Here is a 172,056-nt window from a genome sequence, read left to right as displayed (position 1 = left end):
CATCGCGTAGTTCGGGACGTAAGATTTTGCTTTGCAAAATCCACAGGCCCGAACACATAGGTAGTCGCTGATTGAAGTGAGTGCGACGCACAAATCGTATTGCATCACTTTCTTTCGAGCGATAGCGAGAATGATAGGTAGTCGCTGATTAATAAGCTTTTAATATATCATAGGGGCTTGAAAAAGAAATAATAAAATTATAAGATTATTTATAAGAAGAATTATATAAATAATTAGGTAGAGTTTGTAGAATCGTTATATAGTTTTTATTTATTGAGGGTTATGATAAAACTTTTTCTTATTTAATGAGACTTTTAAAATTCGGGTTATAGGAGGTTTATCATGAAGGGGATTGTTATCAGATTCATGTTTTCTATTGCTTTATTAATAGGTATTGCCATACAGTCTATTGCAGCTTATTCTTACACTATGACAAGTGATTTTGCAGCTGAAAAAAGTAGAGTGTCCTTTATTATGCGAAGTGTTGAGGGGAGTAGTTATAATGTTTATATTGTAGGCGAAGGTGAAAAGTATGCCGGAGCTACGGCGCCTTGGGCTCGGAGTAGCAGAGGTGATTTAATATATAAAGCAAAATCCTATATGCCTTATATTTCAGATTTAAATGATATAATTGCATCTCAACAGAATGTTAAACTCTTTGGCGATAAGATAAATGATGAATATATAAATGTGACTGGCCCTACTTATACAGGTGGAGTGTATGTAATTAAAGGGAATAATGGACAACCGGATATTTTAGTGTCTGCTGTGCAGACGACAGGCGGAGGTTTTGTAGATTATCGTTTCTTTACTATAAAAAATGGCGAATTAAAACAAATGAAACTTTTATACTCTAATCAAAATACAAGACTAGTATTTATGGGATATGTAGGTAACGGTCCTCAATCACTTTCTGATGGGACAATAGCATTACCGTGGTTTAAGCAAAAAATTAGAGGAGCAATAGATTCAGGGACCTATACTTCTGTCTTTATGCCGGACTATAATAATTTAATTTTAATTTGGGCGTATACCGTAAAAGGGGAGTCATAAATTTATCTTTACGGTAACTCTTTTTCTTTCGTCTCAATAAAGTCCACAATAGCCTTTTCAAAATCCACCCCCATACGATCGGCTAACGCAGCAAGCCACCAAACACACTCACCCAATTTATGTGGTAACAATGTTTCTAAATCTTTAGCCGTATTTTCGGTAGGCCATGTCTTTTCATAAGCCATGGCCATTCTGCCTATAAGAGCGGCATCGGTTAAGAAGCCTAAGGCATCTTCCTCTATGGTCCAACGCTTGCCGTTAATGGTGTCTTCTAATTTATGATAGGACTCTCTGACAGCTAAATTACGATCAATTGCTTCCTTTAGCAACATTGGATTTTCAAAATTAACTTTATTTGTTGTGTCTTTCATGATAGTCTCCTTTTAAAGGTATTGGAAAGTTGGGTTTTTCTATAAATTCAGTATAGCATTTAGAGGGGCAGAATAATTAATATATATCCCCAAAAGAGCGATTTTATTATGTTTTTATACAATTCAAATTATAATGAGAAATAATGACAATAGTTTATTGACAATGCATAAAAATCATGTTACTATACGTGTATAGAAAGTAAACAATAAACAAAATACATAGTTGGGAATAGGTGCAGAAATGCATAATAGAGAAGTCGGTGCAAGTCCGACACGATCCCGTCACTGTAAGGCTGAGCGAATCTCATTTAAGTCACTGGGTAACACTGGGAAGGCGAGAGGAGCGGTGAAGCTAAGTCAGGAGAACTGCCTATTCATCATTCACCATTTGACCTACGAGCGATAGGGAGGAGAATCATATATCCTTTTTCGCATGCGTCGAGAAAGGCTTTTTTATTGCCTACATTGATGATGCATGTGACACCCGTACCGGTCATGGCTATGGATATTTGGTATTATCACGCAAGTGTTAATATATTGTCATGATAATGTATGGGCGTACATTTTCATCATCTCCTAATCGAAGGCTCTACAAAATACTGTGATGGGTATTTTGTAGAGCCTTTGACCTTTAATATACATTTGTAAGCCGCAATAGCAGCGTATGGGCAAAAAGATAAAAGAGCGCAAACAACATATTTATATAGGTCCACAGCACTTTTTACACACACTTTTTGTCCTATAACTCTATAACTCCAATAGCAATCGAGGACAAAATAAAAAGAGTGATGCAAAGCACCACTCTTATAAACATTATATTTCAAATTTTAGGCAATAAAAAAAGCCCCAAAGGGCTTAAAGTTCGTAGCTGGTGCGGGAGAAGGGACTTGAACCCCCACGCCCGAGGGCGCCAGATCCTAAGTCTGGTGCGTCTGCCAATTCCGCCACTCCCGCAACAAAGATATATTATCATACAAAAAGCTATATCGTCAATAGATAAATGTAAAATTTGTAAAGTCGAAATGGGGGTATCAATACATTTTATTCTAGGCAGCGTACTCACCTCGAGGCTGAATACGAACAAAGACCAATTCATATTGATGTTGTATGCCGCCTATGGTAAACTAGACATATACTTTGTAATAACAAGGGGCTTTGGCGTTGCTAAAGCCCGTTTTGTCGTTGCTATATGAGAGTAAGAAGAAGGTAATAGAAAATCCAATGGAAACATTACAGGAATTATTATATAAATATCCTGCCTATAAAGAGGCGGAAGGACTTTTTAGTAAAAAGGGCAAGCATGTAATATCAGGACTCGGGGGCTCCCAAAAACCGTTTATTTACAGCACGGCCATGAAGGCTAAAGAACAGCGGCCTACCATTGTTTTGGTCCATGATAAGAATCATAAAGAACAATGGGAACGAGATTTGGCATTCTTTTTGCCGGATGTGGACGTTATGCCGTTTCCTATTACCGAAAAAGTCACATTTATTACGGCGGCGCGCAGCTTAGAAAACCAGGGGCTGCAGATGCGAGCCTTAGGTGCCTTATTGCACGATGAGCCGGTTGTAGTTATCGCTACCATTGATGAAGCGACGCAGCGCATTTTGACGCCGGAAGAATTAAAAGAAAGTGTTATACATTTAGCCACAGGTGATATTGTAGAGCGAGAAATTATGCTCGAAAAGTTAGTAACCTTAGGCTATGAACGAACAGACCAGGTGGAACAACGTGGTCATTTTAGCGTGCGCGGCGATATTATCGACGTATTCCCGGTAAATAGCGATAACCCGTATCGTATTGAGTTTTTTGATGATGAAATCGATACCATTCGTACTTTTGCCTTAGATACACAGCGCTCCATCGAATCAGTTAATCATATGACGGTTATGCCATTCCATATGAATGATACCTCGGAAGAAGGATCCTTGTTGAGTTATGGCAAAAATGCCTTGCTTTTGTATGACGAACCGAATCGGCTACAAGATGCCTTGAAGGGCTTTTTAAAAGAAGATGCCATTCATCGTCAACAGCATTTTACTTGGTCAGAGCTCATGAACACGAATGCCGTAAAGAGTGAAATTGCTTTTAACTTCCTGCAGCAACGCGTATCAGGGTTAGCCGGTTTTGACAGTATTGGGCTTCAAAGCAAGTCTATGATGTCCTTTGAACGGCAAATGCCGCTCTTAATCGATGAAATCGACGTATGGCTTACCCAAGGACGTCAAGTAGTGCTCGTCATGAATAATTTACAGCGTCGCGAAGGCTTGGAACGAGCTTTAAGCGAAGCGAATATCGCTTATGAAGTGAGCGATGGCCTGAAAGCGACTAAAGATGCCGTACTCATAGTGAGCGGCCTTTTATCGGAAGGCTTTGAATTACCCCTTTGTAATCTTGTAGTGGTAACGGAAGGTAATATTTTTGGGCAACAGAAGCGTAAGCTTCGTAAAAAAGTGCCGAAGAGCCAAGAAATCACGTATTTTACCGATTTGACGCCGGGGGACTATGTAGTCCATGCCCTACACGGTATCGGTAAGTATGTAGGCCTCAAAACGATTGAAACGGAAGGCATTCACAAGGATTACATCGAAATCGCCTATGCGGGCACCGATAAATTATTCTTGCCCGCCGATAATCTCGATCAATTGCAGAAATATATCGGGAATGAAGGAGATGTGCCGCGCATTCACAAGATGGGCGGTCGCGAATGGGGCAAGGTGCGTCAAAAAGCGCAGAAATCCATCGATGATTTGGCGGAAAAGCTGGTAGAACTCTATGCGCAGCGTGAAGTAGTGGACGGGTTCGCCTTTGAACCGGACGATACCTTCCAGATGGAATTCGAAGAGGCCTTCCCTTATGAAGAAACGGAAGACCAATTGCAAGCCTCTCAGGAAATTAAGGCTTCCATGGAACTGCCTCATCCCATGGACCGATTACTTTGCGGTGATGTAGGTTTTGGCAAAACGGAAGTGGCTATGCGTGCTATTTTTAAAGCCGTGAAAAGCGGCAAACAGGTAGCCGTGTTAGTGCCGACAACAGTGTTGGCGCAGCAACATTTTCAGACCTTTACGGACCGTTTAGGGGCCTTCGGCGTGCGGGTAGAAGTACTCAATCGTTTCCGCTCGGCCGGTGAAAAACGGGATATTATTAAGCGTGTTGCCAATAAGACGGTTGATGTCTTAATCGGGACCCATGCGCTTTTAAATAAAAAAGTGGCCTTCAAAGACTTGGGGCTCCTCGTGGTGGACGAAGAACAACGTTTTGGTGTGGCGCAGAAAGAAAAATGGAAGAGCTGGGCCAACAATATCGACGTCCTTACCTTGAGTGCTACGCCGATTCCGCGAACCTTGCACATGTCGCTTGTCGGGGTGCGTGAAATGAGTGTTATCAACACGCCGCCGGAAGACCGTTTGCCGGTACAAACCTATGTGGTGGAATACGATATGAAACTCATTGCGGAAGCCATTCGCCGTGAAATTCAACGTGGCGGACAAGTTTATTTTGTTTATAATCGCGTAGCTTCCATTGAGCATATGGGTGAATTATTGGAAGCAGCCATGCCTGATTTGCGCTTTGCCATTGCCCACGGGCAGATGGTGGGCAGTGAAATGGAAGCCATTATGGTTGATTTCTATGAAGGGCATTATGATTTATTGCTTTGTACCAGTATTATTGAAACAGGACTTGATATTCCGAATGCCAATACGATTATCGTGTACGATGCAGATCGTTTGGGCTTATCGCAGTTATATCAGATGCGCGGCCGCGTGGGACGCTCTCGTCGTCGTGCCTATGCGTACTTCTTGTATCGCCCGGATAAAATGCTTAGTGAAACAGCGGAGAAACGCTTGAAAGCGATTGAAGAATTCACCGAATTGGGCGCCGGCTTTAAACTGGCTATGCGCGACCTTGAAATTCGTGGGGCCGGTAATTTATTGGGCTCACAGCAGCACGGAAATATTGCGTCCGTCGGGTTTGCCCTCTATTGTTCCATGTTGGAAGAAGCGATTGCAAAAGCCCAGCATAAGACGATTACCAAGACGGTGGAAGTGGATCCGGTTATCGACCTTGGCATCGATGCCTTTATCGATGAGGCCTATATCAATGATACGGCTCGTAAGATTACGATTTATCAGCGCTTATTGCAGATTCGGAAATTGGAAGATTTTGACGAATTCACCGACGAATTGATTGACCGCTTCGGCACGCCCACACCGCCGGTGGAACGCCTTTTAAAACTGGCACGCATTAAAGAACGGGCAAGAGCCATCGGCATCAAGAGTATGGTTATCCGTGAAGGCGTTTTGATTATTCACTGGGCCGACCTTGAAAAGATGGGCGGCTGGGATCCCGGTTTAGTGGCGACAAAGGTTTGGCAACATGTTAAAATAGATAAAAATAATGTGTTACGTTACAGCCCTATTGAAGCGGGAACTTCCGTATTGACCACAGTTGAGGTGTTAATGGGGGAATTGGAAAAACGTGACCCTCAATTACAATCTCAGTAAGCTTTAGGAGGAACCGTATGAATCGATTTTTAAAAGGGGCTATGATTCTTACCTTAGCGGGCATCATTGTGAAAATTATAGGGGCCTTCAGTAAGGTCCTGTTGGCACGTATTTTAGGCGGTGAAGGCATCGGCTTATACCAGATGGCCTATCCCATATATCAGATTATCGTAAGCCTTGCTACGGCAGGATTGCCGGTGGCCATATCGATTATGATTGCCGATAAATTGGCATATAAAGATATCCGCGGGGCATCCAAAATTTTCCGCGTATCGGCCACCGTATTATTTGCGTTGGGTGCCTTTTTCAGTGTGGCTTTATTCTTATCCGTGCCGTGGCTTGTCGAATCGGAATGGCTGACGGATCCGCGTAGCAGTTATGCACTCATGGCGTTGGCACCGGCTATCGTGGTAGTGACCATATTGAGCTGTTTACGCGGTTATTTCCAAGGTTTTCAGGATATGTTGCCGACCGGTGCTTCGCAGGTTGTGGAACAATCTTTGCGCGTAGCTTGCATGGTTGGCTTTGCGCTGTTCTTATTACCGTTTGGTTTGCCTATGGCAGCGGCCGGCGCGACGCTTGCGACCTTTCCGGGCGTTGTGGGCGGCGTATTGGTGCTCTTGTATTTCTATCGCCGGCAACGCCATTTACGGGCTAAACTTTTGGCTGAACAGGCTGCGGATATCATCCCGGAAAGCTCATGGCAAATTATGAAACGCTTGTTTATTTTGGCGATTCCTGTTTCTATGGCCAATATTATGATGCCGATTGTGTCGGGGATTGACCTCGGGGTAGTCCCGCAGCGTCTCATTGATGCGGGCTATTCGGTTCGCGAAGCGACCACTTTGTTTGGGTATTTAACAGGCATGGCCACATCGTTGGTTAATTTGCCGATTATTTTAACGACTTCCTTGGCAGCCAGTTTGGTACCGGCGATATCCGAAGCGTATACGAAACGGGATACGCTTGAGATTCAGAATCGCAGCCATGTAGCACTCAAAATTACCACATTGATTACCGTGCCGGCCTTTGTCGGTTTATATGTGTTGGCAACGCCGATTTCGGAACTCTTATATGCGACCCCGAATGCGGGCGGTCCGATTGCCGTTATGAGCCTCAGCATCTTTTTGTTGGGGGTTCAACAAGTGAGTACGGGGATTCTCCAAGGTCTTGGTCATACGGCGATTCCAATGGTGAATTTATTTGTCAGTACGCTGATCAAAATTCCGCTCAGCTGGTATTTGACGGCACTCCCCGAATGGGGCATTAACGGGGCTGCATGGTCAACCAATATAGATTTCGGTTTGGCCGCTTTATTAAATATGATTTTTGTGCGCCGTTACATTAAGTATAAGGTGCCGTGGTTGGAATTGAGTAAAATATCCTTGGCCGCGTTTGCTATGGGCGGTGCGACCGTTATGACCTACTCGTTCTTTGAACCGCTCTTAGGCGGTAATTTAGCGGTTTTAGGGGCTATTATAGTGGCTATTGTTATTTATGGTGCCGGTCTTTTGATTACTAAGGCTGTAAAAGACGATGAATGGGCTGTTATGCCGTTCATCGGAAAACGATTGGCAAAACTCCGCCGCAAGTCCAAATAATGTCGGTATTTAAAATAGAACAGCAGAAACAAGTACCAATAACGAAATTTTTAAGGAAATTGAACAGAGGCAAAAGAATTAAAAGGAGATTGTATGTCGATTCAAAATATCAGTCGTCTGCTTGACGAATTGGAATTGGACATTACGCAAGGTTTGTTTGTTATCGGAGCAGAACGAAGTGAAGACATTCCGTTCGACTTGAACGGCACCTTGTTAGTGGCCGATTTGACAGAAGAACACGAACTTTTGACAAACCTTGGTAATGTGCTGGCTACACGGTTCGGAGCTAAAAATCATATCAGCTTGTTTGGGATTACCGCTACGGATATAATAGCGACGCAGGAAACCATCGCCATACATTCGTTAGGAGCGGATGGAGCGGCTTATATGGCGAAACAGCAAGCCTTGTCGACTAAAGAGTTGGATTGGGTATTAATGTACCAACCGGACGTATCTGAAGCGGCGATTGGCAGTGCCTTTACTTTACAGCCGTTAATCGACGTAGTAGCTGCTTTAAGAGCACCTGACGGCTGCTCTTGGGATCGATTGCAAACTCACAGTACGCTACGCCGATATCTTTTGGAAGAAGTGTACGAAGTACTTGAAGCGATTGATAACCGGGATACGAATAATCTTCGTGAAGAATTAGGCGATGTGTTGTTACAAATTGTATTCCATGCAAGACTTGCGGAAGAGCAGGGGCTGTTTACGGTTCAAGATATTATTGATGATATAACGGCCAAAATGATACGCCGTCATCCGCATGTGTTTGCTAAGGCTACATCGAAAGAATTAGCTGAAACCCAGTTAAATTGGGAAGCTTTAAAGTCTCAAGAGCCGGGGCATGACAAAAAAACTTTGCTTGGTGGCATATCTAAAGGCTTGCCGGCTTTGTTGGGAGCGCAAAAATTACAAGAAAAGGCCGCGAAGGTAGGTTTTGACTGGGATTCTGAGCCTCCGGTGTGGGCTAAATTTAAGGAAGAAATTGCTGAATTTAAAGAGGCGATTGCCCAAAAAGACTATGAAAATGCAGAATTAGAGGGCGGTGACGTGCTTTTTTCCTTGATTAATCTTCTAAGATGGTATAAAATAGGCAGTGAAAATGCACTAAACCGCACCAATAATAAGTTCCGACATCGTTTTGCCCATGTAGAACGATGTGTTAAAGACAGCGGAAAATCGTGGAAGGACTTTTCATTAGAAGAATTGGACTTATTTTGGGAATCGGCTAAAGTGTCTGAACAAAAACATTCATTGAAATGATTTGTTAAGCGTGATATACTCTAACAAGTTAGTAACAATGAATGGATACATTCTATTTTTTAAGGAGGTTCTGTCATGAATAAAACAGAATTAATCGCAAGCGTTGCTCAGAAAGCCGAATTAACTAAAAAGGATGCTGAAAAAGCAGTTAAAGCTGTGTTCGACACAGTAGCTGAAGAATTAGCAAAAGGCGAAAAAGTTCAAGTAATCGGTTTCGGTACTTTTGAAGTTCGCGAACGTTCCGCTCGTGAAGGCCGCAACCCACAGACCGGCAAAGCTATCACTATTGCAGCTTCCAAATCCCCTGCATTCAAAGCCGGCAAACAGTTAAAAGAATTAGTAAACGTACAAACTAAAGTTAAACCTCGCAAAAAATAATTTGCCCGGTTTTAAAAGAGACCGCCCATGATGCTTCAGAGTCTGAATAGACGGCTGCAGCTGTTACCTTAAGGTAAAAAGGGGGTCTCTTTTTTTAATGCAAAAATTACATTCTTTCCCGCTGTTCATCAAGGAAAATATGATATAATTAAAACAACAGGGAAGGAGACATTTATGAGCAAGCCAGATCGAATACTCATAGTATCAGCTTCAATCGGGACCGGTCATACGCAAGCGGCCAGGGCCATTGAAGAGTATTGGGCACAGAAAAATCCTGATGCCATTATTACCCATGTAGATTTTTTAAATACAAACAGTTTTTCTTTTGATAATTTGATTAAAGAAACGTATATTAAAATGATTGATGTGTTCCCTATGATGTATGATGTTATTTATCGTATGTCACAAGGGGATAAAAAAGGCAGCACCGCACAGACGGCGTTGTCGTGGATGTTGAAACGTCGTATGTTAAAACTGATTAATCGGGAAAAACCGGATATTATTATCTTTACGCATCCTTTTCCCTGTGGGGCGGCTTGTATTTTAAAACGCCAGCATTTAATTGATGTACCTTTGGTAGCTGTAATTACGGATTTTCAAGTACATCAATTCTGGGTGTATAAACAGATTGATGCCTATTTTGTAGGTACCACTTCGATGGTGGATGAATTATGTAAGGCCGGCATTCCGGCAAATAAGATTACGATTACGGGAATTCCGGTTCGCCGTACTTTTTATGAACATCGTTTAACCGAGTATAAACATGCGTATCCGGTTAAGGTTCTTATTATGGGCGGTGGTCTCGGCCTCGGTTGTGTAGAATCGGCACTGCAACATTTAGACGAAGTATCCGGTATTGATGAGCTCATCGTTATTACCGGGCGCAATGCGGAGCTTTACGAAGGGCTTATGAGCATGCGTAAAAACTTGCGCACCCCTACGACGATATACGGCTATACCTTGGAAGTTGCCAAATTGATGCGGGAAGCGGCCATGTTGGTTACCAAACCGGGCGGCTTAACCTGTATGGAAGCCGTTACGGTTGGCGTACCGATGGTTTTCTTCAGCGCTATTCCGGGACAAGAAGAAGGGAATGCAGCCTTTTTTGAACAACAGGGCTTTGCCCGTTGGGTGCGAGACATTCATGATTTGCATGGTGTAGTGACCGGTTTATTAAGTAATCCGGAACGGCTGCATGAGATGTCACGCGAGGAATTGCATTGGAAACTGGATGGGGCAGCCAATATTGTCAGAGCAGTTCAGGGGTTGTTAGATGAGCGTAAGAAGCCTGTCGGTGATGTTAATATGTCTGTTGGCGATGTTAAAAAGTCTCTTGCGAAGCTTTAGAAATTTTTGTACAATGGACTAAACATCCCGAAAGGGATTGAGGTTTTGTATTAAAGGAGGATTCGTATGGACGGCGACGCGCTGGAATCGTTTTATGAGAATTTAGGTTTTGAATTAGTTGAGATTGACGATCGGGAAACATTATTTTATCAGATTGATGATGATGGTGATTATGCTACCATTACCGATGAAGACGGTGGTGTGCCGACTTCGTTGAAGGAACCGATTATTTTTAACCTATATGATGAAATTGATTCGTTTCAGTGGAGTGTGACAGTAGAAGATTCTGAATACTTTGGTGAATTGTTTACTCGCGTAGAAGATACGGACGAATTACTTGCGGTGTTGAAAGATATTCGGCAAGAAAATATGGCTCGTTATGACGATAGCCTAAACTAATCCAAAGCGGGTTTAAATGTATAAGTCTGTAGCCCGAAATATAATCAAGTAATTAAAAATGGACTGTAACGAAATTGAGCGTTTTGACTCATATTTCAGTTACAGTCCATTTTTGTTGAGGAGGGTAGCAGAAAGCAGTATTACATGTTGTCTACCATTGCCATTATTTGTCGTGACAGCAAATAATAGACTTAGTCTTCTTGCGGATACAAGGTGAAGCTTAGGCTGGTAAAGATTTTATCCTGCGTAGCAAGACCGTCCGATTGAGGATATGGGAAGGCGAGTTCAACGCCGATAACATTCACGCTGCCGTTGCGGACAGGTAAGTAGGCTTTGCCGTCTACGTCGGTTTTTTCAACGACGGTATGGTGATTAATTAAATCCGGAATAATTTCCACATTTGGCATTGGCCGTCCTTCATGCAATACTTGAACCGGTAAAATATCACCGACATTGAGTTGCGTAGGATCCACTAAGGGCACGATTTGATATGGAATATTCGGAATAGCTTTAGGGGTTCCCACTTTACCCAGGTAGTTAATGCTGTATTTAATGGCATGGGTTCCTTTAATAGCACCCGGCACATCCTTCATTGGGGCATTATGTACTTTTTTCTGACTGTCCACGGACCAATAGCCGTAATCGAAGACAACAACCGCTACGCTTGTATTTTCACTTGGCGAAATAGTCACATGGTCGGCAAAATTTTGTTGCGGAATCGCTACCGGTTGGTAATCCTTAGTGTAGCCGATTAAAGATTCAACCATACTTGGCTGATACGCATTGTCTACAGGGCCTTCGCCGAGAATTAACTGGATTTGGTCAAGGCGGGGACCCACCCAAAGGCCGTGGGCCGAGGTAACACTTACCGCAGCAGTTGTTAAAAGAGCGGCGGCACATAATGAGGCGGTGGCTTTAACTAATTTACTTCGAATCATAGAACACACTCCTTAAAAAATACTAAAAATACCTAATACCTAATGTGAATGCTTTCATACTAAAAATGCATTCATATTATTCTTATCATAACTGATAAAATTACCAATGTCAATAATGGGAATCATTATTTTTTTTTCATAATTAAAATAACAATCGGTAGAGGAAGATAATCGGCATTTAATCATAATCAAAGCGGTAGGTCATACCGGGGATGTTTGGTAAAGCGGGCTGTATGCGGTATAATAAGCATAGACAATTAAGATGAATTAATATTGATGAAAATCATTGGCGCAACTGAGTTATATAGAAGTTAATAACAGTTGCCATGATTATTGAAAAGGATTAGAACGATATGAACGTGTTAACACTGCAGGATGTAAGCCAATCGTACGGTACGCGGCGCTTATTTGAAGATGCCAACATGACCTTTACCGATAATAAACGCATCGGTTTAATTGGCGTTAACGGCACCGGTAAGTCCACCTTCATGCGCATGCTGGCGGGCCTTATCGAGCCGGAAAAAGGGACGATTTTGCGTAATGGCAAGGCGTCGGTATATTATTTGCCGCAAGCACCGGAATTTGACGAAGACGCATCCTTATTGGAAAATATATTTTTGGCGGACCATCCGGTTTTAAAATTAGTCCGTGAATATGAACGCATTGACCAACAGAATCCGGGTAGTCCCGAGCATTTGAAATTATTGAGCCGTATGGATACGGAAGGGGGCTGGCAGGTTGAGCAGCAAGCCCGCACAATTTTGACAAAATTGGGATTCACCGATTTGATGCGGCCGGCTAAAGAGTTAAGCGGTGGTCAACGACGCCGTTTGGCCTTAGGTCAGGCCTTGTTATATCCCAGTGATTTACTGCTTCTCGATGAACCGACTAACCATTTGGACGAAGCCAGTATCGAATGGCTTGAAAAATATCTCTTAGGCCGCAAAGGCGGTCTTGTAATCAGTACGCATGACCGCTATTTTCTGGACGCTTTGAGCGATGAAATTTTAGAATTGTCCGACCGTCATTTTTACAGCTATGAAGGGACGTATGAAACGTTCTTAACTTTAAAGGCGGATCGAGAAGAGCGGGAAGCGGCTACGGCGGAAAAACGTCATCAGTTCTTAAAACGAGAACTCGCTTGGGTACGTCGCGGAGCACAAGCACGTTCGACGAAGCAAAAAGCCCGTTTGCAGCGTTATGAAACGTTAAAAGCGCAAGATGTGGCGCGACGCACCGATACGTTAGATCCGATTGCCCTTAAGAGTCGTTTGGGCAAGACGATTTTTGACATAGAGCATCTGACATTCAGTCGCGGCGATATTCCGATTGTTAAAGATTTCACCTACCATGTGGTGCGACATGACCGCATCGGTATCGTGGGACCGAACGGTATCGGCAAATCCACATTTATGGGCTTATTGGACGGACAGTTTGAACCGGATGCAGGAACCCTCGGACGCGGTGAAACGGTCCGGATAGCGCATTTTACGCAAGAATTACCCGTATTTGATGAGGACCAACGGGTATTGGACTACATTCGTGAAGACCATCGCTACATGGTGTTGGCCGATGGCAGCACATTGAGTGCCGGCCAGATTTTGGAACGTTTCCTCTTTACGCCGGAATTACACGGCGTGCCGATTCGCAAATTATCGGGCGGTGAAAAACGACGCCTCTATTTGTTAAAACTCCTCATGAGTGCCCCTAATGTGCTCTTATTAGACGAACCGACCAATGATTTGGATATTCCTACCTTGGAAGTCCTGGAAGACTTTTTAGATTCCTTCAGCGGCATTGTCATTACGGTTTGCCATGATCGTTACTTCTTGGACCGCGTTGTGGATAAATTATTCGTGTTTAAGGGGAACGGGCAAATTGAAATCGTCCATGGCGCTTATTCGGAATATCGCGATATGTTGGATGAAACGGAAGCACAAAATGGCATCGGTGTGTTGGCCGGCGGTAAATTAAATAGCGGTGCAGTCGGTCATCAAGCAACCGACGCGCAGCCTGAATCGTCAAAAGAAACGGCGAAAATTGCCTCTGAGGGCGTTCAGAGCTCTAAGACGACTAATGATACTCATATTGAAGCAGAAGGGGCTCCGACCGCATCTAAACCGCTTACAAAGGCGGAACAGGCGGAGCTTGCTCAATTGGAGCTTGATATTTCGGAGCTGGAAGGCTTATTAAAAGCTTATGACGCTATGCTTAATCAGGCGGGCGGCGATTACGAAGCCATGTCAAAGACGATGGCGGAACGAGCTGATGTAGCTGCCAAATTGGATGCTAAAACAGAACGGTGGTTAATGCTCGCTGAGCGGTAACATAAAAATCGATTGTGTCGAAGTTTAATATAAAATTAATTTTGGCGAGTGATACTATAAAAAAGATTTAAATCAGGCGATACTAAAAAAATGATGTTATAATTTTTATAGTAATACCTTCGATTTTAAGGTATTAAATTTTTATAAAATAAAATTATAATACTTTGGAATTCGGACATAATTAAAAATAATTTATTTTTTGGATACTCCATTCGGCTTATTTTGATAAAATACGCCGTATAAACAAGAAATTTGATTTATACCTTTGAAAGATATAAACAATTTGAAAAAGTTTAAGGTATACATGAAATAAAATATTGAATTTTGTCGCTTGAATAGTATATACTAGAAACAGAGAAGAATAGTTATTTTTTTGCATGGCAGTGTTACGCATTTCTCAAGGGAGGATCGTTATGATGAAAAGTAACAAGTGGGGCGGCAAACGCGCTGGCGCAGGTCGCAAAAAATCATTATTCGACCGCAAGGGTCGTACATTCCGTTTAACGGATGCAGAATTTTTGGAAGTTAAGCCTTTAATTGACGCAATTCGTAAACGTACTGAAGCAGCGGCTTTAGCAGCAAAAATTAAGTAGTGTCAGTTAAGGACTGGGGAGAGTCCGAACATATTTGCTCATCGGTATGTTATTAGATAAGCAGATTGTTATTCCTACTTCTAATTTTCCTAGACAATGTAATGGATAGGTATAAGGACTATCGGCAACCGAATAGTTTTCGGTTGCCGATTTTTCTGTGTTCAGATAAGTGTGAGTGTTATTATTTTGAATGTTTTTTTCAATTATGAGACAGACTCATTTTTTATTGTTATAAAGAAACGGAATTTTCTGTTATAATATACAGTAGTGATAATAATTCACAATAAAGATAACTATATAATTTATGATAGAATATGCAAGGAGATATAGAATGAAAGAAACAATACATACTGATATTTTAAAGAAAACCGATACTATCGTTAAGGCTGATGCCCGTCATACCTTTGACACGGTAGCTACGGCATTAGGTGCGGAAGAACACAACCCGCTCGTTGTAGTAGGCACTGTCGAGAAGATGGAAAATGTAGGGGAGATCGTAAAACGTGAATCGTTGGACATCACTCCTAATTTGGTAATTAAAGAGTTTACCGGTCAGGGCTTGGCTGAGGCCTATATCGATAGTGTAACTTATGGCTATGTAGCTGATTTTATGGAAGAATTTGTGCGTATCGATATGCTCTTAGTCAGCGAATTTGACTATGTAGTGCGTGAAGCGGACGAAACAGTGCAACGCGGTTTATTGCGTTTATTTGAAGGTCTGGTGCGCAATAATCGTCAGGTTGTATTTACGATGACTCAGGAACCGGAAACGTATGAAGCCTTAGTTTTACCGGCTTTGGCTGAACTCGTAAGCAGCGGTGCTTTTGTAGTAGTAAAATAAAAGTTTAATACATGCAGAAAAATAAGCTTTTAGAAAATAAATAAGATCTTATGCATACAAAAGGGCGCTAAAGTAACGCCCTTTTTTGCTGAAAATTTTTTGTAATACAAAAGGGATATATCAACGACGAACGGCCGGTTCTCGTGATATATCCCTTTCTGCGTAGGTGAGATTGTGTAAAACGTGTGTTAATTCATTACATCGTGTAATTGTTTTGCCTTCCGGTGGAATGCGTACACCGGTAAGAGGCTGACCGCAAGGCCTACGACTATGCAAAGGAGGGTGAGTTGCACAGACGCTGAGGAGATAGCCAGCGGCATAATGACTGCTGAACTGGTATTTAATGCATGGGCGAGGCCGATGTAAGCACCGAAGCCCATGAGCCAGCCAAAGAGTGCGCCCAGGCCTATAACGTAGGACGTTTGCTGAATCAAAATACTGTACAGCTGTTTTTGTGTTGTGCCGAGCGCTTTTAAGATGGCGTAATCGCGGAGTCGATTCACCGTTGCCAAATAGGCAGTTACCAAAACAACGGCCATGGCAAGTCCGATTAATAAGTAACCGATAGGCTGCCAAACTTTTTCACCGCGCCCCATGAGGTTGAAGAGTTGGGTAATGACTTGGGCGGGGAATACGAGTTGGGCATCTTTACGTTTGACAAATTGGGCGGCTAAGGTGTAGGCTTGTCCGAATCCTACCGGTTCTACCATGATAGCGGTAACATCGCCTTTCTCAGAAAGGTCTTTACCGTGTGCATGGAGTTGCCAAATACTTTCGATGGGAGTCAGAATCGCTTGATTATAAGGGCCGCCGGTATCGGCTAATATACCGACGACCGTAAACGATTCCTCCGGATGTTCTTTACCTTTGGCTAAGGTGCCATGTGTAGATTTGAAGGTATCACCGAGGTTGAGACCTAATTGTTTTGCCACATCTTGGCCGATAACTGCTTCAAAAGGGGTTTGGAGCGGGCGGCCCGATGAGAGGCGCAACCATTCCGGTTTAGTGTTATCTGCTCGTACGGTAAAAATTTCAGGTTCGGTACCAACCAGACGATATCCTTTTACACTATCGCCAAAAGCTAAAGGTATGGCTTGTTTTACTAATTTTGAATTGGCACGTAATTGAGTAACCTCTTGGTAACTGATGTTGGCCAGTGGTTTGTCTTGGAGAAAGACTGTGTTAAGTACAAATTGTTGGCTGCTTCCGGGAGAGCCTACGAGTAGGGTAAATGGTTCGGTCGCGGCGATGAGTCCACGCTGCAATCCGCTACCCAAAGAAACTACCAATACACTTAATGCAACTGCCAAGGCCATGACAAGAAGCAGGAGCGACGTGGTTAGAGGTTTGGACCAGAGTTGCTGCCAGGCTATTTTACGAATCATGAGAACCTCGCTTTGTAAAATGTAATTGATTAGTGAACTGAGAAATAATAGTCGTTTCATGACTGGCAATCAGTAAAGTGGCATTAGCTTCCGTGCTGTAGTTGCGCAGTAAGTCAATAACGATGGCACTGTTGGCAGCATCAAGACTGGCTGTCGGTTCATCGGCTAACAGTAGGGAAGGTTTTTTTATAAGCGCACGGGCGATAGCCACGCGTTGTTGCTCACCTTTACTCAATTGGGTCGGCTTTTTGTGGCGGAGATTGGTAAGGCCCATGATATCCATGAGCTTTACTGCTTCGTCCGTCATCTCTTTGTGCGTAAAACGATTGGCAAAGAAGGCACCGCTTATAATATTTTCTTCGGCTGTTAAAAAACTGAGCAGATTGAAGTCTTGAAAAATATAACCAACTTGTTGACCACGCCAATGATCGAGTTCTTTTGAGCTGATTTCGATCAAATTGACATCATCCGCCTGAATTGTGCCCGTAGTCGGTTGTAGGAGTCCGGCTATGCACTGGAGTAAGGTGGATTTGCCACTGCCGCTAACCCCGGTCAGGCACCATTGACTACCGGTAGGCGCTTCAAAGGCAGGTAAGTCCAATACGGTAATCATGGTGTCGCCGTCGGGGAATTGACGGGTCAGATTTTGAATCGTCAACATACTAATTAACCTCAGCACCGCGGAGTCGAACAAGACTTACAAAGCCTGTTTCGCCGTCAACGTAGCTGCCTACTTCCAATTGTCCCGTTACGGTAATATCCTGATCATAAGGTAAGGCCGTTACGGAATCGTCCATATAAACGACTACAATATCACTAGGCCAATCTGCATCAGTCGAGCAGAAGGGACAGATGGACATAGGTGTTTCGGTGAGTACAAAGAAGTTGATGCTCGGTTTTAAAGGTGGAGCCATATAACCTTGCATCGTTACACTTTGCCCGTTTAATGACAATAAGCTATCTGATAGAATAAGCCCTTCTGAAGTTGCGCCTGCATACATGTCTCCAAAATTCAGCCAAGACGCCAAAGCCGTATTGGGCATCATGGTGACAAAAAGCTGTACTGCGAGGCCAAGTAATAAAGGGCGTAGCCACTGTTTTAATCGCATCATTGTTCCTAGTCACATCCTTGTTAGAAATTATTTAGTGTTATCTTTGTTGCCGTCAACGCCAAGGGCACGGAGGATACCGAAGAATACTTCAGTGTTATCCATAACGCCGTGGAAGTATTCGGAACCAGGGCCTTGAGCCATGAGTACTACATCGTCAGCGGAGTGAACTTCGCTGGTTTCACCGGTAGTTGTAGGCAAGTCGCCTTGTACTAAGCGAGCACCCTGTGGAGCACGTTTAGGGTTAGCGATTACAAGACCATCTTTACCGGCCGTAGCAGGATCGGTTGGCGTATTTTGGAAACGATAGTTTTCATAATGATCTGGGGAGTTAGCGTATTGAACGGCCAAGGTTACATCAGCATCAGGGTTATCAGGGAAGCCGTCGCGGTTAGCATCGACGAATGTAGGCCAGCCTGCGTCACCGTATACACGAACTGCTTCACGACCCACTTTGCCGTCTTTTTCGCTATAAGTACCGGTAATACTGATACCGTGAGCATGGTCAGCTACTACGATAATTAAAGTATTGTCGCCGTGAGCTTTGGAGTAGTCCTGAGCCCATTTGATGGTTTGGTCAAATTCGATAGTGTCATAAGCGGAACGTTGCCAATCCATTGTATGTAATTGTTTGTCAATGGAGCCAGCTTCGGACATAAGGAAGAAACCGTTAGGGTTCTTTTCTAATACGTCTACCGCTTTTTTAGTCATATCTAAAAGACCTGGCTGATCATTGAAACCTTTAAGAACGGTTGGGTTCTGAGGTAAGAATGCACGGTCCATGTAAACGTTCATGGTATTCATAGTGAATAAACCGAGGATTGGTTTGTCAGCTGTAGTTTGAGCCAATTCAGTTTTGGTACCGGCAAATTGGTAACCTTTGTTCTTGAATTCTTGAATTACGTTTACGTTATCTTTACGTTTGGAGCCCGGGGTATCCAATGGTAAGAAGAATTGAGCACCGCCGCCCAATACAACGGCCGGTGGGTTTTTACGATTTAAGAAGTCCGTTGCAATGAAGTTCTGTTCGCCACGACGACGAGTATGTGCAGTTACGGCTGCAGGAGTTGCGTCAGTTACAGCCGCAGTTGTTACCATACCGTAGGACATATCTTTCGCGCGAGAAAGAATTTCAGAAATATTTTCTACTTTTGGATCGTCCAATGGATCCGGAGTGCTGTTTTCATAAACGCCCATAGCGTTAACAACAGATTTATTACCTGTGTTATAAGCGGATGCACTATTTGCGGAGTCAGTAACGATAGAGTCATAGCCGGAAGTAGTGATGAGAGCCATGTTTGGCATTTTTTCCATAGCTAATACGTCGTTGAATTTACCGTCGCTCATGCCTTTGGAAAGGATACGAGCTACTTCTTTGGCTTGCATGCTCATGCCGTCGCCAATGAAGAGGATAACGTTTTTAGCTTTCTTTTGAGCTTTTTCATTAACGACTTTGTAGTTAGCTGTTTGTTTGATAGCGCCTTGTGCTGTATTAGCTACTACGTTAACGCGTTTGTCGCCGGTATCTTTGAAAGATACATCGTTGATGCGATAGGAAATGTGATCAGCGTATTGAGTAATTGTAGCGTCTTGTTTGAAAACTTTGCTAGCGTCTTCACCGTTAACTGTTACAGCTACTTCTTTGGTAGTGAGTGGTAATTCCACTTCAAAGTCAAAACGTTGACCCTGCCAGAATTTTGCTTGGTTAATAGGCATTACTTTAATTGCGTTATTTGTCACAGCCGTGCTAGGTAAGTTTGCTTGAGAACTTACAGTTACTGCAGGAGCTGCTGCTTGTACTGCGGGCGTACTAAGACCGAACGCTAAGGCACCTGCTAAAGCAAAAAATACCATTTTACGTAAATGCTGCTTTCCGTTCATGAAAATACCTCCTAATGTATCAAATAAAAATGAACTTCTGCTCTCTTTATCCTAACAAAGTGCTAAAAAAAGATACAGAAAAAAGGCGGTAAAGTATTTGTAAAAGAATTGTAATAATAAAATTAATTGTCATATTTGAAGGAAAAATACGAGCAATAATCATTAATATGATATTATTTATGATTTATTCGTGTATGAATCTATAATGCGAAATAATAGTCTGTATTTCTGGGGAAAATAGAAAAATCTTGGAAAGCCGGGTCAACTATCAAGAAAAGATGTACTAATAATTAAATAGTTATTATTAATGAAAAATCAACGAAATGTTTATATAAAAATGGCGGAAACGTAAATATGCCGTGACTTTGCCTCTTTTCATTATCGAATAAATTCGGTATACTAATAACAAAGTAGTAGATAAAGTTTGAGAGGGCACTTTTTAGAATCCTGTAATTTAGGTAATATAAGGAAGGCTTTTGTTTCCGAGTATTAGAAATGGAGTAATCAATGGAATATACCAATATTTTGTATTCAGTAACTAACAAAATCGCAACAATTACCTTTAATCGTCCGGAAGTGCAGAACGGATTTAACATTCCTATGTGTAATGAAATCCTCGATGCCATTGAACGAACCGAAGCGGATCCGGAAGCACGCGTACTCTTAATCAATGCGGTTGGTAAGGTGTTTTCCGTCGGTGGCGATTTGTCGGAAATGAAACGTGCCGTAGAAGAAAACGACCAACAGTCTTTGGTGGCTATTGCCGAATTGGTTATGCAAATTTCCTTTGCTATGAAAAAAATGTCAAAACCGGTTGTTATGAGTACGGACGGCGCTGTAGCCGGTGCAGCCTTTAACATGGTTTTGGCTGCCGACATGTGTGTAGCTTCTACCAACAGCCGTTTTATCCAGGCTTTCGTTAACGTAGGTCTTGCTCCCGATGCGGGCGGTATGTTCTTGTTGACTCGTGCTATTGGTATGAATCGTGCTATGCAACTTGCCATGACCGGTGAAGCGGTAACTGCAGAAAAAGCTAAAGATTACGGTTTTGTCTACAAAGTGTGCGAACCGGAATTATTGATAAAAACGACAGATCGTCTGTGTGCCCGCTTGGCTAAAGGTCCTGAATTATCTTTTAAGGCGATGAAAGAAATGATGTGGGCCAGCGTATTCAGCGGTTGGGATGAGTATGCTAAGTTGGAAGTTCATTTACAAACAACCTTGGGCTTCTCGGAAGACTTCAAAGAAGGTGTACGTGCCTTTGCAGAACGCCGTCGTCCTAACTTCCAGGGTAAATAAGGCATTAATTGAGGGGCTATTTAATTTGACTAAATTAAATAGCCTTTATTTTTTACAAAACACTTGAATATTTTCATTTGTAAGCGTAATACTATATATAGGTAATATATAGCAACTATTTAAGCATAATAATTTTTTTAGCGATAGGAGTGAGAGAACATGGAAAGTAACAATGTAAAAGATCATGTAATCTCAAATAATGGTGTAAAAATGCCAATTCTTGCCTTCGGGACCTATTTAATTCCGAAGGCAAGACACGAAACAAGCCGTATTGGATGCCCTTGATGCGGGTTATCGTCACATTGATACGGCTCGTTTGTATGGAAATGAAAACGAAGTGGGCGAAGCTGTGAATGCTACATCGGTACCACGTGACGAAGTTTTCGTGACTACAAAGATTTGGTTCAATAACTATGGCTATGAAAAAGCCAAAGCAGCCATTGATGATACGTTAAAACGTATGAAGCTTGACTATCTTGATCTTATGCTTCTCCATCAGCCATATAATGATTATTACGGCGCTTACCGTGCTTTGGAAGAAGCATATAAGGCCGGTAAATTGCGTGCTATCGGGGTAAGTAATTTTTATCCGGATCGTTTAAACGACCTCATTGCATTTAATGAAATTAAGCCGCAAGTCGATCAGATAGAAATCCATCCGTATTTTCAACAGGAATTTGCTCGTGCCAATATGGAAGCTCATGGGGTGCAGACGGAATCTTGGGCCGCTTTTGTGCGCGGTAAAGATGGTATTTTTACGAATCCTATCTTGGAAGAAATCGGTAAAAAATATAACAAATCAACGGCTCAAATCATGATTCGTTGGCAGTTGCAGCGCGGCATTGTGTGTCTCGCCAAGAGCTCCAGCCCTAAACGCATGGCACAGAACCTTGACGTATTTGACTTTAACCTTACCGAAGAAGATATGGCGGCCATTAAAACCATTGATAGAGACACAACAGTGTTTATGAGCCACTATGATACGCGTATGCTAGAAGAATTATTGACTAGAAACGTTGAGGCGTAAGTCTTGATGCGGCCAGTCCTAATTTTATGTATGTAGCATCAGGCTACAGTAGGGCTTCGCCTATTGTGACTTAGCGATCCCCATTAAATATCGAGTTCTTAACGATTACATAGTCCACTTTTCTAATCGCGGTCAAGTTATTACCGCCGGCATAGGAGATAGAGGACTGTAAGTCTTGTTCCATTTCAGTTAAGGTATCGAAAAGGCTGCCTTTGGAAGGAATGTACATTTTTTTACCTTCAACGTTTTTACGTTCACCTTTTTGAGATTCGGAAGCAGAACCAAAGTATTCTTTGTATGGTTTGCCATCGATTTCAACTTCTTTACCCGGAGATTCGGTATGACCTGCGAAAAGGGAACCGATCATAACAAAAGTGGCACCGAAACGAATAGATTTAGCAATGTCGCCATGGTCGCGGATACCGCCGTCAGCGATAACAGGTTTAGTAGCCGCTTTGGTGCACCAACGAACAGCGGATAATTGCCAACCGCCGGTACCAAAACCGGTTTTTAATTTAGTGATACATACTTTACCGGGTCCGATACCTACTTTAGTAGCGTCAGCGCCGGCGTTTTCAAGTTCACGAACAGCTTCAGGGGTACCAACGTTACCGGCAATAACGAAGCTTTCAGGTAACTGTTTCTTAATATGCTGAATCATTTCAATTACGGAGTTGGAATGACCGTGAGCAATATCGATAGTGATATATTCAGGGGAAAGACCGGCTGCTTTAATTTCATCGACGAAATCAAACTCTTCTTTTTTTACACCAATACTGATAGATGCAAATAAGCCTTGCTCTTTCATACGTTTAATAAAATCAAGACGAGTGTGCGGGGCAAAACGGTGCATGATGTAGAAATAATTGTTGCGGGCTAATTTTTCAGCCAATTCTTCATCAATAATCGTCTGCATGTTGGCCGGTACAACCGGTAAACGGAATGTGCGATTGCCGAGTTTTACTGAAGTATCACATTCACTGCGGCTGTTAACAATACATTTATTCGGGATTAACTGAATGTCTTCATAATCAAAAATGTTTGTTGTATTAATCATGGAAGGCCTCCTTGTCATAACATAAAAATCCATTAGACATTATATAGGAAAGATGGTGCTTTTGCAAGCCTAACTCGAACGGTATAATTTATATAGCATTTTAATGTTCGGGTTTTGTAAATGAAGTATCGACTATTTGTAAAAAAGTCGATTGAGTTGATTTATAGAACGGTCAAGCGGTATAATTAAACTATATTTGCAAGCAATTGGGTAAAAAAGCTTAAGGAGAACGCAAACTATATCTTTACAGTTGTTGTAATAACGGCCGAAGGTCGGGAGGATATTTATGGAACAAAAACAACGTACAAGAATGTTGGTGGAAGCGGGTTTATCAATTGCAATCGCATATGTACTGCATTTTGTAGTCCTGTTTCAAATGCCGCAAGGCGGTTCGGTGAATGCAGCCAATTTGGTACCGCTTATTATTTTTGCCATTCGTTGGGGTGGTAAATGGGGCGTCATTACCTGTATGGCTTACGGCATAATCGACTTTTTACTGGGCTTCAAATTTTCGCTTCACTATTTGAGCATCTTATTGGATTATATTTTAGGCTACGGTGCCATCGGGGTTGCCGGTTTCTTTGGTAACAGTCGGGCCGGAGCCGTTTGGGGCGTTACTGCCGGGTGTGTATTGCGCTGGGTTTTCACCGTTATATCGGGAGCCGTCGTATTCGCATCATATGCACCGGCCGGTCAAAATCCATGGATGTATTCTATGATTTATAATGCCAGTTACATGGTGCCGGAATTAATTATTAATATGTTGGTTATTGTATTGTTCTATAACCGCATTATGAGAGGAATTCGTTCAACGCACAGTTAAATCGGCCACGAATGAATTAATGGAGTTATTTATGAAACGTCTTTTATTAGAACGTACAGATATAAACCGTTTACATGATATGGGGCTACTCATAGTATGCGGCGGTCAAAGTACTCGCATGGGACGTGACAAAGCAGCGTTGCCTTGGCAAGAAGGCACACTTTTGACCTCGCTCATGATTCGGGCGAGGTCCTTTGCTTTTTCACATATTGTAATTGCCGGTAATCAACCGGTAGATTTGCGAACATTGCCGGGCGAGTTATATGCTATGCATCCTTTGTCAGATAGAAGTGGGCGTGTGCGACTCACTGAAGAAGAGCTGACTGCCGTGGAGCCTCATCAGATTCATCGACTTGAATGGGTGGTTGAAGAAGAACGGACGTTGTCAATTTATTTGACGGCCGATCAAGGAGAGCCTTGCGGACCGTTAGGCGGTTTGGCAGCCGGTCTCAGTGAAGGCCCTTGTGATGCGTATCTGGCCGTATCAGTGGATATGCCTTTGTTTGATAATTTTGATTTTGGCGATGTAACAAAGTTACGCACCAGGTTGGGGCAGAAGGCCGTAGATTGCATTGTGCCGACTATTAACGGGCGCTTGGAACCGCTGGGGGCTTTATATAGTACGCGTTGTTTGCCGGTTATCATAAAATTATTGCGTAAAGGTGAGCGCCGTCTGCGTGCCATTTATGACCATTGTGAAACGGAATATGTGGATGTGACGGATAAAGCGTATGCCTATAAAAATATCAATACGTACAACGAATATAAAGCGATTCGGGCTTTGTTCTATAACAGTACGCGTAAAAAGCCTGTTATTTCCGTTGTAGCCAAGCAGTCGAAGACCGGCAAAACCGAGGTGAGTACTCGTTTAATTGATGCTTTACAAAAACTCGGCTATGAAGTGGGGTATGTGAAAAGCGACGGCCACGGTTTTACCATGGATACGGAAGGTACCGATACTTGGAAGGCCGATAAGGCGGGGGCAAAAGCGGTTGCGATTGCCGGTCCGGAAGGGTATGCTATTTTAAGCCACACGGGCCAAAAGACGGATTTAATGACATTGGCAGAACAATTGCCGGTGGATATAGCCGTTTTGGAAACACGCAGTCGCGGTGTTGAGCCGATTATTGAAGTAGTTACAGATTATCCGGCTGATTTTGAAAATTGTATTACGCCGGTTGATAATTTATTGTCTGTCGTGTATATGAACGGAAATAGCGATACTGAGTATTTGAAGGTTGATAACGAATCAGTAGCTGCGAGTGAAAGCAGTGAGGCATCATCAAAGCAGAATTCACAAGCTGTAAATGGCGTAGCTGTATATTCATTGGCTGATATAGAGTCATTGGCAAAATGGCTGGTGACGGAGGTATTTTTTAATTAAGACAGCCTATAACAGGCTGAGGAGGTGACCGTATGGAAGGCATTACGGTAGAAGCGGCGAGAACAAAGTTGTTGGACTTGGTAGCACAAGTACCGGCCAGAGAGATAGAACAAATCCCGTTGGAAAAAGCGTTAGGACGTGTATTGGGCACTGAGCTGACGGCTAAGACAAGTATTCCACCGTTTCGTAAGGCTCCTTATGACGGTTATGCGATTGTACACAGTGAAGGCCGTTCGCAGTTTACTATTGTGGCTACAATCGGTGCCGGTGAACGATACGAAGGCAAGGTCCTTGAAGGGGAAGCGGTACGCATTATGACAGGGGCGCCGGTTCCGGATGATTGTGATACCATCATTATGCAGGAACGATGGCGATTGTGCTCTGACGACGGTATTCCTTTGCAACAATCCCAAGTGCGTGACGTGATGGATCCGTTCGGTTACGATATTCTGGTAAACGGCGTTATTCAAAAAGGTGAAAATATTATTCCTGAAGGGGAAGAGTGTGTTGCAGGCGACCGTTTGATGGAAGCGGGCGTTGTTTTGGACGCCGGTCGCCTATCCGTAGCCGCCGGGCTCGGACATAGAGAACTAGCCGTGTATAAACAGCCTAAGGTTGTTGTACTCACGTCGGGCCGAGAAGTAGTGCCACTTACGGAAACCTTGCAAGGGTCTCAAATTTATAACTCGAATCTTTATATGCTCCAAGGTTTATTGCAGGAGCAAGGCGTTACCTCATTTAAAACGCATCATGTGAGTGACGATCCTGAAAAGCTCGATGAAGAAATTGAAACGATTCGTGAATTGGCTGCTGATGCAGAATTAATTATCAGCACCGGCGGTGTGTCTGTAGGGCTTTTTGATTCCATGCCGGCTATTTACGAAGCATTGGGGGCTGAAAAGCTTTATGATCGTCTCTTTATGTGGCCCGGTGCCGCTTCGTATGGCGGGGTAATTCGTCGTGAAAACGGGGCGTTTACATTCTGCTTGGGGCTTTCTGGTAACCCGACAGCCGCTTATAACACGTATCATTTGCTTGTGTTTCCGGTATTACGCAGTTTGCAGGGGCGTCGTGATATTCTATTACCGGTTGTTATGTTAAAACTGGGCAGTGCCATTCATAAGAAAAATCCGTTCGACCGCTATGTGCAAGGGGCAATTACTTGTGAATCGGGCGAAGCCGTTTTTATGCCGAATCGTGTTTTCACATCCAGTGCCTTATTGGGGCTGGCGCATGCCAACGGTATGGCCAAACTCGAACAGGGTCAACATAGCTATGAAGTGGGCGATTTAGTAGCCGTTTCACTGCTGAAGGCACACGAATAAGTACGTATTTAAAGGACCTCTTCCGTGCTATGAGCACGCGACAGATGTCCTTTTTGTATAAACTATTATAAAAACGTATAATTTATCATTCTATAGGAAGTTTGCACGAAACGAATATTTTTGATATAATGGAAAAGCTTCGTGTTAATTCAAGGGTGTTTCAGATGTGGTTATAATCCGTTGGAAGAAGTAAAACCAATGGTTTATAACTCTTTTTTTATTTCCGCCTTATTCTAAAATGTGAGTTACATTCCGTTCTTCACAAGACGAATTACCCTTGAATTAATGTGAGGAATTTTGTAATTATTTATATGTATACGAAAAAGGAAGTGATTGCATTGGCTATGTTAAAAAAATTAAGTCTGGCTTCGTGGATTGTTATCGGCTTATTGGCAGGCGTTATTGTTGGTGGGGTTGCCCCTGAATTTGCTAAAAGTCTTAAACCGTTGGGCGATGTATTTATTCGTATGATTAAAATGATCGTGGTTCCGCTGATTTTCAGCTCCTTGGTAATGGGGATTGCCGGAACCGGTGATTTCAAAAAACTCGGACGTTTAGGCGGTAAGGCAATTTTATGGTTTGAATTTGCTACCAGTCTGGCATTAATCGTCGGCTTGTTTGCCGTTAATGTTATGGAACCGGGCGTTGGCGTAGCCTTAACGCAAAACGGCGCTTCCGAAGTTGTAAATAAAGCGGCGTCTGCTCACGGAATCGATCACATCGAAATGCTTGTTAACATCGTACCGACGAACATCGTGGATGCTATGGGGCGCGGCGATATGCTCCAAATTATCTTCTTCAGCTGTTTATTTGCTATTGCAGCAGCGAGTACCGGTAAAGACGGCCGTCAGATTATCGACTTATCCAAAGATTTGGCACATATTATGTTCAAAGTTACTCATTATATCATGTATGTATCGCCAATCGGTATTTTTGGTGCCATCGCCTATACGGTAGGTGAATTCGGTCTCGGCATGTTATTGCCGCTCTTGAAGCTCGTTCTCTGCTTATACTTGGCGTTGATTTTATTCTTGGTTATCGTGATTTCCATTGCTTCGTTTTTGACAAAAACGAATTTGTTCCCACTTTTAAAAGTGCTTCGAGAACCGTTGGTATTGGCATTCTCCACGGCAGCCAGTGAAGCAGCTTTACCGATTGCTATGGAAAAATTGGAACGGGCCGGCTTGCCAAAGCACATTGTAAGTTTTGTATTACCGCTTGGTTATACCTTTAACTTGGACGGCTCCACTTTATACAGTGCACTCGCAGTTGTCTTTATTTCTCAGGTATATGGCATTCCGTTCCCATTGGAATTGCAATTATTAATGCTTGTTACCTTGATGTTGTCTACGAAAGGTATAGCAGCCGTGCCGGGTGCTTCCTTAATCGTTATCGCCGGCACCGCTGCCGCTTTTGGCTTACCGGTGGAAGGCATTGCCATTATTCTTGGTGTTGACCGTATTCTTGATATGGCTCGGACTTTCTGTAACGTAACCGGTAACTGTGTAGTAGCTGCCGTTGTAGCTCGTTGGGAAAACGAAATCTCCGCGGAAGACTTGGCTAAACGAATGAAAGAACCGTTTAGTGAAGAGGAATTGGAGTCACTTGAATTTACAAAATAAAATAGTTGTCGATGAGGTAAATGGCTACCGTATATTTATTTGCTGGTTGTTATAATACTATGAGACTCATAAATCCCCCCTACCTATCTGCTCCCAGGCTCGAAGCGAGCAAAGGTCGCTAGATAGGTAGGGGGGATTTTTTTCGTGTTTCTCATAGGTATTGTACTAATACGGTGGGCACTTAAAATCCCCCTACCTATTCGCTCACAGGCTCGAAGCGAGCAATGGTCGCTAGATAGGTAGGGGGATTTATGCGTAGTTTTCATAGGTATTCATTACGATACGGAAAACTTTAATACGATAGGCCTTTTTACAATTACTTCCGGTGTATTCATATTTAAGGTGGAGACGGGAAAGTGGGGGATATCGGATTGGCATATTAGTATCTTGAAATTGTTGAATAGTTATAAATGATGAATTAAATTTGTGATAGAATAAAATTATGATGATGACAGCATTAAAGAGGTCCGATTATATTAGATATATGAAGAAAGGGGCATATGATTATGGGATTTTTAGATTCGATTAAAAGCAGTAATTCTTCCGATAAACATGAGATGCGGCCAAGTCCGGTAAGGGAGTTTCTGGGACAGGAGTTATATGCTATTGATTGTCGTGGGGCCAATCTTTATGTACATGAAAGGGCCGTTGTTATTGATAAGACCGGGGGCGGTTTATGGAATTTAGGCGACAATAATTTTAAAGTTATTCCGTTTAAATCGATTGTAGCTATACAGGCTAAGTTGAAATCGACTTTATTAAATGGGTATATTGAATTTGAAACCGCTAACAGCCCTTTGAGTGTAGGCAGTGATAAAGCCGAACGCGGCAGTGAAAACAGTGTTATTTTGAGTGGTACTGAGGAACGATACCAGCAAGCAAAAGAAGCTTTGCAATATATTTTTGAACATATTTGCAAATAAAATGGAAATTAACAGAATATACATAAACAAATTGTGAACATTCAATAATTGAATTATGTGAATTATTAATTATGTTAAATTGGCATAATTGAAAAAAGGAATTTGCAATTAAAACGAAGAATTTACATGTAGAACTTTTGTTACCTGTTAGTTTAGACATTATTAGGGATTCAAGTGAATGTGAGGCTATACTATGCAGACTACGTATGATAAAGTTGTTTCGGTTTGTTCGTATTGCGGTTCCGGTTGCCAAATCGAGTTTACAGTCGATAAAAAGGCTAACCGCATTATATCTGCAAAAGGCGCTCCGGGTCGTACCAACGAGGGGCGCCTTTGTTTGAAGGGGTTTTACGGTTGGGATTACCTAAATGACCCGCAGATTTTAACGCGGCGTATTACGAGTCCGATGATTCGTAAAGGCGGTAAAGGCAGCCCGTTGGAACCGGTTAGTTGGGATGAGGCCATAGCGTATGCAGCAGAACGCTTAAAGGCGATTATTAAGGAGTATGGGCCTGACTCTGTTATGGGGGCCGGTTCCGCTCGCGGCCCGGGTAATGAAGCGGGTTATATTACGCAAAAATTTATGCGTGCTGTGGTAGGCACCAATAATGTTGACCATTGTGCCCGTATTTGCCATGCAGCGTCCGTAGCCGGTTTGAAGCAGTCAATCGGTGAGGGTGCCATGTCCGTCAGTGTGCCGGAAATTGAAGATGCGGAAGTTATTTTTAACATCGGTTATAATGGTGCCACATCGCATCCGATTGTAGCTCGTCGCATTATTAAAGCGAAAGCTAAAGGGGCGAAGATTATTTGTGCGGACCCTCAGATTTCGGAAACGGCCCGTATTGCGGATATTCATTTGCAGCAAAAAGGGGGCACTAATTTATTGCTCCTCAATGCGCTGGCTTATACGATCATTGATGAACATCTGACAGATGACGAATTCATCAAGGCTCATGTGAACGGCTATGAAGAGTTTGTACCTAAGCTGGCGAAATATGCACCGGAAGCGGTGGCTGCTGAAATCGGCGTCAGTGCTTTGGCCATTCGTGAAGCGGCACGGCTCTATGCATCGTCCAAACACTCCGTCATCCTCTGGGGTATGGGGATCACTCAGTTCTCTCAAGGTGTTGACAGTGTAGCTGCTTGCTCCAATTTGGCTCTTTTGACCGGCAATTACGGCCATTATGCGACCGGTGTAGGTCCGGTGCGCGGTCAGAATAACGTACAGGGCACTTGTGATATGGGTATTTTGCCGGATGTATATCCGGGCTATCAGTCGGTGACGGATGATGCGATGCGTGAAAAATTTGAAAAAGCTTGGGGCGTTTCCTTGCCGTCTGAGGTAGGTCTTAAATTGACGCAGGTACCGGACCGAGTATTGGGCGAACCGGACATTAAAAAGCGGATTCACGCGTACTATATTATCGGCGAAGATCCGGCTCAATCGGATCCTAATTTGGAAGAAATTCGTGAAACCTTGAAGCAAATAGATTTAGTTATTGTACAGGATATCTTTATGAATCGCACGTCGGAATATGCCGATGTTCTTTTGCCGGCTACGGCTTGGGGTGAACATGATGCCATTTATACCTGCTGTGACCGCGGTTTTCAGCGAGTTCGTAAGGTAATTGAACCGCCGGAAGGGGTAAAACCGGATTGGGAAATCCAAAGTCTTTTGGCTACGGCCATGGGTTATCCGATGCATTATCATAATACGAAGGAAATTTGGGATGAAATGCGTAAATTATCACCTAAATTTACCGGTGCTACTTATGAAAAAATCGACGCACTGGGCGGCGTACAGTGGCCTTGTTATGATGAAAGTATGGATGACAAAGGTACCGTGTTCCTTCATGAAGGCGGTCACTTTGCTACACCGGACGGTCGCGGTAACTTAATTTTCACGGATTACGAACCTGTTAAAGAAGAGGTTGATGAAGAATACCCAATGTCTTTCTGTACGGTTCGCGAAGTAGGTCATTATTCGGCACGCACCATGACAGGCAATTGTCGTATGCTGGCAAAACTCGAGGATGAACCGGGCTGGGTGGCTATGAACCCTGAAGATTGTGAAAACTTGGGTGTTGTACAAGGCGATTTGGTTCGTGTCCGTTCACGGCGAGGTAGCCTCATTACCCGTTGTTTGCCGACTGAACGAGTAAAACCGGGCTCTACTTATATGACCTATCAATGGTGGATTGGTGCTTGTAACGAATTGACGAACACGGCTCTCGATCCTAAGAGCAAAACGCCGGAATACAAATATTGTGCCTGCCGTGTTGAAAAATTGGATGATCAGGCTGAAGCAGAAGCGTATGTACAATCACAATACGCCTTAATCCGGGCTAAAATGGGTATAGAAAAGGCAGGTGCCAACGCATGAATCGATTTGTAAAAGGAAATCCTTTATTTTGTATAGGCTGCCGTACTTGTATGGTTGCCTGTGTTGTGGCCCATCGCGGTAACGGGATTTTCACGACGGACCCTGACAGTGAAAATTTTAATCCCCGTATACATGTGGTAAAAACAAAGACTAAGACCATGACGGTTCAATGTCATCATTGTGAAAACGCACCTTGCGTTAAAGTGTGTCCGGTAGGGGCTTTGGAAAAAGGTACCGACAGTATACTACTTCACGAAGAACGCTGTATCGGTTGTAAACAATGCACCCTGGCTTGTCCGTTCGGTGCCATTCAAATGAAATCGGTAGCAGGGGAAGGCAATGTTCGCGTAGTTGCCAATAAATGTGACCTTTGTGCCAATACAGAAGAAGGCGCGCCGGCCTGTGTCAGTCATTGTCCGACAGAAGCACTGACGTTTTATGAAATAGACAGTGTGCAAAATATAGTCGATAAGAAAAATCTCCAAACAGCATTAAATGCATGGGCTGTAAAGGAGGGACAGGTATGAATCAGTTCGTATATTGCGATGTGAACCTTTGCATCGGTTGCGGTATGTGTGAACGTCAATGTATTATGTCTCATTACGACTTGGGTATGACGGAAGTAAAACTTAATGATCCGTTGCAACGAGCTCGTTGTAAAACCTATCGTCAGCCGGAACTTAAAGCGGCTGTTCATTGTAAGCAATGTGAAAACGCATCCTGTATGGCGGCTTGTCCCGTAGGTGCTATCAGCAAACGGGATGATATGATGATTTTTATTGACGAAAGTCTTTGCATCGGTTGCCGTGAATGCGTTTTAGCGTGTCCGTTTGGGGCCGTGCAGATGGCACCGGTAACGGATGGCCGCATGGTGGCTACTAAATGTGATTTATGCATTGATACGAAGGCGGGTACACCGGCTTGTGTCAAAGGTTGTCCTAAGAAGGCCTTAACCTTAATGACTGACGAAACAATCAAAGCCAGAGTTTTGCAAAAACGTGAGGACTTTGCGTAATTAAGCTTGATGAATTTGTGAGATCGTACAGGATAAATTTTAAACCTCTAATAAAAAACTCTACTGCAAGTGTTGCATTGCCATGAGGCGACCTTGCGGTAGAGTTTTTGTTTGTATGCTATTATGTACGGCCTTTTGGCACGAGGTTGCTTATTAATGTTTGCTCGAATTGAGATTGTTATTTATTGTCTTCGGGGATAAGTCCTGTAATACGCTGCGGATTGGCCATACATTTAAAGGAATCGGGGCGAAGCACATTGCATAAGGTAATGTTATATTTCTGTGCCAACTCAATGCCCAGTTCCGTCGGCATGGCACGCGAACAGAAAATCGGTACGCCGATACGATGTACTTTTTTTATGACTGACTGCGGAACACGGCCGCTGAATATTAGAATTTTATCGGAGGTGTCAATGTTTTGGACGGTAATAATACCCATTAGGCGATTGAGCACATTATGACGGCCCACATCTTCGGCATAGGCAATGACTTGACCGTCTTTGACTAGTGCGCCTTCGTGAACACCATGAGAGGTATGGTGAGCCTTCGTGATAGAGTCCAGCAAACCGCCATAGTTACAAATTTCGTCGGCATTTATTCTTATGTTTGCTTTGGTGGCAGGCGGTGTTACCGGCATCGATTCATTAAAATAACCGGTACTGTGGTTTAAAGTTACATCGATTCGATGAGTTTCGGTATCCATTTCAATGTGAGCGATATCTTCTAATTGGCTAATGTGATTTTCCATCAGGCAGTAGCCGATAATTAAGTCACGAAAATCATGAGGTGAGGCGATAAGGGTAGTAATGCGCTTGTTTTCAATAAAAAGTTTGTAGGCCACTTCGTCAGAAATATTAAGCTGTTCTTCGACAGCCCCTTTGCCTTTTTGATAGGAGATACAGTTGTGGTTATTAGTGTCTGATAGAGAATACATGACAAACCTCCTTAGATGATTCGTACTGCATAGACAATATGCCGGTGAGAATGTACTTGATTACTATATTATACATGACCTAAGCATATTATACAATTTTTATAGGAATTTAAAATGAAAAATATATAACAAAAGCCCTAAGCGTGGAGACTCAGGGCTTTTGCCGTTTTGTGAAGAAGATGAAGTTTGTATAGACTATCCTATGAGGATATATTGACGAAGAGAGTAGTAACAGCAGCATCCTCAAGGAATAAAGGAATCGACTCCGTGCAAGCGGACAAGACATAAAGTGTGTCCGGTTGTATTTGGAGGTTACCTATTTGAGCCTTGGCAGAGGGATCAAACGGTAAATTCGGAACATAGAGGAAGCTATGTTCGAGAGGATTAAGTTGAGAAGAAGAAGTTAACACAGAGTAGTTAACCTTCATCCCTTGTCGGACCATAACATTAAAATCTGTTGCTTTCCCCTCTGAAAAGGTGTGATAAGCACCATCGAAGTAACATACCTCGTAAGGTTTTAATAGATATGTGTCTGCTGTTTCTTTAAAAGATAGGTATAACTGATTGTTTAGCGGAGTTATTAGACGTTGATAGCCCGGAAGCAAAGTAAATTCAGACGATTCTACGTCCACCGTAGCTGAACTTATCCGAATTGTAAAGTCTCTCTGGCTATAAGAGCTTTGTGGGGGATAAATATAAAACTCCGTTGTCGAGCCGCCGGACCAATTTGATGTGGTCGCTTGCTCACGAGTAATCGCTGTAATTTCCATAAGGCCTCCTATAGGCTTTTCATCTATTCGCTACATACACTATAAGTTAGTTACGTCTAAAAAGTGTCAAAATTCAAAACTTTTTTTAAAACTTGAAAATTTGATATTTTTTAGGCTATAGTTGATGTATATTGGACGTAGAAATACTACGTTCCTGATATATGTGAGGAATAAATTTTGTTTTTTGAATGGAGGCAATCATATGGCTAAGTTAGTAGAATTCGTTCCAAATTTTAGTGAAGGTCGCGATAAGGCAAAAGTAGAAAAAATCGTTGATGAAGCACGTAAAATTAAAGATTTGAAGATTCTTGATTATTCCAGTGATGCCGATCACAATCGCTCCGTAGTTACCCTAATCGGTTCCCCTGAAGCCGTAACAGAAGCAGCCATCAATATGGCTAAAGTAGCGATTGAACTCATCGACATGCGAACTCATGAAGGGGCTCATCCGCGCTTTGGTGCCGTTGACGTAGTTCCTTTTACACCGATTTCCGAAGTAACCATGGAAGAATGTGTAGCCATTGCCAATACAGTGGGTAAAGCTTATGGTGAAATGGGTATTCCTGTATACCTCTATGAAGATGCCTGCACTAAAGAAGATCGCCGCAATTTAGCCTCCGTTCGTAAAGGACAATATGAAGGTTTCTTTGAAAAAATCAAAGATCCTAACTGGGTTCCTGATTACGGTCCTGCCGAAATGAATGAAAAATCCGGTTGCTCCGCTGTCGGTGCTCGTGTATCGCTCGTTGCCTTCAATGTTAACTTAAATACCAGTGATCTTGCGGTAGCCGATGCCATCGCTAAGAAGATTCGTCATATCGGCGGCGGTTTACGCTATGTTAAAGCCATGGGCGTAATGCTTGAAGAACGCAATCAGGTACAGGTTTCGATGAACCTTGTTAACTATCATAAATCCTCCGTATATCAAGCTTTTGAAATGATTAAAATGGAAGCCAAACGCTATGGCGTGTCCATTGTAGGCAGTGAAATCATCGGTACGGTTCCTATGGCTGCTTTAATGATGGCTGCTGAATACTATCTCCAAGTTGAAAACTTCGATATGAACCAGATTTTGGAAAAACAGTTGTTGGACTAATTGCCGTCAAATAATGTTTCAGTAACTAAGTTTTTAATATGAAATTGCGTGTCGCTGTGCAATGAGAGTTGAAAAAAGTCCATATTTAGTGTAAATTAGAGGGTATAAAGTTATTTTTCAAAGTATAACAGCCCTACAGGAGGTGCATTTATGTTCAGCGATATTGAAATTGCGCAAGCGAATCAGATGGAACCGATTACCAAAATTGCCGAAGATTGCGGCATTTTGCCACAAGAATTGGAACAATACGGTCATTATAAAGCTAAAATATCTCTCGATGTATTAAAACGTTTGGAAGATAAACCGGATGGTAAATTAGTTCTTGTTACAGCAATCACGCCAACCCCGGCCGGTGAAGGTAAATCCACGACCAGTATCGGTTTGGCACAAGCTTTGAATAAAATCGGTAAGAAGACCGTTGTTGCTTTGCGTGAACCTTCTTTGGGACCGGTATTCGGTATTAAGGGCGGCGCTGCCGGCGGCGGTTATGCTCAAGTTGTACCGATGGATGATATTAATCTTCACTTTACCGGTGATATGCATGCCATTACGGCGGCCAATAACTTGTTGTCTGCTATGATTGACAATCATGTTCATCAAGGTAATGAATTAAATATTGATGTGCGTCAGATTTCATGGAAACGCGTTATGGATATGAACGACCGTGCTCTTCGCAATGTTGTTGTGGGAATGGGCGGTAAAGTATGCGGCTTCCCACGCGAAGACCATTTCATGATTACCGTAGCGTCTGAAATTATGGCTGCCTTATGTTTGGCAACAAGTCTTCAAGACTTAAAAGAACGCTTTGGTCGTATTGTTATCGGCAGCACCTATGATGATAAACCAGTTTATGTACATCAGCTCGGTTGTGAAGGCGCCATGGCTATGCTCATGAAAGATGCTATCAAACCTAACTTGGTACAGACATTGGAACATACCCCGGCTATCGTTCATGGCGGTCCGTTTGCCAATATTGCACACGGCTGTAACTCCATTTTGGCAACTAAAATGGCCCTTAAATTGGGTGATATCGTAATTACGGAAGCCGGTTTCGGTGCCGATCTTGGGGCTGAAAAATTCCTCGACATTAAATGTCCGTACGGCAACTTATTCCCACATGCCGTTATTATCGTAGCGACAATTCGTGCGCTCAAAATGCATGGCGGTGTGAAAAAAGCCGACTTAAACGAAGAAAACATAGAAGCCGTTAATGCCGGTTTTGTAAACCTTGCTAAACAGGTTGAAAACATTCGTGCTTTTGGTTTGCCTGTATTGGTAGCCATTAATAAATTCTCGTCCGATACACCGGCTGAAATTGAAAAATTGTTGCAGAAATGCGACAGTTACGGTGTGGATGTAAGCCTTAACGAATGTTGGGAAAAAGGCGGTGACGGTGGTATCGACATGGCTAAACAAATTGCCGCTATGGTAGAAGGTACCAACATTACACCTAAGACTATGTATGATAAGGAAGACACCATTCCTGAAAAATTAACGAAAATTGTACAAAAAATTTACGGCGGTGACGGCGTTGAATTTACGACCAATGCTAAAAAGCAAATTAAACAATTAGAAGATTGGGGCCTTGATAAATTACCTGTTTGTATCGCCAAAACACAATATTCTTTGAGCGATAATCCGGCCTTATTGGGCGCACCGAAAGACTTCAACATTACCGTACAAGACGTACGCGTAGCTAACGGTGCAGGCTTTATCGTTTGCCAAACCAGCAATATCATGGTTATGCCGGGCTTACCTAAGAAACCGGCTGCTTTGAACATGGATATTGATGCGGACGGTAAGATTACCGGTTTATTCTAAATTTCGGTTTACTTAAATACGGTAAATACAGTGCATATTGAATTTACGCGTCAAATGTATGATTATCGGGTTTTGGCAAGTAATGTTTACGCATAATATACTCACTTGGGAGGATACATAATGGAATTAAAAGCTTTATCCGTAGAAGCGTTTATTAATGAAACCGGCTCTGATTCTCCGGCTCCGGGCGGTGGCAGTATTGCGGCTCTTAACGGGGCAGCCGGTGCAGCTTTGATTGAAATGGTGGCGTCCCTTACTATCGGCAAGGAAAAATATGCCGCTGTGGAAGTTGAAATGAAAGATATTCAGGCTAAAGCTCACGACATGAAAGCTCAATTCTTGGCTTTCATTGATGAAGATAGTGCCGCATTCAATAAAATTATGGCTGCTTTCAAATTGCCGAAAGAAACGGACGAAGATAAAAAAGCTCGTTCCGCGGCTATTCAAGAAGCTACTAAAGGCGCTGCTTTGGTACCTTTTAAAATCGGTGAATTGGCTAATCAATTATTGCCGTTAGCTGAAGCCGTTATTGAAAAAGGCAACCAGAATGCCGTTACCGACGGTGCCGTGGCTACTATGAATGCCAGAACAGCCGTACATGGTGCTTTCTTAAATGTAAAGATCAATTTAGGCAGTATTAAAGATGAAGCTTTTGTAGCCGATATGAATCAGAAAATGGCAAGCATTGAAGAAGCCATCGATGCTAAAGAACAAGGCTTATTACAAAAAGTAAATTTGTAAGCTTTTCATAATTAAAAATATACACAATGACTTGATACTTGATGTCATGGGGATTGTAAAACCTTTAACCTGATGAAAAGCTTTAAAATGTGAATAAACAGAGCAGTTTTTAGGAAAACTGCTCTGTTTTTTTCGAAAATTATGACAGATAGATACTTGAATATGCAAAAATGTAATTTTTTATATTACTCTTTTGGGTGTAGAATAAGTATTATGATGTACACAAAATTCATGTAGGATTGGTAGAATCAAAAGTGTTAGGTAACAGGATCGGTATAGGGAAAAAGAAACGCTGTACAGTTGCTGTCGGCATTAAAACCGGTCTGTAGGTATTTAGTCTCGCAAAGGAGTGAGTTCTCTTGTTCAAAATTGTAAGAAAAATCATATTACATGCGAATATGTACCAGTATGATATTTTAGCCCCACGTTTAGCCGAATCGGCTTTGCCGGGGCAATTTGTAATTGTGAAACACGGCGAATACGGTGAACGTGTACCGCTTACTATTACGGATTATGACCGTGAAGCCGGTACGGTAAGCATCGTTTTCCAAACATTGGGTGACTCTACGCAAAAACTTGCCAAATTGGAAGAAGGCGACTTTTTGACAGACTTTGTAGGCCCTTTAGGAAATCCGACTGACTTAGCGGAATTGTCTGATGAAGAATTGCAAAGTAAGAAAATTTTATTCTTATGCGGTGGTGTGGGTACAGCACCGGTTTATCCGCAGGTTAAATACTTAAAATCTCGCGGTTGTGCTGCCGATGTTATCATTGGGGCCCGTAATAAAGATTTAATTATTTACGAAGAACAGATGCGTTCCGTAGCCGGTAATTTGTACTTGGCTACCGATGACGGCTCCACCGGATTCCATGGTAATGTAGTAGCCTGCATGAAAGACTTAATCGCTAACGATAAAGAATATAATCACATTGTGGCTATCGGTCCGATGATTATGATGAAATTTGCTACCATTGCGGCTAAAGAATTGAACATTCCAATCGTTGTATCTTTGAACTCCATCATGGTTGACGGTACCGGCATGTGCGGTGCTTGCCGTGTTACCATCGGTAATGAAGTTAAATTTACTTGCGTTGACGGTCCTGAATTTGACGGCTATTTGGTAGATTTTGACAATGCTATGCAGCGTCAGACTATGTACAAGTGCGAAGAAGGTCGTAAATTAATTCGTGAAATGGATAAAGCTCATCCGAACCCTGATTGCACTTGTCGTTCCGAAGAAAGTGCTGAAACGACAGAACTTACAGATAAGGCAAAACGTATTCCGGTTCGTGAACAAGATCCGGCTGTACGTGCTACCAATTTTGAAGAAGTTTGCTACGGTTACAGTCAGACAGAAGCAATGCTCGAAGCTCAACGTTGCTTGAACTGTAAAGTGCCGCGTTGCGTTGAAGCCTGTCCGGTACATATCAATATTCCGGGATTTATTCAAGCGTTAAAAGCAGGGGATATTGAAGAAGCCGGTCGTATTATTGCAGAACAAAGTGCCTTACCGGCTATTTGCGGTCGTGTTTGCCCGCAGGAAGAACAGTGTGAAGGTGCTTGCGTTATGGGGATTCGTAACGAAGCGGTGGCCATCGGTAAATTGGAACGCTTTGTAGCCGATACAAACTTGGCTAATGGCGTGGTGTTCGGTGAAAAAGAACCTTCTAAGGGCATTAAAGTTGCCGTTATCGGTTCCGGTCCTGCCGGTCTCAGCTGTGCCGGTGACCTTGCTAAAAAAGGCTATGATGTAACCGTATTTGAATCGCTTCACAAATTGGGCGGCGTATTGGCGTATGGCATTCCTGAATTCCGTTTGCCGAAAGATCGCATCGTAAATAAAGAAGTTGAAAACATCAAGAATTTGGGCGTTAAGTTTGAAACTGACGTTATCATCGGTCGTACTGTAACAATTGATCATTTGATGGATAAAGAAGACTTCAAAGCGGTATTCATCGGTTCCGGTGCGGGGCTTCCTAAATTCATGCACATTCCGGGCGAATCATCAAACGGTGTTTTATCGGCCAATGAATTTTTGACTCGTGCCAACCTTATGAAATCTTATGACGATACGTATGATACACCGATTGCCATCGGTAAAGTGTGCGTAACGGTTGGGGCCGGTAATGTGGCTATGGATGCGGCTCGTACGGCTCTTCGTTTGGGATCCGAATCTAAGATTGTATATCGTCGCAGTGAAGAAGAAATTCCGGCTCGTGCCGAAGAAGTCCATCACGCTAAGGAAGAAGGAGTTGAATTCAATTTATTGACCAATCCGATTGAAATTCTTCACGATGATAAAGGTTGGGTAACCGGCGTTAAATGTATCAAAATGGAATTAGGTGAACCGGATGCATCCGGTCGTCGTCGTCCAAAGGAAATCGCCGGCTCCGAATTCGTTATTCCTTGTGATACGGTTATTATGTCACTCGGTACCAATCCGAACCCATTGATTCGCTCTACCACCAAAGGCCTTGATACCGAGGCTTGGGGCGGTATTATTGCCGATGAAAAAGGTGCTACCACCAGACCGGGCGTTTTTGCCGGCGGTGATGCGGTAACCGGGGCAGCTACCGTTATTTTGGCTATGGGTGCCGGTAAACAGGCTGCGAGTGCCATTGATGAGTATTTGTCCAAATAATCGGCAGACGGATTACATGCGGATTATATTAGCTCACAGATATACAGTAGGCTAAAAACAAAATAAAATGTAAAAAAGCAGTTTCTAAGTTCGGTTACTTATAAGTTGTACAACTTTGTGACCATGTGACTTAGAAACTGCTTTTATTATTTTCAAGATGATTCACAGTTATTTTGTCAAATTTTTAGTGATTTACGGATAAATTACTAAAAAAGCTTAGAATTAATCAAAATTATAATTCAAATTATGTTGGATTTTCTTGGACGTTTTTCAGATTAGAATTATTTAAAATACAAGTAAGAAGGTAGTAAATATACGCATAAGTGTAATTGTATGTACCAAGTGTATGAACCGACAAATGGAATTTGTCAGTCGTAATTTTGCAAAAGGGGTGGACCTATGAATAACGCAACTGTACAATCTGCAATGACAATCAAACTTGACTTCTCCAAGGGCTTACCGCCAAAGAAAACCTTCCAAGAAGGCATTCGTCGGGCACCTGACCGCGGTTTTCGTTTGACTCCGGAACAAACCGAAGTAGCACTTAAAAATGCGTTACGCTATATTCCGGAAGAATATCATGATGAATTGATTCCTGAATTCTTGGAAGAATTGACCACACGCGGTCGTATCTATGGTTACCGTTTTCGCCCTGAAGGCAATTTACATGGCAAACCAATCGACGAATATAAAGGTAAATGTGTGGAAGGGAAAGCGTTCCAAGTTATGATCGACAACAACTTGGACTTTGCTGTAGCTCTTTATCCGTATGAACTCGTTACTTATGGTGAAACCGGTAGCGTATGTCATGACTGGATGCAATATTTGCTCATTAAACGCTATTTGGAAGAATTGACTCAAGATCAGACCCTCGTTGTGGCATCCGGTCATCCGGTAGGGTTATTCCGCTCCAAACCGGAAGCTCCGCGCGTAATCATTACAAACGGTATGATGGTTGGCTTGTTTGATAATTTAAAAGACTGGGAAATCGCCGAAGAAATGGGCGTTGCTAACTATGGTCAAATGACAGCCGGCGGTTGGATGTACATCGGACCGCAAGGTATCGTACACGGTACCTTTAATACAATTTTGAATGCCGGTCGTATGAAACTCGGTATTCCGGTAGACGGCGATTTAAGCGGTAAATTATTCGTTACGTCCGGCTTGGGCGGCATGAGCGGTGCTCAAGGTAAAGCAGCTGAAATTGCCAACTGTGTAGCAATCATTGCCGAAGTAGACTATTCCCGCATCAAAACTCGTTTGGATCAAGGCTGGATTTCCGGTGTGTCCGACTCCATTCCTGAAGTTATTAAAATGGCGCAAGATTCCATGGCTGCCAAAGAAGGTAAAGCCTATGCTTACCATGGCAACATCGTTGATCTCCTCGAATACATCGCTGAACATGACGTTCACGTTGATTTGATTTCCGATCAGACTTCCTGTCATAATGTATATGACGGCGGTTATTGTCCGAAAGGCATTACCTTCGAAGAACGTACTCAAATGTTGGCTGAAGATCCTGCTAAATTCCATGGTCTTGTTAATGAAACTTTGAAAGCTCACTTTGTAGCTCTTAAAAAATTAACGGCTAAAGGCATTTACTTCTTCGACTATGGCAACTCCTTCATGAAAGCCGTGTATGATGCAGGCGTTAAAGAAATTTCGAAAAACGGAATCGATGAAAAAGACGGTTTCATTTGGCCAAGTTATGTAGAAGATATTATGGGTCCACATCTTTTCGATTACGGCTATGGTCCGTTCCGTTGGGTATGCCTCAGCGGTAAACCGGAAGATTTGCACAAAACCGACCAGGCAGCCATGGAATGTATTGAAGTAGATCGTCGTTACCAAGACCGCGATAACTATAACTGGATTCGCGATGCTGAAAAGAATAAGATGGTAGTCGGCACGCAGGCTCGTATCTTGTACCAAGACGAAGTAGGTCGTGTACGCATTGCACTTCGCTTTAACGAACTCGTTCGTTTAGGCGAAATCGGACCGGTTATGCTCGGTCGTGACCATCATGACGTATCCGGTACAGACTCGCCGTTCCGTGAAACATCCAATATTAAAGACGGTTCCAATGTTATGGCCGATATGGCTATCCAAACCTATGCAGGGAATGCGGCTCGCGGTATGAGCTTAATTGCGCTTCATAACGGCGGCGGTACCGGTATCGGTAAAGCCATCAACGGCGGTTTCGGCCTCGTACTTGACGGCAGTCATCGTGTGGATGAAATCATTCGTTCTGCTTTATCCTGGGACGTTATCGGAGGTGTAGCTCGTCGTTCTTGGGCTCGTAATGAACATGCTATGGAAACGGCTGTTGAATTCAACAAATCCCGTGCCGGCGTTGGTCATATTACGATTCCGTTCGTAGCCGACGATGCCAAAGTAAAAGCTGCGGTTGCCAAAGTATATCCGACTGCTAAAGTCATTAAAGATTAAAGCAAATAGGGGTACTAAATACTCCGCATAAAGGCGTATAATAGAAGTACAGATATTAACTAATAGAACATTAATACTAATCGAAAGGAGCTGAATATGGGAGACCAATTGCTTATAAAAAATGCTGCTCAAGTCGTAACACCGGTAGGTCATACGGCACTTAAAGGGGCAGCTATGAAAGATATCAAAATCTATGAAAACGCCTCTGTTCTCATCGAAGACGGCCGCATTACGGCCGTCGGTGACGAGACGGAATGGGCAAAAACGGTTCCGGCAGATAAACAAATCGATGCTACCGGTAAAACCGTATTGCCGGGTTTCGTAGATTCTCATACCCACTTCGTATTCGGCGGTTACCGTGCCGATGAATTTCTATGGCGCATGGAAGGCATGACGTATATGGAAATCATGGAACGGGGCGGCGGTATCAACAACACCATGAAGGCGACTCGCGAAGCCTCCGGGGAAGAGTTGATTGATCACAGCATGGATATTTTGAAAAAAATGCTCGCTTTTGGTATTACCACGGTGGAAGGTAAGAGTGGTTACGGTATGGACCACGATACGGAGCTCAAACAGCTGGAAGTCATGAAAGAATTGGAAAAGCGCCAGCCCGTAGAAATTGTGCGCACCTTTTTGGGGGCGCACTCCATTCCGCCGGAATATAAAGGTCGTAACGAAGAATTCTTGGAATTCCTTATTAAAGAAGTTATGCCGGACGTTAAAAAAGCAGATCTCGCTCAATTCTGTGATATCTTCTGTGAAAAAGGCGTTTTCTCCATTGAAGAAAGTCGCAAATTCTTGCAACAAGCCAAAGATATGGGCTTTGACTTAAAGATTCATGCCGATGAAATTGTAACCTTGGGCGGTGCCGAACTGGGTGCCGAACTTGGCTGTACCTCGGCCGATCACTTATTACATGCATCCGATGAAGGTATTAAAGCATTGGCAAATAGCGATACGGTAGCCACTTTGTTACCGACCACCGCATTTTGCCTCAAAGAACCGTTTGCACCGGATCGCAAAATGATTGATGCCGGTTGTGCCGTAGCACTCGCTACCGACTTCAATCCGGGCAGCGGTTTTACCAACTCTGTACCTCTTATGATTGCTCTCGGTGTTATCTATATGGGCATGACTGCCGAAGAAGCCATTACGGCTCTTACCTTAAATGGGGCTGCCGCTGTTGGACGTGCGGATAAAATCGGCTCCATTGAAGAAGGTAAACAAGCAGACCTTGTTATCCTTCAATACCCATCCTACAAATTCTTGCCGTACCATACGGGCGTGAATATTGTAGAAACGGTAATTAAAAAAGGTAAAGTCGTTCACCAGGCGTAAGAACAACATAGCCTTTAACAATTAAACTTCAAATAAAACTTCAAACTTCTTCATACATGTTTATACCTCGTTTAAAACACTCTTTAGTCGTTTTTGATAGCCAATATGTCAGGTTGGCTACGATAAAGGCGATTAAAGGGTGTTTTTTGTGTGCTCAGTCATACTGTCAGTGCCAATGAGCACCATTGGTGGATTTAAGCAGGAATTATATTTAAAAAAAAGAAATCTTCTCTTGTAGCAGGGTATAAAGGAGGCGATTATGTTTCATGTTGAATTAGAGTTAGACCGATTGATTGGTCAGGCTGTTAGGGAGAAGGCCAGTGATATTCACTTTGATGCTACTAAAGAAGGTGCCTTAATTCGTTTTCGAATTGATGGAGTGCTCAATGTATTTGAGCAAATAGAAAAGAATATTGCAGATAAGTTAATCAATCGAATAAAAATTTTAAGTGGTATGGATATCAGTGAAAAGCGTCTGCCACAAGATGGCCGTTGGTGTTGGCAAGATAAAAATAAAAAGGAGATCATGCTTCGTGTTTCATCACTATCCTCAGTCTATGGGGAGACTATTGTATGTCGTATAGTGGGAAATGAAAATTGCTACAAAAGTTTATCAGAACTTGGGATGGCTGATGAGATGATTCAAACTGTAACTGAATTATTACATAGACCGTATGGCTTATTATTAATTTCAGGACCAACCGGTTCCGGTAAAACGAGTACTTTATATGCATTGCTTAGGATGCTAAATACAGTGACAGATAATGTAATATCTTTGGAAAATCCTGTAGAAGCGGATATACCGGGGGCAATACAGGTACAAATAAATCCTAAAGCAGGGTTAACTTTTCCTAAGGCATTACGAGCTGTTTTGAGACAAGATCCGGATACGATTATGGTCGGAGAAATTCGTGATCGTGAGACCGCTGAATTGGCAGTTCAAGCAGCTTTAACAGGACATCGTGTTTTGGCAACTATTCACACTAATACTGCACTAGGGGTAAGAGAAAGATTGCTTGATATGGGAATAGAAGATTATTTAGTACGAGCTACTTTGTTGGGTGCTATAGCACAACGTTTAGTGCGGCGAATAACTAGCTCGGGGATTTGTGGACGTATGGCAATATATGAATTATTGGCGTTACCAAATAAAGCAATTGACTGGCAAAATTGTGAACAATATGTAAATCCGACATTGAGAAGATCTGCAGAACGTGCTGTAAGAGAAGGATTAACAACAGAAGATGAAATAAGACGAAGTGGTATCGAAATAAAGGGGATTCAAATATAGCGGGTGATTTTTTATGGGTTTGAGTGCTTTATTGTTAAAAGCAATTGCTGAAGGTGCAACAGATATTCATCTTGAAAGTAACCAGGAGCCTTATTTTCGCTTAGGTAATGATTTAGTTAGACATGAAGGGGTTAAAGTGTCAGATACTTTATTTTCAGAAATTATTACGGCAAGTGAACGAGGCTATTGGAATGTGAAAAATGGGGATAATAAGCAGTTAAATATATGTACGGGAAAACAGGAAATAGGAGAAGTATCATTGGACCAAGTAGCTGATACCCGTAAATTATATAAAACTTTTTCAAAAGATAGTGCATTTTCATTTCAAAATATTAGAGTAAGGGTTCATTTATATCGTGCTAAACAACAGCGTTGTGGTACGTTACGTATTTTATATAATCAGTCCTTAGCTATGCCGGATGGGGAAGCCGGAAAACTGCTACATCGTATTGTTCATTTGCAAGAAGGATTAGTTCTTGTTACCGGGCCTACAGGATCAGGTAAAAGTTATACCTTGGCTACTTGTTTACAATGTATTAATGAAGAGAGTCATAAACATATTATTACATTAGAGGATCCTATTGAGTTTTCTTTTGAAAATAAGCAAAGCTTAATTCATCAGAGGCAATTAGGTCAGGATATGGAATCCATGGCAGCAGGAGTTCGTGATGCATTACGTGAAGATCCGGATGTGATTATGATTGGAGAGTTGCGCGACCGTGAGACTTTAGAAGCGGCATTACATGCTGCTGAAACAGGTCATTTAGTATTTGCTACTTTACATACACAACGAGCAGTAATGGCTATTAACCGGATGATATCAGTTTTTCCTGCGTCTCAACAGGAAGAAGTAAGAGCTCAATTATCTCAAGTGTTAAGGGCAGTATTATGTCAACGCTTATTAAGGTTTGATAAGAATTTTGTCGTAGTACGTGATATTTTATTGAATACACCGGCCGTAGCAAATTTGATACGGCAACGTAAGGAGCCTCAAATTGTTTCAATTCAAGAGACTCAGCCACCAATGCAGACTATGGAAATGGCGGTGGCAGCACTAAAGAGTAAATGGGGAAACCGTAGTGAATTTAAGGAGGTATTAGAGCAGTCTTATGAAGCAATATAAATATAGAGCATTCGATGCAAAGGGGGTGATACAAGAAGATACCATATGGGCTGATTCGAGTGAAGAAATTGTGCAAAAGCTACAATATCAGGGGTGTCAAATTATTGGTATTATACCTATAAAGTGTTCTGCAAAAGATTTGTCAAAGTGGCGTTATAAAGATATTATAGAGTTTTCGTATCGTATGTCTTTATTATTGGAGGCCGGTATTTCTATACGCCGGGTTATGCAATTTTTGAGCGCAAAGCCGATAAAACATATCCCTTATTCAGCAATTAATGAAGCGGTACAGAGAGGAAATTCTCTTTCTCAGGTTTTAAGGAGCTTTGGATTTCCTAGTATAGGTTGTGCCTTATTACAAGCTGGTGAGGCTGCAGGAACGCTAGGATATAGCTTTAAACAAATCAAAGAGTATTATGAAAAACAATGGGCATGGCGACGACAGTTGAGTGGTGCGGCTGCATACCCGGTTTTTCTTTTGATGCTTATGTTGATATTTATAGGTGTTACAGTTACTTTTATATTGCCAACATTTAAAAAGGTTTTTAATTCGATGCAAGTACCGTTACCATTTATAACCAGAATACTCTTTAATTTTGGTGATTTAGTTACGGCACATTTATATTTATGCATTGCATTATCTTTAGGGTTAGTGTTTGGGAGTTGGTGTCTGTGGCACCAAAAAGATTTTCGTTTGGTTGTATTAAAATATATTTGGCAACATGGATGTGGGCATGAGTGGTTTGATTGCTTTTTTCTGGCCAGAATTACAAAAGTGTGGGCAATTTTATTAGAAAGTGGCTTAACAATAACTGATACGCTGGTATTAACTAAATCATTATGGGGTAATACTTATGCTACTTTATTGCAAACTCAAGTATTGGATTTATTGTCTAAAGGGACTTCTTTTGCAAATGCTTTGGAAAAATCTAATTTAGGGAATAGGTTTCTTTGGGAATTAATTACTATTGGAGAAGAAACAGGTGACATGGTGGATATGTTAAATCATGGAGCTACCTATTATGATCAATTAACCACTCGATATATGACTAAGGTACAACAATTATTAGAGCCGATTATGGTATCTCTTATGGGGATAGGGGTAGCTATATTAGTTATTGCTGTTATGTTGCCTATGTTTAATGCCGTTACAGCGATGCAACATGTTTAGTAATTGAGTGTTAGGAGGATGTTTGGAGTGGAAAATGTATCAATTATGTCTATTAAAGAAAGAGTTAAACAGTGGTTGGTATCATATCATAAAGCTTTACGTGATAAACGTAACAAAGAAGGCGGCTTTACGCTAGTTGAGTTAATGGTTGTTGTGGCTATTATAGCTATTTTGGCAGCTGTGGCAATGCCTCAATTTTTATCTGCCGGAGATAAGGCGCGTGATGCAAAAATTAAGGCGGATACACAGACAATTGCAAATGCGGCTCAACTTTATATGGTAGATAAGGCGACTGATGAAGTTCCGTCCGTAGATGATTTATATAAAGCCGGCTATTTGTCTGAATTAGTAAAAACACCTAAAGGTGGTGAGTATGCCGTTACTTTTGAGAATAATGCAGGTGGTACCGGAACTCATATTGTAGTAACGGCAACTGATAGTACTAATAATGCAAACTAGTTTTATAAATATTTATATAATTACGTGTATTTAGTGCATTAAAAGGGGCATAATGGTTAGTATATGTGGTTGCTCAGCAGTATAGGCAGTTTAAGTGGTGCGTTGGCCGGTTTTACCGGATTCTATCTCTTGAAAGAATTTGATATAGGACGAGAACGGCGTTCTAAATTAATAATGTTAATTTATATTTTGATAGGAGCTTTTTGCGGATTAATTTGTAGTCATTTAATGACGGATATAATTGAAATTTTATTAACTATTATCTTCGGTTTTACTCTCTTTATGGGTGCTACCATCGATAAGTATTTCCTGATTCTTCCTGATGAGGGTGCTGTTTTTTTGCTCATATGTGGTTTAACTCGAATATGGTTATTGGACATTTCATTATTACAAGCTGTTAAAGTGGCTGGAATTATATTAGTGGGAGGTTATTTGTTCAGTAAATTAACTCATAATGGTTTGGGGCTTGGAGATGTAAAGTGGTGTAGTGTATTTGCATTATGGTTATCTCCTTTTGCGTTATATCAAACTGTTTTATTGGCTTTTGTTGGGGGAACCGGTTGGGTTATTTTCTACTACCTATATTCAGGGCGAATGCTACGTATACTACCATTTGGTCCTTTTTTATGTGGTGCAGCGGCTATTATGTATTTTTTAGAAAGTCTATGACTAATTTTATGAGATATATTACTTCTAGAAAAGGCACTGATAGTGTAACTAATAATTGTAGAAGCGGTTTTTTGCTAATCGAAGTTTTAATATATAGTACACTTTTAATTTTATTAATAAGTATGGCACAGATTGCTATATCAAAGACTATGAGCGAATCTTTGCAATTTGATCGAGTTAGTCGATTATTTTATTACACTATTAAGAGAACACAGTTGCTTTCATTTAATGGTAGTGCCGGTTCATTAATATCACCATTAAATACAATTTATGTAAATGAGTCAGAATATAAGGAAAATCTATATGCAACTCTATGGGGAAATCAAATTATTGTATTGCCTGATTCTATGAAATTAGTGAATAATTCGCAAACAAAACAGGAGATGTATTTGGGGAGTTATGATGGGCAGAATAATGTATATAGCTATGAAATTTATGACTATGTATTACGAAAATATCGTAAGTATATTTTTTCGCAACAAACGCCTAGGATTCGATGGATTGAAGGAACATTCTAAGGGGTATTTATATGCTGAGGCCTTAGGTGGGACTATAATTATAGCTATATTTATTTTGACTATTACAGTAATGATAGGAACTGCAATTCTTCAGTGGAGAAGTGCTAAACAGGCACAGGTGATTGTGCAAGTTGCTATTACTGCTATGGAGGAAGGAAAATATAACTATCAACGATTTGGACAGTTAGGAGAATTACCATTGGTACAAGAACCTTATAAGTTGGTTCGTGTTATTAATTCTAAGCAGGTACACAACATGATTGTAAAAGAATTAGAGGTAACAGGTTATTATGACAATCAAGAAATACTTCATTTTTCCACATATATTTGGCCGGGATTGTTACCTAATAAGGAAGAAGAATGAATCAGGTTTTTTACTGGTTGAATTATTAATTAGTACTATGATTATTTGTGTAGCACTAGGCACATTGCTTAGTTTAATGATTACCTCTGTACAGTGGGTACAACAATGGCAAATTGAAAATGAGGTCTTATTAGATAGTATGACAACACGATTGACAATAGCTAATTTTGCTAAACAGTCAGATAAGCCTATCACGGTAGGTCGTACAGGGAACTATATTTTATATGATGGGTTTCGGTGGTTTGGTATTGAGGAACTTGAAGCAAGGCGAGTTTTAAGCGATGGGCAAAAACAGGCGTTATCTTCTAATACAATTAGTCCGAGTTGGGGGCTCTTAATGGTAGAGCCTGTCAATGGGTGTAAGCCGTTTGAGCAAACTTCACCAGATAGTCCTGTTCATATGAAATGGTTATTTAAAGTTGTAGGTGCAGCTAATAAAAGAAATGGTAATCAGTTTGAAATGATGACGGATATTACAGTTTTTCCAAATTTAAGCTACTTTCAATTTTCACCGCCGAGGAGTCGATATATTGACAAAAAAATTGATAATTGATAAATGTAAATACTGTTCTTCTTGGTTTATGAAGAAAACAAGAACGAATGCTTATCATAATGGAGGCTTTTTTACATATATAGGGCTTATTATAGGGACTGTTTTACTATTATTTTGGTCAGCTATGAGTGATGAAATAAATGTTATCGTAGGAATAACACATGATGAAATAGCTTTAACCGCTATAAATTATAGAGCGGAAGGTATTATTGGCTGTTTATTAAGGGAATATAGTGAAAAAGGTGATATAATGCCTGTACAACATGAAGTAGTATATGAAAATGAAGGTGTTAATACGGTAACGTATATATTAAATCGGCCGGGAAACTATAGTAATGTTGGTGATTTTACTGTTCAATACAGAAATACAGTTACTGGTCAGCGCGTATCATATTCAGTACGATTTAGTGAAACACCGGGACCATGGCCTAAATCTATTAAAGTGGAAAGAGTAAGTCGTTTACAGTAAGGTATTAAAAAGGGGTTGTTAGGGAATGAGCTCAGGCTTTATCGGAATTGCTATGGGAAATAAGCAGACAGTTGCTATTGGTATGACAAAGACTAAGCAGGGAATAATTATTAATGATATTATTGTTGAAAAACGTCAAGATTCTTTATTAAATGATTGTAAGCGGTTAGTAAGTACATATTCTTTGGAAGAAATACCTATAGGAATTACTGCTGTAAGTGAACGGCAAGAAAAAGTTATAGTAACTCCATCACTATCTCGTTTGGAGATAAAACAGATGTTACATTGGTCGGTGCCGGAATTTGTTACATGGCCGGAAGGATCATATTATTTTGATTTTGTATCTATAGATTTGCCTAATCAAGAGAGAATTTCAGGCAGAGATAAATTAATATATGTGGTGGCATTAAAAAAGGAACAGATTGCAGAATTAGCTACAGGAGTTTTAAAGGGCGGTGGTAATCTTAAAATTATTGATTATGCACCTGGGCCTATAGCACATCGTTTTGTTGAAAAAGAAGGGGCCGTTATTGGAATTGTTCATCAAGACACTTTGGAATTAACCGGCTGGTATAATTGTGTGTGTCTTTGTACTAAAAATGTTTCTTTTGTTGATATTGATATAATGAAAGAATTAGAAGAAATTGAAATGACTTTATTTAGCTATGGGGTTAGTGGGATTGCAGGTGTTTATTTTTATGAAAAATTACAGTGGCAATTAAGTGAAGATGATCGTTTAGCTGTTTTTGAAAAATATAGTAAGCTTACAAGTATTCCATTTGAAAAAATTGAAGAAGTAGAGTTACGAGAATCTTCAATGATTGAAAGGTCTGATCCGTTTTTAGTTGATATGGCCATAGGTTTGGCTTATCGGGGAATAATAAAAGAAAAAATTAAAAAGGGGTTAATATACAAGATTTAGAAATGAGTGTAACATTCAATTGATGGCAGGTGATACGATATGAATTTTATGTTATTGCCATTTCGATGTGAGTATTATTATAAGCATTATAAAAGTCTAATAATTATTATTAGTCTTATTTTTTCTGCTTTAACAATGTCTTTTTGGTTAATAGCAATCTATTGGTATCATGATAATAAAATTTTAAGCGATGAGATAGGCCAATTGGAAAACGCAGGTAAGGCTAATCATATAGCCGCTCAAAATTATGATAAAATTTTAAAAATAAGATTGAAAAAGGAAATGAAACATAGTATAACACAAAGTATTTTGTTACATATTGTAGATTCTGCAGGTTCAGAAATTATTTTGGATACGATTGTTTTTACAGATGATGGTTTTACTATAACAGGTATGTGTACTAAGCCGGAGATTGCATTAGCTTTTAGTCAGAAAATCAAAAATACGTTGAAAGGAGTTACTATTAATGCAAAACAAGGAATTGATGCAAATCGTAAAATACATACATTTCAATTATCTGGAAAGTATGAAAAGAATAAATCTCAATCCTAAATATGTACAACGAATTATAAGTAGTTATATTATTTGTACTTTATTGGGTGCGGGACTTGTAATTTGGTTTCATCATGAACAATCCGGTTTGTTGGCTATGAAGGAAAATCAGCGTTTAAAGAATGAAGCAGAGCAAATCGTTGTAAGTAGTCCGGCCTATGAATTAATTATGGCAACAGACAAGAAAGAAATTACGGAAGAAGCTATCAAAGATAAGCTCATGAAATATATAAGCGGTAAAGTATTAACAATTGTTGCTATAGAAGAGTCGGAGAATAAAAAAAGGAATATACTTGCCGTAGAAGTGGTTGGTGATTTACGCGAGTATTTTACTGTGGCAGAAGAAATCAGTGCCGATAACCCTCAATTAAAAATAGAGCCAAAGCAACTGAATAAACAAAATAATCAACTTCATATCCAATTTACTATCAGCTCTTAACTTAAAGCCGTGACTTTTGTCATGGCTTTTTTTAATACGCTTTTCATCCAAATCCTAAACATTTTCTTAACTTCTTTAAATCCTATTCGTTTTGTACTTTTACTAAATGCTGTGATGTAGTAAAATAAAATCAAATGGGTATCATACATGATGAAGAGACGGTAATAGGTAACCGTTTGTGATTATGTATGACACAATCTGTAATAGGCGGGATTAAGTAATGAAACGAAATATAATTTTAATCGGTACTATGGGGAGCGGCAAAAGTCATTTGGGACGCAACTTGGCAGAAGCCAAAGGTTGGCAGTTCGTTGATACGGATCGGCTTTTGGAGCGGCGCTATAATTTGCCCATAGCCGAAATTTATGAGAAGCTCGGCGAGAAGATGTTTCGCTCGGCGGAACGAGAAATTTTAAAGAAAGTTTGCATGTATCATGAGTGTATTATTTCCGTAGGCGGTAATTTTCCCCTTGATGTACGGACGGTACGATATTTACAGCGGTATGCGTATATTATCGGTATTCGGGCAGCCGAGTACCGCATAGTGAAGCGGGTGAATCGTCGTATTGGTAAACGGCCGACCATGGATTATAACGATGTGGCCGGTTTTGTAGAAACGATGATGCAACGCTGGAAACCGGTGTATAAGAAGTGCGATTGTGTCATAGACACTACTTATGGTCGCACTGAAAATTTAATTGATTCAATCCACGAAACGTTAAAACGAGATGGCGTGAAATTCAAAAAAAGACGTCCTATGGGGGTAGAGCAACATGAAAAATATTGCAATTCTAACGAGCGGCGGTGATGCGCCGGGCATGAATGCGGCGGTGCGTGCCTTAGTACGTAAGGGGATTTACGAAGGTTTACACGTATATGGCATTAGCCGCGGCTATGAAGGGCTTTTAAAAAATGATTTTGAATCTTTGAATCGTCGTGATGTAGGGGCTATCGTCAATCGTGGCGGTACCATGCTCAAGACGGCTCGTTGCACGAAGTTTAAAGAGCTTGAAAACCAGCAAAAAGCAGCTCAGATTTTACGTGACCGTGAAATAGATGCGTTGGTTGTTATCGGCGGTGACGGTTCCATGGCCGGTGCTATGGCACTTGCTAAGCAGGGAATTCCGACGATTACGATTCCGGGCACTATTGATAATGATATGTGCGGTACGGAGTATACCATTGGTTTTGACACGGCGCTTAATACGGTTGTTGACGCTGTCAGTAAGATTCGTGATACCACAACGGCGCATGATCGTGTGGCCATCGTTGAAGTAATGGGGCGCAGTGCCGGTCATTTGGCGGTGCGTGCCGGTCTTGCTTGCGGCGCCGAAATGGTGCTTATTCCCGAAAAGCCGATGAGTCTTGATGAAGTGTGCGATCAGCTTCGCATTTCCCATAATGCGGGTAAAACAAACAGCATCATCATGGTGGCTGAAGGGGCGTATCACAGTTTTGAGGTGTGCGGCTATATTAACAAACATCTCAACATTTCGCCGAGTGTTACCGTGCTTGGCTATTTGCAACGCGGCGGCTCACCATCGGCTCGTGATGCGGCTATGGCGGCTCTCATGAGTGAAAAAGCAATTGATGCTCTCCTGGAAGGCAAGAGTAATTGCCTGACGGCTGTTTTGAACGGTAAAATTGAAATGGTGCCGTATGAAGAAGGCTGCACTCGTTGTTATCCGATTAGTGAAGCGGAATATGAACTTATTTCTGTATTAGCTCGGTAATTTTCATAAATTGCTTATTAGTGAAATCTATAATTATTATCGATTATACATACAAGCTGATAAGCCCTTCTTTACTGTATAGTCGAGAAGGGCATTTTATATTGTATGAAGCTTTGAGAGAACGTATTATCCAGTCTTTAAGTAAAGGAGTTAAGCACATGTGGCGGACAAAAAAGTTTTGGGGGATACTCATCCTGATATTGCTGATATTGGGTGGTGCCTTTTATTATTTTAAATCAAAAGGTAACACGCAGCAGACCTCGTATACAACGGGGATGGTAGAGCGGGGGAATATTGCCCAGGTTATTACTTCGACGGGTACCATCAACCCGACAAATTATGTAGATATTTCCACTAACGTGGCCGGTACGTTGGAAAAAGTATTGGTTAAAGAAAATGACCATGTAACGCAAGGTCAGGTCATTGCGACTATCGACGCTCGCCAGTTACAGGCTGTAGCCGACGATGCGAAAGCAACGTTAGAAAATTCCAAGAACGATTTAGATCGTTACAGTACCTTGGTAAACCAGGGCGCTATTCCGCAACAGACTTACGATACAGCGCTTATGAATTACCAAAAAGCACTGGCTGCCTATGATCGTGCTGTGGCCAACTTATCCGATACGACGATTACGTCGCCTATGGACGGTACGGTTATCGGTACGCCGTTAAAAGCGGGTCAGACCATCAGTACCGGTATTTCTACACAGATGATTATCGCAACAGTAGCGGATTTGAGCAATCTTGAAATTTATTTAACAGTTGACGAAACGGATATCGGCAGTGTTAAAAAAGGGGCCCGTGTAGATTTCACGGTTGACGCTCATCCGGGCAAAACATTTACCGGTTATGTCAGCGATATTGCGTTAGGTACTAAAGGTAATATGGGTACCACCAGCAGCAGTGTAGTGTACTATACGGTTAAAGTAGCTATTTCACCGAGTGATGCAGCTAACTTCTTCCCGACTATGACGGCCCGTGCTACGATTTACGGTGATGAACGCAGCAATGTATTGGTTGTGCCATTGGCTGCCGTACGTACCGACAAAGTGGGCGAATATGTATATGTAATTAAAAACGGTCAGCCGGAACGAACCAGCGTAACGACCGGTATTACCGGTGAAACGACGATTGAAATCGTTAAAGGCTTGAACGAAGGCGACGAAATTGTTGTCAGTGGTGATGTAGGCTCTACAAATACGAAGAAGACTAACTCCGGCGGGTCGATGTTCTAGGAGGAATGCAGATGAAACAAGCAGTCATTTCACTGGAAGGAATTACCAAAACCTATGTTAACGGTAAGCTCGTGGTGCCTGTATTACACGGCATTGACCTCAATATTTATGAAGGAGAGTTTACGTCTATCATGGGGCCGTCCGGTTCGGGTAAATCTACGTTCATGAACATTTTGGGCTGCCTTGATCGACCTACGTCCGGCTCGTATAAATTGGACGGCGAAGAAGTAGCTACTTTGAGCGATGATGAGCTCGCTTTTGTCCGTAATAAACGTATCGGGTTTGTGTTCCAGAGTTTTAACCTGTTGCCGAAATTGACGGCTCAGGATAATGTGGCTTTGCCTATGGTATATGCGGGCGTGCCTAAGAAGGAACGTAATGAACGGGCCGCTTATTTGTTGGACTCTTTGGGGCTCGGCGATCGTCTCGACCATTTGCCGTCCGAACTATCTGGTGGTCAGCGTCAGCGTGTAGCTATTGCCCGTGCGTTGGCGAACGATCCGTCTATTATCATGGCGGACGAACCGACCGGTAACTTGGATTCCAAATCCAGTGTCGATGTTATGAATATTTTTACAAATTTATATAATGAAGGGCGTACCATTATTTTGGTTACTCATGAACCGGATATTGCGACGTATGCGAGTCGTAATATCGTGCTTCGTGACGGCTATATTGTGGAAGATAAACAAAATCCGAATATGGCCGGTTTACAACCGGTACCATCGGCTCAGCCGATTCAGCCGGTGCAGGTTCCTACCGAATCGGTAGCTGTGTCGGAAGCAACGGCTCAAAAAGCGGTAAAGCCGGGAAAAGGAGGGGAGCCTCATGTATAAAGAAGGATTTTTAATGGCGTGGGCCTCCCTGGTAGCTAATAAGATGCGTTCCCTCCTTACTATGTTGGGGATTATTATCGGGGTAGCGGCTGTAATTGCCCTTGTATCCATCGGTTATGGGGTGCGTAGCCAAATTCAAGATTCCATCTCCAGCTTAGGGAGTAATTTGCTCATGGTATATCCGGGGGCTCCGCGTACACCGGGTGTTCGTCCGACTGCAGACTCCCAGAAAACGTTAAAGCTTGAAGATTACACGACGATTTCCCATTTACAAGATGTGGATATGGCATCACCGGTTTCAGCCGGGAGCTCGTACGTTGTAATTTATACGAATAAAAACTGGACTACCAGTGTTAATGGCGTAAACGCCGATTTTCAGTACATTAACAACTGGACTGTAAAATCCGGCCGTTTCATTACGGCTTCGCAAGTAGAACGTCGTGAACGTGTAGCGGTTATCGGTAATACGGTAGCGACGAATTTGTTCGGCACGGAAGATCCGGTAGGTAAAGATATTCGTATTAAAAATAACCCGTATAAGGTTATCGGCGTGCTCGAAAGCAAGGGGTCCGGCAGTTTCGGTAATGATCAGGACGATGTTATCTATATTCCGTATACAACGGGTATGGAACGTTTGCAAGGTGTTAACTATCTGCGTATGATTTATATTAAAGCGAAAGACGGCGTAGACCTTAATCGCTTGCAAACAGACGTAGAAAATATTTTGCGTGTTCGTCACAATATTAAGAATCCGGAACTTGATGATTTTAACGTTCGTAATATGGCTACTATCATGGCAACGGTTGAAGAAACCACGGCCACTATGACCTTGTTCTTAGGTGCCGTAGCTGCCATTTCGCTCATTGTCGGCGGTATCGGCATCATGAACATCATGCTCGTATCCGTTACGGAACGTACCCGTGAAATTGGGGTTCGTAAAGCATTAGGGGCGACCTATCGCGTTATTGTTATGCAGTTCCTCATTGAAGCTGTTGTAATCAGCTTGGTCGGTGGTGCCATCGGTATCTTGGTTGGTATCGGAGCATCGAAGCTAATCGGGGCATTAACAAGTATGAAGACGGTTATTTCTATGGGACCGATTCTTTTATCCTTCGGTTTCTCCATGGCTATCGGGCTCATATTTGGATTATATCCGGCCCGTAAGGCTGCTAAATTGAATCCGATTGACGCATTGCATTACGAATAATGACGCATTGCATATATTAGACGTATTGCAAATCTTAATTGATGTAACAAATATTATATAATAAGCGCGTATATGGTAACTTAGCATATACGCGTTGTATTATAAGGTTATAAGGGAAGGGAGTGTAGTTGTGAGTAAAAAACAAGAAATGCGTACACTGGTCGATTTTTTTGACAATATGTGTAATCAACATACCTTTGATTGGTCGAAGTATACCCATGTAACCGGTGGCGATCCGGGTCATTTGGAAATGATGTTTGACACAGATAAGGTAAAACACGGTAATTTTATCGGTAATGTGCACGGTGGCGTTTATATGAGTCTCGCCGATACAGTTATGGGCGTATCTTGCTTTACATTGGGGAAACGGGTGGTAACACTCGAGATGAAAGGCAATTTCGTAAAAGCTGTTAAAGCCGGTGAAAAGTTGCGTGCTGTAGGAAATGTGGAGCACAACGGCAATCACACTATGGTCACAACGGGCCGTTTGTATAATACGGTGGGTGACCTTGTGTATATGAGCACCGGTACTTTCTACGTAATCGATAAATTTGAAATGCCTGATTTACCTTGGCGTGTATAAAGCGTTTTAAAGCGTAAATCTTTTTGACAGAATGCGTGAGAGTTGATATACTAACACATAGATTAATAAAAAACTCAGTCGTACCGGCGTTTTTCAAAGCTCTCTTTGAGGTTTGACAGATGTGTCGGCATGATGAGTAGATATTACGGCGATGACAAAATCGGCGCCGCATAGGTGTTTTTCAGAGAGTGAAGCAATGGTGCGAGTTTCATAAATACGATGCGGAAAGCCTTTCCTTTTGGAGCCATGGATTGAACTACAGTAGATTCATCGTGTGACCGCGTTAAGGTTATTGAGTACTAATTAGGGTGGTACCGCGAATGTTATACCTTCGCCCCTTGCCGGGGCGGAGGTTTTTTTGTTTTAGGAGGTTGTGACGGATGGAAGAATTATTAAAATCCCTGAAAGCGCAAGCGGCGGAGCTTATTCAAAAAGCTACCGATTTGCAAGCTTTACAAGATGCCCGCGTTAAATTTTTAGGTAAAAAGGGCGAAGTGACCGCATTATTAAAAGGCCTCGGCAAATTATCCGCCGAAGAACGCCCACGCATGGGTGCGTTGGTAAATACGGTACGTCAAGAATTGGAAGCCATGATTGACGATGTACAGGCAAAACTTGAAGCCGAAGTGTTGGCTGCTAAACTCGGTGCGGAAGAAATCGATATTACCTTACCGGGCCGCGCTACTCGCCAAGGTCATGTGCATCCGCTCACGGCTGTTAATGATGAAATTGAACGCTTTTTCATGAAAATGGGCTATACCGTTGCGGAAGGTCCTGAAATTGAAAGCGATTACTTCAACTTTGAATGCTTGAATTTACCGGCCGATCATCCGGCTCGCGATATGCAGGATTCCTTCTACATTACCGATTCCGTATTGCTCCGTACACATACTTCGCCGATACAGGCTCGTACTCTTCAGAGTCAGGAACCGAATAGCCCTGTACGCATGATTGCACCGGGCAAAGTTTATCGTTGGGACTATGACGCCACTCACTCCCCGGTATTCCATCAAGTAGAAGGCCTTGTAGTGGACAAAGGCATTACCTTTGCCGATTTGAAAGGTACTTTGGAACTGTTCTTACGCCACATGTTCGGTGAAGAAACGAAAGTTCGTTTCCGTACCAGCTTCTTCCCGTTCACGGAACCGAGTGCGGAAGTTGATATCTCCTGTTGCATGTGCGGCGGCGAAGGTTGCCGTGTATGCTCTCACACCGGCTGGCTCGAAATCCTCGGCTGCGGCATGGTTCATCCGAACGTGTTGACCATGAACGGCTACGATCCGAACGAAGTGCAGGGTTTTGCCTTCGGTATGGGTGTTGAACGTATTGCGATGCTCTTGTACGGTATCGGCGATTTACGTTTATTCTATGATAATGATATGCGTTTCTTGAAGCAGTTCTAGGAGGTACGACGATGAAAGCTAGTTTAACATGGATGAAGGACTATGTTCCTGTAGACACAACGAAACCGGCTCAGGAACTGGCCGATGTATTAACGCAGGCAGGGATTCCGGTAGAAGATGTTATCTCGATGGATCCTGGTTTGAAAAAGATTTTTACCGGTAAAATTATTGAAATTACAAAACATCCGGATGCCGATAAATTACAGGTTTGCCAGGTAGCTTGTCTCGATGACAAAACGGGCGAAGAAATTACAAAACAAATCGTAACGGCTGCAACAAATGTGGCTGTTGGTCAGGTGGTACCGGTTGCGTACCATAAATCCCGTTTGGCTGACGGTACGGAAATTAAAAAAGGCAAACTTCGCGGTGAAGTATCTGACGGTATGTTCTGTTCCGTAGCAGAATTGGGTATTCCTAAAGATATGGTTATGCCGGGCGAAGGGGAAGGCATCTACATTTTGCCGGAAGGTACGCCAATCGGCATGGATATTCGTGATGCAGTTATGCTCAATGACATCGTATATGAATTCGAATTGACCCCGAACCGTGCGGACTGCTTCTCCATGATTGGTTTGAGTCGTGAATTTGCGGTTTTGACAAAATCTCAGAATACGGAACCGACTGTTAAAGTAAATGAAAATGGCAGTGCTGTGAATGATATGGTGAAAATCGGCATTGATGATGCTGAATTGTGCAGCCGTTTCATGGCGCGTGTTATCAGCAATGTTAAAGTAGGTCCATCTCCGTTATGGCTCCAGAACCGTTTGCGTAACGGCGGTATTCGCCCAATCAATAATGTAGTGGACGTAACGAACTACGTTATGCTCGAATACGGCCAACCGATGCATGCTTATGATTATGATAAAGTAGCCGGTCATCAATTGACGGCCCGTGCCGCTAAAGCCGGAGAAGCGTTAAAAACTTTGGACGGTACTGATCGTGAATTAACAACGGATATGCTCGTTATTGCCGATGCGAACGGCCCTGTAGGGGTTGCCGGCGTTATGGGCGGACTCGATAGCGAAGTAACCGACGCAACTACTACGATTATCCTGGAAGCCGCTGTATTTAAAGGTTCTTCCATTCGTCGTACTGCTCGTGCGCTCGGTATGCGCAGTGAAGCATCAGGCCGTTTTGAACGCGGCGTGAATGCTGAATATACACCGGTGGCACTTAATCGTGCAGCTCAGTTGTTGCAGGAATTGACGGAAGATATTACGGTAGCTAAAGGTGTGGTGGATGTATATCCGGCTCCGGCTGAAGCTCATACCGTATCCTTCACCGTAGCAGCTGTTAACAGCTACTTGGGTACCGATATTTCTGTGGAACGTATGCAGGAAATTTTGACTACCTTGTCTTTCACTTGGTCTCAAGATGGGGATGTAATTACCGTAGGTGTACCGTCCTGGCGCGGTGACGTAACGGTTATGCCGGATATTGCCGAAGAAGTAGCACGTATTTACGGTTACGATTTCATTCCGAATACAACGCCATGGGCTAATCTTAACAGCGGTACCATGAGTGATAAAAAATTGCTTGCTAAAGCAATTCGTCAGACTTTGGTAACACAAGGTCTCAGCGAAATTATTACGTTCAGCTTCATGCATACGGACAGCCTTAAAAAATTACTCATTCCGGAAACAGACAGCCGTTATCAGGCAGTACCTATTTTGAATCCGATTACGGAAGAATTTCCGGTAATGCGTACTACGTTGATTCCTAGTATGCTTGATACGGCGGCTCGTAACTTGGCTCAAAAGAACCATGATTTGTGGTTATTCGAAGCCGGTGCGATTTACGAACCGAAAGCTTTGCCAATTACTGAATTACCGGTTGAAAAATACCATGTAAGCGGTTTTATGATGGGCAAAACGACGGAATTGCAATGGGCACAGCCACAGCGTGAAACTGATTTCTACGATGTGAAAGGTGTGTTGGAAGCGGTTCTTAAGGAACTTCGCATTGAAGCTGAGATTGAACGCTCCAAAGAAACGTATCTCCATCCGGGCGTAAGTGCTCAGTATGTTGTAGACGGTACGGTTATTGCTACGTTGGGTGAGGTTCATCCGCAAGTAATGAAAGCCTATGATTTACCGGGTAAAGCTTATCTCTTTGATATCGATGTAACGGCTATCTTGGAATTGACTCGCGGTCAGCTTCGTTATCAAGGAATCAGTAAATTCCCAGGCACCAGCCGTGACCTTGCTATCGTAGCACCTAAGACGGTGTCTTCCGAAGCTATCAGCCAAGTCATTTATGAAAAAGGCGGTCAATATTTGGAACGCGCATTCGTATTTGACGTGTATGAAGGGGCTCACATTGAAGAAGGCCATCGCAGCTTGGCCTACAATTTATCCTTCCGCAGCAATGAAGGTACATTGACGGATGAAGATATTCAGCCGACGATTGACGACATTTTGGCTGCCTTAGCTGAATTAGGTTGCAAATTACGCTAATTCAAGCAAACGTTATAGGTCATCCGCCGATTTTGATTGCTAAAACAGATTGGGGGGACCTCGTAAGGTTGCAAAATATGTCAATTAGTAGTAAAATACATTAACTGATTAAATAACAGATAAGCCGCTATATTGTGCGACCGCACAGTATAACGGCTTATTTTGCCATATATTTTAAGGAATGTGATATAATTTTATATAGAAATATGGCGATGAGTGTCCTTAAGGAGGGCGTATGGAATTATTGGCACCGGCAGGCACGTCGGAAAATTTTTTAGCAGCTTTAGAAGCCGGAGCTGATGCGATTTATTTAGGCGGCAAGGCTTTTAATGCGAGAGCGAATGCAGACAATTTTGATATTGAAGAATTAGCTGAAGCGGTTCGCTTGGCTCATTTGTTGGATGTATCCGTTTTTGTAACGGTAAATATATTGATCGGCGATGCCGAATTGAAGGATTTAAAAGAATATTTGCGTGAGTTGGAGCGAATCAATGTAGATGCCATTATCGTACAGGATTTGGCGGTGGCCGAATTGGCGAAACGAGTGGCACCGAAGCTCCATTTGCACGCCAGCACGCAGTTGACGGCCACCAATATGGGAACTGTGCGTTTCTTGGAACGCATGGGCTTTTCACGGGTTGTATTGGCACGTGAAATGAGTCTTGATGAGATTAAGACAATTTGCCGTGAAGCCAAAGCCGAAATTGAAGTGTTTGTTCACGGTGCACTTTGTGTATGTTACTCCGGACAATGCCTCATGAGCAGTTTTATCGGCGGTCGCAGCGGTAATCGGGGTGCTTGTGCCCAGCCGTGTCGTTTGCCGTATGAACTCATTAACGGCGAGGGTAAGGTTATAAATGCTGAAGACGAAGCATATATTATGAGTCCGAAGGACCTTAATTACAGTGAACACATGGCTGAACTCATGGAAGCAGGCGTGGCCTCTTTTAAAGTGGAAGGGCGCATGAAAAAAGCGTCCTACGTAAAAGAAGTTATCGGCACCTATCGGCAAATTATCGATAGAGCCGGCCAAACTATTGAGGAAGACCAAGAACATTTGGCGGCCGGTTTTAACCGCGGTTTTTCTACGGCCTATTTGGAAAATCGTTCTAGTCGTGAAATGATTACGGCCGTGGCGCCAGGTAATCGCGGTAAGCGTATCGGACCTTCTGATGACGGCCCGAAGAAGACGGATTGGCAGAATTTACAGGAATTCTCCCGTAAATATGATGTGCATGCCTATTTGGATGGTCAGGAAGGGGCGGCACCGACTTTGACACTCTTGATGGATGATGGTACTACCGTTACTGTCAGCGGTGATTATGTGGTGCAACGAGCTCATAAGACACCGACGAGTCATGAAAAAGTGTGGGAACAATTAGGCCGTTTGGGTACCACCGTTTTCCGTTTGGCGTCTGTTTATATGCCGGAAGAACCGTTTATGTGGCCATCCAGTGTGCTTAACCAGATTCGACGCGACGGCATTGCCCGCTTAGAAGATATATTATTGGAAAAACATGCCAAGGCCATGGCTACCGTATTAAGTCGTATTGAAGGTGCCATTGCCGATGAGATTAAGGATAGACCAAGTTATAAGAGTATGATGACGGATGATGCTGAGACAGCCGGTAAGGCTATCGCTCAGCGTACCGGGAATCAGCCGGCCGTACCTCTCGTGTCGGTGCAGCTTGATGAAGAGTGGCAGGTAATAGCAGCTATTGAAGCAGGTGCTCAGAAGATTATTTTCGGCGGCGATCGTTTACAGCGTAAACCGTATGATTTGTCTATATATAATCGTGTAGTTGAGCTTTGCCATGCTCATAAGGTGCCTTGTGTTTTATTAACGCCGCGTATTGTGCGCGAGAGTGAGTTTGAAGCGTATCGTCCTACCTTGGAAGCTATAATCGCCGCTAAGCCGGATGCCATCAGCATTCACTTTTTAGGTGCTTTGGAATGGCTCCAAATGTTGGGCTATAAAGGTGCCGTAGAAGGTGACAGCAGCTTACAGCTTTTCAATAAAGAAGCGGTTCGTCAAGTAACGGACTTGGGACTCAGCAGTGTGGTTGTGTCCCAAGAGGCGACGTTGCATCAAATTAGTGGGATTATTCGTCATAGTCAAATTCCGGTGGAATGTGTGGTCCATGGTCTTACGGAACTTATGATTTCCGAATACTGTGTTATCAGCAGTTTTGCCGGCACAGGCTGTAAAACGAATTGCCCGGCACCATGTCTTAAGGATTCTTATCGTTTACGTGATCGTATGGGCGAGGAGTTTCCGCTTCGCACGGATCCGTATTGCCGCATGCATATTATGAACAGTCGTATGCTGGATATGCGGGCGTATATTCCTGATTTGGTGAAACGGGGGATTGCCGTTTTACGTATTGACGGTCGTCAGCAATCAAAGGAATGGCTTCGTGATACGATTGAAGCGTATCGCGGTATTTTGGCACATACTTCGCCGGTACCGCCTAAGAATGAATCTTTGCCGATTACGCGAGGTCATTATTTTAAAGGAATTTTTTGACAGATGTCGACTAAGTTTTCAAAAGTCGGATTTTGAATTGTTTTTAAATGTCAGCTTAGAAAAGTTTTAGCGAGATTTAGAATTTAAATAGTAGTAAAGAGAGATTTTGACATAGGAGGGATTGTATTACCTATGAACAGTGAAAAACTGTTGGATTTTGATGTGATTCGAGAACGTTTGGCCGCTGAATGCAGCTCTAAAGTGGCCAAGGAAATGGCTATGGAGTTGGAAACGCTAACAGATCCTATCGCCATTAAAACGGCTCTCGATGAAACGGTGGAGGCGGTTAATTCGCTCCATACGGAAATCGAACAACCGATTGGCGGCACCCGCGATATTCGCGATGCTTGTGCCAAAAGTCGTAAAGAAATTATTTTAACGCATGAAGAATTATGGGATTTATATACCACTTTAAGTGCGTATAAGCGGATGTACACGTTTTTTTACAATAAATATGCACATTATCCGCTATTATCATTGTGGATTCAGGATATGCCGCGTCATGACGGTTTAGAACGTAAGTTTGAACGCGTTTTTGACAAAAAAGGCAATCTCATGGATTCTGCATCGCCTAAATTACAGCATTTGCGCTCTAGCATCGTGCGTACGAAGGAGCGCATTAAGTCGGATTTGCAGGCGATTATGCATGATCCCAACAACCAAAAGTATTTTCAGGAAGCTATTGTTACACAGCGTAATAATCGCTACGTAATTCCGGTTAAACAGGAATATCGCTATGCTTTTGAAGGTTTGATTCATGACCGTTCATCTACAGGGGCCACTTTATATATTGAACCGATGCGGCTTGTAAATTTGAATAATGATTTGCAAGAAGCGGAGTTGGCTGAAGAAGAAGAAGTACGCCGTATTTACCGAGAGTTATCCTTGGCGGTTCGCAAAGACAGTAACACCTTGATGGATGCTTGTGATCGAGTATCTCACGTGGAATTTGTATACGGTAAAGCTAATTTGGCTATTAAGATGAAAGCTGTTCCTGCAGAGCTTAGCGGCACACGGGAAGTAAAACTTTTAAATGCCCGTCATCCGCTGATTCCCGTTAATGTGGTAGTACCGACGACTATTACATTGGGGACGAATTATCGAATTTTGCTTATCACCGGTTCCAATACGGGTGGTAAAACGGTAGCCATGAAGACATTGGGGCTCTTGAGCCTTATGAATCAGGCCGGATTATTTATCCCTGTCGATACAGGCTCTATTTTACCTGTTTTTAACAATATTTATGCCGATATCGGCGATGAGCAGAGCATTGAAGCAAGCTTAAGTACTTTCTCGGCTCACATGACGCAGGTCGTAAAAATCTTGAAAGTGGCCGGTGCCAAAGATTTGGTTCTCCTCGATGAATTGGGCTCGGGGACCGATCCGGAAGAAGGGAGCGCTCTTGCTGTAGCTTTACTTGAATACTTCCGCAAACGGGGACCTCTCATGATGGTAAGTACTCACTACAATGAATTGAAGCGATATGCATACCATACGGATGGTATTGAAAACGGCCACGTAGAGTTTGATGAACGCACTTTGAGGCCGACTTATCGGCTTCATATCGGGGTGGCCGGCAGCAGTCATGCCTTGAGTATTGCCGCCCGTCTCGGTGTGCCGCGTGAAGTTATCGACTATGCTAAACAAGCTCACGAAGGCTCGGCAAATCGTGATATGGAAACGGTGCTCAGTGATTTGAACGAACAGCTTCGTAAGAATCAGGAGCGGGAACGAATTCTTAAGAAGGAATTGGACGAAGCTCGCCGTATGCGCACGCAGGCGGAACGTGAGAAGAAACAACTCAATGAACGTCGCAAGCAGATTTTGGCAAAAGCTCAAAACGAAGCGCAACAGCTTAAACAGTCCATTCGCGTAGAAGGCGAACAAATCATTAAAGAATTGAAATCGCAGTTCTCCGAAGCGGATAAAGATAAGCGTCAAAATGCCATTACGAAAGCTCGAAAAGATATATCCGGTGTTAATGTGCCCGAATTGGAACGCGATGAACGAACTCCTGTTAATGTAAAAGAATTAAAAGAAGGTCAGACCGTATTTGTGGTATCACTCAATGCGGTCGGTACGGTTACGGCCGTGCAGGGGAAACGAATTCAGGTAGCGGTAAACGGCTTGACCGCCAATGTGAAAGCAGCCGATTTGGCTGTGGCCAGTCGTGAGGAAACCAATAACTTGCGCCGTAAGGAAACGGCCGTTCAGCCGAAGCCGCGCAAACGTGCCGGCGGTTCCGCTGTGGAACGTCAGAAACATGCTACAACAGAGCTCAATGTTATCGGTCAGACCGTGGATGAAGCCAATCAAAATGTGAGTCACTTCATTGATCAGGCTTTAATGGCCGGAATTTCGCCGGTACGCATTGTACATGGCAAAGGAACCGGTGCTTTAAGAGCCGGTATTCATCAATATTTGAAAACATTGCCGCATATCAGCCGTTACGAAATTGCCGGTTATGATGAAGGCGGTGCCGGTGCTACGCTCGTGTATTTGAAGTAGCACGCTTTACTGATACCATATATAGCATAGGTATGCTATAATAAGCTATATGACTTATTATTCGTAATGAGAGGTGTCGTATGAGTTTACAAGGTTCGTCTCAAAATGGGCGACAGACAAGACGTAGAACGACGGCGACTAAAACGCCCAAACCGCCAAAGAAGAAATCACCATTGCGTCGATTTTTATGGATTGTGGGTATTTTAGTTTTCTTGATAGTAGCCGGAGCCGGTTGCGGCTTCATCGGTGCCACTATGTCCGATTTACCGGATGTGGCCAATGTTAAACCGGCTGCGTCGTCACAGATCTACGATGTGCACGGTAATTTGATTACCACAGTGCATGCCACTGAAAATAGGTTGCCCGTGAAATTATCTCAGGTACCGAAAGATTTACAAAATGCGTTTATTGCGACTGAAGATAATCGTTTCTATAGTCATCATGGGGTTGACCCTATCGGTATTTTGCGTGCTATTTGGGTAAATATTGCTCATGACGGCGTGGCCGAAGGCGGTAGTACGATTACGCAGCAGTTGGCTCGTAATGCGTTTTTGACACAAGACCGTACGTTAAAACGTAAAATTATGGAAGCATTGTTGGCTATTCGTATTGAACAGTACTATACGAAACAAGAAATTTTGGAAATGTATTTGAATCAGATATATTTCGGTCAAGGTGCGTATGGTGTACAGGCCGCTGCACATGTATATTTTGGCAAAAACGTACAGGATTTGGATTTGGCACAATCGGCTATGCTGGCCGGTTTACCGCAAAGTCCTAACTATTATTCACCGCTTACCAACTATAAAGCTGGCAAAGCTCGTCAGGCTGTCGTTTTGGGGCAGATGGTTAAGTATGATTATATTGACCAAGCTACGGCTGATAAGGCGAAAGATGCAGATTTGGGCTTGCGTGAAAAAGCCGAAGCCGCACATAGCGATAATAATGCATCGTACTTTATTGATTATGTTATTTCTGAAATTGCCGAAAAATACGGTGATGATGCCATTTATAAAGATGGTTTGAAGATTTACACAACAATTGATATGAAGGCACAGGATGCCGCTGTTAAAGCAATGCGTGATTTGCCTAACTTCTATACGGATGATAAAGGCTTAACGCAACCGCAAGGGGCGCTTGTAGCTATTAATCCGCACAATGGTTATATTGTAGCCATGGTAGGCGGTCGCGGTGATGATTCCTTTAACCGTGCCGCATTGGCTGAACGTCAACCGGGTTCTGCTTTCAAACCGTTCGTTTATTTGGCAGCTATCCAAGACGGTATGACACCGGGAACGGTTATGGATGATAAGAAAATCGAATTTAACGGTTGGAGTCCTAAGAACTATGAAGGTACTTATTCCGGTCAAATGACATTGCGTTATGCGTTGCAGCATTCGGTTAATACGATCGCTGTACAGTTGGCCGATAAAGTGGGCATGCGTAAAGTTCTTGATTTAGCAACTAACTTGGGTATTTCCACACTCGATAAATCCAAGGATAATAACTTGGCGGCTGCCTTGGGCGGTTTAACGTCAGGTGTTAAACCGATTGATATGGCTGTGGCTTACGGTACATTGGCTAATGGCGGGGTTAAAGTTAAACCGGTAGCCATTACGAAGATTGTGGATCGCAACGGTCAAGTGGTGGAAGAAAACAGCACAGAAGAACAACGTGTAGTTGATGCCAAGGATGCGTATGTAATTACGAACATGCTTGAATCGGTTGTGTCCGGCGGTACCGGCGGCGGTGCGGCTATCGGACGCCCGGCTGCAGGTAAAACAGGGACTACCGATGAATCGAAAGATGCCTGGTTCGTAGGTTATACGCCTGATTTGGTAGCAGCTGTATGGATGGGTGATGACTATGGTGTGGAAACACTGGATGGTATTACCGGTGGTACAGTTCCGGCTGCTATATGGCGTGACTTTATGTCCGGCGCGTTAAATGCCGTGGAAATTCCGGCCAGCGACTTTACAGTTCCTCCGGGAGCTGCCGCAATAGCTAACCAAGGTTATGCAGCACCGGCACCAAAGGCTGATCCTAAAGATAAAAACAAAGATAAGGATAAGCAGGATAACAAGGATAAGGACGGTAGTCAGGTGGAAAGCAATGATAACTCCTCTGATAACAGCTCCGATTCAGGCAGTAAACCGGCGGGATCGAGCAAAGGCGGTTCCGGTGGCGGTTCATCCAGGTCCGGTAAAAGTGAATAATTAAGAATAAACATAATATATAAAGACAGTTCGAGGAGGAAGATTGATGAAGACATTGGAAGAACAATTGCGTCTGATTAAACACGGCGTGGAGAATTTACTTCCTGAAGAAGATTTTAAGAAGAAGTTGGCAAAATCCATTGCTGAAAATAAACCGTTAACGATTAAATTGGGCCTTGACCCGACAGCACCTGATATTCATTTAGGCCATACGGTTGTATTGCGCAAATTAAAAACCTTCCAAGATTTAGGTCATCAAATCGTAATTTTAATTGGTGATTTTACAGCTCGCATCGGTGACCCTACCGGTAAAAGTGCTACCCGCCCGCCATTGGATGAAGCGGCGGTAGCACACAATGCGGCTACGTATAAAGAACAGATTTTCAAAGTACTTGATGAATCCAAAACTAAAGTTGTGTACAACAGCGAATGGCTCAGCAAATTATCTTTTGAAGATGTGTTAAAACTGGCGGCCAAATATACGGTAGCCCGTATGTTGGAACGCGATGACTTCCAAAAACGTTATAGCGAAGGTCGTGCCATCGGCGTTCACGAATTCATGTATCCGTTGATGCAGGGCTATGATTCCGTTGCGTTGCACGCTGATATTGAATTCGGCGGTACCGATCAGACATTCAACTTGTTGATGGGTCGTCATTTACAGGAAGAATACGGTCAAGAACCACAAACCATCATTACCATGCCAATTTTGGAAGGTCTTGACGGTGTTCAAAAGATGAGTAAATCTTTGGGCAACTACATCGGTATCAGCGAACCGGCTACCGAAATGTACGGTAAAGCTATGTCGATTCCGGATGAGCTCATGATGCGTTACTTCATGCTCGTTACGGATATGTCCATCGAAGAACAGGAAGAATTGGCGGCTGCTTTAGAAAACGGTACGGCTCATCCGCGCGATACCAAAATGAAATTGGCTCACACCATCGTACGCTTGTACCATGGTGAAGAAGCAGCCAATGAAGCACAGGAACAATTTATCCGCGTATTCCAGAAACATGATTTACCGACAGATATTCCCGAATATGCTATAGCAAAACCGACTGAACCGGTATATGTACCACAGTTATTGACTGATGCAGGTCTTACCGCCAGCAACAGTGAAGCTCGTCGTTCCATTAAAGCCGGAGCTTTTAAAATCAACGGTGAAAAATGTTCCGATGAAAATATCGAATTGTCTGAAGATATGGTGCTTCAGGTAGGTAAACGTAAATTTATCAAAATTAAATTTAACTAAGCTCATAAACAGTAATAGTGATTTCTCAGAAGCAGCATCAAGTATGGATTTAATGTGTTACACTGTATGTATTATATAAATGTGTTGCACTAATTACTTGTGAATGAAGAAAAGTAAATCGACTATTACAAATAGGCAAAATAAAGGGCAACTCTTAGATAGAATATGCATTCTCAAAGGGTTGCTCTTTTGTTTTGCCTATTTCTTTTATATGATATACTACTGATTAAATATTCTATATAGTGCATCAGATACTTAAAAAATGATTGACATATATTTAAATGTGTTGTACTATTTAACTAGTTGATGTATTTCTTTTATTCAGGAGGTTTCATATAATGAATCGTGAAAATGCATATGTACTTTGGTTTGACGAATTGAAACGTGAAGATGTGGCGTTAGTAGGCGGTAAATCATCGTCTTTAGGGGAAATGACGTCCTCTACCAATGTGCCGGTACCGTATGGTTTTGCTACAACGGCTCATGGCTATCGGTTCTTTATGGAGCAGACCGGTTTAGAAGAAAAAATCAAAGCAGAACTTGATAAATTAGATGATGTTGAAAATTCTGCTTTACTTCGTGAAATTTGTGCCAATATCCGTAAATTAATTTGTGATGCTGAAATGCCGCAAGAATTAGCTGATGCTATTGAAAAAGCTTATGCGGAATTGGGCGAAAAAGTAAAAGAAGAAAATCCGTTTGTTGCGGTTCGTTCCAGTGCGACAGCCGAAGATTTACCGGATGCCAGCTTTGCCGGTCAGCAAGATACTTACCTTAATGTTCGCGGTGCGGATACTATCATTCAGAAAGTAAAAGAATGTTACGCCTCCACGTTTACCGATCGTGCTACTTACTATCGTGTAAAACAGGGTTTTGACCACATGACGGTTGCTTTAAGTGCGGCTGTTCAAATGATGGTATTCTCCAAAGCAGCCGGCGTTATGTTTACTGTTGATTTGGTAACCGGTAACGATGAAAGCATCTTGATTGAAGGTTCTTGGGGCCTTGGTGAATATGTAGTTCAAGGAACGGTAACTCCGGATAACTTTACGGTAAGCAAAAAAGATATGAAAATTGTTAACCGTATGATTAATGATAAAAACATTGCGCTAGTTCGTAATCCTGACGGCGATTGCGCCGAAATCGTAATTCCTGAAGACCAGGCGAGAACACAGGTTATTACGGATGAACAAGTGTTGGAATTGGCTTCGTATGCTAAAGCTATTGAAAAACACTACGGTTGCTATATGGATATGGAATGGGGCGTAGACGAACGCGACAACAAGATTTGGATTTTGCAAGCCCGTCCGGAAACTGTATGGTCTCGTAAAAATAAAGAAGTGAAACCGGTTGAATCGGCATCTCAGGCTCCGACTACAACAACTCGTGAAATCGTAGTTAAAGGTTTACCTGCAAGTCCGGGTAAAGCGGCCGGTAAAGCACATGTAATTCTTGATCCTGCCGATATTGACAGCTTTAAAGAAGGCGAAATCCTTGTAACGACTATGACCGCACCTGACTGGGTTCCGGCTATGAAAAAAGCGAAAGCCATTGTTACCGATGCGGGCGGTATGACTTGCCATGCATCCATCGTAAGCCGTGAATTGGGTATTCCTTGTATCGTTGGTACAAAGAGCCGCAGTGAAGAAGCAACTCATCGTATTCAAGACGGCCAGCTCATTACGGTTGATGCCACTAACGGTATTGTATATGACGGCATGTTGGAAGATGCGGTAAAACCTAAAGAAGAAACAGCCGCACAGGTTGTGAGTGAATATATCCCGGTAACCGGCACCAAAGTTTATATGAACTTGGGTGATCCTGACTTGGCTGAAAAATACGGCGTGCTTCCTTGCGACGGCATCGGCCTTATGCGTGAAGAATTCATCTGGACTACGTTCATTCATGAACATCCGTTACATTTAATCGAAACAGGTCGCAGTCAGTTTGCTATCGATACTTTGGCTGAAGGTATGCGTAAAGTTTGTCAGGCATTGGCACCTCGTCAGGTAGTTCTTCGTTTAAGCGATTTCAAATCCAGCGAATATCGTGATCTTAAGGGCGGCGACAAACATGAACCGCATGAATCCAGTGCTTTACTCGGCTGGCGTGGGGCTTCCCGTTATTATGATCCTAAATATGCGCCTGCCTTCCAATTGGAATTGCAAGCTATTAAAAAAGTACGCGAAGAATACGGTTTCAAAAACTTACAGGTTATGATTCCATTCTGCCGTACGGTACAGGAAGCTGCTGAAGTTACGCACGTTATGGCTGAAAACGGTTTGGCTCGCAGTGTCGATTTCAAAATCTGGCTCATGGCTGAAATTCCTTCCAACATCATCTTGGCTGATCAATTCAATCAATATGTTGACGGTTATTCCATCGGTTCCAATGATTTGACGATGTTAATCCTCGGTTGTGATCGTGATAATGAAACAGTTCAACATATTTATGATGAACGTAATTTGGCTATCCGTCGTGCTATTCATCACTTAATCGAAGTGGCACATCGCGATGGTAAAACGGTGTCTATCTGCGGTCAGGCTCCTAGCGTATATCCTGATTTCTGTGAATTCTTGGTACGCAGCGGTATCGATTCCATTTCGGTAAATCCTGATGCAGTAAAAGCAACTAAAAAAATGGTGGCTCAATTGGAACAACGTATTATGCTGGACGCTGTGACCGGTCGCGGCCGGAATCTTGGCAATGAATTAGAGTGGTAATACTACTGTGTGATACGAACAGGAGGCTACGTGTAGCCTCCTGTTTTTTATAAAAAAGGAGGGGCTGTTTTGCAATTAACTAAACGGCAAGACCAAATTGTACATATTGTAAAAGAAGAAGGCCCGATTACGGGGAAAGCCATTGCCGGTAAATTGGATTTGACCAGATCTGCTTTACGTTCGGATTTAACCGTTTTAACCATGATGGGGCTTCTCGATGCACGTCCTAAAGTTGGTTATTATTACGTAGGGCAACAAGGTGTCAGCCCGATTGCCAATGAAATTCGTCAATTTACGGTAGGGCAGGTCATGGCACAGGCTGTGGCTGTTACGGCAGATACGAATTTGTATGATACTATAGTGACCATGTTTACTGAAGACGTGGGGACTGTTCTTATTTGTGATGACGGTTTTTTATTGGGCCTCGTTTCCCGTAAAGATTTATTACGGGCCGCTATCGGTCAAAATGATCCGAAAACAATGCCAATCTCTATGATTATGACACCGGTGAGTAAGATGATTTCCTGTACCGCTGACGACAGTGTCGTAGAAGCGGCACAGCGCATGATTGATTATGAAGTGGATTGTCTGCCGGTTGTGGAACGAGTTGAAGAAGACAGTCGGCGTCGCTATAAGGTCTTAGGGCGCGTGTCTAAAACGACAGTTACCAAATTATTTTTAGATTGCGGTGTGAAGTAATATTGCACATTGTGAAAAGACATATTAAAATAAAAAGTGAAAAGAAAATTTGATTACTCAATCCGATAAAATCTTTGGGCAATAAATACATTTGCCGTAGTTTTAATACATTTAATTGAGGTGTGGCATGGAGAACAATAAAGTTATTTTTGCAATTTCAGACTCCTTGGGCGAAACAGCCGAAGCCGTAGCACGAGCGTCGGCGAGCCAATTCGACAAGGAGAATATAGATATTATCCGCATTCCTTATATCAGCCAGGAAAGCCAAATTGATGATGTAATTAGTGAGGCAGCGAAGGAACAAAGTATTATTTGTCATACGATTGTGTCGCCTACATTGCGCCAATATTTACATAAAGAAGCACAAAACATGGGCATTGAGGCGGTAGATATTATGGGACCGGTCCTTGATGCGGTAGGGACTGTTGCCGACACGAAACCTCGTTTGACGGCTGGTATGATTCATAAGCTTGACCAGGAATATTTTAAAAAAGTGGAAGCGATTGAATTTGCGGTTAAATATGATGATGGTAAAAACCCGTCCGGTTTTGAAAAAGCCGATATCGTCATTATTGGTGTTTCTCGAACAAGTAAAACGCCACTATCCATGTTTTTAGCCTATAAGAAAATCAAAGCAGCCAATTTGCCGCTGGTACCGGAAGTACCGTTGCCGGAAGAATTGTTTAAAATTCCGCCTAAAAAGGTGGTTGGGCTTGTTATTGATCCATATAAACTGAATAATATCCGAAGTGAACGCTTGCGTACTATGGGCCTTGACGGTGAAGCAAATTATGCCAATATTGCCCGTATTGAAGAAGAATTGGCTTATGCGAAGGCTGTTATGCGCCGTGTTCATTGTCCTGTTCTTGATGTATCCAATAAATCTATTGAAGAAACGGCATCTTTTGTAATGCAAATTATTGAACGCAATAAGCAGCAGGAATCGAATCGGTAATACAATACGGCATTGACGTTTGAATACGTTATGCCGTATTATTGCATTAAATAATAAAATTAATATGGCAACAGGAGGCTATATGACAATCCGAGAAGAAATTGAAGCGAGAGAAGAATTAATTTTATCCCCGTATGCGGCGAAAAGTAAATTTGCCTTGCGAGACCGTGAGGAAGCACCGGACTTTTTACGTACGTCGTTTCAACGTGATCGCGATCGCATTATTCACAGTAAATGTTTTCGTCGTTTGAAGCATAAAACACAGGTGTATATTGCACCGGGGGATCATTATCGTACTCGGATGACGCATACTTTGGAAGTGGGGCAGATTGGGCGTACCATCGCACGTGCCTTGCGTCTTAATGAAGATTTGGTAGAAGCCATTGCTATGGGACACGATGTGGGACATACACCGTTTGGCCATGTCGGTGAGTATGCGTTGCGTGATATGGTTGGCCATTTTAATCATAATGAACAGAGTTTAAGAACCTTGGAAGTTCTTGAAAAAGACGGATTAGGTCTTAACTTAACAAAGGAAGTGCGTGACGGTATTTTGGGACATACGGGAACGCATATTCCATATACTTTAGAAGGGCAGATTATTCGTATTACGGACAGAATTGCCTATTTATGCCACGATTTTGATGATGCACAGCGTGCCGGTATGTTGTCGAGCGATGATTTACCAAAGTCGGTTCGCTCTGTTTTGGGGACAACTCCATCGCAGATGATTACTACCATGGTTATGGATATGGTATGTGAATCTATGGATAAACCGGAGATTAACATGTCGGAAGAAGTTACGGCTGTTATGAATGAGTTTCGCCGTTTTATGTTTGACGCTGTGTACCGGGCACCGTCTTTAATTCCTGATCGTAATCGGGCGGCCCATGTAGTAAAATATTTATTTTTGTACTATTTGGATAATCCGGAATTGCTTCGTCATGAAGTAGTGAGACAGGGCGTATCACCAGATAGAATTATTACGCTGACCGATATTGTAGACTATGTGGCGGGATTGACGGATCAGTTTGCAATAAAGTTGTTTAAGGAGATATATATTCCAAAGATCTGGGATCCGGCCAATTAGATGCGTGATCTAAAAAATGCTTAGTGCAAACTAAAAAATATATCCTAGAATAAGCAAAAAATCTATCCTCTCACAAACTGGCGAGTCAAGCTCGAAAAGTTTGTTCCGAGGATAGATTTTTTTGCTTCCTGTATTCCGCTCTAAGGATATATTTTTTAGTTTTTGGTTCTAAGTACTTTTCGGTGCCAACGCAGTCTAAATTGGCCGGCGGAGAAGATTGGAATATATGTTTCCTTAAAGGGGGGGAAGAGGGGGATGTGTTTTTGGGGGGCGCTCTGAATTAGAAGGGTGAGCAATGTGTGTGTGAAGGTAGATGGAGTGAATATAAAAAAAAGAGGCGGCCCTTTCGGGGCCGCCTCTTTTAGAGTACATGTACCTTCTTATTTTTTACGCGCGTGTAATTTTATCGGAACGAAGGCAGCGAGTGCATACATTTACCTTTTTGGTTTCGCCGTCTACAATTGCTCGTACTCTCTGGATGTTTGGCTTCCAGGTCCTTTTCGTGCGGATGTGAGAGTGACTCACGTTCATACCGCTAGCGGTGGTTTTGCCACATACTTCGCAAAGGTTTGCCATATTTTCCACCTCCAAGCATAATTTACAACATAACATATATATTTTATCACAAGGGGATAGAATAAAGCAAGTAGTAATTTAGGGTAAAATAATTTGCATCAGATACCGGTTTTGGGGCGCATGTTTTCGGGGTTTTATACCGAAGTGACGCCGTTTTTGAAGTAATGAAGACAAGAGTATCAGTGGAATTGTCTTCACCAGAGTCAAAAGACCAAAGCGGTTAAATTGTTTTACTCTGTTTTTACTACTATGTTACACTATATCTTAATTTTAAGATATAATATTATTATAGCACAGTAGGGCAAACTTGTTTTTATAAAATGGTTGGAAGGATCGTATGTGTATGGAAGAATCATTATTGACGATAAAGGGCGTAGGACCGGGGCGTGTGAAACAATTAAATAAACTGGGCATTACGGATGTATCGTCGTTATTGACTTATTTCCCGAGAACATATGAAGACCGCAGTGTAAGTTACCTTATTGGAGCCTTAAAACAAGGCGCGGTCGGTGCTACGGAAGGCACTGTTTTGAATGTTCAAGAAAAAAAGCCACGTCGCGGATTGTCTATTTTAGAGATTTTCATCGGCGATGCGACGGGACGTTTGAAAATTGTTTTATTCAATCAAGGGTATAAGAAGAATTTTTATAAGGTTGGTCAGCGTTTACACGTGTACGGCAAAGTTGAGTTTGCTTATGGTTCTTTGCAGATGAATACGCCTCATATTGAAATGCTTCGTGAGGGGCAGGTGGCGGAGGCCGGTATTGTACCGGTATATCCGCTCGTTGACGGCGTGAGTCAATTTGTTATTCGTCATGCCGTAAGCAATTGGTTTGCAGCTAACGATGCTTTGCCCGAATTATTGCCGCCCGACATAACGAAAGAGCATAATTTTATGACGCGTTATGAAGCCTTTAAAGAGATGCACAATCCGCTCACGGTAGAGCGCTACGGATTGGCTCGCAAACAATTGGCGTATGAAGAATTGTTCATTATGCAAGCGGGATTATTGCTGCTACGTGAACGGGAGCAGGCGGAGATCGGTATTAAAATGCAGCCAGATGGCGATTTGGTACCGGCGTTCTTAAAAGAGTTGCCGTTTGCTTTAACCGGGGATCAGCGAAAAGCATTTAATGAGATTGCCAATGATATGCAAGAGGAACGCCCTATGCGGCGCCTGTTGCAAGGAGATGTAGGCTCCGGTAAAACTGTGGTGGGCGCTTTATCTTTGTTAAAAGCCGTAGAAAACGGGTATCAAGGTGCCTTGATGGCACCAACGGAAATTTTGGCACAGCAGCATTATGAAGGGTTAACGGATTTGATGGCCGGTTTAGGTAGGGTTAAGTTGGCACTTTTGACGGGTTCCACAAAACCGGGCGAACGGCAGATTATTTATGAAGGTTTGGCCGACGGCACTATTGATATTGTTATCGGTACGCATGCTCTTATTCAGGAGCAGGTGGAATTTAAAAAGTTGGCGCTCGTGATTATTGATGAACAGCATCGCTTTGGCGTGGAACAGAGGGCAACGTTACAACGCAAGGGCCATCATCCGCATATGCTCGTTATGACGGCGACACCGATTCCGCGGACTATGACCCTGTCTATTTACGGTGATTTGGAAGTCAGTCTGATTAAGGAGATGCCTCCGGGCCGTAAGCCGGTTTTGACGTATGCGGTTGACTCGTCTTATAAAGAACGACTGCATCGTTTTTTTGAAAAAGAAATGTCAGCCGGCCATCAGGTATATGTGGTGTGTCCGCTCGTTGAAGAGTCTGAAAAACTGGATTTGGTTGCTGCGGAGCAATTATATGAAGAGTTGGCTGAAAAATATCAACGCAAATTCGGTGTAGGTCTTGTTCATGGGCGTATGAGCACGGCCGATAAAGAAGCCATCATGGAGGCCTATTATAAAGGGACGATTAAGCTCTTGGTGTCCACTACAGTTATTGAGGTTGGTGTTAATGTGCCGAATGCAACGATTATGTGCGTAGAAGGGGCCGAACGATTCGGCTTGTCACAATTGCATCAGCTCAGAGGGCGTGTGGGGCGTGGCAGTACGCAATCCTATTGTATTTTGGTGAGTGACAGCCACAGTGAGGACAGTAAGCAACGGCTGGCGGTTATGACAAGTACGCAGGATGGTTTTGTGGTGGCGGAGCAGGATTTATTGCTTCGCGGTTCCGGTCAATTATTCGGTTTAGCTCAATCGGGCTTACCGGATTTACGAATTGCCAATATTCTAAAAGATATTGATTTACTGGTAGCGGCACGTCAGGATGCTAAAATGTGGTTGGCGAAGATAGGCTTTGATGAGGCCGTAAAACTGATGAAACCGGAGTTGTTACGACGTTTTGGTGAAAGTTTTCAGCGAATTCTGTACAGTTAATTAAATGTGATATTTGATTTTGCTTTTCAATTAGCAATTGAAGCTGTGAATTTGAGAAAAACCTGTATTTAAGCATGTACAGAATAGGTCTTTTAAAGTATAATAATATGATAGAAAAGTCTAGTATAGATAAAGTCGTTTCTATATTGTACAAACTCGTTTTACGATGATGGAGGTTGAGAAGAATGCCAATTATTCATGTGGAGCTAGTTGAAGGTCGTACCTTTGAACAGAAGAAACAATTGGGTGAAGCTATTACCAACGCAACGGTAGACATTGTGAAAGTGCCTAAAGAAGCTGTTAAAGTTATCTTCGTGGATATGAAAAAAGATAACTTTATGGAAGCAGGCGTAATGCGCTCTGAGAAATAAGACAAGTATTTAATTATTTTAGAAATTTTTGAAATTTTAGACATTGTTCAATTTCATAATGAAATTTCAGATTGTAAATTAACAATTTTAGAATTTTAGACTTTTTTCAAGTTTTTAAAACATGTCTTGCTAAGGAAACAGAAATTAAGGAGAAAGGACGTTACCATGAGAGAAGATAAGTTTGGTTTACGCGGATTAACATTTGATGACGTATTATTAGTTCCGGCGGCTTCGGATGTGTTACCGCATGAAGTAGATATTACTACAAACCTGACTCGTGATATTAAGCTCAATATTCCAATGATTAGTTCCGGTATGGATACGGTTACGGAATCCCGCATGGCTATTGCCATGGCTCGTGAAGGTGGGATGGGTGTTATTCACAAAAATATGTCCATTGAGGAACAAGCTCATGAGGTGGACAAAGTAAAGCGTTCAGAACATGGTATCATCGTTGATCCGATTTACTTGAGCCCACAGAATTTATTATCTGATGCGGAAGAATTAATGCGCAAATACGCTATTTCCGGCGTACCTATTACCGTAGATGGCAAATTAGTCGGTATCATTACAAATCGTGATATGCGTTTTGAAAATGAATTAAGCAAACCAATCGGTGAAGTAATGACTAAGGAAAACTTGGTAACAGCACCGGTAGGTACTTCTTTGGAAGAAGCCAAAGCCATCTTGCGTCGCCATCGTATTGAAAAATTGCCGTTAGTTGATGACAACGGCTATTTAAAAGGTTTAATTACCATTAAGGATATTGAAAAAGCGACGAAATATCCTAATTCTGCTAAAGACAGCAGCGGTCGTTTGCTTGTAGGCGCAGCCGTTGGCGTAAGCAAGGATTTATATGATCGTATGGAAGCTTTGGTAGCGGCTAAAGCTGACGTAATCATTGTTGATACGGCTCACGGTCATTCTGCCGGCGTATTGCGTACGCTTAAAGAAATCAAGAAAACATTCCCATTTATGCCTGTAATTGCCGGTAACGTAGCAACGGCAGCCGGTACGGAAGCTTTGATTGAAGCCGGTGCTGATGCAGTTAAAGTAGGTATCGGACCTGGTTCCATTTGTACGACTCGTGTTATCGCCGGTATCGGTGTACCACAGATCACAGCTGTTTACGAATGTGCCGCTGTAGGTCGTCGTTATAATATTCCTATCATCGCCGACGGTGGTATTAAATACTCCGGTGATATTGCCAAAGCTATTGCAGCCGGTGGTAATGTTGTTATGATGGGTAATATCTTAGCCGGTACTGATGAAAGTCCGGGCGAAACGGTTATTTACCAAGGCCGTAGCTATAAAGTATACCGCGGTATGGGTAGCTTGGGTGCTATGAAATTGGGTAGTAAAGACCGTTACTTCCAGTCGGAAGCTAAGAAATTAGTTCCGGAAGGCATTGAAGGTCGTGTACCTTACAAAGGTATGTTAGCCGATACTATTTTCCAAATGGTAGGCGGTTTACGTGCCAGCATGGGGTATTGTGGTTGTCATAATATCCAAGAAATGATTAATGATACTCAGTTTATCCAAATTACTGCCGCAGGTCTTAAAGAAAGCCATCCGCATGATGTTAGCATCACGGTAGAAGCTCCTAACTATAGCGGCTGATTATTGAGGTGTATTTGTTTTGCGAAATCAATTGAGCATTCTCGATGTGCCGGTTGATGTCATAACCATGAAAGAAGCTGTTCAGCGTGTACAGAATTTATATTCTGAGCCGGGGCTACATACTGTAGTCACGGTTAACGCTGAAATGGTTATGCGCGCCCGTCACGATAAAGAATTGCACCAAATTTTAAAACAAGCAGATATGGCCGTCCCCGATGGGGCCGGTGTGCTATGGGCTGCCGAGCAATTAGGGCAGCACATTCCCGAACGTGTTGCCGGTTGTGATTTGGCAGTGGCCTTATTGCAGGAAGCTTCACAACATAAAACGCCTGTGTATTTTTTCGGCGCTGAACCCGGTGTGGCAGAGCAAGCCGTGAAGAATATGGAGGCTCTCATTGGTCCTTTACAGGTAGTCGGTATCCACTCCGGCTTTTTTGATGAGCAAGAAGAAGTTAACATTATTAAAGCCATTGAAGATGGCGGTGCAAAACTTGTCCTTGTGGCACTGGGTGTGCCTAAACAGGAGAAATGGATAACTTCTAAGCTGTCTCATTTAGATAAAGTAGTCGCTATCGGCTTGGGCGGTTCCTTTGATGTAATGGCGGGCACTGTAAAAAGAGCACCGCAATGGATGCAACGAAATCGTTTAGAATGGTTATATCGATTGTTGAATCAACCGCAACGCATCGGTCGTATGATGGCGTTACCTAAATTTATGTGGGCGGTGAAGCAATTAAAAAAATAGAGAGGTGGTGCGAGATGCCCACAGGGTTTATTGTTAAAGATGGTTACCCGTTTATTGGTGTAACTTTTCTTATAGCATTGCTGGTGGGATATTTTATCTCCCCGTATGTGGCGATAATACCATTTATATTGGCTTGCTTTTTTACCTTCTTTTTTAGAAATCCGAAACGGGTTATTCCGACCGATCCGGATGTCTTAGTGTCACCGGCTGACGGTAAGGTAATGGAAGTAAGCGAAGTATATGAAGATTTATTTTTAAATACTGAATGTAAGAAGGTTACGATTTTTCTTTCGGTTTTTGACGTGCACGTAAACCGGGCACCGATGGAAGGGAAAATTACGTTCCGACAATATACATGTGGCGGCTTTTTACCGGCTTATAAAGATACGGTCGGCTTTGAAAATGAACGTCACTCCATTGGCATTGACAATGGACGAATTGAAATTTTAGTTACACAAATCGCAGGATTATTAGCTCGGCGTATTATATCGTGGACTGACTTAGGTAACAACTTAGCTAAAGGACAACTGTACGGGATGATTAAATTCGGTTCCTGTACAGAAGTTTTCGTGCCTAAATCAGTGGACATTACTGTTAAAAAAGGCGATTATGTACGTGGCGGAGAATCGATTATCGGGAGGCTGCAAAAACATGGATAAATCTATATTTCCAAATTTGTTTACGGCTGCTAATCTATCCTTTGGCGTCGTAGGCATTACTTTCGCGGCCAATGGAGAATTTACATTAGCGGCAATTTGTGTGTTGTTATCCTTATTGGCTGACGGCTGTGACGGTCGTGTGGCTCGGGCACTTGGCGTATCCGGTCCTATGGGTCGTGAATTAGACTCTTTGGCGGATGTGGTAGGTTTCGGGGTCGCACCGGCATATATGTTATATATGTATCAGTTAAGTTACACCGGTTGGCTCGGCTATGTGCCTTTATTGGCATTTTCCGTACTCGGTGCTTTCCGCTTGGCTCGTTTCAATATCATGACTGATGAAGTACATGGTTACTTCTTAGGTTTACCGATTCCGGCAGCCGGCTGTATGGCGGCCACCTATGTATTGTCCGGTATTCGTTTACCGGAATGGTTGTTGATGATCTTGATGGTTGTAGTCGGTTATTTAATGGTTAGCCGTGTTCATCATCCGGATTTCAAAGGCAAAGGTGCCGATCCGGTAAATAATTTGGCATTAATTATTGTTGCGATTTTGGGCGTTTTGGCATTAGTTTGGGATTGGCATTCATGGCCGGTTCTTATCTTTGCTTTATACGCTGTATTCGGTATCAGTAATACTATTATTAATCTTGTAAAACGGTGAGGTGAAGGACGTAAATGGACTATATTCTTGACCTTGTCATGATTCCGCTACAGGTAATTATCGTATTTTATACGATTTATTACTTTGTGTTAGCCGTAGCGGGTATGTGGCGAAGGAAAGAAAAAAAGAATTATACGCCTAAGAACTCATTTGCCATTATTGTATGTGCTCATAACGAGGAGGCCGTTGTCGGTCAATTGGTAGAGAATTTGAAGATTCTTGACTATCCTAAAGAGCTGTACGATATATTTGTAGTAGCTGATAATTGTACCGACAGGACGGCTGAAATTGCTCGTGAAGCCGGTGCAATTGTACATGAGCGTGAAAATAAAGAAGAAGTGGGCAAGGGGTATGCCATGGGGTGGATGTTTAACCGCATCTATGAAATGGACAGAAAATATGATGCCTTTGTAATTTTTGACGCTGATAATCTGGTACATCCTCATTTCTTAGCTGAAATGAATTACCACTTGGAATTGGGAGAGCCGGTTATTCAAGGCTATTTAAATGCCAAAAACCCGACTGATACATGGGTGGCAGGCACATTTGCGATTGCTTTCTGGCAAGTGAATCACATGTGGCATTTAGCTAAATATAACCTTGGTTTGTCGACTGCTCTCGGTGGTACGGGTATGTGTATCCGTACGGACATTATTAAAACCTATGGTTGGGATTGTAATTGTTTGACCGAAGACATGGAATTTTCCATGAAGCTTTTGATTCATGGGGTGAAAACAACGTGGGCTCATGATGCTATTGTGTATGATGAAAAACCGTTGACCTTCATGCAATCATGGCGGCAGCGTAAGCGTTGGGCACAAGGGCATTTTGATTGTGGCGAACGCTATATTCCTCAACTGTTTGTTGAAGGAATTAAGCAAGGTAACTTACGTATTTTAGACGGTATTATTCAGATCAGTCAGCCATATTTCTTATTGGTATCGACATTCTATCTGATTATGACCTATATTAATGCGTATGTACCGATTTATACGAATATTATTTATCAGATTTTACCGGTTACTGTGTGGACTATCATCGGTATTGGGCAATATTTATTCCCGCTCATCGTATTGGCTACGATTAAGGTACCGCCTAAAGTTTGGTTGTATTATTTGGTATATCCGCTTTTCATGTACAGTTGGGTTCCGGTAACCTTCTTGGGCTACTTGAATCGACATGATAAAGTGTGGGCGCATACCCAACATACACGTGGTGTTTCGCTGGGCGAAGTGAAATTAACTCGTATGGGCGATGCGGATAAATCAATAAAAAAATAAAATGTAAGACATAAAACAAAAAAGTGCCTGGTTATAGGCACTTTTTTGTATATATATTGCGAAAATTATAAAAAGAATTTTCTTTTTAATATTCCTTGAAAAAAGAGGAAACGAGTTATTATTCCTACTTACACATCGATTGTTCAAGCTTTGGGTGGACTTGTATTAGAAATATCTATATAATTAAAGATAGATGGCTATTATCTTATAAAGTGAGTAGCCTGTTTTATGGTGAAAAGAAAGGATCTATAAACGACTATGCACATTTTATTAACAAATGATGACGGCGTATGGGCCAACGGGATATTAGATTTAGGTGCGGAACTTGCTAAAGAGCACCGCGTAACGGTTATTGCGCCGGAAGTGGAACAGAGTGCCAAATCACATGCCATTACCATTCAGATGCCGGTACGGTTGCGCCGTTTTTCTGATGAGGAAGATAATCCGAGACGCTTTGCCGTAACGGGGACGCCGACAGATTGCATGAAATTTGCGTTGTCTCATTTTTTGAAAAATAATATGCCGGATCTTGTAGTATCCGGTGTTAATAATGGGTTTAATTTAGGATCCGATGCACTTTATTCTGGGACAGTCAGTGCCGCTATGGAAGCCATGTTCTATCGTGTTCCGGCGTTAGCTGTGTCTGTTGAATGCTACAGTAAGAAGCGCAGTGCGGAAATTATGCCGTTCATTCGTGAATTCGTAGGTGAAGTTTTTGAAAAACAGCAATTTAAAGGCCTTTTGAACATGAACTTTGCCAAAGAAGGACCGGTAGGTTGGGAAAATTGTGAAATCCTCGATCAAGGTATGCAGATGTATTACGATATTATCGATCCTCGTGAAGATCGCAAGGGCCGTAAATATTATTGGATTGGCGGTAAATTAGCTTTTGAACCGGAAGCAACGCCGACTGACGTAGCGTCTATTAAAGAAGGAAAAGTTACTGTGGTAGCTCTTACTTGGAAACAGCAGGATGACGAAGGCACGGCTCAAATGCGTGAAATTTTGGGGACAATTAAGAAGTAAATATATATAAGTTTTTAAGTAAAAACTCTTGGCATTTTTGATACCAAGAGTTTTATTATTAAAGGCACTATTTACCATCAGGTGTTTAATTACTCTATATAAGGAACTGTTAGTAATATTCGTAGTATTTAATAAAAGTAAGAAGTGATTAGTGATAAATTATAATCAAATTTTTGACACTCAAATATTTAATCCGGTTAAAGCTGAAAAATTCGGCTTTAAAATGAATCAGGAAGATTGCTATGAATGGGAAACGCTTCTTGAAGGGTATGACTTAATACTGACTGTTGTTATTGGTAAGCAACAATGCAATATAAGAGTCTTAACGTTACCTGACAGAGAACCCTACGAGTTATTCGAGGTGGTAAGCAGCGACGGTCCCTTTGTTACGGAAATTAAGAAATATTGGATTTCTATTTTATTAGATCATTTGGTTGATATGAAGCTAGTGCAGAAATTAATTGATGAGAGCTATGGGTTGGTGGAGAAGTAAATAATTTGACCGGTGTAGTTTAAATAGATTTAGTATATTTTACAATACAAAAAAACAACAAAATATAACAAACAACAAAACATAACAACATAAATGCGAGAGAAAGGGTTGACGAATGGGGGGATACTTCCTTTTAGGTAGTATCTATCTAAAAAGTACATACTTGACGCTTATATATTATTACGTTAACATATACATAAGATGAGCCGTCATAGTGTTTCGTAGCGCTAGGCTCATCTCTGTGGAAAATGGAAAATTGAGAAATGGCCTAGTCGTTACTTAACGATTAGGTCATTTTATTCTATATGCCAAAGATTATATTAAATAAAAAAGAAGTCAACCCAAATCGCTCAAAGGCGACATGATGGGTTAACTTCTTTTTTTGTGGTGCGGTTGGCGGGAGTCGAACCCGCACACCCGAAGGCACTGCCGCCTGAAGACAGCGCGTCTGCCATTCCGCCACAACCGCATGAAATATGTTCTTATTGTATTACTTTTGGTGTTGCGTGTCAAATAAGGGCATTTGCGTTAGTTAGTGCATCAGAATATACTTTTGAATCTTCAAATGGTATTGATAATTTTGTATAATTAGATGTATAAGACTGTAAAATAATTTAGCCGGGGCAATCTGTTGTAGCCCTGAAATTATTGATAATGACTAATGTTTGAAGCATTTTATTATAATTGGCTAAAGTTAGCCTTTGTTTAGTAAGATCTTATCAACCTGTTATTTTTGAGAATTAAACTTAATAAAGGAGACATAACATGGAAGCCAGTCAGTTATATGAAGATTTATTGCAATATGTGGAAAACCAGCACTATGAAGAAGTAGATGCTAAGACATTTTATCGGAAGATTTTTCCTGAAGGCATACTCGAAAAAGAAGGAGGCTCTGAAGGCAAGCCTAATGGTATATTAGTTACTAAAGACGTATCGGGTAAACCGACAGGCCATTCGGCTATCAGTGATGAATTGAATGAGATTTTAAATTTGGATCATAATGCCGAAGCGGTGATGGCACCAATTTCGTATTACGGGCAAAGTTTAACCGGCCGTAACGGCGGGGGTTTACATGCATTGACCATTACCGTACATTTTAAAATCATTTTTGGCGGATTATCCTAATATTACGATCTATTTAAAAGAAGGCACTAATGTGGAATTGGCCAAGTGGCTTCAAGAAGGTGTCATTGATCTTTCTTTCTCAGCGAAGCCTTCGATGAAAGATGAGTTTGATTGGATTCCGGTATTGACCGATGAATTGATGGCCTGGTTACCGGAACGGTATGGTTCCAACTATGGCGATTCATTTCCGGTAAAAGATTTGGAAAAATATCCCTTTATTATTACCCAACCGGACAATGATACCGATATCGATAGGGTGCTTCATGATTTAGGCATTGAAGCGGATATTCATTTCAGTACCAAGGATGCCTATGCTACCTATAAAATGGTGGAGGCTGATTTGGGTGTTAGTTTTAATCAACAGTTAATTGCCCGTGATTGGACCGGTAAAGTGACGGTATTATCATTTAAACCGGCACAATACATTGAACTGGGTTTGGCATTGCCGAGCATGAATGAGGCTTCACCGGTAATGAAGCAGTTTATTTCGTATGTGAAACAATCTATTTTAGAACAGGGAGCAAGTGATAAGAATGAAAATTAAAGCCATAGATCATCTTGGGATTACAACAGCTGATTTAGATACATGTTTAGCGTTTTATGTCGGTATTTTAGGGATGGAGCTCGATGAGTCGAATCATCGCTATGCTTTACGGTTTGGCAATAGTAAATTTAATATCCATACGCGTAAAGCTGAATTTTTGCCGGCTGCTCAAAACCCGACATATGGCAGTCTTGATTTGTGTCTTGTTGTGGATGTACCGATTAATGAAATTGTAAACGAAATTACGTCGAAGAAGTATCCTATCGAAGACGGGCCGGTGCTTCGTCACGGTGCCCAAGGGGCTATGCAAAGTATATATTTAAGAGATTTTGACGGTAATTTAATTGAAATTAGTTCTTATAATGAAATATAGAAAAATATAAATATAATTGTTGGCAAGGTCGGCAAAGAACTATATAATGTTGCATGTAATCATAATTATTACTAGTTATAGCTAGTAAAGCATTAAGCCTATTGTGAGAGGTTAATGCTCTTGTGTTGAAGAGTTTGCGTTAACTTTTTAATGCAGTTAGTGTGTTTAGACAGAATGAAAGAGAGTGACAGACATGAACATTTTATTGAAAAACTTATTCCGTTACCAAGATCAAGGCTTATTATTTTATCGTATCGTTTTCGGTTTATCCATGATGGCTCACGGCTATTTTAAATTTGCCGGCGGTGAACAGATGTTGACCGGCGTAGGCAGTATGTTGGGCGTATTTGGTATTACCGGTGGCTATTATATGTTAGGTGTTATGGCAGCCAGTGCTGAATTAATCGGTGGTTTATTGGTTATCTTGGGCCTTGCTACTCGTTTAGGTACATTAATGATTGTCGGTACTTTATTCGTAGCTACTGTATTAGAATTAGGTCACGGTTTCTTCAAATGGGATTATCCGTCTCAGATGATGTTCGGTGCTATTATGCTCTTCATTGCAGGTCCCGGTCGTTTCAGCTTTGACTACAAATGGGCTCATAAATAAGAACTGAGTAATAGATAGAAATTAAATATAAAGTATCAAGAACTGAATATTAAGCAATAAAACTAGTGAGAGCTCCTTTAGAGGAGCTCTTTTTGTTGCTGTAAATGTATTTTAAATAAGATTCTTTCATTAGCCCCTGAGTAAGATGCTATGATTGGGTCCAACTTGGTTCTTATTATTTAGCTTTTAACCCTGTTCCTGATTTGAACTATAATGCTTCTTTTGATGTATACCCCGCTTTTGGTGTTCCTTTATCCTGTTATATGGTGTATAGTTAAATCATATATTAAACTGTGAAGCGGTGGGAGTAACTATGAGAAAACATTGTGCAATAGTACTTGGTGGAATTTTTTCACCAATGGACGGAATTGAAACAGCCGATTTTATTATCGCTTGTGACAAAGGCTATGCCTATATTCGTGAATACGATTTGGAACCGGATTTGTTCGTAGGGGATTTTGATTCGTTTCACGGGCAGATTACAAAGGGAATTGAGATTCTTAATTTGCCGACGGAAAAAGATGATACCGATACTATGGCGGCTATTCGTTATGCCTTAGATCATGATTATAAAGACTTGACTTTATATTGCGCTTTTGGCGGTCGTTTTGACCATTTAATGGGAAATGTGCAGGCCGCTATGTACGCCGTATCGCAGGGGGCTGTTGTGCGCATGGTCAGTCAGGATACGGATAGTTATTTATTTAGCCATGGCGATATTACTTTAGAACCACGCATGGATTACTCGCTGACGGTACTGGCTTTATCCGATGAATGCCATAATGTGACGATTACCGGTGCTAAGTATGCATTAAAAAATGCTACTTTACACAATACAAATCCGGTAGGCGTAAGCAATGTTTGGCATGATACGGTTCATGTAAAGGTGGGCGACGGTATTTTGATGGTGACCATGTCACACATGTAAGAAAGGAATACGGTAATTGAGCACGTATACTCTTTAAGGAGTGATAGTATGGTGCATATGTTTTCACTATGGGATGATAATATTCGTGAAATAGAAATTGTATCGGATGCACTGACTATGGTCATGCCGGAGCCGGATGATGAAGTGGAGCAACGCCTCACATTGAAACGCGATGGTACGGTTACGCTTAAACGATTTGTTTTTGGTAATGGAATTAATCAATATACTGAAACAGAAAATCGTTCGTTTTCTGTTTCTTCGCAAAAGATGATGGATCTCTTTGACTATATCGGTTATTATTTACAAATGGACTCCGGTCAACTTTTGGTGACGGACGTGGGTTATTGGAATCTGTTTATAACAAATAGCCGCGGCCATCGTACGCCCGTATCGGGCCCGTTGTTTCACAATGAAGAAATCATTTGTTACAACGAAGAGCCTGTTTGCGATATTATTCGTGATTTACTAGGCATCCCTGATTTATTGCTCTTCGACGGCAATATGGACCGGTTGGATTTTATAGATATTGAATACAGCCATAAGATTATCGATTCTGAGGCGTATTCTAAAAAAGAACGTCTGCAAATCGATCGTGATGCCAAACGAATTATATATACCGTTTTGGATGCACAGGGACGGCGTTACCAACAAATTTTAGAAGATGATAAGCAAATTTTCACACTTTTGAATGAATTAGGCGATGAATGCTTGGTGGAACGTCAGGAACCGGTCACATTGGCACCTGATGCTAAGCCGGCCTTGGAAATTTCTTATCGCATTGATACACGAACCAAGCAGGGCAAAACGTATATGTGTGAAGATAGTTTTGATCGTTATCATATCCCGGAAGACTGGGAAGATTTTGTTGTGCTTTTTAAAAAATATTTTGAAAAACAGCTTCGTTTGGGTGAACTGTTTGATGAAACGTACTATAATAGGGAAGTACGCTTGCTTAACGATTATTGTTTCGTGATTGTGCAATTTTCAGATTATGGACGTGATTACGCCTATGTATGTGAAGATGACTCGGTAAAAGCCGGGGATTGGGCGCTGGTGCCGGTAGGCGAATTCAATACGACGGAAAAAGTTCAGGTGCAACGGGTCGAGTATCATCAGCCGGATAGAGCGCCGTATCCGTTACATAAAATTAAAAAAGTAATTAGAAAGTTTAATCCGGCTACGGATGTGGCCCCCGACTTGGAAGCGACGGATATATATCGTGACTGACAGATTGGTGGTCCCGGGAGGTTTTGAAGGATGTTAACATCATTAGGATTTGTCATATTAGGCGGTGCTGCTTTAGCGGCCGTATGTCGAAAAATACAGTTACCTACGATTGTAGGTCTTATGTTGGCAGGGTTATTGCTGGGGCCGCAAGGCGGTAATTGGCTGGATACGACTATGCTTACCATTTCACCGGATTTACGACAAATGGCACTTATTGTCATTCTCGTAAAGGCAGGCTTGGCCATTAATCTGCGTGATATTTGGGGCCTCGGTCGCCCACTCTTAATGATGTCGACCGTTCCGATGTTATTGGAATTAAGTTTACTTACCTATTTGGGGCTTGCTGTTTTTGGATTACATGGCTTAGAGGCTTTACTCTTAGCTACGGCGGTTTGTGCCGTATCACCGGCGGTTGTAGTATTTCGCATGATTCGACTCATTGAATTGCGCTATGGGACGAAGAAGAAAATTCCTCAGCTTATTATGGTAGCCTCGTCGTTAGAAGACATTGTGGTTGTGGTTATATTCTCCTTAGTATTGGCCTTAGTGGAAGCGCATGTGGCAACACCGGAAGGGCTAAGTGCCTTAGCTATTGGCGGTCAAGTGCCGATGGCGCTGATTAGTGGTATTGTACTGGGCTTTATAGGCGGTTTTATTTTATCATTCATTGCCAAACGAATGAGCAAGGGTGATGAATTATTGCCGGGGACGGTCACTTTGATTTTGACGATTTTAATTGCCGCTTCCTTTGTGATGGTAGCTATCGGCAACTGGTTTAAACCGTATGCCGCTGTTTCGGGGCTTTTGGCGGTCATGATTATGTCCAGTGTTGTCAAAGGGCAGGTGTCCTATGAATTGGGGCAGGCCTTAAACCGTCAAATCAATCAACTGTGGATTCCGATTGAAATCATCTTATTCGTGCTTGTAGGGGCCGCCATCGATACGACGTATATGCTCAGCATGAGCGGTATTTTGATCGGTATTATAGCTTTGGGTTTGATTGCCCGCATGTTTGGTGTCGGTATATCCTTGATGAAAACGGTTTTATCTACCAAAGAGAGCCTTTATTGTGCGATTTCGTTTGCGCCGAAAGCTACGGTACAAGCGGCTATCGGGGGAATTCCGTTGGCACTTGGTTTAGACAGCGGCCCGTTAGTGTTGGCCGCATCGGCTATGGCCATTTTAATTACATCGCCAATCGGGGCATTTGGGATGGATTATTTTTATAAACGATTATTGGAACCGGAAACAGATCCTATTATAGAAGGACAAGGGGAGGCAAAGTAAGGAATGTTGATAAAAAAACGGTTGGCAATCTCTAATATTTTGATGATTGCTATTCCGACGATAGTGGCACTGTTGATTGTATTTGTCAGCTTAGCTGCTATTTGGATACCAAGCGTACAACGAAATAACATCGGGGTTCGTGATTTGGAAGATTTTGAACGAACCGGTACGTTTATGCTGACGCAGGTGGAAGGTAAGCTTCAGGAAACGGCAGCAGCCGGTCGGGAGCCGAAGATTTCGGATGTATCAGCCGCATTACGCCAAGTTACGGGATATACGGTGCGCGTGGAAGGGTCTACCGGTGAACTGTGGACTTGGGGCGATGCTCCGGATGCGGAGTCTCTTAAACTGCAAGATGCAGCGGATCAATTAAGTGGTGACGGCATCATTTCAAACGGTGATCACGCCATAGCAATGCGCAATGTAGTGACTAAGTCGGGGGAATATCGTGTATACATTTACGGTTCGGAAATTAAGACACGTACTTGGCCGGCTAAAAACACGGTTAAATGGTCGCTGATTTTCCTCTTTGTAATATTTATCATAGGCATTATTGTAGCGAATAAATTTTTAACTCGCTTTGTATTCCAACGTATTCGCAGTGCCTTGGATTTATTGGCATCGGGAGTGCGCCAGATTCGCGACGGCAATTTAAAGATTAAGCTCACCTATGACGGTAAAGACGAGTTTGCGCCGATTTGCGAAGACTTTAATGATATGGCTCGCCGTTTGGAAGAATCCGTAACCTTGATTCAAAAGCAGGAACAAAATCGTAAAGAATTACTGGCCGGTATTTCTCATGATTTACGATCTCCGTTGACGTCCATTAAAGCCTATGCGGAAGGCCTGCAGGATGGTATTGCGACAACCCCTGAATTACAGGCTAAGTATGTCCGTATGATTCAAACGAAAGCGGATGAAATGGAGCACATGATCAGTAATCTTTTCACGTTTTCTAAAATGGATTTGGAAGAATACCCAAGTTATCCTGAAAAAATGGATTTAGGCACGCATTTGGATATGTTTATCCGTGATGAAGGGGAAGCCTATAAGAATAAAGGCTTAATCTTACATCGAGAAGCGATTGAGTTCGGCTCTTTGATTTGGGCCGATCCGTTTCAAATTCGAAATATTATAGCCAATATTGCCGATAACAGTGTAAAATATAAAGTGCATGAGACCGGTAATTTATATATTTCCTGTCAAAATCAGGCGGATACGGTAGAGCTTATTTTGCAAGATGACGGACCCGGTGCCAATGAAGCCAGTTTGGATCGGCTTTTTAACGTATTCTATCGCAGTGATGCGGCTCGCAGTAATCCTCATAAGGGAAGCGGTTTGGGGCTGGCGATTGTCAAAAAGATGGTGCAGCAAATGGGCGGTACCATTGAAGCGAAGAGTGCTGCCGGCGAAGGGTTGAGTATTATCATGAAGTTCCCGAAATATGGAGGTTAATGCAGTGGCGAAACGAATTTTAATTATTGAAGACGACCAGGCAATTGCTGAAATTGAACGAGATTATTTAGAACTGAGCCAATTTGAAGTAACCTTAGCTAATGATGGCGGTAAAGGGTTGGAGCTTGCCTTAAATGAGGCATTTGATTTGATTTTGTTGGATGTTATGTTACCGACCGTTGACGGTTTCAGTATTTTAAAGAAATTAAGAGAAACCTTGGATATTCCGATTTTGATGGTAACGGCTAAACAGGAAGATATCGATAAAATCCGCGGCCTCGGTTTAGGTGCCGACGATTATATTGAAAAGCCGTTCTCGCCAAGTATTTTGGTGGCTCGTGTGAAGGCCAATATTGCTCAATATGAACGCTTACGCAAAGGGCAAAGTACCAATAAAGGGGAAGCGGATATTCAGGTCGGTCATTTACTAATCCAACCGGGCTCTCATCGTGTATTTGTGCACAATGAAGAAGTGAACTTGAAAAACAAGGAATATGAATTGCTTTTATTCTTAGTTCGTAACGGTGACTTGGTATTCGATAAAGAAACCTTGTATGAGCGCATTTGGGGGCTCGAAGCCATTGGCGACGTGGCAACTGTAGCCGTTCATATCAATCGTTTGCGTGAAAAAATTGAAGATGATCCGAGCAACCCGCGTTATATTGAAACCGTGTGGGGTGCCGGCTATCGGTTTAAAATGTAGCTTACGATACATATAGTTTACGAAAAATAGCAGGTCAAAATGTAGCACAGGCAAAATAGAATATAACAGTAAGCTTTATAGCTGTCTGATAGGAAAAATCCCGTCCGACAGCTATTTTTTTATTGTAAAAATTTTGATTTATTGATTTGAAATAAAAGTTTAAATTTTGTTTATATTTGGTGTAAATCTTGTTTAAAACCCTTTTGTATACTAAGACTGTAAATTAGAAGAAAGGGGGCTATTACATTGATGGAACAATTTTTTAGTCTCATACAACAATATGATTTTTCAATTTTGAATTATATATGGTTATATGGACATACACATTGGCTGGATATTCTTATGGAAGAAGCCACCGATTTAGGTAATGCCGGCATAATCTGGATTGCTCTCGGCATAGTATTGATGTTTCAAAAGAAATACCGAAAAGTCGGTTATATGATACTTACGGCTATGGTCATCGGATTCGTCCTTTTGAACTTGGGCGTTAAACCGCTGGTGGCTCGGCCCAGACCGTTTGAACTGCAACCGGCCGTGCAGCTGTTAATCCATGAACCGTGGGATTATTCGTTCCCATCCGGCCATGCTTGGTCAGCTTTGGCTACAGTTACGATTTTATTTATGAATAAAATTCCGGGCCGTTATGTGGCCTTAGGCGTAGCATTACTTATCAGTTTTTCGAGAATTTATTTATATGTACATTATCCGTCGGATGTTATTATGGGTGGTATATTCGGGGTGATTATAGGTATGGTCAGTGTATATGGTTGGCGTTATTTTGCCAAAAAATATGCACAGCGTCATTCCATCGCTGCTGAAAAATCCCGTTCAGATTTTGAGTTATCCTATACGCAGATTGAGGAGAGTGCCCATCATGAGTGAGTCAAGAAAATATCTCGGTTGGATTTTACTGTTAGGTGTGTATCTATTTTTCTTGGGCAATTGGGGCATTGCCATCACGGATCCGGTAGAGTCTAACTATGCTTTAACGTCAAAAGAGATGTTAGCAGCCGGTAATTATTTATCGCCTCAGATTTACGGTAATTATTGGTATGACAAACCGATTTTCTTTTATTGGGAAGTGATTGCTGCGTTTAAACTATTCGGCGTCAATGAATGGGTGGCGCGTTTTTTCCCAGCTGTCTTCGGGATTATCGGGCTTTTGATGACCTATTGGTTCACACAAAAACTCTTTAACCGTCTGACCGCGCTTGTAGCTACGGTTGTTTTGGGAACTTCTTTAGAATATTGGCTCATTTCTAAAACTGTCATTACCGATATGACTTTATTCGTGTTCTTTAACGCGGCGTTGATTTCGTTTTATTTGGGTTATTATTTTAAACAGCGTAATTACTATTACGGGGCGTATTTCTTTGCAGGCTTAGCTGTTTTGACAAAAGGTCCTATCGGCTTGTTGTTACCGGGCTTAATCGTTGTGTTATTCTTAGTTTCACAGCGCGATTACAAAGAATTGCTTCATATGAAATGGCTCGGCGGGATTGCCATATTTGTCTTGACGGCCGGTCCTTGGTATTACTACATGTACAGCGTGCACGGCATGGATTTTATCGATACCTTCTTGGGTGTTCACAATGTATTGCGTGCCACCGTTTCGGAACATCCGCGCGATAATGTGTGGTATTACTACTTTGGCATGTTTATTATCGGGTTCTTCCCGTGGGTGTTTACCTTACCGTACCTCTTTAAACGTCGTTTTCAGGCACAGCGTCAGCGTTTGCAGACGGCCATGGCTTCCGGTGCGAATATAGGTGTGGGGGGAGCCAATAAAACTGATGATAATCGTTTCGATTCGCTGGTTATGAATATCGGTTCTGTGAACAGTGGCGGTGCCGTTCTCCATGCACAATACGCTACCAATTCCGGTAGTGAGGGGACGGCTGGTTGGCGAGCAACACTTCGTGGCATGATGCGCTTTGATCAGACCACAATTTTCTTGTTGATTTGGGCATTTACGATTGCCGTATTCTATCAATTGATGGCGACCAAATATACGACATATACCTTCCCGTATTTGTTGCCAATCGCTATTTTGGCGGCTCGTGTGATGGTAAACCATTTGAAATTGGTGAAATACACTGTGATTGCCAATATCGTACTGTACTCCGTGCTTACCTTTGCCGTAGCGATTCCGTATTGCAACGCTTATTCCTCTAAAGATGTGGGGAACGTGGTGGCCCAAACGGTAAAACCGGGAGATATGGTCGTAAGCTATGGTCGTTATCAGACATCGGCCGGCTTCTACAGTAATCAGTTGATTTATCGGGTGGAAAAAGCCGCTGATATTCCGGGTCTTGAACCGTCGGCTATGAATTGGAATACAAAAAACGTAATGCCGTTCATTGCGGAAGAAACCGTGGCAACACGTGATGACGTTGTTGCCATCGTAGATAATCGCCGCTTAAAAGAATTTAAAGCTGATATGCCGGGACAATGGCAAGAAGTAAAAGCTTTGGATAAATTTACGGTGTTTAGAAAATAAGGTGCCTAAGTGGGCAATAGGAGATTTAGTTAAGTAACAGTATAATACTTGGTTAAGTAACCATCTGATTTTAAGTTAAGTAACATAATCAATAAAGCAAAAAGCAACTAAAGGTGAAAATGCCTTTGGTTGCTTTTTTGTTGATGGTGATTTTTGATATTTTTCTAAATTATTTACAGTATATCGAAATCTCTGATTTAAAGGGGTCGAATTCGCCCCCTTTAAAATTTGAAGCCGAATACTAAGAATTTTTTCTTATATAGCTAACTTATTTATAACAGTGTAGTTTATCTTTTAGTTAACGAATGGCCGTCATAAATATATTGCCGGATGAGGCGTTTGCCTTCGACGGCATGGATTTTAAAGTAAAAATAATGGTTGCGGTTATCTTTTGCGTTTTCTTTGTTGAGCTTGAAATAATTTTGCTGTGAACGGGCCATACTTTGTAAAATATCATCGGTTAAAAAGGTTAGGGGTGTATCCAGGGCTGAATATTCATAGAAGTCTTCTTCAAACTTTAAATAATTCGGTGAAAAGTATGAAAATTGCAATTGGTTACGTTGAAATTCTCTAGATTCCATCGTTTGCCATCTCCTCGGTTGTAATGCGATTAATAGTATCTATAGTTAAGGTTGTAAAGCTATCATCCGGGTGTTTAATCGTTACTCCGGTCAAGCTGAGATCATATACTTTGCCTGTGATGTTATGTGTGGTAACAGGTTGACCTTTATGCTGCACGCGTACTTCAAAGTTAGCCGTATATTGTCCGGCATAGAGCCTGCCTAGCCAAGTTAGTCGTTCCTCAAGACTCATAGATTCATCGATTTCAAGCTTCATGTGCGATTGGAGTAAGGCCGTTTGGTGGTCGGATAAAAAGAAGCCCATCCATTTGGCCATTTTACGGTCTTTGTAGGTACGGGCGGATTTGAATGGCAAATAGGAACGGTCAATCATAGGAGTCCGTCCAAACCGCCGGCACCGCCGGCTGCATGACCGCCAATGAGTTTGCTGCGCGCGATGGCACGCGATGAATCCAATAAAAAAGAGCCCTTTTGAATAGCCAGAAAGCCGTGTAGGCGGCGAATATCATCAATGGTATGTTGCAGGCTATGAGTTTTGCGAACTGTATCCGGATTGTCAAAAAGAGAAATAGATTGTAAGGCTTCCGGAATAAACTGGCTGTACTGAACGCCAATTTGACGGACGGCTTCACCTTTGTAATGTTTGCGAAATAATTTTATTATATGCCGTGTTAGTTCATCGGTCAGTTGAGTCGGTTCAATCTTCATCTGTGCTTGGAAAGAACCACGGGATTGTTGTTCGAAATAGCTTTCTTTGACAAAACCGATATAAACGGACACACAGCGTGTTTGCTGATGGCTGCGGCGTAGACGGATAGCCACTTGTTCCGCCATCTCGCTGAGCAAGAGCTCAATTTCATCTTGCTTTGTATAGTTACGAGGTAAGATTTGTGAGTTGCCTAGACCTTTGGATTGTGGCGTATATGGTTCACGTACATTACTTTCGTCAACGCCGTTGGCGTGAAACCAGAGCTGTACGCCGATGATGCCTAAATCTTTTTGAAGAACATCCGGGTTACTGTTAGCCAGTTCTTTAATGGAATGAATGCCAAGATTATTTAAACGGCGTGCCATACGACTGCCGATGCCCCAGAAGTTAGTCAGTTTTGGAATCTGCCACACCTTAGTGGACACATCTTCATACGACCAGTTGGCACGCATGGTGGATGTTGTTTTAGCTTCATTGTCTAAGGCGAGTTTAGCGAGTAGAGGGTTCGCATTTGACATACCTACCGTGGAGAAAATGCCGGTTCGTTGACGAATATCATGCTGGATTTTGGCAGATAGAATATCCAGTTTTTCACGACGGCTTAAATGGGGATTAGGAACAAAATATTTTAAAGAGCGGGTCAGATCCACAAAGCCTTCGTCGATAGAATAGGGGCAAATATCTTCGTTGGCAGCATATTCACGAAGAATCCGTTGAATCTCGATGTTTTTTATAATATAAAGCCCCATGCGCGGCGGCACAATCAGAGTGCGTTTGGCCCAGTTTTCAATGTAATTAATGTATTTTGGCGTAATGGGTAAGCCTTCTTTGAGGGCACGGCGTAAATTAAACTTTCGGGTTTCGATATCGAAGGGTAAATCATAGGAGCGACTTACGTTTTGCTTGCCGAAGACGCGTTTAAACGTTGGGGAGGACGCCAAAATCAGGCCTTTGGAATTATCAGCCCGGCTCATGACACATAATGAAGTTGTGAGGGGATTTAAACCGCGTTCGATACATTCGACACTGGCGTAAAATGACTTCATGTCGATGAACGCAATGTCTGAGCGGGGTTCCAAGTCGTAGTTAATATAGCCCATAATGGCACCTCCTTTTTACGTAATACCTTCTTTACTAAAATAATACATCGAATAGATGTTTGAGTCAATGGTATTAATTAAGAGTGATTGTTTGATTAAAAGGGCTGTAAAAAAGTGGATAGGATATTAAAGGGGGAGAGTTCAATGACAGAAAATTATTGCATTAAGGTGGTGTTAGAAGCTCTTCGGCGTTCTTCGGTGTTGCTACTACATTTTTTTTCTATTGATTCTTAGCTGATATTTCATATAATATATTCATATAGACTTACGCTTGATATTAGCGTAAAATAAAAATTTTTTGCCTTTTTCAGCTTAAAGGGGATTATCTGGAGGATGTATTTATGAACAAACATCAGCTTGCTGCCAAGATCTGGGAATCTGCGAACCGCATGCGGTCTAAAATTGAAGCCAATGAGTACAAGGATTATATTCTTGGGTTTATTTTTTATAAATATTTGTCGGATAAAGAAGAACAATGGCTTTTATCTCAAGAATATACGCCGGAAGATATTAAAGAATACGTAAATGAGGATGACGCTGAAACCGTGCGTACGGTTCAGAAGAACTTAGGCTATTTTATTGCGTATAAAGATCTTTTTTCTACATGGATTGAGATGGGCTCAGACTTTTCGGTGGATAATGTTCGTACCGCCTTATCTTCCTTCACTCGTTTAATTTCACCATCGCATAAAAAAGTATTTGACGGTGTTTTTAATACTCTTGAAACAGGGCTTTCCAAGTTAGGTGAAAACACAAATTCGCAGACAAAGGCTGTTCGTGATTTGGCACAGCTTATTGATGAGATTCCGATGCATAAAAAACAGGACTATGATGTGATCGGTTTTATCTATGAATATTTGATTTCCAATTTTGCCGCTAATGCCGGTAAAAAAGCAGGGGAATTTTACACACCTCATGAAGTGTCGCTCCTCATGTCGGAAGTGGTGGCGAACCATTTGCGTGGCAAGGAAAACATTAAGATATATGAGCAAAGATGCTTGGGATTGATACAATATTGGGGACGGTGTGCATAGTGGAAAAGTCCATATATAGCGGGGGCTTGGCAAACGTCGGCAGATGGCCGGCTTTTTTTGTGCCTGGAAATAGGGGAGTGGCCTTAAGGCAAAGGCGAAGAAAAAGACGGCAATAAGAATACGGCAGTAACGATAGCTTTTTATCGTTACTGCCGTAGAGGATGACCGCTGGGAAAATCCTTAAGTTCAATAAGATACCAGAACTGCGGAATAATTGGCCTATAAATCAACTTTTTTAAAATATTGACGTATAGGTAAAAACATGATATTATTTACATATAATCAAAGGAGGAATGATAGATATGACGGAACAGTTCAATCCTAAGGTACTGTTTGACAATGTTGACTTCTTAATAAAAAGTGAGAACCGGAAAATTGGTGAGGTTGAAAGTGATGCAGGTGTCAGCGCCGGATATATATCTAGAACTAGCAAGGACGGTGGAAGTCGGCCAGGTATTGATTTCATTATGAATATAGCAAAAGTACTCCATGTTAGTATCGATACTCTTTTGAAAGTGGATATATCTTCGCTCACACCGACGGAACGATATTTAATATCATTTTTGAAAAAGTTGGAACATGATACAGTTCATGATTTGTTAGCCTGGGAAAGAGTTTCGGCAGAAAGTTTAAACAACATGGAAACGGATCAGAATGGTATTACAAATCATCCATTATTTGATTTTCATCGTTTCTATGAAGAGGGAGAGAGCGAGTACCCGGAAGAGGTTTCAAGAGTCGTATTTGTTTCAAATTCGTTCGGTGTTCATACTTCGATTCATGGGGATTGTTTCGAATTGAGGTTAAAGAATGGAGCCTACTTGCACCTCATGAATATTTCTAAGAGTGTGTATCGTACCAATGACTCGGAGGTCTTTGCAAAAGAGATATGGATGAGCATACCGGGACAAGAACCGCAATATCTGTGCAGTGATCATGGCGATTCCAAACTGGCAGAGTTCATTAACAACCTTTATGCAGCAGTGGCTGAAAATACAAAGCATCCAAAAGTAAAGCAGGAATTCAGGTATATCATTGATTCTTTCATGAAAGGTGAAAATGAGGATGATCCGCCACAACAGTTTGATGAAGAAATTCCATTTTAAAAGAGGAGGCAGTGTATATGGTGAAAATTAGGAAACAGATTAGAAATTTGCACGATACAACTCTTAATGGACAACGAGTTTTTGATGCTATCGTTGAAGGAGATAAAGTCATACTCGAAATTAAGACTAGTCAAAGAAAACTTGTGCAGATCCCTTGGGAAGATGTTGTATCCCAGGTGGATGCAGCAAAAGATATAAGCTTACTAAGATAAAGTAGAAGTTACCTCAATAGCCCGATGTGTTTTATGCGGAGCTGTAAAATGGAGCTATCTATATTGACTGAAAGGTCATGTAGATAGCTCTTTTTTTATTGTATCGGCAAATCGGCATTATTAACGAATTCACATAGATTTTCATGCAAATTAGCAAATATCTTTCTAAAAGCAAGCATCTTTTTTTGATGGGATTTTTTAACTTCTTCACTTCTTGGATAAAGTGGCTTTTTATATACACAATAGCCGCTAACTGTATCATATGACATCAAAAGTCCCCAATAAGAAAAATAATCGTAGAGATTATTAATAATATCATATTTTAGTGAATTGAGCTTCGCATTTTTAAAATCGGTATCTCTATATTTCCACATTTCATATAACATATCGAATTGTGTTGGAAGTTCAAGTGGCATAGGTTCAATTGTAGGATCTGTGCTAATACAAAATTTCAGAATTTCGTTAAAATCGTTCATAAATTTATCAAGATGCTCTAAGTCTCTGCCTGATAATAGCTTTGATATTGGTGGTTTAAGAGAGCGCTTATTTTTTGATGAAGAAACAATATCACATAAAATCTGCTCGAATAAATCGGCACAAGCATCGTCTGCATAAGTATCATTTATACCATTGCTTTTTAACCAGCCTACTACACCGTCATATGAATCAAATTCATCGGTTTGAGTTGCAATCCATTGGGAAAAATTTTTCTTATCACGATGATTATAAATGTATTTAGCCTCTTTAAGTGGAATAACACGTTTGCCGCTTAAATAACGATATTTAGTGTCAGGCTTCTTCTCAAGAATCGGACATGAATCCATGGCGGAATCCTGAATAAAATTTCCAATAATTTCATTAAAGTATTGTTCTTTGCCTAGGTGACCAGAGCAAAAAGGAAACAACCCGGTTGCAAATTCTGAAAAGTTCAAATCATATACCTCCCTTTAACCGATTGATGCTGTCCGAAATTGTCCGAGGCTGTCCATCCAGTCCGATTTTTGACGAGAGGGAATTGCTAGAATTAAGGCAGAACCAATGAGCAAGCATCTGGACAACCAAGGAAACACCATGAATTACTTATATTTTATCATACCTTGGGGAAATAGATGAGCTTATAAAGACATTTGAATGAAATTTCCGTCTCAACGTTCACTCCCGGACGCGGGTGTGCCCAGAGCCGAGAGACGGTCTGGAAAGTTAATCACGTCAGCCTACTGGGATGGTTGGCCATAGAAGCGAGGATGCATCTTATGGTCAATTTCGACAGGCTGCCTGCGTGGATTCTCGCTTCGCATTATGCGAAGGAGATCGCGCATGGCCAATCTACAGACAAACAAACAGAAGCAATACTACATTCCTCTGGAACGCACTCCAGAAACCGTCATCACCGAGGAATACAAGGACTGTGAAGTCCGCTGGTCAAAAATCGGCTGCCGTAAGGTTCGTACTGTCCTGATTCCGGCAACTGAAGAACAGTATCGTGAATACATGCGTCCGCTCTGGCGGGAAGATAAGCGCCAGCAGCGGCATGGTGCCGATGAAGTATCGGCGGACAAAGTGCGGGATGACTACGAGCTGGAGGTGCCTGATGACTTCAACTTAGAGGAAGAAGTCGTGAAGAAAGAGTTGCTGGCAGCACTGCGCCATGAACTGGCGGCCTTGCAGGATATCGACCGGACCATCTTACTGATGATTGCCGACGGTGCCAGCGAAGCGGCAACCGGGAAGGCCGTCGGCTTGAGCCAGAAAGCGGTGAATAAGCGCAAACACAAGCTGTATGCACTCCTGAAGGAACATCTCAAAGACTTCCGTTAAGAAGAAAAAGATCCGGTCACAAAAAATGTGGCCGGATTTTTTTCGGAATCGGTACTTAACGATGACGCGGCTGTCCTATTACTGGTGAAGGGCGAACGAAGAAGCCATTCAGGAAGGAGGAACTCAAGATGATGTACACACAGACACCTGAAAAACTGGCTCAGCAGCAAAAGCTGGACCGGGAACTGGCGGCGGTGCTGATGTCCATCAGCGTCACGACCCGCAGTATTGCCAGGAACATCTATCTCTTATCAATGCAAAGACATGTGAAAGGAGTCAATCCACATGAAAAACGATGAACTGCAGAAACTGGCAGCAGCCCTGGGCGATTGCGGCAAGGCGCTGCTGAAGATTTCCGAAGTCATGGCGGTGAAAGAAGATAATCCGACAGCTTCGGAAGCGAAATCAAAAAAAGCGGAAAAGCCGCTGGCACTGGAAGATGTCCGCAAAGTCGCTGCCGACAAGGCCCGCAAGGGATTCACGGAAGAAGTCCGCAGCCTTATTCAGAAGTACGGGGCGGACAAGCTCTCCGGCATTGATGCGGCGCAGTACGAAGCCTTCCTGAAGGAACTGGAGGTGATTGGACATGCCGGATAAACACGCGGTGCTGTCCGCATCTTCCTGCTACCGCTGGCTGGCCTGCCCACCATCTGCAAAGGAATGTGCCAAGCTGCCGGATACCTCCAGTGAATTCGCCCGGCAGGGGACGGATGCCCATACGCTCTGTGAATTCAAGGTGAAGACGGCCTTGGGCCAGAAACTGGAAAACCCGACGAAGGGACTCACGTTCTTTGATGAGGAGATGGCGGAATGCACTGATGAATACGCGCAGTTTGTCATGGAATGCCTGGCCACAGCCAAAGCATCCTGCAAGGACCCGCTGATCATGATCGAACAGCGGCTGGACTTTTCCCAGTGGGTGCCAGGCGGGTTTGGAACAGGCGACTGCCTCATCGTAGCCGACGATACCCTGACAGTCATCGATTACAAGCATGGCTTGGGAGTCCTGGTGGATTCCGAGAAGAATCCGCAGATGATGTGCTATGCCCTCGGTGCGCTGAACCTGTTTGATGGCATCTATGATATCCGCCAGGTGTCCATGACGATCTTCCAGCCCCGCCGGGACAACGTCAGCACCTGCACCATGAGCAAGGAAGAACTGCTCCAGTGGGCCGAAACGGTGCTGAAGCCTGCGGCAGAACTGGCGGCGAAAGGTGAGGGCGAATATAAAGCCGGTGACCACTGCCGCTTCTGCAAGATCAAGGCAACCTGCCGCAAGCGGGCCGAGTACAATCTGGAACTGGCCCGGTATGATTTCGCCGTCCCGTCCACGCTGCAGGATGAAGAAATCGAAGCCGTCCTGGAGAGGGCCGATGAACTGGTGAACTGGGCCGGGGATGTCAAGGAATATGCTTTGCAGCAGGCTCTTTCCGGCAAGCAGTGGGACGGATGGAAACTGGTCGAAGGCCGGTCGAACCGCCGCTACGTAAATGAAGAAGCGGTAGCAGAAGCTGTAGAAAAGGCAGGGTTCAACCCGTATGAAAAGAAGCTGCTCGGCATCACGGCGATGACGAAACAGCTCGGCAAGAAGCGGTTCGAAGAACTGCTGTCAGATTTAGTGGAAAAGCCGCAGGGCAAGCCAGTCCTGGTGCCGGCATCGGATAAGCGTCCGGCCATGTACACCGCGGCAGATGAATTCAATGATGAAAAATAAGGAGGAACTTGTTATGTCCAAGCATTATGTCAATCCGTGCAAAGTGATTACCGGAGTCAACACCAGATGGTCTTATGCCAACGTCTGGGAACCGAAGTCCATCAATGGCGGTACGCCAAAGTACAGCGTCAGCCTGATCATCCCCAAGTCGGATACGAAGACCGTAGAAAAAATCCGCGCCGCCATCAAGGCTGCCTACGAAGAAGGCGAAAGCAAGCTCAAGGGCAATGGCCGCGCTGTACCGGCTCTCGAAGCCATCAAGACGCCGCTCCGTGACGGTGACCTGGAACGCCCGGGCGATGATGCCTATAAAGACAGCTTCTTCGTCAATGCCAACTCGGCGACCAAGCCGGGCATCGTCGATGCCGACTGCCAGCATATCCTGGAACGCTCTGAAGTATACTCCGGCGTCTATGGCCGTGCGTCCATCAACTTCTATGCATTTAACAGCAACGGCAATAAAGGCATTGCCTGCGGACTGAACAATCTGCAGAAAATCCGTGATGGCGAACCCCTCGGTGGCAAATCCCGTGCAGAAGATGATTTTGCTACAGCTGACGATGATGATTTCCTGGCATAAGGAGGCGTGATGATGGAAACACTAATGAAGCTGATTCTGGAGTGCCTGTACTGCCTGCTTGCGCTGTGCGCTTGTGGATTCTTCGTGTCTATGATTTATACGGATATCAAAAAAGACCAGCGGGATGAAGAAATGGCCCGGCACCGGGAAGAAGAATATCATCGCAAGCAGATGGAATCCTTCCGGAACAAGTAGTAGTGAATAGCGGCGGCGGGGCCTTGTGCCTCGCCGCTTTTTCGAGGTGAAGAGTATGAAAACAATCAGTATCGATATTGAGACATTCAGCGATGTCAATCTGGCGAAATGCGGCGTGTACAAATACGCAGAATCGCCAGCCTTTGAAATCCTCCTCTTCGGGTATGCTGTGGACGGCGGCGAGGTACAGGTCGTTGACTTGACGCAGGGAGAGCGCATCCCGGATGCTATCCTGGATGCCCTGACCGATGAATCCGTTACCAAGTGGGCGTTCAATGCCAGCTTCGAACGGGTCTGCCTGTCACGGTATCTGCGTGACCTGGGGATGAGCCTGGATCCGTTCCATGACCATCATCCGCTTTCCCGGGATTGTGCCAGATTCCTCAATTCGGCAGGATGGAAATGTTCCATGATCTGGTCGGCTTACATGGGGCTGCCCCTTTCTCTGGAAGGCGTGGGGGCCGTGCTGAGGCTGGACAGCCAGAAGATGAAGGAAGGCAAAGACCTGATCCGCTATTTCTGTGTTCCCTGCAAGGAAACCAAGTCGAACGGCGGCAGGACGAGGAACCTTCCTCAGCATGATTTAGACAAATGGATCTTGTTCAAGTCCTACAACAAACGGGATGTGGAAGTGGAAATGGCTATCCAAGAGCGGCTGAAGAAGTATCCCGTACCGGAACCGATATGGGATGAATATCATCTCGACCAGGAAATCAACGACCGGGGCATCGCCATTGACCGGACGCTGGCTGAAAATGCCATCGTCATCGATGCCCGCAGCCGGGACAGCCTGATGGCTGTACTGAAGGGAAAGACGGGCCTGGAGAATCCGAACTCCGTTATCCAGATGATCGGCTGGCTGGAACAGCATGGGATGAAGACCGATTCTTTGGGAAAGAAGCAGGTGCAGGAACTGCTGAAGACGGCAGAAGAACCGCTGCGCAGTGTACTGCTGCTCCGGCAGAAGCTGGCCAAAGCCTCGGTCAAAAAATACCAGGCCATGGAAATGACGGCCTGCGAGGATAGCCGGGCCAGAGGCATGTTCCAATTCTATGGAGCCAACCGGACCGGGCGGTTTGCCGGCCGGCACATCCAGCTGCAGAATCTGCCCCAGAATCATCTGCCGGACCTCTCGGAAGCCAGGGAACTGGTACGCCAGGGAAATTATGAAGCCCTGGAACTCCTGTATGATTCCATCCCCGATGTCCTTTCCCAGCTCATTCGCACCGCCTTTGTACCACGGCAGGGGCTGAAGTTTGTGGTATCTGACTTTTCGGCCATTGAAGCCAGGGTGCTTTCATGGCTGGCAGGAGAAACATGGCGTTCGGATGTCTTTGCCAGGAACGGCGACATTTACTGCGCCTCGGCCAGCTCCATGTTCGGCGTTCCCGTGGAAAAGCATGGTGTCAACGGGCATCTCAGGCAGAAAGGGAAAATCGCAGAACTGGCCCTTGGCTATGGCGGCTCCGTAGGAGCGCTGAAGGCCATGGGTGCCCTGGACATGGGACTTTCGGAAGATGAGCTGTATCCTCTGGTGCAGTCCTGGCGGTCGGCCAATCTGCACATCGTCGATTTCTGGTGGCAGGTGGACGCCGCCGTGAAGACAGCCATCAAGGAACGTATCCCCATGCGGACTGGCTGCATCCGCTTTCTGTATCAGAGCGGCATGCTGTTCATACAGCTCCCCAGTGGACGGCGGCTTTCCTACGTAAAGCCCCGGATAGGCGAGAACCGCTTCGGTGGGGAATCCGTCACCTATGAAGGCATCGGCGCAACGAAGAAGTGGGAACGGCTCGAAAGCTATGGCCCGAAGTTCGTGGAGAACATCGTCCAGGGCATCAGCCGGGACATCCTCTGCTATGCCATGCAGACGCTGCGATGCTGCGCCATCGTCGGCCATGTCCATGATGAACTGATTATCGAGTGTCCCAAAGACACTAGCGTCGATGCCATCTGTGAGCAGATGGGCCGGACGCCGTCGTGGGCTGAAGGGCTATTGCTCCGGGCAGACGGGTATGAGTGCGAATTTTATAAAAAAGATTGATTTCCCGGTACTTAACATAGTGATTCCTGTCCTTTCACTATCAGAGGGAATTTCCTCGGATGTTTATTTTAAGAAAGGCGGGATTCGCTATGAAGTTTTTGATTCCGGAAGATGAATTTGGCGTGTTTGCTGATCAGAGAGGTGTACCAAGGGTCGACAGCCTGTTTGTTGCAGCGACTTTTGAAAAACAGCATTATAACGTTCTGCGTGATATCGGACGAATCACTGCATCCAATTCTGGATTAAGCCCAGAATTCATTGCACTCAATTTTGAGGGCAATACATATCGTGATGCCAGGGGAAGAAAACTGCCACGTTACCTACTGACCCGCGATGGGTTCACCATGCTGGTCATGGGCTACACAGGCTCGAAGGCGATGCATTTCAAGGAACTCTATATCCATCGCTTCAATGAGATGGAGCAGTGCATCCGGTCGCTCCTGTCTGCCCGGCAGGAATTCCCGATGCTGACGGACATGATCTGCCGCCTGCATGAAAGTCCGAAGCCGTACCACTTCAGCAATGAATGTGACATGTTGAACCGCATCGTGCTGGGGATGTCTGCCAAGCAGTTCCGGCTGGCCAACGGCATCGAAAAAGGGCAGAGCATCCGGCCTTATCTGACTGCACAGCAGATCCATGCTCTGGACCGGCTGCAGCACCTGGATTACGGCCTGCTGTATTCCTGCCCGGATTTCCAGCAGCGCAAGCAGATGCTCATGACCTATTACAAGACGGAACTGGAAGGATGAAACATGTTTTACGTAAAAGAACCACTTAAGGATGGTGTCGATGTGACGGTCGAAATCAATGACGAAAACGTTTTCTGCCGTTGCCCGGTCTGTGGCAGGGAAGTACCTGTCAATCTGAAGGATGTCCTGTCAGACAGTGACGCTGACCTGGTGGGAACGGCAGTATTGTGCGATGAATGTGCGGAGGGGTGGATGGAACTGCATGGAAAACAATCCGAAACGTAATGCAGAGTACTATCCGGACCCGACAGCGTATCAGGCAATCAGGAACGTGGAACCACAAAGGTTCCCGTTCATGCCTGTTGTGTACGTGTGTTCGCCCTATGCCGGGGATGTGGAAGAAAATATCCGGAAAGCCTGTGCCTACTGCCGCTATACGGTAGACCAGGGATATATCCCTCTGGCACCGCATCTGTATCTACCGCAGTTCCTCGACGAAGAATCGGAACGGGAACTGGCACTCTTTATGGATATTGCACTATTGTCCCGTTGCGTCGAACTCTGGGTCTTTGGCGATGTGATTTCGGCGGGAATGGAAAAAGAAATCCAGTACGCCCAAAGAAAAGGAAAACCAATTCGGTATATTAACGAGGTGAAATAAGATGGATTTTACACTTTATAGGTCAGACTTTGCTGGCGTGGAAGCGAATTGCCGCTATCCCAGGCAGCAGAAAATCAGCTGTGCCGAGGACCTGAAGGCGGCAGCCGCCTTCGATCATGTCTGCGTAGCCTTCGAAGATTGTTATCGGAAGCGGGAGAATTTTCTCTCCGCCGACGTCCTGGTCATGGATTGTGACAACACTCACTCGGAGAATCCTGCTGACTGGATTACCATGGAAAACCTCCTGGCCATGCTGCCAAAAGTCTCGGTGGCCATCGTGCCGTCAAGGAATCACATGAAACCCAAGGACGGCAAGTGTGCCAGACCACGCTTCCATGCCTATTTCGGGATTCCGGATATCACGGATGAACAGCACTATGCAGAACTGAAGCGGGCAATCCACCGTGCCTATCCCTTCTTTGATGAAGCGGCTCTCGATGCAGCCCGGTTCATTTATGGCTGCCCTGTCGAGAAAGTATTGTGGCAGGACGGGGAAACGACAATCGACCAGGTACTCAAAGTGGGAGATACCGAGTCACGCAGTATCCCGGCCGGACGCCGGAACAGCACCATGAGCCGTTTTGCCGGCCGCGTCATCAAACGTTACGGGGCGACGGAAAAGGCGTACCAGATTTTCCTCGACGAAGCGGAAAAGTGCGACCCGCCGCTTCCCGACACCGAGCTGAACACTATCTGGGGCAGTGCCGTACGGTTCGGCAAGCGCATCGCAAAGCAGGAAGGTTACGTCAGCCCGGATGAATACAACAACGATTTCGGCACCCGGGACTCCTTGCGGCCGGAGGATTATTCGGATATCGGCCAGGCCAAGGTCATCGCCAGAGAATACGGCAACGAGCTGCGCTACACCGACAGCACGGATTTCATCCGCTACGATGGCATCTGCTGGGAAGAATCGCGGCAGGCAGCGGTCGGTGCAGCGGAAGAATTCCTGGATTTGCAGCTGGCTGATGCTAATGAACAGTCCGAGCAGGCACTCATGGAATTAGCAGGGACAGGGATTTCGGAAGATATCATCCGTAAGGGCGGACGGAACCTGGAGAAGATGATCGAGGAAAAGCAGACCAAAGTCTACGCCGCCTACCTTGCCGCAGAAGCGTACCGGAAGTTTGTCCTGAAACGCCGCGATATGCGCTATATCCTGTCGGCCCTGCAGGCACTGAAACCCATGGTCCAGATGCCTATCCAGTCACTGGATGCAGATGAATTCCTGCTGAACACCCCGTCTTATACATATGATCTGCGGAAAGGGATGCGGGGACGGCAGGAACACCGAGCGACGGACTTCATCACGAAATGTACCTCTGTAGACCCGGGCATCGAAGGGAAAGCTATTTGGGAACAGGCCGTCCGGCAGTTCTTTACCGGCGATACGGCGCTCATCGACTACGCCCAGGAAATCAGCGGTCTCATGGCTATCGGCAAAGTCTATGTAGAAGCCCTGGTCATCGCATACGGCGACGGCCGCAACGGCAAGTCGACCTACTGGAATTCCCTGGCCCGCGTCCTTGGCAGCTACTGCGGCGGCATCTCTGCCGATGCCCTGACGGCAGGCTGCAAGCGGAACGTCCGTCCGGAAATGGCGGAGCTGAAGGGGAAGCGCATGATCATTGCCGCCGAAATGGAAGAAGGTGTCCGGCTATCTACGTCCATCCTGAAACAGCTCTGCTCGACGGATGAAGTGAGCGGCGAAAAGAAGTATAAGGATCCTTTCAAGTTCGTACCGACACACACGCTGGTCCTCTATACGAACCACCTGCCCAGGGTAGGCGCCAATGACGAAGGGACATGGCGGCGTCTTATCGTCATGCCCTTCAAGGCCCAGTTCGAAGGGAAGAGCGACATCAAGAACTACGCAGACTACCTGGTGGAGAAAGCCGGTCCTGCCATCCTGCAGTGGATTATCGAAGGGGCGGAGAGGGTCATTGCCAAGAACTATCACCTGGATACGCCTGATTGCGTCGCATCTGCCATCAATGAATACCGCGGGCAGAATGACTGGCTTCGGCATTTCCTGGATGACTGCTGTGAAGAAGATGCCTCTTTCAGCGAGAAGTCCGGGGAACTTTATACGGCCTATCGGCTGTACTGCCAGCAGATGAACGAGTATACCCGCAGTACGACGGATTTTTACGGAGCATTAGAGAAAACTGGGTTTGACAGGCGTAAGCGGAAAGCCGGGTATTTCATTTATGGGCTGAAGCTGAAAGTCACAGATTTCCTGTAAGAAAAAGGGAAGGGTGCAGGTCGGTGCAGGTCAATATATAAACCCCCTTTAGGGCTGAAAAATAGAAAAAATGTCTTTAAGGGAAGTTTATGAAACGACCTTCACCGACCTGCACCCCTATAAAAAAGGGGTGAGTAATATGCGAGAGAAAGTAATCGAACACCACCTGGTGATGGAAACGGAGAAGGCTGGCGGTAAGGCAGTGAAGCTTGTTTCGCCATCATTTGCAGGTATGCCGGACCGCTTGATTCTATTGGCTGATGGGAAGATGGGCTTTGTGGAAGTAAAGGCGCCGGGGCAGAAGCCAAGGCCGCTGCAGCTGAAGCGCCATGCCATGTTGCGACGGCTGGGCTACCAGGTATTCGTCCTGGATGCCATGGAGGATATTCCCGCAGTCCTGAAGGCTATCGCCCACATGCCTGATGGGAAAGGGGGCGGAGGTGCATGAAGTTCATGCCGCATGATTATCAGAAATACGCCATCGAATACATCAAGTCCCATCCCATTACAGCCCTGTTCCTAGACATGGGCCTTGGCAAGACGGTGACAACGCTGACAGCCATCCGTGACCTCATGTATGATGCCTTTGAAGTTAAGCGGGTGCTGGTGGTAGCTCCTCTGCGGGTGGCGAGAGACACCTGGCCGGATGAACTCAGGAAGTGGAATCACCTGAAAGAGCTGACCTGCAGTGTGGTCGTGGGAACCGTGGCAGAACGGCGGCGGGCTTTGCAGCAGGATGCGGATATCTATATCGTGAACCGCGAGAACCTGGCCTGGCTCTATGAGAACAGCCGCCTGGATTTCGATATGGTCGTCCTGGACGAGCTGTCGAGTTTCAAGAACCACCAGTCGAAGCGGTTCCGGGCCATGAAGGCCATGCGGCCGAAGGTGAAACGCATCGTAGGGCTGACGGGGACACCAACCGGGAACGGCTTGATGGATCTCTGGGCCGAGTTCCGTATCCTGGATATGGGGGAGCGGCTGGGAAGATATATCAGCCAGTACCGTAACTTATACTTCAAGCCGGATAAGCGCAACGGCATGGTGGTGTATTCCTACAAGCCCCTGCCGGGAGCGGAAGAAGCCATCTATCACCAGATTTCCGACATCACCATGTCCATGAAGGCAACAGATTATCTGGAGATGCCGGAACTGGTGAGCGTAGCGAAAGAGGTCCGCTTGAGTGAAACGGAAAAGAAACGGTACGATGAGCTGAAGAAGTCCCTGGTACTGGAGCTTCCAGGCGGCGAGGTCACCTCTGCTAATGCTGCATCGCTTACCCTGAAGCTTTCGCAGATGGCGAACGGCGCCATTTACACAGATGACAAGAACGTCGTGAATATCCATGACCGTAAACTGGAGGCCCTGGAAGACCTAGTAGAAAGTGCCAACGGGAAGTCTGTCCTGGTGGCGTACTGGTTCAAGCACGATAAGGACCGCATCCGGGAGCGGATGGAAGCCAGGGAACTGAAGGAGCCGCAGGATTTCGCCGACTGGAACGCAGGAAAGATTCCTGTGGCCCTCATCCATCCAGCTTCTGCCGGACACGGCCTGAACCTGCAGAAGGGTGGTTCCATCCTGATCTGGTTCGGCCTGACTTGGAGCCTGGAGCTGTACCAGCAGACCAACGCCCGGCTCTGGCGGCAGGGGCAGGCGGACAAGACGGTCATCATACAGCACATCGTAGCCAAGGACACGATTGATGAACGCATCCTGAACGTCTTGAAACACAAAGACGGAACCCAGGCGGCTTTGATTGATGCCGTAAAGGCTGACCTGGGCATGACGGAAACAGGAAATGGGGGTATACTATGAAGCAGGAAACAGAAGGAGAAGAAAAGCGTATGGAAGCCAAGGCGTACCTGGAACAGGCACGGAACATCAACATACAGATAGACAGCAAGCTGGAGCAGGTATCGTCTTTGCGGCAGCTGGCCATCAAGGCGTCATCGACACTCAGCCCGGTGCCGCCGAGCGGGACGCCTAACCCGCACCGACTGGAAGAAACCATTGCCCGCATGATGGATATGGAGCATGAAGTGGATGAAGCCATCGACGGCCTGATCGAACTCAAGGCAGATATCATGAAAGCCATCAGCCGGATTCCGGATGCCCGGGAACGGGTCATCCTGGAACTCCGCTACTTGGCCTTTAAAGACTGGGCATCCATTGCCGATGCCCTCGGACTTCATGTCCGCCAGGTGTACCGCCTGCATGACGAAGCCCTGAAACACATCGAGATTCCTGGCGAATGTCACTGAATGTCACTAAAGCAGCACTTGATGTCACAGGCTTCTGTAAGATATACTATAATCAGCAAGAAAAGAATGAAGGACCGAGGTTTGAACGCTATCGGTCCTTTTTTGATGCCGGAGATGATGTAAATGCCCAGAAGACCGAATACGCCTTGCAAATATCCGGGCTGCCCCAGGCTGGTGCCGTATGGAAGAAAATATTGTGAGGAACATGAACGGCAGTGCCAGGGCGACCGGGCCAGTGCAGAGACACGTGGTTACGGATGGGAGTGGCAGAAGGCTAGAAAGTTTTTCCTGAAACGCCATCCCTGGTGCATTCGCTGCAAAGCAAAAGGCCGTCTCGTCCCGGCAACGGTCGTTGACCATATCAAACCGCATCGCGGTGATGAGAAACTGTTCTGGGACGAAACGAACTGGCAGCCCCTTTGCAAGAGCTGTCATGACCATAAGACGATGACCGAAGACCGGAACATCGAGTACAAGTACTGAATCCGTCCGTAGGGCGGGGGGATGCAAATCTCTGTGACCCTTCCGTCCATGACCGCCGCCCCCTCAAACGTGAAAAAACGCGAAATTCATAAGGGGGGATACCCGGCATCTAAAATCGAATCATCTGCTCCAGGCTATTTGGCCCGGAGCTTTTTTGTTGTGTGAAAGGAGCCTGTCATGAACGACTGCCAGCGTCGGCAGATAGAAGCCATGCGGAAGCAGGGGATGGGCTACAAAGCCATCGCCAGGAAGACCAAGCTGTCACGGGACAGCGTACGGAATTATTGCAGGTGGCACCACCTCGCCGGTTACGGCAGAGCGGTGGCGGCTGCCTTCAGAGAGGAGCAAGCGTGTGAAGACATCGGATATGGAATGGAAGATGATGCCCATCGGCCAGCTGAAGCCTGCGGCATATAACCCCAGGAAGCAGCTGAAGCCTGGCGACAAGGAATACGAGAAAATCAAGAAGTCCATTCAGGAGTTTGGCTATGTGGAACCCATCATCGTCAATTACGACATGACGGTCATCGGCGGGCATCAGCGCCTGACCGTACTGAAGAATCTGGGCTACGAAGAAGTCCAGTGTGTCGTTGTCCATATCGAGGATGAGCATAAGGTCAAGGCGCTCAACATCGCACTCAATAAAATCACGGGTGCTTGGAACGAACAGCTCCTGGCCGACCTCATCGTCGATTTGCAGAGCGTCGACTTCAACGTCGACCTGACGGGCTTTGAGGCACCGGAAGTGGAACAGCTCTTTTCCAAAGTCCACAACAAGAAAGTGAAAGAAGATGACTTTGATGTCGACGGTGAACTGGCAAAGCCGACCGTCGCCCGGGCGGGAGATATCTGGTTCCTGGGTGACCACCGCGTCATCTGTGGCGATGCGACGCTGCCGGAAACCTATGAACGGCTGATGGTGGGGAAGAAGGCCAACATGGTGCTGACGGATCCGCCGTATAACGTCGATGTCGAAGAAACGGCCGGCAAGATTAAGAACGACAATATGCCGGATGACAAGTTCTACCAGTTCCTTTTCGCGGCCTTCGTCAATATGGAACAGAACATGGAGCAGGATGCTTCCATCTATGTATTCCACGCAGATACCCAGGGGCTGAACTTCCGCAAGGCATTCAAGGACGCAGGCTTTTACCTGTCCGGCTGCTGCATCTGGAAGAAGAACGCCCTGGTGCTGGGCCGCAGCCCGTACCAATGGCAGCACGAGCCGTGCCTTTTTGGCTGGAAGCTGAACGGCAGGCATCAATGGTATTCCGACCGCAAGCAGACGACCATCTGGGAATACGACCGGCCGAAAGCCAGCAAAGAGCATCCCACCATGAAGCCTGTAGCTCTCATGGCCTATCCTATACAGAATTCATCCATGAGCCACTGCATCATCCTGGACCCGTTCCTCGGTTCCGGTTCTACGCTCATGGCCTGCCAGCAGACGGGCCGCATCTGTTACGGCATCGAGCTGGACGAGAAGTTCGTCGACGTCATCGTCAGGCGCTACATCAGTGAATATGGGGACGCGGGTGTGTTTATCCTGCGCGGGGATGAAAAAATCCCCTATGGTGATATTGCACCTGAAACAGATGAATAGTTTCTCCCAAAGATGCAGAATAACTTGCTATTATCGGAGTTCAGAGTGATATATGTACTAACAAAAAAAGGAGGTACATACATATGACCATCAAAACCAATCTGGACGACCGCAAGGAACTGGCGAAACACCTGATTCCCTTCAACCATAACGAAAAACTGCACTATGCAGGAACTCCGACCTTTGCTTTTGAAGGCTGCGGCTTCCGCATCCTCCGAAGCGGAGAAATCGAATGTGATGACGAAAAGACGCAGCAGGCCCTGCGCCGCTTCCTCGAAGAGGAAGGGCTGGTGGAACCGGAAGCAGAAGCCGAAACAGAAACCATCGAAGTCGGTGTTCCCATTGACGGGATGGACGGCATCCATCTCCGCAGCCTGATCTTCACCCTCAGCGCCCAGCAGTACCTGCTGAACCGCGCAGCAGGCTCCGAGAACTTCCATATTACAGAAGACTGCGTGACGGCCCTGAAAGAAGCCGCACTTACTGACGCTGCTTCCTTCTTCAAGGTGTACGGTACTTGCCTAAGCGGCAATAAGGGTATCCGTCTGAATGAAGAATCGGCGACCTTCTGCTTTGCCGACAAGGGGAACGCCGTAAAGAACCGGGCCATGGTGGAACTTTTCGCCTTCCTGATTAGCGCGGCCCGCAAAGCAAAGCGGGTACAGCCTGCGGTGAAGAAACCGGAGAACGAAAAGTACTATTTCAGGAGCTGGCTCCTGCGCATCGGCATGGGGACCAAGGCCAGCCATGAATCCCGCATGGCCCTGATGAAGGACCTCAACGGCTGGAGTGCTTTCCGCACGGAAGAAGAAGCAAAGCGTCATGCAGAGCGGGTGAAAGCACACCGGAACCGGTAAAATTAATCCATAATTATTCTCAAAATGACTTGCTATTGTGTGCCTTTAGAGTGATATATGATGTACCGAGAGGACACACGCACACATAGAAAGGACAGAGAGAATTATGAAAACACAGCACTTTGGCATCGAAATCGAAATGACAGGGATTACCCGCAGCAAGGCGGCCAGCCTGATGGCCACCTTCTTCGGGACGGAACGCAAATACCACGAAGGCGGCGCCTACGACACCTACATCGCAGAAGACGGACAGGGACGGAAATGGAAAGCCATGAACGATTCCAGCCTGGTTCCCGAAAAGAAGGTCGGCGGACGCACTGTTGAAGCCTCGACAAACTACCGCACCGAAGTGGTCAGCCCCATCCTTTCCTACGACGACATCCCGAGCCTGCAGGAACTCATCCGCACCCTGCGCAAGGCCGGCGCTTTCGCCAACAGCTCCTGCGGCATCCACATCCATGTGGGGGCGGAACGGTTCACGCCGAAGACACTGCGGAATCTGGTGAACGTCTTTTACAGCAAGGAAGATCTGATCTACCGCGCACTGAGCATCAACCCGGGCAGGGAACACCGCTACTGCCGCAAGACCAATGAAAAGTTTCTCAGGGAGCTGAATAAGAAACGGCCGGCGACGATGGCGAAATTCGCAGACCTCTGGTACATGGAAGCCCCCTGCGGACGGAACATGCATTACAACAGCAGCCGCTACCACGGCCTGAACATCCACGCCACCTTCACCAAAGGCACCGTCGAGTTCCGCCTTTTCAACGGCACCCTCCACGCCGGCGAAATCAAAGCCTACATCCAGTTCTGCCTTGCCATGACCCACCAGGCCCTGACCCAGAAGAAAGCCTCGGCACGGAAAACGGAAACGGACAATGAAAAATACGCCTTCCGCTGCTGGATGCTCCGGCTTGGCCTGATTGGCGACGAGTTCAAGACCTGCCGCCATCACCTTTTGAAGAACCTGACGGGCAACGCCGCATGGAGACACGCAGCCGCCTGAAGGGAACGATAAACTACACACAGGGCAGCCCCGGCTGCCCTTAAGGGGGTAGAAGGACATTCCCTTCAGAAAGGATGAGCAATATGAAGAAATACTACATCGCTTACGGAAGCAATATGGACGAACAGCAGATGGCCGTACGGTGCCGCGACGCCGGCCTTGTGGGGACAGGATTCATTCAGGGATACGAGCTGCTTTTCAAAGGCTCGCTGACAGGCTGCTACGCCACCATCGAACCCAAGGAAGAAAGCACTGTTCCCGTCACGGTCTGGGCCATCTCCAAGGCCGACGAGAAGCGGCTGGACCGTTACGAAGGCTTCCCGACGTTCTACTACAAGAAGGATATCGAAGTGCAGATGAAAGATGGGGCGATTACAGGGCTGGTCTACATCATGCATGAAGACCGTCACTGCGGGATGCCATTCCCTTGGTATTATGAGCAGATGGAACGGGATTACCGGAAATTCGGCTTCGACCGCGTCATCCTGAAAAAAGCACTGGAAGCCAGTAAAGCAGGCATGGCCGGGATGCGGGTGAAGCTAATCTATATGGAGGACCCGCAGGCACCGGCACTGGGGACGGAAGGCACCGTCCAGTTCATCGACGATATAGGGACCATCCACGTGGCATGGGATACGGGCTGCAGCCTTGGTCTGGTGCCGGGAGTCGATGAATGGAAAATCCTCAACTAATCTATCAGAAATGACTTGCTATATTATGCATTTAGAGTGATATATATACATACCGAAAGGAAAACACTCAAAGCATAAGAAAGCGGGGAAATAACGATGAGAACAATCATTACCTTGGATGGAAAGAAAATCAGCAAGAAAGCCGCCTGTGAACAGTTCGGCAAGGAAGACATGGAAAGAAAAATTAAGGAAGCGAAACAGACCTTCATGGAAGATCCATGGGTCGAAAACAGCTGGTGGATGGGGAAAGGGATGCTGACCATCAGCTTCTGCTAAGAAGCAGGCGCCAAAAGAGGGCTGGGAATCAGCCCTCTTTTCTCATCAAGCTCCTCAAGAAAATGCATAAATTCTCAATATAAAGCTCACTATTATGTGCCTTTAGAGTGATATATATACATACCAAATGGGAACACCCACAAAGGAAAAGCACATGAAAGCGAGGAAAAACATGAAAGACTTGAACGCAATCGACAAACAGAACCTGGACGGAGCATACGGAGCCACCGCAGTAGCGATGGACTGGCCGGAAGACCTTTCCGAAAAGGCGAAAGAAGCTTTGGGTTACCTGGATGACACTGCTTACCTTTTCCATTACCTTGGGAAGTACATCATCACCGACGAAAGCCTCTGGCTTACAGAATTTGGAAACGGCACCATGGACAGCCCTTACGATTTTCCCAGAGCCGAATTTAGCAGTCTTGAAGAAGTCGGCCCCTGGCTGGAAAGTGTGGCGGACGAACTGGAAGATTTCTAACTTAACACACAAACAGCCCTGCGGGGCTGTTTTTTATTACAGAAAGGAGGTGTATGGCTTGGCAGTACGAGGAAGGAAGCCGAAACCGACAGCCCTCAAAGTATTGGAGGGCAATCCCGGCCATCGGCCGCTCAATAAGAAAGAACCCATGCCCAAAGGCAAACTGCCGCGCTGCCCGGAGTGGCTGGAAGATGACGCCAAGAAAGAATGGAAGCGGCTGGGAAAAGTCCTCGCCGAGATGGGGATGCTGACGGAAATCGATCGTGCCGCTTTCGCCGGTTACTGTCAGGCCTACGCCCGCTGGAAAGGGGCTGAGGAATTCATTACCCAGCACGGCGACATGGTACGGACGCCGAACGGCTACCTGCAGCAGGTACCGCAGGTGTCCATCGCCCAAACGAACCTCAAGATCATGCTGAAGTTCTGCGAGCAGTTCGGCCTGACGCCGTCTGCCCGGAGCCGCATGATTGGAGAAGACACGGGCGGCGAACGGGAAGTGGATGAAATGGAATTGATTCTAAGGGGGTGAGTGGTTTGGCGTTTGTATATAGGCCGTCAGCGTTCATGCTGCCGGATTCCCATTACAACAAGGACAAGGCCGACAGGGCGGTTGCCTTCATCGAGCATCTCTGTCATACCAAAGGCAAATGGGCCGGGCAGCCGTTCCTGCTCCTGCCGTGGCAGGAACAGATTGTGCGTGATCTCTTCGGCATCGTCAAGGAAAACGGCAAGCGGCAGTTCCTGACGGCCTATATAGAAGTTCCAAAGAAGAACGGAAAGAGCGAGCTGGCTGCCGCTATCGCTTTGTACCTTCTTTATGCCGATAACGAACCGAGTGCCGAAGTGTATGGTGCGGCCTGTGACCGAAACCAGGCGTCCATTGTCTTTGATGTGGCACGGCAGATGGTCGAGATGAGTCCGGCCCTGATGCGCCGCTCCAAGATACGGACGGCGGGCAAGCGCATCATCAATTATCGCAACGCCGGGTTCTACCAGGTGCTGTCGGCGGAAACCGGGACCAAACACGGACTCAATGTGTCGGGCCTGGTCTTTGACGAAATCCACGCCCAGCCGAACCGCAAGCTCTATGATGTCCTGACCAAAGGCTCCGGCGATGCCCGGGAGCAGCCGCTCTTCTTCATCATCACGACGGCGGGCAACGACAAGAACAGTATCTGCTATGAGCTGCACACAAAGGCCCTTCACTTGATGGCGGGCCGAAAGAAAGACTACACCTTTTACCCCGTTGTCTATGGCCTGGAAGGGGAAGCGGACTGGACAGATGAAGCCAACTGGTACAAAGCGAATCCTTCCCTTGGCCACACCATCCAGATCGACCGCGTCCGGGAAGCGTACCAGAACGCTATCGAGAATCCGGCCGAGGAGAATGTGTTCAAACAACTCAGATTGAATATCTGGACTTCGGCCAGCATCCGCTGGATACCGGAACAGGTCTACGATAAGGGGAATCTCCCCATTGACCTGGATTCCCTGCGGGGGCGGATGTGCTACGGCGGGCTGGACTTGTCCAGCACATCGGATATCACGGCCCTGGTACTGGCCTTCCCGCCCCGGACGGAAGAGGAAAAATATATCCTGCTGCCATTCTTCTGGCTGCCGGAAGACACACTGGAACTTCGCTGCCGACGTGACCATGTCCTCTACGACGTCTGGCAGAAGCAGGGCTTCATCCAGACGACGGAAGGAAACGTCATCCATTACGGCTTTATCGAGAAGTTCATCGAACGCCTGGGGGAAACGTACTACATCCGGGAAATCGCCTATGACCGCTGGAACGCCACCCAGATGGTGCAGAATCTTGAGGACATGGGCTTTACCATGGTGCCTTTCGGCCAGGGGTTCAAGGATATGTCGCCGCCGTCGAAGGAGCTGTTCAAGCTTCTGATGGAAGGGAATATCAACCATGGCGGCAATCCCGTCCTCAAATGGATGGCCGGCAACGTCGTCATGCGCCAAGACCCTGCGGGGAACATCAAGCCGGACAAAGAAAAATCCGTCGAAAAGATCGACGGAATCGTGGCGTCCATCATGGCACTGGACCGCTGCGTCCGCAACGGGACTGGCAGCGGCAGCGTCTATGATGAACGGGGCGTTATTGCATTTTGATTAACGTAAATAATCTATGCAGATTTTAAGGATATAGGCTCCCCAGCTATTAGGATATACACGATTGGTATGACCGAATGAATTGGGCTTTTGCATTGTAGAGGTTTGATATCGCCATTCATCAGATAGCCTGTCAAAATTCCAGAACACTACTTTTTGGACAGAACCATCTTTTACTTGTTTTACAGCACAAGTTATTTTTGAATAGTCGTTGTTCCATTGAATTGATTCACTGACAACATAGGCTTGGTAGTTACCATCCTGAGGAGCGGCAGTATATGCCCAGATGTCAGTGGCTTCGGCAGATTGTGGGAAAAGCCAAAGTGAAAAGCAAAAGATAAAAAATACGGCAAGATAAGATAGATATTTTTTCATTGGGCATCATTCCTTTCGTAATTTGAAAATATCATAAATTTGTCGATAGAGCAATAGGAGGTTTCCATGCACATCCCTTTTTTATCCAGCCTGTTCCGTACCCGGGACAAGCCTCAGAACTATTATATCGGCACGGATTTCCGTTATCTGTTCGGCCCCTCTGCCAGTGGCAAGACGGTGAACGAGTTCACGGCTATGCAGACGACGGCAGTGTATGCCTGCGTCCGCATCCTGGCGGAAACTCTGGCAGCCCTGCCGCTCCAGCTGTACCGTTACACGCCTGGCGGCAAGGAGCGGGTCTATGACCATCCGCTGTACCATCTACTCCATGATGAGCCGAATCCGGAGATGACTTCGTTTATCTTCCGGGAAACGCTCATGAGCCACCTGCTCATCTGGGGCAATGCTTACGCCCAGATCATCCGCGACCGATTAGGGCGGGTACAGGGACTATACCCGCTCAGGCCGGACAAGATGACCGTCTGCCGGGATGACCGGGGAAAGATTTTTTATCTGTATACCAAGACGGGAGATGAGAATCCGAACATCAAGCCGTATGGTCAGGTGGCCCTGCAGAAGGAAGAAGTGCTGCATATCCCCGGCCTTGGGTTTGACGGCCTGGTCGGTTATTCGCCGATTGCCATGGCCCGCAATGCCGTGGGCATGACCATGGCCTGCGAGGAATACGGTGCCTCTTTCTTTGCGAACGGGGCCAGCCCCAGCGGGGTGCTGGAACATCCAGGCGTTCTGAAGGATCCGGCCAAAGTCCGGGATTCGTGGAATGCCGTCTACCGGGGGACGGGCAATGCCCACAAGGTGGCTGTGCTGGAAGAAGGCATGAAGTACCAGCAGATCGGCATCCCGCCGGAAGAAGCACAGTTCCTGGAAACACGGAAGTTCCAGCTCGATGAGATTGCCCGGCTCTACCGCATCCCGCCACACATGATTGGCGACCTAGAGAAAAGTTCCTTCAATAACATCGAGCAGCAGTCCATGGAATTCGTGAAATACACGTTAGACCCATGGGTCATCCGCTGGGAGCAGGCCATGCAGAAAGCCCTATTCCTGCCGGAAGAGAAGAAGCAGTATTTCCTGAAGTTCAACGTGAACGGCCTCATGCGCGGCGACTACGAGAGCCGCATGACCGGGTACAGCATCGGCCGGCAGAACGGCTGGCTGTCCGCCAACGATATCCGGGAGATGGAAGACATGAATCCCGTCCCCGATGAGGAAGGCGGTAATCTGTACCTGGTGAACGGCAGCATGACCAAGCTCAAAGATGCCGGGGCCTTTGCCCGGAAGGGAGAAACGAATGAAACATAAATTTTGGAAGTGGGTGACCAATGCGGCCCCCGATGCCTTCGGCAGTGAACGGACGCTGTACCTGGACGGCCAGATCTCGGACGAGACCTGGTGGGGCGATGAGGTAACGCCGAAGGCGTTCAAGGAAGAACTGAATGCGGGCAGCGGCGATATCACCCTCTGGATCAACAGTCCGGGCGGTGACTGCTTTGCCGCTGCCCAGATTTATAACATGCTCATGGAATATCCGGGGAACGTCACCGTTAAGATTGACGGACTGGCTGCTTCGGCGGCCTCTGTCATCGCCATGGCCGGGACCAAGGTCTGTATGTCGCCAGTGGCCATGCTGATGATCCATAATCCGGCGACCCTGGCCTATGGTGACCAGTCAGAGATGGAAAAGACCATCGGCATGCTGAGCGAAGTCAAGGAAAGCATCATCAACGCCTACGAAATCAAGAGCGGCCTGGCCCGCACGAAGATTTCTCACATGATGGATGACGAAACCTGGCTCAATGCAAAGAAGGCGGTAGAACTTGGCTTTGCCGATGAAATCCTGTTCGACCAGAAGAAGGACAATGGAGAGCAGCCGGAAGCCATGATTTATACGCCAGTAACTGTTACCAATTCGTTGGTACAAAAACTGAAGCCCCATGAACCGATTCATAAAGTGCCAGCCGCATCCTTAGAAAAACGGCTGGCATTGCTCATTCATTAAGGAGGACAACAATGGATACGATTTTAGCACTGCGTGAGAAACGCAAGAACCTCTGGGATGCCGCCAAGAATTTTCTGGATACCGTCCGTGATGAAAATGGCATGGTCTCTGCAGAAGATGCGGCTCGCTACGACAAGATGGAAGCGGATGTAGTAAATCTCGGCAAAGAAATCGACCGCCTGGAACGCCAGCAGCAGCTCGACGCCCAGCTTGCCCAGCCCACTACTACACCGATTACTGAACTCCCTGGCGCAGGCCAGAATGGAGCAGAAAAGAAAGGCCGTGCGTCTGATGCCTATCGTAAGGCTTTCTGGGACAGCATCCGCCATAAGAACTTCATTGATGTACAGAACGCCCTGAGTGCAGGCACCGATGCTGATGGTGGCTATCTGGTACCGGACGAATTCGAACACCAGCTCATCGACAAGCTCCAGGAAGAGAATTTCTTCCGCGGCCTGGCCACGGTCATCCACACCAGCGGCGACCGCAAGATTCCCATCGTGACGGGTCATGGCGAAGCGTCCTGGATGGAAGAGAACGGCCTCTACCCGGACAGCCAGGATACCTTCGGCCAGCAGTCCATCGGGGCGTACAAGCTGGGGACGGCTATCCGTGTGTCGGAAGAACTGCTGAACGACAGCGCTTTCGACCTGGAAAGCTACATTGCCGGTGAATTTGCCCGCCGTATCGGCACGAAGGAAGAAGAAGCCTTCCTCACCGGTGACGGGAAGAACAAGCCGACTGGCTTGTTCCCGTCCGCGGAGCTGGGCGTGACAGCCAATGGCGCATCCATCACCTTTGATGATGTCATCGACCTGTATCACTCCCTGCGCATCCCGTACCGCCGCAAGGCCGTATGGCTCCTGAACGATGCAACCATTAAGGCCTTGCGCAAGGTGAAGGACAACAACGGCAACTACATCTGGCAGCCGTCTGTCACGGCCGGTACGCCGGATACTATCCTGAACCGTCCCTGCTACTGCACTTCCTTTGCACCGGAACTGGCGGCGGGCAGCCGTCCCATGCTCTTCGGGGACTTCAGCTACTACTGGATTGCCGATAGGGAATACCGCTCCTTCAAGCGGCTTAACGAATTGTATGCCGCCAACGGCCAGATCGGCTTCCTTGCCAGCCAGCGCGTCGATGGCATGCTGATGCTCAAGGAAGCGGTCAAGGCCCTGGAGATGAAAGCGAAGGGATAAGCCATGATTGTGACGCTGGAAGAAGCCAGGGAATACCTGCGGATTGATGAAGATGACACGAGTAATGATGACGTCATCCAGTCTTCCCTGGAAACAGCCCAGGCCCTCTGCCTGGACTTGGCCCGCTGCGAGGAAGCGGATGCCGAAGAGAATCCCGTCGTGTTCCATGAAGCCATCCTCTATGCTGCGGCTTTTTTGTATGAACACCGTGAGGAAGCGGACTACGCAGGACTTTTGAAACGTCTGCGCTGGCTGCTGTTCGGGGTCCGGCGGAGCTGTTTTTGAAAAAGGGGGGATGCCCATGAAGACGGGGCTTTTGAACAAACGGATTGAGATTCTGGGAAAGCAGGCCGTGACGGATGAATATGGTTTCGATACCCAGGCTGACGTCGTAGTATATCGCTGCTGGGCATCCATCGAGCCTGCCCGGGGCAAAGTGTTCTATGAGATGGAACGCAAGGCGGACACGGAGTACAGCAAGATCACTATCCGCTGGCGTCCCCATATCACCCATGATATGAAGGTGAAGTATCAGGATCACTTCTACGACATCGACACCATCGTCGACCCGTACATGCGCCATGAAGCACTGGAACTGTACTGCACGGAAGAAGTGAGGGGGACGGGCAATGAGCGGAAGTGACTTTGAGGTCAAAGGATTGGATGACCTTTCAGAAAAACTGCTTTCTGCTATTGAAGAGTTTCCCGGCACTGCCGAGAAGGGCCTGGTGACGCTTGGCAACAAGCTCAAAAAGGAGTGCGTAAAAAACACGCCGGAAGGCAGCACGGGCAAGCTGAAGAAAGGCTGGAAGCATAAGGTGGAAGGGTATAACGGCTCGGAGCTGACCTATGAACTGGTCAACAGGCATCCGGTCCATCACCTCTTGAATAACGGCCATGTCAAGAAAACGCCGGGCGGCAGGACCGTGGGCTATTATGAAGGCCGGCACTATACGGAGAAATCCGTCAAGGTCTTCGAAGCCAGCGACTTGCAGCCGGGACTGGAGAGACTCACGAAGAAGCTCCTCAAGAAAGCAGGCGGCACATGATCCATGATCTCGATATTCTGCAGGCGGTGCAGCAGAAATTCAAAGAGCGGTTCCCGTATCCCGTCTACCTGCAGGAAGTCAAGGAAGGCTTTGCGCCGCCGGCCTTTTTCCTGAAGACAATGACTGTAGCGACGCCGCAGAAAGAAAACGAGGTCTACCGGGATACGGACCTCTACATTACGTATCTGCCGAAGAAGCAGGAAAAAAGCACGGCCATCTACGCCGTGCTTTTTGCTGCGGAAAATTTATTCCGGGACGGACTGAAAGTCGGCAACCGTTATCTCCCTGTCGTGTCTATGAGTGAGGAGCTGATGGGGACGGACAATGACGGCGGGCGTCTGACGCTGACCTTCCAGTACTATGACGTCCGGGAAAAAGAAGAAACGGCAGAAATCATGAAGGTATTGCATCAGCGGTACCAGGGAAAGGAGACGTAACCCATGAAAATGCCATCCATCAATATCGCGTTCAAAGAAAAAGGCATCAGTGCCGTCGAACGCAGCGAACGCGGTATTGTCCTTCTGATTCTGAAAGAAGAGACACTGCCGTCCCAGACGGAAGTGAACCTGTATACGGCAGATGACATTCCCAAAGAACTCTCAGACAGCAACCGTGAGCAGCTGGAACTGACCCTTCGCGGCTACGTGAACAGTCCGAAGAAGGTCATCGCCGAAATCATCAGCAAGGATGCAGAAGATTATACCGATGTCCTCAAGGCCATCGAGAACAAGCGCTTCGATTACCTGGTCATCCCGGACATCGAAGAAAACCACATCGACACCATCGCGACCTGGATCAAGGGGATGCGGACGAATAAGAATAAGCGCATCAAGGCCGTCCTGCCGGACTGCACAGCGGATACGGAAGGAGTCATCAACTTCGTCAATCAAGTCATCCGCACGAAAACGAAGACCTACACGACGGCCCAGTACTGCGGGCGCATCGCGGGTATCATCGCAGGAACGCCGATGACCATTGCCTGTACGTATGCGCCGCTGCCGGAAGTCATTGGCTGCGACGTCTGGACGAAGGAAGAAATGGATACTATGACGGATGCCGGCAAATTGTTCTTCTTCTTTGACGGGGAAAAGGTCAAGCTGGGCCGCGGCATCAACTCCCTGGTCACGACGGTCCAGGGCAAAGGGGTATCGTTCCAGAAAATCAAGCTCGTCGATTTGATGGACATGATGTATGACGATATCCGCACCACAGCCCAGGATCATTACCTTGGCAAGTATGCCAACAGCTATGCCAACCGATGCCTCCTGGTGACGGCTATCCAGGGGTATCTTGACCAGCTGGCCCAGGAGGGCCTGCTGGAGCAGGGGCAGAATACGGCTTATATCGATGTGGAATCCACAAAGATCTGGCTGGAATCCAATGGCAAGTATACGAAAGAGGAACTGGCGGATATGTCGGAAATGGACATCAAGATGGCCAATATCGGCAGCAATGTCTTTATAGCCGTAGATGCTTCGCTCCTGGATGCCATGGAAGATGTCACGATTGCCGTCAATATCTGAGGAGGTGAGGTACAGTGAACAGCATGGAAGCCAAACGGGTGATGAACGGCAAGTATGCCGACCTCTATATCGACGGCGACCTCATGGCCGAAGCCACGGCTTTCAAGGCCGAGGTCACGCTGACCAAGGAAGAAGTGAAGATGCTCCGTCATGTCGGCAAGGGCTACAAGGTCACAGGCTATGACTGCAAAGGGCAGCTGAAGCTCCATAAAGTCTCGAGCTACATGATCAAGAAGATGAACGACAACATCAAAGCGGGCAAGCAGACCGTCGTGACCATCGTATCCGTCCTTGACGATAAGGACGCCATTGGCAGCGAACGCATCGTCATCAAGGATGCGACCTTTGACAGCCTGATCCTGGCCGACTGGGAAGTGGACAAGATGGGCGAGGAAAGCTACAGCTTCACCTTTTCGGATTGGGATCTCTTGGATTTAGCATAAGGAGAACAAGCACATGAATATGGTAGACCGACTGCTGAAAGCAGATATAGTGAACAAGCTGGCCGAACGGCCTGAAAAGAAAGTGAAGATGGAACGGCTCTCGAAGCTGTTCGGATTCGATTTTATCATCACGCTCCGGGCCATCGACCCGGAACGCTACGCCGATATCCAGAAGATGGCCGTGGACTTCACCAACGGCAGCGCCGACAATATCGACATTTATCAGATGCAGACCCAGACGCTCCTGGCGGGGATTGCCGATCCGGACCTCAAGAATAAGGATCTGCTGGAAAAATTCGGGGCCGTACTTCCTGGTGACATCATCCGCAAGCTCTTCCTGGCAGGCGAGATTGCCGACCTTACGGCACAGATTACAGAACTTAACGGCTATACGACCCAGGAAAAGGCGGACAAAGCCGTAAAAAACTGATTCGGACCGATGGCGAGGTGCAGGCGATGTATCTATTGTTCCGGGAGCATCACCTGCTGCCGTCAGCGGTCATGAAACTGGGATACGGCGAACGGCAGGTGCTGTATGCTTTTATCCGCTATGAGATGGAAGAACGCGATAAAAAAGTATCTTCAGCATTATCGGATTAACTGCTGAAAATACGGCTATCTGCCATAAAGTCATAAGGCAGGCTCAAGCCACTTAGATATTTCATAGACGAAGTCGCTTTTTTTCTTGCATTGTGGGTGGCCGACACGTAGTACATGAAAGGTTTGATTGCCCAGAGTGGAAATGGCTTCCTGCCAGGGCATTTTTCTTTTCCCGATGTCTTTAGAACCGTTGTAATGAATATTATAACGGTCAAAAACGTTAGGTATGTAATCGTCATAATACCAAGCTGTATAAAAAATGATATGAGTAGGATGTATTACCTTTAATTCCTGCTGAAGGACTTTTAGGTTTAGGATACAGTTGGATTTTACAAAATCTGAGGTAGTATCCTTTCCTCCGGAATTGTTGCATTTGACAATATTGGTAAATGCGATGTGTTCTATAGAATCGTCACCGAATATTCTCTGAGTGATAGCACGAGTATAGCTCCAATATGGCCAGCTTTTGTTCCACAGAGATTCACGGGTATATTGAAAGGGATTGCGAAAGCCGTCTTCAATCGTGCCGGGATTGTTTCTGGCATTTTTACCGACAAATAGAATTCTCTTGGAAGTTTTATTAAAATCGGAACCTACGCACCAGCAGCCAATCGGTAAGGATAAATGTTCTTTCTTGTGACATTCTTCACAGATTTTGCAAGTACCAAGCTCCATATGGTGATATCGTTCAGCTAATCTTTTTTCTGTTTCATTGAAATAGCGCATTGGAATTCCTCCGTAACGATAGACTTCTTTTATCTTACTATATTTTTAATATCTGTAACAACATTGAGAGGTGAAACAGCATGGCCAATAATGTCATCGATGCCGCCATCCGGCTGCGGGATTTGTTCACGCCGACCGTGCGTAGCGTCAATGCCAGCCTGGGGACCATGAAGACCCAGATGGCGGCGGCGAAACAATCGGTCAGCGGACTGTCGGACAAGCTGACGGAGCATGAGCGCATCCAGAAACGGACGGCGAAGAGCATCGAGCAGACGGGAAGCAAGATTTCCGGCTTATCAGACAAGATGGCCCTGCTGTCAGCCCCCCTCCTGGCAGCCGCAACGGCAGGCTTCAAGCTGCACAGCGACTTTGCCAACGGTATCGCCAAGATTTCGACTTTGGTCGACACGACGGTCGTTTCCATGCAGAAGGTCAGTGATGAGATTCGTGCTGTCAGCGATGAAACGGGCGCAGGTGTCGCTGATCTTTCGGAATCGGTCTACCAGGCCATTTCCGCTGGTGTCGATGCGGCCCATGCCGTGGGCTTTGTCAAAGACATGACAATTGCTGCGAAAGCCGGCTTCACCGACACGACGACTGCCGTTAACGGTGTGACCACGGTCCTCAATGCCTATGGAAAATCGGCAGAAGAAGCCACGGCGGTGACGGACCAGATGCTCCTGGCACAGAACTTCGGCAAGACATCCTTTGGCGAGATGGCCCAGTCCATGGGCAATGTCATCCCCATTGCGGCACAGCTCAATGTCAGTACCCAGGAACTGTTCGGTTCCATCGCCGTCCTGACCAAGAACGGTATCCGGACCAGCGAGGCCATTACCGGACTCAAGGCGGCTTACAGCAACATCCTGAAGCCGTCTGCCGAAGCGGCGAAACTGGCTCAGTCCCTTGGCCTTGAGTTCAATGCGGCTCATCTGCAGAGCGTGGGCTGGGTGAAGTTCCTGGACGAAGTGAAGCGGGCGACAGGCGGCGATGCCGAACAGATGGCCCAGCTCTTTGGCTCTGTCGAGGGCCTGAACAGCATCCTGGTCCTGACGGGCAAGGGAGCCGGGGACTTCGATAAGGTCATGGACCAGATGGCCCAGTCTGCCGGCATGACCCGGGAAGCCTATGAGAAGATGCTGACCCCGTCGGAGCAGATGCAGATTGCCATGAACCAGCTGAAGAATGCCGGCATGGATTTAGCGGTGTCGTTTACGCCGTACTTCAAGGCCATGTCGATGCGCGTCAAGGAACTGGCTGCCTGGTTCCGTGCGCTTACACCGGAACAGAAAACGCTGATTGGCCAGGTGGCTTTTGGCATCGTGACCTTCCAGCTCTTCGGTTCCACCCTGGGGCGGGTGCTGACGGTCGGCGGCAGGGCTTTTGGTACTTTCAACTCTATTGCCACGGGCATTAGCAAAGCCGGCAGTGTCTCGAAGTATCTCTCGACCCAGTTCAAAGGACTCATTCCGGTCTGCCGGGGCATTGCCATCGTGGCCAGGGGCATGGGCAGTACCTTTCTGACTGCCGGACGCATGATGATCACCATCATCCGCGCCGTAGGCGCCGCAGCCATGGCCAATCCCATCATTATCATCATTGCCGCGATTATTGCTGCCTTGTACCTTCTGTGGAGGAACTGGGATACCGTGTCGCATTATATCGAACAGGCTATACAGGCTGTATCGGACGCCGTCGATGCAGGGATGAACTGGATCAGTTCTGCCTGGGACGGAGCCATGAACGGCATCAGCGAGACGGCCTCCAGTATCTGGGAAAGCATCAAGGACACCTTTCGCAGCGGTGTGAACTGGGTCATCGACCAGGTGAACGGCCTGATTTCCAGCATCAACGGCCTGTCTATCGACATTCCGTCCCTGACGGGAGGGGCGCCGACCCATGTGGGATTTGATATCCCAAGTATCAGCCACTTTGAAAGCGGTGTCGAGAACTTTCGTGGCGGCTTTGCCGTCATCAATGAAGACCGCCGGGGCGAGTTGGTACACCTGCCCAACGGCAGTACGGTCATACCTCATGATGAAAGCATCCGTCAGGCCATGAACGCCGGCAGCGGCGGCATCACCATCTGCATTGATACGATGAACGTTCGCAGCGAGCAGGACATCGACGCCGTCGCTGAAAAACTCGTCGAAAAAATGAGACTGTACGGCATGAACCGCATGAAAGGAGCGACCCTCTGATGAGTTCTTTCTTAGCATCCCTGTTGAACGCCATCGGCCAGGCTGCATCTTCCCTCACAATTTCTCTCTCTTCTGAATCGGCAGCGGTGGTCTTTCCCGTCCTGCCTTCGGAGCTGATGGTATCTGTCAATACGAATCATGGCACGGTGAACATCAATAACTTCGGCGACTACCTCATGATGGGAAAGACGGGACTCAGGACACTGACCCTTTCCGGATTTTTCCCAGCACAGGATTATCCCTTTGCCATGATGGGCCTTGCGCCTTATACATACATCGCCCAACTGGAAACGATGCGTACCGGTGACAGCGTCTGTCAGCTGACGGTGTCGGATACGCCGCTTTCCATGCCCTGCCTGATTTCGTCCTTCAAGTTTGGTGAAAAGGACGGCAGCGGCGATGTCTATTACGAGCTGGGCCTGACAGAGTACCGCTACGTCACAGCACCGGAGACGGGAAAGACCGATGCTGCGACAGGGCTGAAGAAGCGGCCGGAATCGTTCTGGTCGAAGATGAAGAAGAACATCACCTATTATCCCGGTGACAGTATCGGGAACGTCATCGGCCGGGCCGTGGGGAAATCGGTGACGCTCAACAATGAGCAGTTCTCGAAGTTCCAGATCTATCGCAGCATCGTCCGTAACGGCGGTCTTTCGCCCGGGGATATCATCCGCCTGACGACGATGAACCTCAAAAGGAATGATGAAAATGTTCCAGTTGCAAAGAATCAATAAGAAAACCAATACCGAGGATGCTCAGACGGAAGGCCAGAAAAAGCCCGAGAACGCAGACCTTACGGGCTGGCTGATTTGTGCAACTTGGTCCGGGGACGTCGAACAGGCCGGACGCAGGCTGGAATTCGATCTGGCCTATACGACGCGGGATAAATCTTGGCAGAATCCGGAACTGGAACTGGGGGACGAGGTGCTGTTTATCCACATTGACGATAAGACGCAGCAGACTGTCCACCTGTTCCAGGGACGTATTTTTGGCCGCAGCCGGGAGAGCGGCTCTTCCGTGATGCATTTTACAGCCTTTGACAATATCGTCTATCTGGCCAAGTCCCGCATAACCAAGAAGTACACGAACGTCACAGTGGCCGACGCCATCCGCCAGACCATCAATGACTTTTCTATTCCGGCTGGGACTATTCCCGACCTGTCCGTCACCTGCAATTTCATTGCCGATGATATCTCGGCTACGGAGGCTATCAAGCAGGCATTATCCTATCAGTCTGCACAGGATGGCAAGGGATACCATATCTACATGACCGAAGGGAAGCTCAACGTGGTCTGCATGAATGACCAGGTGGTGGAGGACTTCCTGATCAGCGATGTGACGAATCTGACGGGCGCGTCTGTTTCTGAATCGGTGGAAGACATGGTATCGAAAGTGGTCGTCGTTGACAGTACGGGACAGACGAAGGGGGAGCTGCCCAATACTACAGACATCCAGAAATTTGGTCTCATCCAGGCCATTTGCAAGGCCGACCCTAAGCAGGACGATGCCTCGCAGGCAAGGGCCATGCTGAAGACCGTCGCCCATGACATGTCCATCCGGGCCATCGGTCATATCCAGTGCATCGCTGGGCTTTCTGTCTCAGTCCAGGAAGAACAGCTCAAGGGCCAGTTCTTCATCAAGTCGGACAGCCATAAAATCGAAGGCAACAAGCACCTGATGGAGCTGCATCTGGTATTCAACAAACTGCTGGATGAGCAGAAACAGGAACTGGACAGTACATCGTACAATGCCAACCCAGACTATGTGCCGCCAGCGGAAACGGAATCGACATCTTCTGTTCCTGCAGGTGGCGCTATCGCTGGCAGCAGTGTGGTCGATGCGTGCATGGCCAATTTCGAGGGTACCGTTTCTCCCTATGGCTCAGAAGGCTGTGTCGACCGGGCGACCATCGCTGCAGCGGGCTATTCCCCTTTTGCAGCGCAGGAATATAACAATGGCGTGAAAGGCTGCGACCAGCTGCGCGCCGATGCCGAAGCGCAGGGTATGGCTATCCCTTATGACCCGTCGCAGCTCGAAAAGGGCGACATCATCATGTACAACCGCTACAGCAAGCCGGACCCGAACTGGCATGTCGTCGTCTATGACGGAAGCGGCGGCTGCTGGGGCAACAGCTCCAATGTCTATGGCTGTTTTCATCACTACGAAGGCAGCATCGATATGGGGAGCGACTATTATCCGGCGACCATCATCAAGACATCGAGGGGGTGACAGGAGATGCAGAAAAATCCGTATATCAGCCTGCTGAATCTGATGGAGCAGGTCAGCCGCAGCAGCAATAGCCCGGACATTCAAATCGGGCAGATCCTTGCTTCGCCGCCAGAGATTAAAGTCCGTTACAACGGCATCATCCTGACGAAAGAGGAGCTGTGGATTTCCCATTATCTCCTGGCAGGTTATGGCCGCACGGCTAAAGGCCATCTGGTATCGGCGACACAGAACCGTGCCGGCGGCAGCGGCGATGCGGCTTACCAGTCCCATAATCATGATATCGATAATGCCTACACCGATTCCGTCATCTATACGGATACGCTGAAGCCCGGCATGTACGTGGCCATCATGCCCATGCTCATCAACGACCGGATTCAGCAGTACATTATTTTGGATGAGATTGTGAGGATTGATGGCCATGGCTGATCCTTTTGTAGCAATGAACAGCATCCAGGCAGCGAACCGGAATGAGTCGCTGCCTCTTTTCGTAGAATACGGCTATGACTTTGATAAGCAGTGCTTCCGCTACGATGAAAAAGGCCAGAACCTGATGGTGACAGAAAATGAAGCCCTCAAGGTCTGGATTTATAAGGCAATCCTCACCGAGCGGTATCGCTACTTGGCCTATGATGACAGCTATGGCATTACCATCGAGCCGTATCAGGGGAGAGCGCCAAACAGCCAGTATACGGCAGACAGGATTTGCCAGAATATCCGTGAGGGATTGATGGTGAATCCGTACATTGCCCGCATTAACCATATCGAGGTGGAGAAGCGGGAACGGGATGATTTGGCCATTACGGTTGACGTCACTTCCATTTACAGTGACGAATCATTGACCGTGACGGCAGGAAGGAGCGAGGCATGAGCAATTTATTTGATGCACAAACCAAAGATGTGATTGAGAGCCGCATGGCCCAAACCCTGCACACCATTACGGAAAAAGAGCAAAGTACCATGGAAGGCACCTTTGCCCGCGACCTGATCGACGCCAATGCCGTGGAATTTGAGAGCAGCTATGCCGAGATGGCCATGTTGCGCGACGCGGCCTTTGCCGAAACGTCCTGGGGCGACTACCTGACGCTGCGGGCAGCGGAATTTGGCGTCGATCGCAAGAAAGCCGTCAAGGCCAAAGGAGAAGTTACGGTGACGGGGATGGCAGGAGCCTACATCATTCGCAGCAGTCTCTTCCAGACAAAAGACGGCCAGCGATTTTATACCCTGGAGTCGGCCACCATTCCTGCCGATGCCGCTGAGGTTACGATTCCCGTGGAAGCTGCCGATGCCGGGGCGAGTGGCAATGTGGCCGAAGGAACGATTACAGAAATCCCCTATTCCATCCCGAATATCTCGGCAGTCGTTAACCATAAGAAATGCACCGATGGGGCGGATGAAGAAACGGATGACGCACTCCTTGCCCGGCTCCTGTTCCGGGTGCGCCAGCCTATCACCTCGGGCAATGCCAATCATTATCGTGACTGGGCCATGTCTGTCGATGGCGTCGGGAACTGCAAAGTCATCCCGCTCTGGCAGGGCAATGGCACGGTGAAGGTCATCATCGTCACGGCAGAGAATGAATCGGCATCGGCTGAACTGATCCAGGAGGTCTATGACTACATCGAAAGCCAGCGGCCTATCGGTGCGACCGTGACCGTCGTTTCGCCGGCGCCATTATCCATTGATTTGACGGCAGATGTCTATGGCACAGCCAGCCCCGATGCCGTAAAGGCAGCCATGACAGCCTATCTCAAGCAGACGGGCTTCACGCTTTCTTATGTCAGCCTGGCCCAGATGGGGAAACTCCTCCTTTCCATCAGTGGCATTACGGATTATAAGGATTTGAAGCTTAATGGAAAAGCGGCCAACGTGGAACTGACGAACGAGCAGATCCCCGTGGCAGGGAAGGTGGTGCTGAACCTTGTCAGCCAATGACTGGATGCGGCAGAGCCGGATGGATATCCTGAAGTATTTGCCGAATTTCTTATCCAAAGACCCGATGTTCCACTGCGCGGCAGAAACCTGCAATGAGGAACATGACCGTCTGCGCCTGGCTCTGCAGGATCTGGCGGACAACTTCTTCGTGAACACCGCCACCTGGGCGCTGCCGCTTTATGAATCGTTCCTGGGCATCAAGCCCAGTGACGGAGATAGTGACGAATTCCGCTGGCAGCGGATTTTCTTCAAGCTGCAGCACGTGGATGTGTCTACAAAAGATTTCATGAACTCCATCATCAATCTCTACAGTGTCGGCCATATCGAGGAAGTCAATGAGGAATACTACTTCAAGGTGTACTGCATCATGAACGGCAAAGATACCACGACCTTGCAGAAGCTCATCACGCAGCTCAACATCTACAAGCCGGCCCATCTGGGATACGCCATCTACCTGGGTTATTCCTGGAATGGCAAGATTCACTGGAACGGGGAAGCTACCTTCTCGACGGCGACCATCGTATCCAAGAAAGGAGTGATGACAAATGGATGATTACAGCAAAGAGAAATGGTCTGCCGACTTCCCGGACCGTGCCGGACAGGAAGTCCGGCCCACAGAAGCTGTGGAGAATACGCTGGATTATGATGTGCTTTTCCCACAGTATCTTTCGGAAGACCCGGTTGTATTCAACCAGCAGAACAAGACTGTGTCCCAGCTGGTCAGCAATGATGCCCGGCTCTATGAGCGGATTTCCGCTACGGCAGCTGACATCAATGCCCATCTGACGGACGCCAATGCCCACGCGACTGGCATCAGCGGCAATGCGGCCAGTGCGTCGAAGCTGCAGACGGGGCGGAAGATTCACCGGGTTGTCTTTGATGGCACGAAGGATATTACACTGCCAGATTTCAGCGGCTGCGGCGAAAAGACGGCAGGCCAGAGCGGTATGGTCCCGTCACCTTCTGCTGGGAAGCTGAATACCGTCCTGCACAGCAACGGCAGCTGGGGCAAGGTCACCTACGCCGATATGGACGAGGAAGCCGTGGCCAAGATCCAGGCATGCCCGTTCCCTGTCAATGCCATCTACATTTCTACGGACGGGAAGAATCCCGCGACATACTGGCCCGGGACGACCTGGGTGGCCTTTGCCATGGGACGTTGCCTGATCGGGGCCGGAGCAGCAGACAGCGGAACCATGTACAAGGCCGGGGACAAGCTGGGTGAGGAGAAGCACAACCTTACGATTCCAGAAACTCCGGCTCATGGCCATACAGTCGGAGACAGCGGAAATCATCGTCACTGGTCCTGCGGGTCATTGCCGCGCAACTTCCAGTGGGATGCCTGTGAAGGCAATGATGCACCTGTTGCCGTAGGTTATGGCGACGGTTGCTGGCATGGGAATCAGGTGGACGGGCATACCTCCTGGGATGGGAATCATTCCCACAGCCTTTCCCGGACGGGTGGTGGCCAGCCGCACAACAACATGCAGCCGTCCATCGTCGTGTACATGTTCCAGCGGACAGGCTAGGAGGTGAGGAATATGGCTGAATGGTTACAGATGGCCGCATCCTTGGTATCGGTCCTGATGCTCTGCGGCGTCATCTTTAATTTCAGCGTCATCAAGCCGCTGAATGAATCGGTGCGGAGCCTCCGGGACTGTATCGCAGAACTTCGCCGCCAGCTGTCGGATACGGAAGCCAAGCGGCAGAAGATGGCGGAACGGCTGTCCCGGGTGGAAGCCCTGGCAGAACATGCCCACCGCAGGCTGGATGCCATGGAACAGCGGCAGCCGGAACAGGGGGGATGGAAATGAGCTTCTCCGTGGTGCAGAACCGGATCCGCCTGGTGAGGGGCGATTCGGCAGAAATCCGCCTGGTCATCTGCGACCGGGTGACGGGGGAACCTTTCATCCCTGGAAAGCGCGATGAGTTGACGTTCACGCTGAAGCGCAGTCTCCCCGATGAAAGACCTGTCCTGACCAAGACACTGGAACAGGGCATCCGGCAGGAAGGGGCGGAGTGCTTCCTGGTTTTCTGGCCGGACGATACGCGGAGCCTTCCCTGCGGCCGCTATATCTATGATGTAGAGCTGGTGCGGGAGAACGGATACACCGATACCCTTATCCCGCCCCGCCCTTTTTTCCTGGAAAGGGGTGTGACGGACGATGGCGCATAAGGAAAACAGCCTCATCGGCATCCTTTCCATGCCCCAGGCCCCGTCCGGGGACTATCAGGAAAAATGCATCATCCCATCCGATGAGGAACAGGTCGTCACCGCTGACAGCGGTCATGCGGCCCTTTCCCGGGTGACGGTAGCTGCCATCCCGTCGAACTATGGCAGAATCAGCTTTAATGGCTATGAGTTGAAAGTCGAGTAAAGGAGCAATCAACATGGCGAAAAATGTAAAAATCAATTCGGTCGTGTATGCGGAAGTGCCGCAGGTTTCCATTCCTCTGGCTGAAGGACAGGGGACGGCTGTCTTTTATGATACGACCGGGGCCACGGCGGCATCGGGGGATATCCTGACGGGAAAATCCGCTTTTATCGGGAATGGCTTCGTCGCGGGTTCCATGCCCAATAACGGAGCCGTCAGCGGCAGTATCAGCAAGGCCGATGGCACGTATGCCATCCCGGCCGGGTTCCATAACGGCAAAGGGGCAGTCCGCATCAGCAGCGAGGAACAGGCCAAACTGGTCAGCGGGAATATCAAGGCTGGCGTGACCATCCTCGGCGTGTCCGGCAAATCCAGTGTCGTCGATACGGGCGATGCCACAGCGGCAGCCGGCACTATCATCAGCGGCAAGACGGCCTACGTCAATGGCACCAAAGTGACCGGGAGCCTGACAACCGTGACCGTATCCCAGGACAGTCTGACCAAGGTGCTGACCATCGAGTAAAGGGGTGATGACATGAAGGTAGATGTGAAAATGGCCGGGAACAGCTACAGTGGGGTACCGTCCGTCCTGATTCCGCTGAAAAGCGGCGGGAAGGCCCGTTTCTGCGAAGTGTCGGATACGACGGCGAAAGCCTCCGATGTGGCCCAGGGCAAGACCTTCTATGATGCAGACGGGAACTATACGGAAGGAACCCGTACGGGAAGCGGCGGCACAGCGGCAGAAGCGGCACCATACAGAGTCACCATCCAACAGGTGCCGCATCAGACTATCGAGGTAACTTTTACGCCACAAGTTACGGGAAACCTGACGGGATTCAAGAAGTCGGGAAGCCAGTCTGCCGAACTCACGAGCGAGGCCAATCTGGCCCTTTCCTATGCCTTTGATGCAGAAGTCATAGCCGACTCTGGCTGGATTAAAGGCAATCCAACCATTTCTGGGGCTTTGAAGAACGGCCTGATTTGCGGGGACGTAGTTATCAGTGCCACAGAGGCAATAGAAGATGCATCCGGACTCAGGATGCCCGTCGGATATATTCCCCTTTATTTATCCGATGGCTGCTTGTACATGGACAAGGACTTGCAGGGAAAATTCAATAATAAATCCTTGGTCAAAGATGGCGCTAAACTGTTCATCGTTGATATTACAAAAAATACAACGAGCATGAACGGTATGTTCAATCCATCTAAGGTAAGTTTTGCTGAAGGAACCCTGGCGGAATCTGTCATTGATTTCAGCAATGTGGAAAAAGGGGCGATTACTGATCTGGGAGTGGCCTTTGCTGGAAATCAGAAGCTGGAATCCCTGGATTTGAGCGGCTTTGGCAATGTGACAGCCATGTACAGCATGTGCGCCTTTTGTTCGAGCTTGAAATGTGTCTATATCGATACATTATCCAACAGCAAGAATAAAACTATCAATACCTATCACATGTTTGCTCCCTGCAGCAGCTTAGAATATCTCATCATTGATAATGTGAATGTGGATTTTGTCATGCAGGATGCCGCCGATGCAGACAAAGGGGTGCCCGCATCGGCAAAAATCCTGGTTCCCAGAGCTGCTTTGGATGCATATAAGGCAGACAGCCACTGGAAATCAGCAGCTGACCGCATCCTGCCCATGGAGGATTTCAATATCGTCCGCAAGGATGGCAGGGTGACCGTCACACCGAAGGCGGTGTAAGGCATGTTTGAGAAAGTGAATATCCCCGACTGTATCGTCATCATCGGGCTGGTCACAGCACTGATCCTGGCGATTTTTTATGCCTTGAACGAGCTGGCCATGTCTATTGCGTCAGGGCTTCTCGGTTACATCGGCGGTACTGTGAAGTCCGCCGTTCATCAGAAAGGAGAAGAAAAACCATGAAAGTATTCCTGAATCCCGGTCATGCGCCGGGCGGCCATCCCGACCCGGGAGCTGTCAATAGTGAAAGCGGTCTGCGTGAGTGCGATGTCGCTTTGGCAGTCGGTCAATCTGCGGAAAGTTACCTGAATGCGGCAGGAGTAGCAACAGAACTGCTCCAGTCTGACAGCCTGGAGGAAATCTGCGAAGCCGCCAATGCCAGTGATGCCGACATCTTCGTGTCCATCCACTGCAATGCCGCCGAAGCCGAAGAAGCCAACGGCACGGAAACCTGGGCCTGTGCCGGCAGTTACCGTGGCAGCATGCTGGCGAGTTGCATCCAGAACCAGATTGTCGATGCCCTGGATACGACAGACCGGGGCGTGAAGATTGCCACGCCCGGCGTCAACGGCCTGTATGTCCTCACGAACACGGACATGCCCGCTGTCCTGGTCGAACTGGCCTTCATCACCAATCCTAGTGATGAAGAAATCCTGGCCAATGCCCAGGATGCCCTGGCCAGAGCCGTGGCCAGGGGCGTGACAGATTATGAACAGCTGATTTTAGGAGGTGAATGACCATGAACCGTGAAGAAATCAGAAAAGCTGTCGCCGATGCCGTCGTATCCTTTGCCAGGAGCGAAGCCGAAGCAGCCATCAAGTCCATCGACCTGGATGACGTCCAGAAGATGGTGGAAGCCCAGATGAAGAACCTCACAGACCCGCTGGAAGCGGAAATCCAGACCACTACCAGCTGGTGGGTGAAGATTCGGAACAGGCTGTATATCACCCTGATGCAGCAGGCGGTCAAAGCTATCGTGGCTGATGTAAAACAGAAGATTGCATGAGAAAAGCCGGTATGGAGCATCGGGGAGATGTTCCATACCGGCTTTTTGTGTTATACTAAAGTCATATTATAAGAATCATTAGATAGGAGATTAGCATATGCTCGATAGAAAGTATTTAAGAGATGTCTTATTACCGGAAAACTTAACAAAAGAAAGCATTTTTTTAGCAATGAAAGATACTCAGAATTTTTTTAAGACAATAAATAGTAAGACCGGAATAAAATTATCCCAACTAATACAAAAAAATAATTTTAGTGGCGTAGTTTCAAATCTATTTACTCATTACATGGGTGAACATAGTCTTTACAAGCCATATAGTGACCAAGAATATCCAGATTTAATGTACGCAGAAAAAAATATAGGACTTGAAGTGAAGGCATGTATTAATTATAAAAAAGGTGGAGAAAGCCACAATGGACATACAGGATGGCATATTATAGTTTGCTATACAATCCTGGACGATGGGAACATTGAATTTATACAGGCTTTGATTGCAAATATTAATGGATATGAAATGGGAGAGGGTATTTCAGATTGGGTGTATTGCAAGAGTAAAAGAAATAGTAATAATAGTCAGCGTACCGAAACTTATGTTACTAATTCAATTGGAACTAATAAATTACGCGATGGAGCTGTCTACATAAATACTGACATAATTCAATATAGTAAGCAACTAAAAAGTGCACGTAATAAACTTAAAGACATTTTGCCGATACCCCCGTACTCACCCTTCTTCGAATAATAACTTTTCGCTTTGTGGATAAAGTTGAGATAATTTAGGTACAGCATTCTTAGCCATTTGATAGAAGTCTTTGTCTTGCTCGACGCCTATGCTATTAAAGCCAAGTGCTTCCGCTGCCGCGATAGTGGAGCCCCCACCGCAGAATGGATCTAATATGATCCCTTCTTGCAAAGGTAAAGCAGCCGATACAAGAATCCTCATAAAATCTTGCGGTTTTAAACTAGGATGATTTGAAATTTTACGTTCACATTGGGGAGTCTTTCCACTTTCAATCAAATCACAAAATGGCGTATCAATTGATTTTCGATGTAAAGCGCCAGCCTTCCACCGTTTTAAGTTTTTTGCAACAGTCCTTTCGGAAAGCGGTTTCCTGTAAAGCCCCCACGGTTCCCAACAACCACGAGGAATAACTGTTGTCATAGAAAACTCTTTTTCTGCGCCTTTGGGGCGATCTCCACCTCGAAAAGTTTTTACGACTCTGACAATCTCTCCGCGTCGTTCTAAACCAGCATCTCGTAAAGCCCGACTAACTATGTCAGATAATAAAGGTGTAGATGCAATAAAAATATGTCCACCAGGAACGAGAACCTTAAAGGCAAGCCTGCCCCAATCAATAAAAAAATTATATACATTGTCTCTTTCCAATGGACTGTCATTGATAACAGAAAATCTTGGCAATGGACTTCTTTTTCGGCCATCAAAGGCTGGAGGAATTCGCCATATACCTCCAGATGCATTTCTCTTTTTTTTCAACTCTTCTTCCGTGTATTCTTTTACACCGTATGGCGGGTCTGTAACTATTGCAGTAATAGAATTTTCTTCTCGATTCTTCATCCAATCGAAACAATTATCATTGATTAATTTATAAGTCATTTTTACCATCCTGTTCCATTCGTTTAATTTTTTCGTATATGGCCATATTGATAAAATGATTCAGGCTAGATTTAATATCTAGCCTTTTTATTTTTTCTTTTGTTCCTTTTGGAAGTATGATAGATACTCTATCATACTTTTCCTTATTATGGATTAATAGATAATTTTTTCTTTTTTGCGTATTTTTGTAACGATTATATGACATAGTATAATCTCCCTTTCTGAGGTAGGTTTATTATAGTCATCATATGACTATAATGTCAAGCTTTAGATAAAACTGAAAAGACTATATCTAAAAATAGATAAGTCCTGTTGAATCTTCTTTTGAAGTACTTAACGATAGCTGTTCTGTCCTATTACTCCTGAAAGCTAAATTTTCAGGAGGTGTCCATCATGACGGACGAACAGAAACAACAGATCATTGCCATGCGCCGGGATGGGGCAGGATATGGCAGGATAGCGGCGCGGCTCCAGATTTCCATCAATACAGTGAAGTCGTTCTGCCGGCGGCACAGCCTGGCGGCGAAGTCGGCAGCCTCAGTTTGCGAGCAGTGCGGAAAGCCGATTGAGCAGAATACGGGACGGAAGCGGAAACGGTTCTGCTGCGATGCCTGCCGGAATAAGTGGTGGAACGCACATCTGGAGCTGGTGAAGCGGAAGGCAGTCTACAACTATACCTGTCCGGCTTGCGGGAAGAAATTCACTGTCTACGGCAACAGCCATCGGAAGTTCTGCTCCCACGCATGCTATATTGCATACCGGTTCGGAGGTGTCCGCCATGGATAAGAGGTCGTTTCAAAATGAAACAGCCTTCCAGATGGCGATGTATCTGGCAAGGCGGATGCTGGCCGAAAAGCTCATCACCGGGAAGGAGTACCGGGACTTCGAGCAGGAGATGCTTCGCCGCTATCAGCCTTTTTCCGGGGACTTATACACTTGATAATTGTATCAAACAGAGTGATATATAGTGTCGAAAGGAGCTGATTCTATGCGGACTATCCGTAAGATTGAACGACGCATACCAAATTTGAAGCAAAGAAAGAAAGTCGCAGCCTATGCCCGCGTATCCATGGAATCGGAGCGGATGCACCATTCCCTTTCGGCGCAGGTCAGTTATTACAGCAGCCTCATCCAGAAGAACCCGGACTGGGAATACGCCGGGGTCTATGCCGACTATGGCATCTCTGGGACGGGGATGAAGAAGAGGCAGGAATTCCTGCGGATGCTGGAAGATGCCGAAGCCGGGAAGATAGACAGCATCCTGACCAAGTCCATCCAGCGCTTCGCACGCAACACCGTAGACCTTCTGCGTACCGTCCGGCATCTGAAAGAGCTGGGCATCGAAGTTTGGTTTGAAAAAGAGAATATCCATACCATGAGCGGGGACGGCGAGCTTATGATGACCATCCTGGCATCTTTTGCCCAGGAGGAAAGCCGTTCCATTAGTGAAAATATCCGGTGGCGCATCAAGAAACAATTTGAGCAGGGGAATCCTAACGGGCGGTTCCGTGTTTACGGGTATCGCTGGGAAGGGGATAACCTGGTGGTAGTTCCCGAGGAAGCAGCTGTTGTCAGGCGCATCTTCCAGAATTTCCTTGATGGCAAGTCACGTCTTGAAACCGAACGGGAATTTGCTGCCGAAGGCATCACGACCCGGAATGGCTGCCGCTGGATGGATTCCAACATCAGGGTTGTCCTGACCAATGTTACCTATACTGGCAATATGCTTTTCCAGAAGGAATATGTGACGGATCCAATCCTCAAGAAGCGGAAGAAGAACCGGGGCGAACTTCCTAGGTATTATGTTGAAAATACGCATGAGCCTATCATCGACAAGGAAACCTTTGATTACGTGCAGCAGGAGATGGCGCGGCGAAAGGAACTGGGGGCGCTGGCCAATAAGTCCTTGAACACGACCTGCTTCACGGGAAAAATCAAATGCGGCATCTGCGGTCGGAGTTATATGCACAATCGCCGCACAGACCGGGGCTTTGAAGAATTCTGGGATTGCGGCTCCCATAAACTGAAAGGCCGGAATTGCGGCGCAAAAGGCAGTATCCCGCATGCAGTCCTCGTGAAGGAGAGTACAGAAGTCCTAGGCCTGGATGATTTCGATGAGCAGGCGTTTCTTGACCGGGTCGAAAAGATAGTAGTGCCAGAATACCATGTGATGGTTTTCTGTATGAAAAACGGACAGAAACTTATCCGGCACTGGGTATCAACGGCGAAGAAGGATTGCTGGACCGATGAGTATAAGGATCGTCAGAGGGCATGGATGAAAAACTACATGGCCAATGGCAAGGGAACACGGTTCTCCGTCTTTACGACCCGCATCCGGTGCGCCTTGTGCGGATCCTCTTTCCGGCGGTGTAAAACGAAGCATGACAGGCCTGTTTATTGGCGATGCAGCAAAGGCGGCAAATGTGAATCGGTCAGCATCCGGGAAGATGACCTGAAGCGTGTGGCCGCAGAGACCATGGGGTTAGAGGACTTTGATGAGGATAGATTCCGGGGGAAAGTGGAATCTATCGAAGCCGGAAAGCCAGACTGCCTGACTGTCCATTTCAAGAGTGGGAGAACAGAAGAGATTTCTTATACGCCTACGCCATCCAAGCGGCGTCCCAAGGCACGGAGAAAGGAGAGCGGAGAAAAGTGGCAAAGACAGTAAGGGCCATCCCGGCCACCATCAGCCGTTATACGGCGGCTCCGATTAACAGCCGGAAGAAGCGGAGAGTAGCGGGCTATGCCAGGGTTTCCACGGACCATGATGACCAGATCAGCAGCTATGAAGCACAGGTCGATTATTATACGAACTATATCAGGGAACGGGATGACTGGGAATTTGTCGGCATCTACACCGATGAAGGCATCTCGGCGACCAACACGCGTCACCGCAATGGTTTCAAGCGGATGGTCAGGGATGCCATGGATGGGAAAATCGACCTCATCGTCACAAAATCAGTCAGCCGCTTTGCCAGAAATACCGTAGACAGCCTGACAACGGTACGCAAGCTCAAGGATAAGGGCATCGAGATTTATTTCGAGAAGGAAAACATCTGGACGCTCGATGCCAAGGGCGAACTCCTCATCACCATCATGAGTTCCCTGGCGCAGGAAGAAAGCCGGAGCATTTCGGAAAACGTCACCTGGGGTCATCGGAAGCGGTTCGCTGATGGCAAGGTGAGTGTTCCCTACAGGCATTTTCTCGGCTATGACAAAGGGCCTGACGGGAATCTGGTCGTCAACCGGGAACAGGCCAAGACGGTGAAACTGATTTACCGCTTGTTCCTGGACGGGTATACCTTCCACTCCATTGCCAGGGAGCTGACTTCCAGAGGGCTGGAAACTCCGGCAAGAAAGAAACGCTGGTATCCGGGGACGGTAGAGAGCATCCTGACAAATGAGAAATACAAGGGCGATGCCCTGCTGCAGAAGCGGTTCACCGTCAACTTCCTGACCAAAGAAACGAAAGCGAATGAAGGGGAAGTGCCGCAGTACTATGTGGAAAATAACCACGAAGCCATCATCAGCCCGCAGGTCTTCGACTGGGTACAGGAAGAAATCAAGCGGCGGCGTGAAGGCAGGGGACGTTACAGCGGCGTATCCATCTTCTCCAGCAAAATCAAGTGCGGCCAGTGCGGAGGCTGGTACGGGGCCAAGGTCTGGCATTCGACCGACAAGTACCGCAGAACCATCTACCGATGCAACGATAAGTTCAAGAGCCATTGCAAGACACCACATCTGACAGAGGATGATATCAAGGAAGCCTTCGTCCGGGCCGTCAATCAGCTCATCGAAAACAAAGCGGACGTACTTGACAGCATCACACTGCTGAAGGAACGGCTCACTGACACAGAAGACTTGGAAGAGGAGCGGGACAGGATAAGCACAGATTTGAACCTGCTGGCCGACAAGATACAGCAGCTCATAGCCGAGAACGCCAGGGTCGCGCAGAACCAGGATGATTATGACCGGAACTACAACGAACTGGTCAGTCGGTATGAAGCAGCGAAGACGCAGTACGACAAGACCTGTGAAGCCATCCAGTATCGCAAGGCCCGGAGCCGTCAGATGGACAGCTTCATCAAGGAGCTTAGGAATCAGGATCTCATTAAGGAGTTCGATGCCCGGCTGTGGGGCAGCCTGGTGGATTTCATCACAGTGTACAGCAAAGACGATATCCGGGTGACCTTCAAGGACGGGACGGAAATCAGAGCATAAGCAGGAAAAAAGGATTACGGCAGAGAATCCAAGAGGAAACGCAGGATTCTCTGCCGTATTTTTGATGAAGAAAATCGGAATATGATATAATAGTAAGGGTTTCAGGTGTGCGAAGTTTGAGTGAGATATAAATGTTTGGCGAAATATTTTTGCGTGATGGCCCTCTCTGCCCATCGGCAATACCGATGCTATCAAGCCCCTTTAAAATACTAAATTATCAAAAATTCGTTTTGCCGCCTCCGCAATCATAGCGTCGTCAGATTTTGCATTTTTTTCCGTGCGGCGCGACATTATCGCCATGACAATGGGTTTGCGATTGGGCGGATAAATCACGGCAATATCATTCCGCGCCCCATAATCGCCTGAACCGCTCTTGTCGATAACTTTCCAACCTTGCGGAGTTTCTGCCTTGATAAGCGTGTCGGTTATGGAATTGTCGCTCATCCAATCAATCAGCAGTTTTTTCTTGTCGTCGCTCAAAATATCGCCGAATATATAGACTTGCAAATTTTTTACCATCTGTCTCGGCGTGCTAGTATCACGATTATCTTTTGGATTGAAAAGATTAAGTTCAGGTTCATTTCGCGCAGGTTTGGTAGTTTTGTCGCCAATATTTTTAAGTGCCACCTTGAAATTTTCCACGCCGCCGATCTCCTGCAAAATTAAATTTGCCGCCGTGTTGTCACTCCACTTGAGCGATGCCGAACAAATTTCCGCCAGCGTCATGCCATCAGCAACATGGTCTTTGGTGATTGGCGCGTAGGACAAAATATCTTCCGCCGAAAACTTACGAATTTCATTCAAATCGGAGGTATTTTTTTGTCTTAGCAATTCTGCAGCCGTAAAAACTTTGTGTGTCGAGCAGTAGGAAAAACGCGTATCAGGTTTGTAGCAAATTTTTTTTCCATTCTCCATGTCAACGGCGTAAACACCAATCACGGCGTTATATTTATTTTCCAGATCAGCAAGATTTAATTTCTGCCGCGCTTGACAATCCTGAAGGCAGAAAACCATCAAGCCACAGATTATCAAAAACAAAAAACAAAATTTCTTCATAATAACCTCCTACTATCTGTTGAACGACCCGCCAAATTCAACGGGTCGTATTGGCTCAATAGAGCGTGATCATCAGCAATTAGCACTCTTATTGCCATTACTAATACATCACTTCATACAATCAAAGATGCAGTCACTTGCACTTGTCAACAAAAATTGGACACAAAACTAAAAAAATCAGGCATAAAAACGAATCGATGTACAAGATTCATCAACTTTTCTGACATCCTTCAAGCTTGTTAGACAAACCATGCCATCGATAATGCAGACGAGATCAGCAGATGGGCGTGTGACGTTCCCGATACTGCTTCGGCGTCAGGTAGCCTAAGGAATAGGCTGGCCTCTGTTCATTGAAGAAAAGAATGTAGTCATCCACCTCCTCCTTGACCGGTTTCTCGCCGGTCACATGCAAGTCCATGAACAGCTCCGCCTTGATCCATCCATTGATGGACTCCATAGCGGCATTGTCTGTGGGGGTCCCGGCACGTGACATGGATCGGGTGATGCCGTACATGGGCAATAGCTCGTTGTAGGCTTTGGAGGCGTAGACCGATCCCTGGTCAGAATGGAGAACCATTTGGTGCTCCGGATGCCGTTTTTGCCACTCAATCAGATTTTCCAGTCCGCTGATGTAAGTCATGCGATCACCGCGTTTTGCAGAGAGGGAATGACTGACAATCTCATTGTTCCATAGATCCATATAAAGAGTCAGTTCATGGTAGATGCCTTTCACATAAAAAGCGGTCATATCACTCACGATGCACTGCATTGGCCCATCGATCTGCATTTCAGACATGAGCAGGTTGGGAAATATCCGCGCTGGATCGCCAGCCTTCTTGTACCTGTAGTGCTTGGATTTGCTCTTGATTCCCGCAATCCTACAGCATTTGTGGGCATAGGGATCGGACAGGACAATCTCTTTGTCCAACCGTATCTTGGCGTTCAGCCAGCGATAGCCGTGCGATGGATACTTCCAATGGTACTCCTGGAACAGCAGGACGTTGCTCAAAAGGCGCTTTTCTTTGCCCGACGGCTGAGAAAGATGTTTTTTCCAAGCGTAGAAACTGCTCCTCTGGATGCCCATTGTCTTGCAAAGAAGCTTCACCGGAATTTCTCCGGATAGTTCCATGATTACTTGATAATCTTGTTGCCGTACAGAATTACAGTACCATCCCCCTTCACCTCGTAGCCTTTTTTTAGCCGTGCCTCGGTTATCTTGGCCTTGATTAGTTCCTGGATAAGTTCTTCCTTTGTCATCGCCTTCAGTTCATCCAGCTCTGCCGGAGCTTTCTTGAACGAGGGCGCACAGATGCTTCTTCGTCCCTGCTTGGGCGGCAACTGGTTGGCATCCCGGTACATTCTCATGTAATTCCGTGCCGTCTGCTCATTGATAACGTATTCCTCTGCAGCTTCATACCGGCTGATTTCGCCGTCGTAAATGCGGCGGCCAATGTCCAATCTCTGTTCTTTTGTGTACTTCACGGCAAACCTCCTGTCCTGTGAGGGAGAATTTCTGTCCGATAATTAATTTCGTACTATCCGTACAGTATACACCGTATGTCCAAAAATTACCCCCTCCGTGTCCAATTTTAGTTTACCACTTCAAGATTCACCACAAACCAAACACGAGAGGTGCTACGTGATGTCTCAATTATACACCAGTCAGCCGACAGTTAACAGACTCCTGACGACTTTTTCTTCCTTGTTCCCATCTGCGACGAGACGGACGCGCCATCTGCTGGCGTGGTTACTCATTGCTCAACTGGCTCTGGAGTCGGCGCCGTCGGTGCGCTGCCTGTTCCGGCAGTTCCTATCGAAGCAGACGGACGCATCGCTCAACAGCTATTACCGCGCCCTTGGCAACGGCCTCGTCACGGATGCATCCATTCGCCAGGCCTTGGCGCTGCAGGCGCTTGCCATAGTGCCAGAGGCACTGCGGCAGGAGCCTATCCTGCTCAGCGTGGACGACACGTCCATTGCCAAGTGGGGCAAGCACTTCGACGGTGTAGGCATCCTGTACGACCACGCCAAACACGATGGCAAGTCCTATTTCAATGGGCATGCCTTCGTCAGCCTGACGATGAGCGTGCCGGTCCTCCATGAGACCGCAGGCAAGCAGCAGATCCGTTATATCGCGGTGCCGATTGGCTACGTCATGAGCAACGGCGAAGCCTCGAAGCTGACACTTGCCTGCCAGCTTCTCGATGAAGTCATGCCAATCCTTGAAAAACGCCAGGTCATCCTGCTCTTCGATAGCTGGTACGCCAAGCGCGAGTTGCTCGCACATGCTCTCAGCTATCCGAATCTCAATGTGACCTGCAATGCACGCCACGATACGGCCATGTTCGAGTTGCCGGATTCGACGGCAGGCCGTCGCGGCCGTCCACCAAAGTACGGTAAACGCTTGATGCTGGACGAGATTGCCAATGATCTCACGAATTACCTTTGCCGGATGGACAACTATTTTGTTGCTCACCGTCTGGTGAAAACGCGCATCTTTGGCGACCATACCGTCCATGCCTATGTGACGCTGAGCAAGAGTGGCTCGTACCGTCTCTTTTTCAGCACCATAGATCCGATGGCGCTGCACATGAGCATTGCTTGGCAGGAGAACAAAGGGCTCCGCAACACCAGCTCCAAGCATATGGCGATTTACCCGCTCAAGCTCTACAAGCTCCGCTGGGGCATTGAGACGAACTACTACGAGCAGAAGATGTTCTGGGAGCTCGGCAGCTACAAAGTTCGCACAAAGACTGCGATTGAGCATCTGCTGAACCTAACGAATTCCGGGCACGCTCTCATGAAGATCCTGCCGTATGAGGACGAGCGGCTGAACACCTACCGGGACAAGAGCCCGCAAGAGCTGCGGCACGCGCTAAGCCAGCAGATCCACAAGGAAGTATTTTTCGCCACTTTGGTGTCCAAAGCCCAAAGTAGCATAAATTCAAGCACATTGCTCAAGGCTTTGCAAGCATTGGCTTGGGGCGATGAGCAAGCGGCTTAAAAGCTGTAAACTGTTGTATAATAGTAGAAAATTATGGAACTCAGGGACGGCAGGTGAAGCGACAATGGAACGGATTGAAGGAACAGTTACAACGGCAATATCGTATGCCAAGAGTATCGATGAGAAAGCGAGGGAACAAATCCGCCGCATGTGCAGCTATGAGCTGACGAAGGGGAGCCGGGTGCGGATTATGCCGGACGTCCATGCCGGGAAAGGCTGTACGATTGGTACGACGATGACAATCACAGACAAGGCAGTACCGAACATCGTCGGCGTGGACATCGGCTGTGGCATGTATACGATTGCTCTTGACAAGCAGCCGATTGATTTTGCCAGACTCGATGAAGCGGCTTACATCGTGCCTTCCGGGATGAATGTCTGGCTCGAGAAGCAGGCTGACTTTGATTTGCAGCAACTCTACTGCTATGACAAGCTGAAGAATCTGTCCTGGATTGCCTGCAGTATCGGCACTCTGGGCGGCGGGAATCATTTCATCGAGGTCGATAAAACCCATGATGGCCGACATTATCTCGTCATCCATACAGGAAGCCGGAACCTGGGAAAACAGGTGGCGGAGATTTATCAGCGCATGGCCGTTGAGCTGAATGCCCATGATGAAACACTGGAAGAACGGCTCTAGCATATCATAGCAGAATACAAGGCGGCAGGACGGCAAAAAGAGATCCAGGAGGCCATCCAGCAGGCGAAGTCAGAACAACGCAGGGAAAAGCTGCCGGAAGATCTTTGCTTTGTCTCCGGAAAATACCTGAGGCAGTATCTGCATGATGTGGCTCTTTGCCAGCAGTTTGCTAGACTGAACCGGGAGCAGATTGCCAAAAAACTGCTGGAAAGAGCTGGCCTTCAGCCCGGCGAAGCCTTCCATACCATCCACAACTACATCGATGTCGATGAGATGATCCTCAGAAAAGGAGCCATCGCCGCACATAAGGGTGAAAAGGTCCTTATTCCCATCAACATGCGTGACGGAAGCATCCTGGCCATTGGCAAAGGCAATGCTGAATGGAATTACTCTGCCCCGCACGGCGCAGGCCGCATCATGTCCCGTACACAGGCAATCAAAGAGCTTTCCCTCAAGGAATACCAGCAGGAGATGGCAGGCATATATACGACATCGGTAAACGAAGGCACCATCGACGAAGCTCCTATGGCCTATAAATCCCTTGATGATATCTTGGATGTCATCGGTGACACCGTGGACGTTATCGACGTGATGAAACCAGTCTATAATTTCAAGGCGGCAGAGGAGAAGCATTTCTAAAGCATCGGGAAGCAAAGTGACATATATGGAAAAACTAGGGTGCATGAAACGGATTGATGACTTGCGGTCTATCTGGCCGCATGAGGAACAGGATTTTTCAAAATGGCTTGCCCAAAAAGAAAATCTGGAACAGCTGAGTGATGCCATTGAAATTGACCTGGAGCTTGAGAAAACGGAATCTCCAGTAGGAAGTTTCAGTGTAGACATCTACGCCCGCGAAAGCGGGAGTTCCCGTGGGATTATCATCGAGAATCAGCTGGAAGATACCGACCATGATCATTTGGGAAAAATCATTATGTATGCGGCAGGGAAAGACGCTGAAATTATAGTCTGGATTGTCAAAAGGGCTCGTGATGAGCATGAACAGGCTATCGGATGGCTGAATCAGCATACGGATGAAAATATTGGTTTTTTCCTGATTGAAATTGAACTCTGGCGCATTGGGGATTCATTGCCGGCACCACGGTTTAATGTTGTAGAACGTCCCAACGAATGGGCAAAAACGGTAAAAGCTGCAGAAACCTTGACGCCACTGCGGAAATTCCAATTGAACTTTTGGCAGCAGTTCTGTGATTATGCCTTCGATAAAGACAGTAAGTTCAGCAAGAGCTTCTCATGCAGAAAGGCTTTCGCGACCAATTGGTACAACCTAAGTACCGGCGTATCATCTGTGGTGGTAGAATTTACAATCAACACATCCCGCCATCGGGCGACAGCGGGCTTGTATGTTGCCAAGGGGAAGGATTGGTATAGGCAGCTGAAAGATAATCAAGATACGATAGAAAAGGAATTAGGCGCTTCCATTGAGTGGTCAGAAGGTGAAAAAGATGGACGTATGCTTTTGACCAAGGAGCTTGATGCGGCGTTTGATAGAAAAGAATATAAAACTTACTTTGACTGGTTCATGGAAAAAGCACTTCTGCTCAAGAAGATAGCCAATCAGTACAACAACGATTGAAGTGAACACGGGGGTGTTCAAAATCCCTGCTATCGTTCGATTGTATCAAATACAGACACCTTTGAGACCCAACCAGTGGTTCGGGTAGCTTGCTCATCAATATTGGTCAAACGACGGCAAAATATATGGATGATAAAAACAGCATTCGCTACTATGCGCAGGAGTTAAAGTCTAATACCTATAATTTGACGCGAATGAATTTGGTTATGCGCGGCATTTTGCCGGATAATATTATGACGCGTAATGGGGACACTCTGGAAGAAGATTGGCCGTATTTTGACGAATCTGATCCAGCCGGTACTTATGAACCATTATATGTGGATGCGGTAGTTTCTAATCCACCGTATTCGCAGCGTTGGGAGCCATCCGGTAAAGAAAACGACCCGCGCTATGCTCGTTATGGATTGGCTCCTAAATCTAAAGCAGACTACGCTTTTTTATTACATGACTTATTCCATTTAAAACCGGATGGCATTATGACGATTGTTTTGCCTCACGGCGTATTGTTTCGTGGCGGTGAAGAAGGTCAAATTCGTAAAAATCTGATTGAGCAGAATAATATTGATGCGATTATCGGGCTTCCGGCAAATATTTTCTTCGGTACCGGTATTCCGACGATTATTATGGTGCTTCGTCAAAAAAGAGAAAATACGGATGTTCTTATCATTGATGCGTCAAAAGGTTTTGCTAAAGAAGGTAAAAATAATAAACTTCGTGCTTCCGATATTCGTCGTATTGTAGATACGGTGAAGGGCCGATTGACTCAGGACAAATATTCTCGTGTCGTTACACGTGAGGAAATTCGTGCCAATGATTATAACTTGAATATTCCTCGTTATGTGGATTCTTCTGAAAATGCGGAAACCTACGATATTTATGCTACCATGTTCGGCGGTATTCCTGCGGCCGAATTGGAAGACTTTAATGAGTACTGGAAGGTATTTCCATCTTTGAAAAATGAACTTTTCACCGGTGACGAATATGTTTCGGTTAATACCGAAGATATTAAAGCCGCCATCTTAGCGAATAAGGATGTGCAGGCGTTTTTGACACAATTCCGCAACCGTTTTGCCGATTTAGGCGATAGCTTAGACCGTGAACTGATTGATGATGCGTTGGAACTTTCTATTCCTAAAAAAGAAGAATCTCTGACCACTGATTTATTTGGGCATTTTGCAGGCATTCCATTGCTAGATCCATATCAAGCGTATGAGATTTTTGAAGAAAAATACGGTGAAATTTCCGGCGATTTGGAACTCATTCAGACGGAAGGGATGGATGCTGTCAGAGTTGTTGATCCCAATATGGTCGTAAAGAAAAAGAATAATAAAGATGTAGAAGTTCAGGACGGCTGGAAAGGTCATATTTTGGATTTTGACTTGGTTCAGCGACTTTGTTTATCTGAACAATTGGATGCATTGACGAAGAAAAATGAGGAACTTTCTGAAATTCCGGGGTCTTATGAGGAATTACTCGAGTCTTTGAGTGAGGAAGATAAGGAAACCATTTCAGAGGCTTTAAATGACACTAATGATGCATTTGTCGTGAAAAATATTAAGAGCGTGATTACGGAACTTAAGAAGGATGCTGCTGAAAATAAAACCTTAATTCAGACACTTAAAGATGCGCAAAGCTTGAATGACAAAGAAAAGAAACTCAAGAGTCAAATTAAGACGGAAGAAACTGACTTGCATCTTTTGACAAAAGATACAATTATGAACCTTTCAGATGAAGATGTTCGTAAACTTCTCCATGCAAAATGGGCAACTCCGATTGTAGAAGGTACCTTAGCGCTCGCTGAAGCTATGCTTAATGACTTCACGAAACGTGTTGAAGTATTATCTAAAAAATATGCTGAAACAATGAACGATATCGAAGAAGAAATCAGAAAAACTGAAAAAGAATTGTCTGCGATGCTTTCAGAACTTACCGGCTCGGAAGCTGATATGGCCGGTATTCGTGAATTGCAGAAATTAATAGGGGGCTAATGAGATGGAAAAAAGAAAAACCCCGCGAATTAGGTTCAAAGGCTTCAGTGATGATTGGGAACAGCGTAAGTTGGGAAAACTAGTTGCTTTTTCTAAGGGGGCTGGTTATTCGAAAGGTGATTTGAAAGAAAATGGAACTCCGATTATTTTGTATGGAAGACTTTATACAAAATATGAAACAGTCATTTCAGATGTAGACACATTTGCCGATGCAAAAGAAAACTCAGTTTATAGTAAAGGCGGAGAAGTTATTGTTCCCGCATCAGGTGAGACAACCGAAGATATATCAATCGCTTCAGTTGTTGAAAAATCAGGAGTTTTGCTTGGTGGAGACTTGAATGTTATTACACCAGCAAATGGTATTGATTCGGCATTTTTAGCAATCAGTATTTCAAATGGCAAACCACATAACGATATGGCGAAGATGGCACAGGGAAAATCAGTTGTACATTTGCATAATCTAGATTTAGCCAAAATTGACTTTCCTTATCCTTCCTATAAAGAACAACAGAAGATTAGAAAATATTTTTCTAACCTCGACCACCTTATCACCCTTCATCAGCGTAAGCTTGAAAAGTTAAAAATTATAAAAAAATCCATGCTTGAAAATTGTTTCCCGAAAAATGGAGAAAAAGTGCCTCAAATTAGATTTTCTGGTTTTACTAATGATTGGGAACAGCGTAAGCTAGGGGAGGTTGTTGGGATTACTTCGGGTTTTATGGGTGACTCCTTATTATCGGATGGTAAGTATCACTTGACAAGGATTGAAACTATCGCAGATGGGATAGTTGATGAAAATCGTGTTGGTTATTTAAATGAAAAACCTGATGATATGTATTTGCTGAAACACGGAGATATTCTGTATAGCAATATCAACTCAATTTCTCATATGGGTAAAGTTGCAAAATATCAAGGAAATTCACCACTTTATCACGGAATTAACCTTCTGAGATTGCAACTCGAAAATAATATAAATTCTGATTTTTTACTATACTTGCTCAACACAGAAAAATGCAGAAATTGGGCAAAAACAAGGGCAAATCAAGCAGTAAGTCAAGCGAGCATAAATCAATCGCTTCTTACAACGCAAGAAATTGCAATCTCTTCATTTGAGGAACAAAAAAAGATTGGCGATTATTTCCGTAACCTCGACCACCTTATCACCCTTCATCAGAGTAAGTTAGAAAAATTACAGAAAATAAAGAAAGCTCTGCTGGAAAGAATGTTTGTATAGATTTTATATAAGTTTGGGCTGCTAAAAATAGTTGGAAGAATAAATAGACTAATGTTTAATTGTAGCGTAAAGCGTTTAATGTGTCATTTTGAAATAGAAGGATAAAATTTAGCTATAAAATTTGCATTTTTTATAAAGTTGTCTGGGAACAGCGTAAGGTTGGAGAACTGCTTATAGAGCGTAATGAACAAGCACCAATGAGTATAGAATATCCACTGATGGCGTTTATTGCTAATGAAGGTGTTGCGCCCAAAGGTGAGCGATATGACCGAAGTTCACTTGTAACAGACACTGAGAATAAGCTATACAAAAGAACTGAATTTGGAGATTTTATTTATAGCTCGAATAATCTTGAAACCGGTTCAATAGGACTTAACAAGTACGGAAAAGCTTGTATTTCTTCCGTTTACAGCATTTTTCAACCTACTGGAATTGCTGATTCGGATTTTTTAGGACGAAGATTGGTTAGAAAAGATTTTATAAACACAATGGTCAAATGGCGTCAAGGAGTTATCTACGGTCAATGGAGAATACATGAGTCAGATTTCTTAAAAATCGAAATTCCTGTTCCTTCACTTAAAGAACAGAGAAAAATCGGGATTTATTTAGAGGGGCTCGACAACCTCATCACCCTTCATCAGCGAAAGTTAAATATCCTAAAAAGTGCGCCAAAATTTTTGTTGGGTATAGTTTGGGAACAGCGTAAGTTGGGCGATATTGTAACTCGAGTTGTAAGAAAAAATGAAAATTTAGAATCTAAACTTCCTTTGACTATATCAGCTCAATTTGGTTTAATTGCTCAAGATGAATTTTTTGATAAACGAATTGCAAGCAAAAATATTAGTCATTATTATCTTATTCGTAAAGGTGAATTTGCATATAATAAAAGTACGTCAATGGATGCTCCATGGGGAGCGATAAAACGTCTTGAACATTATGACAATGGGGTTTTATCGACACTTTATATTATGTTTAGAATTCTAGATGAAAATAAGGTAAATTCAGATTATATCGTTTCTTATTATGTTACAAATTTATGGCATAAAGGGGTACGTGAAGTTGCTGCTGAGGGGGCACGAAATCATGGATTATTGAATATTGCTCCAGTAGATTTTTTTGAAACAACTTTAACAATACCAAGTAATGAGAATGAACAAAAGAACATTGGAGAGTATTTTAGACGTTTAGATCGCCTCATCACCCTTCATCAACGACAGCAAAATTTATGGAAATTTGTAAGAAAAGGAGTAAAGTTATGGATAATTTTAACAAAGAATCAGATTTTGAAGCGGCTCTGATTACTGCGTTGCAGCGTTATGGCTGGGAAAAAGACGTTCTTAAAAATCCGACTGAAGAAGATTTGCTTCAAAACTGGGCTAATATTCTCTTTGAAAATAACCGTGACATCGATCGTCTGGGGGATTATCCGCTTATTAAGGAAGAAATGGATGACCTTTTGGAACAAATCCGCCGACTTCGCACTCCTTTAGCTTTAAATGGCTTTATTAACGGTAAAACGGTAAGTATTATTCGCAAAAATCCGGATGATACTTTGCATTACGGCAAGGAAGTAAGTCTTAAAATTTATGACCGTATGGAAATTGCAGCCGGTCAAAGTCGTTACCAAATCGTACAACAGCCTCGTTTTGACCGTCGTGAAAAGGTGTTGCAGGATAGACGCGGTGATTTGATGCTCCTTATCAATGGTATGCCGGTTTTTCACATTGAACTGAAAAAGTCCGGTGTACCTGTCATTGAAGCGGCTAATCAGATTGAAAAGTATGCACATGAAGGGCTGTTTTCTGGGATTTTCTCATTAATTCAAATCTTCGTGGCTATGAATCCGTCTGAAGCCTTATACTTTGCCAATCCGGGACCTGATGGGCGTTTTAACTCTGACTTTTACTTCCATTGGGCTGACTTGAATAATGACCCAATCAATGACTGGAAAATAGTGGCAGAACGGTTATTATCCATTCCAATGGCACATCAATTGGTAGGTTTTTACACGGTTGCCGATGATTCCGACGGAGTTTTAAAAGTAATGCGTAGTTATCAGTACTATGCGTCGAATAAGATTTCTGACCGTGTGTCTAAAAATAACTGGCATGAAGGGAATCAGCTGGGCGGTTATATTTGGCATACTACGGGCTCCGGTAAGACGATGACGTCTTTTAAATCGGCGCAGCTTATTGCAAATTCAAAAGATGCGGATAAGGTTATTTTCTTGATGGACCGCATCGAATTGGGGACGCAGTCACTCAAGGAGTATCGGGCGTTTGCGGATAATGCGGATGATGTGCAGGAAACGGAAGATACCATCATGCTTATTAGTAAGTTGAAGAGTTCTGATCCGAAAAATACTTTGATTGTGTCTTCGATTCAAAAAATGAGCAACATTAAAGAGGATGCGGTCAGCAAAATGAGGGCCAAAGACCTTGAAGATATGAAGTCGAAGCGACTTGTGTTTATTATTGACGAATGTCACCGCTCTACGTTTGGCGACATGCTCTCCACGATTAAGGCTACGTTCCCGAATGCACTCTTCTTTGGTTTTACCGGCACGCCGGTGTTCCGTGAAAACGAACAAGTTATGACGACAACGGCGGATATTTTTGGCGATGAGCTGCATCGTTACAGTATTGCTGATGGTATTCGTGATAAAAACGTGTTGGGCTTCGACCCGACTATGGTCATGGTGTATAAAGACAAGGAATTACGCCAGCGGGTGGCTGTGAAGGAATCGGGGGCTCAATCGCTCGAAGAAGCTATCGAAGATCCAGTTATGAGTAAAAAATACTATCACTTTATGTCACCGAATGAAGTTCCTATGGCAGGCAAACAACTGGATGATGGGAAATACCAAAAGGGTATTGAAGATTATTTAGGCGAAGAAGCTTGGACGAATGATGACTATGAATGGGCTGTGGTTGAAGATATTGCTGAAAACTGGCTGACTCTATCGCGGAATAATCAATTTCATGCCATATTTGCCACTAGCAGCATTCCGGAAGCCGTTCGCTATTATCGTAAATTTAGAGAACGATATCCTGATTTAAAGGTGGCCGGTCTTTTTGATCCGACAATTGATAATAAGGGCGGGGACCGCTCACTTTTTAAAGAAGATGGCTTAAAGATTATGCTTGAGGACTATAATTCTATTTTTGGTCAGAACTTTGATATTGGCGGCTATGCTAAGTATAAAAAAGATGTGTCGGCTCGTTTAGCTCATAAGAAACCATATGAACGGGTAAACCGTGAATTTCAGCTGGAGCTTTTGATTGTAGTGAATCAGATGCTGACAGGTTTTGACTCAAAGTGGATTAATGTTTTGTATCTGGATAAAGTGATGGTTTATCAGAACTTAATTCAGGCTTTTTCACGAACGAACCGTCTTTTTAACATTAATGAAAAACCATTTGGCTCAATTCGTTATTATCGTATGCCTCACACGATGAAGCGGAATATTGAAGATGCTGTGCAGCTTTACTCTGGTGACCGTCCGCAAGGCCTTTTTGCCGATCATTTGCCGGATAATGTGCGCCATATGAATGCGACATTTAACGAAATGGTGGCTATTTTTAAAAGTGCCGGCGTGCCTGATTTGGATAGATTACCGGAGGATATACCATCTAAAGCTAAGTTTGCAAAATTATTCCGCGAATTTTCAACTTATATGCAAGCAGCTAGACTTCAAGGTTTTTCATGGGATAAAAGGGAATATTCCTCATTAGTTGATGTTGAAGATACCAGTGTGGAAGAAATCATTTACTTGATACCTACGGAAGATGACTATCTGATTCTTGATCAACGTTATAAAGAATTGCGAAAGCCTGGTGATTCACCGACGGATGATGGCCCTGAGGAAATTACATTCCCGATTGATCCATATCTTACGGAACAGAATACCGGTGTCATTGACAATGACTATATGAATTCGCGTTTTGAAAAATGGCGCAAACAATTAGATGACCCAAATTCCGACCCGGCTATGATAGAGGAAACGTTGACCGATTTGCACAAATCCTTTGCCTTCCTTTCACAAGAAGAACAGAAGTATGCCAATATTTTCCTTCATGATATACAGACCGGTGATGTAAGCCTTGTACCGGGCAAAACATTCAGAGAGTATGTGACCGAGTATGTGACGGCTGCTAAGAATCAACAAAATAAAAAGATTTCAACCTATCTTGGGATTGATGAAACGCTTTTGACCAACTTAATGGATGCTCATGTAACTAAAGATAATCTGAATGAATATGGCCGTTTTGATGCGCTTAAAGCTACGGTTGTTAGAGAAAAAGCACAAGAATATTTTACAAAAGTAGATAAGAAGAAGTTGCCGCCATTCCGCGTAAATAATCGCGTAGATGAGTTGCTTACAAAATTTGTGCTTGAAGGTGGATTTGATATTCAAGATCCGGATGAAGAAGACAACGTAGAAAAAGTTGGCGAGTAAAACGATACAAAAGAGTGAAATGCTATCGGCGATAAGCTCTAAATGTAAAAGAAAAATAAGACTGTATAAAAATAGTGCCTCCAATCCTTCGTCGGCGTAGGAAGGAGGCACTTATGTCAATTGTAAATAAAGCAACGGATTATTTAACGGACTATTATCGTAATTGGGTAGCGGTTTATAAAGAAGGCGCTATTCGTAATGTTACGTTATCTAAGTATCATATGAGTCTTGCTTGGTTGCAACGACTGGCTCCGGAGCTCAGGCTTTGTGATGTGACGCGCGTGACGTATCAGCAAATCATCAATGAGTATGCTAAGGAACATGAGCGGCAAACGACTATGGATTTTCATCATCAGTTGAAGGGAGCCATCCTTGATGCGGTTGATGAAGGTCTGATTCCTCGAGACCCGACACGCAAGGTTATTATCAAAGGGAAAGCACAAGCGCAAAAGAAGATTAAATATTTGAATCAGTTTGAGTTACACACCTTGCTAAAAAGTCTTGATCTCGGTGATGAAGTTAACTGGGACTGGTTTATTTTGCTGATAGCTAAGACGGGCATGCGTTTTTCAGAAGCATTGGCTATTACACCGGCCGATTTTGATTTTGCCCATCAAACCCTATCGGTTAGTAAGACATGGGATTACAAAAACGGTGGTGGTTTTTCACCAACGAAGAATAAGTCGTCGGTTCGCAAAATTCAGATTGATTGGCAGGTTATCATGCAATTTGCCTTTTTAGTCAAAGATTTGCCACCGGATAAACCAATTTTTATACGCAAGGACAAGGTATATAACTCGACTGTAAATGACTTGCTTGAACGGTGCTGCCGAAAGCTGGATATTCCTGTGATTTCAGTTCATGGTTTGCGTCATACTCACGCATCGATTTTGTTGTTTGCCGGAGTTTCCATTGCCAGTGTTGCCAGGCGGCTTGGGCATGCCAGTATGACTACAACTCAGAAGACATATTTGCATATTATCCAAGAGCTTGAAAATCAAGATGTGGATCTCATTATGAGGTCGTTGTCTAATCTTATGTAGGAAGTAAATAAATCCGCGCCGATGGGGGATTATCTGAGATAAGATAAATAACTACATAGGAATATTTAAATGTATCGTTGACATCGAATAAAATAAAACATATAATAATTCCATGATATATATTTATATCACGAAATATAGATTTGATAAAAACTAAGGAGTCCTTCGTTGAAGAAGATGAAGCGGTGACTCCGAGAAAATAATCAAATATAAGGAGATATATATGATGGAAGAAAATAAGCAAGATGTAAATAAAACACAAGCAAGCCTAAAGGTGTCTATGTTAAATTTGGTGCCTTTGCGAGCAGGTCAGACATATCTTGATGCCTATAAAGATATGATTACCTTGGCTCAGGCCGTAGAAAGTTACGGTTATGAGCGTTATTGGATTGCCGAGCACCATAATATGAAATCCTTGGGGAGTAGTGCGACTCAACTTTTGATTCAACATACTTTGGCTAATACTAAAACAATTCGTGTCGGCTCCGGTGGTGTTATGTTACCGAATCAGAGTCCGTACTTGGTAGCAGAACAATATGGTACATTAGAAACTTTATATCCTAACCGCTTAGATTTGGGCTTAGGTCGCGCTCCGGGTACTGATCAGGTAACCGCACGTGCACTTCGACGCACAAATAATCTATATACTGATTTTGCCGAAGAGTTGCGTGAATTAAAAGGCTATTTTGATGATACGAATGGTGTTCATGCTTATCCGGCAGCCGGACTTCAAGTGCCGTTTTACATATTAGGCTCCAGTACGGACAGTGCGTATTTGGCGTCTGAATTAGGCTTGCCATATTCCTTTGCCTCTCATTTTGCACCGGCAATGATGGAAGAAGCCGTAGCTATTTATCGGGAACGTTTTAAACCGTCCAAAGTGTTGTCAAAACCATATGTTATCTTAGGTTTGAATGCCGTATTGGCAGATACCGATGAAGAGGCTAAACGATTGGCGACAACGCAGACGCAACGCTTTATTGATATTATCACCGGTAGGAATCAAGGCTTACAGCCACCGGTAGAATCAGAAGCTGAACTTTGGGATAATTATGTGGAAGCCAAACGAGCACCTCATTTTGGTCCTATTTCCTTTAGAGCCGAGGACATTGCTTTCAGAGAACAAGCGGTAGTAAGACAGATGACCTCCGTTTCGTTGATAGGCAGTCCGGCTACGGCGGCTAAACAGTTACAGGACTTGCAAAAGCGTGTAACGTTTGAAGAAATTATGGCGCAGAGCTTAATTTACGATCAAACTGCACAAGCATATTCGTATAAATTATTGGCCGATGTGGTGAAAACTGTATAGGAAAACCGTAGGTATGAAATTAAATCCTACGTTAATAGAGTTTAGTTTATTAAATCCATATTAATTTTAAATAGAAAATGCAATGAATCTTAAGTTTAAACAGGATTCATTGCATTTTTTGTTTATACCACCTATTTAATGATTCAAAAAATAAAGCTTAGTTATGAGAATAATTCATAATTTATTGACGATTTTAAGATCTTTTAAATATAATTTCTTCATAGAATATTTATGAAATTTGAGAAGTTTAATCTATAAAACTGAATGAATTTATATGATTATTTCTTTAGAAGTTGTAATATATTAACACTAAAATAAGAGGATTTCATTATTTAAACTATATGAGAAGAGTTGATAAATTGAGAAAATTAAAAAATATCAATTTAAATGAAATATGGGAAAAAGAACAGGAATGGCTTAATTATAGACTTTCAGAACGTAAATATAATGATTGTGTAGAGTTGAAGTTTTGGGAAGATTTAGCACCGAGATATTCAGAAAAATTTAATCTATATCGAGATGTACCGGGTTTAGGTGAATGGCTTCATCAAAAAATTGGTAATAATAAAAGGTTGCTTGAAGTCGGGTGTGGAGTTGGAAATTTTACCATACCTTTTTCTAAATACAGTAAGGAAATATTAGCTGTGGATTTTTCGCCGGCCATGCTAAATGAATTACTAAAAAATATTGAATATGAAAATATAGAAAATATACGAATGCATCATAGTAAATGGGAAGAATTTGAAGAACCTTATGATGCAGATTTTGTTGTGTCGGTTAACTCTTTATATCGAGTTCGTTATATGGAGACGGCATTGAAGAAAATTTCAGAATACGGCAAGCAAGGTTTTTTTATAATTCGTACAGTATATAAACCCTATTTGCATGAAATTTTTGATGAATTACGTATAGAGTATAAAACAAATAGTGATTATATGTTTATGCCCATGATGCTTTGGAATATGGGCATATCAGCAAATGTTCAGTATACGCGATATGGACGGCCTATTTCTTTTCAGGCATGGAATGATATAGAAGGTCAGATGATAGACGATATTGGTGAAGATAAATATTTACAGTATAAAGACGAGCTTAGTGACAGATTTCTTCAAAAAGCAGTAAAAGGTGAAAATGGATTTACTTATATATCGGAGCAGATTATAGAAATCATATATTCATTCAAAGATGGTAGTCATTTTTCATTGTAAGAAGTGGGAAATGATTATAACCTTAATTTTTATTTTTTGCCATGGAAACAAGGAAATATCGGTAAAAATGAAAATAAATTATTAGTCGTCGATGTTTTATAAGGAGAGATTTGTATGACGAATAAGAAACTTTTATCGGCACTTATTATGATGGCATTAACAACCTCAGTACTGGGGAGTGTTTATGCGGCAGATGAAAGTAATGGGGATGCAGTAAAAAGAGATAAACCATACGCTGCTGCCGAAGAAATTGAAAAATTACCGGATATTGTCGTAATTGGGGATCGTAATAAAGAGCGTGAAGTATTACCGGGGGACTTTGTGTATACTAAGTCACAAACCGGCTTTTTAAGTGGTAAAGATACGCTTGATATTCCGTTTACACAAACAAATTTCACTGAAAAATCGATGGAGATGTTTACCGGTCCGGATAAACCAATGGACTCATTATTGGCTAATTCGCCATCAATCCGACAAAGCGGTTCAATTTTACACGGAGACTTTTTCTTCCGTGGATTTAGAACTAACGGTACTAACTTTTATGTAAATAATGTGCCAGGAGTATTTACTCAATTTAATACGCCTTTATATCCTATCGAGTCTTTAGAAATGATTTCCGGGCCTAATGTTGGTATTTACGGTACCGGTGTACAGTATGAAACAACTAATCCGGGGGGGATTATTAGCGTTAAGACTAAAGTTGCTCCTGATAATCGAGTATTTGATTTTACTCAGACTATTTCCGGTAGAGGTTTGTTTGGTGAATATTTAGATTATGGTGAACGTTTTGGTAAAAATAAAGAATGGGGTATTCGAATTACCACTGAAAATCTTAATGGCCGAAGCTCGGTAAAAGGTACAAAAATTAACGGGCAAGGTATTTTTGCCAATATCGACCACCAGTCAGAAAAATCAAAAGATAATTTATTTATTGGGTATCGTAATTTAGATATCCAAGACGGCTTGCGTTGGTTTATTTTAGACAGTTCTGTGACTAAACTCCCTGGTGTGCCAAAAGGATCCAATGATTATAGCTTTGACGGTATGGTTAAATCAACTCACGGTTGGTTAATGACATATAATCATGAGCAAAAATTTAATGAACATTGGGATGGTTTTGCTAACTTTGGTATGCAGAGAAATGATTTGGATCGAAATGTTATGGCCAATGGTGGCAGTGGTTACGTGCTCAAGGAAGACGGAACATTCCCTGTAACTGCTAGACCGGGTGGAACACCGCAAGAATATTATTATTGGCAATTAGGCACTACGGCGCATTATAATACCGGTGATATAAACCATGATATTACGTTGTCATATAATCAGGCTTGGCGTAACAGAAAAACAGCGTATAATAATGGCTCTTTGGCTACCATTGGTTCCGGTAGTCTATATGATGGCATTAATCAAATATTACCGGCACCGACTAAATTTGATACTCGTTGGAGCAATAAAACTCGCGTTGAAAGTTTCTCGATTATTGATTATATGACTTATGAAAAATGGAATGTCATTTTTGGGTTCCATAAACATGAGGCAACATCTAAGTCTTATAAATACTCAGGAAATGCAAGTAATTGGTCTTCTATTGATACGATTAAAACTGATGCAACAAGTCCTACTTATGGTTTTATCTATCATCCAAATGACAATTCTTCGATTTATGCGAGTCATACAGAAAACTTTGATGCCGGTAGTGGCGTTAATACTACTTTTGAAAACTATGGGGATGTATTACCGCCATTAAAGACCAAACAAAATGAAATCGGGTTTAAATATTTAAAAGATGATTTATTATGGACTTTAGCATACTATGATATCAAACAAGATAATTTGATTAGTGTGTATAAAACCGGCTATAGTAAACCGTTCCAATCTAAAGACGGACAAGCTCGCCATAAAGGGCTTGAATTGGCTGTTAACGGTAAGTTGGCTGATAAGTGGAATCTATTCGGTGGTATTTCCAGAATGAGTGCGAAACAAGAAAAAACTACAAATGGTACTTTAGATGGTGTACGTGTTAATGGTACCAGTGAATGGACTGCTGTTTTTGGTGCGGAATACAATCCTAATGAATTCTGGAGCTTTGTAGGTCGTGGGATTTATACAGGTAGATCACCTGTTATGAATGAAAAAATTTGGGCCGGCGGCTATACAATATTTGATGTAGGCGCTACTTACAAAACTCATTTCGGTGAAGTTCCGGCAGAATTATCCTTAATGGTTAATAACGTGTTTAATAAAGATTACTGGCAAGTTTCTCGAGGTAATCAGGTATACCTCTCCTTGCCGAGAACATTAACATTTACAGCTAAACTTCATTTCTAAGAAAAGGTATAGATTTTTGAAAAGCATGGAATTTTATTAAATTCCTTGCTTTTCTAATATTCGGACTAGTAATTTTAGGGAGATACTACTAATGAAAAAAACTATTCATAAATCAGTGTCAGGTTTGCTTGCATTGGGTTTTATCGGTTCAATTATGCCTACGGCGATAGCAGCCGAAAGCGATTCTCCATTGGATACCGTTTATGTAATTGCTTCTAAAAATAGTAATAATGAAGATGCATTACCGGGTGGTCTTGTTAATGAAAATGCAAAGTTAGGGATTTTGGGTAAACAAAGTCTTATGGACATTCCGTATAGTGAAATGTCTATGACTGAAAAAATGTTAAAAAAGTTTGACGATCCGACTCAGCCGCTTGCCAATGTACTTTTAAATAATCCTTCTATCAGAACAAGCACGACATCGCCGATGTATACTGACTTTTCTATGCGCGGTATTAATATGAACGGTAATCATATGATGTTGAATGGAGTTCCAAGTTTGTTTTATCAATTTAACGGACCTATTACTCACTATATTGATCGGATTGATATAACCTCAGGCCCAAATGCAGCCGTCAATGGTGTTAGTATGTCAAATAACGGTACTAATAGTGGTGCGACACCAGCTCCGGGCACTATTAATATTGTTACCAAAAGAGCTACAGATAAACCTAAAGTAAGTTATACGCAGACCTTTTCCGGCAGAAGTAACCTTGGTGAATTTATTGATATTGGCCGTAGATTTGGCAATAATAATGAATGGGGCGTCCGAGTTATGGGCGAGTATATGACCGGTGAATTATCACTAAAAGGTGCCGAGAAAAATGAAAAGAATATTTTTCTTAATTTAGATAGACAAGGAAAGACAAGTTTTACGAATCTTTTTATTGGGCATTTTGACCTTCGTATTAATGAGGGACAACGATGGTTTACATATGGTGGTAATGGTACTGAGTTACCAAGTGCTCCGGATTCGAATATTCCTTATGATTATAAAGGTACAACTAAATGGATGCATGGTTGGATGTATACCTTCAATCATGAGAAGCAAATCAATAAAGACGTTAGTTGGTTCACTAATATAGGTCATTCATTAAGAAGTGGCAATAAATATAATTCCAGTTCAGCTCTAAGCTTTGATGAAAAGGGGAATTTCTTGTCGTCTAACGTAGCTAATGCTCAAAATGAAAGTGGATTGAATACTTATTTCCAAACAGGTATTAGAGGTAACTTTGAAACCGGAGTAGTAAAACATCAAGCCTCAATAGCGATTGACCGTTCTTGGGCGAAATATTGGAATGATTCAAACAATGGAACAAGAGGAACAATCGGTGGTAATATTTATACCGGAACAATTTATTCACCAAACTTTGCAATACCTGCATTACGTTATGCAAAATTATCGTGGAATGAAATAAATACCGGTGTTACTATTGCAGACTCGCTTAGTTATGGTAAGTGGGATGTATTGTTAGCAGCTTCTCATAAGCATGAAAATTTCCAAAATAAATTGAGAACAGGGCAAGATATTAAAAATGATGATTGGCTACCTACTTTTGGCGTGACTTATAAACCAAATAATGATATTGCAATTTATGCTAGCCAAACTGAAAGTTTGTCGCGAGGTGCCGTGGTTGTAAATGGGTCACGAATTTATGATAATGCGGGGGATACCTTGGCTCCATCTACCAGCAAGCAGCGTGAAATAGGGATAAAATATAATTTCGAAAATATCTTTACGACACTTGCTTATTTTGATATTGACACTGAAAGCTTGATTGATAAAGAATTGGACAATGGCTTATATCATCGAGTTGCCGATGGCCGTGATAATTACAAAGGTTGGGAATGGACTGTTAATGGTCAACCGGCCGATAAATGGACCGTTACCGGCGGGCTTTTATATATGAATGGTAAACGAGAAAAAACTAATGGTGGTACGGCTGACGGAAAATTTATTAACGGTGCCGCTAAATGGAGTGGGGTTATTGGTGCCACTTACGCACCTAATGAGCAGTGGAATATAATCAGTCGTTTGAATTGGGTTGGCGAAGCTTTTATTGATAATAGTAAATCACCGACCGGAGCTACCAGAATCCCGTCATATGCAGTATTGGACTTGGGCGTTGATTACAGCACTGTTATTTCTGATGTTCCGGTTACATTTAAAGCTATGGTTTATAATGTTACTAATAGAGACTATTGGATTGGACGAGGTAGTTCAACCACTTTTGGCTTATCTATGCCGCGTACATTTATGTTATCTGCTACGGTAGAAATATAATAAACTGTTATTCCCGGAGGTGATTTTTTGAAACGGTTAATAAACAGAATGTATCTGTTGTTGTGCGTCCTTTTATGTATAGGGTTTATACTAAGCGGGTGTGGTAATCAACAATCGACAGAAGAACCTGAAATTGTATTGGCTGCCGCAAGAGATCTGGCTCCGGGAAATAAGGCTCCGTATTATTCAAGTGTTATTTTAAAAACGTGGGAATCTTTGGTAGGTATTTCGGATGATGGAAAAATAAAACCTATGCTTGCAGAATCTTGGGAGTCTAACGAAAGTAAGACCGAATGGATTTTTCATCTGAAAAAAGGGGTAAAATTCCACGATGGAAGTGATTTTAATGCGGAAGCTGTATTAGCGAATTTTTATCGAATCACTCATATGGGCTATAAGCCTTCAACGTTTTATGGCTATCAGGTTAGTCGCATTTATCCGGGATTAATTAAATATGAAGCCGATGATGCGTATACGGTTCATTTATATTTTGAAAAACCGGTTCCTATGTTAATATATCGAATGGCGGGATGGGGGAGTTGTATGTTCAGCCCTTCTTCTTTTGATAAAGAAAGTGGCGATTTTATTGATATAGCTAAGGGAACCGGACCGTTTAAGATTGTTGAAAGAAAAGCAGATAATTATACTGTATTGGAACGATTTGATGAGTATTATGGTGAAAAGGCTAAGGCAAAACGTATACGGGTTCGCGTAATAACTTCGCCGGAAGCCAGATATTCGGCATTAAAATCAGAAGAGATTTTTGGTGTATTGGATTTAGGTGGCGTCACGCCTATAATGGCTGAAGATCTTATGCGTGACGGTCGTTTTCAAGTAAATAGTGCAAAATCAACAATATCACATTATCTATCAGTAAATGGAACCAGATATCCTTTTACTGATGAACGTATGAGAATGGCTCTAAATTTAGTGATTGATCGAGAACAAATTGTTCGTCATTATTTTAGAGGCTATGGCACACCAACGAGGAATTTTTTGAATAGCACTGATCCTTTTTCAAAAGTTTATCCGCCTGAAAAAAATTTAGAAGAAGCAAAAAAATTAGTGGATGAGGTATTACAAGGAAAGCGTCAAAAGATAGTCTTTTTAATTCCGCAATATGGCGCCGCAAGATATCCGTATAAGGTTATTTCTGAATTTATTCAGGCAGAATTAAAGGTATTGGGGTTAGATACTGAGATTGTTTTGATGGATGGAATGACAGCCCGTAAGGCTATGGCTATGGGAAATTATGATTTATCAATAGGAACCAGAGGTTTGGGGAATCTTGATCCAACCTCTTTATTGTATGAATTTTTTGATACTAAAGGCCCTACTAATAAAGCTAGTAGTTTCGGATATTCCAATCCTCAAATAGATGCGGATTTTGAAAAGTTAGTTGGTACATATAATATTGAAGACCGTGCTCAAATATATACCGATATTTTGAATCAGTTAGTTGAACATCCCGCGGTAGTACCGCTTTTTGAAGATCAAAACCTGGCTGTGAGCAATAAAAAGTTATCCGGATATGATGCTGTCGTATATGGTATTACATTAGATAAAGTATCTTGGGTAGGAGAGGGAGATGTGAAATGATTGCTTTTTTCGTTTATGCAGCAAAAAGGCTTCTTATAATTTTGCCGTTTCTTATAGGTCTCTCTATCATTTCTTTTTTGCTTGGCATTATTGCTCCCGGTGATCCGGCATTAACATTATTGACAATGGATGGTTCAACGGAACCAACTGTTGAAGATTTGGCGGCTATGCGTCATTTATTGGGGTTAGATCAGCCTATATGGCAACAATATTTAAACTGGCTTATTCATGCATTAAAAGGTGATTTCGGCATATCTTATTTAACTCAAAAGCCGGTGTTAGCTGAGATTTTGAGACGATTCCCGGTTACCTTTCATTTATCCTTATGGGCAATGGCATGGGTATTGTTTTTGGGTATTCCTTTTGGTGTATGGTCTGCCAGATATAAAAATAAAAAATCTGAATTTTTAGTACGAATTTTTATATTGCTTTTTATATCAGTTCCCAGCTTTTGGTTAGCAATCATTTTTATGTTGATTTTTTCCGAGGAACTTCACATATTGCCATCAAGTGGATATGGCGACATAACTCATATGATAATGCCCTCCTTTGTTTTGGCGGCTGGTACGATAGCGGCTGTAATACGATTACAACAAACGACAATTATATCTGTATTGGAAAAACCTTTTATTCAGAGGTTAATTGTAAACTGAAATTGAACATATAAAAAATCCATAGTGAATACCGATTTGTGTTATGATTAATGTCGCTAAACCAAATCTTATACACGAGGTATCGATATCACTATGGACTCTATTAATCATAACACATCATTACGTACAAACAAACACTTATCTTACGAAGAACGCTTTTTTATTGAAAAGCAATTACAGGCAGGTGTTTCAAAAACAGCGATTGCTAATGCATTAGGCCGTTCTCGTACAACGATTCAAAGCGAGATACAGCGCGGTTCTGTAGAACAAATTAAAGCCGGTAAACGAGTTTTAATGTACTTAGCAGATTATGGACAACTTAACTATGAGAAAACCCGTCAAGGCTCTTTCAATACTCGTAAAGCCGGTATTATTTCACCGTTTCTTACGTGGGTAGAAGAGCAGGTATTAGTCCATAAATGGTCACTTGATGCTGCCGTAGGCTACGCCTTACGTAAGTGCTTGTTTGTACGTAATGAAATGGTGTCTACTAAAACTTTATATAACTATCTACATGAAGGTCTTCTCCGTATTAAGCCCATGGATTTACCGTTAGTATTACGTCGTTCTACGCGTAAATCTAATACGCGTAAACACAAGAAAAACCTTGGTAAATCTATTGATCTACGCGATGAGTCTATTCTGACTCGTGAAGAATTTGGTCATTGGGAACTTGATACTGTCCGTGGTATTAAAGATAAACATGATGAAGTGATTATTTCCCTATTGGAACGTAAAACACGAGCTTATGTAACATTGCGTTCTCCATCAGCTAAAGCTG

At 44.6% G+C, this 172,056-nt stretch carries 164 protein-coding genes, 2 tRNA genes, 3 pseudogenes and 1 riboswitch; of the genes and pseudogenes, 146 read left to right on the top strand and 23 right to left on the bottom strand.

The window, feature by feature from the left end; genetic code table 11:
• Window positions 1-342: 342 nt before the first annotated feature.
• On the top strand, window positions 343-1,053 hold the full coding sequence (locus tag EO126_RS04125; protein ID WP_006556480.1) for a hypothetical protein: 711 nt from the start codon (window positions 343-345) through the stop codon (window positions 1,051-1,053).
• An 8-nt stretch (window positions 1,054-1,061) separates the two neighbouring features.
• Here EO126_RS04125 and EO126_RS04120 read toward each other — a convergent pair whose 3' ends face one another.
• Window positions 1,062-1,424, bottom strand: coding sequence for a nucleoside triphosphate pyrophosphohydrolase family protein (locus EO126_RS04120; RefSeq protein ID WP_006556481.1), 363 nt, complete (start codon window positions 1,422-1,424; stop codon window positions 1,062-1,064).
• A gap of 214 nt (window positions 1,425-1,638) precedes the next feature.
• A riboswitch (cobalamin riboswitch) is annotated at window positions 1,639-1,812 on the top strand.
• A gap of 481 nt (window positions 1,813-2,293) precedes the next feature.
• Window positions 2,294-2,378, bottom strand: a tRNA-Leu gene (locus tag EO126_RS04115).
• Between the two features lie 267 nt (window positions 2,379-2,645).
• Between EO126_RS04115 and mfd the strand changes: the two genes are divergently transcribed.
• From mfd to EO126_RS04085, 6 genes are all read left to right on the top strand, one after another.
• Complete coding sequence (mfd, locus tag EO126_RS04110) at window positions 2,646-5,933, top strand: transcription-repair coupling factor (protein WP_127007714.1); 3,288 nt, start codon at window positions 2,646-2,648, stop codon at window positions 5,931-5,933.
• Between the two features lie 17 nt (window positions 5,934-5,950).
• Window positions 5,951-7,534: a putative polysaccharide biosynthesis protein gene (locus EO126_RS04105; protein ID WP_006556483.1), complete on the top strand. Its 1,584-nt coding sequence runs from the start codon at window positions 5,951-5,953 to the stop codon at window positions 7,532-7,534.
• A 93-nt stretch (window positions 7,535-7,627) separates the two neighbouring features.
• The gene (mazG, locus tag EO126_RS04100; protein ID WP_225723662.1) at window positions 7,628-8,797 is read left to right on the top strand and encodes a nucleoside triphosphate pyrophosphohydrolase; all 1,170 of its coding nucleotides are present in this window, start codon (window positions 7,628-7,630) and stop codon (window positions 8,795-8,797) included.
• Between the two features lie 75 nt (window positions 8,798-8,872).
• Window positions 8,873-9,175 (top strand): HU family DNA-binding protein, encoded by a 303-nt coding sequence (locus EO126_RS04095; RefSeq protein ID WP_006556485.1) that lies wholly within the window; start codon window positions 8,873-8,875, stop codon window positions 9,173-9,175.
• A 174-nt stretch (window positions 9,176-9,349) separates the two neighbouring features.
• Complete coding sequence (locus tag EO126_RS04090; RefSeq protein ID WP_006556486.1) at window positions 9,350-10,522, top strand: MGDG synthase family glycosyltransferase; 1,173 nt, start codon at window positions 9,350-9,352, stop codon at window positions 10,520-10,522.
• Between the two features lie 66 nt (window positions 10,523-10,588).
• Window positions 10,589-10,921: a hypothetical protein gene (locus EO126_RS04085; protein ID WP_006556487.1), complete on the top strand. Its 333-nt coding sequence runs from the start codon at window positions 10,589-10,591 to the stop codon at window positions 10,919-10,921.
• Between the two features lie 191 nt (window positions 10,922-11,112).
• On the opposite strand, the gene EO126_RS04080 is transcribed toward EO126_RS04085, so the two are convergent.
• Complete coding sequence (locus tag EO126_RS04080) at window positions 11,113-11,859, bottom strand: DUF4198 domain-containing protein (protein WP_006556488.1); 747 nt, start codon at window positions 11,857-11,859, stop codon at window positions 11,113-11,115.
• Window positions 11,860-12,212: 353 nt separating this feature from the next.
• Here EO126_RS04080 and EO126_RS04075 point away from each other — a divergent pair, with 353 nt between their 5' ends.
• From EO126_RS04075 to EO126_RS04065, 3 genes are all read left to right on the top strand, one after another.
• A complete protein-coding gene (locus tag EO126_RS04075) occupies window positions 12,213-14,186 on the top strand; it encodes an ABC-F family ATP-binding cassette domain-containing protein (protein ID WP_006556489.1) in 1,974 nt (657 codons plus the stop codon).
• A 413-nt stretch (window positions 14,187-14,599) separates the two neighbouring features.
• The gene (locus EO126_RS04070; RefSeq protein WP_006556490.1) at window positions 14,600-14,779 is read left to right on the top strand and encodes a hypothetical protein; all 180 of its coding nucleotides are present in this window, start codon (window positions 14,600-14,602) and stop codon (window positions 14,777-14,779) included.
• Between the two features lie 331 nt (window positions 14,780-15,110).
• Window positions 15,111-15,620 (top strand): DnaA ATPase domain-containing protein, encoded by a 510-nt coding sequence (locus EO126_RS04065; protein ID WP_006556491.1) that lies wholly within the window; start codon window positions 15,111-15,113, stop codon window positions 15,618-15,620.
• A 188-nt stretch (window positions 15,621-15,808) separates the two neighbouring features.
• Here EO126_RS04065 and EO126_RS04060 read toward each other — a convergent pair whose 3' ends face one another.
• The 4 genes from EO126_RS04060 to EO126_RS04045 are packed head-to-tail and all read right to left on the bottom strand — an operon-like array spanning window position 15,809 to window position 19,995.
• Window positions 15,809-17,005: an ABC transporter permease gene (locus EO126_RS04060; RefSeq protein WP_164726700.1), complete on the bottom strand. Its 1,197-nt coding sequence runs from the start codon at window positions 17,003-17,005 to the stop codon at window positions 15,809-15,811.
• Complete coding sequence (locus EO126_RS04055; RefSeq protein ID WP_127007710.1) at window positions 16,995-17,666, bottom strand: ABC transporter ATP-binding protein; 672 nt, start codon at window positions 17,664-17,666, stop codon at window positions 16,995-16,997. The genes EO126_RS04060 and EO126_RS04055 overlap by 11 nt, the downstream gene beginning before the upstream one ends.
• 1 nt (window position 17,667) lies before the next feature.
• Window positions 17,668-18,117 (bottom strand): hypothetical protein, encoded by a 450-nt coding sequence (locus EO126_RS04050; RefSeq protein ID WP_225723663.1) that lies wholly within the window; start codon window positions 18,115-18,117, stop codon window positions 17,668-17,670.
• 27 nt (window positions 18,118-18,144) lie between these two features.
• On the bottom strand, window positions 18,145-19,995 hold the full coding sequence (locus EO126_RS04045; RefSeq protein ID WP_006556495.1) for an alkaline phosphatase: 1,851 nt from the start codon (window positions 19,993-19,995) through the stop codon (window positions 18,145-18,147).
• 507 nt (window positions 19,996-20,502) lie between these two features.
• Here EO126_RS04045 and fabM point away from each other — a divergent pair.
• A complete protein-coding gene (gene fabM, locus EO126_RS04040) occupies window positions 20,503-21,294 on the top strand; it encodes a trans-2-decenoyl-ACP isomerase (RefSeq protein ID WP_006556496.1) in 792 nt (263 codons plus the stop codon).
• Window positions 21,295-21,553: 259 nt separating this feature from the next.
• A pseudogene (locus EO126_RS04035) lies at window positions 21,554-22,321 on the top strand (aldo/keto reductase); the annotation flags it as partial.
• Between the two features lie 70 nt (window positions 22,322-22,391).
• Here EO126_RS04035 and guaC read toward each other — a convergent pair.
• Window positions 22,392-23,378: a GMP reductase gene (gene guaC, locus EO126_RS04030; protein WP_006556499.1), complete on the bottom strand. Its 987-nt coding sequence runs from the start codon at window positions 23,376-23,378 to the stop codon at window positions 22,392-22,394.
• A gap of 286 nt (window positions 23,379-23,664) precedes the next feature.
• Between guaC and thiT the strand changes: the two genes are divergently transcribed.
• From thiT to EO126_RS03990, 8 genes are all read left to right on the top strand, one after another.
• Entirely contained in the window at window positions 23,665-24,201 is a 537-nt protein-coding gene (gene thiT, locus EO126_RS04025) for an energy-coupled thiamine transporter ThiT (protein WP_006556500.1), read from the top strand.
• A gap of 31 nt (window positions 24,202-24,232) precedes the next feature.
• Complete coding sequence (locus tag EO126_RS04020; protein WP_164726699.1) at window positions 24,233-25,585, top strand: molybdopterin-guanine dinucleotide biosynthesis protein MobB; 1,353 nt, start codon at window positions 24,233-24,235, stop codon at window positions 25,583-25,585.
• 32 nt (window positions 25,586-25,617) lie between these two features.
• On the top strand, window positions 25,618-26,910 hold the full coding sequence (locus EO126_RS04015; protein WP_127007706.1) for a molybdopterin molybdotransferase MoeA: 1,293 nt from the start codon (window positions 25,618-25,620) through the stop codon (window positions 26,908-26,910).
• A 344-nt stretch (window positions 26,911-27,254) separates the two neighbouring features.
• Window positions 27,255-28,532 carry a dicarboxylate/amino acid:cation symporter gene (locus tag EO126_RS04010; protein ID WP_040771360.1) on the top strand — a complete coding sequence of 426 codons (1,278 nt, stop codon included), beginning with the start codon at window positions 27,255-27,257 and terminating at the stop codon, window positions 28,530-28,532.
• Between the two features lie 506 nt (window positions 28,533-29,038).
• A complete protein-coding gene (locus EO126_RS04005) occupies window positions 29,039-29,455 on the top strand; it encodes a hypothetical protein (RefSeq protein ID WP_196792550.1) in 417 nt (138 codons plus the stop codon).
• 193 nt (window positions 29,456-29,648) lie between these two features.
• Entirely contained in the window at window positions 29,649-31,841 is a 2,193-nt protein-coding gene (gene fdhF / locus EO126_RS04000; protein WP_006556505.1) for a formate dehydrogenase subunit alpha, read from the top strand.
• On the top strand, window positions 31,838-32,368 hold the full coding sequence (locus tag EO126_RS03995; protein ID WP_006556506.1) for a 4Fe-4S dicluster domain-containing protein: 531 nt from the start codon (window positions 31,838-31,840) through the stop codon (window positions 32,366-32,368). Before fdhF ends, EO126_RS03995 begins: the two co-directional genes overlap by 4 nt.
• A complete protein-coding gene (locus tag EO126_RS03990) occupies window positions 32,365-32,856 on the top strand; it encodes a 4Fe-4S dicluster domain-containing protein (protein WP_006556507.1) in 492 nt (163 codons plus the stop codon). The genes EO126_RS03995 and EO126_RS03990 overlap by 4 nt, the downstream gene beginning before the upstream one ends.
• Window positions 32,857-33,034: 178 nt before the next feature.
• On the opposite strand, the gene EO126_RS03985 is transcribed toward EO126_RS03990, so the two are convergent.
• Window positions 33,035-33,790: a formate dehydrogenase accessory sulfurtransferase FdhD gene (locus tag EO126_RS03985; protein ID WP_006556508.1), complete on the bottom strand. Its 756-nt coding sequence runs from the start codon at window positions 33,788-33,790 to the stop codon at window positions 33,035-33,037.
• A gap of 200 nt (window positions 33,791-33,990) precedes the next feature.
• Window positions 33,991-34,560, bottom strand: coding sequence for a HutD family protein (locus EO126_RS03980; protein WP_006556509.1), 570 nt, complete (start codon window positions 34,558-34,560; stop codon window positions 33,991-33,993).
• Between the two features lie 202 nt (window positions 34,561-34,762).
• Here EO126_RS03980 and ftcD point away from each other — a divergent pair, with 202 nt between their 5' ends.
• The 33 genes from ftcD to EO126_RS03810 all read left to right on the top strand — a co-directional run bounded on the left by ftcD (window position 34,763) and on the right by EO126_RS03810 (window position 76,605).
• The gene (ftcD, locus tag EO126_RS03975; RefSeq protein WP_006556510.1) at window positions 34,763-35,656 is read left to right on the top strand and encodes a glutamate formimidoyltransferase; all 894 of its coding nucleotides are present in this window, start codon (window positions 34,763-34,765) and stop codon (window positions 35,654-35,656) included.
• Between the two features lie 150 nt (window positions 35,657-35,806).
• Window positions 35,807-37,477, top strand: a complete 1,671-nt coding sequence (locus EO126_RS03970; RefSeq protein ID WP_127007704.1) for a formate--tetrahydrofolate ligase — start codon at window positions 35,807-35,809, stop codon at window positions 37,475-37,477.
• Window positions 37,478-37,597: 120 nt separating this feature from the next.
• Window positions 37,598-38,218: a cyclodeaminase/cyclohydrolase family protein gene (locus EO126_RS03965; RefSeq protein ID WP_127007702.1), complete on the top strand. Its 621-nt coding sequence runs from the start codon at window positions 37,598-37,600 to the stop codon at window positions 38,216-38,218.
• A gap of 359 nt (window positions 38,219-38,577) precedes the next feature.
• Window positions 38,578-40,860 (top strand): bifunctional dihydroorotate dehydrogenase B NAD binding subunit/NADPH-dependent glutamate synthase, encoded by a 2,283-nt coding sequence (locus tag EO126_RS03960; protein WP_127007700.1) that lies wholly within the window; start codon window positions 38,578-38,580, stop codon window positions 40,858-40,860.
• Window positions 40,861-41,259: 399 nt separating this feature from the next.
• Window positions 41,260-43,308, top strand: coding sequence for a urocanate hydratase (locus tag EO126_RS03955; RefSeq protein ID WP_006556514.1), 2,049 nt, complete (start codon window positions 41,260-41,262; stop codon window positions 43,306-43,308).
• A 96-nt stretch (window positions 43,309-43,404) separates the two neighbouring features.
• Entirely contained in the window at window positions 43,405-44,649 is a 1,245-nt protein-coding gene (gene hutI, locus EO126_RS03950) for an imidazolonepropionase (RefSeq protein ID WP_127007698.1), read from the top strand.
• Between the two features lie 259 nt (window positions 44,650-44,908).
• A complete protein-coding gene (locus tag EO126_RS03945) occupies window positions 44,909-45,940 on the top strand; it encodes a GspE/PulE family protein (RefSeq protein WP_006556516.1) in 1,032 nt (343 codons plus the stop codon).
• A 13-nt stretch (window positions 45,941-45,953) separates the two neighbouring features.
• Entirely contained in the window at window positions 45,954-47,063 is a 1,110-nt protein-coding gene (locus EO126_RS03940) for a type IV pilus twitching motility protein PilT (protein WP_006556517.1), read from the top strand.
• On the top strand, window positions 47,050-48,234 hold the full coding sequence (locus EO126_RS03935) for a type II secretion system F family protein (RefSeq protein ID WP_006556518.1): 1,185 nt from the start codon (window positions 47,050-47,052) through the stop codon (window positions 48,232-48,234). The genes EO126_RS03940 and EO126_RS03935 overlap by 14 nt, the downstream gene beginning before the upstream one ends.
• 45 nt (window positions 48,235-48,279) lie before the next feature.
• A complete protein-coding gene (locus tag EO126_RS03930; RefSeq protein ID WP_040771367.1) occupies window positions 48,280-48,693 on the top strand; it encodes a competence type IV pilus major pilin ComGC in 414 nt (137 codons plus the stop codon).
• A 63-nt stretch (window positions 48,694-48,756) separates the two neighbouring features.
• A complete protein-coding gene (locus EO126_RS03925; RefSeq protein ID WP_006556520.1) occupies window positions 48,757-49,362 on the top strand; it encodes a prepilin peptidase in 606 nt (201 codons plus the stop codon).
• A 402-nt stretch (window positions 49,363-49,764) separates the two neighbouring features.
• On the top strand, window positions 49,765-50,244 hold the full coding sequence (locus tag EO126_RS03915; RefSeq protein WP_006556521.1) for a hypothetical protein: 480 nt from the start codon (window positions 49,765-49,767) through the stop codon (window positions 50,242-50,244).
• Window positions 50,171-50,797 (top strand): type II secretion system protein, encoded by a 627-nt coding sequence (locus EO126_RS03910; RefSeq protein WP_151384938.1) that lies wholly within the window; start codon window positions 50,171-50,173, stop codon window positions 50,795-50,797. Before EO126_RS03915 ends, EO126_RS03910 begins: the two co-directional genes overlap by 74 nt.
• Window positions 50,775-51,266, top strand: coding sequence for a hypothetical protein (locus EO126_RS03905; RefSeq protein ID WP_006556523.1), 492 nt, complete (start codon window positions 50,775-50,777; stop codon window positions 51,264-51,266). The genes EO126_RS03910 and EO126_RS03905 overlap by 23 nt, the downstream gene beginning before the upstream one ends.
• A 25-nt stretch (window positions 51,267-51,291) precedes the next feature.
• Complete coding sequence (locus tag EO126_RS03900) at window positions 51,292-52,188, top strand: type IV pilus biogenesis protein PilM (RefSeq protein ID WP_127007692.1); 897 nt, start codon at window positions 51,292-51,294, stop codon at window positions 52,186-52,188.
• A 39-nt stretch (window positions 52,189-52,227) separates the two neighbouring features.
• The gene (locus tag EO126_RS03895) at window positions 52,228-52,740 is read left to right on the top strand and encodes a hypothetical protein (protein ID WP_127007690.1); all 513 of its coding nucleotides are present in this window, start codon (window positions 52,228-52,230) and stop codon (window positions 52,738-52,740) included.
• A complete protein-coding gene (locus EO126_RS03890) occupies window positions 52,655-53,179 on the top strand; it encodes a hypothetical protein (protein WP_006556526.1) in 525 nt (174 codons plus the stop codon). Before EO126_RS03895 ends, EO126_RS03890 begins: the two co-directional genes overlap by 86 nt.
• Window positions 53,180-53,399: 220 nt before the next feature.
• Window positions 53,400-53,987 (top strand): shikimate kinase, encoded by a 588-nt coding sequence (locus EO126_RS03885; protein WP_127007688.1) that lies wholly within the window; start codon window positions 53,400-53,402, stop codon window positions 53,985-53,987.
• Window positions 53,953-54,912 (top strand): 6-phosphofructokinase, encoded by a 960-nt coding sequence (gene pfkA / locus EO126_RS03880; RefSeq protein WP_006556528.1) that lies wholly within the window; start codon window positions 53,953-53,955, stop codon window positions 54,910-54,912. Before EO126_RS03885 ends, pfkA begins: the two co-directional genes overlap by 35 nt.
• Window positions 54,913-55,070: 158 nt before the next feature.
• Window positions 55,071-56,147 (top strand): efflux RND transporter periplasmic adaptor subunit, encoded by a 1,077-nt coding sequence (locus EO126_RS03875; RefSeq protein WP_127007686.1) that lies wholly within the window; start codon window positions 55,071-55,073, stop codon window positions 56,145-56,147.
• 11 nt (window positions 56,148-56,158) lie between these two features.
• A complete protein-coding gene (locus tag EO126_RS03870; protein WP_127007684.1) occupies window positions 56,159-56,983 on the top strand; it encodes an ABC transporter ATP-binding protein in 825 nt (274 codons plus the stop codon).
• Entirely contained in the window at window positions 56,976-58,190 is a 1,215-nt protein-coding gene (locus tag EO126_RS03865; RefSeq protein WP_127007682.1) for an ABC transporter permease, read from the top strand. The genes EO126_RS03870 and EO126_RS03865 overlap by 8 nt, the downstream gene beginning before the upstream one ends.
• A 130-nt stretch (window positions 58,191-58,320) precedes the next feature.
• Window positions 58,321-58,773: a PaaI family thioesterase gene (locus EO126_RS03860; RefSeq protein ID WP_006556532.1), complete on the top strand. Its 453-nt coding sequence runs from the start codon at window positions 58,321-58,323 to the stop codon at window positions 58,771-58,773.
• A gap of 380 nt (window positions 58,774-59,153) precedes the next feature.
• Window positions 59,154-60,176, top strand: a complete 1,023-nt coding sequence (gene pheS / locus EO126_RS03855) for a phenylalanine--tRNA ligase subunit alpha (RefSeq protein WP_006556533.1) — start codon at window positions 59,154-59,156, stop codon at window positions 60,174-60,176.
• Between the two features lie 11 nt (window positions 60,177-60,187).
• On the top strand, window positions 60,188-62,632 hold the full coding sequence (gene pheT / locus EO126_RS03850) for a phenylalanine--tRNA ligase subunit beta (RefSeq protein WP_006556534.1): 2,445 nt from the start codon (window positions 60,188-60,190) through the stop codon (window positions 62,630-62,632).
• Between the two features lie 235 nt (window positions 62,633-62,867).
• Window positions 62,868-65,159, top strand: coding sequence for a U32 family peptidase (locus EO126_RS03845; protein ID WP_127007680.1), 2,292 nt, complete (start codon window positions 62,868-62,870; stop codon window positions 65,157-65,159).
• Between the two features lie 132 nt (window positions 65,160-65,291).
• On the top strand, window positions 65,292-67,667 hold the full coding sequence (locus tag EO126_RS03840) for an endonuclease MutS2 (protein ID WP_127007678.1): 2,376 nt from the start codon (window positions 65,292-65,294) through the stop codon (window positions 67,665-67,667).
• Window positions 67,668-67,747: 80 nt separating this feature from the next.
• Window positions 67,748-69,883, top strand: coding sequence for a transglycosylase domain-containing protein (locus EO126_RS03835; RefSeq protein WP_127007676.1), 2,136 nt, complete (start codon window positions 67,748-67,750; stop codon window positions 69,881-69,883).
• Between the two features lie 46 nt (window positions 69,884-69,929).
• Window positions 69,930-71,138: a tyrosine--tRNA ligase gene (tyrS, locus tag EO126_RS03830; protein ID WP_006556538.1), complete on the top strand. Its 1,209-nt coding sequence runs from the start codon at window positions 69,930-69,932 to the stop codon at window positions 71,136-71,138.
• A gap of 338 nt (window positions 71,139-71,476) precedes the next feature.
• Window positions 71,477-73,861, top strand: coding sequence for a phosphoenolpyruvate synthase (gene ppsA / locus EO126_RS03825; protein ID WP_006556539.1), 2,385 nt, complete (start codon window positions 71,477-71,479; stop codon window positions 73,859-73,861).
• A 69-nt stretch (window positions 73,862-73,930) separates the two neighbouring features.
• Entirely contained in the window at window positions 73,931-74,560 is a 630-nt protein-coding gene (locus tag EO126_RS03820; protein ID WP_006556540.1) for a CBS domain-containing protein, read from the top strand.
• A gap of 127 nt (window positions 74,561-74,687) precedes the next feature.
• Entirely contained in the window at window positions 74,688-75,515 is an 828-nt protein-coding gene (locus EO126_RS03815; RefSeq protein WP_006556541.1) for a pyruvate, water dikinase regulatory protein, read from the top strand.
• Window positions 75,516-75,597: 82 nt separating this feature from the next.
• Complete coding sequence (locus tag EO126_RS03810) at window positions 75,598-76,605, top strand: deoxyguanosinetriphosphate triphosphohydrolase (RefSeq protein ID WP_006556542.1); 1,008 nt, start codon at window positions 75,598-75,600, stop codon at window positions 76,603-76,605.
• 387 nt (window positions 76,606-76,992) lie between these two features.
• On the opposite strand, the gene rpmB is transcribed toward EO126_RS03810, so the two are convergent.
• Entirely contained in the window at window positions 76,993-77,181 is a 189-nt protein-coding gene (gene rpmB, locus EO126_RS03805; RefSeq protein WP_006556543.1) for a 50S ribosomal protein L28, read from the bottom strand.
• A gap of 343 nt (window positions 77,182-77,524) precedes the next feature.
• On the opposite strand from rpmB, the gene recG reads away from it, so the two are divergent.
• From recG to EO126_RS03760, 9 genes are all read left to right on the top strand, one after another.
• Entirely contained in the window at window positions 77,525-79,570 is a 2,046-nt protein-coding gene (recG, locus tag EO126_RS03800; RefSeq protein WP_006556544.1) for an ATP-dependent DNA helicase RecG, read from the top strand.
• A gap of 185 nt (window positions 79,571-79,755) precedes the next feature.
• A complete protein-coding gene (locus EO126_RS03795; RefSeq protein WP_006556545.1) occupies window positions 79,756-79,941 on the top strand; it encodes a 4-oxalocrotonate tautomerase in 186 nt (61 codons plus the stop codon).
• A 165-nt stretch (window positions 79,942-80,106) separates the two neighbouring features.
• A complete protein-coding gene (gene guaB, locus EO126_RS03790; RefSeq protein ID WP_006556546.1) occupies window positions 80,107-81,561 on the top strand; it encodes an IMP dehydrogenase in 1,455 nt (484 codons plus the stop codon).
• A gap of 19 nt (window positions 81,562-81,580) precedes the next feature.
• Entirely contained in the window at window positions 81,581-82,306 is a 726-nt protein-coding gene (locus EO126_RS03785; RefSeq protein ID WP_127007674.1) for a WecB/TagA/CpsF family glycosyltransferase, read from the top strand.
• 14 nt (window positions 82,307-82,320) lie between these two features.
• Window positions 82,321-82,965 carry a phosphatidylserine decarboxylase family protein gene (locus EO126_RS03780; RefSeq protein ID WP_006556548.1) on the top strand — a complete coding sequence of 215 codons (645 nt, stop codon included), beginning with the start codon at window positions 82,321-82,323 and terminating at the stop codon, window positions 82,963-82,965.
• Entirely contained in the window at window positions 82,958-83,629 is a 672-nt protein-coding gene (pssA, locus tag EO126_RS03775; RefSeq protein ID WP_006556549.1) for a CDP-diacylglycerol--serine O-phosphatidyltransferase, read from the top strand. Before EO126_RS03780 ends, pssA begins: the two co-directional genes overlap by 8 nt.
• Before the next feature lie 14 nt (window positions 83,630-83,643).
• Window positions 83,644-84,909, top strand: coding sequence for a glycosyltransferase family 2 protein (locus tag EO126_RS03770; protein WP_006556550.1), 1,266 nt, complete (start codon window positions 83,644-83,646; stop codon window positions 84,907-84,909).
• Between the two features lie 258 nt (window positions 84,910-85,167).
• Window positions 85,168-85,935 carry a 5'/3'-nucleotidase SurE gene (surE, locus tag EO126_RS03765; RefSeq protein WP_127007672.1) on the top strand — a complete coding sequence of 256 codons (768 nt, stop codon included), beginning with the start codon at window positions 85,168-85,170 and terminating at the stop codon, window positions 85,933-85,935.
• Window positions 85,936-86,086: 151 nt separating this feature from the next.
• Window positions 86,087-86,428 carry an MmcQ/YjbR family DNA-binding protein gene (locus EO126_RS03760; protein WP_127007670.1) on the top strand — a complete coding sequence of 114 codons (342 nt, stop codon included), beginning with the start codon at window positions 86,087-86,089 and terminating at the stop codon, window positions 86,426-86,428.
• Window positions 86,429-86,813: 385 nt separating this feature from the next.
• Here EO126_RS03760 and EO126_RS03755 read toward each other — a convergent pair.
• Window positions 86,814-86,897, bottom strand: a tRNA-Leu gene (locus EO126_RS03755).
• Between the two features lie 296 nt (window positions 86,898-87,193).
• On the opposite strand from EO126_RS03755, the gene EO126_RS03750 reads away from it, so the two are divergent.
• The 11 genes from EO126_RS03750 to EO126_RS03700 all read left to right on the top strand — a co-directional run bounded on the left by EO126_RS03750 (window position 87,194) and on the right by EO126_RS03700 (window position 97,180).
• Entirely contained in the window at window positions 87,194-87,553 is a 360-nt protein-coding gene (locus EO126_RS03750) for a hypothetical protein (RefSeq protein ID WP_127007668.1), read from the top strand.
• The gene (locus EO126_RS03745) at window positions 87,537-88,097 is read left to right on the top strand and encodes a LysR family transcriptional regulator substrate-binding protein (RefSeq protein ID WP_164726698.1); all 561 of its coding nucleotides are present in this window, start codon (window positions 87,537-87,539) and stop codon (window positions 88,095-88,097) included. Before EO126_RS03750 ends, EO126_RS03745 begins: the two co-directional genes overlap by 17 nt.
• Window positions 88,087-88,470 (top strand): VOC family protein, encoded by a 384-nt coding sequence (locus EO126_RS03740; protein WP_127007664.1) that lies wholly within the window; start codon window positions 88,087-88,089, stop codon window positions 88,468-88,470. Before EO126_RS03745 ends, EO126_RS03740 begins: the two co-directional genes overlap by 11 nt.
• 193 nt (window positions 88,471-88,663) lie before the next feature.
• Window positions 88,664-89,080, top strand: coding sequence for a DoxX family protein (locus tag EO126_RS03735; RefSeq protein ID WP_127007662.1), 417 nt, complete (start codon window positions 88,664-88,666; stop codon window positions 89,078-89,080).
• Between the two features lie 313 nt (window positions 89,081-89,393).
• A complete protein-coding gene (locus EO126_RS03730) occupies window positions 89,394-90,008 on the top strand; it encodes a thiamine diphosphokinase (protein ID WP_006556558.1) in 615 nt (204 codons plus the stop codon).
• Between the two features lie 48 nt (window positions 90,009-90,056).
• A complete protein-coding gene (locus EO126_RS03725; RefSeq protein ID WP_127007660.1) occupies window positions 90,057-91,235 on the top strand; it encodes a hypothetical protein in 1,179 nt (392 codons plus the stop codon).
• Between the two features lie 30 nt (window positions 91,236-91,265).
• A complete protein-coding gene (locus EO126_RS03720) occupies window positions 91,266-92,522 on the top strand; it encodes a cation:proton antiporter domain-containing protein (RefSeq protein ID WP_127007658.1) in 1,257 nt (418 codons plus the stop codon).
• 3 nt (window positions 92,523-92,525) lie between these two features.
• On the top strand, window positions 92,526-93,977 hold the full coding sequence (locus EO126_RS03715; RefSeq protein ID WP_127007656.1) for a sensor histidine kinase: 1,452 nt from the start codon (window positions 92,526-92,528) through the stop codon (window positions 93,975-93,977).
• A gap of 4 nt (window positions 93,978-93,981) precedes the next feature.
• Window positions 93,982-94,680, top strand: a complete 699-nt coding sequence (locus EO126_RS03710; RefSeq protein WP_006556562.1) for a response regulator transcription factor — start codon at window positions 93,982-93,984, stop codon at window positions 94,678-94,680.
• Window positions 94,681-94,929: 249 nt separating this feature from the next.
• Window positions 94,930-95,562, top strand: coding sequence for a phosphatase PAP2 family protein (locus tag EO126_RS03705; RefSeq protein ID WP_127007654.1), 633 nt, complete (start codon window positions 94,930-94,932; stop codon window positions 95,560-95,562).
• Entirely contained in the window at window positions 95,555-97,180 is a 1,626-nt protein-coding gene (locus tag EO126_RS03700) for an ArnT family glycosyltransferase (protein WP_127007652.1), read from the top strand. Before EO126_RS03705 ends, EO126_RS03700 begins: the two co-directional genes overlap by 8 nt.
• Window positions 97,181-97,467: 287 nt before the next feature.
• On the opposite strand, the gene EO126_RS03695 is transcribed toward EO126_RS03700, so the two are convergent.
• From EO126_RS03695 to EO126_RS11190, 3 genes are read right to left on the bottom strand one after another with little or no spacing between them, the layout of a single operon-like run.
• Window positions 97,468-97,761, bottom strand: a complete 294-nt coding sequence (locus EO126_RS03695; RefSeq protein WP_006556565.1) for a DUF5960 family protein — start codon at window positions 97,759-97,761, stop codon at window positions 97,468-97,470.
• Window positions 97,751-98,134, bottom strand: coding sequence for a hypothetical protein (locus EO126_RS03690; protein ID WP_127007650.1), 384 nt, complete (start codon window positions 98,132-98,134; stop codon window positions 97,751-97,753). Before EO126_RS03690 ends, EO126_RS03695 begins: the two co-directional genes overlap by 11 nt.
• A complete protein-coding gene (locus EO126_RS11190; RefSeq protein ID WP_127007648.1) occupies window positions 98,131-99,570 on the bottom strand; it encodes a Y-family DNA polymerase in 1,440 nt (479 codons plus the stop codon). The genes EO126_RS03690 and EO126_RS11190 overlap by 4 nt, the downstream gene beginning before the upstream one ends.
• 341 nt (window positions 99,571-99,911) lie before the next feature.
• Between EO126_RS11190 and EO126_RS03680 the strand changes: the two genes are divergently transcribed.
• The 3 genes from EO126_RS03680 (at window position 99,912) to EO126_RS03670 (ending at window position 101,922) form a co-directional block, all read left to right on the top strand.
• A complete protein-coding gene (locus EO126_RS03680; protein ID WP_127007646.1) occupies window positions 99,912-100,604 on the top strand; it encodes a type I restriction-modification system subunit M N-terminal domain-containing protein in 693 nt (230 codons plus the stop codon).
• A 302-nt stretch (window positions 100,605-100,906) separates the two neighbouring features.
• The gene (locus EO126_RS03675; protein ID WP_095340932.1) at window positions 100,907-101,710 is read left to right on the top strand and encodes a helix-turn-helix domain-containing protein; all 804 of its coding nucleotides are present in this window, start codon (window positions 100,907-100,909) and stop codon (window positions 101,708-101,710) included.
• Window positions 101,711-101,727: 17 nt separating this feature from the next.
• Window positions 101,728-101,922, top strand: coding sequence for a hypothetical protein (locus tag EO126_RS03670; RefSeq protein ID WP_095340931.1), 195 nt, complete (start codon window positions 101,728-101,730; stop codon window positions 101,920-101,922).
• A 95-nt stretch (window positions 101,923-102,017) separates the two neighbouring features.
• Here EO126_RS03670 and EO126_RS10800 read toward each other — a convergent pair whose 3' ends face one another.
• Window positions 102,018-102,854, bottom strand: coding sequence for a hypothetical protein (locus EO126_RS10800; protein WP_192496425.1), 837 nt, complete (start codon window positions 102,852-102,854; stop codon window positions 102,018-102,020).
• A gap of 385 nt (window positions 102,855-103,239) precedes the next feature.
• On the opposite strand from EO126_RS10800, the gene EO126_RS03660 reads away from it, so the two are divergent.
• The 24 genes from EO126_RS03660 (at window position 103,240) to EO126_RS03550 (ending at window position 121,654) form a co-directional block, all read left to right on the top strand.
• The gene (locus EO126_RS03660) at window positions 103,240-103,740 is read left to right on the top strand and encodes an RNA polymerase sigma factor (protein WP_095340930.1); all 501 of its coding nucleotides are present in this window, start codon (window positions 103,240-103,242) and stop codon (window positions 103,738-103,740) included.
• 128 nt (window positions 103,741-103,868) lie between these two features.
• On the top strand, window positions 103,869-104,039 hold the full coding sequence (locus tag EO126_RS10715; RefSeq protein ID WP_164726697.1) for a hypothetical protein: 171 nt from the start codon (window positions 103,869-103,871) through the stop codon (window positions 104,037-104,039).
• Window positions 104,026-104,337 carry an rRNA biogenesis protein rrp5 gene (locus EO126_RS03655; protein ID WP_095340929.1) on the top strand — a complete coding sequence of 104 codons (312 nt, stop codon included), beginning with the start codon at window positions 104,026-104,028 and terminating at the stop codon, window positions 104,335-104,337. Before EO126_RS10715 ends, EO126_RS03655 begins: the two co-directional genes overlap by 14 nt.
• The gene (locus tag EO126_RS03650; protein WP_127007644.1) at window positions 104,327-105,454 is read left to right on the top strand and encodes a DUF2800 domain-containing protein; all 1,128 of its coding nucleotides are present in this window, start codon (window positions 104,327-104,329) and stop codon (window positions 105,452-105,454) included. The genes EO126_RS03655 and EO126_RS03650 overlap by 11 nt, the downstream gene beginning before the upstream one ends.
• Window positions 105,455-105,467: 13 nt before the next feature.
• Complete coding sequence (locus EO126_RS03645) at window positions 105,468-106,034, top strand: DUF2815 family protein (RefSeq protein WP_095340927.1); 567 nt, start codon at window positions 105,468-105,470, stop codon at window positions 106,032-106,034.
• 12 nt (window positions 106,035-106,046) lie between these two features.
• Window positions 106,047-106,229 carry a hypothetical protein gene (locus EO126_RS03640; RefSeq protein WP_095340926.1) on the top strand — a complete coding sequence of 61 codons (183 nt, stop codon included), beginning with the start codon at window positions 106,047-106,049 and terminating at the stop codon, window positions 106,227-106,229.
• Between the two features lie 55 nt (window positions 106,230-106,284).
• Complete coding sequence (locus tag EO126_RS03635; RefSeq protein ID WP_127007642.1) at window positions 106,285-108,273, top strand: DNA polymerase; 1,989 nt, start codon at window positions 106,285-106,287, stop codon at window positions 108,271-108,273.
• Between the two features lie 89 nt (window positions 108,274-108,362).
• Window positions 108,363-109,025 (top strand): Rha family transcriptional regulator, encoded by a 663-nt coding sequence (locus EO126_RS03630; RefSeq protein ID WP_095340924.1) that lies wholly within the window; start codon window positions 108,363-108,365, stop codon window positions 109,023-109,025.
• A 3-nt stretch (window positions 109,026-109,028) separates the two neighbouring features.
• Window positions 109,029-109,250: a hypothetical protein gene (locus EO126_RS03625; RefSeq protein WP_021840393.1), complete on the top strand. Its 222-nt coding sequence runs from the start codon at window positions 109,029-109,031 to the stop codon at window positions 109,248-109,250.
• Window positions 109,228-109,626 (top strand): DUF7768 domain-containing protein, encoded by a 399-nt coding sequence (locus EO126_RS03620; protein ID WP_095340923.1) that lies wholly within the window; start codon window positions 109,228-109,230, stop codon window positions 109,624-109,626. Before EO126_RS03625 ends, EO126_RS03620 begins: the two co-directional genes overlap by 23 nt.
• A 1-nt stretch (window position 109,627) precedes the next feature.
• A complete protein-coding gene (locus EO126_RS03615; protein WP_127007640.1) occupies window positions 109,628-111,871 on the top strand; it encodes a phage/plasmid primase, P4 family in 2,244 nt (747 codons plus the stop codon).
• Window positions 111,872-112,010: 139 nt separating this feature from the next.
• The gene (locus tag EO126_RS03610) at window positions 112,011-112,319 is read left to right on the top strand and encodes a VRR-NUC domain-containing protein (RefSeq protein WP_021840396.1); all 309 of its coding nucleotides are present in this window, start codon (window positions 112,011-112,013) and stop codon (window positions 112,317-112,319) included.
• Entirely contained in the window at window positions 112,316-113,686 is a 1,371-nt protein-coding gene (locus EO126_RS03605) for a DEAD/DEAH box helicase (RefSeq protein ID WP_127007638.1), read from the top strand. The genes EO126_RS03610 and EO126_RS03605 overlap by 4 nt, the downstream gene beginning before the upstream one ends.
• Window positions 113,683-114,132 (top strand): ArpU family phage packaging/lysis transcriptional regulator, encoded by a 450-nt coding sequence (locus EO126_RS03600; protein ID WP_127007636.1) that lies wholly within the window; start codon window positions 113,683-113,685, stop codon window positions 114,130-114,132. The genes EO126_RS03605 and EO126_RS03600 overlap by 4 nt, the downstream gene beginning before the upstream one ends.
• Before the next feature lie 123 nt (window positions 114,133-114,255).
• The gene (locus EO126_RS11185) at window positions 114,256-114,615 is read left to right on the top strand and encodes an HNH endonuclease (protein WP_127007634.1); all 360 of its coding nucleotides are present in this window, start codon (window positions 114,256-114,258) and stop codon (window positions 114,613-114,615) included.
• 161 nt (window positions 114,616-114,776) lie between these two features.
• The gene (locus tag EO126_RS03590; RefSeq protein ID WP_127007632.1) at window positions 114,777-114,971 is read left to right on the top strand and encodes a hypothetical protein; all 195 of its coding nucleotides are present in this window, start codon (window positions 114,777-114,779) and stop codon (window positions 114,969-114,971) included.
• Window positions 114,968-116,218: a site-specific DNA-methyltransferase gene (locus EO126_RS03585; RefSeq protein WP_225723665.1), complete on the top strand. Its 1,251-nt coding sequence runs from the start codon at window positions 114,968-114,970 to the stop codon at window positions 116,216-116,218. The genes EO126_RS03590 and EO126_RS03585 overlap by 4 nt, the downstream gene beginning before the upstream one ends.
• 83 nt (window positions 116,219-116,301) lie before the next feature.
• Window positions 116,302-117,075 (top strand): hypothetical protein, encoded by a 774-nt coding sequence (locus EO126_RS03580; protein ID WP_127007630.1) that lies wholly within the window; start codon window positions 116,302-116,304, stop codon window positions 117,073-117,075.
• Window positions 117,076-117,181: 106 nt separating this feature from the next.
• On the top strand, window positions 117,182-118,081 hold the full coding sequence (locus tag EO126_RS03575; RefSeq protein WP_127007628.1) for an amidoligase family protein: 900 nt from the start codon (window positions 117,182-117,184) through the stop codon (window positions 118,079-118,081).
• An 83-nt stretch (window positions 118,082-118,164) separates the two neighbouring features.
• Window positions 118,165-118,773 (top strand): DUF4314 domain-containing protein, encoded by a 609-nt coding sequence (locus EO126_RS03570; RefSeq protein WP_127007626.1) that lies wholly within the window; start codon window positions 118,165-118,167, stop codon window positions 118,771-118,773.
• Window positions 118,774-118,869: 96 nt separating this feature from the next.
• The gene (locus EO126_RS03565) at window positions 118,870-119,049 is read left to right on the top strand and encodes a hypothetical protein (RefSeq protein ID WP_127007624.1); all 180 of its coding nucleotides are present in this window, start codon (window positions 118,870-118,872) and stop codon (window positions 119,047-119,049) included.
• A 172-nt stretch (window positions 119,050-119,221) separates the two neighbouring features.
• A complete protein-coding gene (locus tag EO126_RS03560) occupies window positions 119,222-119,527 on the top strand; it encodes a hypothetical protein (protein WP_151384939.1) in 306 nt (101 codons plus the stop codon).
• Between the two features lie 58 nt (window positions 119,528-119,585).
• Window positions 119,586-120,056, top strand: coding sequence for a phage terminase small subunit P27 family (locus EO126_RS03555; RefSeq protein ID WP_127007620.1), 471 nt, complete (start codon window positions 119,586-119,588; stop codon window positions 120,054-120,056).
• A gap of 5 nt (window positions 120,057-120,061) precedes the next feature.
• Entirely contained in the window at window positions 120,062-121,654 is a 1,593-nt protein-coding gene (locus EO126_RS03550) for a terminase large subunit (protein WP_192496426.1), read from the top strand.
• Here EO126_RS03550 and EO126_RS03545 read toward each other — a convergent pair whose 3' ends face one another.
• On the bottom strand, window positions 121,655-122,029 hold the full coding sequence (locus EO126_RS03545; RefSeq protein WP_127007618.1) for a hypothetical protein: 375 nt from the start codon (window positions 122,027-122,029) through the stop codon (window positions 121,655-121,657).
• Window positions 122,030-122,095: 66 nt separating this feature from the next.
• Between EO126_RS03545 and EO126_RS03540 the strand changes: the two genes are divergently transcribed.
• The 10 genes from EO126_RS03540 to EO126_RS03495 are packed head-to-tail and all read left to right on the top strand — an operon-like array spanning window position 122,096 to window position 128,696.
• Window positions 122,096-123,352, top strand: coding sequence for a phage portal protein (locus EO126_RS03540; protein WP_127007616.1), 1,257 nt, complete (start codon window positions 122,096-122,098; stop codon window positions 123,350-123,352).
• The gene (locus EO126_RS03535; RefSeq protein WP_127007614.1) at window positions 123,342-124,049 is read left to right on the top strand and encodes a head maturation protease, ClpP-related; all 708 of its coding nucleotides are present in this window, start codon (window positions 123,342-123,344) and stop codon (window positions 124,047-124,049) included. Before EO126_RS03540 ends, EO126_RS03535 begins: the two co-directional genes overlap by 11 nt.
• An 11-nt stretch (window positions 124,050-124,060) precedes the next feature.
• Window positions 124,061-125,251, top strand: coding sequence for a phage major capsid protein (locus tag EO126_RS03530; RefSeq protein ID WP_127007612.1), 1,191 nt, complete (start codon window positions 124,061-124,063; stop codon window positions 125,249-125,251).
• Between the two features lie 3 nt (window positions 125,252-125,254).
• Complete coding sequence (locus EO126_RS03525; protein ID WP_127007610.1) at window positions 125,255-125,536, top strand: head-tail connector protein; 282 nt, start codon at window positions 125,255-125,257, stop codon at window positions 125,534-125,536.
• A gap of 16 nt (window positions 125,537-125,552) precedes the next feature.
• Window positions 125,553-125,894, top strand: coding sequence for a phage head closure protein (locus tag EO126_RS03520; protein WP_225723666.1), 342 nt, complete (start codon window positions 125,553-125,555; stop codon window positions 125,892-125,894).
• On the top strand, window positions 125,881-126,300 hold the full coding sequence (locus EO126_RS03515; RefSeq protein WP_127007606.1) for an HK97 gp10 family phage protein: 420 nt from the start codon (window positions 125,881-125,883) through the stop codon (window positions 126,298-126,300). The genes EO126_RS03520 and EO126_RS03515 overlap by 14 nt, the downstream gene beginning before the upstream one ends.
• Window positions 126,297-126,737, top strand: a complete 441-nt coding sequence (locus tag EO126_RS03510) for a phage tail terminator family protein (protein ID WP_127007604.1) — start codon at window positions 126,297-126,299, stop codon at window positions 126,735-126,737. Before EO126_RS03515 ends, EO126_RS03510 begins: the two co-directional genes overlap by 4 nt.
• A 3-nt stretch (window positions 126,738-126,740) precedes the next feature.
• Window positions 126,741-127,823, top strand: coding sequence for a phage tail sheath subtilisin-like domain-containing protein (locus tag EO126_RS03505; protein ID WP_127007602.1), 1,083 nt, complete (start codon window positions 126,741-126,743; stop codon window positions 127,821-127,823).
• Window positions 127,824-127,846: 23 nt separating this feature from the next.
• On the top strand, window positions 127,847-128,266 hold the full coding sequence (locus EO126_RS03500; protein ID WP_014128573.1) for a phage tail tube protein: 420 nt from the start codon (window positions 127,847-127,849) through the stop codon (window positions 128,264-128,266).
• Between the two features lie 13 nt (window positions 128,267-128,279).
• Window positions 128,280-128,696: a phage tail assembly chaperone gene (locus EO126_RS03495; protein WP_075581378.1), complete on the top strand. Its 417-nt coding sequence runs from the start codon at window positions 128,280-128,282 to the stop codon at window positions 128,694-128,696.
• Window positions 128,697-128,896: 200 nt separating this feature from the next.
• On the opposite strand, the gene EO126_RS03490 is transcribed toward EO126_RS03495, so the two are convergent.
• Window positions 128,897-129,592, bottom strand: coding sequence for a hypothetical protein (locus EO126_RS03490; RefSeq protein WP_127007600.1), 696 nt, complete (start codon window positions 129,590-129,592; stop codon window positions 128,897-128,899).
• Between the two features lie 80 nt (window positions 129,593-129,672).
• Between EO126_RS03490 and EO126_RS03485 the strand changes: the two genes are divergently transcribed.
• The 17 genes from EO126_RS03485 to EO126_RS03405 all read left to right on the top strand — a co-directional run bounded on the left by EO126_RS03485 (window position 129,673) and on the right by EO126_RS03405 (window position 141,779).
• Window positions 129,673-131,793 carry a phage tail tape measure protein gene (locus tag EO126_RS03485; RefSeq protein WP_127007598.1) on the top strand — a complete coding sequence of 707 codons (2,121 nt, stop codon included), beginning with the start codon at window positions 129,673-129,675 and terminating at the stop codon, window positions 131,791-131,793.
• Window positions 131,793-132,527: a hypothetical protein gene (locus EO126_RS03480; protein WP_021840505.1), complete on the top strand. Its 735-nt coding sequence runs from the start codon at window positions 131,793-131,795 to the stop codon at window positions 132,525-132,527. Before EO126_RS03485 ends, EO126_RS03480 begins: the two co-directional genes overlap by 1 nt.
• Window positions 132,502-134,022 (top strand): XkdQ/YqbQ family protein, encoded by a 1,521-nt coding sequence (locus tag EO126_RS03475; protein WP_206168755.1) that lies wholly within the window; start codon window positions 132,502-132,504, stop codon window positions 134,020-134,022. Before EO126_RS03480 ends, EO126_RS03475 begins: the two co-directional genes overlap by 26 nt.
• Window positions 134,023-134,028: 6 nt before the next feature.
• Window positions 134,029-134,448: a DUF2577 domain-containing protein gene (locus EO126_RS03470; RefSeq protein ID WP_014128566.1), complete on the top strand. Its 420-nt coding sequence runs from the start codon at window positions 134,029-134,031 to the stop codon at window positions 134,446-134,448.
• Window positions 134,435-134,890 carry a DUF2634 domain-containing protein gene (locus EO126_RS03465; protein WP_225723667.1) on the top strand — a complete coding sequence of 152 codons (456 nt, stop codon included), beginning with the start codon at window positions 134,435-134,437 and terminating at the stop codon, window positions 134,888-134,890. Before EO126_RS03470 ends, EO126_RS03465 begins: the two co-directional genes overlap by 14 nt.
• Window positions 134,887-135,954, top strand: coding sequence for a baseplate J/gp47 family protein (locus tag EO126_RS03460; RefSeq protein WP_075581372.1), 1,068 nt, complete (start codon window positions 134,887-134,889; stop codon window positions 135,952-135,954). Before EO126_RS03465 ends, EO126_RS03460 begins: the two co-directional genes overlap by 4 nt.
• On the top strand, window positions 135,941-136,507 hold the full coding sequence (locus EO126_RS03455; protein ID WP_225723668.1) for a putative phage tail protein: 567 nt from the start codon (window positions 135,941-135,943) through the stop codon (window positions 136,505-136,507). Before EO126_RS03460 ends, EO126_RS03455 begins: the two co-directional genes overlap by 14 nt.
• Window positions 136,500-137,483, top strand: coding sequence for a phage baseplate protein (locus EO126_RS03450; protein WP_127007594.1), 984 nt, complete (start codon window positions 136,500-136,502; stop codon window positions 137,481-137,483). The genes EO126_RS03455 and EO126_RS03450 overlap by 8 nt, the downstream gene beginning before the upstream one ends.
• A 12-nt stretch (window positions 137,484-137,495) precedes the next feature.
• Window positions 137,496-137,768 carry a hypothetical protein gene (locus EO126_RS03445; protein WP_225723669.1) on the top strand — a complete coding sequence of 91 codons (273 nt, stop codon included), beginning with the start codon at window positions 137,496-137,498 and terminating at the stop codon, window positions 137,766-137,768.
• The gene (locus EO126_RS03440) at window positions 137,765-138,130 is read left to right on the top strand and encodes a hypothetical protein (RefSeq protein WP_164726696.1); all 366 of its coding nucleotides are present in this window, start codon (window positions 137,765-137,767) and stop codon (window positions 138,128-138,130) included. The genes EO126_RS03445 and EO126_RS03440 overlap by 4 nt, the downstream gene beginning before the upstream one ends.
• A complete protein-coding gene (locus tag EO126_RS03435) occupies window positions 138,120-138,332 on the top strand; it encodes a hypothetical protein (protein WP_127007590.1) in 213 nt (70 codons plus the stop codon). Before EO126_RS03440 ends, EO126_RS03435 begins: the two co-directional genes overlap by 11 nt.
• A 13-nt stretch (window positions 138,333-138,345) precedes the next feature.
• A complete protein-coding gene (locus EO126_RS03430; RefSeq protein WP_127007588.1) occupies window positions 138,346-138,852 on the top strand; it encodes a hypothetical protein in 507 nt (168 codons plus the stop codon).
• Window positions 138,853-138,864: 12 nt separating this feature from the next.
• On the top strand, window positions 138,865-140,031 hold the full coding sequence (locus EO126_RS03425; protein WP_127007586.1) for a leucine-rich repeat domain-containing protein: 1,167 nt from the start codon (window positions 138,865-138,867) through the stop codon (window positions 140,029-140,031).
• Window positions 140,032-140,034: 3 nt separating this feature from the next.
• Window positions 140,035-140,214: a hypothetical protein gene (locus EO126_RS03420; protein WP_075581366.1), complete on the top strand. Its 180-nt coding sequence runs from the start codon at window positions 140,035-140,037 to the stop codon at window positions 140,212-140,214.
• Window positions 140,211-140,768 carry an N-acetylmuramoyl-L-alanine amidase family protein gene (locus EO126_RS03415; protein WP_127007584.1) on the top strand — a complete coding sequence of 186 codons (558 nt, stop codon included), beginning with the start codon at window positions 140,211-140,213 and terminating at the stop codon, window positions 140,766-140,768. The genes EO126_RS03420 and EO126_RS03415 overlap by 4 nt, the downstream gene beginning before the upstream one ends.
• Window positions 140,769-140,770: 2 nt before the next feature.
• On the top strand, window positions 140,771-141,037 hold the full coding sequence (locus EO126_RS03410) for a hypothetical protein (protein WP_225723670.1): 267 nt from the start codon (window positions 140,771-140,773) through the stop codon (window positions 141,035-141,037).
• A gap of 97 nt (window positions 141,038-141,134) precedes the next feature.
• Window positions 141,135-141,779, top strand: coding sequence for a hypothetical protein (locus EO126_RS03405; RefSeq protein WP_127007580.1), 645 nt, complete (start codon window positions 141,135-141,137; stop codon window positions 141,777-141,779).
• On the opposite strand, the gene EO126_RS03400 is transcribed toward EO126_RS03405, so the two are convergent.
• Window positions 141,762-142,652, bottom strand: a complete 891-nt coding sequence (locus EO126_RS03400) for a DNA-methyltransferase (protein ID WP_127007578.1) — start codon at window positions 142,650-142,652, stop codon at window positions 141,762-141,764. The genes EO126_RS03405 and EO126_RS03400 overlap by 18 nt on opposite strands.
• Complete coding sequence (locus tag EO126_RS03395) at window positions 142,642-142,857, bottom strand: hypothetical protein (RefSeq protein WP_127007576.1); 216 nt, start codon at window positions 142,855-142,857, stop codon at window positions 142,642-142,644. The genes EO126_RS03400 and EO126_RS03395 overlap by 11 nt, the downstream gene beginning before the upstream one ends.
• A 188-nt stretch (window positions 142,858-143,045) precedes the next feature.
• Here EO126_RS03395 and EO126_RS03390 point away from each other — a divergent pair, with 188 nt between their 5' ends.
• The 4 genes from EO126_RS03390 to EO126_RS03380 are packed head-to-tail and all read left to right on the top strand — an operon-like array spanning window position 143,046 to window position 146,873.
• Window positions 143,046-143,438 (top strand): hypothetical protein, encoded by a 393-nt coding sequence (locus EO126_RS03390; protein WP_009146350.1) that lies wholly within the window; start codon window positions 143,046-143,048, stop codon window positions 143,436-143,438.
• Complete coding sequence (locus EO126_RS10705; RefSeq protein ID WP_009146349.1) at window positions 143,431-143,592, top strand: SHOCT domain-containing protein; 162 nt, start codon at window positions 143,431-143,433, stop codon at window positions 143,590-143,592. The genes EO126_RS03390 and EO126_RS10705 overlap by 8 nt, the downstream gene beginning before the upstream one ends.
• A 48-nt stretch (window positions 143,593-143,640) precedes the next feature.
• Window positions 143,641-145,320 carry a recombinase family protein gene (locus EO126_RS03385; protein ID WP_009146348.1) on the top strand — a complete coding sequence of 560 codons (1,680 nt, stop codon included), beginning with the start codon at window positions 143,641-143,643 and terminating at the stop codon, window positions 145,318-145,320.
• A complete protein-coding gene (locus EO126_RS03380; protein WP_006555378.1) occupies window positions 145,305-146,873 on the top strand; it encodes a recombinase family protein in 1,569 nt (522 codons plus the stop codon). The genes EO126_RS03385 and EO126_RS03380 overlap by 16 nt, the downstream gene beginning before the upstream one ends.
• Window positions 146,874-147,074: 201 nt before the next feature.
• Here the strand turns inward: EO126_RS03380 and blaACI are convergent, their stop codons facing one another.
• The 3 genes from blaACI to EO126_RS03365 all read right to left on the bottom strand — a co-directional run bounded on the left by blaACI (window position 147,075) and on the right by EO126_RS03365 (window position 149,411).
• Window positions 147,075-147,929: an ACI family class A beta-lactamase gene (gene blaACI / locus EO126_RS03375; RefSeq protein ID WP_127007574.1), complete on the bottom strand. Its 855-nt coding sequence runs from the start codon at window positions 147,927-147,929 to the stop codon at window positions 147,075-147,077.
• 274 nt (window positions 147,930-148,203) lie between these two features.
• A complete protein-coding gene (locus EO126_RS03370) occupies window positions 148,204-149,058 on the bottom strand; it encodes an IS3 family transposase (protein WP_009014516.1) in 855 nt (284 codons plus the stop codon).
• Between the two features lie 2 nt (window positions 149,059-149,060).
• The gene (locus EO126_RS03365) at window positions 149,061-149,411 is read right to left on the bottom strand and encodes a hypothetical protein (protein WP_006555381.1); all 351 of its coding nucleotides are present in this window, start codon (window positions 149,409-149,411) and stop codon (window positions 149,061-149,063) included.
• Window positions 149,412-149,571: 160 nt separating this feature from the next.
• Here EO126_RS03365 and EO126_RS03360 point away from each other — a divergent pair, with 160 nt between their 5' ends.
• From EO126_RS03360 to EO126_RS03290, 15 genes and pseudogenes are all read left to right on the top strand, one after another.
• Window positions 149,572-150,933, top strand: coding sequence for an IS701 family transposase (locus EO126_RS03360; RefSeq protein WP_006555382.1), 1,362 nt, complete (start codon window positions 149,572-149,574; stop codon window positions 150,931-150,933).
• A pseudogene (locus tag EO126_RS03355) lies at window positions 150,917-152,212 on the top strand (RtcB family protein). Before EO126_RS03360 ends, EO126_RS03355 begins: the two are co-directional and overlap by 17 nt.
• 25 nt (window positions 152,213-152,237) lie before the next feature.
• Entirely contained in the window at window positions 152,238-153,170 is a 933-nt protein-coding gene (locus EO126_RS03350) for a DUF4268 domain-containing protein (RefSeq protein ID WP_009014511.1), read from the top strand.
• Window positions 153,171-153,247: 77 nt separating this feature from the next.
• Window positions 153,248-155,158, top strand: a pseudogene (locus EO126_RS03345) (N-6 DNA methylase); the annotation flags it as partial.
• Between the two features lie 4 nt (window positions 155,159-155,162).
• A complete protein-coding gene (locus EO126_RS03340; RefSeq protein ID WP_127007570.1) occupies window positions 155,163-156,392 on the top strand; it encodes a restriction endonuclease subunit S in 1,230 nt (409 codons plus the stop codon).
• 197 nt (window positions 156,393-156,589) lie between these two features.
• On the top strand, window positions 156,590-157,690 hold the full coding sequence (locus EO126_RS10795) for a restriction endonuclease subunit S (RefSeq protein WP_206168754.1): 1,101 nt from the start codon (window positions 156,590-156,592) through the stop codon (window positions 157,688-157,690).
• The gene (locus EO126_RS03330) at window positions 157,648-160,851 is read left to right on the top strand and encodes a type I restriction endonuclease subunit R (RefSeq protein ID WP_127007568.1); all 3,204 of its coding nucleotides are present in this window, start codon (window positions 157,648-157,650) and stop codon (window positions 160,849-160,851) included. Before EO126_RS10795 ends, EO126_RS03330 begins: the two co-directional genes overlap by 43 nt.
• Window positions 160,852-160,964: 113 nt before the next feature.
• Window positions 160,965-161,894: a site-specific integrase gene (locus EO126_RS03325; RefSeq protein WP_127007566.1), complete on the top strand. Its 930-nt coding sequence runs from the start codon at window positions 160,965-160,967 to the stop codon at window positions 161,892-161,894.
• 223 nt (window positions 161,895-162,117) lie between these two features.
• Window positions 162,118-163,203 carry an LLM class flavin-dependent oxidoreductase gene (locus EO126_RS03320; RefSeq protein WP_225723671.1) on the top strand — a complete coding sequence of 362 codons (1,086 nt, stop codon included), beginning with the start codon at window positions 162,118-162,120 and terminating at the stop codon, window positions 163,201-163,203.
• 359 nt (window positions 163,204-163,562) lie between these two features.
• Window positions 163,563-164,411, top strand: a complete 849-nt coding sequence (locus tag EO126_RS03315; protein ID WP_164726695.1) for a class I SAM-dependent methyltransferase — start codon at window positions 163,563-163,565, stop codon at window positions 164,409-164,411.
• Window positions 164,412-164,525: 114 nt separating this feature from the next.
• On the top strand, window positions 164,526-166,739 hold the full coding sequence (locus EO126_RS03310; RefSeq protein WP_127007562.1) for a TonB-dependent receptor: 2,214 nt from the start codon (window positions 164,526-164,528) through the stop codon (window positions 166,737-166,739).
• 91 nt (window positions 166,740-166,830) lie between these two features.
• A complete protein-coding gene (locus EO126_RS03305) occupies window positions 166,831-169,023 on the top strand; it encodes a TonB-dependent receptor (protein ID WP_127007560.1) in 2,193 nt (730 codons plus the stop codon).
• 27 nt (window positions 169,024-169,050) lie between these two features.
• A complete protein-coding gene (locus tag EO126_RS03300) occupies window positions 169,051-170,622 on the top strand; it encodes an ABC transporter substrate-binding protein (protein ID WP_127007558.1) in 1,572 nt (523 codons plus the stop codon).
• Window positions 170,619-171,275 (top strand): ABC transporter permease, encoded by a 657-nt coding sequence (locus EO126_RS03295; protein ID WP_127007556.1) that lies wholly within the window; start codon window positions 170,619-170,621, stop codon window positions 171,273-171,275. The genes EO126_RS03300 and EO126_RS03295 overlap by 4 nt, the downstream gene beginning before the upstream one ends.
• A gap of 93 nt (window positions 171,276-171,368) precedes the next feature.
• Window positions 171,369-172,056, top strand: a 688-nt coding sequence (locus tag EO126_RS03290) for an IS30 family transposase (RefSeq protein ID WP_127007554.1), incomplete at its 3' end; no start/stop codon positions are given.

Origin of the sequence: Veillonella seminalis (assembly GCF_003992065.1) — a bacterium.
Lineage (GTDB): Bacteria > Bacillota > Negativicutes > Veillonellales > Veillonellaceae > Veillonella_A > Veillonella_A seminalis.
The sequence above is the reverse complement of the archived record's forward strand: the minus strand, read 5'-3'. Positions and strand labels throughout refer to the sequence as shown.

Coding starts and splice junctions, on each gene's coding strand:
- EO126_RS04125 (WP_006556480.1), top strand. CDS start 343: ATGAAGGGGATTGTTATCAGATTCATGTTTTCTATTGCTTTATTAATA.
- EO126_RS04120 (WP_006556481.1), bottom strand. CDS start 1,424: ATGAAAGACACAACAAATAAAGTTAATTTTGAAAATCCAATGTTGCTA.
- mfd (WP_127007714.1), top strand. CDS start 2,646: ATGGAAACATTACAGGAATTATTATATAAATATCCTGCCTATAAAGAG.
- EO126_RS04105 (WP_006556483.1), top strand. CDS start 5,951: ATGAATCGATTTTTAAAAGGGGCTATGATTCTTACCTTAGCGGGCATC.
- mazG (WP_225723662.1), top strand. CDS start 7,628: ATGTCGATTCAAAATATCAGTCGTCTGCTTGACGAATTGGAATTGGAC.
- EO126_RS04095 (WP_006556485.1), top strand. CDS start 8,873: ATGAATAAAACAGAATTAATCGCAAGCGTTGCTCAGAAAGCCGAATTA.
- EO126_RS04090 (WP_006556486.1), top strand. CDS start 9,350: ATGAGCAAGCCAGATCGAATACTCATAGTATCAGCTTCAATCGGGACC.
- EO126_RS04085 (WP_006556487.1), top strand. CDS start 10,589: ATGGACGGCGACGCGCTGGAATCGTTTTATGAGAATTTAGGTTTTGAA.
- EO126_RS04080 (WP_006556488.1), bottom strand. CDS start 11,859: ATGATTCGAAGTAAATTAGTTAAAGCCACCGCCTCATTATGTGCCGCC.
- EO126_RS04075 (WP_006556489.1), top strand. CDS start 12,213: ATGAACGTGTTAACACTGCAGGATGTAAGCCAATCGTACGGTACGCGG.
- EO126_RS04070 (WP_006556490.1), top strand. CDS start 14,600: ATGATGAAAAGTAACAAGTGGGGCGGCAAACGCGCTGGCGCAGGTCGC.
- EO126_RS04065 (WP_006556491.1), top strand. CDS start 15,111: ATGAAAGAAACAATACATACTGATATTTTAAAGAAAACCGATACTATC.
- EO126_RS04060 (WP_164726700.1), bottom strand. CDS start 17,005: ATGATTCGTAAAATAGCCTGGCAGCAACTCTGGTCCAAACCTCTAACC.
- EO126_RS04055 (WP_127007710.1), bottom strand. CDS start 17,666: ATGTTGACGATTCAAAATCTGACCCGTCAATTCCCCGACGGCGACACC.
- EO126_RS04050 (WP_225723663.1), bottom strand. CDS start 18,117: ATGATGCGATTAAAACAGTGGCTACGCCCTTTATTACTTGGCCTCGCA.
- EO126_RS04045 (WP_006556495.1), bottom strand. CDS start 19,995: ATGAACGGAAAGCAGCATTTACGTAAAATGGTATTTTTTGCTTTAGCA.
- fabM (WP_006556496.1), top strand. CDS start 20,503: ATGGAATATACCAATATTTTGTATTCAGTAACTAACAAAATCGCAACA.
- guaC (WP_006556499.1), bottom strand. CDS start 23,378: ATGATTAATACAACAAACATTTTTGATTATGAAGACATTCAGTTAATC.
- thiT (WP_006556500.1), top strand. CDS start 23,665: ATGGAACAAAAACAACGTACAAGAATGTTGGTGGAAGCGGGTTTATCA.
- EO126_RS04020 (WP_164726699.1), top strand. CDS start 24,233: ATGAAACGTCTTTTATTAGAACGTACAGATATAAACCGTTTACATGAT.
- EO126_RS04015 (WP_127007706.1), top strand. CDS start 25,618: ATGGAAGGCATTACGGTAGAAGCGGCGAGAACAAAGTTGTTGGACTTG.
- EO126_RS04010 (WP_040771360.1), top strand. CDS start 27,255: ATGTTAAAAAAATTAAGTCTGGCTTCGTGGATTGTTATCGGCTTATTG.
- EO126_RS04005 (WP_196792550.1), top strand. CDS start 29,039: ATGGGATTTTTAGATTCGATTAAAAGCAGTAATTCTTCCGATAAACAT.
- fdhF (WP_006556505.1), top strand. CDS start 29,649: ATGCAGACTACGTATGATAAAGTTGTTTCGGTTTGTTCGTATTGCGGT.
- EO126_RS03995 (WP_006556506.1), top strand. CDS start 31,838: ATGAATCGATTTGTAAAAGGAAATCCTTTATTTTGTATAGGCTGCCGT.
- EO126_RS03990 (WP_006556507.1), top strand. CDS start 32,365: ATGAATCAGTTCGTATATTGCGATGTGAACCTTTGCATCGGTTGCGGT.
- EO126_RS03985 (WP_006556508.1), bottom strand. CDS start 33,790: ATGTATTCTCTATCAGACACTAATAACCACAACTGTATCTCCTATCAA.
- EO126_RS03980 (WP_006556509.1), bottom strand. CDS start 34,560: ATGGAAATTACAGCGATTACTCGTGAGCAAGCGACCACATCAAATTGG.
- ftcD (WP_006556510.1), top strand. CDS start 34,763: ATGGCTAAGTTAGTAGAATTCGTTCCAAATTTTAGTGAAGGTCGCGAT.
- EO126_RS03970 (WP_127007704.1), top strand. CDS start 35,807: ATGTTCAGCGATATTGAAATTGCGCAAGCGAATCAGATGGAACCGATT.
- EO126_RS03965 (WP_127007702.1), top strand. CDS start 37,598: ATGGAATTAAAAGCTTTATCCGTAGAAGCGTTTATTAATGAAACCGGC.
- EO126_RS03955 (WP_006556514.1), top strand. CDS start 41,260: ATGAATAACGCAACTGTACAATCTGCAATGACAATCAAACTTGACTTC.
- hutI (WP_127007698.1), top strand. CDS start 43,405: ATGGGAGACCAATTGCTTATAAAAAATGCTGCTCAAGTCGTAACACCG.
- EO126_RS03945 (WP_006556516.1), top strand. CDS start 44,909: ATGTTTCATGTTGAATTAGAGTTAGACCGATTGATTGGTCAGGCTGTT.
- EO126_RS03940 (WP_006556517.1), top strand. CDS start 45,954: ATGGGTTTGAGTGCTTTATTGTTAAAAGCAATTGCTGAAGGTGCAACA.
- EO126_RS03935 (WP_006556518.1), top strand. CDS start 47,050: ATGAAGCAATATAAATATAGAGCATTCGATGCAAAGGGGGTGATACAA.
- EO126_RS03930 (WP_040771367.1), top strand. CDS start 48,280: ATGTCTATTAAAGAAAGAGTTAAACAGTGGTTGGTATCATATCATAAA.
- EO126_RS03925 (WP_006556520.1), top strand. CDS start 48,757: ATGTGGTTGCTCAGCAGTATAGGCAGTTTAAGTGGTGCGTTGGCCGGT.
- EO126_RS03915 (WP_006556521.1), top strand. CDS start 49,765: ATGGGCAGAATAATGTATATAGCTATGAAATTTATGACTATGTATTAC.
- EO126_RS03910 (WP_151384938.1), top strand. CDS start 50,171: ATGACAATCAAGAAATACTTCATTTTTCCACATATATTTGGCCGGGAT.
- EO126_RS03900 (WP_127007692.1), top strand. CDS start 51,292: ATGAGCTCAGGCTTTATCGGAATTGCTATGGGAAATAAGCAGACAGTT.
- EO126_RS03895 (WP_127007690.1), top strand. CDS start 52,228: ATGAATTTTATGTTATTGCCATTTCGATGTGAGTATTATTATAAGCAT.
- EO126_RS03890 (WP_006556526.1), top strand. CDS start 52,655: ATGCAAAACAAGGAATTGATGCAAATCGTAAAATACATACATTTCAAT.
- EO126_RS03885 (WP_127007688.1), top strand. CDS start 53,400: ATGAAACGAAATATAATTTTAATCGGTACTATGGGGAGCGGCAAAAGT.
- pfkA (WP_006556528.1), top strand. CDS start 53,953: ATGAAAAATATTGCAATTCTAACGAGCGGCGGTGATGCGCCGGGCATG.
- EO126_RS03875 (WP_127007686.1), top strand. CDS start 55,071: ATGTGGCGGACAAAAAAGTTTTGGGGGATACTCATCCTGATATTGCTG.
- EO126_RS03870 (WP_127007684.1), top strand. CDS start 56,159: ATGAAACAAGCAGTCATTTCACTGGAAGGAATTACCAAAACCTATGTT.
- EO126_RS03865 (WP_127007682.1), top strand. CDS start 56,976: ATGTATAAAGAAGGATTTTTAATGGCGTGGGCCTCCCTGGTAGCTAAT.
- pheS (WP_006556533.1), top strand. CDS start 59,154: ATGGAAGAATTATTAAAATCCCTGAAAGCGCAAGCGGCGGAGCTTATT.
- pheT (WP_006556534.1), top strand. CDS start 60,188: ATGAAAGCTAGTTTAACATGGATGAAGGACTATGTTCCTGTAGACACA.
- EO126_RS03845 (WP_127007680.1), top strand. CDS start 62,868: ATGGAATTATTGGCACCGGCAGGCACGTCGGAAAATTTTTTAGCAGCT.
- EO126_RS03840 (WP_127007678.1), top strand. CDS start 65,292: ATGAACAGTGAAAAACTGTTGGATTTTGATGTGATTCGAGAACGTTTG.
- EO126_RS03835 (WP_127007676.1), top strand. CDS start 67,748: ATGAGTTTACAAGGTTCGTCTCAAAATGGGCGACAGACAAGACGTAGA.
- tyrS (WP_006556538.1), top strand. CDS start 69,930: ATGAAGACATTGGAAGAACAATTGCGTCTGATTAAACACGGCGTGGAG.
- ppsA (WP_006556539.1), top strand. CDS start 71,477: ATGAATCGTGAAAATGCATATGTACTTTGGTTTGACGAATTGAAACGT.
- EO126_RS03815 (WP_006556541.1), top strand. CDS start 74,688: ATGGAGAACAATAAAGTTATTTTTGCAATTTCAGACTCCTTGGGCGAA.
- EO126_RS03810 (WP_006556542.1), top strand. CDS start 75,598: ATGACAATCCGAGAAGAAATTGAAGCGAGAGAAGAATTAATTTTATCC.
- rpmB (WP_006556543.1), bottom strand. CDS start 77,181: ATGGCAAACCTTTGCGAAGTATGTGGCAAAACCACCGCTAGCGGTATG.
- recG (WP_006556544.1), top strand. CDS start 77,525: ATGGAAGAATCATTATTGACGATAAAGGGCGTAGGACCGGGGCGTGTG.
- EO126_RS03795 (WP_006556545.1), top strand. CDS start 79,756: ATGCCAATTATTCATGTGGAGCTAGTTGAAGGTCGTACCTTTGAACAG.
- guaB (WP_006556546.1), top strand. CDS start 80,107: ATGAGAGAAGATAAGTTTGGTTTACGCGGATTAACATTTGATGACGTA.
- EO126_RS03780 (WP_006556548.1), top strand. CDS start 82,321: ATGCCCACAGGGTTTATTGTTAAAGATGGTTACCCGTTTATTGGTGTA.
- pssA (WP_006556549.1), top strand. CDS start 82,958: ATGGATAAATCTATATTTCCAAATTTGTTTACGGCTGCTAATCTATCC.
- EO126_RS03770 (WP_006556550.1), top strand. CDS start 83,644: ATGGACTATATTCTTGACCTTGTCATGATTCCGCTACAGGTAATTATC.
- surE (WP_127007672.1), top strand. CDS start 85,168: ATGCACATTTTATTAACAAATGATGACGGCGTATGGGCCAACGGGATA.
- EO126_RS03750 (WP_127007668.1), top strand. CDS start 87,194: ATGGAAGCCAGTCAGTTATATGAAGATTTATTGCAATATGTGGAAAAC.
- EO126_RS03740 (WP_127007664.1), top strand. CDS start 88,087: ATGAAAATTAAAGCCATAGATCATCTTGGGATTACAACAGCTGATTTA.
- EO126_RS03735 (WP_127007662.1), top strand. CDS start 88,664: ATGAACATTTTATTGAAAAACTTATTCCGTTACCAAGATCAAGGCTTA.
- EO126_RS03730 (WP_006556558.1), top strand. CDS start 89,394: ATGAGAAAACATTGTGCAATAGTACTTGGTGGAATTTTTTCACCAATG.
- EO126_RS03725 (WP_127007660.1), top strand. CDS start 90,057: ATGGTGCATATGTTTTCACTATGGGATGATAATATTCGTGAAATAGAA.
- EO126_RS03720 (WP_127007658.1), top strand. CDS start 91,266: ATGTTAACATCATTAGGATTTGTCATATTAGGCGGTGCTGCTTTAGCG.
- EO126_RS03715 (WP_127007656.1), top strand. CDS start 92,526: ATGTTGATAAAAAAACGGTTGGCAATCTCTAATATTTTGATGATTGCT.
- EO126_RS03705 (WP_127007654.1), top strand. CDS start 94,930: ATGGAACAATTTTTTAGTCTCATACAACAATATGATTTTTCAATTTTG.
- EO126_RS03700 (WP_127007652.1), top strand. CDS start 95,555: ATGAGTGAGTCAAGAAAATATCTCGGTTGGATTTTACTGTTAGGTGTG.
- EO126_RS03695 (WP_006556565.1), bottom strand. CDS start 97,761: ATGGAATCTAGAGAATTTCAACGTAACCAATTGCAATTTTCATACTTT.
- EO126_RS03690 (WP_127007650.1), bottom strand. CDS start 98,134: ATGATTGACCGTTCCTATTTGCCATTCAAATCCGCCCGTACCTACAAA.
- EO126_RS11190 (WP_127007648.1), bottom strand. CDS start 99,570: ATGGGCTATATTAACTACGACTTGGAACCCCGCTCAGACATTGCGTTC.
- EO126_RS03680 (WP_127007646.1), top strand. CDS start 99,912: ATGAACAAACATCAGCTTGCTGCCAAGATCTGGGAATCTGCGAACCGC.
- EO126_RS03675 (WP_095340932.1), top strand. CDS start 100,907: ATGACGGAACAGTTCAATCCTAAGGTACTGTTTGACAATGTTGACTTC.
- EO126_RS03670 (WP_095340931.1), top strand. CDS start 101,728: ATGGTGAAAATTAGGAAACAGATTAGAAATTTGCACGATACAACTCTT.
- EO126_RS03660 (WP_095340930.1), top strand. CDS start 103,240: ATGGCCAATCTACAGACAAACAAACAGAAGCAATACTACATTCCTCTG.
- EO126_RS10715 (WP_164726697.1), top strand. CDS start 103,869: ATGATGTACACACAGACACCTGAAAAACTGGCTCAGCAGCAAAAGCTG.
- EO126_RS03655 (WP_095340929.1), top strand. CDS start 104,026: ATGAAAAACGATGAACTGCAGAAACTGGCAGCAGCCCTGGGCGATTGC.
- EO126_RS03650 (WP_127007644.1), top strand. CDS start 104,327: ATGCCGGATAAACACGCGGTGCTGTCCGCATCTTCCTGCTACCGCTGG.
- EO126_RS03645 (WP_095340927.1), top strand. CDS start 105,468: ATGTCCAAGCATTATGTCAATCCGTGCAAAGTGATTACCGGAGTCAAC.
- EO126_RS03640 (WP_095340926.1), top strand. CDS start 106,047: ATGGAAACACTAATGAAGCTGATTCTGGAGTGCCTGTACTGCCTGCTT.
- EO126_RS03635 (WP_127007642.1), top strand. CDS start 106,285: ATGAAAACAATCAGTATCGATATTGAGACATTCAGCGATGTCAATCTG.
- EO126_RS03630 (WP_095340924.1), top strand. CDS start 108,363: ATGAAGTTTTTGATTCCGGAAGATGAATTTGGCGTGTTTGCTGATCAG.
- EO126_RS03625 (WP_021840393.1), top strand. CDS start 109,029: ATGTTTTACGTAAAAGAACCACTTAAGGATGGTGTCGATGTGACGGTC.
- EO126_RS03620 (WP_095340923.1), top strand. CDS start 109,228: ATGGAAAACAATCCGAAACGTAATGCAGAGTACTATCCGGACCCGACA.
- EO126_RS03615 (WP_127007640.1), top strand. CDS start 109,628: ATGGATTTTACACTTTATAGGTCAGACTTTGCTGGCGTGGAAGCGAAT.
- EO126_RS03610 (WP_021840396.1), top strand. CDS start 112,011: ATGCGAGAGAAAGTAATCGAACACCACCTGGTGATGGAAACGGAGAAG.
- EO126_RS03605 (WP_127007638.1), top strand. CDS start 112,316: ATGAAGTTCATGCCGCATGATTATCAGAAATACGCCATCGAATACATC.
- EO126_RS03600 (WP_127007636.1), top strand. CDS start 113,683: ATGAAGCAGGAAACAGAAGGAGAAGAAAAGCGTATGGAAGCCAAGGCG.
- EO126_RS11185 (WP_127007634.1), top strand. CDS start 114,256: ATGCCCAGAAGACCGAATACGCCTTGCAAATATCCGGGCTGCCCCAGG.
- EO126_RS03580 (WP_127007630.1), top strand. CDS start 116,302: ATGACCATCAAAACCAATCTGGACGACCGCAAGGAACTGGCGAAACAC.
- EO126_RS03575 (WP_127007628.1), top strand. CDS start 117,182: ATGAAAACACAGCACTTTGGCATCGAAATCGAAATGACAGGGATTACC.
- EO126_RS03570 (WP_127007626.1), top strand. CDS start 118,165: ATGAAGAAATACTACATCGCTTACGGAAGCAATATGGACGAACAGCAG.
- EO126_RS03565 (WP_127007624.1), top strand. CDS start 118,870: ATGAGAACAATCATTACCTTGGATGGAAAGAAAATCAGCAAGAAAGCC.
- EO126_RS03560 (WP_151384939.1), top strand. CDS start 119,222: ATGAAAGACTTGAACGCAATCGACAAACAGAACCTGGACGGAGCATAC.
- EO126_RS03545 (WP_127007618.1), bottom strand. CDS start 122,029: ATGAAAAAATATCTATCTTATCTTGCCGTATTTTTTATCTTTTGCTTT.
- EO126_RS03540 (WP_127007616.1), top strand. CDS start 122,096: ATGCACATCCCTTTTTTATCCAGCCTGTTCCGTACCCGGGACAAGCCT.
- EO126_RS03535 (WP_127007614.1), top strand. CDS start 123,342: ATGAAACATAAATTTTGGAAGTGGGTGACCAATGCGGCCCCCGATGCC.
- EO126_RS03530 (WP_127007612.1), top strand. CDS start 124,061: ATGGATACGATTTTAGCACTGCGTGAGAAACGCAAGAACCTCTGGGAT.
- EO126_RS03525 (WP_127007610.1), top strand. CDS start 125,255: ATGATTGTGACGCTGGAAGAAGCCAGGGAATACCTGCGGATTGATGAA.
- EO126_RS03520 (WP_225723666.1), top strand. CDS start 125,553: ATGAAGACGGGGCTTTTGAACAAACGGATTGAGATTCTGGGAAAGCAG.
- EO126_RS03515 (WP_127007606.1), top strand. CDS start 125,881: ATGAGCGGAAGTGACTTTGAGGTCAAAGGATTGGATGACCTTTCAGAA.
- EO126_RS03510 (WP_127007604.1), top strand. CDS start 126,297: ATGATCCATGATCTCGATATTCTGCAGGCGGTGCAGCAGAAATTCAAA.
- EO126_RS03505 (WP_127007602.1), top strand. CDS start 126,741: ATGAAAATGCCATCCATCAATATCGCGTTCAAAGAAAAAGGCATCAGT.
- EO126_RS03500 (WP_014128573.1), top strand. CDS start 127,847: ATGGAAGCCAAACGGGTGATGAACGGCAAGTATGCCGACCTCTATATC.
- EO126_RS03495 (WP_075581378.1), top strand. CDS start 128,280: ATGAATATGGTAGACCGACTGCTGAAAGCAGATATAGTGAACAAGCTG.
- EO126_RS03490 (WP_127007600.1), bottom strand. CDS start 129,592: ATGCGCTATTTCAATGAAACAGAAAAAAGATTAGCTGAACGATATCAC.
- EO126_RS03485 (WP_127007598.1), top strand. CDS start 129,673: ATGGCCAATAATGTCATCGATGCCGCCATCCGGCTGCGGGATTTGTTC.
- EO126_RS03480 (WP_021840505.1), top strand. CDS start 131,793: ATGAGTTCTTTCTTAGCATCCCTGTTGAACGCCATCGGCCAGGCTGCA.
- EO126_RS03475 (WP_206168755.1), top strand. CDS start 132,502: ATGTTCCAGTTGCAAAGAATCAATAAGAAAACCAATACCGAGGATGCT.
- EO126_RS03470 (WP_014128566.1), top strand. CDS start 134,029: ATGCAGAAAAATCCGTATATCAGCCTGCTGAATCTGATGGAGCAGGTC.
- EO126_RS03465 (WP_225723667.1), top strand. CDS start 134,435: ATGGCCATGGCTGATCCTTTTGTAGCAATGAACAGCATCCAGGCAGCG.
- EO126_RS03460 (WP_075581372.1), top strand. CDS start 134,887: ATGAGCAATTTATTTGATGCACAAACCAAAGATGTGATTGAGAGCCGC.
- EO126_RS03450 (WP_127007594.1), top strand. CDS start 136,500: ATGGATGATTACAGCAAAGAGAAATGGTCTGCCGACTTCCCGGACCGT.
- EO126_RS03445 (WP_225723669.1), top strand. CDS start 137,496: ATGGCTGAATGGTTACAGATGGCCGCATCCTTGGTATCGGTCCTGATG.
- EO126_RS03440 (WP_164726696.1), top strand. CDS start 137,765: ATGAGCTTCTCCGTGGTGCAGAACCGGATCCGCCTGGTGAGGGGCGAT.
- EO126_RS03435 (WP_127007590.1), top strand. CDS start 138,120: ATGGCGCATAAGGAAAACAGCCTCATCGGCATCCTTTCCATGCCCCAG.
- EO126_RS03430 (WP_127007588.1), top strand. CDS start 138,346: ATGGCGAAAAATGTAAAAATCAATTCGGTCGTGTATGCGGAAGTGCCG.
- EO126_RS03425 (WP_127007586.1), top strand. CDS start 138,865: ATGAAGGTAGATGTGAAAATGGCCGGGAACAGCTACAGTGGGGTACCG.
- EO126_RS03420 (WP_075581366.1), top strand. CDS start 140,035: ATGTTTGAGAAAGTGAATATCCCCGACTGTATCGTCATCATCGGGCTG.
- EO126_RS03415 (WP_127007584.1), top strand. CDS start 140,211: ATGAAAGTATTCCTGAATCCCGGTCATGCGCCGGGCGGCCATCCCGAC.
- EO126_RS03410 (WP_225723670.1), top strand. CDS start 140,771: ATGAACCGTGAAGAAATCAGAAAAGCTGTCGCCGATGCCGTCGTATCC.
- EO126_RS03405 (WP_127007580.1), top strand. CDS start 141,135: ATGCTCGATAGAAAGTATTTAAGAGATGTCTTATTACCGGAAAACTTA.
- EO126_RS03400 (WP_127007578.1), bottom strand. CDS start 142,652: ATGACTTATAAATTAATCAATGATAATTGTTTCGATTGGATGAAGAAT.
- EO126_RS03395 (WP_127007576.1), bottom strand. CDS start 142,857: ATGTCATATAATCGTTACAAAAATACGCAAAAAAGAAAAAATTATCTA.
- EO126_RS03390 (WP_009146350.1), top strand. CDS start 143,046: ATGACGGACGAACAGAAACAACAGATCATTGCCATGCGCCGGGATGGG.
- EO126_RS10705 (WP_009146349.1), top strand. CDS start 143,431: ATGGATAAGAGGTCGTTTCAAAATGAAACAGCCTTCCAGATGGCGATG.
- EO126_RS03385 (WP_009146348.1), top strand. CDS start 143,641: ATGCGGACTATCCGTAAGATTGAACGACGCATACCAAATTTGAAGCAA.
- blaACI (WP_127007574.1), bottom strand. CDS start 147,929: ATGAAGAAATTTTGTTTTTTGTTTTTGATAATCTGTGGCTTGATGGTT.
- EO126_RS03370 (WP_009014516.1), bottom strand. CDS start 149,058: ATGGAACTATCCGGAGAAATTCCGGTGAAGCTTCTTTGCAAGACAATG.
- EO126_RS03360 (WP_006555382.1), top strand. CDS start 149,572: ATGTCTCAATTATACACCAGTCAGCCGACAGTTAACAGACTCCTGACG.
- EO126_RS03350 (WP_009014511.1), top strand. CDS start 152,238: ATGGAAAAACTAGGGTGCATGAAACGGATTGATGACTTGCGGTCTATC.
- EO126_RS03340 (WP_127007570.1), top strand. CDS start 155,163: ATGGAAAAAAGAAAAACCCCGCGAATTAGGTTCAAAGGCTTCAGTGAT.
- EO126_RS10795 (WP_206168754.1), top strand. CDS start 156,590: ATGAGTATAGAATATCCACTGATGGCGTTTATTGCTAATGAAGGTGTT.
- EO126_RS03330 (WP_127007568.1), top strand. CDS start 157,648: ATGGATAATTTTAACAAAGAATCAGATTTTGAAGCGGCTCTGATTACT.
- EO126_RS03325 (WP_127007566.1), top strand. CDS start 160,965: ATGTCAATTGTAAATAAAGCAACGGATTATTTAACGGACTATTATCGT.
- EO126_RS03320 (WP_225723671.1), top strand. CDS start 162,118: ATGATGGAAGAAAATAAGCAAGATGTAAATAAAACACAAGCAAGCCTA.
- EO126_RS03310 (WP_127007562.1), top strand. CDS start 164,526: ATGACGAATAAGAAACTTTTATCGGCACTTATTATGATGGCATTAACA.
- EO126_RS03305 (WP_127007560.1), top strand. CDS start 166,831: ATGAAAAAAACTATTCATAAATCAGTGTCAGGTTTGCTTGCATTGGGT.
- EO126_RS03295 (WP_127007556.1), top strand. CDS start 170,619: ATGATTGCTTTTTTCGTTTATGCAGCAAAAAGGCTTCTTATAATTTTG.